At 60.0% G+C, this 227,061-nt stretch carries 206 protein-coding genes, 14 pseudogenes and 2 riboswitches (2 of these 222 running past the window's edge); of the genes and pseudogenes, 108 read left to right on the top strand and 112 right to left on the bottom strand.

Translation table 11 applies throughout. The features are described from left to right. Positions 1–798, top strand: partial view of a tyrosine-type recombinase/integrase gene (locus ACZ0AV_RS03810; protein WP_499149798.1) — the 3' portion only. 384 nt of this gene lie to the left of the window's left edge; only the last 798 of its 1,182 coding nucleotides appear in the window; the start codon falls outside the window, past its left edge; its stop codon occupies positions 796–798. Here ACZ0AV_RS03810 and ACZ0AV_RS03805 read toward each other — a convergent pair. Further along, positions 768–1,043 (bottom strand): pyocin activator PrtN family protein, encoded by a 276-nt coding sequence (locus tag ACZ0AV_RS03805; RefSeq protein WP_074915953.1) that lies wholly within the window; start codon positions 1,041–1,043, stop codon positions 768–770. The genes ACZ0AV_RS03810 and ACZ0AV_RS03805 overlap by 31 nt on opposite strands. A gap of 339 nt (positions 1,044–1,382) precedes the next feature. Between ACZ0AV_RS03805 and ACZ0AV_RS03800 the strand changes: the two genes are divergently transcribed. Both ACZ0AV_RS03800 and ACZ0AV_RS03795 read left to right on the top strand, forming a co-directional pair. Next, positions 1,383–1,634 carry a helix-turn-helix domain-containing protein gene (locus tag ACZ0AV_RS03800; protein ID WP_499149797.1) on the top strand — a complete coding sequence of 84 codons (252 nt, stop codon included), beginning with the start codon at positions 1,383–1,385 and terminating at the stop codon, positions 1,632–1,634. After that, the gene (locus tag ACZ0AV_RS03795; RefSeq protein WP_499149796.1) at positions 1,634–2,830 is read left to right on the top strand and encodes a type II toxin-antitoxin system HipA family toxin; all 1,197 of its coding nucleotides are present in this window, start codon (positions 1,634–1,636) and stop codon (positions 2,828–2,830) included. The genes ACZ0AV_RS03800 and ACZ0AV_RS03795 overlap by 1 nt, the downstream gene beginning before the upstream one ends. A 289-nt stretch (positions 2,831–3,119) precedes the next feature. Here the strand turns inward: ACZ0AV_RS03795 and ACZ0AV_RS03790 are convergent, their stop codons facing one another. The 26 genes from ACZ0AV_RS03790 to hemA all read right to left on the bottom strand — a co-directional run bounded on the left by ACZ0AV_RS03790 (position 3,120) and on the right by hemA (position 29,625). After that, positions 3,120–3,407 carry a HigA family addiction module antitoxin gene (locus ACZ0AV_RS03790; protein ID WP_499149795.1) on the bottom strand — a complete coding sequence of 96 codons (288 nt, stop codon included), beginning with the start codon at positions 3,405–3,407 and terminating at the stop codon, positions 3,120–3,122. 17 nt (positions 3,408–3,424) lie between these two features. Next, a complete protein-coding gene (locus ACZ0AV_RS03785; protein WP_409836919.1) occupies positions 3,425–3,703 on the bottom strand; it encodes a type II toxin-antitoxin system RelE/ParE family toxin in 279 nt (92 codons plus the stop codon). Between the two features lie 63 nt (positions 3,704–3,766). Next, positions 3,767–4,030, bottom strand: coding sequence for a DUF2274 domain-containing protein (locus ACZ0AV_RS03780; protein WP_499149794.1), 264 nt, complete (start codon positions 4,028–4,030; stop codon positions 3,767–3,769). Continuing rightward, positions 4,027–5,292, bottom strand: coding sequence for a TraB/TrbI/VirB10 family type IV secretion system protein (locus tag ACZ0AV_RS03775; RefSeq protein ID WP_499149793.1), 1,266 nt, complete (start codon positions 5,290–5,292; stop codon positions 4,027–4,029). Before ACZ0AV_RS03775 ends, ACZ0AV_RS03780 begins: the two co-directional genes overlap by 4 nt. A 2-nt stretch (positions 5,293–5,294) precedes the next feature. Then, positions 5,295–6,281 carry a P-type conjugative transfer protein TrbG gene (gene trbG / locus ACZ0AV_RS03770; RefSeq protein WP_499149792.1) on the bottom strand — a complete coding sequence of 329 codons (987 nt, stop codon included), beginning with the start codon at positions 6,279–6,281 and terminating at the stop codon, positions 5,295–5,297. After that, positions 6,278–6,985 (bottom strand): conjugal transfer protein TrbF, encoded by a 708-nt coding sequence (gene trbF / locus ACZ0AV_RS03765; protein WP_499149791.1) that lies wholly within the window; start codon positions 6,983–6,985, stop codon positions 6,278–6,280. The genes trbG and trbF overlap by 4 nt, the downstream gene beginning before the upstream one ends. 12 nt (positions 6,986–6,997) lie before the next feature. Then, complete coding sequence (gene trbL / locus ACZ0AV_RS03760; RefSeq protein WP_499149790.1) at positions 6,998–8,158, bottom strand: P-type conjugative transfer protein TrbL; 1,161 nt, start codon at positions 8,156–8,158, stop codon at positions 6,998–7,000. Beyond that, positions 8,155–8,340, bottom strand: coding sequence for a hypothetical protein (locus ACZ0AV_RS03755; RefSeq protein WP_075932559.1), 186 nt, complete (start codon positions 8,338–8,340; stop codon positions 8,155–8,157). Before ACZ0AV_RS03755 ends, trbL begins: the two co-directional genes overlap by 4 nt. A 12-nt stretch (positions 8,341–8,352) precedes the next feature. Continuing rightward, positions 8,353–9,087, bottom strand: coding sequence for a P-type conjugative transfer protein TrbJ (trbJ, locus tag ACZ0AV_RS03750; RefSeq protein WP_499149789.1), 735 nt, complete (start codon positions 9,085–9,087; stop codon positions 8,353–8,355). Further along, positions 9,084–11,513 (bottom strand): conjugal transfer protein TrbE, encoded by a 2,430-nt coding sequence (gene trbE / locus ACZ0AV_RS03745; protein WP_499149788.1) that lies wholly within the window; start codon positions 11,511–11,513, stop codon positions 9,084–9,086. The genes trbJ and trbE overlap by 4 nt, the downstream gene beginning before the upstream one ends. Positions 11,514–11,524: 11 nt before the next feature. Then, positions 11,525–11,797: a VirB3 family type IV secretion system protein gene (locus tag ACZ0AV_RS03740; RefSeq protein WP_499149787.1), complete on the bottom strand. Its 273-nt coding sequence runs from the start codon at positions 11,795–11,797 to the stop codon at positions 11,525–11,527. Then, positions 11,794–12,135, bottom strand: coding sequence for a TrbC/VirB2 family type IV secretion system protein (locus tag ACZ0AV_RS03735; protein ID WP_499149786.1), 342 nt, complete (start codon positions 12,133–12,135; stop codon positions 11,794–11,796). The genes ACZ0AV_RS03740 and ACZ0AV_RS03735 overlap by 4 nt, the downstream gene beginning before the upstream one ends. Next, positions 12,132–13,139, bottom strand: coding sequence for a P-type conjugative transfer ATPase TrbB (gene trbB, locus ACZ0AV_RS03730; protein ID WP_499149785.1), 1,008 nt, complete (start codon positions 13,137–13,139; stop codon positions 12,132–12,134). The genes ACZ0AV_RS03735 and trbB overlap by 4 nt, the downstream gene beginning before the upstream one ends. Next, positions 13,136–13,570, bottom strand: a complete 435-nt coding sequence (locus ACZ0AV_RS03725; protein ID WP_125851358.1) for a CopG family transcriptional regulator — start codon at positions 13,568–13,570, stop codon at positions 13,136–13,138. The genes trbB and ACZ0AV_RS03725 overlap by 4 nt, the downstream gene beginning before the upstream one ends. Continuing rightward, the gene (locus ACZ0AV_RS03720; protein WP_499149784.1) at positions 13,567–15,558 is read right to left on the bottom strand and encodes a conjugal transfer protein TraG; all 1,992 of its coding nucleotides are present in this window, start codon (positions 15,556–15,558) and stop codon (positions 13,567–13,569) included. Before ACZ0AV_RS03720 ends, ACZ0AV_RS03725 begins: the two co-directional genes overlap by 4 nt. A 312-nt stretch (positions 15,559–15,870) precedes the next feature. Continuing rightward, a complete protein-coding gene (locus ACZ0AV_RS03715; RefSeq protein WP_499149783.1) occupies positions 15,871–18,378 on the bottom strand; it encodes an NERD domain-containing protein in 2,508 nt (835 codons plus the stop codon). Between the two features lie 304 nt (positions 18,379–18,682). Further along, positions 18,683–21,010, bottom strand: a complete 2,328-nt coding sequence (locus tag ACZ0AV_RS03710; RefSeq protein WP_499149782.1) for an SIR2 family protein — start codon at positions 21,008–21,010, stop codon at positions 18,683–18,685. Between the two features lie 254 nt (positions 21,011–21,264). After that, a complete protein-coding gene (locus ACZ0AV_RS03705; RefSeq protein ID WP_499149781.1) occupies positions 21,265–21,960 on the bottom strand; it encodes an RES family NAD+ phosphorylase in 696 nt (231 codons plus the stop codon). Further along, positions 21,960–22,367 (bottom strand): antitoxin Xre-like helix-turn-helix domain-containing protein, encoded by a 408-nt coding sequence (locus tag ACZ0AV_RS03700; protein ID WP_090337728.1) that lies wholly within the window; start codon positions 22,365–22,367, stop codon positions 21,960–21,962. Before ACZ0AV_RS03700 ends, ACZ0AV_RS03705 begins: the two co-directional genes overlap by 1 nt. 85 nt (positions 22,368–22,452) lie before the next feature. Beyond that, on the bottom strand, positions 22,453–22,719 hold the full coding sequence (locus tag ACZ0AV_RS03695; RefSeq protein ID WP_499149780.1) for an EexN family lipoprotein: 267 nt from the start codon (positions 22,717–22,719) through the stop codon (positions 22,453–22,455). Continuing rightward, a complete protein-coding gene (locus ACZ0AV_RS03690; RefSeq protein WP_499149779.1) occupies positions 22,719–23,645 on the bottom strand; it encodes a LysR family transcriptional regulator in 927 nt (308 codons plus the stop codon). Before ACZ0AV_RS03690 ends, ACZ0AV_RS03695 begins: the two co-directional genes overlap by 1 nt. 13 nt (positions 23,646–23,658) lie before the next feature. Next, complete coding sequence (locus ACZ0AV_RS03685) at positions 23,659–24,858, bottom strand: MFS transporter (RefSeq protein ID WP_499149778.1); 1,200 nt, start codon at positions 24,856–24,858, stop codon at positions 23,659–23,661. Between the two features lie 86 nt (positions 24,859–24,944). After that, complete coding sequence (gene asnB, locus ACZ0AV_RS03680) at positions 24,945–26,798, bottom strand: asparagine synthase (glutamine-hydrolyzing) (protein WP_499149777.1); 1,854 nt, start codon at positions 26,796–26,798, stop codon at positions 24,945–24,947. 22 nt (positions 26,799–26,820) lie between these two features. Then, positions 26,821–27,891 carry a Gfo/Idh/MocA family oxidoreductase gene (locus ACZ0AV_RS03675; RefSeq protein WP_499149776.1) on the bottom strand — a complete coding sequence of 357 codons (1,071 nt, stop codon included), beginning with the start codon at positions 27,889–27,891 and terminating at the stop codon, positions 26,821–26,823. After that, positions 27,888–28,391, bottom strand: coding sequence for a GNAT family N-acetyltransferase (locus ACZ0AV_RS03670; RefSeq protein ID WP_499149775.1), 504 nt, complete (start codon positions 28,389–28,391; stop codon positions 27,888–27,890). Before ACZ0AV_RS03670 ends, ACZ0AV_RS03675 begins: the two co-directional genes overlap by 4 nt. Before the next feature lies 1 nt (position 28,392). Further along, entirely contained in the window at positions 28,393–29,625 is a 1,233-nt protein-coding gene (gene hemA / locus ACZ0AV_RS03665) for a 5-aminolevulinate synthase (protein WP_499149774.1), read from the bottom strand. Between the two features lie 156 nt (positions 29,626–29,781). On the opposite strand from hemA, the gene ACZ0AV_RS03660 reads away from it, so the two are divergent. Then, entirely contained in the window at positions 29,782–30,636 is an 855-nt protein-coding gene (locus tag ACZ0AV_RS03660; protein WP_499149773.1) for a helix-turn-helix transcriptional regulator, read from the top strand. 17 nt (positions 30,637–30,653) lie between these two features. On the opposite strand, the gene ACZ0AV_RS03655 is transcribed toward ACZ0AV_RS03660, so the two are convergent. From ACZ0AV_RS03655 to ACZ0AV_RS03630, 6 genes are all read right to left on the bottom strand, one after another. Continuing rightward, the gene (locus ACZ0AV_RS03655) at positions 30,654–32,603 is read right to left on the bottom strand and encodes a DUF3363 domain-containing protein (RefSeq protein WP_499149772.1); all 1,950 of its coding nucleotides are present in this window, start codon (positions 32,601–32,603) and stop codon (positions 30,654–30,656) included. 349 nt (positions 32,604–32,952) lie between these two features. Then, a complete protein-coding gene (locus ACZ0AV_RS03650; protein WP_499149771.1) occupies positions 32,953–33,477 on the bottom strand; it encodes a S26 family signal peptidase in 525 nt (174 codons plus the stop codon). Next, the gene (locus ACZ0AV_RS03645; RefSeq protein ID WP_499149770.1) at positions 33,474–33,716 is read right to left on the bottom strand and encodes a hypothetical protein; all 243 of its coding nucleotides are present in this window, start codon (positions 33,714–33,716) and stop codon (positions 33,474–33,476) included. The genes ACZ0AV_RS03650 and ACZ0AV_RS03645 overlap by 4 nt, the downstream gene beginning before the upstream one ends. Next, complete coding sequence (gene parA / locus ACZ0AV_RS03640) at positions 33,713–34,351, bottom strand: ParA family partition ATPase (protein WP_499149769.1); 639 nt, start codon at positions 34,349–34,351, stop codon at positions 33,713–33,715. The genes ACZ0AV_RS03645 and parA overlap by 4 nt, the downstream gene beginning before the upstream one ends. Before the next feature lie 244 nt (positions 34,352–34,595). Next, positions 34,596–35,423: a replication initiator protein A gene (locus tag ACZ0AV_RS03635; RefSeq protein WP_499149768.1), complete on the bottom strand. Its 828-nt coding sequence runs from the start codon at positions 35,421–35,423 to the stop codon at positions 34,596–34,598. An 11-nt stretch (positions 35,424–35,434) separates the two neighbouring features. Continuing rightward, positions 35,435–35,806 carry a helix-turn-helix transcriptional regulator gene (locus ACZ0AV_RS03630; protein ID WP_499149767.1) on the bottom strand — a complete coding sequence of 124 codons (372 nt, stop codon included), beginning with the start codon at positions 35,804–35,806 and terminating at the stop codon, positions 35,435–35,437. Positions 35,807–36,542: 736 nt separating this feature from the next. On the opposite strand from ACZ0AV_RS03630, the gene ACZ0AV_RS03625 reads away from it, so the two are divergent. After that, the gene (locus ACZ0AV_RS03625) at positions 36,543–37,016 is read left to right on the top strand and encodes a BPSL0761 family protein (RefSeq protein ID WP_499153284.1); all 474 of its coding nucleotides are present in this window, start codon (positions 36,543–36,545) and stop codon (positions 37,014–37,016) included. Positions 37,017–37,142: 126 nt separating this feature from the next. Here the strand turns inward: ACZ0AV_RS03625 and ACZ0AV_RS03620 are convergent, their stop codons facing one another. The 9 genes from ACZ0AV_RS03620 to ACZ0AV_RS03580 form a co-directional block, all read right to left on the bottom strand. Next, complete coding sequence (locus tag ACZ0AV_RS03620) at positions 37,143–38,528, bottom strand: IS4 family transposase (protein WP_499149766.1); 1,386 nt, start codon at positions 38,526–38,528, stop codon at positions 37,143–37,145. A gap of 145 nt (positions 38,529–38,673) precedes the next feature. Continuing rightward, positions 38,674–38,889, bottom strand: coding sequence for a DUF7740 domain-containing protein (locus ACZ0AV_RS03615; protein ID WP_499153283.1), 216 nt, complete (start codon positions 38,887–38,889; stop codon positions 38,674–38,676). A 114-nt stretch (positions 38,890–39,003) separates the two neighbouring features. Beyond that, positions 39,004–40,194 (bottom strand): FAD-dependent oxidoreductase, encoded by a 1,191-nt coding sequence (locus ACZ0AV_RS03610; RefSeq protein WP_499149765.1) that lies wholly within the window; start codon positions 40,192–40,194, stop codon positions 39,004–39,006. A gap of 278 nt (positions 40,195–40,472) precedes the next feature. Further along, positions 40,473–41,231 carry a GntR family transcriptional regulator gene (locus ACZ0AV_RS03605; RefSeq protein WP_499149764.1) on the bottom strand — a complete coding sequence of 253 codons (759 nt, stop codon included), beginning with the start codon at positions 41,229–41,231 and terminating at the stop codon, positions 40,473–40,475. Between the two features lie 199 nt (positions 41,232–41,430). After that, entirely contained in the window at positions 41,431–41,937 is a 507-nt protein-coding gene (locus ACZ0AV_RS03600; protein ID WP_499149763.1) for a MaoC family dehydratase, read from the bottom strand. Between the two features lie 34 nt (positions 41,938–41,971). After that, positions 41,972–43,078, bottom strand: coding sequence for a CaiB/BaiF CoA transferase family protein (locus ACZ0AV_RS03595; RefSeq protein ID WP_499149762.1), 1,107 nt, complete (start codon positions 43,076–43,078; stop codon positions 41,972–41,974). Continuing rightward, positions 43,075–44,259, bottom strand: coding sequence for a CaiB/BaiF CoA transferase family protein (locus tag ACZ0AV_RS03590; RefSeq protein WP_499149761.1), 1,185 nt, complete (start codon positions 44,257–44,259; stop codon positions 43,075–43,077). Before ACZ0AV_RS03590 ends, ACZ0AV_RS03595 begins: the two co-directional genes overlap by 4 nt. Further along, positions 44,256–45,431 carry an acyl-CoA dehydrogenase family protein gene (locus ACZ0AV_RS03585; RefSeq protein WP_499149760.1) on the bottom strand — a complete coding sequence of 392 codons (1,176 nt, stop codon included), beginning with the start codon at positions 45,429–45,431 and terminating at the stop codon, positions 44,256–44,258. The genes ACZ0AV_RS03590 and ACZ0AV_RS03585 overlap by 4 nt, the downstream gene beginning before the upstream one ends. Before the next feature lie 179 nt (positions 45,432–45,610). Further along, on the bottom strand, positions 45,611–46,438 hold the full coding sequence (locus ACZ0AV_RS03580; protein WP_499149759.1) for an SDR family oxidoreductase: 828 nt from the start codon (positions 46,436–46,438) through the stop codon (positions 45,611–45,613). Positions 46,439–46,763: 325 nt separating this feature from the next. On the opposite strand from ACZ0AV_RS03580, the gene ACZ0AV_RS03575 reads away from it, so the two are divergent. The 6 genes from ACZ0AV_RS03575 (at position 46,764) to ACZ0AV_RS03550 (ending at position 54,102) form a co-directional block, all read left to right on the top strand. Then, the gene (locus ACZ0AV_RS03575; protein ID WP_499149758.1) at positions 46,764–48,386 is read left to right on the top strand and encodes a DUF1302 domain-containing protein; all 1,623 of its coding nucleotides are present in this window, start codon (positions 46,764–46,766) and stop codon (positions 48,384–48,386) included. Between the two features lie 16 nt (positions 48,387–48,402). Then, on the top strand, positions 48,403–49,755 hold the full coding sequence (locus ACZ0AV_RS03570) for a DUF1329 domain-containing protein (RefSeq protein ID WP_499149757.1): 1,353 nt from the start codon (positions 48,403–48,405) through the stop codon (positions 49,753–49,755). Between the two features lie 100 nt (positions 49,756–49,855). Continuing rightward, complete coding sequence (locus tag ACZ0AV_RS03565; RefSeq protein WP_499149756.1) at positions 49,856–50,956, top strand: WD40/YVTN/BNR-like repeat-containing protein; 1,101 nt, start codon at positions 49,856–49,858, stop codon at positions 50,954–50,956. Further along, on the top strand, positions 50,953–53,367 hold the full coding sequence (locus tag ACZ0AV_RS03560; RefSeq protein ID WP_499149755.1) for an efflux RND transporter permease subunit: 2,415 nt from the start codon (positions 50,953–50,955) through the stop codon (positions 53,365–53,367). Before ACZ0AV_RS03565 ends, ACZ0AV_RS03560 begins: the two co-directional genes overlap by 4 nt. Before the next feature lie 229 nt (positions 53,368–53,596). Beyond that, positions 53,597–53,848 carry a hypothetical protein gene (locus tag ACZ0AV_RS03555; protein WP_499149754.1) on the top strand — a complete coding sequence of 84 codons (252 nt, stop codon included), beginning with the start codon at positions 53,597–53,599 and terminating at the stop codon, positions 53,846–53,848. Next, complete coding sequence (locus ACZ0AV_RS03550) at positions 53,830–54,102, top strand: CmcJ/NvfI family oxidoreductase (protein ID WP_499149753.1); 273 nt, start codon at positions 53,830–53,832, stop codon at positions 54,100–54,102. The genes ACZ0AV_RS03555 and ACZ0AV_RS03550 overlap by 19 nt, the downstream gene beginning before the upstream one ends. 82 nt (positions 54,103–54,184) lie before the next feature. Here ACZ0AV_RS03550 and folD read toward each other — a convergent pair whose 3' ends face one another. From folD to ACZ0AV_RS03525, 5 genes are read right to left on the bottom strand one after another with little or no spacing between them, the layout of a single operon-like run. Further along, positions 54,185–55,069, bottom strand: a complete 885-nt coding sequence (gene folD, locus ACZ0AV_RS03545; protein WP_499149752.1) for a bifunctional methylenetetrahydrofolate dehydrogenase/methenyltetrahydrofolate cyclohydrolase FolD — start codon at positions 55,067–55,069, stop codon at positions 54,185–54,187. Beyond that, positions 55,066–56,403: a glycine cleavage T C-terminal barrel domain-containing protein gene (locus tag ACZ0AV_RS03540; RefSeq protein WP_499149751.1), complete on the bottom strand. Its 1,338-nt coding sequence runs from the start codon at positions 56,401–56,403 to the stop codon at positions 55,066–55,068. Before ACZ0AV_RS03540 ends, folD begins: the two co-directional genes overlap by 4 nt. Positions 56,404–56,431: 28 nt before the next feature. Further along, positions 56,432–57,277: a formyltetrahydrofolate deformylase gene (gene purU, locus ACZ0AV_RS03535; RefSeq protein WP_499149750.1), complete on the bottom strand. Its 846-nt coding sequence runs from the start codon at positions 57,275–57,277 to the stop codon at positions 56,432–56,434. Positions 57,278–57,286: 9 nt separating this feature from the next. Further along, complete coding sequence (locus ACZ0AV_RS03530; protein ID WP_499149749.1) at positions 57,287–57,616, bottom strand: Dabb family protein; 330 nt, start codon at positions 57,614–57,616, stop codon at positions 57,287–57,289. 7 nt (positions 57,617–57,623) lie between these two features. After that, on the bottom strand, positions 57,624–58,487 hold the full coding sequence (locus tag ACZ0AV_RS03525; protein ID WP_499149748.1) for an intradiol ring-cleavage dioxygenase: 864 nt from the start codon (positions 58,485–58,487) through the stop codon (positions 57,624–57,626). Between the two features lie 104 nt (positions 58,488–58,591). On the opposite strand from ACZ0AV_RS03525, the gene ACZ0AV_RS03520 reads away from it, so the two are divergent. Beyond that, on the top strand, positions 58,592–59,515 hold the full coding sequence (locus tag ACZ0AV_RS03520; protein WP_499149747.1) for a LysR family transcriptional regulator: 924 nt from the start codon (positions 58,592–58,594) through the stop codon (positions 59,513–59,515). Positions 59,516–59,554: 39 nt separating this feature from the next. Here the strand turns inward: ACZ0AV_RS03520 and ACZ0AV_RS03515 are convergent, their stop codons facing one another. From ACZ0AV_RS03515 to ACZ0AV_RS03505, 3 genes are all read right to left on the bottom strand, one after another. Continuing rightward, the gene (locus ACZ0AV_RS03515) at positions 59,555–59,917 is read right to left on the bottom strand and encodes a 2Fe-2S iron-sulfur cluster-binding protein (RefSeq protein ID WP_499149746.1); all 363 of its coding nucleotides are present in this window, start codon (positions 59,915–59,917) and stop codon (positions 59,555–59,557) included. Between the two features lie 61 nt (positions 59,918–59,978). After that, positions 59,979–60,440, bottom strand: a complete 462-nt coding sequence (locus tag ACZ0AV_RS03510; protein ID WP_499149745.1) for a ferredoxin reductase — start codon at positions 60,438–60,440, stop codon at positions 59,979–59,981. A gap of 146 nt (positions 60,441–60,586) precedes the next feature. After that, a complete protein-coding gene (locus ACZ0AV_RS03505) occupies positions 60,587–61,495 on the bottom strand; it encodes a Rieske 2Fe-2S domain-containing protein (protein WP_499149744.1) in 909 nt (302 codons plus the stop codon). A gap of 5 nt (positions 61,496–61,500) precedes the next feature. Between ACZ0AV_RS03505 and ACZ0AV_RS03500 the strand changes: the two genes are divergently transcribed. Continuing rightward, positions 61,501–62,424 carry an AraC family transcriptional regulator gene (locus ACZ0AV_RS03500; RefSeq protein ID WP_499149743.1) on the top strand — a complete coding sequence of 308 codons (924 nt, stop codon included), beginning with the start codon at positions 61,501–61,503 and terminating at the stop codon, positions 62,422–62,424. 65 nt (positions 62,425–62,489) lie between these two features. Here the strand turns inward: ACZ0AV_RS03500 and ACZ0AV_RS03495 are convergent, their stop codons facing one another. The 5 genes from ACZ0AV_RS03495 to ACZ0AV_RS03475 form a co-directional block, all read right to left on the bottom strand. Next, positions 62,490–63,449, bottom strand: a complete 960-nt coding sequence (locus ACZ0AV_RS03495; RefSeq protein WP_499149742.1) for an SDR family NAD(P)-dependent oxidoreductase — start codon at positions 63,447–63,449, stop codon at positions 62,490–62,492. A 27-nt stretch (positions 63,450–63,476) separates the two neighbouring features. Beyond that, a complete protein-coding gene (locus ACZ0AV_RS03490; RefSeq protein ID WP_499149741.1) occupies positions 63,477–64,361 on the bottom strand; it encodes a CmcJ/NvfI family oxidoreductase in 885 nt (294 codons plus the stop codon). 50 nt (positions 64,362–64,411) lie between these two features. Continuing rightward, the gene (locus ACZ0AV_RS03485; protein ID WP_499149740.1) at positions 64,412–64,786 is read right to left on the bottom strand and encodes a nuclear transport factor 2 family protein; all 375 of its coding nucleotides are present in this window, start codon (positions 64,784–64,786) and stop codon (positions 64,412–64,414) included. Positions 64,787–64,796: 10 nt separating this feature from the next. Further along, on the bottom strand, positions 64,797–65,993 hold the full coding sequence (locus ACZ0AV_RS03480; protein WP_499149739.1) for an FAD-dependent oxidoreductase: 1,197 nt from the start codon (positions 65,991–65,993) through the stop codon (positions 64,797–64,799). An 82-nt stretch (positions 65,994–66,075) separates the two neighbouring features. Continuing rightward, on the bottom strand, positions 66,076–67,158 hold the full coding sequence (locus tag ACZ0AV_RS03475; RefSeq protein ID WP_499149738.1) for an alpha/beta hydrolase: 1,083 nt from the start codon (positions 67,156–67,158) through the stop codon (positions 66,076–66,078). A 289-nt stretch (positions 67,159–67,447) separates the two neighbouring features. Here ACZ0AV_RS03475 and ACZ0AV_RS03470 point away from each other — a divergent pair, with 289 nt between their 5' ends. The 10 genes and pseudogenes from ACZ0AV_RS03470 to ACZ0AV_RS03425 all read left to right on the top strand — a co-directional run bounded on the left by ACZ0AV_RS03470 (position 67,448) and on the right by ACZ0AV_RS03425 (position 77,071). Continuing rightward, on the top strand, positions 67,448–68,317 hold the full coding sequence (locus ACZ0AV_RS03470; RefSeq protein ID WP_499149737.1) for an HpcH/HpaI aldolase/citrate lyase family protein: 870 nt from the start codon (positions 67,448–67,450) through the stop codon (positions 68,315–68,317). A 244-nt stretch (positions 68,318–68,561) separates the two neighbouring features. Further along, positions 68,562–69,617: a maleylacetate reductase gene (locus ACZ0AV_RS03465; RefSeq protein WP_499149736.1), complete on the top strand. Its 1,056-nt coding sequence runs from the start codon at positions 68,562–68,564 to the stop codon at positions 69,615–69,617. 34 nt (positions 69,618–69,651) lie between these two features. After that, complete coding sequence (locus ACZ0AV_RS03460; protein ID WP_499149735.1) at positions 69,652–70,608, top strand: VOC family protein; 957 nt, start codon at positions 69,652–69,654, stop codon at positions 70,606–70,608. 12 nt (positions 70,609–70,620) lie between these two features. Next, on the top strand, positions 70,621–71,271 hold the full coding sequence (locus ACZ0AV_RS03455) for an alpha/beta hydrolase (protein ID WP_499149734.1): 651 nt from the start codon (positions 70,621–70,623) through the stop codon (positions 71,269–71,271). A gap of 522 nt (positions 71,272–71,793) precedes the next feature. Continuing rightward, positions 71,794–72,474: pseudogene (locus tag ACZ0AV_RS03450) on the top strand (HAMP domain-containing protein); the annotation flags it as partial. Next, positions 72,460–73,335, top strand: a complete 876-nt coding sequence (locus ACZ0AV_RS03445) for a methyl-accepting chemotaxis protein (protein ID WP_499153282.1) — start codon at positions 72,460–72,462, stop codon at positions 73,333–73,335. The pseudogene ACZ0AV_RS03450 and the gene ACZ0AV_RS03445, both read left to right, overlap by 15 nt. 136 nt (positions 73,336–73,471) lie before the next feature. Beyond that, positions 73,472–74,119 carry a hypothetical protein gene (locus ACZ0AV_RS03440; RefSeq protein ID WP_499149733.1) on the top strand — a complete coding sequence of 216 codons (648 nt, stop codon included), beginning with the start codon at positions 73,472–73,474 and terminating at the stop codon, positions 74,117–74,119. A gap of 33 nt (positions 74,120–74,152) precedes the next feature. Next, positions 74,153–74,335 carry a hypothetical protein gene (locus ACZ0AV_RS03435; protein WP_499149732.1) on the top strand — a complete coding sequence of 61 codons (183 nt, stop codon included), beginning with the start codon at positions 74,153–74,155 and terminating at the stop codon, positions 74,333–74,335. A 305-nt stretch (positions 74,336–74,640) separates the two neighbouring features. Beyond that, positions 74,641–75,765 (top strand): nucleoid-associated protein, encoded by a 1,125-nt coding sequence (locus ACZ0AV_RS03430; protein ID WP_499149731.1) that lies wholly within the window; start codon positions 74,641–74,643, stop codon positions 75,763–75,765. A gap of 1 nt (position 75,766) precedes the next feature. Beyond that, positions 75,767–77,071, top strand: a complete 1,305-nt coding sequence (locus ACZ0AV_RS03425) for a hypothetical protein (protein WP_499149730.1) — start codon at positions 75,767–75,769, stop codon at positions 77,069–77,071. Positions 77,072–77,558: 487 nt separating this feature from the next. On the opposite strand, the gene ACZ0AV_RS03420 is transcribed toward ACZ0AV_RS03425, so the two are convergent. Beyond that, the gene (locus tag ACZ0AV_RS03420; protein WP_499149729.1) at positions 77,559–78,146 is read right to left on the bottom strand and encodes an SDR family NAD(P)-dependent oxidoreductase; all 588 of its coding nucleotides are present in this window, start codon (positions 78,144–78,146) and stop codon (positions 77,559–77,561) included. 126 nt (positions 78,147–78,272) lie between these two features. On the opposite strand from ACZ0AV_RS03420, the gene ACZ0AV_RS03415 reads away from it, so the two are divergent. Next, entirely contained in the window at positions 78,273–78,947 is a 675-nt protein-coding gene (locus ACZ0AV_RS03415; protein WP_499149728.1) for a response regulator, read from the top strand. Beyond that, positions 78,944–80,296: a sensor histidine kinase gene (locus ACZ0AV_RS03410; RefSeq protein ID WP_499149727.1), complete on the top strand. Its 1,353-nt coding sequence runs from the start codon at positions 78,944–78,946 to the stop codon at positions 80,294–80,296. Before ACZ0AV_RS03415 ends, ACZ0AV_RS03410 begins: the two co-directional genes overlap by 4 nt. A gap of 356 nt (positions 80,297–80,652) precedes the next feature. Here the strand turns inward: ACZ0AV_RS03410 and gcvA are convergent, their stop codons facing one another. Further along, positions 80,653–81,591 (bottom strand): transcriptional regulator GcvA, encoded by a 939-nt coding sequence (gene gcvA / locus ACZ0AV_RS03405; protein WP_499149726.1) that lies wholly within the window; start codon positions 81,589–81,591, stop codon positions 80,653–80,655. A 176-nt stretch (positions 81,592–81,767) separates the two neighbouring features. Here gcvA and ACZ0AV_RS03400 point away from each other — a divergent pair, with 176 nt between their 5' ends. The 3 genes from ACZ0AV_RS03400 (at position 81,768) to ACZ0AV_RS03390 (ending at position 85,474) form a co-directional block, all read left to right on the top strand. Continuing rightward, positions 81,768–82,541, top strand: coding sequence for an SDR family NAD(P)-dependent oxidoreductase (locus ACZ0AV_RS03400; RefSeq protein WP_191948621.1), 774 nt, complete (start codon positions 81,768–81,770; stop codon positions 82,539–82,541). Positions 82,542–82,555: 14 nt separating this feature from the next. After that, the gene (locus ACZ0AV_RS03395; protein ID WP_499149725.1) at positions 82,556–82,891 is read left to right on the top strand and encodes a carboxymuconolactone decarboxylase family protein; all 336 of its coding nucleotides are present in this window, start codon (positions 82,556–82,558) and stop codon (positions 82,889–82,891) included. Positions 82,892–83,551: 660 nt separating this feature from the next. Beyond that, on the top strand, positions 83,552–85,474 hold the full coding sequence (locus ACZ0AV_RS03390) for a HAMP domain-containing methyl-accepting chemotaxis protein (protein WP_499149724.1): 1,923 nt from the start codon (positions 83,552–83,554) through the stop codon (positions 85,472–85,474). Between the two features lie 126 nt (positions 85,475–85,600). On the opposite strand, the pseudogene radC (ACZ0AV_RS03385) reads toward ACZ0AV_RS03390, so the two are convergent. The 6 genes and pseudogenes from radC (ACZ0AV_RS03385) to ACZ0AV_RS03360 all read right to left on the bottom strand — a co-directional run bounded on the left by radC (ACZ0AV_RS03385) (position 85,601) and on the right by ACZ0AV_RS03360 (position 90,692). Further along, positions 85,601–86,105, bottom strand: a pseudogene (gene radC, locus ACZ0AV_RS03385) (RadC family protein). A 279-nt stretch (positions 86,106–86,384) separates the two neighbouring features. Further along, positions 86,385–86,696 carry a hypothetical protein gene (locus tag ACZ0AV_RS03380; RefSeq protein WP_499149723.1) on the bottom strand — a complete coding sequence of 104 codons (312 nt, stop codon included), beginning with the start codon at positions 86,694–86,696 and terminating at the stop codon, positions 86,385–86,387. After that, positions 86,677–88,467, bottom strand: a complete 1,791-nt coding sequence (locus ACZ0AV_RS03375) for a tannase/feruloyl esterase family alpha/beta hydrolase (RefSeq protein ID WP_499149722.1) — start codon at positions 88,465–88,467, stop codon at positions 86,677–86,679. The genes ACZ0AV_RS03380 and ACZ0AV_RS03375 overlap by 20 nt, the downstream gene beginning before the upstream one ends. A gap of 66 nt (positions 88,468–88,533) precedes the next feature. Next, a complete protein-coding gene (locus ACZ0AV_RS03370; protein WP_499149721.1) occupies positions 88,534–89,151 on the bottom strand; it encodes an O-methyltransferase in 618 nt (205 codons plus the stop codon). A 23-nt stretch (positions 89,152–89,174) separates the two neighbouring features. Further along, positions 89,175–90,161, bottom strand: a complete 987-nt coding sequence (locus ACZ0AV_RS03365; protein ID WP_499149720.1) for a zinc-binding dehydrogenase — start codon at positions 90,159–90,161, stop codon at positions 89,175–89,177. Between the two features lie 30 nt (positions 90,162–90,191). Beyond that, on the bottom strand, positions 90,192–90,692 hold the full coding sequence (locus ACZ0AV_RS03360; RefSeq protein ID WP_499149719.1) for a lactoylglutathione lyase family protein: 501 nt from the start codon (positions 90,690–90,692) through the stop codon (positions 90,192–90,194). A 97-nt stretch (positions 90,693–90,789) separates the two neighbouring features. Here ACZ0AV_RS03360 and ACZ0AV_RS03355 point away from each other — a divergent pair, with 97 nt between their 5' ends. Next, positions 90,790–91,698, top strand: coding sequence for a LysR family transcriptional regulator (locus ACZ0AV_RS03355; RefSeq protein ID WP_499149718.1), 909 nt, complete (start codon positions 90,790–90,792; stop codon positions 91,696–91,698). A 25-nt stretch (positions 91,699–91,723) separates the two neighbouring features. On the opposite strand, the pseudogene ACZ0AV_RS03350 reads toward ACZ0AV_RS03355, so the two are convergent. The 3 genes and pseudogenes from ACZ0AV_RS03350 to ACZ0AV_RS03340 form a co-directional block, all read right to left on the bottom strand. Further along, positions 91,724–91,916: pseudogene (locus ACZ0AV_RS03350) on the bottom strand (DUF3363 domain-containing protein); the annotation flags it as partial. 454 nt (positions 91,917–92,370) lie between these two features. Next, positions 92,371–93,048, bottom strand: coding sequence for a DsbA family protein (locus ACZ0AV_RS03345; RefSeq protein WP_499149717.1), 678 nt, complete (start codon positions 93,046–93,048; stop codon positions 92,371–92,373). A gap of 88 nt (positions 93,049–93,136) precedes the next feature. Further along, complete coding sequence (locus tag ACZ0AV_RS03340; RefSeq protein ID WP_499149716.1) at positions 93,137–94,018, bottom strand: NAD(P)H-binding protein; 882 nt, start codon at positions 94,016–94,018, stop codon at positions 93,137–93,139. 107 nt (positions 94,019–94,125) lie between these two features. Here ACZ0AV_RS03340 and ACZ0AV_RS03335 point away from each other — a divergent pair, with 107 nt between their 5' ends. Then, on the top strand, positions 94,126–94,545 hold the full coding sequence (locus ACZ0AV_RS03335) for a winged helix-turn-helix transcriptional regulator (protein ID WP_499149715.1): 420 nt from the start codon (positions 94,126–94,128) through the stop codon (positions 94,543–94,545). Between the two features lie 65 nt (positions 94,546–94,610). On the opposite strand, the gene radC (ACZ0AV_RS03330) is transcribed toward ACZ0AV_RS03335, so the two are convergent. The 3 genes from radC (ACZ0AV_RS03330) to ACZ0AV_RS03320 form a co-directional block, all read right to left on the bottom strand. Next, complete coding sequence (gene radC / locus ACZ0AV_RS03330; protein ID WP_499149714.1) at positions 94,611–95,117, bottom strand: RadC family protein; 507 nt, start codon at positions 95,115–95,117, stop codon at positions 94,611–94,613. 476 nt (positions 95,118–95,593) lie between these two features. Next, a complete protein-coding gene (locus tag ACZ0AV_RS03325; RefSeq protein ID WP_499153281.1) occupies positions 95,594–95,890 on the bottom strand; it encodes a LasR-specific antiactivator QslA in 297 nt (98 codons plus the stop codon). Between the two features lie 47 nt (positions 95,891–95,937). Beyond that, entirely contained in the window at positions 95,938–96,207 is a 270-nt protein-coding gene (locus tag ACZ0AV_RS03320; protein WP_499149713.1) for a hypothetical protein, read from the bottom strand. Positions 96,208–96,698: 491 nt separating this feature from the next. On the opposite strand from ACZ0AV_RS03320, the gene ACZ0AV_RS03315 reads away from it, so the two are divergent. Together ACZ0AV_RS03315 and ACZ0AV_RS03310 are read left to right on the top strand one after the other, a co-directional pair. Then, the gene (locus tag ACZ0AV_RS03315; protein ID WP_499149712.1) at positions 96,699–96,938 is read left to right on the top strand and encodes a helix-turn-helix domain-containing protein; all 240 of its coding nucleotides are present in this window, start codon (positions 96,699–96,701) and stop codon (positions 96,936–96,938) included. Beyond that, positions 96,934–97,272: pseudogene (locus ACZ0AV_RS03310) on the top strand (IS30 family transposase); the annotation flags it as partial. The gene ACZ0AV_RS03315 and the pseudogene ACZ0AV_RS03310, both read left to right, overlap by 5 nt. Before the next feature lie 63 nt (positions 97,273–97,335). Here the strand turns inward: ACZ0AV_RS03310 and ACZ0AV_RS03305 are convergent. The 3 genes from ACZ0AV_RS03305 to ACZ0AV_RS03295 are packed head-to-tail and all read right to left on the bottom strand — an operon-like array spanning position 97,336 to position 100,001. Continuing rightward, positions 97,336–98,232 carry a ComEC/Rec2 family competence protein gene (locus tag ACZ0AV_RS03305; protein ID WP_499149711.1) on the bottom strand — a complete coding sequence of 299 codons (897 nt, stop codon included), beginning with the start codon at positions 98,230–98,232 and terminating at the stop codon, positions 97,336–97,338. A gap of 58 nt (positions 98,233–98,290) precedes the next feature. After that, positions 98,291–99,082 (bottom strand): hypothetical protein, encoded by a 792-nt coding sequence (locus ACZ0AV_RS03300; RefSeq protein ID WP_499149710.1) that lies wholly within the window; start codon positions 99,080–99,082, stop codon positions 98,291–98,293. Positions 99,083–99,140: 58 nt separating this feature from the next. Continuing rightward, positions 99,141–100,001 (bottom strand): helix-turn-helix transcriptional regulator, encoded by an 861-nt coding sequence (locus tag ACZ0AV_RS03295; protein ID WP_499149709.1) that lies wholly within the window; start codon positions 99,999–100,001, stop codon positions 99,141–99,143. Positions 100,002–100,124: 123 nt separating this feature from the next. Here ACZ0AV_RS03295 and mblB point away from each other — a divergent pair, with 123 nt between their 5' ends. Both mblB and cap2-3 read left to right on the top strand, forming a co-directional pair. Beyond that, positions 100,125–101,300, top strand: a complete 1,176-nt coding sequence (mblB, locus tag ACZ0AV_RS03290; RefSeq protein ID WP_499149708.1) for an anti-phage 6A-MBL system MBL-fold protein — start codon at positions 100,125–100,127, stop codon at positions 101,298–101,300. After that, positions 101,297–103,573, top strand: a complete 2,277-nt coding sequence (gene cap2-3, locus ACZ0AV_RS03285; protein WP_499149707.1) for an anti-phage 6A-MBL system cap2_3 protein — start codon at positions 101,297–101,299, stop codon at positions 103,571–103,573. The genes mblB and cap2-3 overlap by 4 nt, the downstream gene beginning before the upstream one ends. A 160-nt stretch (positions 103,574–103,733) precedes the next feature. On the opposite strand, the pseudogene ACZ0AV_RS03280 reads toward cap2-3, so the two are convergent. Then, positions 103,734–104,136, bottom strand: a pseudogene (locus tag ACZ0AV_RS03280) (transposase); the annotation flags it as partial. Positions 104,137–104,581: 445 nt separating this feature from the next. Between ACZ0AV_RS03280 and ACZ0AV_RS03275 the strand changes: the two are divergent. The 10 genes and pseudogenes from ACZ0AV_RS03275 to ACZ0AV_RS03230 all read left to right on the top strand — a co-directional run. Further along, positions 104,582–104,755: pseudogene (locus ACZ0AV_RS03275) on the top strand (protein NO VEIN domain-containing protein); the annotation flags it as partial. A 571-nt stretch (positions 104,756–105,326) separates the two neighbouring features. After that, positions 105,327–105,836, top strand: coding sequence for an RNA polymerase sigma factor (locus ACZ0AV_RS03270; protein WP_499149706.1), 510 nt, complete (start codon positions 105,327–105,329; stop codon positions 105,834–105,836). Between the two features lie 81 nt (positions 105,837–105,917). Then, positions 105,918–106,898 (top strand): FecR family protein, encoded by a 981-nt coding sequence (locus ACZ0AV_RS03265; RefSeq protein WP_499149705.1) that lies wholly within the window; start codon positions 105,918–105,920, stop codon positions 106,896–106,898. 125 nt (positions 106,899–107,023) lie between these two features. Continuing rightward, positions 107,024–110,026 (top strand): TonB-dependent hemoglobin/transferrin/lactoferrin family receptor, encoded by a 3,003-nt coding sequence (locus tag ACZ0AV_RS03260; protein WP_499149704.1) that lies wholly within the window; start codon positions 107,024–107,026, stop codon positions 110,024–110,026. A 112-nt stretch (positions 110,027–110,138) separates the two neighbouring features. Next, positions 110,139–110,702 carry a heme acquisition protein HasA gene (locus tag ACZ0AV_RS03255; protein WP_499149703.1) on the top strand — a complete coding sequence of 188 codons (564 nt, stop codon included), beginning with the start codon at positions 110,139–110,141 and terminating at the stop codon, positions 110,700–110,702. Between the two features lie 186 nt (positions 110,703–110,888). After that, complete coding sequence (locus tag ACZ0AV_RS03250; protein WP_499149702.1) at positions 110,889–112,649, top strand: type I secretion system permease/ATPase; 1,761 nt, start codon at positions 110,889–110,891, stop codon at positions 112,647–112,649. Continuing rightward, a complete protein-coding gene (locus ACZ0AV_RS03245) occupies positions 112,649–113,974 on the top strand; it encodes an HlyD family type I secretion periplasmic adaptor subunit (RefSeq protein WP_499149701.1) in 1,326 nt (441 codons plus the stop codon). The genes ACZ0AV_RS03250 and ACZ0AV_RS03245 overlap by 1 nt, the downstream gene beginning before the upstream one ends. Continuing rightward, positions 113,971–115,329, top strand: coding sequence for a TolC family outer membrane protein (locus tag ACZ0AV_RS03240; RefSeq protein WP_499149700.1), 1,359 nt, complete (start codon positions 113,971–113,973; stop codon positions 115,327–115,329). The genes ACZ0AV_RS03245 and ACZ0AV_RS03240 overlap by 4 nt, the downstream gene beginning before the upstream one ends. A 110-nt stretch (positions 115,330–115,439) precedes the next feature. Beyond that, positions 115,440–116,033 carry a biliverdin-producing heme oxygenase gene (locus ACZ0AV_RS03235; protein WP_499149699.1) on the top strand — a complete coding sequence of 198 codons (594 nt, stop codon included), beginning with the start codon at positions 115,440–115,442 and terminating at the stop codon, positions 116,031–116,033. A gap of 13 nt (positions 116,034–116,046) precedes the next feature. Further along, positions 116,047–116,427, top strand: a complete 381-nt coding sequence (locus ACZ0AV_RS03230) for a YbaN family protein (protein WP_499153280.1) — start codon at positions 116,047–116,049, stop codon at positions 116,425–116,427. Between the two features lie 795 nt (positions 116,428–117,222). Here ACZ0AV_RS03230 and ACZ0AV_RS03225 read toward each other — a convergent pair. Beyond that, positions 117,223–118,119, bottom strand: coding sequence for a LysR substrate-binding domain-containing protein (locus ACZ0AV_RS03225; protein ID WP_499149698.1), 897 nt, complete (start codon positions 118,117–118,119; stop codon positions 117,223–117,225). 218 nt (positions 118,120–118,337) lie between these two features. On the opposite strand from ACZ0AV_RS03225, the gene ACZ0AV_RS03220 reads away from it, so the two are divergent. The 6 genes from ACZ0AV_RS03220 to ACZ0AV_RS03195 all read left to right on the top strand — a co-directional run bounded on the left by ACZ0AV_RS03220 (position 118,338) and on the right by ACZ0AV_RS03195 (position 124,980). Next, positions 118,338–119,087, top strand: a complete 750-nt coding sequence (locus ACZ0AV_RS03220) for an SDR family NAD(P)-dependent oxidoreductase (RefSeq protein WP_499149697.1) — start codon at positions 118,338–118,340, stop codon at positions 119,085–119,087. Positions 119,088–119,168: 81 nt separating this feature from the next. Continuing rightward, on the top strand, positions 119,169–120,467 hold the full coding sequence (locus ACZ0AV_RS03215) for an MFS transporter (RefSeq protein WP_499149696.1): 1,299 nt from the start codon (positions 119,169–119,171) through the stop codon (positions 120,465–120,467). A 15-nt stretch (positions 120,468–120,482) separates the two neighbouring features. Then, entirely contained in the window at positions 120,483–121,331 is an 849-nt protein-coding gene (locus ACZ0AV_RS03210; protein ID WP_499149695.1) for a transketolase, read from the top strand. Then, positions 121,328–122,326, top strand: a complete 999-nt coding sequence (locus ACZ0AV_RS03205; RefSeq protein WP_499149694.1) for a transketolase family protein — start codon at positions 121,328–121,330, stop codon at positions 122,324–122,326. The genes ACZ0AV_RS03210 and ACZ0AV_RS03205 overlap by 4 nt, the downstream gene beginning before the upstream one ends. Before the next feature lie 132 nt (positions 122,327–122,458). Next, a complete protein-coding gene (locus ACZ0AV_RS03200; RefSeq protein ID WP_499149693.1) occupies positions 122,459–123,409 on the top strand; it encodes an alpha/beta hydrolase in 951 nt (316 codons plus the stop codon). A gap of 140 nt (positions 123,410–123,549) precedes the next feature. Continuing rightward, a complete protein-coding gene (locus ACZ0AV_RS03195; RefSeq protein WP_499149692.1) occupies positions 123,550–124,980 on the top strand; it encodes an IS1182 family transposase in 1,431 nt (476 codons plus the stop codon). 377 nt (positions 124,981–125,357) lie between these two features. On the opposite strand, the pseudogene ACZ0AV_RS03190 reads toward ACZ0AV_RS03195, so the two are convergent. Next, positions 125,358–125,480 (bottom strand): annotated as a pseudogene (locus tag ACZ0AV_RS03190) (tRNA dihydrouridine(20/20a) synthase DusA); the annotation flags it as partial. A gap of 124 nt (positions 125,481–125,604) precedes the next feature. Between ACZ0AV_RS03190 and ACZ0AV_RS03185 the strand changes: the two are divergent. Beyond that, positions 125,605–125,919 (top strand): hypothetical protein, encoded by a 315-nt coding sequence (locus ACZ0AV_RS03185; RefSeq protein WP_499149691.1) that lies wholly within the window; start codon positions 125,605–125,607, stop codon positions 125,917–125,919. A gap of 59 nt (positions 125,920–125,978) precedes the next feature. After that, a complete protein-coding gene (locus ACZ0AV_RS03180) occupies positions 125,979–126,335 on the top strand; it encodes a hypothetical protein (RefSeq protein ID WP_499149690.1) in 357 nt (118 codons plus the stop codon). A 324-nt stretch (positions 126,336–126,659) separates the two neighbouring features. On the opposite strand, the gene ACZ0AV_RS03175 is transcribed toward ACZ0AV_RS03180, so the two are convergent. The 8 genes and pseudogenes from ACZ0AV_RS03175 to ACZ0AV_RS03140 form a co-directional block, all read right to left on the bottom strand. Then, a complete protein-coding gene (locus ACZ0AV_RS03175) occupies positions 126,660–128,504 on the bottom strand; it encodes a S9 family peptidase (RefSeq protein WP_499149689.1) in 1,845 nt (614 codons plus the stop codon). After that, positions 128,470–129,618 carry a pyrroloquinoline quinone biosynthesis protein PqqE gene (gene pqqE / locus ACZ0AV_RS03170; protein ID WP_499149688.1) on the bottom strand — a complete coding sequence of 383 codons (1,149 nt, stop codon included), beginning with the start codon at positions 129,616–129,618 and terminating at the stop codon, positions 128,470–128,472. The genes ACZ0AV_RS03175 and pqqE overlap by 35 nt, the downstream gene beginning before the upstream one ends. After that, a complete protein-coding gene (gene pqqD / locus ACZ0AV_RS03165; RefSeq protein ID WP_499149687.1) occupies positions 129,590–129,865 on the bottom strand; it encodes a pyrroloquinoline quinone biosynthesis peptide chaperone PqqD in 276 nt (91 codons plus the stop codon). The genes pqqE and pqqD overlap by 29 nt, the downstream gene beginning before the upstream one ends. Next, on the bottom strand, positions 129,862–130,605 hold the full coding sequence (gene pqqC, locus ACZ0AV_RS03160) for a pyrroloquinoline-quinone synthase PqqC (RefSeq protein WP_499153279.1): 744 nt from the start codon (positions 130,603–130,605) through the stop codon (positions 129,862–129,864). Before pqqC ends, pqqD begins: the two co-directional genes overlap by 4 nt. A 21-nt stretch (positions 130,606–130,626) precedes the next feature. Continuing rightward, complete coding sequence (pqqB, locus tag ACZ0AV_RS03155; RefSeq protein WP_499149686.1) at positions 130,627–131,538, bottom strand: pyrroloquinoline quinone biosynthesis protein PqqB; 912 nt, start codon at positions 131,536–131,538, stop codon at positions 130,627–130,629. A 64-nt stretch (positions 131,539–131,602) separates the two neighbouring features. Beyond that, a complete protein-coding gene (pqqA, locus tag ACZ0AV_RS03150) occupies positions 131,603–131,674 on the bottom strand; it encodes a pyrroloquinoline quinone precursor peptide PqqA (protein WP_003243383.1) in 72 nt (23 codons plus the stop codon). A 230-nt stretch (positions 131,675–131,904) separates the two neighbouring features. Continuing rightward, on the bottom strand, positions 131,905–134,232 hold the full coding sequence (pqqF, locus tag ACZ0AV_RS03145; RefSeq protein WP_499149685.1) for a pyrroloquinoline quinone biosynthesis protein PqqF: 2,328 nt from the start codon (positions 134,230–134,232) through the stop codon (positions 131,905–131,907). Positions 134,233–134,716: 484 nt separating this feature from the next. Continuing rightward, positions 134,717–134,870, bottom strand: a pseudogene (locus tag ACZ0AV_RS03140) (IS3 family transposase); the annotation flags it as partial. 35 nt (positions 134,871–134,905) lie between these two features. Here ACZ0AV_RS03140 and ACZ0AV_RS03135 point away from each other — a divergent pair. The 5 genes from ACZ0AV_RS03135 (at position 134,906) to ACZ0AV_RS03115 (ending at position 141,841) form a co-directional block, all read left to right on the top strand. Further along, the gene (locus tag ACZ0AV_RS03135) at positions 134,906–135,316 is read left to right on the top strand and encodes an FAD-dependent oxidoreductase (protein ID WP_499149684.1); all 411 of its coding nucleotides are present in this window, start codon (positions 134,906–134,908) and stop codon (positions 135,314–135,316) included. A gap of 279 nt (positions 135,317–135,595) precedes the next feature. After that, positions 135,596–136,537 (top strand): chromate resistance protein ChrB domain-containing protein, encoded by a 942-nt coding sequence (locus ACZ0AV_RS03130; protein ID WP_499149683.1) that lies wholly within the window; start codon positions 135,596–135,598, stop codon positions 136,535–136,537. After that, positions 136,530–137,897, top strand: a complete 1,368-nt coding sequence (gene chrA, locus ACZ0AV_RS03125; RefSeq protein ID WP_499149682.1) for a chromate efflux transporter — start codon at positions 136,530–136,532, stop codon at positions 137,895–137,897. The genes ACZ0AV_RS03130 and chrA overlap by 8 nt, the downstream gene beginning before the upstream one ends. 337 nt (positions 137,898–138,234) lie before the next feature. Next, positions 138,235–139,734, top strand: a complete 1,500-nt coding sequence (locus ACZ0AV_RS03120) for an ATPase domain-containing protein (protein WP_499149681.1) — start codon at positions 138,235–138,237, stop codon at positions 139,732–139,734. Beyond that, complete coding sequence (locus ACZ0AV_RS03115) at positions 139,691–141,841, top strand: hybrid sensor histidine kinase/response regulator (RefSeq protein WP_499149680.1); 2,151 nt, start codon at positions 139,691–139,693, stop codon at positions 141,839–141,841. The genes ACZ0AV_RS03120 and ACZ0AV_RS03115 overlap by 44 nt, the downstream gene beginning before the upstream one ends. A 39-nt stretch (positions 141,842–141,880) precedes the next feature. Here the strand turns inward: ACZ0AV_RS03115 and ACZ0AV_RS03110 are convergent. Further along, positions 141,881–142,207 (bottom strand): annotated as a pseudogene (locus ACZ0AV_RS03110) (hypothetical protein); the annotation flags it as partial. Here ACZ0AV_RS03110 and ACZ0AV_RS03105 point away from each other — a divergent pair. Beyond that, positions 142,205–142,297: pseudogene (locus tag ACZ0AV_RS03105) on the top strand (sulfonate ABC transporter substrate-binding protein); the annotation flags it as partial. The pseudogenes ACZ0AV_RS03110 and ACZ0AV_RS03105 sit on opposite strands and share 3 nt — an antisense overlap. 69 nt (positions 142,298–142,366) lie before the next feature. Here ACZ0AV_RS03105 and ACZ0AV_RS03100 read toward each other — a convergent pair. The 4 genes from ACZ0AV_RS03100 to ACZ0AV_RS03085 all read right to left on the bottom strand — a co-directional run bounded on the left by ACZ0AV_RS03100 (position 142,367) and on the right by ACZ0AV_RS03085 (position 144,736). After that, on the bottom strand, positions 142,367–142,603 hold the full coding sequence (locus tag ACZ0AV_RS03100) for a hypothetical protein (RefSeq protein ID WP_499149679.1): 237 nt from the start codon (positions 142,601–142,603) through the stop codon (positions 142,367–142,369). Positions 142,604–142,968: 365 nt separating this feature from the next. Then, positions 142,969–143,802, bottom strand: a complete 834-nt coding sequence (locus tag ACZ0AV_RS03095; protein WP_499149678.1) for a DUF3618 domain-containing protein — start codon at positions 143,800–143,802, stop codon at positions 142,969–142,971. After that, the gene (locus ACZ0AV_RS03090) at positions 143,799–144,215 is read right to left on the bottom strand and encodes a phage holin family protein (RefSeq protein WP_499153278.1); all 417 of its coding nucleotides are present in this window, start codon (positions 144,213–144,215) and stop codon (positions 143,799–143,801) included. Before ACZ0AV_RS03090 ends, ACZ0AV_RS03095 begins: the two co-directional genes overlap by 4 nt. An 11-nt stretch (positions 144,216–144,226) precedes the next feature. Continuing rightward, positions 144,227–144,736 (bottom strand): hypothetical protein, encoded by a 510-nt coding sequence (locus ACZ0AV_RS03085; protein ID WP_499149677.1) that lies wholly within the window; start codon positions 144,734–144,736, stop codon positions 144,227–144,229. 695 nt (positions 144,737–145,431) lie between these two features. Between ACZ0AV_RS03085 and ACZ0AV_RS03080 the strand changes: the two genes are divergently transcribed. The 3 genes from ACZ0AV_RS03080 (at position 145,432) to ACZ0AV_RS03070 (ending at position 147,229) form a co-directional block, all read left to right on the top strand. Next, positions 145,432–145,734, top strand: coding sequence for an ArsR/SmtB family transcription factor (locus tag ACZ0AV_RS03080; protein WP_499149676.1), 303 nt, complete (start codon positions 145,432–145,434; stop codon positions 145,732–145,734). Positions 145,735–145,882: 148 nt separating this feature from the next. Then, positions 145,883–146,857 (top strand): zinc-dependent alcohol dehydrogenase family protein, encoded by a 975-nt coding sequence (locus ACZ0AV_RS03075; RefSeq protein WP_499149675.1) that lies wholly within the window; start codon positions 145,883–145,885, stop codon positions 146,855–146,857. A gap of 39 nt (positions 146,858–146,896) precedes the next feature. After that, complete coding sequence (locus ACZ0AV_RS03070) at positions 146,897–147,229, top strand: antibiotic biosynthesis monooxygenase family protein (protein ID WP_499149674.1); 333 nt, start codon at positions 146,897–146,899, stop codon at positions 147,227–147,229. Positions 147,230–147,450: 221 nt separating this feature from the next. Here ACZ0AV_RS03070 and ACZ0AV_RS03065 read toward each other — a convergent pair. After that, positions 147,451–147,796 (bottom strand): annotated as a pseudogene (locus ACZ0AV_RS03065) (acyl-CoA dehydrogenase family protein); the annotation flags it as partial. A 134-nt stretch (positions 147,797–147,930) separates the two neighbouring features. On the opposite strand from ACZ0AV_RS03065, the gene ACZ0AV_RS03060 reads away from it, so the two are divergent. The 3 genes from ACZ0AV_RS03060 to ACZ0AV_RS03050 all read left to right on the top strand — a co-directional run bounded on the left by ACZ0AV_RS03060 (position 147,931) and on the right by ACZ0AV_RS03050 (position 150,413). Continuing rightward, positions 147,931–148,176, top strand: a complete 246-nt coding sequence (locus ACZ0AV_RS03060) for a hypothetical protein (protein ID WP_499149673.1) — start codon at positions 147,931–147,933, stop codon at positions 148,174–148,176. A gap of 182 nt (positions 148,177–148,358) precedes the next feature. Further along, positions 148,359–149,351: a zinc-dependent alcohol dehydrogenase family protein gene (locus tag ACZ0AV_RS03055; protein ID WP_499149672.1), complete on the top strand. Its 993-nt coding sequence runs from the start codon at positions 148,359–148,361 to the stop codon at positions 149,349–149,351. A 165-nt stretch (positions 149,352–149,516) separates the two neighbouring features. After that, positions 149,517–150,413 (top strand): LysR family transcriptional regulator, encoded by an 897-nt coding sequence (locus tag ACZ0AV_RS03050; protein WP_499149671.1) that lies wholly within the window; start codon positions 149,517–149,519, stop codon positions 150,411–150,413. Between the two features lie 357 nt (positions 150,414–150,770). On the opposite strand, the gene ACZ0AV_RS03045 is transcribed toward ACZ0AV_RS03050, so the two are convergent. Continuing rightward, positions 150,771–152,690 carry an ATP-binding protein gene (locus ACZ0AV_RS03045; protein ID WP_499149670.1) on the bottom strand — a complete coding sequence of 640 codons (1,920 nt, stop codon included), beginning with the start codon at positions 152,688–152,690 and terminating at the stop codon, positions 150,771–150,773. 280 nt (positions 152,691–152,970) lie between these two features. On the opposite strand from ACZ0AV_RS03045, the gene ACZ0AV_RS03040 reads away from it, so the two are divergent. From ACZ0AV_RS03040 to ACZ0AV_RS02980, 13 genes and pseudogenes are all read left to right on the top strand, one after another. Then, a complete protein-coding gene (locus ACZ0AV_RS03040; RefSeq protein WP_499149669.1) occupies positions 152,971–154,767 on the top strand; it encodes a sensor domain-containing phosphodiesterase in 1,797 nt (598 codons plus the stop codon). A 552-nt stretch (positions 154,768–155,319) separates the two neighbouring features. Next, positions 155,320–156,504: pseudogene (locus ACZ0AV_RS03035) on the top strand (HAMP domain-containing protein); the annotation flags it as partial. Further along, on the top strand, positions 156,502–157,365 hold the full coding sequence (locus ACZ0AV_RS03030) for a methyl-accepting chemotaxis protein (protein WP_499153277.1): 864 nt from the start codon (positions 156,502–156,504) through the stop codon (positions 157,363–157,365). The pseudogene ACZ0AV_RS03035 and the gene ACZ0AV_RS03030, both read left to right, overlap by 3 nt. A 1,137-nt stretch (positions 157,366–158,502) precedes the next feature. After that, on the top strand, positions 158,503–159,744 hold the full coding sequence (locus ACZ0AV_RS03025; RefSeq protein ID WP_499149668.1) for an OprD family porin: 1,242 nt from the start codon (positions 158,503–158,505) through the stop codon (positions 159,742–159,744). A 276-nt stretch (positions 159,745–160,020) separates the two neighbouring features. Further along, positions 160,021–161,904, top strand: a complete 1,884-nt coding sequence (locus ACZ0AV_RS03020) for a methyl-accepting chemotaxis protein (RefSeq protein WP_499149667.1) — start codon at positions 160,021–160,023, stop codon at positions 161,902–161,904. A gap of 118 nt (positions 161,905–162,022) precedes the next feature. Beyond that, on the top strand, positions 162,023–162,577 hold the full coding sequence (locus ACZ0AV_RS03015) for a hypothetical protein (protein WP_499149666.1): 555 nt from the start codon (positions 162,023–162,025) through the stop codon (positions 162,575–162,577). A gap of 100 nt (positions 162,578–162,677) precedes the next feature. Further along, the gene (locus ACZ0AV_RS03010; protein WP_499149665.1) at positions 162,678–163,637 is read left to right on the top strand and encodes a hypothetical protein; all 960 of its coding nucleotides are present in this window, start codon (positions 162,678–162,680) and stop codon (positions 163,635–163,637) included. Between the two features lie 481 nt (positions 163,638–164,118). Beyond that, complete coding sequence (locus ACZ0AV_RS03005) at positions 164,119–164,826, top strand: heavy metal response regulator transcription factor (RefSeq protein WP_499149664.1); 708 nt, start codon at positions 164,119–164,121, stop codon at positions 164,824–164,826. After that, positions 164,823–166,196: a heavy metal sensor histidine kinase gene (locus tag ACZ0AV_RS03000; protein ID WP_499149663.1), complete on the top strand. Its 1,374-nt coding sequence runs from the start codon at positions 164,823–164,825 to the stop codon at positions 166,194–166,196. The genes ACZ0AV_RS03005 and ACZ0AV_RS03000 overlap by 4 nt, the downstream gene beginning before the upstream one ends. 115 nt (positions 166,197–166,311) lie before the next feature. Beyond that, positions 166,312–167,469, top strand: coding sequence for an efflux RND transporter periplasmic adaptor subunit (locus tag ACZ0AV_RS02995; RefSeq protein WP_499149662.1), 1,158 nt, complete (start codon positions 166,312–166,314; stop codon positions 167,467–167,469). Positions 167,470–167,627: 158 nt separating this feature from the next. Then, entirely contained in the window at positions 167,628–167,888 is a 261-nt protein-coding gene (locus ACZ0AV_RS02990; RefSeq protein ID WP_499149661.1) for a DUF2790 domain-containing protein, read from the top strand. 58 nt (positions 167,889–167,946) lie between these two features. Then, complete coding sequence (locus ACZ0AV_RS02985) at positions 167,947–169,017, top strand: SDR family oxidoreductase (protein WP_499153276.1); 1,071 nt, start codon at positions 167,947–167,949, stop codon at positions 169,015–169,017. Between the two features lie 127 nt (positions 169,018–169,144). Further along, positions 169,145–169,942, top strand: a complete 798-nt coding sequence (locus tag ACZ0AV_RS02980) for a DeoR/GlpR family DNA-binding transcription regulator (RefSeq protein ID WP_499149660.1) — start codon at positions 169,145–169,147, stop codon at positions 169,940–169,942. Between the two features lie 56 nt (positions 169,943–169,998). Here ACZ0AV_RS02980 and ACZ0AV_RS02975 read toward each other — a convergent pair whose 3' ends face one another. The 3 genes from ACZ0AV_RS02975 to ACZ0AV_RS02965 all read right to left on the bottom strand — a co-directional run bounded on the left by ACZ0AV_RS02975 (position 169,999) and on the right by ACZ0AV_RS02965 (position 173,925). Then, on the bottom strand, positions 169,999–171,090 hold the full coding sequence (locus ACZ0AV_RS02975) for an AbrB family transcriptional regulator (RefSeq protein WP_499149659.1): 1,092 nt from the start codon (positions 171,088–171,090) through the stop codon (positions 169,999–170,001). Between the two features lie 18 nt (positions 171,091–171,108). Next, on the bottom strand, positions 171,109–172,389 hold the full coding sequence (locus ACZ0AV_RS02970; protein WP_499149658.1) for a lipase family protein: 1,281 nt from the start codon (positions 172,387–172,389) through the stop codon (positions 171,109–171,111). A gap of 348 nt (positions 172,390–172,737) precedes the next feature. Then, a complete protein-coding gene (locus ACZ0AV_RS02965) occupies positions 172,738–173,925 on the bottom strand; it encodes a citrate synthase (RefSeq protein WP_499149657.1) in 1,188 nt (395 codons plus the stop codon). A gap of 199 nt (positions 173,926–174,124) precedes the next feature. Here ACZ0AV_RS02965 and ACZ0AV_RS02960 point away from each other — a divergent pair, with 199 nt between their 5' ends. From ACZ0AV_RS02960 to ACZ0AV_RS02925, 8 genes are all read left to right on the top strand, one after another. Then, positions 174,125–175,414 carry a CitMHS family transporter gene (locus tag ACZ0AV_RS02960; RefSeq protein WP_499149656.1) on the top strand — a complete coding sequence of 430 codons (1,290 nt, stop codon included), beginning with the start codon at positions 174,125–174,127 and terminating at the stop codon, positions 175,412–175,414. Between the two features lie 93 nt (positions 175,415–175,507). Then, the gene (locus ACZ0AV_RS02955; protein WP_499149655.1) at positions 175,508–176,905 is read left to right on the top strand and encodes an OprD family outer membrane porin; all 1,398 of its coding nucleotides are present in this window, start codon (positions 175,508–175,510) and stop codon (positions 176,903–176,905) included. Between the two features lie 45 nt (positions 176,906–176,950). After that, complete coding sequence (locus tag ACZ0AV_RS02950) at positions 176,951–177,967, top strand: phosphoglycerate dehydrogenase (protein WP_499149654.1); 1,017 nt, start codon at positions 176,951–176,953, stop codon at positions 177,965–177,967. Positions 177,968–178,035: 68 nt separating this feature from the next. Further along, a complete protein-coding gene (locus ACZ0AV_RS02945) occupies positions 178,036–179,457 on the top strand; it encodes an acyclic terpene utilization AtuA family protein (protein WP_499149653.1) in 1,422 nt (473 codons plus the stop codon). Next, positions 179,441–179,749, top strand: coding sequence for a DUF4387 domain-containing protein (locus tag ACZ0AV_RS02940; protein WP_499149652.1), 309 nt, complete (start codon positions 179,441–179,443; stop codon positions 179,747–179,749). The genes ACZ0AV_RS02945 and ACZ0AV_RS02940 overlap by 17 nt, the downstream gene beginning before the upstream one ends. Before the next feature lie 174 nt (positions 179,750–179,923). After that, positions 179,924–181,282 carry an MmgE/PrpD family protein gene (locus ACZ0AV_RS02935; protein WP_499149651.1) on the top strand — a complete coding sequence of 453 codons (1,359 nt, stop codon included), beginning with the start codon at positions 179,924–179,926 and terminating at the stop codon, positions 181,280–181,282. A 129-nt stretch (positions 181,283–181,411) separates the two neighbouring features. Further along, a complete protein-coding gene (locus ACZ0AV_RS02930; protein WP_499149650.1) occupies positions 181,412–182,395 on the top strand; it encodes an alpha/beta hydrolase in 984 nt (327 codons plus the stop codon). Between the two features lie 182 nt (positions 182,396–182,577). After that, positions 182,578–183,459 (top strand): LysR substrate-binding domain-containing protein, encoded by an 882-nt coding sequence (locus ACZ0AV_RS02925; RefSeq protein WP_499149649.1) that lies wholly within the window; start codon positions 182,578–182,580, stop codon positions 183,457–183,459. Positions 183,460–183,502: 43 nt separating this feature from the next. Here the strand turns inward: ACZ0AV_RS02925 and leuD are convergent, their stop codons facing one another. The 5 genes from leuD to ACZ0AV_RS02900 form a co-directional block, all read right to left on the bottom strand. Next, positions 183,503–184,111 (bottom strand): 3-isopropylmalate dehydratase small subunit, encoded by a 609-nt coding sequence (leuD, locus tag ACZ0AV_RS02920; protein ID WP_499149648.1) that lies wholly within the window; start codon positions 184,109–184,111, stop codon positions 183,503–183,505. Between the two features lies 1 nt (position 184,112). Then, a complete protein-coding gene (leuC, locus tag ACZ0AV_RS02915; RefSeq protein ID WP_499149647.1) occupies positions 184,113–185,534 on the bottom strand; it encodes a 3-isopropylmalate dehydratase large subunit in 1,422 nt (473 codons plus the stop codon). Between the two features lie 282 nt (positions 185,535–185,816). Further along, complete coding sequence (locus tag ACZ0AV_RS02910; protein ID WP_499149646.1) at positions 185,817–186,650, bottom strand: enoyl-CoA hydratase/isomerase family protein; 834 nt, start codon at positions 186,648–186,650, stop codon at positions 185,817–185,819. 34 nt (positions 186,651–186,684) lie between these two features. Then, entirely contained in the window at positions 186,685–187,608 is a 924-nt protein-coding gene (locus ACZ0AV_RS02905; protein ID WP_499149645.1) for an alpha/beta hydrolase family protein, read from the bottom strand. Next, complete coding sequence (locus tag ACZ0AV_RS02900) at positions 187,605–188,402, bottom strand: crotonase/enoyl-CoA hydratase family protein (RefSeq protein ID WP_499149644.1); 798 nt, start codon at positions 188,400–188,402, stop codon at positions 187,605–187,607. Before ACZ0AV_RS02900 ends, ACZ0AV_RS02905 begins: the two co-directional genes overlap by 4 nt. 154 nt (positions 188,403–188,556) lie before the next feature. On the opposite strand from ACZ0AV_RS02900, the gene ACZ0AV_RS02895 reads away from it, so the two are divergent. The 4 genes from ACZ0AV_RS02895 to ACZ0AV_RS02880 all read left to right on the top strand — a co-directional run bounded on the left by ACZ0AV_RS02895 (position 188,557) and on the right by ACZ0AV_RS02880 (position 192,125). Next, complete coding sequence (locus ACZ0AV_RS02895; RefSeq protein ID WP_499149643.1) at positions 188,557–189,129, top strand: TetR/AcrR family transcriptional regulator; 573 nt, start codon at positions 188,557–188,559, stop codon at positions 189,127–189,129. Positions 189,130–189,278: 149 nt separating this feature from the next. Continuing rightward, positions 189,279–189,965 carry a TetR/AcrR family transcriptional regulator gene (locus ACZ0AV_RS02890; RefSeq protein ID WP_499149642.1) on the top strand — a complete coding sequence of 229 codons (687 nt, stop codon included), beginning with the start codon at positions 189,279–189,281 and terminating at the stop codon, positions 189,963–189,965. A gap of 55 nt (positions 189,966–190,020) precedes the next feature. Then, positions 190,021–191,196 carry an alpha/beta hydrolase gene (locus ACZ0AV_RS02885; protein ID WP_499153275.1) on the top strand — a complete coding sequence of 392 codons (1,176 nt, stop codon included), beginning with the start codon at positions 190,021–190,023 and terminating at the stop codon, positions 191,194–191,196. Then, complete coding sequence (locus ACZ0AV_RS02880) at positions 191,193–192,125, top strand: NADP-dependent oxidoreductase (protein ID WP_499149641.1); 933 nt, start codon at positions 191,193–191,195, stop codon at positions 192,123–192,125. Before ACZ0AV_RS02885 ends, ACZ0AV_RS02880 begins: the two co-directional genes overlap by 4 nt. A gap of 83 nt (positions 192,126–192,208) precedes the next feature. Here ACZ0AV_RS02880 and ACZ0AV_RS02875 read toward each other — a convergent pair whose 3' ends face one another. Further along, positions 192,209–193,120, bottom strand: a complete 912-nt coding sequence (locus ACZ0AV_RS02875; RefSeq protein ID WP_499149640.1) for a LysR family transcriptional regulator — start codon at positions 193,118–193,120, stop codon at positions 192,209–192,211. A gap of 105 nt (positions 193,121–193,225) precedes the next feature. Between ACZ0AV_RS02875 and ACZ0AV_RS02870 the strand changes: the two genes are divergently transcribed. Further along, positions 193,226–194,092, top strand: a complete 867-nt coding sequence (locus ACZ0AV_RS02870) for an aldo/keto reductase family oxidoreductase (protein WP_499149639.1) — start codon at positions 193,226–193,228, stop codon at positions 194,090–194,092. A 169-nt stretch (positions 194,093–194,261) separates the two neighbouring features. Here ACZ0AV_RS02870 and ACZ0AV_RS02865 read toward each other — a convergent pair. The 9 genes and pseudogenes from ACZ0AV_RS02865 to ACZ0AV_RS02825 form a co-directional block, all read right to left on the bottom strand. Beyond that, positions 194,262–194,444 (bottom strand): annotated as a pseudogene (locus tag ACZ0AV_RS02865) (methyl-accepting chemotaxis protein); the annotation flags it as partial. Between the two features lie 117 nt (positions 194,445–194,561). Then, positions 194,562–195,245 (bottom strand): annotated as a pseudogene (locus ACZ0AV_RS02860) (PAS domain-containing protein); the annotation flags it as partial. Positions 195,246–195,689: 444 nt separating this feature from the next. Continuing rightward, positions 195,690–196,619 carry a LysR substrate-binding domain-containing protein gene (locus ACZ0AV_RS02855; protein ID WP_499149638.1) on the bottom strand — a complete coding sequence of 310 codons (930 nt, stop codon included), beginning with the start codon at positions 196,617–196,619 and terminating at the stop codon, positions 195,690–195,692. Between the two features lie 312 nt (positions 196,620–196,931). Beyond that, a complete protein-coding gene (locus ACZ0AV_RS02850) occupies positions 196,932–198,275 on the bottom strand; it encodes a CitMHS family transporter (RefSeq protein ID WP_499149637.1) in 1,344 nt (447 codons plus the stop codon). Between the two features lie 57 nt (positions 198,276–198,332). Next, positions 198,333–199,076 carry an acetoacetyl-CoA reductase gene (gene phbB, locus ACZ0AV_RS02845; RefSeq protein ID WP_499149636.1) on the bottom strand — a complete coding sequence of 248 codons (744 nt, stop codon included), beginning with the start codon at positions 199,074–199,076 and terminating at the stop codon, positions 198,333–198,335. 426 nt (positions 199,077–199,502) lie between these two features. Then, a complete protein-coding gene (locus ACZ0AV_RS02840; RefSeq protein ID WP_499149635.1) occupies positions 199,503–200,831 on the bottom strand; it encodes an MFS transporter in 1,329 nt (442 codons plus the stop codon). A gap of 109 nt (positions 200,832–200,940) precedes the next feature. Beyond that, positions 200,941–201,993 (bottom strand): lactonase family protein, encoded by a 1,053-nt coding sequence (locus ACZ0AV_RS02835; protein ID WP_499149634.1) that lies wholly within the window; start codon positions 201,991–201,993, stop codon positions 200,941–200,943. Positions 201,994–202,007: 14 nt separating this feature from the next. Then, on the bottom strand, positions 202,008–204,701 hold the full coding sequence (gene acnA / locus ACZ0AV_RS02830; RefSeq protein WP_499149633.1) for an aconitate hydratase AcnA: 2,694 nt from the start codon (positions 204,699–204,701) through the stop codon (positions 202,008–202,010). Between the two features lie 147 nt (positions 204,702–204,848). Beyond that, positions 204,849–205,736, bottom strand: a complete 888-nt coding sequence (locus tag ACZ0AV_RS02825; protein WP_499149632.1) for a LysR family transcriptional regulator — start codon at positions 205,734–205,736, stop codon at positions 204,849–204,851. 411 nt (positions 205,737–206,147) lie between these two features. Between ACZ0AV_RS02825 and ACZ0AV_RS02820 the strand changes: the two genes are divergently transcribed. Beyond that, positions 206,148–206,966 (top strand): prolipoprotein diacylglyceryl transferase family protein, encoded by an 819-nt coding sequence (locus ACZ0AV_RS02820; protein ID WP_499149631.1) that lies wholly within the window; start codon positions 206,148–206,150, stop codon positions 206,964–206,966. Between the two features lie 14 nt (positions 206,967–206,980). On the opposite strand, the gene ACZ0AV_RS02815 is transcribed toward ACZ0AV_RS02820, so the two are convergent. Further along, the gene (locus ACZ0AV_RS02815; RefSeq protein ID WP_499149630.1) at positions 206,981–207,583 is read right to left on the bottom strand and encodes a hypothetical protein; all 603 of its coding nucleotides are present in this window, start codon (positions 207,581–207,583) and stop codon (positions 206,981–206,983) included. A gap of 243 nt (positions 207,584–207,826) precedes the next feature. Beyond that, positions 207,827–208,759, bottom strand: a complete 933-nt coding sequence (locus tag ACZ0AV_RS02810) for a helix-turn-helix transcriptional regulator (RefSeq protein WP_499149629.1) — start codon at positions 208,757–208,759, stop codon at positions 207,827–207,829. A 671-nt stretch (positions 208,760–209,430) separates the two neighbouring features. Here ACZ0AV_RS02810 and ACZ0AV_RS02805 point away from each other — a divergent pair. The 12 genes from ACZ0AV_RS02805 to ACZ0AV_RS02750 all read left to right on the top strand — a co-directional run bounded on the left by ACZ0AV_RS02805 (position 209,431) and on the right by ACZ0AV_RS02750 (position 220,758). Continuing rightward, on the top strand, positions 209,431–210,126 hold the full coding sequence (locus tag ACZ0AV_RS02805) for a fumarylacetoacetate hydrolase family protein (RefSeq protein ID WP_499149628.1): 696 nt from the start codon (positions 209,431–209,433) through the stop codon (positions 210,124–210,126). 136 nt (positions 210,127–210,262) lie between these two features. After that, positions 210,263–211,027: an SDR family oxidoreductase gene (locus ACZ0AV_RS02800; RefSeq protein WP_499149627.1), complete on the top strand. Its 765-nt coding sequence runs from the start codon at positions 210,263–210,265 to the stop codon at positions 211,025–211,027. Positions 211,028–211,077: 50 nt separating this feature from the next. Further along, positions 211,078–212,034, top strand: a complete 957-nt coding sequence (locus ACZ0AV_RS02795) for a 2-hydroxyacid dehydrogenase (protein WP_499149626.1) — start codon at positions 211,078–211,080, stop codon at positions 212,032–212,034. A gap of 302 nt (positions 212,035–212,336) precedes the next feature. Then, positions 212,337–212,509, top strand: a riboswitch (yybP-ykoY riboswitch). Next, the gene (gene mntP / locus ACZ0AV_RS02790; protein ID WP_499149625.1) at positions 212,508–213,074 is read left to right on the top strand and encodes a manganese efflux pump MntP; all 567 of its coding nucleotides are present in this window, start codon (positions 212,508–212,510) and stop codon (positions 213,072–213,074) included. It overlaps the preceding riboswitch by 2 nt. Positions 213,075–213,403: 329 nt before the next feature. Then, positions 213,404–214,153, top strand: coding sequence for a GntR family transcriptional regulator (locus ACZ0AV_RS02785; RefSeq protein ID WP_499149624.1), 750 nt, complete (start codon positions 213,404–213,406; stop codon positions 214,151–214,153). Positions 214,154–214,155: 2 nt separating this feature from the next. Continuing rightward, complete coding sequence (locus ACZ0AV_RS02780; RefSeq protein ID WP_499153274.1) at positions 214,156–215,880, top strand: fumarate reductase/succinate dehydrogenase flavoprotein subunit; 1,725 nt, start codon at positions 214,156–214,158, stop codon at positions 215,878–215,880. Between the two features lie 90 nt (positions 215,881–215,970). Then, positions 215,971–216,216 (top strand): 4Fe-4S dicluster domain-containing protein, encoded by a 246-nt coding sequence (locus ACZ0AV_RS02775; RefSeq protein ID WP_042552539.1) that lies wholly within the window; start codon positions 215,971–215,973, stop codon positions 216,214–216,216. 205 nt (positions 216,217–216,421) lie between these two features. Further along, positions 216,422–217,828, top strand: coding sequence for an ABC transporter substrate-binding protein (locus ACZ0AV_RS02770; protein ID WP_499149623.1), 1,407 nt, complete (start codon positions 216,422–216,424; stop codon positions 217,826–217,828). 50 nt (positions 217,829–217,878) lie between these two features. Further along, complete coding sequence (locus ACZ0AV_RS02765; RefSeq protein ID WP_499149622.1) at positions 217,879–218,661, top strand: ABC transporter permease; 783 nt, start codon at positions 217,879–217,881, stop codon at positions 218,659–218,661. Next, complete coding sequence (locus ACZ0AV_RS02760; protein WP_499149621.1) at positions 218,661–219,515, top strand: ABC transporter ATP-binding protein; 855 nt, start codon at positions 218,661–218,663, stop codon at positions 219,513–219,515. Before ACZ0AV_RS02765 ends, ACZ0AV_RS02760 begins: the two co-directional genes overlap by 1 nt. Beyond that, complete coding sequence (locus ACZ0AV_RS02755) at positions 219,512–220,480, top strand: HEAT repeat domain-containing protein (protein WP_499149620.1); 969 nt, start codon at positions 219,512–219,514, stop codon at positions 220,478–220,480. Before ACZ0AV_RS02760 ends, ACZ0AV_RS02755 begins: the two co-directional genes overlap by 4 nt. Continuing rightward, the gene (locus ACZ0AV_RS02750; RefSeq protein WP_499149619.1) at positions 220,477–220,758 is read left to right on the top strand and encodes a DUF971 domain-containing protein; all 282 of its coding nucleotides are present in this window, start codon (positions 220,477–220,479) and stop codon (positions 220,756–220,758) included. The genes ACZ0AV_RS02755 and ACZ0AV_RS02750 overlap by 4 nt, the downstream gene beginning before the upstream one ends. Before the next feature lie 26 nt (positions 220,759–220,784). Here the strand turns inward: ACZ0AV_RS02750 and ykgO are convergent, their stop codons facing one another. Continuing rightward, positions 220,785–220,940, bottom strand: a complete 156-nt coding sequence (ykgO, locus tag ACZ0AV_RS02745) for a type B 50S ribosomal protein L36 (RefSeq protein ID WP_499149618.1) — start codon at positions 220,938–220,940, stop codon at positions 220,785–220,787. Next, positions 220,937–221,197: a type B 50S ribosomal protein L31 gene (locus ACZ0AV_RS02740; RefSeq protein WP_499149617.1), complete on the bottom strand. Its 261-nt coding sequence runs from the start codon at positions 221,195–221,197 to the stop codon at positions 220,937–220,939. The genes ykgO and ACZ0AV_RS02740 overlap by 4 nt, the downstream gene beginning before the upstream one ends. Before the next feature lie 266 nt (positions 221,198–221,463). Beyond that, a riboswitch (cobalamin riboswitch) is annotated at positions 221,464–221,658 on the top strand. 177 nt (positions 221,659–221,835) lie between these two features. On the opposite strand from ACZ0AV_RS02740, the gene ACZ0AV_RS02735 reads away from it, so the two are divergent. From ACZ0AV_RS02735 to ACZ0AV_RS02715, 5 genes are all read left to right on the top strand, one after another. After that, positions 221,836–222,852, top strand: coding sequence for an ABC transporter substrate-binding protein (locus ACZ0AV_RS02735; RefSeq protein ID WP_499149616.1), 1,017 nt, complete (start codon positions 221,836–221,838; stop codon positions 222,850–222,852). Next, complete coding sequence (locus ACZ0AV_RS02730) at positions 222,849–223,883, top strand: FecCD family ABC transporter permease (protein ID WP_499149615.1); 1,035 nt, start codon at positions 222,849–222,851, stop codon at positions 223,881–223,883. The genes ACZ0AV_RS02735 and ACZ0AV_RS02730 overlap by 4 nt, the downstream gene beginning before the upstream one ends. Then, positions 223,880–224,647, top strand: a complete 768-nt coding sequence (locus ACZ0AV_RS02725) for an ABC transporter ATP-binding protein (RefSeq protein ID WP_499149614.1) — start codon at positions 223,880–223,882, stop codon at positions 224,645–224,647. Before ACZ0AV_RS02730 ends, ACZ0AV_RS02725 begins: the two co-directional genes overlap by 4 nt. Before the next feature lie 225 nt (positions 224,648–224,872). Then, positions 224,873–225,967: an ABC transporter substrate-binding protein gene (locus ACZ0AV_RS02720; RefSeq protein WP_499149613.1), complete on the top strand. Its 1,095-nt coding sequence runs from the start codon at positions 224,873–224,875 to the stop codon at positions 225,965–225,967. Between the two features lie 60 nt (positions 225,968–226,027). Continuing rightward, a protein-coding gene (locus tag ACZ0AV_RS02715) for a FecCD family ABC transporter permease (RefSeq protein ID WP_499149612.1) crosses the window boundary here: on the top strand, positions 226,028–227,061 show its 5' portion. Its footprint extends 19 nt past the window's final position; only the first 1,034 of its 1,053 coding nucleotides appear in the window; its start codon is at positions 226,028–226,030; its stop codon lies off the right edge, out of view.

Raw genomic sequence — 227,061 nt, 5'->3', positions numbered from 1 at the left:
GGCGTCCAGGCCCAGACCGTTGGGAACGACCTCGCACACCTTGGCGCGGTCCTGTCTGTCGCTAAGCCTGCCTGGGGGTATGAGATTGACGCGAGTGCTATGACTGATGCGCGCAAGGTTCTGCGTAAGCTGGGTATGGTGACTCGGAGTCGAGAGCGTGATCGGAGACCCAGCAGGGATGAGTTGGACAAATTGCTTGTCTACTTTTTTGATATCCAGGCGCGTAGGCCTAGCGCGATACATATGCCCAAGGTAATAGCTTTTGCGATCTTCTCGACGCGTAGGCAGGAGGAGATTACGCGGATTCACTGGGAGGATCTGGATGAGCGACGGCAGGCGGTGCTTGTTCGGGATATGAAAAATCCAGGGCAGAAAATCGGCAATGACGTTTGGTGCCATCTGCCAGATGAGGCCTGGCAGCTTATTCAAAGCATGCCTAAGGATTGCCGAGAGATTTTTCCCTACTGTTCAGATTCAATCTCTGCAGCCTTTACTCGTGCCTGCAAGTTTCTGGCTATCAAAGACTTGCATTTTCACGATCTACGACATGATGGCGTGAGCCGGCTCTTTGAGATGGATTGGGATATACCGAGGGTCGCGAGCGTATCTGGGCATCGCGACTGGAACTCCATGCGTCGTTATACGCATTTGAATGGGCGAGGAGATCCTTACAAGGATTGGTCTTGGCTGGAGAAAATAATCGAGGCCCCTGTCGTTCTGGGTGCACGGGTAGAGCCGGAACCTGCAGAAGATAGAAAGGGTGTGCCTCAGGCCAGGCGTCGTCGATCCATCAACTGATCCTGCTCTCTGATTGCAGCTTCGCGCTGTCTATCGATGTAGGCAGCGAGATCCTCTAAATGCACGCCAAGGTTGGCCTTCTGCGAATTCGCGCCCAGTCGCATTACTGGAAGGTCTATTTCTCCCATCAGGCGTTTGCGCTTGAACTTGTCCACCGAAAGGCCAAGGAAATCTCGGCATACCCATTCGATAGGAATTACAGCTTGTCCGTCGTACTGAGCCATCAGCAAAAACAGTGTCTTCATTACTCTACGCCATAGCGCCATTCCAATTGGAGTTAGCCTATTGGCGTTTGGTCTGATGGCAAACAAGCTAAGTCGCAGATGGGCGCGGGGGAGGGGGGTGTAGTGCCTTGGGCGGCGTCGGCGCCCGGCGCCAACGGCTCAGCAAAGCGCGTGGGCCTGTTGGGGAGCTGGATGCGCTAAAGCGTTGCTTGGATTGAAGGGGCCTCGGGTGCGTCTGTAAAAATGCTCGCAGGGCTTGGCGGTAGCGACCTTTCTTGGACTTAATCAGACCATTCGCTTTGATTTCTCCGATGGTTCGGTATACGTTACATAGACCGTAAATTGTCTCGTATACAGAACATGGACTATTCCCTCATCACGCTGCGACTTGGCGAGCAGCTTCGGCTGCGCCGACTGAATCGCGGGCTCACGCAGGCCGCGCTCGCTTCCCTGGCGGGCATCACCCGGCAAAAGGTTATCGCGATAGAGAAGGGTGACCTCTCAGTGGGGATGATTGCCTATGCGCGAGTGCTGGCCGCCCTCGACTCTGAACTCAACGTGGTGCCGGCAGCCATGCCCACTCTGGACGAAATCCATGGAGTATTCGACTGATGAAGGCCGTACTGCAGGTTGCAACGCCTGAGGGGGACAGTGGGAAGATTCTTACTAGCGACAAAGACTATCTATTTCGCTACCACGAGGACGCCAAAGCGCAGGCAGCGATCAGCTTGCTTATGCCGGTGCGACTAGACGAATACCGCCATAGGGAACTGCACCCCATATTCCAGATGAACCTGCCGGAAGGCTACGTCCTGGAGCAACTGCGCAACCGTCTGGCTAAGGTGGCGAACGTTGACCCGATGTTGCTCTTGGCACTGTCTGGCAGCAGTTCGCCTATCGGACGTGTGGCGGTCAGTTCGCCTGAAGTCGATGCATTGTTACGCAGGCAGCAGTTTCCCGGGGAAAAATTGGAAGAAATTCTTGCCTGGGACGGTGCAGAAGATATTTTTGCCGGCTTGGTGGATCGCTACATCCTACGTGCCGGTATATCGGGCGTTCAGCCTAAGGTGCTGGTACCAGAGCATCAGGACTCAGCGCCACAACGCTTCACCTCGGAAACCTCTGACCTGATCATCAAGAGCGGCCGCGATGAGTTTCCGGGGCTGGCGATCAACGAGTTCCTTTGCATGTCCGTGGCCAAGGAAGCGGGCATTGCAGTGCCCGAGTTCTACCTCTCCGACAATGCCAAGCTGTTCGTCATGCGCCGCTTCGACAGGGATGAACAACTCAACCCCATCGGCTTCGAGGACATGGCGGCATTGATGGGGCTGGCTGCGGAGCAAAAATACAGCAAGAGCTATTCGGCTATCGCCAAAGCCATCCGCTTGTTCTGCGCGCCTGAGCAGGTGCAAGAATCGCTGGCACAGCTTTTCGCCATCGTGACCTTGAGCTGCATCGTTGGTAACGGCGACGCTCATCTGAAAAACTTCGGGCTACTGTCTTCCGATCCTACTCAGCGCGACGCGCGGCTCGCCCCGGCCTACGATATCGTCAACACAACGGCCTACATTCCTGAGGATGTATTAGCGCTGGATCTTGTGGGCAACAAATCACTCTTTGCGTCGCGCCAAGGGCTGCTGGACTTCGCCCAAGTCTGTGATGTAGTGCGGCCAGAACACGTGATCCGCGAGCAGCTGAGCGCGCTTGAGCGGGTACTAGCACGCTCAACTGAGCTGGGCGAGCAGGCACCGCATGTTGTCTCGGCAATCAGACATTGTGCTGAGCCGTTTATGAAAACCTTTGGCTAGAGCGGCAGTGCAGGCCCCGATATATGGGGGCTTTCGCCACAGATTTTTGATTGCGATATCGCATACCGCTCAAGGTCGGTCTTAAGCCGGTCGTGGTGGTAGAGACAGCGCTCTTATGCGTTCCGCTTCTTCAAGTACCTTGCGCTGACTTTCGACGGCACGCTCAGCTGCTGCGCCATAAGCAGCGCGCTTGGTCGCATCAGAACTGCTCCTGAACAAGGTCGATAACGGGCTCGAATTGCTCCGTAGAGCCTTTCCTTTCATCGCAGTCGCCTCCCGTCACACGGAACTAAGCAAGCGCCGCAAAACGTTCGATATGCGGCTGTTCACGATGCCTGGCTTGCCACAGGTCATAGTCGGTTTGCACGCCAAGCCAAGTGCGAGCTTTGCCGATGCCGGCCAACTCCAGGCGAACGGCCAAGTCCGGGCTGACCGGTGCATGTCCATGCAAAACGCGAGACAGGGATTCCCGCGCAAAACCAAGGCGTCGCGCAAGTTCAGCGATGCTGATGCCCAGTTCAGGAAGCACGTCCTCAAGCAGGGTTTCACCAGGATGTGGCGGGTTGAACATGGTCATGGATAACCCCCTCTTGTTCAGTGGTAGTCAAGGTAGTCGACGAGTTCGATGTCGCTACCCACGAATCGAAAGATCACTCGCCAGTTGCCGTTGACGGTGAGCGACCAGAACTCTTCAAGTTCCCCTTTGAGGGGATGTAGCCGCCAACCAGGGATATCTAGATCGGCGGGTTCGCTGGCTCTATCCATAAAACTCAGCATTCGGCCCAGGCGCTTTGCGTGGTCGGCCCGGATGCCTTTGGTTGAGCCAGATTCGAAGAAAATGCGTAGACCTTTGTGCCGGAAGCTTACGATCATGGTGATAAGTGTGATGTATTAGGTCACGGGTTTCAACCGTATGTGGATTTTCTGCCGTTGCCATCACGGCAGCTGGGAGGGGGATACAGGCTTATCAATTGCCGGTGCAAGATTGGTATTCGTCCTCCTGAACACCCGATCCCTCGCCATGAAAGCTTCAAGCATGTGCGGGATGAGCGTCAGGGCGTCGACTTCTTCACCATAGGTTTGCGAGTGCAGCGCCGCGTAGCGCTCGAGGTCGGCCTTCAGGCTGGCGGGGCAGTTGAAGGTCAGCTTCAGGTTCTCGGTTTTCGGCAGCGGGCCGAGGCGCAGCTTGGTCGTACTCATGGCAGGTTCCTCTGTTGAGTGGAGAAAGGCTGGTAGGGGCGCAACACCAGGTCGCGATTGACGATCACGCGCATTGGCAGGCCCGGGCGCTGGGTCAGCGTGGGCTGGATATCTAGGTTGCGGCGAGTGACCTCTTGGCCGACCTGATTCACCGTATCCTGGAGGCTGTCGCGACCGGCGATGATTATTCGGTCGCCGTCAGAGCGACTGGTCGGTGCCGCCAACTCGGCGCCGATACCCAGCAGGCTGGTCATGGCTGCGCCGGCGACAATCCGATCCCAATGCCAGTCGACGCGATCCTCGAGGCCGGCGTAGCCGGCAGCATCGGTACCGACCAGATTGTCGAGCTGGAAAGACGAGGTGTCCGGCAAGATCACTCGCTGCCATACCACCTGCACGCGGCTCTGTCCGTAGCTCACCTGGCTGTTGTAGCGGCCTAGCAGGCGCGCGCCTTGGGGGATCAGTACATGCTCACCGGTGGCGCTGTCGTAGACTGGTTCGGTCACCGTGGCGATCACGTCGCCGGGCAGATCCGACTTGATCCCGGTGACCAGTGCCGCCGCGATGACGGTGCCGGCCATCACCTGGTAAGGCGATTCAGGCATCTGTAGCAATCCGGAATTACGGATTTGTGCATTTACGGATTTGCTGAGAAACGCCTCGTTCCGTTCCTGCTGGGTTGGTGTTCCTGATGTTCCGCCTAAAGTGCCTGGCGAGGTCGTACCCAAGGTCATGGGGTCAATATGGGCAGCTCCTGTGGATGCGACGCTCGATTTCCTCGCGCTGCCAGTCTGGAAAAACACCGAGGACTGCGCGGCTTCCTCAGCTTCCTTGAGCAGTGCCAGGCGATCAGCTTCGGCGGCATCTGGCCCATGTCCATAACCTTGCGCCTGCTGCTCCGCCCTTAGGATTGGCCCGCCCAGATCGCCGGGCAGCGGCGGCCCCAGTTGCGGTACTTCGGGCGCAGGTGGCGGCGGCAGCTGCGAGTAGTCTGCCGGCAACTGCTCCAGCCCCTCGGAGCGTGCCACGCGGTCGACGTTGTATAGCTCGTTCGGCTCGGCGCCCTGGCGGCGCTGCTGCGGCTGCAGCGACCACAGCATGGCTCCGAGTACCGCAGCCGACAGGCCGCCGACCACTACCGCCAGCATGCGCGGATTGAGTCGGGTGACTGGGCGAGGCTTGGCGCGCAGCTCCAGCGACTCCGGCGCCTCCTTGGGCGGTAGGGAGGTTGCTGCGGCTTGGTTTTCGTTCTTGGCCGTCATGCTCAGGGCCTCCATGCCACGCCATCGTTGCGCTCGATCCGCACCACGTCACCCTTGTCGGCGCCTAGGCGCAGCTCGGCCGCGCCGAACAGGCGGTCGACGATGTAGTAGGGCGAGCGGAAACGATAGTTGACCAGCTGCCCGTCACCTTCCGGGCCGATTACGAACATCGGCGGCAGCTCGCCCTGGGCGATACCGGAGGGGAACTGGATATACACCTTGCGCCCATCGTCGAAGGCACGCAGTGGCTTCCAGGGTGGATTGCTGCCGCTGATCGCATAACGAAAGCGCAACTGCTCCAGCGTTAGGCCGGCATCCACCGGCGCCGCGGCCTGGGCGGCGCCAGCGCGGCGTTGCAGGGCGAGCATGCGGTCCTTCGGATAGTTCCAGGACACCGACGCCATCCAGGCCTGCTCGGTGGAACTCAGCTCGATCAGGTAGGTGCGACGCGTAGTGGTGATCACCAGGTTGGTCTTGAGGTCGACCCGCGTCGGTTTGATCAGCACGCTGGTGCGCAACTCATCGCCGCTGCCGCTGGTGGTGTCACCGACGATCCAGCGCACGGTGTCGCCAGCGGCTACGGTGACAAGTTCCTCGCCGGGCTGCAGGTTGATTGCGGTCACCCGTCCTGGGCTGGCGTACACCTGATACAGCGCGCCATCGGAGTAGGGCCACACCTGAATGGCGTTGATATAGCCTTCCCGGCTCGGTGCAACCCGGGCCTCGCGATTGGCGCGCGAGACCCGTACGCGCTCGTCAGCCGGCTCCTTGGCCGGCTTGCTGCGCTGAGTTTCCGGCAGTGGCTTGAGCTGGTCGGGCAGGGCCAGGGGCTTGGGTACTTCCACTACCTCGATGGGCTTGGGCGGCTCCGGCAGGCGCTGTGCTTCTATCGGTTCATCCAGCGCGATCACTGGCGGTTCCTGGCTGGCGCAGCCGGCCAGCATGCTCAGCAGTAGAGGGCATATACAGAGGTTCAGGGAGGTTTTCATGGTTTCTTGGCTCCTTCCGTAGTGTCCAGCTCACGGCTCCAGGACAGGCCGTTGACGTAGATGCCGAGCGGGTTGCGGCGCAGCTTTTCCTCGGTGCGTGGAGGCTGAAGTACTAGCGAGATCACAGCCGTCCAGCGCTCCAGGCCGGCGCCCGAACCATTCACGAAACGGCGTTCAATCCAGCGCACCTGGAACGAGCTGTCGCTGGCACGCACCACACTGGTGACCTCGACAGATACAGACTCCTTGCCGACCCGGGTGAAGGGATCGTTGGCGCGGGCATAGTCATTCAAGGTGGCTGCGCCGCGGTCGGTGGTGAAGTGATAGGCCTCCATCCAGTTCTGCCGCACCACCACCGGATCGATCGACAGCGAGCGCACCTGCTCGATAAAGCGCGCCAGGTGATGGGCGATTTGCGCATCCTGGGGCTGGTAGGGGCTGGCGGCTTCGCCGACGGCGCGCACCTGGCCGAGGTTGTCGACCTCCACCACGTAGGGCGTCACCGTCGACTGCGCCGAACGCCAGACCAGTCCGCCGGCCATCAGCAGCGCCAGGCCCAGACAACCGAAGGCCATCAGTCGCCAGTTGTGTGCCTGCACGAGGCTCCTGCCGATGCGCAGGTCCCAGGCCTGTGCCGCGGCCTGGTAAGGGGTGACAGGTTGAGGAGTGTCGCTGTAGCGCACCCGTGGACGTGTGAATCGCATCTTCGTCCTCCTTTACGAATTCGATGGGTCGCGGATCTGCGGCCCAGTTGATGAACCACCGCCATCGCCGCCACGAAGGGTGTGGGCGACCGTGCTGGTAGCCTGTGAGAGTTGCTGCCTGCGCTGCAGGCGCCTGGCCCAGTCGGGCTGTTTGGCTGGAGCAGTTGCAGGATCGGAAGCTGTGGGGGCGCCACCTGCTGCAGCGCCGGAAGAGGCACCTGCCAGAGAGCGAGCGCTGCCCATGGCCAAGCGTGCTGCACCGGGTGCCATACGTGCGCCCGCCAATACCGCGCCGCCGACACCTGCGGCGACTGCAGCAGCACCAGCAGCCATGCCCGTCGCGCCGAGTGCAGTACCGGCTGCTGCACCAGCACCCAGTTGCGGTGCGCCGGAGACCAGCCCGGTGGCAATGCCCGGCCCGAAAATGCCCAGACCCAGCAGGGCCAGCGAGGCGAGCATGACCACCAGCGCATGGTCAAGGGAGGGCTCGTCCGGCATAGCCTGGAACTCGGCGAACAGCCCGCTGCCAATGCCGACGATCACCGCCAGCACCAGCACCTTGATGCCGGACGCGACCACGTTGCCCAGCACCTTCTCGGCGAGAAAAGCGGTCTTGTTCCATAATGCGAAGGGCACCAGCACGAAGCCGGCGAGGGTTGTGAGCTTGAACTCGACCAAGGTCACGAACAGCTGAATGGCCAGGAAGAAGAAGCTGACGATCACCACCAGCCAGGCGAGAAACAGCACCAGAATGCTGTGCAGGTTGCTAAAGACTTCGGGAAAGCCGCTGAGGCTGCTGATCTGCTCGAGCAGCGGCCCTCCGGCATCAACCCCAATCGCGGCCAATCGCCCTGGCTGCAGAAACTCCGCATGACTCAACCCGGAACCCGAGGCCAGCAGACCCAACCCAGCGAAGGAGTTGAAGACGATCTTGGCCAGGGCATTGAAGTTGCCGATGATGAAGGCGAAGGCACCGACATAGAGGGTCTTGCGGATCAGCTTGGCGCTGACATCCTCACCGCCCATGGCCCAGAACAGTCCGGCCAGGGTCATGTCGATCACCACCAGAGTCATGGTGAGAAAGGCCACCTCGCCGCCGAGCAGCCCGAAGCCCGTATCGATATACAGCCCGAAGACTTCGAGGAATCGGTCGATCACGCTGACGTCGTTCATTGCACGTCCTCGTCGAAGCTTGGCGGGATCGCGGGCAAGTCTGTAGACCGGAGAAACTCGCCGGGCCGAGCACAGCCCGAGTAGAAGCGCTCAGCCGCATCGTCTTGCCGAGCCATGACCCCGTTGTCGACCTGTCCGCAGGCGACCAGCACCAGCAGCGGTAGCAGTGTCAGGAATCTCATGAGGACGCCTCCCTACCGATAGAACTGCACGGGGTAGGGGGTATAGGGCGTGCCGTTGCCCATAAAGCGACGCCGCCGTTCGCGTGCCTCCTCGGCCGCTGCAGACTGCCGGGCAAGCTCCAGGGCGACGGCACGGTTCTGGGTGATCTGCAACTGCTGCGCCTGGATCGACTGCTTGGCCTGCAGGGCCAGCAACTGATTGGTGGCCTGGGCAGTCTGTAAGGCACCATCCGCGGATTGGCTCTGCTGCACCAGAGCGGCCAGGGCGCTCTCATCCTCGGCCAAGTTTTGCGTCACCTGAGCCTGTACACGCAGCGCCGTATGCAGACCATCAAGGCCCTGCTGCCAGCGCTCCCGCGCTTCTTCTGCCAGGCGTTGGCTGCTGACGTCGCCGGTGTACTCGTTCGGGTAGAGTCGGCTGAACTCCTGATCCAGGCGCTGCACTTCGTAGGCCAGCCCTCGCGCCTCGGCGAGCAGCCGCTCGGTATTGGCCAAGCTCGCGCGCAGCTGGCTGACCACGTTGTAGTCCAGGCGCTGCAGGTGACGGGCCTGGTTCAGCAGCATCTGGGTTTCGTTCTGCAACTGGCGAACCTGGTTGTTTGCCATCTCCAGGGTGCGCACCGCAGTCAGCGTGTTCTGCACCAGGTTGGTCGGATCGATTACGGTGAAGGCGTTGGCCGGCTTCAATGCCAGCAGGCCAAATACCAGCAGCGTGGCGCAGGGGAAATGGTGGACAGGGGATCTCATGGCAGGCACTCCTTGCGTGACGAGGGATACGCGGTGAGCAGGTCGGCGGCCCAGTCCAGGCCGCGGTGACGCAACCAGGCAGGGGCAAAATCGGCGGCGCCGGACGTCTGCAAAATGCGGTCGATCTCGCGCTGCTCGGCCGGGCTGGCCGAGGCAGCGAAGGCCAGGGCCACCGGCCCCAGGTCGAGGTCGAGCAGGCGGTTGCCCAGGCGCGACTGGTAGTAGTAATCACGCTTGGGCGTGGCCTGGGCGATGATCTCGATCTGCCGGTCGTTCAGTCCGAAGCCTTGGTAGATGCCGCGGATCTGCGGCTCGCCCGCCTGCGGGTTGGGCAGGAAGATGCGGCTGGCGCAGCTCTCGATGATCGCCGCAGCGATGCTGGAGTCCTTGATGTCGGCCAGCGACTGGGTGGCGAAGATGACGCTGACGTTCTTCTTGCGCAGGGTCTTGAGCCACTGGCGGATGCGCGCGGCGAATAGCGGATCGTCGAGAAACAGCCAGGCCTCGTCGAGGATCAGCAGTGTCGGCGCGCCGTCAAAGCGCTCCTCGAAACGAGCGAACAGGTAGCTCAGCACGGCAGCCACCGCCGACTTGCTGTGCATCAGTTCCTCCATCTCGAAACACTGCACGTCGGCGTTGCCCAGACGATCCTCGTCGGCATCCAGCAATGCGCCATGCGCGCCGCCCAGCACGTAGGGCTGCAGCGTCTGGCGCAGGGCGTTGTCCTGCAGCAGCACGGACAAGCCGGTCAGTGTGCGCTGCGATTCGGGCGCGCCGGCCAGACTGTCCAGCGCCGTCCACAGCGCGGCTTTCTGCTCGGGGTCGACGGCCACACCTTCTTGCAGCAGGCGCGCCTCCAGCCACTCGGCGGCCCAGGCTCGGTATCCCGGCTGATCGATGCGCGCCAGCGGCTGGAAGGCCAGGTCGCCGTCGCCTCCGAGGTCGTAGTGCTCGCCACCCAGGCCCAGCACCGTTGCGCGCAGCGAGCGCCCCATGTCGAAGAGAAACAGGCGCGAGCCTGGGTAGCGGCGAAACTGCAGGGCCAAGGTCGCCAGCAGCACCGACTTGCCCATGCCGGTGGGGCCGGCCACCAGGGTGTGGCCGACGTCGCCGACGTGGGTAACCAGGCGAAAGGGTGTGGCGCCATCTGTACGGGTGATCACCAATGGCGGGCCATCCAGATGTTCGTTGCGCACCGGGCCGGCCCAGACTGCCGAGACCGGCATCAGGTGCGCCAGGTTGAGCGTGGAGATCAGCGGCTGGCGGACATTGGCGTAGGCGTTGCCGGGGACCGACGATAACCAGGCCTCCACCGCGTTGAGGCTCTCGGCGATGGTGACGAAGCCACGTCCCTGAATCACCCGCTCGACCCGGCGCAGCTTCTCGTCGGCGACCTGGGCGTCGGCATCGCTCACCGTCACGGTGGCGGTCACGTAGCCGAAGGCGACCTGGTCAGCGCCAAGTTCCTGCAGCGCCGCGTCGGCGTCGCTTGCCTTGTTCGCCGCATCGCTGTCGAGCAGTGGGCTTTCCTGCTGGAAGATCGCTTCGCGCAGCAGCGCCAGGACTCCTTTGCGCTTGGCGAACCACTGCCGGCGTAGGCGCACCAATTCCTTCTCTGCCTCGTCCTTGTCCAGGCAGATAAAGCGGGTCGACCAGCGATAGGCGAAGCCCAGACGGTTGAGATCGTCCAGCACGCCGGGCCAGGTCGAGGTAGGGAAGCCACGTACCGACAGCACACGCAGGTGTTGCTCGCCCAAGCGTGGCGCCAGGCCGGTGGTCAGCGGACTGTCGGCCAGCAGGGCGTCGAGGTGAAAGGGCACCTCTGGTACGGCCAGCCGATGGCGGTGGGTCGAAACCGTGGCATGCAGGTAAGTCAGCGTCTGGCTGTCGTCGAGCCAGGCGAGCTCTGGCATCACTCCGTCCAGCAGATCGAAAAAGCGATCCGTCTCGGCGACAAAGGCAGCCAGCCGTTCACGCCAGTCGACGCCGCGCTGTGCCCGGTGCTCGTAGAGCAGGCCGGCGGCGCGTGAGCGCGACTCCTCCGGCGGCAGGTAGAGCAGCGTCAGGTGGTAGCTGCTCTCGAAGTGGCTTCCGTGTGCCTCGAAGGCTGCGCGGCGCTCCTCGTCCACCAGCCAGGACAAGGGTTCGGGAAAGGTGCTGTCAGGGTAGAAGGCTGCCGCCAGGCGCTCGGCCTCGATAAACAGCGCCCAGCCCGATCCGAGGCGACGCAGAGCATTGTTCAGGTGCGCCGAGGTGGCCACCAGCTCGCTTTGTATCGCACTGTCCAGATCCGGCCCTCGAAAGCGCAAGCTGCGTTGGAACGAGCCATCTTTGTTCAACAGCACGCCGGGCGCGACAAGGCCGGCCCAGGGCAGCCAGTCGGCGAGCTGGGCGGTGCGACGTTGGTATTCGGTGAGGTTCAACATGGCGGCGCTCCTCACACATCCAGTAGCGACGGCTGCTTGATATGCCGGGCGAAGACCTGGAGGAATTGCGGATCCATGCGGGCACCCCACACCGCCAGCGAGTGGCCGACCAACCAGAGCGCCAAGCCAGGCAGCCAGAGTTGCAGGCCCAGGCCGACCACGGCCGCCAGGGTGCCGTTGAGGATCGCCACGTTACGTGGGGCTCCGCCGAGGAGGATCGGCTCCGCTAGCGAACGGTGCAGCGGCACCTCGAAGCCAGGGATGAGTTCGTGTTCGCCGCTCATGCGATCACCGCCCCGCCGGCAAAGCTGAAGAAGCTGAGGAAAAACGAGGACGCGGCGAAGGCGATCGACAGGCCGAAGACGATCTGGATCAACTTGCGAAAGCCTCCGCTGGTGTCGCCGAAGGCCAGCGTCAGGCCTGTGCTAATGATGATGATCACTGCGATGATGCGCGCCACCGGACCCTGTACTGAGTCGAGGATCGATTGCAGCGGCCCTTCCCAGGGCATGCCGGAACCTGCAGCGAGTACGGGAAGAGACGTGCCCAGGCATACGGCGCCGAGCATCAACGCACTCACGACGCGGTGACGATAAGAATCTGAAAGCTGAGGGACAGTCATGGCTGAGTTCCTGAGGCAGAAGAGGAGCAAAGGAGGGTGTCGATGGAGGTGAACTGGTAGCCGCGCTCGTCATGGCCGATGACGCGGGCGATCTGCTGGACATGGCGTGCGCGACCGCGGCCGGCGAGAAACACCACTAGGTTGACCGCCTCGGCGATCAGCGCCCTTGGTGCGGCCAGGGCGACCTCCAAAATCAATTGCTCCAGGCGCAGTAACGCGCCCTGTGCGGAGCCAGCATGAATGGTGGCTATACCGCCGGGATGGCCGGTGCCCCAGGCCTTGACCAGATCCAGCGCCTCGCCGCCGCGCACCTCGCCGACCACCACACGGTCAGGGCGCAGGCGCAGCGTGCTGCGTACCAGATCAGCCATGGAGACCACGCCAGGCTTGGTACGCAGGGCGACGTGATCACGGGCCGGGCACTGCAACTCGACGGTGTCCTCCAGCACCAGCACGCGGTCACCACTGCCGGCCACCTCGGCCAGCAGTGCATTGGCCAGGGTGGTCTTGCCGCTGCTGGTGCCGCCGGCTACCAGGATGTTTTGCCGCTCAGCCACAGCCACGCGCAGGTACTCGGCCTGCGCGGTGCTGAGGATGCCGTCGGCGATGTACTGCTGCAGCGGGATGACGCCGGTGGCGCGTTTGCGTAGGGCGAAGGTCGGCCCGGCCACCACGGGCGGCAGCACGCCCTCGAAGCGCTCGCCAGTTTCTGGCAGCTCGGCGCTCAGCAGCGGCTTGCTGCGATGTACCTCCTGGCCGACATGCGCTGCCACCAGGCGGATGATCCGTTCACCGTCGGCAGCTGCCAGCGTACCTAGATGGACGCGGCCAGCGGACAGGCGATCCAGCCATAGCACCCCGTCGGGGTTGAGCATCACCTCGACCACGTCAGGGTCATCCAGGGCGGCAGCGATCTGCGGGCCTAGTGCTGTGCGCAACATGCGCGTGCGGCGATCCAGGGAAGTTGCCGCTGCGCTCAGCACTGGGGAAGAGGCGACAGTCATGGACGCTCTCCCGAGACCTGAGCCTCTGCCTGAACCTCTTCGTGTATGTCTCTGACCAGGCTGCGTCCGCGCTGCAGGTGGCGCCCCAGTTGTTCGACGAACTGGCTGAAGCGCAGCTTGCCCTGCGCGCGTGCTGCTTCTTGGTGAGCCTCGGGTACAGGCGTGCTGACCGTGAGGTAGTAGCGCACGTAGAGCGCCACGGTCTCGATCAGGATGTGCTGGTCGCGCTCCAAGCGCTCGAATTGGCGCGATAGCCGGTCCAGGCGCTTGGCCATGGCCACCTCGCGCTGCTCGCCGGACTCGGGTGACAGCCAGGAGGCTAACGCCGCAGCGATGATTGAGGACTTCGACACGCCCTTGGTGATCGCCAATTCGTTCAGGCGCTTGGCATGCTCGGGTTGGATAAATAGGTTGAGGCGGGCTCGGCTCATAGGGCTATTCCATCGTCAGGGTCGAGGGCGGCCAGCCGCGCCACGCGTTGCAGGCGTGGGTCCGGCTGGGTGGGGAAGGGGGCGGGAATATCGTCCTCGTCGAGCAGAAGCAGGTCGCTGGTCAGCTCGTCGTGATTTGGCAACTGTGCGAGCTCCGCCAGTTCGGGCTGACGGCGCGGGCCGCCGTCCTCGATGGTCGAGTCATCGCTCAGGTCGGCCGGCGATGCTGTAACGGCAGCAGGCACAGCCAGGCCGCTCCAGTCGTCTGGGCGTGGCGCTGGTACGTCTGCGTAGCGGCCTGGCTGCAAGCGCGGCGTCGGCAGCACCCGGCTCTGGAAGTTGGCGTCGGTGAAGTAGCGCAGCTTCTTCGCACGAATCGGCGCCAGGCCCGAGAGCATCACCACGGCCTCGTCGTTGGGCAGTTGCATGACCTCTCCCGGGGTCAGCAGCGGGCGTGCGGTTTCCTGGCGCGACACCATCAAGTGGCCCAGCCAGGGCGCCAGACGGTGGCCTGCATAGTTGCGCTGCGCGCGCAACTCGGTTGCAGTGCCGAGGGTCTCGGAGATGCGCTTGGCGGTGCGTTCGTCGTTGGTGGCGAAGGTCACCCGCACATGGCAGTTGTCGAGGATCGAGTGGTTCTGGCCGTAGGCCTTGTCGATCTGATTTAACGACTGCGAAATGAGGAAGGCGCGCAGCCCATAGCCGGCCATGAAGGCTAGGGCCGTCTCGAAGAAGTCTAATCGCCCGAGTGCCGGAAACTCATCAAGCATCAGCAGTAGCTTGTGCCGACGTTCTATGCCGTCGGAGCCGTCGAGCGACTCGGTCAGGCGCCTGCCTACTTGGTTGAGGATCAGGCGGATCAGCGGCTTGGTGCGGCTGATATCCGAGGGCGGCACCACCAGGTACAGCGACACCGGATGCTCGGCCGAGATCAGGTCGGCGATGCGCCAGTCACAGCGCGAGGTGACTTCGGCCACCGTTGGATCGCGATACAGGCCGAGGAACGACATCGCCGTGGACAGCACGCCCGAGCGCTCGTTGTCGCTCTTGTTCAGCACCTCCCGCGCGGCCGAGGCCACCACCGGATGCGGTGTATCGCCCAGGTGCGGCGTGGTCATCATCCGGTGCAGCGTCAGTTCGAAGGTGCAGGCCGGATCGGAGAGGAAGTTGGCGACGCCGCGCAGGGTCTTGTCCCGGCCGGCGTAGAGCACATGCAGGATGGCGCCGACCAGCAGCGCATGGCTGGTCTTCTCCCAGTGGTTGCGCCGCTCCAGCGCGCCCTCCGGGTCGACCAGGATGTCGGCGATGTTCTGCACGTCGCGCACTTCGTGGGCGCCGCGGCGCACTTCCAGCAGCGGGTTGTAGGCGGCCGAGGCTAGGTCGGTGGGGTTGAACAGCAGGCAGTGAGAGAAGCGCGAACGCCAGCCCGCGGTCAGGCTCCAGTTCTCGCCCTTGATGTCGTGGATGACCGCCGAGGCCGGCCAGGAGAGCAGGGTGGGTACAACCAGGCCGACGCCCTTGCCCGAGCGGGTCGGCGCAAAGGTCAGTACATGTTCGGGGCCTTCGTGACGCAGGTACTGGTCGTCGAACTGCCCGAGGAATACACCCGCAGGCTGGGTCAGGCCGGCCTTGCGCACCTCATCCGCATCGGCCCAACGCGCCGATCCGTAGGTGGTGACCCGCCTTGCCTGCCGCGCCCGCCAGATCGCCATGCCGATGGCCACCACCAGTGCCAGCAGGCTGCTGCAAGCGGCGATGCTGCCGCCGACGTTGAAAATGTCCGGCGCATAGGCATCGAAGACGAACCACCACTCGAACAGACGCCAGGGGTGATAGACCGGCGTGCCCAGCAACTCGAACCAGGGCGCGCCAAGGCGAGCCTGGTAACCGAGCGCAGCAGCCGTCCACTGCGTGGCACCCCATACCCCGGACAGGGTAATGGCCAACACCACTAGCACCTGGCCGTACAGAACCGTCGTCGCATGCATCCCTGAACCCAACCTCCCAGGCAAAACGCACGGCACGCAGATGTGCCGTGGGCGAGAGGTTCGGCATTGGGAGGGGAGGGGTCAAAGACCGTTTCGGTGGGGACTGAGACGTATTGGGCGATAGAGAAAACTATGGCGGTTGGCGGGCAAGATCAGTAGGACATGGTGTAGATGACCTGTGGCGACCAACCATCAGGCGGGAATCGGCCAGAAGCAGCCTGTCGCAACCAGCCAGTTTTCTTACAGTTCTGGGTTGACTGCTCAGGCTCGACTCTAAAGCTGAGCGCTACTCAAATCAGAGGAGAAATCGGGTCAGCCGAGTGGAGGGGGCGCATGGTCGTCCTCCACTGGCGAGTAAAAGCCCTTGCTGATCTTCGTCATATAGCCTTTCGAATAGAACGTGCCCATGGCACTGGCGAAAAATTTCCTCCACTCGGTTGAAGATATGGATTTGAGTTCATTGAAGCGATCATAGAGTTCATCCGCGAGGGCATTGGCCTCCAGAACTGCTTCGGGTTTGGCAGTGGTGATTCTTACCTGTACGAAAATATACGCGATCAAATAGAATCTGCGACCCTCTGGTAGTTGAACCCTGAGTACATTCGAGCGCATCCTGGTTCGTTCTGCACGAAACAGCGAGGCGGCTGCGGCAATATTGATGGGCAGATCGGGCTGCAGTTCACGAATGCGATTTTTCGCCAATCTATTGGACACTACTGCATCCATAAGCCGGATTTCATCTATGATCGACTGGTCCGGATAGGACGTTCTAATTTCCTTGGTGTCACATAGCGCACAGCTGCGCTTGCTATCGAAAGAGTGGGGGGTGAGGTCGGTGCACTCTTTGCACGCATCGAAAGCTAGCGCTTTTGAAGAATACGAATATAGGGGGGCTGTAGAGTCTACCGATAACGAATTTATCTTAGCTAGGTTCAAATATCTTTTTGAGTCTTTCGCCCAATGAAAAATGGGCTGAGGCAGCTTGTGCACTAGATAAGCGATCCACATTTCTGCTAGTGACTGTTTTTCGTCGGTTTCTATGAGCCAGGCTTTCCAAGATTCGGCCCACGAAATGTTCAGGCTGGAGAGATTCAGCGACATTCTGTCAGTAGTGCGCGCCACTCTGCTATGAATACGCAGTTTCTCCTGTTCATCCTCCAAGATTTTAAGGTTCTCAGGGACGCTTTTCAGTCGAGTTCTAAAGGCCTCATCGCTGGACCAATTATCGTTGAGAGCGTCGTAAATGGCTATGCATTTTGAAGTTGCCCGAGAGTAGGCGCTAAACAACTCAGCAGTATCAAGCAGCTCCGCGCCAAGGATCAAGACAATAGGCGCTTCTAAACCACGAAATTTCGTGATTGGTTCCCAACGTGGTTTCTCTCTTTGCAAATACTCAATGTACTGTCTTGAAAGGAACCTAGGGATCAATATTACAATATCCTCAGATCGCACCCCGCTATCAATCAGTTTTTGCCTGATCTGAGATATTTTCAGGCATGGATCTGCGGTAATTATTTCGACGGCGGTGTCGTGCTCCAATACCCTTGGGGTCGAATGCTGGAGTTTGGGTGGCACCGCCTCTTCAAGTATGCTCGTTACCGCCTTTGGCATCCGCATGATGATGGTGAGTGGAAAAGAATCTACACCAAGCAGCTCGCTGAGGCCTTTCAACGGGATGTTGTCATGCTCGTACGGGAAGACCTGCGTCTCGTCGCAGAAAAAAGCCTTGGGCTTGTCCTGAAACCATTTAGTGAGGGTTTCGCACCAGGATGGGAGGAGGGCCTGAGACTCGTCGACAAGCAGGGCGCTGTAAGCGGCCATACGCCTTTGCTCAATAGCATCGTTCAGATCGAGCGCGCATTGCTGCCTATACCATTCGTCTTCTTTACCTGGTTCACTGGTGCGGCCCAGAGCGTTGCGCGCCTGGCCACATAGACCATGCCAGGTCACTACATCGCAGCCTTTTGAATCAACAAGCTGGGTGCGGACATACTCCGTGAGCTTGTTGTTAAACGAAACCACCAGCACCTTTTGTTTCTGGGAGGCCAGTCGCCGGGCGGTTTCGATCACGATTAGTGTTTTACCGGTTCCGGGCCAGCCGGTCACGAGCGACGTTTGGTTCTCAAGTACTCTGTTGACAACTGTGCTCTGCTCCCCGGTTAGCTGGAGCCACTGCTTGTTGTCGAAGATGATGCGGCTGGCCCAGCCCCGTCTGCCGTCGATTTCTGGCGTGAGGTATTCAATGACGCGAGCGGCGCGAGATTCCCCCAAATCCGAGTTACCCAAAGCGGCTTTCCAGTAGTCCATCAAGTCGATGACCCGCTGCGTAACGTTCGGCATCTCGCGATAGTCGATGTAGAGCGGTTGTTGGGGGCCAGATGTCGTGTCGTACATGCCAGGCGCGATTGCCTTTCCTGCGAAATCGGAGTCCGGGAAAATAAATCCGTAGCCGATCAGGAGGTGCAGTGTCGGATCCGCCCCCAACCATCTAGCTATCCCATGCACGTTGTTGCGAGTCTGACCAATGGGATCTATAGAGTAATGATTCTTGAGATGTACAAACGCGTTGTTTTTGACACTATATTTGCCGCTCTTCACTTCTAGCACGAGCAGCCCTTTCTCCGGATGGATGATCAAGAAGTCAATCTCCCCGGTTGGTTTTGCCCGAGGGTCGACTTTCCTCACTGCGGAGGAAAGCCACGGAAGGCTATGGATGACAACGTAGTCGTCCGGCAACTCCGCTTTGAGGATGCTGTAAAGATCTCGCTCACCTTTGCTCTCGGTGCCACGGGGTCCATTGTCCGGGATCATCCTTGCCATCGATACAGCACCTTTTACATATTAAGCTCAAAACCGCAGATGTACTCGAATGAGCGAAAAGGGGGATAGCTTTATTTACCGCTCCTTTGTCCGCTTCTGGCCGGATCCCGCCTGTCATGACCGGCAGAGGTCGGCCAGAAACAGACGTCTATGCTGGTGCGCTGAGAATGGTTATCCTGTAAATGATGCAATGAAATCCACTATTTTAAGTGGGCACTATCGCCCTTATGGGCTGGATGAGGAAGTGACTTAATCGGGCGTTTGTCATTTGATTACGGCACCTCCGCACCCATGAAACAATACATCAGCGACGCGGAGTCTCCAAATAAGATTTAAGCTTCTGGATTCTTTCTCGATTCATCAAGCCAAACTCACCATTAGAATTAAAAAGATCAGTAAGTGATCGATTTACAACATCCCGGCGCCCAAAATTATATTTAACGATAATTTTTTGAATGTACGATTGATTGTTACTTTGATTTTCAAATGACTCAAGATAATGTTCGAGTATTTCAGCAAGCAAGACAGAGTTCTTGGTCATGTCATACTTTTTACCATATAACTGCGCAAGTATTAGCGTTGCACTGTAATAAGTTTCATTTTTCAGCTTTGCATTGTCCAGCCTAACCTTTTTTGCGTGCCTTATCCCTATATCAATTTCGGATTGGCTCTTACCAGCCATAAGTTCACATTTAGCCATCTGCAACCAATAGTGAGAGCTGTCACCAAATGTATCGCTTAGGGCGCTGTGAATATTGCGAATTAAATTTGCTGCACCATATTGATCTCTTGAAAATATATCATTTAGCTTGTCAAATCGAATAATTGTATTGGCGGCCTCTCTAAGACCGGCATCGTATAGCGTTCGTACAAGTTCCGCCGTTAAATTCACCATTTTAACGGGGGCTTGTCTGGCTATATCTCTTATTGCATTAATTAGCCATGATTTTGAATTGCTCAAAATTATATTGCCAGGTCCTGATATCTCGCGTTCGGCGTCGAATAGTATTTCGTATTTTTGGGTAAAGTCATCCGGGGCCAAGTACGGATTAACAGCATACACTTGACTAGATGTTGCCTTCTCAAAGGCCGCACAAAGCAATCCAATTTTAATGGCATCGTCATCCAAAGGATTTTCAAATATTCTGGAGGGCCCAATTTCGCCTTTGAATTCTGTGTGGACGCGGTACGAAAAATCTAGAAGACTTTCGTTTGCCTGTATGGTTGGCAATCCTAATCGGTTTAAATTTATGTTGTATTCTTGAGTCTCTGACTCGTCTAGTAAGTGACTAATCGAAAGCTCATAATATTTTTGTTGTTTTCTATCGAAAATATTCTTGAAGTTTTCGAGGTCTGATTTTGATATTGCTATAATAATTTTATTGGTTGGCTCAAGATTTAATGCCAGTAGATCCGACAAGTCGTTATGGCTCAAGCTATTAGAGTCAAACAGGAATATGGTATCCTTCGACTCCTTAATTGCACGACCTACAGCCTTAGAATAACTGCTGGTTGATGGAAAAAAATGAACGTTGAACTCCTTTAGCTCCAAGTATACCTGTAGGAGTAGATTTGTTTTTCCTGAAAACCTTCGGCCCGTAATGATGCTAATGTTATTTTTTGTAAGCGGGAGTCTGGCACTACCTAAAGCGGTTCGCTGAACTAGGCATGGCGGAATACTTGCTTCAAGCTCGTCTTCACTGAACTTGATTACTGGCCCTCCATTTGCGATGTGCTTCAGTATTTCACTGCCAGGTGTCTCAACGATGTTCAAGTTTTTCACTCGTGACTCTATTTCTACTTGCGCGAGTGTGTCATAGAGCCATTCGTATATTTGATCGTACTCATCAAAGTAAATTACATTTGATATACCATAACTACTCAATGTCATTTCATCAATCAAGGTGGGTTTTGATTTTTTGAGAAAAATTGAATTGGAGAAGCTATATTTGTGTGATAGAAGCTGAAGATCGATTTCCTCGTCAAGGCTGCACCCAATAAATAATAGCGACCCATTTTTCGCGAGATTTCCGAGAAATGTAAGCATTGACTTATTGCTAGTGACACTATCCGTATAGTCATGCCAAGTGAAAATCAGCTTCGTGTCAGGATGGGCGCAGTATTCGGTTATGTCGCCATGTATCTTGAACAGAGACTTACGAGTAGTAAGGCTTTCGTACGTAATCGGCTTGTGAGGCAGTACTTTAAAATACTTCGGCGCATAACTCTCGATAGCATCATCAATATTAAATGTGAAAATATTTGGCCAGTCGAGGTCTATGACTTTCTTTTTGCTTTCAGTCAGTTTGACTTTTGAGAATAGCGACTCAAAATATCTAGTCGCTGATGTACTTGGAAAAAGTTCGGGCCGAGCGACCATGGAAAAAGCGGTTTTGAGTTTGTTGATGCTTTTGATTTGGGGGATCAGTGCTTCCTCTGTACAGTTTTGGATGCAAATATTTTTTATTCCTTCCATCAGTGCTTCTGCGTTGGGCACTGTGCCTTTGTAGCTTTTGCAATCTTTTGTAAGACCCGCGCCAAAGAAAGGAGTCAGTTCAGAGCGTTTATATAAAAGCTGGATATTTTTTGCAGCAGCAGGATCTGTGAAATGTAAGCTAGTGATGGGGGACATGAGGCATCCGTTCCGTGCGATTATCAATTTTCCTGATGGTAGCAAATAGCCTTGGTAAAGCGCGACGCCTCAATCAGCCTCAACGGTACTCGGGTTCGTAGAGTATTCGGATGACTGTTCCGACCGGAAGCAGCTCCATGAGAAACGACCGCTTTTGGCCGGTTTCTGCCTATTTTCACTGGCTGCTATGAGCCGATTTCAGCGGATTATGATTGCTTACAGAGGCGGGCTAGGACTGTTTAGTCCGCTTTCAGCTACGGGGCTAGAACTGTTGTGATCTGATTGACGCTGATAACTTGCCCGCTCCAGATCATTTCAAAATGAGCGTTCTGGATGATCGAGGTAACAGGTCGCGGGGTCATCAGCGCCCAACAGATGTTGCCGGGAGATCGAACCGAGTGGTAGCGCAGGCCTGGGTATCCCGCTCGTTTCACTTCGCTTCCCAATCGATTCGAGTGTGCGTAATCGTCCGGCGCATAGATGGCGTCTGAAAGCGGCAGTGCGGTGGCGTCTCTCATCCCGCTGTCGCTGAAGCTGGCGGTCAGCCCTCTGAAGACGAAACGCTCATAGTTGAGCTCCGGCACATTCGACCAGTAGTGTTCCTGGTAATGACGCACCTCGGCAATCGCGGTATCCATTCTGTCGGCCAGGTAGAGCACGCCGAAGTTGCCATTGCTGAAGCGCGAGCCGGCTGGATTGACGTGGGTGAAGGGTGCTGTCGCATACGAGCAGCCAGGGATGCCGAACGGAATCTGGTCACGCGGAATCAGCTCCAGGCGACCAATCTCGTTCTGCAGCCGTGGATTGGTTAGCGTCTGGATCTGATAAAGAGCTTCGAAGTCCTCGGCGTCGGCGACATCATCGAACAGGGCAATGGGCGGAAACTTGGAGTTGACCAAACGGTATGCTTGCAGACTTTCACCTTCCAGCACGGGAAGGTCTCCGAGCATTACCACTGGGCACCTCGTAGCGCGTCGATCCGCCGGAATGTCTCGTACAGCGAGATCATGTCGCCCTGCGCCATGATGTCGAGCGGCTTGCGGCCGTTGAAGAACTCATTGTGGTTCTCCATCGTGGGGAAGCCGTAGACGTTCTCGGGGTTGTCGAACACAACGCGCAGCGCTGCGTGGATGTTCAGCACAAGACTGATGCGCTGCATCTGATCGGAGTCCAGGCTTACCGCCCATGCCGAATCCTTCTGACTGGCTCGGGTGTAGGTGCTGCGGGAAATCCGCAGCACCCGGCAAGCCTGCTCGCAGGTGGCCTTCCACTTGTCCAGAATGTTCAGAGCGGCACGCAGGCCGGCTGCGCACTGGGTTTTCGAGAAGTCCTGAGTTTGGATAGCGGCAGCTGTCATGGGGAGCCCTCGATTTAATCTTTAGGTCAAAATATAGCATATTTGAGTCTGCAGATTAACAGTGGCTATTTCACTGGCGCCGCCCCTAGCGTCCATTGTCAGTGTCCGAGGTGAAGAACTGGACGGGGTGGGGGGTGTAGGTGGTGCCTTTGCCCATAAAACGTATGCGCTGGGCATCGCTGACTGCGTTGCACTGGGCCTCACCCAACTCTGCTCGATTGTCCCGGCACTGCAGTCGCAGTTCCTTGAGCCGTTCGGGATTCTCTGCAAGCGCTTCTGCCGACTCAAACGGCATCGGCTTTTCGCATGCACTCAACAGCACGGCAGTCAGCAAAAACGATATTTTCTTCATCAAGCGATCTCCTTCTGTGATGCGTGATCGGGCAGCAGCACCTGGCTTTCCGCCGGACTCACCCGCCCGATAAAACGGGCCATTTGCTCGGTCGGTTCGCCTTCGCGCCTTATTAAGTAAGTGGTCAGCATGGTTGCGCAGCCGTCTAGCGGGCGGGCCACAACGTCTGGATTGTTGAGTTCGCTAATACGCGCCATGCTGGAGAACCCCAATCCGTAACCCGCCGCTACCAGAGCCATCATCAGGTCCAAGGTGGGGACGCGGTCTGCGATGGTCAGCCGTGTATCCACGGTGCCCAGCACCCGCTGTAGTTGCCGCCAGAATCCTTCGCAGACTTCCGGATCGCAGAGCACCAGCGGATAGCGCACCACCTCCTCAAGCGGCACACGCCGATAGCTCAGCAGCGGGTGGCGAGAGGGTACCGTCACCACCAACGGATCGAACCAGACCGGTTCAGCCACCAGCCCATCACCCACCTCGTCGGACTGAGCTAGCCCGATGTCAAAGAGGTCGTCGTTCAGGCCCCTGACCTGTTCGCTGAAGGTGACCTCCGACAGGCAGATTTCGACCTCCGGTTCTTCCTCGCGGCACTGGGCGAGCAAGGAGGCCAGGCGGGTCTGGGGAATACCATCGGATAGCGCAACGCGTATCCGGCCGCGGTAGCCGGCAGCCGCACTCTTGACGCTGGCCTTGGCCTGGTCGACCACGGCCAGCACCCGGCGCGCCTCATCCAAGAGGACCTTGCCGGCCCAGGTCAGGCGTGTACGCCGTGTGGTGCGCTCGAACAGCTGTACGCCCAGGCGGTACTCCAACTCCTTGATGATCCGCGACAGGGGCGACTGTTCGATATGCAGGCGCGCGGCAGCACGGGCGAAATGCAGTTCTTCTGCGACGGCGATGAAACAGCGAAGGTGGCGCAATTCCACAGCCTTTCCTCCGTCAGTTGTACGGTTCGGCTTGCACGTCGCCGTTCCAGTTAGGCTTGCGACGCAGGTTAATGATCTGTAGTAAGGCGCCCAGTGCGGCGACACCACCTGCACTGGCGGCTAGGGTCCAGGTGGGCATCTGCAACAGCAGCACGAAGCCGCCAGCCGCGGCGCCGATGGCACTGCCCAGGTAGAGCGCTGACTCATTCAGGGCGATGGCCAGGTTGCCGTCGCCCTGGGCCTGGCGCGCCAGGATCAGTTCATTGTTCTGCGGCACCTGCAGTGCCCAGCCGACCGCACCCCACAGGGCGATAGGTAGCATCACCAGCCAGGTGCTGAGGGCGGCCGTCAGCGGTAGCACGAACAGCGATGCAGCGAGGATCAGCATGATGGCGAAGGTCAGTACCGGCCCCTTGATGCGATCCACCAGTGGGCCAATCAGGAAGCTGCCCAGTACGCCGCCGATACCCCAGACCCACAGATAGGGGGTGACCGAGCGCACCGAGCCGTAGGCAGGGTCAGCCAGTAGCGGGGCAATGAAGGTGTACATGCCCAGACTGGCGATGGCGGCCAGCAGCGACACCAGCAGGATGACCAGCACATGGCCGTCGCCGAGAATCGCAAGCTTCTGGCCCAGCGTGGTGGCGGTAGCCGCCGGCAGGGCCGGGAGCTTCAGCAGCAGGCCGAGGAAGGCCACCAGGCCGAGCAGGGTTACCAGCCACAGGGCGGCCTGCCAGCCCAGCTGTTCGGCAATCAGCAGGCTGAGCGGCACGCCCAGCACCACGCCGCTGGCCATGCCGCCCATGATGATGGCGATGGCTTTGCCGCGGTGCTCCGGCGTGGATACGGCGGCCGAGGCGCCGATGCCCATGGCCAGGTAGACGCCGGCACCGATGCCCGCGATGGCGCGCCAGACCATCAGCGTGGTGAAACTCTCGGCCAGCGCGCTGGCGGCATTGGCGATCACGAACAGGCCTAGAGCCAGCAGCATGCCGGCGCGTTGGCGATGCGCCGGCGTCAGGGCGACGAAGATCGGTGAACCCAGGCCATAGGCCAGGGTGAAGGCGGTGACCAGTTGGGCGGCCACCGCAACGGAGACTGCGAACGAGGCCTCGATCATCGGGATCAACCCGGCGGTTACATAGGAGGCCATGCCGAGGGCAAAGGCCCCCAGCGCTATCAAGTAGATTGGGGATTGGTTGTGTGTGTGCATGCTCGGACTCGTTTGCGTTGCAGGAACGCGTAGGTGGTACAGCGAAGGAATGCGGCCCCGCACCGGGGGCCACATCCGGTTGGGGACTAGAGTTCGAGGCTGACGTCGTATTCGCTCAGCCAGGTGTTGAGGCCGACTGCCAGCTCCATGCCCATGCGCTCGTACATGGGCGAGACACTGCCGAGCGGCTTGGCCAGGGTTTGCTGGATACGGCCGCTGTCGAGCAGGGGCGTCACCGGCGCGTTGCGATCCGCCTGGATGGCGGCCAGGGCATCACGCAGCGCCTGCTCGTAGGCCGGGTCCTGGGTTGACGGATAGGGGCTCTTGACTCGCTCGCTGATCGACTCCGGCAACAGGTCGCGGGTCGCCGCGCGCAGGATGCTTTTCTCCCGACCGTCGAAGGCCTTCATTGCCCAAGGGATATTGAAGGCGTACTCGACCAGGCGGTGGTCGCAGAAGGGCACTCGGACCTCGAGGCCGACAGCCATGCTCATACGATCCTTGCGATCCAGCAGGGTCTGCACGAAGCGGGTCAGATTGACGTAGCTCATCTGCCGCATGCGCTGGTCGACCGCGCTCTCGCCTGGCAGTGCTGGCGCCTCTGCGATGGCCTGGGAGTAGCTGTCACGCAGGAAAGTCTGCATGTCTAGTTGGGCCAGCAGACCCGGGTCGAACAGGGTCTTGCCGTCAAAGTACTTGCCGGTGACCGAGGTCAGCCAGGGGAAGGTGTCGGCCTGGATCGCCTCCGGGTCGTGGAACCAGCGGTAGCCGCCGAACACCTCGTCCGCACTCTCGCCGGACAGTGCCACGGTCGAGTGCTTACGCACCTCCTGGAACAGGCGATAGAGCGATGGCCACATGTCGCCCCAGAAGGCGGGAGGCAGGTCGAGGACGCGGACGACCTGCGTGCGCAACGCCGGGTCGGCCAGTTCGTGGCTGTCGAGGATGATCTCCTGGTGGCTGGAATGGATCTTCTCAACCAGGTCGCGCACGAAGGGCGCATCCGGCGTGCCGCGCACGGCATCACCGGTGAAGCCACTGCCGTGGTCGACGAAGTCGAGAGAGAAGGAGCGGATGTTCTCTTTCCCGGCAGCGAGCAGCTTCTTCGACGCCAGCGCGGTGATGATCGAGGAATCAAGCCCGCCGGAGAGCAGGCTGCACAGTGGCACGTCGGCGATGATCTGGCGGTCGACGATATCCTCCAGCAGATCGCGGGTGTGGCGGATGGTCTCGTCCAGCGTGTGCTCGTGCTCGCGCGCTTCCAGCTTCCAGTAGTGGCGGCGGCCCAGGCCCTGGCGGTTGATGCGCACGATCTCGCCAGGCATCACCTCACGCATGCCGTCGAACACGGCATGGCCTGGTGTCTTCACCATCTCAAGGATTTCGCGAAGACCATCGGCGCGCACCTTGCGCGGTACCAACGGGTTGGCCAGCAGTGCCTTAGGCTCTGAACCGAACACCACACCGTCTGAGGTGGGGAAATAATACAGAGGCTTGACGCCCATACGGTCGCGTATTAGCAGCAGCTCCTGCGAACGCAGGTCCCAGATAGCGAAGGCATACATGCCGTTTAGCCGTTCGACAAAGGCCTCGCCCCATTCGAGATAGGCGCGCAGCACCACCTCGGTGTCGCTGCGGGTCTCGAAGCGGTGACCGAGTCGCTGCAGCTCGGTGCGCAGCTCGCGAAAGTTGTAGACCTCGCCGCTGTAGGTAATAGCGGCGACCTCACGCGGGCCACCGTGCAGGGCGGTCATCGGCTGGCGACCGCCCTCCAGGTCGATGATCGACAGGCGCCGATGGCCCAGACCGGCCGGGCCGTCAATCCACAGGCCGCCCGCATCCGGCCCGCGCAGGGCCATGGTGTCGGTCATGCGTTGCAGGGTGTCGCGTTGCGTTTCCAGGTTCTGGCTGTAGGACAGCCATCCAGCGATTCCACACATAGTCGTTCTCCTTGAGATTGGGTTACCCGAGGCTTTCCAGGTCGCTGTCCTCGGCCAGCAGCACGCGCGTTTCACCATGGACGTAGCGCGCCGGTGCTGGGGTTTGGGCGTGGGTTTCTAGGTCGTTGAGCAGGCGCTGCAGCGCCACGGCAGTGTCGAGGTCGGCAAAGGGTTGGCGGGGCGGCTCCTTGAGCGCCACGGCGCGCATCACCTGCCGGCATAGCCGCGAGAGCTTGTGCAGGGTGTCCAGGCCAGGTTCGTCGGGGGCGATGGCGAGCTCGTGCAACAGCTCCTCTGCGCCGTTGGCACCGCGCGTCCAGATGCGCAACTGGTCGTGATCCCAGCGAGGCGTGTCGAACACCAGGCGCGCATGGATCAACCGTGCATCGCGGTCGACGAAGCTGAAATCCACGGTACGTTGGCGCACGATGTTGACGAAGCTGGCGTAGCCGGTGACCCGCGCCTCGCCCATGCTGGCGTTGAGCTGAACGGTATCGAGCACCGCTGGGCCGCAGATCGAGAAGTCCGAACGCACACCTTGCACACCGTTGAGTTGGAGTTGGCCGGCGCGCGGGCAGATCCAGCCGAGCAGGTCCAAGGCGTGGATCACCTCGCTGGTCACGCCGCAGGTGGGGCGGTAGTCATTGATGCGATCCTTGCCCCAGTGGAAGCTGGCACGCACCAACTGCCAGTCGTGACGTGCGACCCACTCGCGCAACTGCCGGGTTGCATCCGAGTAGCGTTCCACCAGATCCAGAGCAAAGCCGTTGACCTGATCCAGTGCGCCAAGTAACTCGCCAAGATCGTCACCCGGTGTGGTCAATGGCTTCTCGCAGAGTACGAAGCCCCGGTAGCCGGCTAACTGCTTGAGCACGGACGCATGGCTGTGGTCGTTGGCGCTGACTACAACGATGTCCGGCGCAAAGGCATCCAGCGCATGTTTAACACTGCCGAAGTAGGGGATATCGGTCACTTTTTGCCGGCGCCCGACATAGGCCTGCGACAACGGTAGTCCGGTGCTCGTGGCGATATGCTCGAAGGCGCGGCGGTAACGGTTGCCGGCATAGCCCAGGCCGATGATCAGGATCTTCATGCCGAGGCCTCCTGACGAATCAGCAGGCGCTCGTCGCTGACGGCGAAGCCCAGGGCCTGGTAAAGCGTGCCGGCAGCCTCGGTGCTCTGCAGCACCACGCAGCCGACGCCGCGGTTGGCGAACCAGCGCAGCAGGTGCTGCATCAACTGCCGGGCGATGCCGCGGCCCCGCCACTGCGGCTCCACCACCACCGATTGCACCCAGCCGGATAGGCCGTTGAGGCAGCCCGGCGCCGGCGCGCGCTGGTCGATGATGGCCGTCGCGCAGCCCAGCACCTGGCCGGATTCCTTGTGCTCGGCGGCGAGGATCTGCACGCAGTCACTGTCGTTCAGGCGACAGCTCAGCCAGATGCGGTAGGCTGCCCGCCAGCGTGCCGCGTCCTCCGGTGTCTTGCTCGAATAGCTGGCGTTGGTGCCGTCCAGCAGATACGCACGCAGTTCCACCAAACTGGCCAGGTCGGCCTGGGTCGCCGGACGCACGGTGAGGAAGGACTGTTCCATCTCAGGCCACCTCCGCAGCAAACACCCGGGACGCCAGCGGGATGCTGAAGTAGTCGAAGGTCTCGCGCAGCGACACGGCCAGGTGCTCGATCTGCGCATCGCTGTGGTTCGGCGTCGCGTTGACCCGGAAGCGCTCGGTGCCCACCGGTACCGAGGGGTAGTTGATCGGCTGTAGGTACACGCCATGGCTGTGCAGCAGGCGCTCGGCCGCCACCTTGCAGCGCTTGGCCTCGCCTACCAGCACTGGCAGCACGTGGGTCTGCGAGCAGGGCATCACCGGCACGTCATGGTGCTTGAGGCGCTCGCGCAGCTTGGAGGTCTGGGTATGCAGGCGATCACGCTCGAAGCGGCTGGCCTTGAGGTGCTCGACGCTGGCCAGACAGCCTGCGGTGATCGCCGGCGGCAGTGAGGTGGTGAATATGAAACCGGTGGCGAAGGAGCGTACTGCATCGACGATCACCTGGGTCGAGGCGATGTATCCGCCGATCACACCAATGGCCTTGGCCATGGTGCCCTGAATGATGTCCACCTGATCGGCCACGCCCAGCTCGGTGGCGATACCGGCGCCACGTGGGCCGTACATGCCCACCGCATGCACCTCGTCGAGGTAGGTGAGGGCGTTGTAGCGCTTGGCGATCGCAACGATTTCGGCGATTGGGGCGATGTCCCCATCCATCGAGTAGATCGACTCGAACACCACAATCTTCGGCTGACCCAGCGGGTAGCTGGCGAGAATCTGCTCCAGATGCTCGACGTCGTTATGGCGGAAGATCTTGCGCTCGTTGGGCGTGGAACGAATGCCGTTGACGATGGAGGCGTGGTTCAGCTCATCGCTGATCACCACGCAGTCGGGGATGCGCCGCAGCAGGCACTGGAGGGTGGCGTCATTGGAGCCGAAGCCGGTGGGGAAGACCAGCGCCGCTTCCTTGCTGTGCCAGTCAGCCAGGCTTGCTTCCAGACTGGAATACACCTCGTGCGAACCGCCGATATTACGCGATCCGCCGGAGCCCGCTCCGTAGGTCTCCAACGCATCGTGCATCTGTTCGCGCACTGCAGGATGTTGCGACATCCCGAGGTAGTCGTTGCTGCACCAGACCACCACCGGTTCTTGCTCACGGCCATCCAGTTTGGCCAGCGGGTACTGGCCGCAGATGCGGCTGAGGGTGGTGAAGGTGCGGTACTGGTTGGAGGACTTCAATGTCTCCAGTTGTTCCCGAAGAAGTGCTTGGTACATCCGTTTATCTCCTTAGCGAGTTGATGACACGTCTCTGTGTGGTTCCTCATCAAGCGAGAGCCCTGGCTCGGGTAATTGCGGCCAGGTCGGGCTATTCTTCTCGGGATTTATAGGGGTTACAATTTGACTGTTTATCCTAGTACTGGAGGTAACCGGATGAGCGCGCCTCGCACAGCTGAACGCACTCGGGTAGAGCTGGCCGAATTCCTGCGTAGTCGCCGCGAACGAATTTCGCCGGAGGAGGTGGGTCTGCCCGCCGGCAGTCGACGGCGCACGCCGGGGCTGCGTCGCGAGGAGGTCGCGGCCCTGGCCGGGGTGGGTTTGTCCTGGTACACCTGGCTTGAGCAGGGCCGGGACATCAGCGTTTCCGCGACCTTCCTCGACAACCTTTCGCGCACGCTCAAGCTGGATGCCACCGAGCGTCGTCACCTGTTCCTGCTCGCTCACCAGCGCCTCCCGCCAGAGCCAGGGAAGACCTGGTGCACGGTGCCGGCGCTGATTCATCGCCTGATGGGGGATCTGCCGTCACGTCCGGCTTATGTGCTCAACCTGCGTTGGGATGTGCTGGCCTGGAACGCCGCTGCAGATCGGGTGTTCGGTTTCTCCGCGCTGCCGGCGGACCGCCGCAACCTGTTGTGGATGCTGTTCACCAGCTCGGCCATGCGCGAGCTCTTTAACCCTTGGGATGAGCAGGCGCTGCAGATACTCTCCAGCTTCCGCCGTGACTTCGTGCGGGCGACCCAGGATCCAGATATCGCCGCGCTGGTGAAGGATCTGGAGAAGGCCTCGCCGGATTTCAGAGAGTGGTGGCGACAGCAAGATATCCATGGCCCGTGCCAGGGGATCCGTCACCTGAAGATCGATTCGGTCGGCCAGGTGGTGTTCGAACACACCACGCTGACCATCGACGAGGATCGCCACCTGCGGCTGGTCTACTACGCAGCCAAGGAAGGTATGCCGCAGAACCGCGACTTCGAGCAGTGGCTGCAACAGGAGCCGGCGCTGGTATAAGCCCCGGCGCCTGTTGCTCAACCAATCGACGGCCCGCGCTGGCGACCCAGTTGCCAGGACACGCTGTTGCCCTGAATCACCGCCGACACGCTCTGCCCGAGCCTCTGCTCGATCACCGGCTTCCACGGCACCAGGCTGAAGCCGATGCCATCGTCGAGCAGGGCATAACGGCCGCTGGCCAACTGCACGCTGCGCCGGTAGATCCCACTGACGCGCTGGCCCTCGACTACCGGGCGATACTGCATGCCCGTCTGCGCCGAGATCTCGCGCGCCGTTGCGGCCAGCTCCCGTCCTCGCAGGGTGGCCAGCAGGTTGCGTGAGAGCGCCACGCGTTGGCCTTGGCGTTCGGCCAGCCCCAGTTCCACCAGGAAGTCGGTACGCTGTCGCAACGCTTCACGCACCTCCTTGCCGAAGCCCTTGTCGACCAGCTCGCGGTTGCCGCCGATCAGCTGTTGGTCCAGCCAGGTCGCGCCGACGGCGCGTACCTGCTGCTCGAGGGGCAGCGGTGTGCGCAGCTCGACGGCGACATCGCCCAGGCGGCGAGCATCATGCTGCCGGCCTTGCTCGGGCAGGTCGGCCGGCACCCGCCAGACACCCTCGGCCAACCGCTCGACGATACCGGCCCGGCGCAGGGCTTCCAGACGCCGTACATGGCGCTCGACCAATGCCTCGATGTCATGCCCGTCGCTCGACTGCGAGCGTGCCAGGGCCAGGTGGTGATCGGTGCGATAAAGGCCGTTCGAAGCCACAGAAACAATCGACCGATCCACCGCGCGTGGTTCGCTCGGACTGCGTGTTTCCACCAGGCCGCCGATGGGGTAGTTGGCCAGTTCAGCGTGGGCAGGCAGGGCCAGGTAATGCGCCTTGCCGTCGAGGCCATCGACCACCAGATAACCGCGGTCGTGTAGCTCGTCGGCTAGGCCTTTGGCTACGATCCTACCAACCACAACAGAACCATCCTTGCCCGGCTCGAATACCGCCAGCTCTCGCTGCACGCTACCCATGGCACGCTGCATCGTGCGCACGATATCGCCGCGCTCACCCATGGCACGCAGAGTGGCCTCGGCGTCGTCACGCAGGATCCATTGTCCTGGCCGAACTTCATAAGCCAGCTCAAGCTTCTGCAATTGCTGCAGGCGGCCGATCAGTAGTTGCCGACGTGGATGGTTGGCGAGTCCCTTCAGGCTGAGCACGCCGGCTTTGCGTTCGCGTAACAGGGTGCGATCCAGGCTGGTGAAACGCTCCTGCTGTACCTCGCGCTGCAGGCTCTGCTGGATCTCCAGCTCGGTGCGCAGCCCCAGCCATTCGGTGGCCAGATCCGAGGCGCGGTTGCGCATGCCCTCGGCGATGTAGTCGCGGGCGATCACCAGATCCTTGCCGGTGTCGTCCTTGCCGCGCAGGACGATATGGGTGTGCGGGTTGTCGGTGTTCCAGTGGTCGACCGCCACCCAGTCGAGGCGGGTGCCGAGGTCGGCTTCCATCCGGTTCATCAGGTGGCGGGTATAGGTGCGTAGGTCGTCGAGTTGCTCGGCATCCTCGGGCGAGACGATGAAGCGAAACTGGTGGCGGTCATCCCGGCCGCGCTCCTCGAATGCGTTGAGGTCGGCTTGGTCGGTTAGGGGGCCGTAGCCCTGGCCCGGCTCACCCTCGCGACTGACGCCGTCGCGCTCGATATAGCGCAGGTGGCTGAGCGTCGAGCGTTTGCCCGCCTGGCGCAGGTTCACCAAGCGCGTCTTGATGGTGACGCGGCGGGCGTTGGTCGGCAGTTGCTGCGCGCTGAGGCGAGCGACGACATGCCCACGGCCGAGGCGAGCGCCGGGCTGGTGACCTGCCTTGCCTGGCTTGCCGGTGCCCGCCTTGTTGGCCTGCCGCAGTACCTGGTTGACGAAGGGTTGGCCGCGTTGTTGCGGCTTGCCCGGCTGCGGGCGAAAGCGCAATTCATCGTCCTGACGACTGCCCTTGCTCATGTTTAGACTCCTCCAAGTTGATCGCAGTACGGCGTATCAGGCACGTTTCATCGCCAGTACAACTGCTGGGTGAACACGATTTCGGCACTTGACTATTCCGGCGCTGTGTCGCCGCCAACCCCCGTGCAGACTGCTTTTCGGGCCAACGAAGTGCCGCCCCCTTTTATCTTGCCCTCTGCTCTTTCCGTGCCTTTGCGCTCTTGGGCTGGGTAATCAGATGAGACGGATAGGCGATTTCCAAAGCTCCTGATCGGTAGGCAAGGGCAGAAGTATCTGCAGCCAGGCGGCCCGCGACCGCGCGCGCCTAGCACACGCAGTCGGCAGGCGGATCGACACGCAGAAGGTCTGTTCATCGGCGTGTCTCCAGCCACCAGGGCTGTGCCCGACCAATCACCGCGTCGACAGACACCGGGCCGAAGTAGCGGCTGTCGAACGATGCCGGGTTGCTGCTAAGCAGGAACAGCTCATCGCCAATCAGGTGCCGGCAGGCCTGCCAGATCGGTAGCGGGCGATCTTGTCGATCCCACCTCAAGCGCCCGGCAACAACAACGCCGTCGATACGCACCTGGCTGCCTTGCACGCACACCCGTTGCGGCGCCATCGCCGCCACAGTCTTCAGCAGTGGCACGTTTGTCGGTAGGTAGCCACGCTGCGCCGCCAGCGACCTTGACTCTGGCGGCAGGCGAACTAGCACCAAGTCTCCAGGCACCAACGTGTTGGCCGGCGAAATGCGGTACCAACCGACGGGCACGCTGTCGGACGCGTTGTAGATCAGCCGTGGTGGTGACGTTGTGAGCGCCACCCAACCCAGAGCAATCAGACCGCCAGCGAGCAGTGTCAGTGGCCGCCGCGCACTGCGAGCACCCAGCATCATGGCGTGGCCTCCGGAAACTGCCGCTCCAGCACGTCACGCAGCATCTCCGCCATCGTCACACCACGGTCGAAGGCCGCCAGCTTGATGCGCGTGCGCAGCGCCGGCGTCACGTCCAGCGTCAGCCGGGCGCTGTAGCGCTCGACCTTACCGTTGTCGATTTCAGCGCCTTGGCGTATCCAGGCTTCGGCCTGCGGGTCGGCCGAGGGGCGTGCACCGATACCGATACGCTTGCTGGTCATGGCGACCACCTCAGCAACTCATCCACCAGGCTGCTGATCTCGCGCGCAGCGGCGCTATTCGGCGCCAGTTCGCGGGCCAGGCGACCGGCCGCCACGCTCTCGGCGAATACGATGCGCTGGCGTACCTCGGCCTGCAGCGCTGGTAGCGGTTGGTCTGCCAATGCACCGCGCGCTTCGCGGCCGATTACCGTGGTGCTGACGCGACGGTTGATGGCGAACGCTGCACGCAGTGTGGGCCTGAACACCTGCGCCTCGCGGATCAAGCTGACCATCTCCGCGCTGGCCCACAGGTCGTAGGGGCTGGGCTGCACCGGGATCAACACGCGATCAGCCGCCAGCAACGCCGAGCGGGCGAGGGCGGCGATGCGCGGTGGCCCGTCGATGATCACGTGATCGGCGCGACGCGCCAGCTCCGGGGCTTCCTGGTGCAGCGTCTCGCGCGCCAGGCCAACGGCGCTGAACAACCTGGACAAACCTTGCTGGCTGCGCCGCTGTGTCCAGTCCAGCGCCGAGCCCTGCGGGTCGGCATCGAGCAGGATGACGTTATGCCCGCGCAGGGCCAGTTCGCCAGCGATATGGGTGGCGAGGGTGGTCTTACCCACTCCGCCTTTCTGGTTGAGCAGGGCGACGATCATGGCCAGCTCCCCCCGGCCAAACCGCCCCAATCAGCACCTGTCCACAAACGCGCGGCTGCCCAATAACAAGTTAGAGCTTTTAAGTTAGTTAAGTTAAGGGCGGCTGAAAGACGCGCCAGCCGTGGCCTGCAGAGGCGTTCGTGCGCCTGATAGCACGAGGGTGATGCGCCTGATAGCACGTGACCGGTTGCGCCTGATAGCACGACTGCTTTCACAGCTTTTGCGCAAGTTATCCCCGTGCCGTTTACGGCACGGGCCGGAAGGCGAGCAGCTCGGTCGATGGGTGCACGTGAACAACCTCCAGGCGATACCCGGGTAGCGACTGTCGGGCGACCAGCGCACGCAAGTCCAGGGCAAAGTCCGAATAGCGCGCCGAGCTGCCGGATTTGCGGTACAGATGGCGAAAGTCGAATTGCCAGCCGTCCTCCTGCTTGCCGCCGTGCTTGCGCACCAGGCGATACAGCCAGCGCTCGATACCGCCGGTGAGGCGGAAGTAGTCCGGGTCGATGGTCAGCACAAGTGCCTGATCCAGCACCCCGCTGTAGAACCAGTCCGGCAGGATTAGCTCGATACCCAGCGGCCGGCCATCTGCCGCGGCCAGCTCCTTCCACTCGTTGATCCAGGAGAAACGGTGCAAGCGCCGGCCCGTGGTCTCGCGGATGGAGGTGGCTACGCTGGTCGATTGCAGCCGGTCCAGCGCTGCTTTCAAGCGCTGGTAGTCGCGCAGCGAGGTGCCACGGCCAATGAAGCGCAATATCTGGTAGGGCGTCGCACACATCAGTCGCGAAGTGGGAATGCCCGCATCGCGCGCCTCGACGATCTGGCTGGCCGCCCAGATCAGGATGTCTGCATCCCAGATCGTGGCGATGCCGTGCTCCAAAGTGCCCTCCACACGCACCGTCACCTCGCCCGAGCGAAAGTCGATGGGGACCGTGCGGCGTGACTTGGCCAGCGAGAAGAACGGATGCGCCATCAGGTCTTGAGCGTCGCGTGGCGCCATGTCGCCGGGCAGGGCGCGGAACAGGTCCAGTTGCTCGTTCTGTGCAGACAAATCGTGATGCCGACGATTCATAAGCGAAGGTTTCACTGATCATCACGCTGTGCTCCCGGATGGCGGTCGATGTATTCGGGATCGAACGTGGTCTCAAAGCTGCGCTCACTGGCCCAGGCCTCGAGATCGGTCAGCGCATACATCACCCGCCGGCCGAATTTGTGAAAACGCGGCCCGCCGCCGATCACCCGCTGCTTCTCCAGCGTGCGCGGAGAAAGCCGCAGGAAGGCCGCGGCCTCGTTGTTGGTGAGGTAGCGAGAGGTAGGGCAGGTCTGTGGCGTCTGCGGCTCTTCAGCGCGCTCCACAGGCCGCATGGCATGCGCTGTCGGCCCGGCCTTGCGGTGCAGCGGGGCATCGAGATCGATGCGACGCGGGTGACGGGAAAGGTCGATTGAGTGCGACATGATGGGTCCTCCGTTGAGGTGGGAGGTGCACCGTGCGGCAGCCGTCGCGCTCGATCATGCCAGGTTGGGTCTGAGCGAGTGCACAGGTAGGAGAAGCGAGGATTGATACAAGGACGGTCTGGACGCTGACCGGGTACGCCCATCTACGCGCATCACTGGCCACGGCACCTAAGTGCACACATCTCCATTGGCGAAGCCCTAAGGATTTACGGGTTTACGACTTTCTGTAGAACCGGAAAACCGCACCGGCGGATTTCTGTAAATCCGTAAACGCGTAAATCCGTTTCCCCACAAATCCGTAAATCCGTGGATACGGATCCCCGGATTTGGGCAAAAACGTAAGACCGTAACGGTCTCAATACGTCTATCTATCCTATTAATTTTTAGTCATGTTTTATGATCTGCAGTTGAGCCCCCATAGCCACTGGTTATCCAGCCTATCCAGCACCTTTTTTCTCTCAATCCTGTGTCGGGCCACAGCTTTTAGTTAGCTTTTGCTAATTTTGGTCAATTTCAAGCTCCAAAACCTAACTTTTTAAAAGTGTTCCTAGGTTCACTTCTTGCCAGGTATCGCCAGCAGATAAAGGTTATGAGACAGCAAAAAGTTTCTCTTATATGAGAGGATCTAAAGACAGAAAAAACCCATAGACAAGGCGCGGCCGCTCGGGTGGATACGTCTGCTCTTATCGACGAAAACATTAAGCTAAAAGTGCGAATTGCCGAACTCGAAACTAACATGCTACCTAAAGGCCGAGTTATGTACCGACAGCATGCTAAGGAGGGAAAAGTGACAACGACGTATGAGCGTACCCGCAGCGTAGTTCAGGCCGGAGTTTTTTTGCTCGAATTGTCTAGAGATAAATCCTTGCCAGAAGCTGTTCGTTTCCAGGCGAAGCAACTTCTAAGGCATTACCCAGAAGCTTCAGATATTTGGCTAGCCGCCAAGCTTGAAGATCGTAGAAGACAAGAGTTTTCTCTCTTGGAGGACAGCCTAGGAAAATTGCCCCCAGCTTTAGCGTGCTGGTTGGTAACGGAGCCTCTGTTCTGCGATTCTGATTCGAATAGTCCACAGCCGATGCGTGCCAGTCGCGCGCACCTGGCGTTGGTTCATAACACAACTTTTCCCTTACGATGGCGTGAACCCGAATCTCCTGGATGTTCAAAAGGGGCTCACCTGCCAAAGAGTCGAGGCGAACGGCGTAAAAAATAGCTTGCGATCGTTAGCCGTCCTTATACACTTGTTCGTACAAGTGCGGCTGGCCTTTGTTTGGCAGCTAACACTTAAAATAAGAATAAGATTGAGGTTGGAAATGAAGACGTCCTACATGAATGGCACTTACTTTACCTTCCGCGGATGGCCGCAGCGCCTGACTTCTGCGCGCGCAGCAGAGCGCTTGCGCATCAGGAGTGGGTAAGGCTTTGATCTTCGCTTGAGAGCCTTGGGCTCTACTCGGCCAGGCCGATTGCCCACGCGTTTCTGACTGATCAGCTTGATTAATTCCTGAAGGTCTTCAGCAATACGCGGCACATCAAGCTGCCGCCATGTGAGCCATAGCTGGAGGCCGTGCTTGAAGCTCAGCTGCCGTGGCAAACAGTCTGTCAGCGCGGCGGACTTGAGCATGAGCAAGCGGATCAGGTTGTGTGCCAACAGATAAATCCACAGTTCCTTGATCGCCATCATGGGGCTCTTGCAGCTGAGCATTTCGAGGCCCATCGTGCTCTTGAGGTTGCGAAAATCCAGTTCGACGTGCCAGCGATCTTTGAACAAATCCCTGAGCGAGGACTTGGACGCCTGACTCACACAGCACAGCGTCGTGACCAAGATTTTTCCACCGGCTTTCAACTCGCGCACCGTGAGTGTTTCGGGTACGTTTTCGTAGGTGTCCTGGCTCATCCAGCCTGGCCGCTTCGATGGTTTAGTGACGGTAATCAGGTGATCGCGCTCACCCAGTCGCTTGCCCCGCCGGAAGTCAGTGCTGCGCCTGCGTGCACCGTATTGCTCGAACACACCATCAATTCCACGACGCTGCAATTCGTGCAACAGGAAGTAGGTCGCGTAATACGCATCGCCCAGCAACACATCGCCCTTGTTCAGCGTATCGAGCATGGAGCGCAACAGCGTTTGCTCATCCCCGCCCTTGCCTCGAAAGCGGCCAACGGCCGCGTTCAAGACCGCGCCACTGGAAAGGCAGATGATCCCAACCGCTCGACAGAGCGGAAAACCAAGCCCAGGTTTCTGCCCACGAGACTGCGGATAAGCCGCCTGATTGGCTGCAGTATCGGGCATCGTTATCGTCGTGCCATCGACCAAGCGAACCGGTCGTCCCCTCCACAAATGCGCCTCTGCGCAGAGCTTACTGATCAGATGGCTACTGCTACGAAGCAAGCTGGACACCATCTCTACCGGTAGCCGCTGGCGTGCTCTGCAGTAGCCTCCTGTATGTGTGCTGCATGGCTCAAGCCCGGCTTGCACCTGTTTGATGGCCAGATCATTGACGGCTTGCTGGCAGGAGCGATCAGCGTTCAGTGCCTGGCCCATGAACAGCGACAGCGTTTCCAATGGCGGGAACAGACGCTGCCGATAAGCAGGCAGCAATGACTCAAGTTCTTTGGATAGCTCAGGGCTGTTCAGCAATTCAATCAGAACATGGGCATCGGCATTCAGCGCATGCCGCTGGGCTCGCTGCTGTTGATAGATGACCGCGTGACGTCTAGGATTCATGCAGGCTGTTCCTTGGGCTCGGTGTGTGTTCGCAACTATCGCTCACCGGTCCCGTTGGGGTTGTTGTCCGGACCAATATGCTGCTGTCCTGGTGGCGCATGGATATTTTAAATATCAGCCTCGCGCTCAACCTCTTCGGCGGTAATTAGCCGGGCGCGATGCCCTCTACCTGTAGGCTGCCCTGCCAGTGATTTATATCTGAAATGAGCAAGGCAACCAGCTCTAGCGGCGCCGCACTTTCCATTACCGAGAACATTAGAAACCGTTTACTGCGTGGCATTCGCTGTGCGCAGCGTTTTGCAGTGGCGCTGACTGCCGCGTCTGTTCCGTGTATTTTTGCGGCCAGGAGTAGAGCAAGCATTGCGTCGGATACATTCACGAGGGGATACCGGTAAATTTGCTGAGAGTGATCTACGGGCACAGAGACCTGCCTCTTGGTTTCTTAATGGCCAGGAGGTCAGGTGTAGGGCAGTGATTAGCGCTTGAGCAGGGAAGGTGTTTCGACGTCCTTTGCCGCACCGAACATGGCTACCTGCAACTCCGGATGAGCCGCCAAGTGGCGGAGTCCGGTTAGCTGCTGTTCTAGTGCCACATCGTCCGAGCAGTGATAAACCAGCTGTTTGAGGCTAGATGCCGTTGGTGAGGCGTGTTCAAGAAATGCGCTGAGCCGCTCCTGCGAGTAGCGGTCCAGAAGTTCTTGGTCCGCCTCGCCTTTGATTACGGCTGCCAAGGCTTCGTGAAGAACGAAGATATCGAACAAGCCACTGGTCAGCCCCAATCCGCCGGTGGGATTGGTGATATGCGCTGCGTCGCCTGCGAGAAGTACTCGGCCAACGCGCATGCTTTCAGCGGCGCGCTGGTGCATCCGGTAGGGAGAGTACTGAATGACTTCGTAAGGGGTGTCTTTGGGCAGGATTTTCTCAAAGTACTTGGGAATGCGTTCGGCAACTTGTTCTTCTGGCAAGTCCAGGCTTTCGCAGTAAGTCACGCGCCAAAGGTTCTCGTTGTCGATGCGCGCGACGATCGCGCCGACGTCAGGGTCTAGCATCATGGTGGCATTGGAAAAGCCGAGTTTGGCAAAGTCCCCACGCACGTTGGTTGCGACAAAGCGCTCGGGCCAGGTAGTGCCGTCGAATCCGAGATTTTGCGACCGGCGGATAATGCTATTCGCACCGTCGGTACCGATCACCCAGCCAGCACGGATGTCTTCTTGGTGATCACTTTGCAGGGCGTGCAGAACGACGTGGTCCTCCTGCTGAGTCAGGCCAGTTACCTCGATGTTCCAGCGAATAGTGACATTGGGCAGTTTTTGCAGATGGCGCAGCGCAATCTCACCCAATTTGTTTTGGCCAAGATGCAAGTTGTACGGAGTACGACTCAAGGTTTTCAGAGGCTCCCGAGTATCCATATGGATTCGTTCGCCTGTTTTGAAAACATAGAATTGCAGGGACGAGCTGAGGAAACCGGCTTCGGTGGCTTCCTCCAGTACACCTAGCTGCTCCAGCCCGTCGAGCACCGCCCAGTGATACACCATAGCTCTAGGTGAGTGATTGAGTGCATTGCCACGCTCTAGGACGGTGACCTCAAGGCCCGCCTTGGCTAACCCAAGGGCGCAAAGCAGTCCGCTTGGGCCTGCCCCCACAATTACGACATTTTTGTTATTCATTGTTGTCACCCTGCTGTTGGGTAAAGGGAAGAGCGAGCTTCTTGACTCGTCTCCCAGGCCAGGTAGCGGCTCGGACGGAATAAGTGGTTACGCGGCATCAGAGATGCCACTACTTAATTAATGATCCGAGCATTGCATTGTCCGATTTTCGACAGCAGGAGAGGATATGTCAATATTTGTTCGTACAAATTTCTGGTTTTTAGAGCCATTGCGGCGCGCCGATGGCTCTAAGTCGAGAAAACTATGGTTTGCGCTATTTTTGTACGTACTTATCGGGTCTACGCCTTGGAGCGACGCAAGGTAAAGGAGAGGCGAAACATATCGGGCTTATGCAGGTTCAGCGCGATGATGGCCACCTTTCCAGAGGTCAGACGGTAGCGTCGACGGACTTCCATAACCGTGGTGTTGGCATCGATCTGGAGTACTTTGGCTATAGCGGCAGGGGCGTGCCCGGATTGAACAATTTGCTCGACCTCTTCAACCCGCTCACCGTAAACATCTTCAACCAGCTCATAGATAGGAGACTTATTGCGTTCCAGAAGTCTAGCTACGCCGGCATAGTCGGCGTGGATAAAGACTTCGGTCCAGCAGATAGGTAGGGGATCGTCGTCCGCATAGCGGAAGCCGGCAACATACAGCCAGCGCTGGCCTTCCGGGCAGAAAAGGCGCTCTGCTTGCTCTTCGCTACAGTCGATCATTCCGAGCGTGTCGATCTCAAAGCGCATTCCCGCAACGTAATTGATCAAGTCGCCGATGGAATTGATTTCGTGCACATACGTTTGTGCAGATCCGGGCCGTACGACCGTTGTTCCCGCGCCTTGGCGAGATGACACCAGCCCATCGTCGCGAAGCTGACGAAGTGCAGCTCTGATGGTGTGTCGGCTAACGGCAAAATGTTCGGCTAGATCCGTTTCGGTTGGAAGTTGAGTCCCTACTGGGTAGGTGCCGGAGAGGATATCGCTTTTGAGTTTCTGTACCACTTGCTTGTAAAGCGGTCCGCCAGTCGTTTTGACGTTGGTTTCCTCGGATGGACTCATATTTCCCGTGCCCTGAATGAAAATAAATATGGCACAAATTGTACGCACATCTTAAGCTTATTTCCGAGAGAATTCTGGCTGGACTTTTGGCTGGGGCGCGAGGGCTAGCACTAATGTGTGCTATTGATACGGACTTGGCGAAGACATGGTCCGGCTGGATGGCTCGGGGGTGCGTGGTGCTTTCCCCCGAGCGCGCTTGCTAATCGTCGACCGCGTAACCTCGTTTGGGCACCAGTACGGTACGTTCAAACGAAATGAAGACCGTGCCGTCCTGTTTTTTACCGTAGGTACGAACCGTGACTATTCCCTGCGTGGGACGGCTACTGGATTCGCGCTTATCCAGTACCTCTGATTCGGCATAGAGCGTGTCCCCTACGAATACTGGTGCGGATAGCTTGATCTTGTCCCAGCCAAGGTTGCCAATCGCCTTCTGACTAATATCACTAACACTCATCCCTACGACGATCGACAGAGTGAGGCAGCTGTTTACCAGCGCCTGCTTGAACTCCGATTTTTGAGCAAAATCGTTGTCGAAATGCAGTGGGTGGGTATTCATCGTCAGAAGAGTAAACCAGATGTTGTCAGTCTCAGTGACGGTGCGACCTGGCCGGTGCTCGTAGCAGTCTCCAATCTCGAAGTCTTCGTAGTAGCGACCATAGCTTTCGCGGTAGCGGTGGGGGGCTATTTCTTGTGCGATACCTACCATGATGGTTCCTTTTTATTTTTGGGTTGCCACGCCGTTACTTGATAAGCTGTTGGTTGTCCGCCCCTAGCAGGGGGGCTCGTGGGTTGAGCCGTGCGGGCTCGTTGCGAAAGCGAATAGGGCTGCCGATATGGCGCACGCCTGCCTCGTCATGCCAGACCATCTCGCGAGCGAGGGCATTAGGGTCCTCCAGCGCTTCAGGTAAGGTTTTAACCACGCCAAAGCAGATGTCCAACCGCTGAAGTAAGCCATCCCAATGCGCTAAATCATCTTGCAGAAAGCGCGCAGTCAACGCGTCAATGAGCGGCTTCTGGTGAGGGCCGGGACCTCGTTCACACAGGGGAATGAAATCCTGCAGTTGCAGAGCGTCCAGCAACAGTCGAACGAATTTCATCTCTTGGCCGGCAAGGGCAATGAAGCGTTTGTCGCGTGTTTCATAAGTGCGGTACAAAGCGCCGCCGCCGGTGGTGCGCTCGTGCTTTGCCACCGGCTGCCGTCCTTCCGCGATCGCCGGCCCCAGAATGTTGAGGCAACCCGCCAATACGGCGTCCTGCATCCCAATATCCAAGTAGTCGCCTTCGCCGGTTTGCTTACGCCGATACAATGCCATTAGGACGCCGGCCAGGCCCTGGAGGCCCGCCAGCAGGTCTGCTACCGGAACACCTGGCAAGGCTGGGCGGTCATCCTCACCCAAGGTCATGCTGAGCAGCCCGGCCAAAGCCTCGACGCCCAGGTCATGAGCAGGGCGAAAGCGATAGGGGCCAGTCTGGCCGTAGGCGCTGATGGAGCAATAGATCATGCTTGGGTTACGCGCTTTGACCTGCTCGTAGCCGACCCCTAAGCGGTTCATCACTCCTGGTCTGAACGACTCGATAAAAACATCGGCGGTTTCGCAGAGACTGAGCAGCGACTCCCTTCCTTCGGGGGTTTTCAAGTCCAGGGTAACGCTGCGCTTGCCCCGATTCAGATTGCGGAAAAACACCGTTTGCTCCTGCTGGTAAGGAGCGATCTGGCGACCCGGATCCCCTCCATCTGGATTCTCCACTTTGATGACTTCTGCCCCGTGGTCAGCCAGGGCCAGTGTCAGGTAGGGGCCGGGCAGAAAGGTCGAAAGGTCAAGTACGCGGACCCCCTCCATCTTCATTTGGTCACCTCAGCCTTCGCCAACACCGCACCCGTCAGCAGCGCCTCGTTGTCTGCGCCAAGCGGTGAGCAGACTTTTTGTTCAAGGCGTTGGCCATCAATTTTGATCGGATTGGCGAGCACCTTGAGGCCGTTTGCTGCGTGGGGATGATGCAGTCGATTGATCATCGCGTTGGTCGTTAGAAGCGGGTTTTCCATTGCCTCGGACAAACTCAGTACCGGCGCTACCGGTAGATGTCCGGTGAGAACACTCAGCCAGTGCGCTGTGGGTGCCTGGCCAAGGGCTTCATCGATTATTTCCGTAAGCTCCTGCTGGTGTTTTTTGCGCAGTTTGGCATTGGCAAAACGAAGGTCGGATTTCAGATCATCTCGCTTGAGGATCGTGATCAGTGCCTGCCAGAACTTTTCTGTCATGCACATGATGAAAATCCAACCATCTGCCGTGCGGAATGTCTGTACCGGGGCCACCGAAAGATGGGCACTACGTGCTTGGCGGACGACCTTGTGCTGTTCGTTCAGGTACCAGATTGCGGCATACCCCAACTGGTGCAGAGCTACGTCAAACAGCGAAGTGTCCACGTCGCAGCCTTGTCCTGTTTCACGCGCGCGGTGCAGTGCAGCGAGCAGGCCGACGCTGGCGGTAATGCCGGTCATGTGGTCTACCAAAGATGGCGCACCGAAGCGCGATGGCGGCCCTTCTGGTTCCCCGGTCAGGTCCATGAGGCCTGCCTCTGCCTGCATCAGGTAGTCATAGCCAGGCCAGGCCGCTCGTGTATTGTCGCGACCATAGGCGGAGATATGCAGGCACACCAGCGCGGGGTAGTCGGCGGCCAGCGTTTTATAGTCCAGTCCAAGCTTGGCTGGCAGATCTCCGCGCAGGTTATTCACCAGTGCATCGGCGCCGGCGAGCAGTCTGTTTAGCTCCGCTTTCCCCGCGTCCGACTTGATATCCAGAGTGATGCTGCTTTTGTTCATGTTCCATGTTTGAAAGTACTGACTGTCAGCGTCCCCGAGCAGATGTGGTCCGGTATGGCGAGCCGGGTCTCCGCCAATCGAGGCGTTCTCAATCTTGATTACTTCCGCGCCTAAGTCGGCAAGAAACATGGTGCCGTACGGGCCGGCGCCGAACTGTTCTACCGAAAGAATGCGCAATCCTTGCAGTGGTTTTCCTGAAGGCGTCATGCTTCGGCGCTCCGTTTCATCACTTGCTTGGCGATGATGATCCGCTGCATCTCATTAGTGCCTTCGCCGATGCAGGTGAGTGGCGCGTCGCGGTACAGCCGTTCAATGTCGTACTCCTTGGAGTAGCCGTAGGCGCCATGAATACGCATCGACTCTATGGAGTTTTCGAGTGCCGCTTCGGAAGAGAAATACTTGGCCATGCCCGCTTCCATGTCGCACCGTTCACCTCGATCAAAGATGGCCGCTGCATCCAGGGTCAAGAGCCGTGCGGCGCGGGCACGAGTCGCCATCTCGCCGAGCTTAAGCTGGATTGCTTGGTGTTCGGCAATCGGTTTGCCGAAGGTTTTCCGTGTTCCTGCGTAATCGACTGCAAGCCGGAGCGCGCCCTCGGCTATACCAACGCCGCGCGCCGCCACGTTGATACGTCCGAGTTCGAGGCCGCCTGTCGCTTGATAGAAGCCTTGCCCTTCTTCGCCGCCAATCAGGTTTTTGGCCGGTACGCGATAGTTTTCGAAGATCAGCTCGGAGGTCTCGATGGCTTTGTATCCCAGCTTCTCGAGCTTACGACCGGCGGTGAAGCCGTTGCCCTTTGGGGCAATGAATAGGCTCATGCCTTTGTGGCGTGGCTGTGCCTGTGGGTCTGTCTTGACCAGCAACGCAAAGCAGCTGCCTTCGATGCCATTCGTGATCCAAGTTTTAGCGCCATTGATGATGTAGTCATCACCATCGCGGCGGGCGGTCATACGAATACCCTGCAGGTCGGTGCCCGCGTCGGGCTCTGTCAGTGCCAGACCCCCGCGGACTTCGCCAGTGGCCAGGCGTGGGAGCCACTCATTTTTCTGATCTTCGGTGCCGAATTTCTCGATGGCCAAAGCCAGCATCAAGTGAGAGTTGAAAATACCGGTGAGTGCCATCCAATCCGATGAAATGCGCATCACGATCTGAGCGTAGGTGGACGCTGGCAGACCCAGGCCGCCGTACTCCTGGCTAATGGTGGCGCCAAAAAGGCCCAGTTCTTTCATCTGTTCTACGAGCTCGTGGGGGTAGCGATCGGCATGGTCGAAATCTTTAACTCGTGGCTTTACCTCCCGTTCCACCCAGCGATCAATGGTGTCGAAAAGTTGTTTCTCGTCGCTCGCGGTCAGCGATTGATGGCGGGGGGAATTGTGCATGTGAAGCGCCCTTCTTTTTTAAATGTACGTACAAATTATTTTTGAGTGGTGCTGTTGTCAAGCGCGTTTTTTGGCGCGTATGGCTTTATTTACGCGAATTGATGCGCCGGCAGTCATTTTCGCCAAAAAAGGTTCGTACATATTTTTGAATTCCGGCCGCAAGCGGCCGGAGGTGGGCGTTACTCGGAAGGAGACTGCGCTGCCAGATTGGCCGAGCTGATTTGCGCGAAGCGGAATTCGATAGGGGCAAACAGCTCTGGATGGGTGAAGCAGTACAGCGTTTTGCGTTGAACGGCGGAGATAACCAGGTCACCCACATCGTCTGGTTCGAGCCAGCGCAACTCCGCCATGGCAGGTATTTCGGTGAGGTCTACGTCTGCTAGCTTCGCGTCATGAAGCGCATTGGGGCGATTACGTGAGCTGTTCTGGATGTTCGTATGGACTGGCCCTGGGACCAGGACGGTGCAGTGAACGTTGCTTTCGGCAATCTCAAGCTCCAAGGCCAAGGTCTCGGTCAGGGCGACTACGCCAAACTTTGTGACGGAGTAGCCGCCTAGTGAGGGCATGGTTGCCAAGCCGCCGATGGATGCCGTATTGACGATGTGGCCGCCTTGGGGGTTCTGTTTCAGCAATGGCAAGAAGGTGTGGACGCCATGGATAACGCCCCAGAGGTTGACGTTTATCAGCCACTGCCAATCATCAAGGGTCATGTCGCTGATATTAGCCATTGGACCAACGCCAGCGTTGTTGCACACGATATCGACACGACCGTATTCCTTTAAAGTGGCATCAGCGAGCGCTTGGACGCTGGCACGGTCACTTACGTCGGTGCGTACTGGATAGGCACCAATTTCGCCCGCAGTGTTCTTCAGGCTGGTCTCTTCGATATCCGCGATCACAACCCGAGCGCCGTGGGCGATGAAGCGCTGCGCAATACCTTTGCCGATACCGGATGCACCGCCTGTTACCACGACGACCTTGCCGTGCAATTCGCCAAACTCGTTCATTGTTGTTCTCCGTTTTGGTGTGTTTTTTCAGTCTGAATTGTTAGCACAATTATTCTGCTGGAGCTGAGGTGTCAAGATGGCCGCGGTCTCAGTTTTTGAAACCTATAAAAAACAAGCGGTTGGGTTATTGTTTTCGTATTTTTAGAAATCTTATCTGTTGTAATCTATGCGGAGCTTTCATTTTTTGTACGTACAAGTGTTGACCTTCTCTTCGTGCGCAAGCTAGATTGGCTTCGCCGGGCAAGCGACGCGAGTGGCCTGCTCAGGGCCAGGCCTCTCAGAGGTCTTCGTCGTTCGACAATAAAAATAAGATGCGAGGGTCACGATGATTAATCTGCAACGCAAAGGGGTTCTGCGCCCCGCTGCTCCATTGCTGTCTGAGGGCCGACACGTTGCCTCTTGGCAAATGGCTTTTTGTTCAGCTTTGGTCTTGGCAGCTCCCGCTGTGCAAGCGATGCCATTGGCGGATACAGACAGTTACTCGCTTCGGTTCGATAACTCGATCAAGTACAGCCTGGGTGTCCGTACCGAAAGCCCATCACATACCTTTCTTGATAACCCCAATGGCAACGACGGTGATGCCCGTTTCGATAGCGGCAGCCTGATAACCAATCGCCTTGACCTCCTTTCGGAGTTGGACTTCTCGCTCAAGGATGCCTATCAGAGCGGCTTTCGCATTAGTGCGGCCGCCTGGTACGACGATGTTTACGCCGGGGGCGCAAAGAACGTTGACGAGAACTACAACGCTGACAGCGTCGACTCCAATGAGTTTGTTGATCGCACTAAACGCCTCCATGGTCGTGATGCCGAAATCCTGGATGCGTTCGTCCACAGTGGTGTGGATATAGCTGGCCATGATCTGAACTTCCGTCTCGGCCGCCATACGCTGCTGTGGGGGCAAAGTTTGTTTCGTGCCGGTAACGGCATTGCCTACGGGCAGGCGCCGATTGATGTAATTAAAGCGGCTTCCGTGCCGGGTACTCAGGCGAAGGAGTTGTTCCTCCCTGTAAGCCAATTGTCCACGTCTTTTGCTTTGAGCGAGAGCTGGAATATCGAGGCTTACTATCAGCTTGAGTCTCGCGAATCGCGCATCCCGGTGCCCGGCACCTATTGGTCTCCGGTGGATATGGCTTATCGCGGTGGCGAGCGTCTGCTGACCGGTGGCGGCACCTATCTGCGTTACTCCGGTTCCGACGAAGCAGACGCCACCGGCGAAAATTGGGGTGTTGCGTTCAAGTATTACGACCTCGAGGGTGGTTGGGACGTTGGCTTCTACTACGTGAAGTTTGCTGATCGACTTCCTCAGGTTGTGACCAGTATTGCTCCCGGCGTCGCTGCTGATCCGTTCCAGATTGGCGAGTACCGTTTCGTCACGCCAACCGATATCGATATCGTAGGTATGAGCTTTTCGACCACTGTGCTGGATGCGAACGTGGGGGCGGAAATCTCGGTACGCAATAACATGCCGTTGGTGTCTGCAGGGTATTTCAGCCCTGACGATCACACTCAGTTCGCTACTGGGGATACGGTCCATGGGCAGGTATCTATGATTTGGGTGGCACCGCGAACAGGTTTATGGGACAGCGCCACCGTGCTCGCCGAGGCAGGTATCCATCACCTGTATAGCAAGGACGATCCCGCAAATGTTTATGTCGGCAACGACAAGACAGCCTATGGAGTTACCGCTGTGTTCGAGCCGAGTTGGTTGGGCGTGCGGCCGAGTCTTGATCTGAGTATGCCAATCACCGTGGCGCATAATTTCACCGATAACTCGCCCATTGACCCCACCTGGATCGGCGACGGGGGAAGTGTCTCGGTCGGACTTAACTTTAACTACGAGCGCACGTGGCGAGGTGGTGTGGCCTACACGATGTTCACGGGGGCCGACTCGACGAATGTGTTCGCGGATCGCGATAACCTAATGTTCACCGTTTCCCGCTCGTTCTAATTGGTTGGAGTAAGAGATGAACAACAATAAAACCACTTTGCTCTCGTTTATCGCCCTTACGGTTCTGTCTTGCGCGGCCGCGCACGCGGCGGTATCTCCGGCTGAGGCGCAGAAACTGAAAACCGATTTGACGCCTTTAGGGGGGGAGCGAGTTGGCAATGCTGACGGCACTATTCCTGCTTGGACCGGAGGGCAGAAAACTGCGTTGCCGGCAGGGAAGACTAACCGGCCGCCCATGTTCTATCCGGATGAAAAGCCGCTGCTGAAGATCGATGCCAGCAATGTCGAAAAGTACAAGGATAAGCTCTCCGACGGTGAGCAAGCCTTGTTGAAGAATATTCCCGGTTACGCCATCAATGTTTACCCAACACATCGCTCTGCATTGGCACCGGAGGCCAGCTATGAGCGTGTCTTCAAGAATGCGACCACGACCAAGATGGACAATAAGGAGCTGATTAGTGACTGGAATGGCAGCATTCCATTCCCGATTCCGCAGTCAGGGTCAGAGGCCATGGCCAACACTCAGTTCGCATTCCGTGGCATCGATGTGCAAACCACTTCTTCTGTTTACGTTGTGAGTGGTGGCGCGCCCGTATTGGCTACTTCGACCACTGCTCGGGAAACGATGCCGGGCGACTACCCACCAGGGCGTGACGACCCGTTCAAAGGGCAAACCCGTTATGCCGTGCTCGTTGAAACCAGAGCGCCGGCTTATCAAGCGGGCGAGAAAATTCTCGGCCTCATCGATACACAACTCAACGCCGTAGCGCAGGCATGGACCTACCTGCCGGGACAGCGTCGCCTGCGTCGCACCCCGAATGTTCAGTACGACGTTCCGTCACCGTTCACCTCCGGGGTGACCAACTACGACGAGCAGAATGGTTTCCAGGGTTCCATTGATCGCTATGACTGGAAGGTCGTGGGTAAGAAAGAACTATACATCCCGTACAACAACAACAACTTTCTGAATGCGATCGGCCTCGATCAAGTTCTGAAGCCTAATTCGGCCAACCCCGATTTGATGCGGTGGGAGCTGCACCGCACTTGGGTAATTGAGGGCAACCTCAAGGCGGGACAACGCCACGTGGTGCCCAAGCGTCGCGTGTATGTGGATGAGGACAGTTGGCAGATTGTGCTCGCAGACCATTGGGACGCGAAAGGCTCGTTCTGGAAGGCCACTCAGGTGCTGAGCTACATCAACCCCGATGTGCCAGGAATGATTGTGGCGACCAACTTCGTCTACAACGTCCAGTCAAAATCCTATGCCGCATTCAACGTGCTGTCGGAAGAGAAAGACGGATACACCTACCGGGAGGTGCCAGCTACCACCTTCTCGCCTCGCAGTCTTGAGGCGTCTGGGGTTCGTTAAGGGGTCTAGCAGCGTGTGCCGCTCGATCTAATCCGGGTAGTTGCAAGCGGGTCACAGTCAGAGACTGCTGACTCGCTCGTCGTCTTTAGAGGTATTTCGAATGAACGGGCATCCTGCATTTGCCGCCGTTGTGCTGGCATTGCTCTGCACGGTAGGTGGTGTGGTCCGTAGCAGCGCTGCATCGCAGCCCTCTACCACCCTGGCCCTCAGTACGCAGGCGCTACCTTCAGCGCATCCCAGCAAGGTCATGCTGATGGCGGTAGCTCGAGCGGGCAGCCGACTGGTGAGTGTCGGCGAGAATGGAACCATCGCCCTATCAGACGATGACGGCAGAGCCTGGCGCAATGCCGATCAGGTGCCGGTGAGCGTCACACTCACCAACGTTGCTTTTGCATCCCAACAAATAGGTTGGGCAATTGGGCATCAGGGAGTGGTGCTGCGAACCGACGATTCCGGGCAGACGTGGACTCGGCAAGCGGATGGTGTTTCGTTGGCCCAGGTAGCGGTGGATTACTGGACAAAAGAGGCCGCCAACGGCAACCAGGAAGCTGATGCTGCTCTGGCAAACGCCCGCTATTTACTGGAGGACGGTCCTGAGAAACCGTTGCTGGCATTGTCGATCAGCGATGAACAGCACCTGGTCGTGATCGGTGGGTTTGGCATCGCGTTCAAGTCGGCCGATGGCGGCAAGAACTGGGCGCCCTATATCCCACTGCAAAACGAGGGGCGCCTACATCTCTATGGTATTACCGAGGTCGCGGGCAACACGCTTATTGCCGGCGAGCAAGGCCTGTTACTGAGTGGCGGGCAAGCGTTGCAATCTCCGTACGAGGGCAGCTTTTTCGGCGTTATTTCCGATAAAAAATCTAACGTTGTCGCTTATGGACTGCGTGGCAATCTGGCGGTGAGCGCTGATGCAGGCTCTCGCTGGCAGGCGCAACAGGCTGGTGAGGCCGGCCTCACCTGCGGTGTGCTTCTGGTGGACGGGTCGTTGCTGCTGGGCAATCAGGCTGGGCAAGTGTTTATCGCCCGCAACGCCAATGGCACGTTCGAGAAAATCGATTGGCAAGCTCACGTGCCCTTGACGGGGGCCGTACAAACACCGAATGGCGATCTGGTATTCAGCAGCCTGGCAGGCATTGTCCGGCTTCCTGCGAGCCAGCTATCGGTGACTGCGCAGAACACGGGAGTAACCCAATGACTTCGTATCGACACTTGCCGGCGAATGGCGGTCAAGCAGACGATGGTTCGTGGCTTGAGCGGCTTATCTTCAATCATCGCCTGGTGATTCTGCTGGTCTGCATCGCGCTGACTATCGGCACCGCGTTTCAGTTACCTGATCTGCGTTTTAACGCCAACTTCCAACGGATGATTCCAACAGGACATCCGTACATTGAGAACTACATCAAGCATCGTGCCGATGTTGCCGGCCAGAGCAATTTAGTAGCCATTGCCGTCACCAGCAAGAGCGGCAACATTCTTGACGACCAGTACCTGCAGACGCTGAAGCAGATCAGTGATGAGGTGTATTTGATCAATGGGGTCGACCGGCCATGGATGATGTCACTCTGGACCCCGACTATGCGTTGGCTTGGTATCACGGAGGCGGGCATCGATGGGGGCCCGGTGATCGATGCCGGTTATGACGGATCGCCCGTGGCGCTGAACCAGCTGCGTCTCAATATTGAACGTTCTGGCGAGGTTGGCCGGATCGTGGCTCCAGACTTCAAGTCCAGCATTGTACTGGTGCCCTTGATGGACTTCGACAACGAGACCGGCGCACCGCTGGACTACGGTCGTTTTTCCGCGCAGTTGGAGCAAGTCCGCGCCAAGTACCAAGGCGGTGGGGTGGACATTCATATCGTTGGTTTCGCCAAGGTCGTCGGTGATCTCATTGATGGCGTAGCCAAGGTACTGAGCTTTTTCCTAGTTTCGATCATCATTGTTGCTGCGCTGGTCTACTGGTATTCGCGCTGCGTGGTCAGTACCGCCAACGTGCTCGTCTGTTCCCTGGTAGGCGTGCTGTGGCTGGTGGGCTGTTTGCCGCTGTTGGACTTGGAGCTGGATCCGTACACGGTGCTTGTGCCGTTCCTGGTATTCGCCATCGGGGTGTCTCATGGCGCGCAAAAAATGAATGGGATTCTGCAGGACATCGGAAGAGGCTGCTCGCCCATACTCGCGGCCCGGCAGACCTTCCGCCGTCTTTTTCTGGCTGGCTTCATTGCTCTGGTGGCCGACGCTGTCGGGTTTGCTGTATTGCTGATCATAGATATCGGAGTGATTCAGCAATTAGCCCTGATCGCCAGCCTCGGCGTGGCGTTCCTGATTCTGACCAATCTTGTGTTGTTGCCGATTATGTTGAGTTACGTCGGAGTGGGTCGCAAAGCCGCGCAACGTTCTCTGCAAATCGAGGAGCAGGACCTGCGTAGCGACCATCCCCACCCGCTGTGGAGCTTCTTCGATTTTTTCACGCAGCGTCGTTGGGCAACTGTCGTGTTGCTGGCCAGTGCAGGACTCGGCGTAGTAGGTGTCGTAGGTAGTCATCATCTGCAGGTAGGTGACCTGGATCCGGGCGCGCCGGAGTTGCGCAAGGATTCTCGCTACAACAAGGACAACGCCTATATCACCTCCCACTACAGCAACAGCAGCGACCTTTTTATGGTGATGATCGAATCGCCGGTGGGGCAGTGCATGAATTATCAGCTGCTAGAAAAGGTTGGAATGCTTGAGTGGCAGCTGAGGCAGTTGCCTACGGTAGTGGCAACGAGTTCTTTTGCTTCGTTCACGTCATTGGTGACCAGCCAATTTACTGAAGGCAATCCGCGCTGGATTTCCCTGGTGCCAAATCAGGCGCTGCTGAACAGCCAAGTCAAATACGCCCCGCGCAGTCTGGTGAATCAGCCCTGCAGCCTGTCGCTGATAAGAATCTATCTTACCGATCACAAGGCCTCGACACTGCGTGAGATAAGCGAAGCTGTGGAGCAGTTTGCGGCGCAGAACGACAGTGAGCAGGGTCGCTTTACACTCGCTGCTGGTAATGCTGGCATTGAGGCAGCCACAAATCAGGTGGTCAATAACGCCCGGCTCACCATGTTGCTGTTGGTGTATGGCGCGGTGGTGGTGATCTGCTTGATCGCGTTCCGCTCTTGGCGTGCGGTGGTCTGTGCGGTGCTGCCGCTGATGCTCACGTCTTTGCTCGCCGAGGCGTTGATGACGGCCCTGGGTATAGGCTTCAAGGTCGCTACATTGCCTGTCATCGCTCTGGGTGTCGGGATTGGCGTTGACTACGCACTGTATCTCCTGAGTGTCTTGCTGTCTGAATTGCGGAAGGGGGCGAGCCTGTCTCGAGCGTACTACCTGTCCTTGCTGTCAGTTGGGCGGGTGGTGCTTCTCTCCGGCATGACGCTATCGGTGGGCGTCGCAACCTGGAGCTTTTCGCCCATCAAGTTCCAGGCTGACATGGGAATTCTCCTGTCGTTCATGTTCTTGTGGAACATGCTTGGGGCGCTGATCCTGCTGCCCGCCTTAGCGTCCTTCCTCTTCGCGCGAACAGGAACGCAAGCAACGCCGAAACAGCACATTGCCGCTGAAGAGCGCGTGACAGCTCCATAGCTTCTAGCAATGCGCCACTGCTCGGTGGCGCCTTCTTTTCATGTCACTCCCTGAACGTTTGATTGCAGTGCTGCAAAGAAGTACTGCGCGTCGGGTTAGCCGAGAGTTATCAGGAACAATGATTGGCACGACGTTGAAGGCGAAGTTCCCTATGTAAACACCGACAGAGATCGCATCGTGATCTCATATCAATAGCGCGAGTTAGATGGCTTCATTGTAGAGCCCCACCTTGTCCGTACTTGAGATGCCGGGGCTACGCGCAGCGCAACGCAGCTGGATGACCACTGCGCAGTTCGCGCATCTGGACTTCGCCAAAACCGATATTGATCGGCTGCTCACGGACACCCTGGAATTGACCGGCCGCACCGTGGCGCCATACCGGCGCTACGTGATGATGCAGGCGTGGCGCGTACTGACACCGCCGCCGCAGGACGTACCGCTGGCTATTGCGACGGTCGCAGTGTGTCCAACGACGATATGATTCAGCTCGATTTCATTGGGCCCAAAGGCAGTCGCAACGAATTGCTTCATTCCCGTGGTTGCCGTTTCAGCCCGCGCCATCAGTGGTACTACTTCCCTAATATGACCCCGGATGAGGTGATGATTTTTAAAGGCTTCGACTCGGATATTCCGGATGCAATGAATGCGATGCACACGGCGTTTGAAGACGAGTCTGCGGTAGGTGCCGTGCCGCGAGGCAGTGTGGAGTGTCGGTTCATCGCGCTCTACAATTGAAGTCATAGCGTCTCCAACGCCGCGATATAAAAAAAGCCCAGATCGAGATCTGGGCTTTTTAGTGGGCGTTTTAGTCGTGTCACTACACGGCGGCAGGCAGTGCAATTGCCCGAGCGTTGCAGGCGGCAATCAGCGTGTTGCGCAGCAGACAGGCGATGGTCATGGGGCCTACACCGCCTGGCACTGGCGTAATCGCACCGGCGACTTCAACGGCCTCGCTGAACGCCACGTCACCGACCAGCTTCGGCTTGCCATTTTCGATGACCCGGTTGATGCCCACGTCAATCACACAGGCGCCTGGTTTGATCCAGTCACCGCGAACCAGATGTGGCTTGCCAACGGCCGCAATGACAATGTCGGCCCCGCGCACCAACTCGGCAACGTTGTGCGTGCGCGAGTGGGTGATCGTCACGGTGCAATGCTCGGCGAGCAGCAGTTGCGCCATCGGTTTGCCGACGATATTGGAGCGCCCGATGATGATGGCGTGCAGCCCTTCCAGACTTTGCAGCGTGTGCCGAAGCAGGAGCAACACGCCGTACGGAGTGCACGGAATCAGCGTCTCCTGGCCCGCCGACAGTTGCCCGACGTTGACGGGGTGAAAACCGTCAACGTCTTTGCTCGGCACGATGGCGTGAATCACCTTGCCCTCGTCAATGTGAGTAGGCAACGGAAGCTGAACCAGGATGCCGTGCACCGCCGGGTCAGCGTTCAGTTGCCCAATCAGGGCTAGCAGATCGGCCTCTGTGGTTTCCTCCGGCAGACGATGTTCAAGGCTGGCCAGGCCAGCCTCGACGGCCTGGTAGCCTTTGTTGCGCACATACACGTCACTGGCAGGGTCGGTGCCTACCAGAACGATCGCCAGACTCGGCTGCAGGTCATGATCAAGACGCAGTTGAGCGACTTGCCGCCGTATGTGCGCACGCAGCGTGGCTGCGTGCTGTTTGCCATCAATGATCTGTGCCGTCATAGCGCACTCGTAGGTTGCAGGGTGCTGACGTCAGCACGGCGGTTGTCGGTTTTGTACGGTGCGGGAGCGACCTTCGCGCGGATGCGTTTTTCGCTGCCGCGGGCGCCACCGTAGACCACGGTGACTTCCGTGCCAGGCTCGGCTAACTCGATATCAATGACGCACAGCGAGAGCATTTCGCGGAAGTAGTAGCTGTAGCAGCGCGATGAGGTAGCGCCTACCAGGCGGCCTTGATGTTCAACACGATCCGCCTCCATGCAGCCCAATACCTGCCGCGGCAGTTCCATATAGTCATGCGGCGTGCCGGCGCGAAACAACGATGCATACACGTCGATGACGTCGTCGCTGTTCCACACCAGGGTGACAATCTTGCGTTGCGGCGCAACCAACTCGGCCTCGAGCGCCGCGCGCCCGACAAACTCATGGTCAAATTTGACGCTCTTGCCCCAGCCCAGGTCTACGGGGCTGCGTTGCAACACGCGCAAGTCGTCGGCGGGATAGGTGCCGGAGTGACGCAGCAAGTTGAGAACGGCCGGCGCAGCCTGTTTCATAAACTCGAGAAAACCCGACTCCGCTTCGCCAAACACGGCAGGCACGTAGTCAACCGTCGGGGTGGGAAAGCACGCTTCTACGTGATTGACCATCTTGGTGCGCCCGCCCAAACGACGAATTCCGAACTCGTGGCCAGCGTCGAAGATCGCCTGATAAATAGCCTCTGCGTCTTCAATGTTGCCGTGCAGTTCATAGCCCACTTCACCCGCCATGCCCTGGCGCAACGCAAGAAACTCCAGGCCGTCGATTTGCGTGGAACGAAAGCGCATAAAGCCTATGTCGCGCAGGCTTTGGCCGGTGACCTTTTCCATCAGAAACAGGGCATTGGGCCCCTGTACCTGGAGGATGAAACGGCCGTCGGTGAGGTTTTCCAGGGTGGCGTCGTATTTTCCCAGCTGGAATTTATACAGCGCCCACAGAACGCCCGGCCCACTGGTGTAGATAAACGAGTCTTCGGCTTCCTTCATCAGAATGCCGTCGCCGATCACCTTGCCTTCTTCGCTGCAGAAAACTGCGTGCTTGGCTTGGCCGATGTCGAACTTGGCGAAGCTGTTGATGCTGAGGTCTGAGAAGAATTTGAGCGCGTCTTTGCCCTTGATGCGCAGCTTGCCCAAGGGCGACCAGTCGCCGATGTAGCACGTCTTTTTCCACGACATGCTTTCGTCGATCCAGTCAGTGAACTCTGCGGCTTCGAACGAGCTGCCGAAGCGGGTGTAGGTAAAGGTTTCCTGGGTGACGGGGACCGCAGCTGTCAACGCAAGGGTGTGATTGTTGTTGTGCATGGTCGGACTCCTGAAAGTAAAACGCGAATTACTGAAATACTACGGTCTTGTACCCGTTGAGCAGAATACGGTGTTCGGCATGCCATTTAACCGCTCTGGCCAATACCACGCTCTCGGTGTCGCGGCCGGTGGCCGTTAAGGTGGCAGGGTCCATGGCGTGGTCCACGCGCTCAACGCCTTGCTCGATGATCGGGCCTTCATCCAGGTCTGCGGTCACGTAGTGGGCGGTGGCGCCAATGAGTTTTACCCCGCGATCAAAGGCCTGCTGGTAGGGGCGTGCGCCCTTGAAACTGGGCAGGAACGAGTGATGGATATTGATCACCTGGCCGGACAGCCGCTGACAAAGCCCGTCGGAAAGTACCTGCATATAGCGGGCGAGTACTAACAGTTCGGCGCCTTCGGCATGGAAGATATCCAGCAGTTTCTGTTCGGCTTCCAGTTTGTTGGCGGCGTTCACCGGGATGTAGTGAAACGGCAGGCCGTAACTGGCCGCGAGTTGATAAAACCCCCGGTGGTTGGACACGATGGCGCGGATGTCGATGGGCAGAAGCCCGGAGCGATGGCGGAACAGCAGGTCGTTCAGGCAATGGCCAATCTGCGACACCATGATCACCGTCGGCATTGCCCGATCCGCAATGGCGAATTTGGCTTGCATGGAGAAGTCATGGGCAACGCTGGCGAAGCGCTCTTCAACTTCCTGGAGTTGAATATCAGCCGGGCCCTCGAACTTCACGCGCATAAAAAACAAGCCGGTGGATGCATCGTTCAGTTGCGAGGCCTCAACAATGTTCGCGCGCTCGGTGAACAGGAAGCCGCTGACGGCATGCACGATGCCGGGCCGATCCTGGCAGGAGAGGGTAAGGATGAGTTTCATGGTGCGTCCTTAGGTGGGTTGTTGAGCAAGGGCTGCGGCGGGTACGGCGTAGTCCACCTGATAGCGATGGGTGCGCAGGTCGCCCAACTCGTCCCTGACTCGCAGGTGGTCCTTATGGGTGGCGTAAGCGGCCAGTGCCGCGGGGTCACTGAACTCCGAAACCATCACCACATCGCAGGCGTAGTCAACACCGCTTTGATCGCTGCCCACCTCAAGGGACAGCAGCCCCGGGATGAGCCCGCGCAACCCCTCGAAGGCAGACTTCACGCGCACGCGAGCCACCTGCTGTTCATCGGGCGTGTCGCCCTTGAGTTTCCACATCACGATATGTCTGATCACGCTGGCCTCATTGGGTACGGTGGAGTACGAAGTCGTAGTCCAGTGAATAAAAGGTAGTGCTGCATTCGGTGCCGTCAGGAGTGAGGCCTGGCGGGTGCTGAACCCAGTTGGCTACCAGTGTTTGGCGCACACCAAACACCGCGTCTGAGTCCAGGTACGGGTCGTCGCTGCGAAATACCTGGGTGATGAGGCGCTCGAAGCCTTCGGCCTCAACCATGAAGTGCAAGTGTGCGGGTCTCCAGGGATGCCGACCTGTCGCCTGAAGCATCTTGCCTACCGGCCCGTCGTGGGGAATGGGGTAGGCTGTGGCGAGCACCGAGCGAAACCGAAAACGGCCATCGTGCCCGCTGTGCAGGCGGGCACGGGCTTGTGCGCCCGGTGTGTCGGCGTACTGCACGTCATAGAAGCCGTCTTCATCCGACTGCCAGATGTCCATGGTCGCGCCGGCAACGGGCTGGCCGTCGATGTCCTGCACCCGCCCGTTGACCCAGCACGGGATGCCTTTGGCCCCTTGGCTGATATTCGCGCCGTTTTCAAACAGCGGTGGATTTTCGACGTAGAACGGCCCCAGCACGGTGGTCTCTGTGCAGGCTTTGGGTTTGCGGTTGTTCAGTGCCGTTACCAGCATCGAGAGCCCGAGGGTGTCGGAAAGCAGGATGAACTCCTGGCGCTTGTCGTCGGTGATATGGCCGGCAGCGGTAAGAAACTGAATGGCGGTAAGCCATTCGTTTTCGCTCAGCCGCACGTCCCGGGCAAAGGCGTGCAAGTGCTGAACCAGGCTGGTCACCACCAGGCGCAGGCGCTCATTGGCGCAGGCCGAAAACGACTCGACTACAGCCAGGGTAATGGTCTCTTCATCTATGTGGCGCATCGTCGAGCTCTTCCAGAAATATGTACGTACAATATCTGGTCGGCACGGCGCTGCAAGGGTAGAGTCGCTAAATCACTTTTCCGCTTAGTGGAAGAATCAACAGCATGGATCGATTGAGGCAGATTGAGTTGTTCACGCTGATCGCCGAGTTGGGCAACGTGTCGCAGGCTGCTAGTCGATTGGGCATGTCCAACGCGGCGGCCACCCGGCATCTGGCCGCCTTGGAAGAACACCTGGGCGCGCGCTTGGTCGAACGCACCACCAGACGGCTGTGGGTGACCGAGGCAGGGGCGAATTTTTTGAGTGGTGCCCAGCGTATGTTGTCAGCTTTGAGCGATGCCGAGGCCGCCGTGAATGAGGCGTCCGGCACGCCTACCGGGCTGTTGAGAGTGACCGCGTCGCTGTCATTTGCCGTTCAGCATCTGGCGCCCATGATGCCCCTGTTCAGGCAGCGTTTTCCCAAGCTAAAGGTGGAAGTGGTGGTGGCCAATCGGTACCCCGATTTTATCGAGGCCGGCATTGATGTTGCCATCCGTACCCGCGAGCACGAGCCTGCATCAGGCATCGCCATGCGCCCGTTGGCCGTGACACGGCGAATTTGTTGTGCCTCACCAGGTTACCTGGCGCGGCGCGGCAAACCGGTGGCACCCGACCAGTTGAGCCTGCACGACACCTTGGTTTACACCTTGGCCAACAGCCCGTACGAGCTTCACCTTGAGCGCGGCGAGGAACGCCAGTCGGTCACTCTCAACAGCATTTTCGACAGCGATGATGGCCAGGTACTTCGCACGGCGGCGCTGGCTGGCCACGGCATTTTGATCTTGCCGATGTATATCGTTTTTGACGACGTGGTGGCTGGCCGCCTGGTGCCGATTCTGGATGATTGGGAGTTGCCCCCGCTAACCATCAACATTGCTTACCAGAGTCGGCTGCACCTGCCGATGAAGGTGAGGGTTTTTATCGACTTCCTCGTCCAGCACTTCGAGCAACTCGACTTCAAGCGCAAGTGGCTCGGTGGTCGCGGTTAGCACGGCGCGCTTACATATCCGTACAAGTAAGTCCTGCTATCACACGCCCAACTCGAGAGCCGCCGTTTTGGATCGGGATACACAGATCATCATCGTCTGGTTGCTGGCCTTCTGGCGGTCTGACAGCACCAGGTCGCGGTGATCCGGAGTGCCGGCCAATACGGGTGTTTCACAGCTACTGCATAACCCTTCGCGGCATGAGAAGGGCACACATAATCCATTTTCTTCCAGCACCTGCAGAATGCTTTGCTCTGCTGGCACGCGCACGGTTATTCCGCTTCGGCGCGCCACCAGTGTGAAGCCGGTTTCCGCGCTGGCCGCCGCTGGTGCGGCTACGGCAAACCATTCGAAGTGGGCCCGGCTAGCCGGGCGCTGGTCGGTACCGGCTTTAACCCGCTTCATTAGGGGACCTGGCCCGCAGCAATAAATGTGGCTGTGCGCAGGGATCTGGGCGAGGGCGTTTTCAAGGTCTAATTGGTTGGCCGTCATGCTCGTCAAGGAAATGGAAGCTCACCCGGTGGGGGGCCAGGTTCTGTAGCTCCTGGTAAAACGCCGCACGCAGACGGCTGCGGGTCAGGTAGTGCAGGTGCCAGTGCTTGCCGTTGACTTCGCACCAGCGGGCCATGGCCAGAATGGGGGTAATACCAATGCCGCCGGCGATAAAGTCGTAGCGCTCGGCATTTTCAATAAGGGGGAAATGGTTTCGGGGCAAGCTGCAGATCAGTTTGTCGCCGACCCGCAGGCCGCCGTGCAAATGCCTGGAGCCACCTCGGCTGGTGAGCGACAGACCCACACCGATGACATAGCGATGGCGTTCGCTGCAGTCGTTGCTCAAGGAATAGTGGCGCAGCAGGCCGTTGGCTAACTGAACCTCCAGGTGTGCGCCCGGCGCGAAGGGGGGCAGGTCTTGTCCGTCAAAGGACACCAGCTCGAAGCTTAGAATATCCTTCCTTCGGCGTTGATGGCGCTGATGCGCAAGGTTAGCTCGGACATTGCAGTCGTCCTTGGGGGCGGGCCACCTCTGCTTAAGAGGTAACCCGCAGGTGCTGGTTGAAGGGGGTCGAGTCGAGGTTATTGAGCGGCTACAGACAGCAGCGCGGGCTGACGCTCTTCCTTGATCAGCTTGTCCAGCACCCAGCGCATTTGTGAAAGCGCGTTGTCGAAGGCGATGGGCACCTGCTTGGCATTGGGCGTTTGTGCAAGCACGCGCGCTTGCGCTTCGATCATGATCCGGTCCTCCTCGAAGGCCATGCGCGCGATAGCAAACATGCCGTCCGCCAGCTCATCGGTACTCCCAGTCAGGGCGTTGCGGTTGGGTGCCCAGGAGAAGAAGTAACGCGAGCTGCTGTCGGTGAGTGCGGTGATGGCTTGGCAGGTGACATCGTGACGGATGGGCCGAATGCCATGGGGCTCCTCACCGTCAAATTGCTTCACCGTGCCGCCGGGGAAGCCGTAGGAGTGCATGATCAAAATGCCCGGCGCCAGGTAGTCGTAGGTGCTGAACAGGTCCATGGTGTCGACGCTGACGGCCGTTTTCAGAAGATTGGGCACCGGTTGGTCGGGCATCCAGCGTTGCACGCGTACGCCGCGCCCCAGACGCGTTACTTTCGGGCGAGTGTGGGCCCAGTCTTCGCCAATGCCGAAGCTGTCAATGTGCAGAAAAAACAGGTGAGAGAAGTCCAGCAGGTTGTCGTTTACCAACTGATAGTTGGCCTGGTAATCGATGCTGCCGGAGCGAAAGATCCAGTCCGGGTCATCCAGCGCGACTGCCTGCGGTATCAGGGCCGGGTCGGCCTTGTCCGGGTCGCCCATCCAAACCCACACCCAGCTGTGCTGTTCTACAACGGGAAAGGCGCGCACACAGGCCTGGGGTGGAATGGTGTCCTGGCCAGGAATTTCAATGCAGGTTCCAGTCTCGTTGAACTTCAACCCGTGGTACATGCAGCGCAGCGCGTCGCCTTCCTTGCGGCCGATGGACACTTAAGGTGGAGGCCAATTCAGCTGGCATCTTTGAGCTGAGGGAGAATTGGGGGTTGGATATGCCGCCACTTTCAGATGATTACTCTCTTGCTCACTGCTGCATCGACTCGCCTTTTTGGTTGTTAGTCAAAGACCAAGAGCCCATTTACCTGGAGCCTGGCGACTCGGTATTGCTGTTGCGTGGATTGCCCTACGCGTTGGCTTCCAGTCCCACCGCCGCACGTGCTGATCTGCAAAGCTACTGGAGTGACCGCGGATTGCCATTGCTGGCGCCCGGACGCAGGCAGGCCGCGCCCCTGACTGAGTTGGAACTGGGCGAGGGCGACAAGGTGGGGCGTATGCTGACATTGGCATTTCTGCTGCAGGCCGGAGACGGCAATGTGCTGACCAAAGCCCTGCCGCCAGTCATTCACCTGCGCGGCAGCGCCCGAGGCCTGTTTCTTTGGATCGGTACGTTGCTGGACTTTCTCGCCTGCGAAAATACGGCGAATCACAACGGCTACACCGCCACCGCCAGTCACCTTTCCAATCTGATTCTGACGAGTTTTATTCGCGCTTACGCCCTGTCGCTACCGTCCCATAGCACAGGCTGGCTGCGTGGCTTGGCCGATCTGCGCATCAGCCAGGCATTGGTCTCCATGCATTCCCATCCTGAGGCGTCGTGGACGGCAGAGGCGTTAGCGGAGCGGGCGGGAATGTCTCGGCAAACGTTCGGCCGGTTATTCACCAAGCTGGTGGGGCAGTCGCCTATCGATTACCTGATTGCGCTGCGCATGCAAATGGCGGCTGAGGCCATCCGTGCCGGCCGTCCCGTTGCCTTGGTCGCCGAGCAGGTGGGTTACCAGTCGGAGCGAGCCTTCAGGGAGCTGTTTAAGCGGCGCTTTGGCATGCCGCCATTGCGTTACGCCAAACAGACATCCATACAGTGAGAGGCAACGAGGTAATCGCTATGACAATTAGCTCGTCGGCTCGCTAGTAACCGCTGCATCACGCTCTAGGCCTGGTTCAGCGCTTGGAGGATGTCCTCATCCGGGAAAGGTTTTTCCAAGCGGGCACCAGGCATAATGATCTGCGGCCGTTCCGAGATCGGCACCTGTTGCAATGCCGCCGCGATACCGGCAACGCTTAGGTTGTCATCGGCCACCAGAACCTCTTCGGTGGCACTCCAGCCGCTGAAAAGATAGGTACGACCACCACCAATCCCGAACACACGGCCGGTAAAACGGCAATCTGACGAGGAAAGGTAGACCACAAGTGGTGCCACATTCTCTGGTGCGTAGGGGTCGAAGTTTTCGGTGCGGGTCATCATGGCGTCGACAATCGGTACCGCGTCAGTCATACGGGTGCGCGCCATGGGGGCCAGTGCGTTAACCCGCACACCCAAGCGCGCCAACTCTGCTGCAGAGCTCTGTGTCAGAGCCGCCACCGCTGCTTTCGAAACGCAATATGCCGGGCTGCCTGGCATGGGGTTTACACCTGCTGGTGATGACGTATTGATGATCGCCCGACCGCTCTCGGGGCCTTGTTCATGCCAGTAAGCAGCGGCCCAGTGCGACACAGCAGCAGTGCCCGTGAGGTTGACGGCAAGTGTCATTTCCCAGTCTTCCTTGGTGATGGTGGCGATGTCCGTGCCAAAGCGCGAGATTCCGGCGTTGTTCACCACAATATCGAGACGGCCAAAATGTCGGATAGCGTCTTCGACGACGCTGCGCGCACTGTCCCAGTCTGAAACCGACGATGTGTTCGCTTCGGCCTGGCCGCCGGCAGCACGTATTTCCTTCACGACATCATGTGCCGGTGCTTCGCTGGAGCCGCCGCCGCGGTCGCTTCCGCCCAAATCGTTCACTAGTACTCGGGCGCCTGCTTCTGCTAAGGCCAGTGCGTGTGCGCGGCCAAGCCCGCGGCCGCCACCAGTAACGATAGCGACCTTTCCTTCAAGCCATTGTTGGGTCATTGCTGTGTTCCTTTGCGTTATGTCCGGTCAGTCGAAGAAGGCGAAGAAGCGAGCTTCAACACTAGTCCGTGGAATAGCTTGATCCGATGCGGAAGGAATCTCGAATGCGGTGTGCATTGCATTCATGGACGTGGGGATGTCGCTGTCGAAGCCTTTGAAAATCAGCAAATCCTCAGGTGCCATATCGGATAGGTAATACCAACGATGCCCAGGGTTGCTCAAGCACAGGCGTGACTCGAAAAAGGCTCCTGGTTTATCACGCGGACCGATCACTGAATCCATCACGATGGCGTCCGAGCCGGAAGCGCTGCGGCCGTCGCAGATGGCCAGCGTGTTGTCTTGTGGTGCGCCTGAAATGACTCGCCAGGTCTGGAACACCATAAAGCGACGATAGGGTTTGAGCTCGAAGCCGATCTCCTCTACGGACCAATTGAGGAACTTATTTGCGGAGTCTTCGGTGAAGTCCAAGTGCACAAAGGTGGCAGGGGTTGCCCAAGATTTCTTTTTCGCACGATTGGAGGTGCGTACCAACAGGCCGCTGGTTTGGGCTATGACTTCCCGGGCACCGGTCAGTTGTTGCAGGTACGCAGCGATTTCGGCCTGATAAGTCTCGTTGATCTCGCTATGCACGCCTTGCAGGGTGAGATTTTGCTCGCGCAGTTCCGGACGGGTAGCGGCAGAGCTAGGGTGGCGAACATAGGCAAAGCCATGCGTGTCCAGGTTGAACTGCTCGCGAATTTCACGCAGATCGTGAATGCGCACGATGCTGGGCACAAAGGCAACGTTCATGTTGGCGTGGTCAACGACATCAAATACTGCACGCCCTGCGATGTCGCCCGCGTAGTTAATCTCAGCTTCCACGAAGGGCAAATCCTCGACAGCCTCCGAAAGCTGCTCAGCCAGGTTACTCATGCTTCAGGTCCTCGTAATTGTTTTTATTGGGGCGAGCGGTCACTGATGAATCAAAAAAATGCAGCTTTGACCGGTGCGCTATCTACATATTCGCGCGATGCCTGGATCTTGCCGTCGCGTACTACGAACATGAAGTGGTAATGGTTCTCGTAGTGCCGCCCGTTGCTGACCTCGGCCTGCGCCTCAACCTCGACAGAAACTCGATCAGCTTCGGCGGTGGTGGTGATCACCTGGCTGGAGAAGGAGCTCATCAATGTACCGAGTTGCTTGAATTGCTCGCGCAGCGCTTCCTTGCCCACCGTGCCGGACATGGGGTGCCAGAAAGTAGCGTCGTCTGCGGTCAGTTCCAGCGCAGCGTCGATATCGCTTGCGGCGACTAACTCCATGTACTTGCGCACCAGAGCGGTGTTATCGAAGGTACTCATGGGCTGCTCCTTAAAAATACCGGTTGGGGACGGAGGGTTGCGTTTCTAGCTGGCGAGAAAACAGCAGTCGCTCAAGGCGGAATTCTTTGTCGCTAGCCAGACGGCGCAAGCGAGTGAGGTCTTCCTCCAGGCGCTTGGGGTCACTCGAGTGGTAGATCAGGCGTTTGTTCTCGCTGGCCTGCGGAGATGCAATCTTGAGGAACTTCTCTTTGCGTTCGTCGGCCCAGTGATCGAGTACGCTTTCGTCGGCGTCACCGCGCATTACCGCTGTCAGGGTTGGATAAAGCGCATAGGCGTCGAACAGGCCGGATGTCAGGCCCAGTCCGCCGGTTGGGTTGGTCGCATGGGCTGCATCGCCGGCCAAGATGACCCGGCCGACTCGGAATTGCTGCGCGGCACGCTGGTGCATGCGGTACGGGGAGTACTGCACCAGTTCGTAGTTCGTAACACCCGGAAGGATGACTTTGAAGAACTCCGGCATGCGCTCTAGAACTTTGTCTTCGGGCAAGTCCGCACTTTCGCAATAGGTGCAGCGCCATAGGCCGGTGTCATCGATCTTGGCGATGATTGCGCCGTATTTAGGATCGATCGTCAGGGTAGAGCGTGCGTAGCCATGCTGTTCAAAGTCGTAGCGAATGTTGGTTGCTACGAAGCGCTCTGGCCACGTTGTACCTTCGAACTCGATATCCAGCAGTTCACGAACTGCGCTGCGGGCCCCATCAGCGGCAACAACACGGTCTGCGGTGTAGGTATGCAGTTGTCCTCCTTGTTCAGCCGTGAGCGTCACTGCGTGTTCGTCTTGCTCAAGGCCTATCACCTTGGTGTTCCAAGTCACCCTCGCATTGGGTAGCCGTAGAAGATGCTCCAGCGCGACTTCAGCGAGCTTGTTCTGCCCTAGGTGTAGGTTGTAGGCGTAGGGCGTATGGAGCTCGAGGTCCTTCAGGTTCCACTCAATGCGCTCTTTGGTGGCAAATACCAGATAGCTATACTCCTGTTTGCGAAAGCCCAATTTTTCGGCATCCTGGAGGATGCCCAATTTATCCAGGCCTGCCAGCACTGACCAGTGATACACCATCGCGCGGGGGGAGTTGACGATAGCGGGCTCGCGCTCAATGACGGTCACGTCCACGCCCGACCTCGCCAGGCCCAATGCGGTGATGAGTCCGGTGGGGCCTGCGCCCACGATGATGACTTTGCTTTCTGACATTTCAACACTCTCCAGATCGGGCTCCGCTTCGAGCTCCGGGTCGGGTTGGCCAGCTTTAGCTGGCCGGCGATTTGAGGGGCGGCTACTTAACGTTTTCGTTGAGCCAGGAGCCGAGCAGCGCCGCAATTGAATCGCTGTTCTTTTCCAGCATCATGGCGTGCCCGTTGCCGGTGATGCCGGCCTCTTCGAGGCGTATGTGCTCGACTGAAGCACCGGCCTGTCGGAGAAAGTCCACGGTGCCGTGGTTGTCCATCGCCATCCAAGACGCTTGCGCAGTTACAACCACGATGGGGAAACCCTGCAAGTTCGGTAGCTGGCGAGCGGGCTCCTGCTGGACCAGGCAGGGAATGCAGCCGGGAGGAGCCGGTCGCTCCACACGAGTCAAGTCGGCCGGTGAAGCCGCCGGAGGGGAAAAGGTCAGCGGAGCTGCGGTTAACCCCCAGTCAAGACTGCCTGTAGGGCGGTCTACAAAAGGAGGGCCCAATGGCTCAACGGCGATAACCGCTTTAACCAGAGCCGGGCGTTCATCAGCGACCATCCACCCGCAAGGTCCCCCGGCCGAATGGGTTAGCAGTACCGCTGGGCCAATGAGTTCAAGCAGTTCACCGCCTGCTTTGCGCATTAGGGTGTGCATGGTTTCCATCTTAGGGGAGGGGCCGGAGCTCGCAATGAATTGGTCGAGTGCCGGATCGCCAATGGTGCCCTCACCTGGCCATTGCGTCTGTAAGTCGGCACCTGGCCATGCCATCGGCCCTTTGGCCGGAGCTGAAAAAAGACCCGAAAGAAATTCGTAGGTCGGCGGTGGGCTCATCTCCCCGAGTAGGTCCGGGTGCAGCGGCGAGCGGCCATGCCCGGGGCGGTCCACCACGTAAACGGCGTAGCCCTGTCTGACGAACCAGTGGGCCCAACCTGGTCGTCCATCCGCTGTTTGCAAATAGTCCAACCCTTGCCCGCCGCCGCCATGGATCATCACCAAAGGCGTTTCATAGCGCAGGTGGGAGGGAATCCAATATTCGACGTACATTTGGCCGGTTACACAGGTGCCCACCGCAGTGTTGAGCCTATCGATGCCAACCCAAAAACTTCCTTGAGCTGCCAAGCTCAAGGGCGCTTGCGAAGAGGCATGGAGATCCTTCGGCTTGTATGACTTCACACGATTGCTCATGTCTATCGCCCTGTTTTTGTGATTGTTCAAGGAGCGTTTGAGCCAGTCGGACTCGATTGCCTACATTTCTATGGCGTTGGCTGTGCGGTGTCAATATGTTGCGTACAAATTTTTGGATTGTGCTGAAGTGGGTCAGCTTAAAATTTCCGGTCATCTTTCCTGGTATAAATAATCAAATAATTGATAAATAAAGGTTTTTATAAAAAATAAAAAATAAAGTTGACCGCAAAACGAAGCTCTGTTGATATTTGTACGAACAAATTTGCAGGGCGTTAGGATGATTAGGTCGATGTTATTTGCGCCGGGCAATCAGCCTCGTCGCTCCCATAAAGCGCTCACCTTGGGTGCAGACGCAGTTGCATTGGACCTAGAGGACGCATGTCCGCTTTCCGAGAAAGTCGCAGCTAGAGGCATGGTGGTCGAAGCGCTGATGTTGCCCAGAGTTTGCCTGGGCTATGTGCGCATCAACTCACTGGAAACCGAATTTGCCTTTGGTGATATTCAAGCCGTGGTGCGGCCAGAGATTGACGGCCTGATGCTGACCAAAGTGGAAAGCGCCGAACAGCTGCGCCAGGTGGATTGGCTTATCGGACAGATAGAGCGTGAGCGCGGTATGCCGGTGGGGCAATTCGACCTGATTCCGCTTGTTGAAACAGCCAGAGGTTTCGCGCAGATCTTCCAAATTGCCGCAGCTTGCCCACGGGTCAGACGCCTAGCCGTTGGCTCGGGAGATCTCACGTATGACTTGGGTCTCGAACAAACCGTGGGCGAAGAAGAGATTTTCTACTATCGAAATCTGGCAGTTCACGCTTCACGTGCGGCCGGAATTGACGCTCCGATAGATGTCGCTTGGCTGCGCGTGAACGACTCGGCTGGTTACGCGCAAGCCGTAGACCGTACACGACGGCACGGCTTTCAGGGGCGCTTGTGCATTCACCCTAACCAAATCGAATTGGCCAACGCGGCCATGCGACCTTCGGACGAAGTTGTTGATCAGGCGCGGCGCATTGATGAGGCATTTCGCCAGGCCGAAGAACAAGGCTTGGCGGCCATTCAGGTCGATGGCCTTTTGATTGATTACCCGATTGCGTACCGCGCTCGTCGGGTTCTGGCACTGATTGACCGTATCGACGCTTTGGAGACGCCGCGAGGGTTGTAGGGCTTGTCACCGTTGGGGGCACCGAATAGGTTGCGCCCCTTTTTTTATATCTTTCTTATTCGTACAAATATTTTCTCTGGATTTATTGGTGCATGGCTGATTTGCCTCGTATCGAGAGAAATTATTTGACAATTTGTTCTTTCAAGATTTAAGTTGTTCGTACAAATTTTCCGGTCGATCAATGTGCTGCAAAGCGTTTGTAAGTGCATCTTCAACCGGGTCAAGCTTGAGCCAGGAGAGTTGCATGCAGCCGTTCGTTTACAACGCATTGCCTTCGCGGGTGGTATTTGGCTTTGGCACGCTAGCCCAAGTTGCCGACGAGATTCGTGGGTTAGGGTGCTCCCGGGCATTGGTCTTAACCACTCCATTTCAGCGTGAAGCTGGTGAAGCGCTGGTATCGCAACTCGGCGAGCTGGCCATCGGGCTCTACGACAATGCCACCATGCACACGCCAGTTGAGGTCACCCGCGAAGCACTCGAAGTGGTTAAAAGCAGTGGCGCTGACTGCGTGGTGGCGCTGGGCGGTGGTTCTACGATTGGTCTGGGGAAGGCAATTGCCCTGAATACCGACTTGCCCCAAATTGTGATTCCCACAACTTACGCTGGTTCTGAAGCGACCCCCATCATTGGTCAAACCAAGAACGGTCTGAAGACAACCCAGCGCACTCTGAAAGTGCTGCCTGAGGTCATCATCTACGACGTGGATTTGACACTGACCCTGCCGGCAACAATGACGGTAACCAGTGGTATGAACGCTATCGCCCATGCCGTCGAAGCGCTCTATTCGAAAGACGCCAACCCGCTAATCTCGATGCTGGCGGAGCAGGGCATAGCAGCTATCGCTCGGGCATTACCACGCGTTCACGTGGATCCCGCGGACAAAGAGGCGCGCTCCGACGCGCTCTTCGGGGCTTGGGCATGTGGTGTGTGCCTTGGCGCTGTGGGTATGTCCATCCACCACAAGTTGTGCCACACCCTAGGTGGCAGCTTCGATCTGCCGCATGCGGAAACCCACACTGTGGTGCTGCCTCATGCTGTGGCCTACAACGCTGACGCTACGCCCGAAGCGATGACCCGGATCGCTCGTGCCCTGGGTGTTGAAAGCGCAGCGCGAGGGTTGTTCGACTTGGCGGCCAAGCATGGTGCGCCGACTCGCCTTGCTGACATCGGCATGAATGAGGCGGACATCGCCCGGGCAGTTGATATCGCCTGCTCTTCTCCCTACTGGAATCCGCGACCGATCGAGCCGGCCGCCATTAGGGAGCTGCTCGACAACGCTTTTAATGGCAACCGCCCCTGATCACGTTCGTAAAAACTAACAAAAGGAGAACGTCATGAAGCTCAATCCACATATTCAGCGCCATCACCACATTACGCTCAACGTCGGCGGAGCGCAGGAAGACTATGACTTCCACACCAAGGTACTGGGCCTTAAAAGCGTCAAGAAGACCGGGCTGTACGATGGTGAAGACCCCATCTACCACCTGTACTACGGCAACGATCTTGGCGAAGAGAGCACCCTGATTACCTGCTTTCCGTTCCGTCAGTCTGGTCGCAAGGCGCGCCCTGGCAGCGGCCAAATCAAGACCTTGGCGCTATCGGTTCCAGAGTCATCGCTGGTGTTCTGGGCCAAGCACCTAGAGAGTCATGGCTTTAAGCCTGAATTCCAAGAACGTTTTGGTGAAAAGCTGCTGCACTTCGCCCACCCCTGCGGCATTTGTTACGAACTGGTCGGCATTGCCGACGACGACCGTAAGCCCTACTCCAACGGCGTGGTTCCCGAGGGATTTGGTATTCGTGGTACCCACGGCATAACGGTGTCGGTGCGTGATCTCGAGAACTCGAGCGAGTTCATGCATTACGGCTGGAGCGGCTCGCTGAAAAACACCGACGGTATTTACAGCCGCTACGAAGTAGGTAAGGGCGGTAGCGGGACCATTATTGACTTCGAGCTAGACGCGGATTTGCCACAAGGCTCGTGGTCGTACGGTGAAGGCGTGGTGCACCATTGCGCTTTTGAAGTCAGCGATCTAGACGTACAGCGTGACGTGAAGTTGCACTTGGAGGGCCTGGGCTATACGGACGTTTCCGACCGAAAAGACCGCGGCTACTTTGACTCCGTCTATGTCCGCACCCCGGGCGGCGCGCTGTTCGAAGCCACCGTTTCCAAGCCCAAGGGTTTTTTGGTGGACGAGACCTATGAGGAGTTGGGTAAGACCGTCCAGGTACCGCCGCAGATGGCCGCCCGAGCCGAGGAAATTGCTGCGTATCTTGAGCCCTTGAAGTACTGAGGTGAGGCGTTTATGAGCCAAAACGTCCATATGCAAACACCGCTGCAAACCTCGGGTCCTACGCCCGAGGTCGCAGGGGCAGTGGCCATTCTTATCCACGGTCGTACGCAATCCCCGGCGGATATGTTCGCGATTGCGCAGCGCCTCGACATTCCCAATCTGGCCTACGTCGCGATAGAGGCCGCTGGAAATTCTTGGTATCCGGACAAGTTCATGGCGCCGCTGGCCAACAATCAACCGTTTCTCGAGTTCGCCTTGGCGCGTATCGAATCGTTGGTGGTCCAGCTGGAGGGGCTTGGTATCGCGCGGTCTCAGATTGTCCTGGTTGGCTTCTCACAGGGTGCATGCCTGGCCTGCGAGTACCTCTACCGAAACCCTGCACGTTGGGGCGGACTTCTGGCTTATACCGGCGGGTTAATCGGCCCGGAGGGCACCTCTTGGTTGACGCCGAGAAGCCTGTCGGGAACGCCCATATTTCTAGGTAACAGCGATGAGGATATTTGGGTTCCTCTATCTCGCACCGAAGAGACCGCCAGGGTCTTTGAGAGGATGGGGGCAAGTGTGCAACTTGCTGTGTATCCAGGCATGGGGCACTTGGTTAGCGACGAGGAAATTATCTTGGGAAGGGCTGTTATTCAGCCACTGTTAAACAACAACTCGTAAACCTGCGCCACGCAGCAGGAGCTTGCGAAGCGGTCGGTCGAGCCCGGTTATTCGTGTCAGATCTGGCCGTTTTGCGAAGCGCCGGCGACGCAAAATAAGGATAACCAGGTGCCGTCTTTTCTTCGTTCCCTTCTGAACAACTTGCCCGTTGGGCAAAAGCTCCTGATCGCCTTCGGCCTGGTGACATTATTGTCACTCGCAGCCATCGGTATTGCCTTTCAAGCATCCAACGCGCTGTTGTCTGATAGCGCGCGCGGTCAGTCCATTGCAGCGATCAATTTGATACTCCTGCAAGCTCGAAGCGCTGAACGGGATTTCGAGCTGAGTCCTGACGCTGCCAAAGCAGGCAAGGTCGAAGACGCGATTTCCCAACTGGACGATCGGGTTGAAGGGCTACTCGTAGCGAGCGATGCCGGCTCCGCGGCCAAGCTGAAGCAGGTTCGGCTTAGTAGTCAGACCTATCGGGATCAGTTCGAGGTCTTTGTCCGCAGTTCAAGCGATTCTGCGCTGACTCTGACGGAGATGCACAAGCAGGCTGACCAAGCCCGTATCCAGTTCGAGTTTGTCGAGTTGGATATGTTCGATGCGCTACGCACAAGCCTGACCAACCAGAGCGAAGCAGACCCCGCCACACTCACCCGGGCTGAAAGTGCATCCAAGCTTATGCGCATGTTGCTGGGGGCAAGGATATTGGAGTTCGCCTTTGTCGAGGAGGGCGCGGGCCAGCGCTTGAATGAATGGCAAGCATTGGTTCAAGGCATGTCACAGGAGATTACCCGGCTTCTGGCCGCCGGAAACGAAGACCATCAGGATGTTCTTGAAGCTGCGCGGGACGCTGTTGCCGGTTATCTATCGGCTTTCGAGCGCTACAGCGAGAACCGAGTTGCCAATGAGCGCAGTGCGGCACGCATGAATCAATTGGCCGATCAAGTGCTGGAGCAAGCCGGTGAGGTATTGATCGAGCAGCAAAGACGAATGGAGGCGCGTGCCCGCGGGGTGGTTCAACTGTTGAGTATTAGTGCCGCCGTCATTCTGTTGCTTGCCGTTCTAGCAGGTTGGGCTATCCGTCAGCTGATCCTGCCGCCATTGCGGCAAACCTTGGAGCTCGCCCGAATAATCGCGGCGGGTGATTTGCGTGAAAGTGCTACCACTGAGCGGCGAGATGAACTGGGACAGCTGTTTCAAGCAATGCGAGTGATGGCTGGCAACCTTCGCGGTTTAGCGCACCGAATCACCACTGGGGTGGAACAACTGCATCTCTCAGCAGGGGAGTTGCAGAAAGCGAGTGGTGTGAGCAACGAAGGTGCTCTTGCCCAGCAACGCGAATCTGAACAGGCAGCCACCTCAACGCAGCAGATGGTTCACTCTGCGCAGGCTGTGTCTCGGCACGCTGAGCAAGCCTCAAAAGCGGCGGCACAGGCCAATCAACATGCTTTTGCTGGTGAGCAGATTGTGCGCCAGAGCGCCAACCAGATAGACCTGTTAGCGCAGGAGCTAGAGGGTTCAACTAAGGCTATTCGGGCCTTGCATCAAAGTAGCGAGCGCATTGGCGGTGTGCTTGATGTGATTAAGTCTGTTGCAGAACAGACCAATCTGTTGGCACTCAACGCGGCAATCGAAGCCGCAAGGGCTGGCGATCAAGGTCGAGGTTTCGCGGTTGTCGCGGACGAGGTTCGGGCCTTGGCACGGCGTACCCAGGACTCCACGTTCGAAATTGAGGAACTTGTAGCCGAGCTGCAAGGGATGTCGGCAAGCGCAGTTCAACGAATGATTCAAAGCGCGCGGTTGGGGCAGGAAGCGACCGCTTTCGGTGAGAAAGCTCAACAAGCTTTAGGGCTGATTACTCAGGCTGTCAGCAGCATTGAAGAGCTCATTGGGCAAATTGCCAGTGCTGCTAGCGAGCAGAGTCGTGTGGCAAACGAGATTAGCCAAAACGTTGAGCGGGTGCACCGCATTGCCGATCAGGGAACCCAGGCTACGCAACGGGTTTCGGATTCAAGCGCGGATCTGTCTCGGCTTGGTGGTGAACTGCAGCTGTTAGTGAGGCAGTTCCGTACAGAGTGAGTGGCCACGGGTGGCCAATACACAGGGAAGCAAATGAATGCGATGCCTGCCATTTTTTTTGCTGGTTTGCATGGGGTGCAGTACAGCTGCCTTTGGCGATGACCAGGTAGGGCGGCGATGGCATGAGTTACGCATCTTGGGATACCTGGTCACTTCCAGCGTGCTGGTCCACTTCAACGACGTCGAAGATACCCCCGATCCCGGACGGCCTAGTCGTTACCAGCAGGACCTCGGGCGCATGTATGCGTTGGCTCAAGAGCTCAAGTCTGCAAAGGCTAAGCGACTGGTAAGCACCATGGATGGCGAGATCCGTGAACTTGAGACTATGCCGCGCAAAGGCTTCAATCGTTACGGCCACGGCCTTGAACAGTTGTTGAAAATTCAGGAACAGCTGAATGCAGAAGCTTCAACGGCGTATGAACTTCAAGCCGATTCCATTGATCCGGCTAAGCGCGAGTTGCAAGCCGCGAGTTTGGACATGGGGCAGCTTCTGCAAATTTATCAAGTACGAACATTCAGAGAGGTGCCGAGACACTCCATTGATGTTTCTGATGATCGAGTGAGTCGATTGGACAACGAAATATCGAGCAATCTTGATTCGGTGGTGACAGAAAAGCCAGATATGGAAACCCAAATTTTTTCGGCGAAAAGGTCTTACTTTTTCGTGCGGGAAAAGCTCTTAAATCCTCACCATATATGGACGCCAAGCGGCGTAGACCTTTTTTTAGGGCGAAGCATTAGAGAGCTGGATCATCTGGCGCAGGGAGAGCCGGAAGACGGTTGATCACGGCCGGCAGCATCATCTAAGGAGCACTTCATGATCTTTACCGTTGCACGTATCCAAGGGAAAACCCAGATAGAGTTTGATCGTGAGGCAAATGTCTTGTCTGTGAGATATCAGAATCCTCACCGAGCTAGCGGAGGAAAGGTGTTCGAGGTGCGCTTTGAGGCAACTGCGGTCGAGGAGTTGTTAGCCAAGGTTCGTGAAATGGATAAGTAATATTCCGCTTGGGGTGGAAAACAATCTTCATCAGGCGGCTGCTTCTGGCCGGAAGTAGCCACCACGGGCAGCAAACGGCCAGGGACGGATGTTTAAAGTAGAGAAATAAATCTGTCCCCTTCTTCACTGCAGGAGCAGGTTTCCGTTTAGAGCCAGGCCTCGGAAGCACCGGTCGGCACTAGCATATCGACCAAGGAAATGGATTTAGTCTCTGGTCTAATCTGTTAATGCTTGAGGCACATTGCCATTACGAGGTAGATTCGTGTCACTCCTATGATGACGAGTCCATAAACAAGGAAGTAGATATGGATACCCAGGTCAATTTCGCTGTTGTTCATGAGTTGATCAAAGAACAACATAAAGATATCCAAAATTCCGACATTCGAGATGTAGTGCTAAAAAAAGACTTGCCTGCAGTTAGCAAGCTTGTCGTTGGCGCTACCTCCATCTATGGCAAGAAGAATAATGCCGCGCACTATGGGATTTTTGCGAAAAAAACGGAGAGTGAGTTTCCAAAAGACTTTGGCAGCTATGCGAACCTTCCGTTGTCAGAGAAGTCTTTCCTTGAAATTACCCATTCGGCAATGGGGGAGCTCCATGTTGCAGCAGGGAGTGCCCGGGCACGAGCGTCAACAGGCGGATACATTCTTTTTGTAGATTACGAAAACGCTCAAGGCCGTTTCTTCTTGGTCGCCATGCTCAAAAAGAGAGATGGCTTGCGGCTGAACGAAAAACTCGAACCTGAAGAGTTGATTGAGCTAGACCTCAATAGCCTGTACCACGCGGCGCGTATTAATTTCCAAAAGCTCGAAGCCCACCTTCTGGCGAGCGATGAAGAGAAACAAGAACTTAATTACCTCAGTTTCCTAAGCCAAAGCGCAGGGCGTGCAGCCGCTGGATATTTTGTAACTGCTCTAGGGTGTGCAATCGGGACTGCATCTGCGGCGGCCACGCAAAATCTGATCAAAGAAGGTGTCAAGTTTTTCAGAGAGCGTCCTGATCTGCATGGGAACCGCCTAGGATTTAAAGATGATTTATTGCGGTACTTGGAGAAGCAGCGTGATCTTGGCCATTCGGTGAAGCTATCGGAGGTTGAACAAATAGCGCGCAGCTATTTTCCTGCTGCGTATGAAGGGCAAGCGGATGACCTGGCCGATGAATTTACGGGCCACCTAAACAGCGAAGCTGTAGGCGTGCCAGTTGAGTTCCCAATTCACAAAGGTGTGTTGGATAAATACACTCATGTACTTTACAAAGCGGACAATTGGCAGCTCAAATTCGACAGAAACTCTCTTGGCGAATCAGTAGATGCTGAAATTCGTTTTGTTGAAAACGAGTGCAAGTTGGTAATTAATAATCTGTCGAAAGAGGCAATGGCAGTTATTAGGAAGGCGATTGCCGATAAAACCGACTCTCCAGAAATAGAATAAAATGTCTTCCGTCATTGCGTTTGCAGACGCATATAGAAAATTAGGGTGTCCGAAGTCGTGGAGCAGAAACACCCTTTTTCTTTCTTACACTAATTATTCCTTAAATGCCGGTGAGGCCGTTGAAGGCCTAAGAGACTCGAAAGCTGGTCAGCTTGTTGAGCTGGTTATTGATGGTAATGATCTGAGTCCGAAAGACTTCAGAAGCTCGAGCTCTTGGGGCTCGTTGAGCTTCACATTTACCGTGGATCGGTCGGGTGCAGTTCAAATATTTCAAAATTTTGAAGAGCTAATGGGGCTCTCTAAGAGCTTTGTTCGAAAATCACTTCCGCCTCATTTCTACTTGATTGACGATAATATTCTGTCCTCAGAGGAGCCTATCGATACAAGGGTTAAGGCGCTTCAGGGTATATGCGGCTTGATCGTTTATCTTGCCGATCTCGCCCACTATCATGATGAGAAGGGATCTGACGAATATAAGCTGGTGTTTGTAGCTGATGATGGCGCCAAAGGAGAGCGAGCGGTCACGCTCCAGCCGTATTTAGATACAGAGTTTCTGTCCTATGAAATTGGTACAGATCTTTTAGACAGCCTTCAAAATGGAAATCTCGACAGCAACCCACATTTAGCTAAGGAGCGATCACTGTTTCGCTCCACATTAATAGAGTATCTCTCGGGATTTGCAGGCGGAAAAGAGAGGTTTAAAACACTCCTATCGACGTGGGCTAAATTTCGTGATCTATATGAAAATAATCTAGCCACATATCTAAGTGGATTTTCCTTTCATAAGGCAAAGCAAGAAGTTGCCGCCGCTCAATTAACAATCGCTGATCAAATGTCAAAAGTGGTTAGTGATATAAGTGGAAAGATTTTAAGTGTGCCTATCTCGCTTGCAGTAGTTATCGCCATAGCTAAAGCTGATGACGTATTAGAAAGCACGGTTCTTGTTGGAGGGGTCACGCTTGCTTCTGCTTTGATTGCTGAGACCTTGGCGGCGCAGAAGCTGCAATACGAGCGAATTAAGCACTCGAGGACCATGATCTTCGAGGTTCATCAGCAAAAGCTTACGCAGTATCCTCAGGATCTCCAGAAATTTCTGACTGAGGCGACCTCAAGCCTTCATAAAAACGAGATAAAGCTACGAAGGTCACTGCTCACTCTCAGGTTTATATCTTGGGTTCCAGCATTGGCGGCTGTCTCTCTCCACGGGTATCTTTATCAAGCAGATATCTATACTTCTTGGGCAAAGATTCAGGAGCTATATCTAGCGGCCATAGATTTTATACACTGCAATCTTCGCATCCTTTAGCCACTTCATGCTATCAGCAGCCAAATTTGGAATTGAGAATTTCATTGGCTTCTCTGATGAAGAAGGCTTCTGGGTTGAGAGCTATATTGATGTGGGTTGCCTAGATGAGTGGAGTGAATCGCCCTTACCTTTATAGGTACCTCCAAATCTCAAAATCGAGCCTTGGTCCGCTTTTGGCCGAAAACTGCCAGTGAAGACCGGCTGCAATCGGCCAGAAGCGTGAAATGCCTCCTAAGTCTTTTCAGGCAGTAGAGTGCTGTTTTCGTTTGTCGGCGGATCGGGACTCCACTTGCTCAGAGAATGCCCATCGACTTGGCTTTTGCTACCGCTTGCGCTCTACGCTTGGTGTACCTGCTACCGATTTCCCATTGCCAGCCGTAGTGCTGGCTTTTTTTTTCAGCATGTTTTGCCACGCTTTAATGAGACTAGGTAAGTCGATTTGCGAAGACGCGGGCTTAGGCTCGAACACTCATACAGTATTCCAGGGTCAGAGAAAGGAAGATTTGCTGGTATGCCGTGACGCGTGATCCTCTGGTATCAACCCCAGCGGCAGAACATGCTCTTGGCAGGTGAGGGAGCCTACTGTGAGCGTGCTGATGTGGACGCCGTCGTCCACCAATCCCCGCTGGAGGAATTGTAGGTAGCGGTGTGTCGCTGACAGCCTGGAGTCGTGCGCTGCGTGAAGGCTCGGCGCAACCAGCAACGTCCCCGATCTACGGGCGCGCATCTGTGGCAGCACCTCGCGAACAATGGACGCCAAGGTGAAATCAAACGGACTTTCGACTTCATCCAAGTACCTCTCAGGCTGTGATGGTGAGCTATAAAACAGCGCATCAATAGAGCCAATCGTGGCACGGATTGTTCTGGTCAGTTCGGCAGCCTGCTCAGGCGAAGCCAGGGGGCCGATGAACGTCTGCGGATACACGCCTTCGCTGGTCAGGATGGAGATCAAGGCCGACAGGGATTCTGCGTGTTCAGAGACTAGCACCACGTCGTAACCGTCATTCCCATACTGGCGGGCAACGAGAGCCCCTCTGCTGGTTTGCGCACCAAACACCACAATCGCTCGTTTCATAAAGCGCCCTCTTGAAAGATCTGTTGCGCAGCATCATTACCGCAGTACGTTGCCTGAACATTGCGCCGCTTTTTTTTTTCCATCCGTTACCATGTCGCTTCGTTAGCCCCTTTCTGAGAGTCCACGTTGCGCATCCTTCTAGTCGAAGATGATCTATCCCTCGCCCAAGCCCTACAGGGCGCGCTGGGGCGTCACGGCTTGATAGTTGATATCGTCCATACGTTGGCCAATGCAGGCTCCGCTTTAAAGTTGAGCGTTCACGACCTCGTCGTGCTGGATCGCGGCCTTCCGGACGGTGATGGTGTTGGGTTTATTGCCACGGCTCGGCACGTTTCACCGACACTACCTATCATTCTGCTCACCGCGCGAGGTGAGGTAGCTGAACGCGTCGACGGATTGAACGGTGGGGCTGACGACTACATGGTGAAGCCTGTGGCGGTAGACGAACTGTTGGCGCGCATCCGCGCTATAGCTCGGCGTCCTTCTACGGTGTCGTTGCCCTGCGCCACTCTTGCTGCCTTAACGTTTGACTTTTCTGCGCGGGAGGCAATTGTCGATGGTCAGCCGTTGGTTCTCCCCAGGCGGCAAATGCTTATCTTAGAAGCATTGGTGTATCGCCAAGGCCGAACCGTGCAGCGCGAGAGCCTGCATGAGGCGGTGTACGGCCTGGAGGACGAGATCCAATCTAACGCCCTCGACGCCCATGTATCGAAACTGCGCCGCGCTCTGAAAGATGCGAATGCAGGGGTAGAGATCATGATGATTCGCGGGGTCGGTTATTTGCTCAAGGAAGCCCAATGAGAGCGTTGCGCAATACCTCTCTGATAGGCCGACTGCTCTGGTCTCTTTGCCTAATTCAATCGGTGGTGCTGCTGACTTCGATTGCCGGCATGCTGTATTACATAATTGACAAAAACTACGGACTCATCGACGACGCCACCATAGAGGCAGTGGTCGGCTCCACGTCGGTGCATCCCGATGCTTTGCGGTTAAACCCGATTGCTGCCCTAACCGAGCTCCAAGTCGCGAGCCCTGGTTTATGGGTTGTCATTGCAGACGAAAAAAAGAACCGGGCGCACCTTGGGGTAGTGCCCCCAGCGTTCCTTGATCTGGAAAAGAATCTCCCATTACTCGGCCCCTCCCATGTACGCGCTTTGCCGGGCAGAGATGATTTGACAGCGCGCATCGAGGTCAAGCCGATCCAGAATCACAGCGTCCACATCATGGCCGGCGGCGCTGCAACGTCGAACTTCAACAACGTTGTTTTTCAAGCTACAGGGTTGCTCAGTCCGTACTTCCTGATACCGCTGATTGTGTTCACCTTGCTGGTTACACCTATCGTGGTGCTTCAGGCAACCCGCAGCGTACGCAAACTCGCCAAAGACGCCTCTGAGTTAGACATTTCCAATCTCGATGCACACTTGGCCGAGGACACAGTGCCACGCGAGATTCGCCCGCTGGTATCTGCATTTAACGCTGCGATGGAACGGGTGGGAAAGGCCTACCATGCGCGCGACCGGTTTCTAAGCGATGCCGCCCATGAATTAAGAATGCCAATTGCGGTGTTGATGGCACGTATCGACGGCATGCCGGCGCATCCTTTGAAGTCGGTACTTTTGCTGGACCTGGGACGCTTGGCTAACGTGGCCGAGCAACTGCTTGACTTACAGCGAGTGCAATCGCAAAAGGTCGATCTAGCGCCTTTAGATATCGTTACTCTGGTACGGGACACAGTGGCTGATTTAGCACCGATAGTGCTGCCACGATGCGACGATCTGGTGTTTAACGCCCCGGCACAGCCCGTCTGGATTCTTGGCCAAGCCAGTTCGCTGAGCCGTGTCATCACAAATTTGGTACAAAACGCGATATTGCATGGGGGCGGTAAGGGCACCATTAGCGTCACAGTTGATGCAAATGGAACGGTGGCAGTGGGGGATCAAGGCTTGGGAGTTGCTCCCGAGGACCGCGAGCATATTTTCCAGCCGTTCTACCGCGGCACTACTGATAAGCCCGGCCACGGGCTGGGTTTGCACTTGGCACAGGAGATTGTCCAGGCGCACAAAGGGCGAATTACCGTAGCTGATGCGCCAGCAGGCGGCGCGGTATTCTCCGTGCAATTGCCCCTACTGCGCGAGCGCGATCCGCGTTGACACGACTGAATTCATTGATTCTAAGTCAGCGGCTCGCCGACATTGATGTGGCTGTAGATGTGTCCGCTCAGTCTGATACGTGACCCGGCCAGTTCCGGTAACTCGATTTCAAGTCTGTCTATCGCCATTTGTATCGATGCGGAAAGCTAGAGTGGCGGCGTGTTTAAGACATGCGGTTGGAGCTGCTGCAAGGCCATCCTGCTCGATAGCGGTGAACCGTCCCTTGCGCGTGCGCGCGCAGTCCTCTGCCTGCTGAACGAACCCCTACGTAAAAAGCGCTATAGCGGTACAGGCGCAGCTCAAGAAGTGGCGGAAGGCCTCATCAAGACCGTTGATTCGAGATCCGTGGCGATCGCCTAGCGATCATTTTCTAGAATGCGTTTACCTGCCTCGGTGAGCACCCAGTCGCGAAACTCCCTTACTTTGGGCAGTTCGCTGAACTCAGTCCGATAGACGACGTAGTAGGCCTGTGTCAGCGGACACTCCAAGCCTTTGTCGGCGAAGGGACGGATCAGGCGCCCGGCTGCCAAGTCGTCTCCCACCATCACGCTGCGAGCGAGGGCAAGGCCCTGACCTTCTGCCGCCGCCTGCAGCACCGCCGCCGAGTTATTGACCCTCAGTCCATGATTCGTAGGAATGTGGTTGTAGCCAGAGGCATCCAGCCACATTCGCCAGGTGGGATAATCAGGGTTGTTGGCCATGGTGAGGTCGTGAATAAGCGTGCACGCTGCCAGCGCCTCAGGTGCCAGCATTCCCTGCTGGAGAAGGGGAAAGTCAGGCGAACAGACAGGAAATATCACTTCATCCATCAAGTGGACGGCGGTCAGGCCAGCCCATGTTCCAGCCCCGTAACGCACCCCGATATCGACATGCTCAGTCTGAAAATCGATTGCGCGCGAGTTGGTGTCCAGCAGGACATTGATCGTGGGGTATGCCTGTTGGAACCGCTCGATGCGTGGCAGCAGCCACTTCGATGCAAAAGCGGGACTCACCGTTACGGTCAACTCAGCGCGTGCGCCTGCATCTTTCAGGCGAGCCAGCCCCATGCTCAGTCGATCAAAGCCTTCCCGTATGTCCGGCAGCGCGGCGCGGGCCGCATCGGTGAGCAAGAGTCGCGCAGTTCCACTGCCTAATCGAGTGAACAGCGGCACCTCCAACCAGGACTCCAATGCCCGTACTTGTTGCCCGACTGCCGCGGGCGTGACGTTCAGTTCGGTTGCCGCAGCAGAAAAGCTCTGATGCCGGGCTGCCGCTTCGAAAGCGCGCAGCGCGTTGAGGTGGAGAGTGGCATTCATTGATAGTTTTTCTTTCTTGGTGATAAAGGTTTTCTGCTTTGATATGGCGTATTACCTAGCTAAAGATACGCACCAACAACGCAGGCCCGCAAATAGAAAGTATCAGGTTCCGATCATTTGCAAAGGGCTGCTTTCACACAACATCTTTAGCACTCGGCCAGAGCCGGGGAGAGGTAATGAACAATTTTTCCAACAAGGTAGCGATCGTTACTGGTGGCAGTTCCGGTATCGGAAAAGAGGTTGCCAAGCGTCTGGTCGATGCGGGGGCAGCAGTCGTCATCGGCGGTCGTGACCCTGCAAAGCTTCTCGACGCAGGTCGTGAGATCGACCCGTCTGGAAAGCGGGTGCGCATGTTAGCCGGCGATATCGCCGAACCCGCTAGTGCACAGGCCCTTGTCGCGTTGGCGGTAGAGGATTTCGGCGGGCTGGACATCCTTGTCAGCAACGCCGGTGTTTTCAGTCCCAAACCGTTTCTGGACGTTAGCCCTCAAGAGTACGACTGGTTTCTCGACACGATCTTGAAGGGCAAATTTTTCATGGCGCAGGCCGCTGCCAAGGCCATGCTGACGCGCGGGGGCGGTGCCATCGTACAGACCGGTTCGTTATGGGCAATCCAGGCCATCGGCGCCACGCCGTCTGCCGCGTATTCGGCTGCCAACGCCGGGGTGCATGCGTTAACTCGCAATCTCGCTATCGAGCTGGCCGGATCGAAAATTCGCATCAACACAGTCGCGCCGGCTGTGGTTGAGACCCCGGTTTACGGCACGTTCATGACCGCTGAAGAGGTCAAGGCAGTGCTGCCGACATTCAACGCTTTCCATCCACTGGGCCGCAACGGGCAGCCTTCCGATGTTGCTAAAGCGATCTTATTTCTTGCCTCTGACGAGGCAGCGTGGATTACCGGCACCGTTTTGCCGGTCGATGGCGGCGTCACTGCCGGCCGCAACTGAGAGGGGACAACCAAATGAATGACTGGAACAAGTACTCAACCGAGCTGATGCAAAACGTTGGTCAGTTTGCCAAGCTCGCACCGGACACCATGCGCGGCCTCAATACGATCGGCAGCACACCCGCCAAGCATCTGGAGCCGAAGATTCATGAGCTGATCACCCTGTCTGTAGCGATAAGCACGCGTTGTGACGGCTGCATTGCCGTACATGTGCAGGCTGCGCTGAAACACGGCGCGACCCGTGAGGAAATCGCCGAGGCACTGAGCGTGGCCATCGCGCTGAATGCTGGCGCCGCTCTGGTCTATACGGCGCGCGTCTTTGATGCGGTTTCGGCCTTCGAAAAGCCATGATCAGAGTGCGTTGAGGGCGAGACCCTCAGCGGGCTTTCCGTTACCGAGGTCGAGACGATCAACCTGACAAGCTGTGTTGGTCGTCCCGTCCATGTCTGCAAATGAACAACGGTCAGTCCTTGCGATTAGCCATCGACAGGCTGCCATGCCGGTCCAACGCTAGAGCCATCAACTATTTGCCATGCCGACCGCTTTGATGCTGCGCTACATGGTCTGTTGGCGCTCGGAACTCGGAACTCGGAACTCGGAACTCGGAACTCTCGGTAGATGGTTTCGCTGTTCATTTCGTGAGTTCTGCCCGGAAAAAGGCGAGAACGCTGCGATTCACTGGCTCGTAACTAAATCAATCCCTGCTCGGCAAGACGCGCTGTGCCTTTGCCTGTCACGAAGGTGATACAGCTAGCGGGCATCGCTGAGTGCCAAGGCCTCTTACCGTTTCATCGCTGTCTGAGCGATCTCGGATAAACCAAACACACACTCCCACGTCAATGTGATATCAAGACGCTATGTCTGTTTGGCTCGATCGCTAATTGGGTTAGCAGAGGCAATGAATTTGCATGGAAGCGGCAGGACGCCGTCTCGAAATCGCGCATGGAGTGCGGGCTGGCCATAAAAATAAATCTCCAGCTTTTTGACCTCAACAGCAGCTGGAGAAAATAGATGAATACATGGTTCGGCAATATCAGCATCACCAAGAAACTGGCCTTGGGGTTCGGCCTCGTGCTGTTGCTGACCTCCGCTCTGGCCGTCGTCGGTTGGACCGGGCTGGGCAGCGTCGTGCAGCGCAGTGAGCGCATGACCGACGTTGCCAAGCTTACGGAGGCCCTGACCAATCTGCGCGTCGCGCGCCTGCAATATCTCATTGCCGAAGGCGGAGCAGCGGAGGGCGACGTAGTACAGCAGCGGATCGGGGAGCTCCTCAAAGGCCAGCAGGAAATGTTGCCTAATTTTCGCAACCCTGAGAACCAGCGCGTTCTCAAGCAGCAAATTGAGCGTGTCGGGCAGTATCAGCAGCTGTTCGATAAGACGAAGGCTGCCTTCGCCGCTGCAGATAACGCGCGCACCGAAATGGTCGACCTAGCAGGCCGCGCAGATGAGCTGATTGACCGCATCCGGGAGGAGGTGTCGCGCAATGCCGTTGGCGATGAAGCAGGCTTTGCTCGATACGAGTCCATCTCTCACATCGAGGACGATGTGCAGACCCTTCGTTTGGCTGTGGCCAATTACACAGCCGGCGCTAACATGGGTACGGAGTTGGCTCTGACCCAGCAAATTGAACGCGTGGATAAGGCGCTCGACGATCTGACAACGGTGTTTGCTGGCGCCTACCGCGAACAGATCCAGCAGCTTGAAAGCACCATTGCCACCTACCGCAATTTACTGAGCACCTTCCGTTCAAACACGGACGAATTGGCGAAGTTGCGCGAATCGACGACCGGCCTGGCAGGAGAGCTCGATAAGGGCGGTGACTCAATGCTGGAGATGCAGCAGGCGCTGCGTGATGAAGACAGCAGCAACGCCCGGCAGATGATGATCGCTGCCACCATTCTGGCGCTGCTGGTCGGCGTGCTCGCCGCCTGGTTAATCACTCGTCAGATCGCCCGCCCGCTGAAAGAAACCCTGGAGGCGGTGGAGCGCATCGCAAGTGGTGACCTTACGCAAACGCTGCAGGTCAGCCGCCGTGATGAGCTTGGTGTGATGCAGCAGGGCATCCAGCGCATGGGCAGCACACTGCGCGAGCTAATCGGTGGTATTCGTGATGGCGTCACGCAAATCGCCAGCGCAGCTGAAGAGCTCTCGGCCGTGACCGAGCAGACCAGCGCAGGGGTCAACGGACAGAAGGTGGAGACTGATCAGGTGGCCACTGCCATGCAGGAAATGTCCGCCACGGTTCAGGAAGTAGCACGCAACGCCTCTGATGCATCTCAAGCGGCGTCCGATGCAGATCGAGAAGCCAGCCAGGGTGATCGCGTCGTAGCCGAAGCGGTTGCGCAGATCGAGCGCCTGGCGGCGGAGGTCACGCGGTCCACCGAAGCGATGATCGAACTGCAAAATGAGAGCAAGAAGATTGGCGGCGTGATGGATGTCATCAAGGCTGTGGCTGAGCAGACCAATTTGCTGGCGCTCAACGCGGCTATTGAGGCCGCGCGCGCCGGTGAGGCAGGCCGTGGGTTCGCCGTGGTGGCAGACGAGGTGCGTGGATTGGCACAGCGTACGCAGAAGTCGACCGAGGAAATCGAAGTCCTGGTGGCCGGTTTGCAGAAGGGTACCCAACAGGTGGCAACCATCATGCACGGCAGTCGCGAACTGACCGACAGCAGCGTGGCGCTGACCCGCAAGGCGGGCGATGCGCTGGGGGTGATCACCCGCAAGGTATCCAACATCCAGGCGATGAATCAGCAGATCGCCGCGGCTGCAGAGCAGCAGGGGGCGGTGGCTGAGGAAATCACCCGCAGCGTGGTCAACGTGCGTGACATTTCCGAGCAGACCGCCGAGGCGAGCGAGGAGACGGCAGCATCGAGTATCGAGCTTGCGCGCCTCGGCAACCAACTGCAGATGATGGTCAGCCATTTCCGCGTGTAATTTGCCTGGCGGGTGCGTCTTGGCCTTACTTGGACTCATACCGGAGCGGGTAACCCGCGGCCCGCTCTGGCCCCCAGCAGGGCATGTAACACCGTCAGCAAAAAAGGGGCCGAAGCCCCCTGCAGTTCAGAGCAATCCCTGTTCGGCAAACGACACCGTGCGTTGGCCTGCCACGATGATGTAATCCAGCGAGCGGACGTCGACGAGTGCCAAGGCTTCTTTGAGCCGTGCGTCAGTGTCTTGTCTGCCTGGCTTGGCTCCGGATTTCCACTGGAGTGGTTGTGCGCGTAAATCACTGCAGCCGCGTTCGCACGCAGTGCCTCCTTGACCACTTCGCGCGGTAGACAGAGGCGCTATCGATAGTGCCGCGGAAGATCTCGACGTAGTCGATCAGCCGGTGCTTGGCATCGAGGAACAGTGCGGCAAACACCTCGTGTTCGAAACCTGCCAACTTGGCGATCAGGTACTCTTTGACCAGCTCCGGTGATGTGAACGCTTCACCTCGTTGAATCTTCTGATCGATCACCTTGCGAGCTGCTGCCAGGATCTGCTCGGCAGTGGCTGGCGCGTAGCGACCCTGCTCGTCGCGAACCAGCAGGGAGGATTCAAAGGCAAGAGTAAGCTGCGACACGATCTTCTCCAGTTGCAAGGGCGGAATTGCCCGGAACCGGCATAAGCACGGTGCAGCGCAGCAGTCAGGGGGCCACAGCCGGCCCAGCCGCAAGCGCGCGAAGCGCGAGCAGCCCTTGACGGCGAGAACGCCGTGATAGGGTCAGAGGAAACAGCAAGACCGTTATTCCACCGATCTCACAGGCGCCACCAGCAAGCGCAGCGCGCAGGCTTCAAAAGAGCCGCCTTTCCAGGCCGAGGCCGCGGCGTCGTAGCGCAAACAAGGCGTCTGATTCAACGGTTAGCCATCCGGGAACTGCCTGGCACAGTCCGCCTCCGTGGCCGGGACGGCCATACCGTTGACTAGGAAGCGGCCCGCTGCGATCACGGCAGGTACGCCGGCAGCCGCGCTGCCTTGGCCGAAGTATTGGTCGTAGCGGGTGTTGGTTACCGACGCGCCCTCGCTGCCGATGCCCAGCACGATGGCCTTGAGCAGGGTCCTGTCGGTATGCGCGCCGCAGCCGTGGCACTGCAGCCGATGAGGGCCATCGAACCGAACAGCAGCATCAGCCGGGCGGCCAAGCGCTTGCCGGTCATTGCGCAGCCGCCTCATACGGCGCGAAGAAATCGCTGCCGGCCCAGTCGGGCATGGCGAAGTCCATGGCTGGGCCACGTATGAAGCTCGACGCCTGGTTCTGGTCGCCCTTGAGGTTCCAGGCGGCGATGTAGGGCCATGGATAAACCGGGCGGCTGCGCTCGACCGCGGCTGTCGAGGCGGCCGTCGGCCCGAGCGCGGCAGCCTGTGCACCGGGCGTTGCGGGCGGGCGCTGGCCCACGCCACCAGGGCGTCCGCTGGCGCCGCGCGGCGCGCCGAAATCGCTGGCTTCGGCCTGCGCCGGCTGGCGCGCTTCGATCGCATCCGGTGCCGCAGCGCCCTCGACCCAAGCCATCATTGGTGTCAGCAGGTCGATCTGGTGCGGCCCTTCGCCATTACTGCAATGGTACAGGCCGGGTAAGACGTACAGGCGCGCGAAGCTGTCGGTACGTTCGGGGCCCATCAACTGTCGCACGGCCATGTAGTAGGCGATGCTGTTGAGCGGCGAGATGTGCGGATCAGACCAGCCGTGCCAGACGATCAGCTTGCCGCCCCTGCTGGCGAAGGCCGACAGATCGGGGTTGGTGGCGTCGAACAGGCGATGGCGCGCGCGCAGCAGATCGAAGGTGGCCAGGTCGAAGCGAATGTCGGCCAGGGTGAAGCCGTTCGGCGGATCGGCCTCGAAGGCCATGTTGCGCAGTACCGGCAGGCTGACCTTCTCGCTGAAGATCGTGTCGCTGGCCGACTGCGGCACATAGACGCCGGCCCAGGACAGTTCCGAGCCGGGCTGCGGCCCACCGGCAGTCAGCGCCTTGCCGGTCGCGGCATCGCGCGGGCCGTCGTAGAACTTGCGTGCCACCTCCACCTCGGCTGCAGTCAGGCAGGCGGCGGTATCGGCCGTATCGGCTGGGCATTGCACCGCCGCCGGGTCGAAGCGGCAGGCCATCGGGTTGGCAATCAGCCCATCCCCCAGCCCGTCGAGCGTGTCGCAGGCGGCGAGCGCGCCCTGGTGCAGGATCGGAAGGCGCTCGGCCAACAGGATCGGCTTGCCGTCCGCGCCGGTGTTGGCACGGGCCTGCCAGGTATGGAAGACGGCGTTTTGCGCCATGAAGTTCAGCGCACCGGCACCGGCGATGATGCCGTCGAAATCCTGAGGGTAGCGTTGCGCCTCGACCAGCGCCTCGCGGCCGCCGTCCGAGCAGCCGGTGAAATACGCGTATTGCTGTGGCTGGCCGTAGAACGCCTGGATGAGCGCCTTGGCGGCAAGCGCGGTCAGGTGCTGGGCGCGGTGGGCGAAGTCGGCGCGCTTGAGCGGATCCTTGCCGAATGAACCGTCCTGATCCTGATGGCCCATGTCGGTGGCGGCCAGCACGAAACCGCCGCTGTTCAACGGCGCGCAGCCGTCGGCGGCACCGACGTTGCCGGCGATGCTGCCGCACAGCCCGCCGCAACCGATCTGCAAGTAGCGCTGCGTCCAGCTTTCGGTCGGCAACTGCACGGCGAAGTTGATCGCAGGGGCGAGCGTGCCTTCGACCGCGCAGACCGCCGTGCCGGCCCGATTGGTGGTCTCGACGGCGGCGGTGATGCGGCTGCCCGCACCTCCAATGGCGGCCAGATCGAAGCCCGCCAGATCGGCGCAGGCGGTCTTGGCCGTAACCACGCCGAGCGCGACAGCGTCGGCCTCGGGCCGGGTGGCGATGTCCGCCGGCGCATTGGCGTTGGCCGTGACCAGTGCGGCCAGCGTCAGTGATGCGAGCCAAGAACGGTTGTGTTTCGGATAACTGGGCATGGATGGGAATCCTAGTGTCGTGCGTACGGCCGATCGGTACGAAGCGGGGAACGAAAACACGGCGCGTCAGCCTGGTTCGTATCGGCTGACCTCGATGCCGGTGCCGACTGCCAGTAGGACACTGGTGATGCCGGGTTTGGCGCGGATCGCACAGCCGTATGCGCGCACGTCCTCGCTGCCGGGACGGATCATGTTGTCGGCGACGATGATGGCGCCGGGATTGAGCCTGGGATAGAACGCCTCCAGGCACGGCACGTACAGATCCTTCCACAGGTCGACGAAGACGAAATCCACCTTGCCCGGAATTTCGTCGATCATCTGCACTGCGTCGCCGACCTTGAAGTCCACGTGGGCGGCCAGGCCGGCCTGCTCGGACATCGCCTGTGCATGGGCCGATTTGTAGCTGTGCAATTCCATCGTCACCAGCCGTCCGCCCCGAGCGCGTGCCGCCTCGGCCAGCCAGATGGCCGAGTACCCGAAGGAGGTGCCCAGTTCCAGGATGGTCGGCGCCTCCAAGCCGCTGGCCAATATGTTGAGCAACCGGCCGGTCTCTGGTCCGATGGCGCGCATGCGCTGATCCGCGCCACCATCGCGTCGATCGGGGGGCTCGACCCGGGGCAGGCCGCGTTCGTCGCGTATCCGGGCGTGGTACAGCTCCAGCACTTCGACGACACTGGCATCCATGGGGCTCTCCTTTTCTGTAAACGTTAACGAATCTGCACCAGGGCTTTGCCGGAGAAGTTCCGGTGCCGCAGGTCTTCCAACAGCTGCGCCAGCTCGTCGAAGCCGCGCAATACGCGCGCCTCCGCGTGCAGGCGTCCCTCGGCGATCTCGTTCAGCATCCGTTCTCCGGCGGTGGTCAGGTGCTGCCATGCCGTGTCGTCGCCGTGCACATGCAACGCACCTAAGGCCACCTCGTGCATTGACAGGGTGAGGCCGAATGGGGGGCACGGCCATCCGGGCACGCGATCCTGGATGCAGACCAAGTGGCCGTTGGCCCGCAGCGCCGTGGTCATGCGTTGGGCATGAGCGTCGCTGACGGCGTCGATCACCGCATAGAAGTGTCGGCCGCCGTCCCAGGCGTGCCCATCGGCCAGCGGCCCGGTGAGACATTCACGCGCGCCCAGCGCAAGCAACCGTTCGTGGTGGCGGGTATGGGCCATCGCGCTCACCACAAAGCCGCGGGCCGCGGCCAGTTGCACGAGGTACTGCCCAACCGCACCGCCGGCGCCGCTGACCAGTAGATGTTGGTCGGGCTGCACCGGCACTTTTTCGATGGCTAGCCACGCAGTCAGCGCCGGGCACGGAATGCTGGCGGCCACCTCGAAAGACAGCCCGTCGGGCAGTCGCAGCAGCGCACGCGCAGCCACTGGTGCGTACTCGGCGAAACTGCCATGGCCGTGCAGGCTGGTGTGGTAGGCCACGCGGTGGCCCAGCCATTTGGTGGGTACACCCTCGCCGACGGCAACTACCTCACCAGCACCATCGACGCCGGGGATATGGCCCGGTTGCCAATCGACCAGCCCGCCGCCGAGCACCTTCCAATCAACCGGGTTCATTCCGATCACGGCATTGCGCACCAACACCTCACCAGCCGCCGGCGGCTGCAGCGACACCTGCTCCAGCGCCAGTTCCAGCGGTTCGGCGCTGCCTTGCCAGCGCCATGCGCGGAAGTGGGCGGGCAGCGAGGACAACGATCCGTTATGCATGCGAGCGTCCTCCGCTTACTGGTAGGCGCCGGCCGAATAGGTCAGCTCATAGCTATGGCTGTAAATTTCAAGGATGTTGCCGAACGGGTCTTCCGTGTAGACCATGCGGTACGGCTTCTCGCCAGGGAAATACTCGCGCACCGGCATGCGCTGCTTGCCGCCTGCCGCCACGATCTTCGCGGCCAGACCTTCGACGTCCGGATCTTGTACGCAGAAGTGGAATACCCCGGTCTTCCAGTATTCGAAGTTGTTGGCCGGCTTTTCGGCATTGGGGAACTGGAAGATTTCCACGCCGATGCGGTCGCCAGTGGACAGATGGGCGATGCGGAACGAGCCCCAGCCGGCGCCGAAAACGTCGGTGCACATCACGCCGATGGCGCTTTCGTCCTCGCTGATGGTGGTCGGCGGCATGACCAGATACCAGCCCATGACCTCGGTATAGAACTTGACGGCGGCGTCCAGGTCGGTCACCGACAGGCCGATGTGCGAAAAACTGCGAGGGTATGTCAGAGACATGGCGATGGCCTTTTGGCAGAAAGAATCTCCGCAAGCGTAGGCGTATACGACCGATGTTTGGTCTAATGAAACCTTATCAATTGGATAAGAGTTCGTTATGACGAATCCGAACTGGCTGCGCTCCTTCGTTGCCCTGGTCGAAACAGGGGGCTTCACGCGTGCGGCAGATCGGTTGGGTTTGACACAGGCCGCGGTCAGCCAGCATGCACGTCATCTGGAGGAAGAACTCGGCCCCTTGTTGATCCGCCGTCCCCGGCAGATCGAACTGACTCCCGCAGGCATGGCGTTGCTGGAATACTGCAACGAGATCGAACTGGCCGACAAGCGCCTGAAACTTCGCCTGTCCGATGCCAATGTGCGCAGCGGGGAAATCAGCCTCATCACGCCCGGCAGCGTGGGGCTCGCCCTCTATCCGCTGCTGCTGACCTTGCAGCAGTCCCATCCGGGGTTGGTCATCCGTCATCGCTTCGCTCCCGATCCTGAAACTCGCGATGGCGTGCTGAGCAAGCAATACGAAATGGGCCTGGTCACGCTCAAGCCTGACGACCCGCGACTGGTCGCCACGTCATTCATCGAGGAGCCGTTGGAACTCGTCGTGCCGGCCGGTGCGGCCGTGGAGGGTTGGGAGGATCTGGAGCGGCTGGGCTTTATCGACCATCCTGACGGCCAGGCGATGGCCACCCGCCTGCTGGTGCGTCACTATCCGGGTAACCCCGGAATCCGCAACGTGTCCTGCAATGGCTTCAGCAATCAGATCGCGCTGATCCTCGAACCGATAGCCCGTGGCCTGGGTTTCACCGTGATTCCCCGGTACGCGCGCCAAGCCTTCGAACAGACCGATGCCATCCGGGTCATCGAGTGTGGCAAGCCGGTGGTCGATACGCTCTGGCTGATCCACCGGGCGGAATGGCCGCTATCGGCCCGTGCGACCTGGGTGCTGGAGCAACTTAGGAAGATGTCGCCGTTCGATCAGCGACGAGGAGGGCAGCGGCACGAGGTGGCCTGAGCGATCAGATCATTCCGAGCTGCTATCACAAGGACGGCTCTCGTTGTCGCCCAACCTGCCATGACACGCCGCCGCGCACTTTGGCGGCGATCTGCTCGCCAAGACGCTGCTCGATCATCGACCGCCACGGCACCAGGCATGAATCCCATGCCGTCATCGAGCATCGCATATCGTCCGCTGACAAGCATGACCGAACGCCGGTAGATACCAGCCACGCGCTAAGATCGAGCGTGGCGAACGCATGCCCACGCTCGCGATCATCTTCAAGATCGGTGGCGCGCTCGGCTATAGTACCGCCGTACCGATTGCCTCGACAGTAGACTAACTCGCTGGGTTCGTAACGTAAGCCGCCGGCGTTGGGCACCACGCCGCATTGGAGTTCAATTACTCGACGACCGGGGCTGCAAAGGCGGCGACCACGTGGTGACAGGGCCGCGGCAAGGCGCGCGTAATCACAGGTCTGTGCGACCGTTTCATCACCCGCCATAGCGAGGGCCTCGCCATCCCCCATATGGTGAACTGGCCTGAACTACTCGGAATCATCCATCGTCGACAATGCCCGCACCATGCCGTTCAGGACCGCATTGACATTCTGCGAGCGTCGTTCTGATTCCATCATGTCCAAGGCGTCGCGGAAGGCCCTGAACGTAGTCTAGCAGGTCGCGCCCGCCTCTAAGCAGGCGCGTGCTCCAAGAGCGAGGTGAGGAGCACCTTGAACTCATCGGGCTTGCCATACAGCGGCTCATGCTGGAGCCGGGCGAACCGACCTGCACGCTCCAGAACGAATGTCGGAAAACCGTGCAAACCGAACTGATGCATCATCTCCTGAGACGTTTCGATGTGTTCAGCGACCGATGCCGATTCGTATTGGGTGCGGAATTCGCTTTCGGTTAGCCCGATGCTTGCGGCGATATCAGCAAGGACGTTTACATCGACGACGCGGCGGCCATCTACGTAATGAGCCTTCTGAATCGCAGCGATCATAGGGAACGCCAGGCTCTCCGCCATCGTCTCCGCAGCCAGCACCGCCGCGATCGTCGGTGGCGAATGCCAGATCGAGTCGGGATGATCGAGCAGGCCGTCGAGATAGGCTGGACCGAAAATTTGACCCGTGAGGTCGTGAATTCGACCATCGGCGACCCGGATTTGCTTGCGCTTCGCTTCCGGCAACCGCACCGGGTTCGGGATCAGGCCGCCGCCGTGCAGTTTGATCCGCAGCCTGGGAATGTCCCGCGCGACCTCGATGAGCGACTCCGCCGCGTAACACCAGCCACACAGGGGATCATAGAAATAGTGGAGAACGGGGTCTGATCCTCGTCCACCCTCATGGTTCGTTATCTGAGCGTTCATTACGTGTGCAATTCTCGTTGTAGGGTTATGACGCCGGTTTCGCTCCTGTTGCATGCCATAAACCCCAGGAGCATTACCGGCGTGCCCGTTATGCTGTTTGGAGCAAGGTAGGGGCCACCCGACGCAGGATCGTCAGACCGTCATCCGCAGGCTGCCCTGTGAGACGTTCAATATGCCCAGATGCTTCGGAATACAGACCCTGCCGAATGGCCTCGGCCATGCCGACCATGCTTTCCACCAGGAATGGCGGCAGACCGGCAGCCAAAAGTCCAGCAGCATAGGCCTCAGGCGAACAGTCGTCGTGCGGGATTGTGCGACCGACCGCTTCCGACAGAGCCGCCGCGACATCGGCATAGGAGTAGGCGACAGGCCCGGTCAGCTTGTAGATCCGCTGCGCATGATCGTTCGTCGCGATGAGCACGGACAGCGTATTGGCTAGATCGGTGCGGGTGGCAAAGGCCACGCGACCGTTGCCCGTCGGCATCGAGAGCTTGCCGGTTGCGAGAGCACCCTTTGCGAACAGCAGGTTCAATTCGGCGTAAGCGGTATGGCGCGCAATTGTGTGCGAGAGCCCGCTGTCGGCCAGATACGCTTCTGTGTCGCGGTGGACAGTTGTGAACGGAAAGGGCGAGTTCGGCGTCATGGCATCCAGAACACTCGTGTAGACGATGTGCTGCACACCCGCACGCTTGGCACCGTCGATCGCGTTGCGCTGCTGCTGCTGTCGCACGTCAACCGGCGCATTGCCCGAGATGATCAAGACGGTGCGTGCGCCATCGAACGCTCGTGCCATGCTGTCGCTATCCGAGTAATCGGAGTCGCCCCGGATGGTGATGCCCTGCGCTGCGAGGTCAGCGGCCTTGTCCGCATCGCGAACGCTGACCGCAAAGTGAGAAGGATCGATGCGCTTGCGCAAGGCGGCGACGACCGCCCGGCCCAATTGTCCGTTTCCACCTGTGATAACAATCATGCCAATATTCCTTCAGTACTAGAGTGCTGAAAGGAACTTGCCCTAATTCGCTTGGGCAGGGAAGAACGCACGTGGCGATGCCTAAGGCACACCAGGGGAACCGATAAATGCTCGAGCATCTGGGAACATCATCTTCTGACGGCAAGGATATGTCCTCGCCTTCCCGCGCGAACCCCGTGCCTACATGGGAGGGTTCCTGCCCTGTGCGGGACATTCTCGACCGCCTCGGTGATGCGTGGAGCGTGCTGGTCGTTCTTCAGTTGGAAGCCGGGCCATGCCGCTTCAATGCGATGAAGCGCCAAGTGCCGGGCATCTCGCAGCGGATGCTGACGGTGACGCTGCGCCACTTGGAACGGGACGGTCTGGTGACCCGTGAAGTCTTCCCGACAAAGCCTCCATCGGTGGAATACACACTCACAGCGCTCGGCTTCTCACTGGGCAAAGCCCTTCAGCCTTTGACCGCTTGGGCATTCGAGCAGCAAGGGGTCGTGAACGCAGCCCGGCAAGTCTTCGATCAACGTCCATAGACGAAAAGCACTGCGCACATCTGACCTACAGCGCAGCAAAAAAGGGGACCGAAGCCCCCTGCAGTTCAGAGCAAACCCTGCTCGGCAAACGACACCGTGCGTTGGCCTGCCACGATGATGTGATCTAACGAGCGGACGTCGACGAGTGCCAAGGCTTTTTTGAGCCGTTGCGTCAGTGTCTTGTCTGCCTGGCTTGGCTCTGGATTTCCACTGGGGTGGTTGTGCGAGAAGATCACTGCGGCGGCATTTGCACGCAGTGCTTCCTTGACCACTTCGCGCGGGTATACAGAGGCGCTATCAATAGTGCCGCGGAAGATCTCTACGTAGTCGATCAGCCGGTGCTTGGCATCCAGAAACAATGCCGCAAACACCTCGTGTTCGAAACCTGCCAGCTTGGCGATCAGGTACTCCTTGACCAGCTCCGGTGATGTGAACGCTTCACCTCGTTGCATCTTCTGATCGATCACCTTGCGAGCTGCTGCCAGGATCTGCTCGGCAGTGGCTGGCGCGTAGCGACCCTGCTCGTCGCGAACCAGCAGGGAGGAGTCAAAGGCGAAAGTAAGCTGCGACATGATCGTTCTCCAGTTGCACGGGCGGAATTGCCCGGAACCGGCACAAGCACGGTGCAGCGCAGCAGTCAGGGGGCCACAGCCGGCCCTGCCGCAATCGCGCGAAGCGCGAGCAGCCCTTGACGGCGAGAACGCCGTGATAGGGTCAGAGGAAACAGCAAGACCGTTATTCCACCGATCTCACAGGCGCCACCAGCAAGCGCAGCGCGCAGGCTTTACCCAGCCAAAACGCACAAGGCGTATTGGCGAGCAGCAGGCATGCCCCACGGCATCCACAAAATCGCGAAGGCGGCAGGCGAGCGCTCGCGACTTGCCGCAGCCCACGGCGGGCTGGCAGGTCGTTGCCAGCAAACGTCCAGCGCTGAGCTAACGAAGCGCGGGCAGGCCTTGCGCCCATACCACAAACCCCGCTAGTCCAGAACCTGCCTTTCCGGCGTGAGAACAGATCGATCGAACAGCCATCTGACATCGACTCAGGGTCAGCCGTGACAACATGCCTCAAGCACAGGCTCTGCCTTCCTCTGAACGATGTAGTCACCAGACGTACAGCGAATCTCGGGCTGAGTGCTGCCTTGGCCAGACCGCAGGCGCTGATGGATGCGACTCAGAAAGCCCACTTCAAAGGCGCGCCTCTCAATGGCCCGCGGCAGCAGATCGCGCTCTGCGATCATCGCTGCCCAGAGCCAGCCGCTACGGGAGCAGTCGAGCCAAGTGTGCGCCAGCTTTACGCCTTGATCGAACGCATCACTGCAGTCAGCGGCCCACTGAATCTCCATGCCAGGGTGACCATCGTGAGGCGGCAGACATGTCGTGAAGTCCTTACTCATCCCGCACCTCCTCGCACTTCAGAAAGCGCGCGGCGATACAGAACGACCATCTCGTCCAGCAGATCCAAAGCCGAGTAAGCCGTGATGCGCACACGCAGATTCTCCGGCTGCAAGCCTTCAGGCTCAGCCAGTTGATCCAGCAGATTACCGAGCATGACTGCTCGCGTCTCGGCAGCGGCTTCAGAGGGTAGGGGAGAGCGTTCAGATTCATGCAGCGGGCTGGGCCGCAGCGGAAAAGGTATTACACAGGGTTCGAGCTCAGCCATGGCGCACCTCCAGATCAGAAGTGAACAGCAAGACCGAAAGCCCAAGGCGGAGCTCTTGGGTAAAAAGGAGGTAGCGCATTATCCTTCTGCTCCTTGGTTCGATTAAGGAGCCGCCACCAATCGTTGCTACACGATATGGAGGCGGACCGCACGGGGGTAGCAAACCGGGAACCAAGGGAACCGGCCAGGCCTAAGCCTGCCCCGTACGGCCCGCCATAGATACGCGATAACACAATGTTTACACACTGGTTATGCGTTATGACGTTGCCACGTCTTGGTATCTCAGGTTGCTACACCCGGTCGCGGGATTTACCACGACGAGCGCAGTCTAGCCCGTGGGTTTTGGCAGGGCAACATACTGTGGCGTAGTAGGGCATAAGCCGTAGTAGAAGCGGTGGCGCCCACCACATCGAAAGTGACCGCTTTCGGCTGCGGATTCAATTGGTCAACGCAACACCATAATTCCTGCGTAAGCAGGAGGAGTGTTGCAGATGAAGCAAGGACCTCGAATCTATTACACCGAAAGCCAGAAGGCGTTGATCTGGGAGCACTGGAGAGAGGGAGATTCTCTCCAGCAGATCGCCCAGCTCTTTGATTGCAACCACTCCTCAATACAGCGTATTTTGGCGCAGACAGGAGGGATACGACCGCCGATACGTAAACGCTCAAGGCTCGCGCTTACGATGGCAGAGCGTGAGGAAATATCGAGATCTCTCGTTGTAGGCCATTGATGCGCTTATAGAAAACGCTCAGAAACTACCTCAAGAGCTTTATCGATCTCTGACTTGGGATCGAGGCAAAGAGATGGCTGCGCACAAGCGATTTACCATGGCAACGAACATCCAAGTCTACATCTGCGACCCCAAATCCCCATGGCAACGTGGCTCAAACGATAATACGAATGGACTGTTGAGACAGTACCTTCCCCAAGGCATGAATCTCTCTGAGTACTCTCAAGACAAGCTCGATGAGGTAGCGAGACGATTGAATGAGCGACCACGTGAAACACTCGACTTTGCGACTCCTGCCGAGTGCTTAAATCATTACGTTGCGCCGACCGGTTGAATCCGCCAAAGTAAATTAAGGCGGTTGTCAAATGGGGTAACCACCTCATGGCAGCCTACTGAATTAAAGTGTGTATTCAGTCTCAACCGCTAATGAGCCGATGTATCCGGGGTACGCACGTTTCCCTAGATCATCAAGATAATCGCGCTCATACTTTTCATTCGTAACATAGATGTCAACCATGTCATCTACGCAATCCATTGTAATGTGACCCGCCCTTGTCTGGGTAATCACATTATAGCCTGTATAATAGTGAAGGTGCCGCGATGGCGCCTCACCAATTACAATGATCTGCGGATCAAGTTTTTCAAGCCAAGAGTCTGGAATCTTGCCGGATGCTCTACCATGATGAGAGGCGAATACGACTGTTGTTTTTGTTAGCTCGATATCATCAAAAATACTTTCCATGAAGTCGGTTTCTAGATCACCCAACCAAAGGAAACTTGCCCCGCCACTGACAGAGTATCTCAATACACATGAAACATTATTGAAGCTTTCACCAGCGTCGCATTTACGCAGAGCTTCCTTGAAAACGGCGTTAGAGGTATCCGGCCAAAGGATCTGCAAACCGGAAGATCCGCGTTCCTCATCACCTTGGTTTAGCCACTTCCGCTTTGAACCTTTTTCGAGAAAAAAAGCCTTACCTCCGTCTCTCAGGGCACAATAATGAAGAAATGAATCTGTTAGATCTGGCTTTTGAGCCTTATTTTTTACGCAATAAAAATTTGCAATAGGAAACTTTTTATCGAGCTTTTCGATGCCTTTGAAGTGATCTTCATCCGGATGAGTGCAGATAAAGCGTCGCATACTTTTGGTTTTTGACACTTCCTTGAGCTCGGCGATAATCTCATCAGAATTTTCAGTGCTCAGATTACAATCAATCATAGTGAAATTATCACCGCCATGAAGAATGTAGAACATATCGCCGTTACCAACGGATAAACTTTTTATCGTGGGCATTTTGCCTCCATGCATAATTATAATTGACTACTGCTTCTAAAAATAAATCCGTATGAGCCTACGGCTCCACATGGGCTTGGGCTGGTTTCTTTCTTGACCTCGGATTTGGTAAGGAGCCAAGGCACTCGAACAGGCGCTCCGCGTAGACAAATCCCATCCGCTTTACAGCATCCTTGTCGAAATAAAATAACCAGGCCATCAAAAGTGACCCAGAAATAAGAACTGTGAGCCCTGCTGCAAGCCCTAGATCTGCCAAATGAGTCGGCTCAAAATGAGGCGGTTCGACCCGAATTATTCCCCCAATCAGTCCGCCGTATCCTAATCCGCAGAGGCAAGACAGAATTCCTACGGCCTTCATCGCGACCATATTTCGATGAAAGCCATATGCGATGTTTTCTTTCAGTAGGAGATTTTTATTGCCACGAGTTAATTCCCTGAGGCGCTTAGTCGCACCAATATAGATATCATCAGCTTTAGCAGGATCCGATTTTTCGTCCTGTTCGCTAGGCATCTCAATCCCTAGTTTTGACGATATCTGTTGGTGATATCTTTGCTTACTGACGCTATCCAAGAATTTATCACTATGACGCAAAGCTAGAGTCGTAGGCATTCCGCCCCATTTCTTTAGCAGCTTTTCCTCCAGCTTTTTTCCTCGACCACGAGCAACGCTCCCCAACGCGTAGATCGCACCACATCCAGCCAAAAGTCCAATGACACTGGTAAGTACCGGATGTTTAGCTCCATAAACGCAGAGCAAAGGCACAAGCAGCGGTAAGGAAACCAAAAGCCCTGGTATCACTCTAGCCTTTCGTTCGTAAGGATCTTTCACCATCTCTAATATCGCAACCATGTTTAATCCATTAGTTAGATTTGCAAATATCGGTCTGAATCATTGTATGTGGGCTAAATTACTCACCCAACCATTCCTGACATTCTTGCGGATTGAGAAGCACCAATTGATGTGCCTTGGGATCAGGATTTTGGTTTCTGAGACCAAGTTTTTGTAGAAGATACCAAAGCTGAGATTGCCGGGTGGTCAACGTACTTTGACCATCCTGCATTCCGTAATCCAGCTCGATTGCACGACGCCGCCCCTCGTCTAACTCAGTATTTGCTCCAATTATCACCTGTACATAGGTATGCCATAACTTATCGAAAGGCGGCATGGAAGGCAGATCTTTTGAAACTAGCGAAAGTATTCTTGCGAGAACAAAATCTATGTGTTGGTTACGTCTGAAGCAATAGGCCCGTACATGCCATCTATAGCCGTCAAACCCTAATGCATGTGGAGCAATAGTCCTGATGGTTGGATCCGGCCCACTCATTGATTGGTAATTAATTTCAAGCGCTTCCTGGCGCTGGATAGCTCGAAGAATTTTAATCAGCGCCGGCTTATCGACGAGACGGATAGGGTTAGGCACCGAATCCATCGGGGGGGCCCAACCGATGAAGCTTTCAGCTTCATCAATTACGCCCATCTCCCGTGCAAGAAGCTCGTCCAGATAACGCAATCCATCATCAGGAGCAAATTTCGGGGTGAATGCATCCGTGGCCACATAGGCCTTAACGGTTTTGTCATAGACCGCATTTCCTGGTGCTTGCTCCAGATAGCTAGCAAAGTCTAAAGAAGCCTGTGGAGCAGAAATTCCAAAGAAATCTAGCAGATCAGCCCGGTTCACCCTTCCTTCCCACAAAAGCCTGAAGTCAATGAACTCCAAGCGGCGCATCTGCCCCCAGCGGCCTGCCTTTTTCGGTAGTTGGTCAGTCATTTTTTCTGCCTAGCGCAATGAATGATGCAATTGTAACACTACTAAAAAGTAGACCCATCTAGTTTTTATGGGTACCGTATTGCCATCACGACGATCCGCGTCTTCTTCTTGGGGGTGTGCACCATGGCTGGACAAATTGCGTTTTTCCCGGTGGGTAACGGCGACATGACCATGGTGCGGCTGGCTAACGCCGAGGCCACTACCATCATCATTGATGTTCGCATTCGCCAAGCGGCAGATGATCCTGAGGATGAGACGCCGGATGTTGCGGGGGAGCTGAGGAAGCAATTGCTCACCGACGCAGACCAACGCCCCTACGTGGATGCGTTTCTTCTCAGCCATCCTGATGAAGATCACTGCCTCGGCGTGCGCAAGCATTTTTGGCTTGGGCCGATTGAGAACTACCCGGACGATAAAAAGCCGCAGGCTGAAAAGCGAATCGTGATTCGTGAGATGTGGTCGTCTCCTATGATTTTTCGGAGACGTAACTCGCTCGGTCTAACACTGTGTGATGACGCCCACGCCTTTCATGTTGAAGCAAGGCGTCGAGTCCTTCGCTGGAAGGAACTTGGCTACGCAGTGGTTGGTAATGCCGTTCGAGTTTTCGGCGAGGATGAAGGAGGCAAAACCGACGACATCCAACCAATCCTTGTGAAGACAGGGGAGACCTTCTCGACCATTGGCGGACATACCTACGGTGACTTCTTCAGCGCAAGACTCTTGGCACCTATGCCCAAGCAAGATGACGAGACTGAAGAGACTCTTTCGAAAAATCACTCGAGTGTGATTTTGAGTATCGAACTGGCTCCGTCGTCATTCAGCCGAAATAAAACTCTCTTTCTGACGGGTGGCGATGCACATACCTCGATCTGGGAGCGAATCTGGAATCGCTACAAAGACACTCCTGAAGTGCTTGAGTACGATCTTCTTCTGGCTCCACATCACTGCTCATGGCATGCCTTATCTCACGACAGCTGGTCAACCTACGGGGAGGATGCCGAGATATCCCAAGATGCTAGATCGGCACTGGCTCAGGCTCGTCACGGTGCGATTATTGTCGCCAGCAGCAAAAAAGTGGTCGACGACAAAAACGACCCACCTTGCATTCGAGCTAAGCGTGAGTACGAGTCCATCCTCGATGACATCAATGGGCTTTTCCTGTGTGTCGGTGACAAGGCCAAACCAGAGACAATCCGGTTCGAGGTCACATCATCAGGCTTGGTGAGAGCAGCTGTAGGGATCGCGGCGGCGAGCAGTGCTGTAGCAGCGGCGGCGCCTCGGGCAGGAGCTAGGAAGTGAGCCTTAATCTCATCGAGTGGGGTAACCCACTCGGAGATGGTACGCAGGCACTGACACTTCCATTGTCGGCGGAAATCTATCGAGCATGCGAAAAGCATGAATACTTCCAGATCCAAGAAGTTCGGTCGCTATCAGACGGCGCAGGCCTGACCGAAATAATTGTAGTAAAGGCGGGCGACGGGTCTGTCGGGGCCCGCAACCCAAACGGCATTATGCGTAAGGAGTGGCTTGCCCTCACTGTGAACATGGAGGAAAACCCTCCTGTTGGGGTGAGGGTTTTAAGAAGTGAGTTCCCCATCCTAGGCCATCAAAATTACACCCGTACCGGAGAGCCCCTTTCCTTATGCTTGTACAACAGCACATGGTCAGAGATACAGCGCTCCTGGACACCTCAAAAGTTTCTCGCTCGGGTGCTTTGGTGGTTACGGGAATCAGCCGAAAACTTGCTCCACCTGGGTGACCAGCCGATGGAACAATTATTTTTTAATACACCGTTCCAAATCATCTTGCCCGCTAAACACGCAAAGGAGTCTTTAGATCCTACTCGGCGTTTGATCCTTGGCGAAGCAGAGTCCGGTAGCACTGAGGTCACTACTTACCTTGGTTACTACGTAGATGCGAACGCAGCAACGGCATGTGGAATGAAAGGGATCCCTACCCTTCGCGTTAATTTGCCGCCTGTTGAAAGCTCGCGCGTCGAGCGCTTTCCCGCGACCCTCGGAGACCTTGACCAATGGGTGGCGATTCGTGGCTGTTCCTTTTTTGAAGAGCTTACCAAAGCAATCAAGCAGTTGATTTCGGTCACTGATCTTTCATCCAATGAACAGCGTCCAAAATGCGTTCTTGTTTTGCTATCGGTTCCAAGGCTCCGCAACGGGACAGTGGAGAAAGTTGACGATCTCGCCTACTGGGTTACCAGTTCCCTGCTGCATCTTGGAGAAGCTTGTGGCTTGTTGTTTTATGACGAGTATCAAGGAAGCTGGAACCCCATAGAACTAGTAGGCCGTGCGCTAGAGGAGCGCTGGAAAGATATTTCGATTTTGCCAACCCAGCTTCGTTATAAGCTCGACAAGCCACTAATCCGATCATTGTCATGCTTGGAATCTGCAGAATCGGATTTTGAAGGAGTGATCGCTGGAGTAGGTGCTCTCGGCAGCTCCATGGTGGAAATGTGGACGAGAGAGTCTTGGGGTCAATGGACTTTGATAGATCCTGACCAAGCCATGCCTCACAACCTAGCGCGGCACATCATTCTGGATTCTGATATCGGATCACCGAAAGTCAAAGCTGTTAAAAGCATCCTAGATCAAATATTTCCGGAACAACTACCTCACATAGCAATTGACGCGAGTGTTGTCGACGAAAATGTGGATGTCTCTGCGGCGCTAAGCAACGCTAACCTAGTAGTGGACGCCACGACGACGCTGCATGTGCCGAGGGAGTTGGGTGAGCGCAATGAAACCCCTCGTACTGTAAGCGTATTCCTTACTCCTTCAGGTAAGAGCTCAGTATTGCTTCTCGAAGACCGTGCCAGGGGCATTCGGATATCGAGTATTGAAGCTCAATACTACCGTGCAATCCTTGAATCGCCGTGGGGGGAACTCCACCTTGACGGATACAATAAAGGTGAATGGGTCGGGAATGGGTGCAGAGATATTTCCCTCAGGCTTTCTGTTGAACTGATTCGCCTCCACGCATCACTACTCAGCCGGCAGGTAAGGCTGAGCCAGGCCAAATCGGAGGCGCGAGCGTGTGTATGGGATGTAAGCGATGAGACCGGCGGCGTTGCAGCGCATGAAATAACCATTTTTGAATCAAGGGAAGCACGCTCAGATGGCTGGACAGTCCGGTGGGATCAAGGTTTTATTGAACAAGTCCGCAGTCTCAGACGCCAGGAACTACCCAATGAAACCGGTGGAATATTGCTCGGATACACTGACCACCAGTTGAAGACGATCAATATAGTCAAAGGAATGCCCGCCCCTCCAGATAGCATCTCCACTCCCACCTCCTTCATTCGAGGATACGAGGGACAGGAAGAAGTGCTTCTTGATACACGTCGGAGAACCGCTGGGATTGTCGATTACATCGGTGATTGGCATTCACACCCGCCCAAGCATTCGTCACGCCCGAGCTCCGATGACATAAATCTACTTGCATCTCTAGCCCTGACAATGGCTGATGATGGACTGCCAGTTGTGATGTTCATCATGGGCGAAACTGATTGCACAGTTGCTGTAGGCACATGTTCGGGCGGACTTAAGGACAAATGAATGTCCTCAGGTTCTACCCCATTTCCCCGGACGGTTTGATAAAGTCTGTCGGCGTCCACGCTGCTCATAGGCCACATCCAATGTCTTGATCACCAAGCCGGCATCGGGCTTCGACGAAACGCCCAGCCCATTACGCCACGTGAAAAAAATCGATGCAAAACAGCCGCTCAACGTCTGGTGATCGGCGTTTGCGGCAGTGCGCGTAGCAACAGGAACGGGAGACCTCAAATACCGAGCACCAACAGATCAATTGGCTCTTCAGCACGAAACGGATCAATCAACGCGTATGGTCGTGCTCCTCGGCCATCAAGAGCGCGGTGGCATTTTATAGGATCCACTTTTCCCGCTCCAAAGGATGTTCCGGGTTTCTAGCTCCTGAATCGTTTGCTGGTTGGGGTAATGCCGTTTAGCTCTTCTGGGAGATGGCTGATCCATCGGCGCAACGCCGACTCAACGAGCCCAAGCGAGTGAGCTGCTTCGATATGGTTGTAGCCCTGGTTGAGAACCAGGAAGGTTACCTCGCGTTTGAACTCGGGCGTGAGCGTACGGCGTTGCTTGCTCATCAGACACCTCTCTATGGCGAGCTTTCTCGCCTTAAATGGTGTCCGGGTTTAGTCGACCGCTAAAAGACGTTGCTTCAGCGCAAGCCATCGTAAGACCCCTCTAATGAGAATACTTTGTTTTATCGTGGAGGTTTCGGTGGGAGTAGGCACCCTTAATAGGGGCTCGGAAAGGGTAGGTAGCCAGAAGATTTTTTTCTGCTATGGACATTTTTTGATTAGGGTAACTACATGAAAAAAAGGTCTTTTTCAATGTCCATACCTTTCAATGTAACCGGTATATCAGTACGTAAATTGTGGCCATGAAAATCCCTATCTGTGAGCCTGGAGCTGTTGATCCTTTCACGCCGGGATAGCGGTTGTGCCGTTGCATTCCGAGCTTCTAGCTCAATCGTCGTTCGGCATCATCTAGAAATCTGCAGGCCATGGTCTCGGTTCCTCATTCCTTGTCAGCCACAACGAGCTGGAGTCCTCCAAGGAAGCCTGCGAGCAGTTCTATCTCTATCGGGTGTTTCAGTTCAGGGATGGTCCGCGCCTGTTTATGCTAAGCGGCGACTTGTCCCAGCATGTTCATCTGAAAGCCACTGACTATCGAGCAAGTTTTCGCAGCATCACCGGGTAGGACAGAAACTGTTTCTACGCATGCGTATGGAAAGCTCTTGCTGAGCCGCGAAAGCACGGGCCTAAGCGGACCACGTAATTGGCCATTTCTCCACTTAAGCAATCGGCTCAACGGCTGTCAGGCCGTTAGCGGCTGACGCAGCTGGTAAAAGCAGACGCACGCAACAACCAGTACCAATGCCGCCCCGTATACCGCCATTCCAAACCCACCCGTGACGCCGACAAGGTCGATTATCTGGCCAGAGAGCGCCGCCCCGGTAGCGACCCCAACGTTCAGTCCCGCCAGCAGCCAGGTCAGGCCTTCGGTCAATTGACCAGCAGGTACCGTGCGCTCTATCAGTGCCACGGCAACGACCATGGTCGGGGCGAAAAACAGGCCAGCCACGGAAAACGGCGGGGGAAATTTGAGGGATGGTTCCCTCCAACAGAAAGGGCAGGGTGGTAACCGCTGTGGCCATGCCGCCACGTGGCAGACGCGCAAACGGATTGCTGCTGCACTAACGTCGTTATTGAAAACCATTCTCATCTGCCGTTAAGATACTGCTCCCCTTCGTTCAGGTCAGGTATGACGCGTGTCGGATCTGGATCTAAAAAGCCTGTTCCAGCAGCACGCCAGGGCGCTGCAAAGCTTCCTGCTGCGCAAAAGCCGTGACCCGAATCTGGCTGCCGATCTCGTCCAGGAAAGCTTCCTGCGCCTGAGCGAGCAGGCCCGGCATGTTCACATCGAGAACTCGCCAGCCTACCTCTACCGTACCGCCCGCAACTTGTTGATCGACCACCGTCGCCAGCAAGAACGACACAAGACCGACCTGGTCGGCGACGAAGTGCTCAATGCAGTCGAGGATGAAGTCGACAGCCTGGAAGACACAACCGAGAGGCAGCAACGTATGGAACTGTTGCAGCGAGCGGTTGCCGAGTTGCCGCCACGTACCCGCGAGATCTTTCACCTTAACCGCATTGAGGGACTGACCCATGCGGAGGTCGCGAGGCGCCTGGGCATCAGCGACAGCTCGGTGCAAAAGCACCTGTCCAAGGCGCTGTCGCATGTCATGGCGCGGTTGGGCGCTGGCCGTGAGCCCTGAACGAATGCGTATAGCAGGGCGCTTTTACGGTAAAACTGCAGCCCGAGCGTCATTACTTATAAGAGAGACCGAGAGCGCGACTTGAATAGCCCAGACCTGCAGGATCAAGAGATTCGTCAGGCCGCTGCCGATTGGGCGGTGCGCCTGAGCGACTCGCCGCTCGCCGAAGACGAGCAACAAGCGCTACAGGCCTGGCTCGCCCTCGATTCACGCCACGGTGTGGCTCTGCAGTTCGCGCAGCAAACCTGGGGCGATCTTGCCGGCCTCGCGAAGCCAGCCTTCGAGGCGCAGCGACGAGCGCCGTCCGATGCCAGGGCCGCCTTGCCAGTACGCAGACGCCGTAGGCTGGTGCGCTGGCTGAGCAGTGCCTCGCTGGCTGCGATCGTCATTGCCGTCGGCTGGACGCAAAGTGCGGCCTTGTACCTGCCGCTTGTGGCTGACCACCTGACGGCGACTGGCGAGGTACGCGTGGTCGAGCTGCCTGATGGTAGCCAGGCGATTCTCGATGCACGCAGCGCCATACGTTTGGACTACACCAGCCAGACCCGGCGCATCGAATTGCTGGCTGGCTCGGCTATTTTCCAGACGGCTCCGGTGGGTAAGAACGAGTCACGGCCGTTCGTTGTCGACAGCGGTGGCGGCAGGGCGCAGGCCCTGGGGACGCGTTTTATCGTCAGCCGCGATGACGCCGAGCAGACGCTCGTTGGCGTCATGCAGCACCGTGTGGTGGTCAGCAAGCAGGGCCAGAGCCTGACTCTTGCCGAAGGGCAAAGCGCACGCTTCGATGCCAATGGGCAGATCGAGCGGCTGAACCAGGATTTGTCACGCGCCAGCAGTTGGCAGCGCGGCCTGCTGATTTTCGATCAGGTCCCCCTGCAGCAGGTGGTGACCCAGCTCAATCGCTACCGCAACGGGCACATTCTTGTCGCGGGCGGGGAGTTGGCGCAGCGCCGGGTCAGTGGCGTGTTCCGGCTCGACTCGCTGGATGCTGCAGTCGCCACGCTCACCGAGGAGCTGGAGGCCAGTCATACCGAGCTGCCCGGCTTCAGCGTCATCTACTGAGCGGCCCTGCGTTTTTCGAGCCGGGCAAATAATTTGGAAAATGCTTACTGAGTTTTCTCTGTTGCATCGTCTTGCTTGTTGATAGTGATTTTCATTACACATCAACATCCAAGAAGAGCAGGTCGATGGACAACAAGGGAACGCGTCATTCAGTCAGTGCCGTCCAGCGCGTGCAGCGCGCTCTTGGACTGGCTGGTGGTTTGCTGGCTGGTGTGGCACTGGCCGCCGCGAGTAGCACTTGGGCTCAGGAACCAGTATCGGTATCGGCTGTGGCGGACGGTGGTATCCGGACTGCTCAGGTCGAGTTTGATATCCCCGCACAGCCGCTGCGCAGCGCTGTCATCGCCCTTGCCGAGCAGGCAGGGATACAGGTGTTCTTCGACAGCAGCAAACTGGCGGGGCTCGAAGCTCGTGAGCTGAAAGGGCTTTACGAGCCGAAGGAGGGTTTGCGTCTGCTGCTCCGCGGGCTACCGGTCAGTCACAGCTTTACCGGGGAGCGGCGGGTCAATCTGGAGCGGCTGGCAGAGGTCGCCGGTACGCTGCAGATCGATGAGACCATCATCGAATCGACCCGCGACGTCACCAACGAATGGATCTACCAGGCCCCCCGTTCTGTCAGCGTCATCACTCGCGAGCAGCTCGATCGCAACCCGCCGCGGCATGCGGCCGACATGCTGGTCGAGACGCCGGGCGTGTACAGCGCGGTGAGCGCCCAGGATCCCGGATTGTCGGTGAATATACGTGGCATGCAGGATTTCGGTCGGGTCAACACGATGATCGATGGCATGCGCCAGAACTTCAACGAGAACGGCCATCAGCAACGCAATGGTCAGCTCTACGTGGATTCCGAGCTGATCAGCAGCGTGGTGATCGAGAAGGGTCCTCGCTCCGATATCACCGGCGCAACGTCAATTGCCGGCAGCGCCAACTTCGGCACCCTGAACGTCGACGACATCATCCTGCCGGGCCAGGATCAGGGCGTGCGCCTGCGCGGAATGACCGGTCTGGGCGGCCACGGCAATGGCGTCAATTTCATCGGCAGCGCAGCCGTGGCCGGACGCTTTGGTGATCGCCTGGAACTGCTCGGTGCTCGCAGCCGGCGCAGCTTTGGCGACTATGCGGCGGGCTCGCGCCGGGAGAACTTCGACTTTCTTACTTCCGGCGTTCAGGATGGCAGGGAAGGGGTCACCCAGGTGGTCGACCGCATCAAGTTCTCCAATCAGGAGCAGGACTCGGAGCTGTTCAAGGGCCGCTTCACCCTGACCCCTGAACAAGCGCTGCAATTTACCTACGTGGGTACTGACCTCAGCTACAACAACGTTTCCGACCGCCGGGTGACCAGTGCGGTAGACGGCTCGGCCATCGATGGTGACGCCGCCTGGGCCAAGTTCGGCGATGCCAGTGCGCGCTCGCAGTCATTTGGCCTGGATTACACCTTCACGCCTGACTCCCCCTGGATCGACCTGAACGCCAAGCTCTACTACGTGACCACCCGGAACGAGCGCAATACTGCTGCTGGCCGGCCCATCGTCACCGATGGTGTGGACATGACCGCGACCGCCTGGAGGCTGGGTTATTGCCGGCAGAACCCGATTCCCGCTGACTGGCTGCAGGAATGCGAAGCTGGTCTGGGCAGCGAGACCAACACGCAGGTCGATACCTACGGTTTCAAACTCGACAACACCGCACGTTTCGCCGTCGCCGGCGTGGAAGGCTTTCACTTCAATCACGGCCTGGAATATTTCCTCGACAAGGGGACTTCCAAGAACCAGAGCAACTATCAGGGCGAGCCCTTCAGTTCGGGGCAGAACACCCTCAACCCCAATGGCAAGCGCAGCATCGCCAGCGCGTTTGGCAACCTGACCTTCGAGACCGAGCAGTTCACGCTCTCCGGTGGGCTGCGATACGACTACTACAACCTCAAGGGCAAGACTCAGGTGCCCTCAACCGAGTGGGCCTACCAGAGCCGCCTCGAACGTTTCACCACGGTCGTGACTAACCAACTGAACACCGCTAGAGCGCGCTGCGCGGCCGGTATCCAATCCGGCTGCAACAGTGCCAGAACCTTTGAAGCGGCCCTGGCCGATCCGACCTCCGTCGCCAACTACTTCACCTCTGGCAACTACGCTCCGCGCTGGCTCTCGAATGCGGGCATGCGTGACTACAGCGTCGACGAGAGCATGGCCAAGCTGCTGCCAACCCTTTCCGCGGCCTATCGCCCCACCGGCTGGTTCGAACTGTTCGCGAACTGGGGCGAGTCCTGGCGACCGCCCGCGTTGACCGAGTCGTTGATGGAGGGCTCACACCCCGGCGATCCCTTCGCGCGCATGTATCCCAACCCCTATGCCGATCCCGAAACCTCCCGTAGCTGGGAGCTGGGCTTCAACGTCGACACCTTTGACCTGATCCGCAGTGGCGATCGCTTCCAGGCCAAGGTCGCCTACTACGACACTCGGGTCGACAATTACCTGGTGACCTCCATGGTCAATACCCTGCCAGGCCGTACCGGCGGCCTGGGCAATACCATGTTCGTCAACAACCAGGTGCCGATGAATTTTCGCGGCATGGAGTTCGAAGTCGATTACGACGCTCGGCGATGGTACACGGGCATCAACTACACCCATGTGCTTGGCGGCGACAACGAGCTCTGCCAAAAGGTTTATCCCCTTGGCAGCGATCACATCCGTGAAGACATGCCTCGCGAAGACGGTAGCTACTCGGACTTCCACAACGATGCCATTGCAGCCGGCTATGCCTCCTATGAGGCCTACCTCGATGCCCAGCAATCCTGTGCCGGTGATGTGTTCGGCATGAACAGTGCGCGCAACCTGCCCATGGATCGTGGCAGCTGGGTGGTCGGTACCCGCTGGCTCAACGATAGCCTGGAAATTGGTGCACGGCTCAACTACAGCGCCGCCGGCGGCCCCGAGGACTGGGACTACGACCTGTGGCCCAGCTACACCACCTGGGATCTGTTCGCCAGCTATCGGGTCAGTCGCAACCTGTTGCTGCGCACCACCGTGGAAAACATTCGCGACCGTAGTTACGTCAGTGGCTACTCCGACATCTTCACCAAATCCTATGGCCCAGGCCGCACCGTGATGGGCGGTTTCGAGCTGCAGTTCTGAGGCTGGCCACTGCTTTGGAGGCCAACCAGGAAGCATGTCGGCAACGGCATGGAAACCGGCACCGCAAGGTGTCACTCACGGCGAATCATTCGCCGAAGCAAGGAGAGAGAAAATGGCAATTTCCTACAGCTACGACGCCAACGAGTTTCCTTTGGGCTTCAGCTCGGGCGGCACGCTCGAAAGCTTGCTGCTGGCCTACCAGGACACTGGTGTACCAGGTGAGCACCCAACCAATACCGGCGGCTTCTACACCAACGGTGTTGCGTCCGGTCTCTCTGGCGACACGTACGCAATGAGTCTGGGTGACGGCTCGTTCTCGTTCTCGGCGGTTGGCAACCTGTCCTACAACTTCAGCAGCCATTCACTGTACGGCACCCTGCAGCAGGTCACCCTGGGCGGTGGTCTGAATACCAACGGTACCGTTTCCAGCCCGCTGATCACCTTCGACCTCGGCAACACGCCATTGACCGCCACGGCGGTGGAAGGTCGCGACAACGCCGTACACGATGTGATCTGGGGCCTGATGAATGGCTCTGTTGAGGGGGCTACCGACAGCGCCAGTACGCCAAACGACGGCGGCCTGCTGGCCGTTCTGGAAGCTGCTGGGTTGACCGACGACATCATCACCACGGCGGGCTCGTCGTTGAGCGAGTCGGAGCTGCTGCTGGCGGCCTGATCACGAGGCAATAAAAAGCGAACGGATATGTCATCCCGTCCGCTCTGGTAACGCCGTCACAGCCCGTGTTTTCCAAGGCCCAGGCTGTGACGGTCACGAATTCTGGATGTCGCCCGGGCGCCCGTCAATGGCCCCGGAGACGCCGTCAGGCGCGCTGCGCCTGGCACTGCGCCAAGGAGTTTCAGGATGCGCGCCCCCGTCCCCGCAGCTACCAACGAGATACTTCACGCCCTGCGTGCCTGCCGATCAGGGCTGCTGCATGTCGGTCTGTTCTCCGCGGTGATCAACCTGCTCATGCTGGCACCTGCGCTCTACATGCTGCAGGTCTATGACCGGGTACTCGCCTCCGGCAATGCCATGACCCTGTTGATGCTGACCCTCATCATGGTCGGTCTGTTCGTGTTTGCCGGAGCGCTGGAATGGATCCGCAGCCTGCTGGTGATCCGGCTCGGTACGCAAATGGACATGCACCTTAATGCACGGGTGTTCGAGGCCACCTTCGAAGCCAATCTGAGCAATGCTCGGCAGACCTCGACCCAGGCGCTGAGCGATCTCACCAGCCTGCGTCAGTTCGCGACCGGTAATGCGCTGTTCGCGTTCTTCGACGCGCCTTGGTTTCCGGTGTATCTGGGGGTGATATTTCTGTTCAGCCCGTGGCTCGGCCTGCTCGCCTTGGTAGGTGCCCTGGCGCTGTTGATACTGGCCTGGCTCAATCAGCGGCTGACCCGGGAGCCGCTTGGCGAGGCTGCACGGATGTCCATCGCTGCGAATCAGCAGGCCTCCGGTCACCTGCGTCAGGCCGAGGCCATCGAGTCCATGGGGATGCTTGGGGCGATACGCCAGCGCTGGTTCGCCTTGCATGCCGGTTTCCTGAGCCAGCAGAACCTGGCGAGTGAAAAGACTGCCGTGTTCAGCGCCTGGTCCAAATACGTTCGCCTGGCGCTGCAGTCACTGGTGCTGGGGCTGGGTGCCTGGCTGGCGCTGGATGGGTTGATCACACCCGGGATGATGATCGCCGGGTCCATACTCATGGGCCGGGTGCTGGCGCCCATCGATCAGGTGCTCGGCGTCTGGCGGCAGTGGAGCAACGCACGGCTGGCCTACGAGCGGCTGTCGGCGCTGCTCCAGGCGCACCCGCCGCGGCCGGTCGGGATGCCGCTGCCCGCGCCTCTCGGCGCGGTACGCGTCGAGCAGCTCAGCGCTTTCGCACCGGGCACCCGCACGCCGTGCCTGGTGAACATCGGTTTCGCCCTGGAGGCGGGGGAGATACTCGGTGTCATCGGCCCTTCCGGCTCGGGCAAATCGTCCCTGGCGCGCTTGCTGGTAGGCGTGACCAAGGCGCAGACCGGCAAGGTGCGCCTGGATGGCGCCGATCTGCAGCAATGGGATCGCACCGCCCTGGGCGCTCACATCGGTTACCTGCCTCAGGATGTACAACTGTTTGCCGGCACCGTCGCCGAGAACATCGCCCGTTTCACCGGAGTGGATGCGCAGAAGGTGGTGGCCGCAGCGCGGATGGCCGGCGTGCACGACCTGATCCTGCAACTGGCTGATGGCTACGATACCCGCCTTGGTGAGGGTGGCACCGGGCTGTCCGGAGGGCAGCGACAGCGTATCGGCCTGGCCCGGGCGCTTTATGGCCTGCCGGCGCTGATCGTGCTCGACGAGCCGAACTCCAACCTCGACGAGACCGGGGAACAGGCGCTGCTGGCGGCCATCGCCGAGGCGAAGCGGCAAGGTCGCACCCTGGTGCTGATCGCTCATAAACCCTCATTGCTGGCCAGCACCGACAAGCTGCTGGTGCTGCGCGCCGGGCAGATACAGGCATTCGGCCCGGCCGACCGGGTCTTGGAGGTGTTGCAACCCAAAGCGTCACCCGTAGCGGGAGCCTTGCGCGGCGCCCCCTCGCTGAGCATGAGCTACAGCAGCCAGGGAGTGGCATCCTGATGACTGAATCCTTGCGCAAGCAAAAGCCACTGGCCGACATATTGCCTCTGGACGAGCGCCGGTACTCTCGAATGGGCGGCTGGCTGCTGGCGGTCGGTTTTGGCGGTTTTCTGCTCTGGGCCGGCCTGGCACCCCTCGACAAGGGTGTGGCGATCAGCGGCAACGTGGTGGTCGCCGGTAATCGTCAGGCCGTGCAACACCCCTCTGGTGGAGTAGTTCAGAGTCTGCTGGTACGTGACGGTGACCAGGTCGAGGCAGGGCAGGTGCTGATTCGCATGGACGCCACGCAGATTCGCGCCCAGCGCGAATCGCTGTTCGTTCAGCACCTTGGAGCTGTGGCCAGCACCGCTCGCCTGGCGGCCGAGCGTGACGGGTTGGCGACCATCCTCTTTCCTCCCGCTCTGGTGTCTGAACACGATCCTCGGGTCGAGTCGACGCTGGATTTGCAGCGCCAGTTGCTCGCCAGCAGGCGGGCCGCGCTGCGCCTCGAACTGGCAGGGTTGCAGGAGAGCATCGCGGGCAGCCAGGCCGTGCTCGAAGGGCTGCGCGCCGCCAAGGCTCACAAGGACGAGCAGCGCAGCAGCATGCAGACGCAATTGCAGGGCCTGCGTGAACTGGCGCGCGACGGCTACGTGGCACGCAATCGACTCTTGGAAAACGAGCGGCTGTACGCCCAACTCAATGGCGACATTTCCGAAGACCTCGGCAATATCGGCCGGACCCAGCGGCAGGTCCTTGAGCTACGCCTGCGTGCCGCCCAGCGTAGCGAGGAGTATCAGCAAGACGTACGTCAGCAGCTCGCCGATTCACGCCTCAAGGTGGAGGAACTGGGCAGCCGTTTGAGCGCTGCCGACTTCGAACTGGCCCACAGCGAAGTCCGTGCCCCAGCCGCCGGCACCGTGGTCGGACTCGACGTTTTCACCGAGGGCGGGGTGGTTTCGCCGGGTCAGATGCTGATGGAGATCGTCCCTCAGGACGCACCGTTGCTGGTCGACGCACGGGCCCCGGTCGAGCTGGTCGACAAGCTGCAGCCGGGTCTGGACGTAGAGCTTTTGTTCGTCGCCTTCAACCAGAGCCGCACACCTCGGGTCAACGGCAAGGTGACCCTGGTCTCTGCGGACCGCCTGCTGGACGAAAAAACCGATCAGCCGTATTACCGGCTGCGTGTGCAGGTAGACGATGATGGATTGCGTCAGTTGCAGGGCCAACAAATTCGTCCCGGTATGCCGGTGGAAGCCTTCGTGCGAACGGGTGAGCGTTCGTTGCTCAACTACCTGTTCAAGCCGCTCAGCGATCGGACCCACATGGCGCTGGTGGAAGAATGAAAACATCCGATCAAGCCCGGCGCCTGATTTCGCCAACCGTCAGATGCGTGCTCATTCTGTTCGGTGCGCTGCTCGCCGGCCCGAGCTCCGCGTTTGGCGTAATGGATGCCTACGCCCTGGCCCTGCGCAATGATCCGACCTTCCAAGCCGCCACTCGTGAGCGGGACGCCGGCGTGGAGAACCTGGCCATCGGCAGGGCCGGCTTGCTGCCGAACCTGTCGTACAGTTATCGCAACGCCCGCAACGAGTCCGACGTCACGGCTGGCGGGGTGACCAATGACCGTGATTACGACAGCTACTCCTCGGGGCTGACCCTGCAGCAACCGCTATTCGACTATGCCGCCTGGGCCGAGTACCGCCAGGGGGTTGCCAAGGCGGCGCTGGCTGACGAGCGTCTGCGCGGGCGTGGCCAGGAGCTGGTGGTGCGGGTGTTCGAGGCATACAGCCAGGCCTTGCTGGCAGGTGAGCAGATCGCGCTGGCGGGCGCCCAGCGGCGCGCCTATGCCGAGCAGCTGCAGCTCAACCAGCGTACGTTCGAGGCGGGTGAGGGCACCCGAACCGACGTGCTGGAAACCCGAGCTCGCCATGATCTGTCCCGGGCCCAGGAGATCGAGGCCCAAGATACCCTGGATGCCGCGCTGCGCGATCTGCATGCGATCATCGGAGAGCCGGTCGAACTGCGACAACTGGCGCCACTGAATGAGCCGTTCGGCGCTGAGCCGCTGGCTCCGGCACGCTTCGAAGGTTGGCGCGACATGGCCATGGTGCACAACGCCGAACTCGCCAGCCAGCGACACGGACTTACCGTGGCCGAGCAGGAAGTCGAGCGCCAGCGGGCCGGGCACCTGCCAACACTCGGTCTGTACGCCAGCTCGCGCAAGACCAGCTCCGACTCGGAAAGTACCTACAACCAGAAGTACGACACCGACAGCGTCGGCATTCAGCTCAGCGTGCCGTTGTTCGCTGGTGGCGGGGTGTCGGCTGCACGGCGTCAGGCATCGGCATCCTACGATCAGGCCCGATACGAGCTGGACGCCCAACGCGACGGATTAATCAACGAAATGCGGCGCCAGTTCAACCTCTGTGCGAGCAGCACCGCCAAGGTGCGCGCTTATGAACTGGCAGTCGAGTCGGCAAGCAGCCTGATTGAGGCCACCCGAAAAAGTGTCAGCGGTGGCGAACGGGTTAACCGCGATGTGCTCGATGCCGAGCAGCAGCTCTACAGCGCTAGACGGAATCTGGCAGAGGCTCGTTACGGCTACCTGCGGGCCTGGCTGCAGTTGCGCTACCTGGCTGGGGTGCTCGGTGAGGCGGACCTTCGTCATCTGAGCCGTTATTTCCCAAGCAGCACGTGACAGTTCAATCGCCAGTGAGGTGGCTGGATTTACCAACTTTTGCATGCTCATTCGTCAGTTATCTAGACGATGCCGAGCACCGCTCGAGAGGCCCGTACAAGGAGAGACTCATGACTGCCCCACAAGCACAACTGCACCATCCGCTGCGTTCCCAGCGCCTTAACCAACTGACCCACGAGCCGCACAGCAAGCTCGATACCTTGGTTAAAGGCCAGAACCCCTTCGGTAGTCCGGAGCGTTTTGCGCGCTTCGTCGCAGCCCAATATCTGTTCCAGTACGACCTGGAAAAGCTGTATCACGATTCTGCACTGACCGCGTTGCTGCCGGATCTGCCGGCGCGCTGCCGGTTGCAGCAAACCCGTCTCGACCTGGCTGACCTCGGCCTGCCGGTGCCAGCGGGCGATGAGGCGATTCGTAAGCAGTCGCTCGGGTTGGGCGCCGCCCTGGCCTGGCTGTTCGTGTCCGAAGGCTCCAAGCTTGGAGCGGCCTTCTTGCTCAAGCGCATGCCCGCTCTGGGCCTGAGCGAGACCTTCGGGGCGCGACATCTGGGCGAGCCCGAGGGTGGCCGGGCCCAAGGCTGGAAGACCTTCGTCGCGGCGCTCGACAGTGTCGAACTGGACGAGCAGCAAGAGCGTGAGGCGGACGCGGCCGCCATCGCGGCTTTCGAGCGCTTCGCCGTGCACCTGGAGCGCAGCTTTGCCTGATACGCCGACAGCAATGACGAGGGGTTGGACGCGCTGGTTATGGCTGGCGCTTGCCTACCTGAGCATCGGCATGGCAGCGGTGGGTGTGCTGGTGCCTGGCTTGCCAACCACTGAGTTCGTGTTGCTTGCCGCCTGGGCCGCGTCGCGCAGCTCATCACGGCTCAGTGCCTGGCTGGAAAACCATCGCCTGTTCGGGCCAATGCTGCGCAACTGGCGGGACGGCGGTGTGATCACCCGGCGTACCAAACTGGTGGCAAGCCTGAGCATGCTGTTGGCCTTCGGCATCATGGGGTTGACGGTAGCGCACACGCCATCGTTGATCTTTGCTGGGTTGGGCATGAGCTGCGGCGCATTGTGGATTTGGTTACGGCCCGAAGAAAAGTGTGAGGGATGACTACCCTCGTTTAAGCTCAGCCTCAAGCAATGTATCGCATAGGCGCAGCCGTAGAGGCTGCTTTCTCAGCATGTAAACCGCATCTGGCCGACTCAAAGAGCTGCTGGGCTCAGGGTCTTTTGATATCGGGAGTTCATGAAGGCTTGCCAGAGGGCTGCTGGCCACTGTGCTTTTCAAATCGGATGTCACCCTCGGGCAGATCAAAGCTGGCCCTTGTTTGATCTGCTGACCAAAGCTGGCCACACGGCGGTTGCTATTGTTCGTGATCCTTCAGCGCACCCAGGCCCGAACGCGGCCAAGGCGGATCGGCTCGAGTGAGTTGCCTGCACCAGCCTACCAAGGTGCAGATAGCGTGTTTATCATCTGCCCATCGCTTCGGAAGCTGACCGCGTCGAATTCTGCGACAGCACTACACTGGAAATTGCTAAAGCGCGCCCCAAACGCGTGGTGATCTCGACGAGAGGATTGAACGAGACGAGTGCTCAGACCCTGCTTGGATTGGCGTCTAGATCTGTTAAGCAAAATGACACCTATCGCCTTCAGTCGCTGGGCAGATCCAATACACCCACACCGCACTCCTCAGCCAACCGCTCTGGCCTGTACATGGATGCTCTGTGGAGTGGGACGCTAGGGGTAGGGCGGCAGACCTGGCGTCACTCGCTCTTGCGTTGTGAATACAAATGCGGCCTGCGGCAGAACAGCCACGCTGGCTGGGGATACGGCATCGAGGCCGTGCAGGGTTTCCACAGACTGCCTTGGCGGCGCTCAAATGTCGACTTTCACCCCGCGAGTCAGCTAGTCATAGTTGAGCTCGTGGCCGAGCTGCTCCTGCATCCAGGCAAGAAAACGTCGCAGGCGTGGCAGGTTGGAACTTGTACGCGGGAATACCAGATGGTGGGCACTGACGGCGCTGCTACGCGTATCGTCAAACACTGGAACCAGGCGGCCTTGGCGGATGTAGTCCTGGGATAGCAGGGAGCTTTCCAGCGCGAAGCCGAAGCCATGGCTGGCTGCCTCCAGACTCATGTAAGAGCGGTCGAAGCTCAGCGCGAATGGCGCCTCGGGTAGTGACACGCCCTGCTGAGCGAACCATTGGGGCCATTGCACCAGGGCGGCTTCGGAAAGGATGAGTTTCTGGGCGAGCAGGTCCTGCGGTTCTTTTATCGGATAGCGTTCCAGCAAGGCAGGGGAGGCCAGGACGGCCAACTGCTCGTGGCGGATGCTCCGCACTTCTAGGCTTGGCCAATTGGGGTAGCCGTGGCGGATGTCGAGATCGATCTGGTTACGGCCGAAGTGCAGCGATTCGTACGAGCACGACAGGTTGATCTGGATATCCGGGTGGCGCTCGCGAAAACGCTCCAGGCGCGGAAGTAACCACAGCAGGCCGAAGCTGGGTGCCGAGTGCAGGCGTAGGCTATCGGCACTGATTTCGTTGCTAGCCCGTTCGGTGGCCAAGGCCAGGCTCTGCAACACGCCGGTCACGTCACGCAGGTACTGCTCGCCTGCCGGGGTAAGGGTCACGCCGCGGGCGTTTCGCAGGAACAAAGGGCGGCCGATCAGGGCTTCCAGATTGGCGATCTGGTGGCTGACGGCCGAGGGCGTGAGGTTCAGTTGTTCGGCTGCCCGAGCGACGTTGCCAAAGCGTGCCACCTGTTCGAAGGACTGAATGGCTTTCAGTGGTGGTAGTGGCATCGACTTGCTACCCAGTGGTTGAACACGGTGTTACCTGCAAAATGCCTTTGATTAGGTGAATCCTACCGTGCTGATTTAATTGTGGGTCACCACATGCTGAATTTTTTTCAGCATTGGTTGAAGCCAGCTGCGTTGCTCCACCTGCACATCGCGCCGACTCTCTGCCTATCGGTCGTCACGGGCCGCCAACCATAAAAACAAAAGTCGGAGCACAGACCATGCTACTTCAAGGCAAAATCGCAATCGTTACGGGCGCCGCCTCCCCACGCGGCATTGGCCGCGCCACTGCCCAGGCGTTTGTCGAGCAGGGCGCCCGCGTCATCATTCTCGATTTGGATCTCACGGCCGCCCGCGAAGCCGCTGCGCAACTTGGCGAGGGCCACCTCGGTCTAGCTGCCAATGTCGCGGACGAAGCTCAGGCTCGCGACGCAGTGGCTCGGGCGCTCAGCCAGTACGAGCGTATCGACGTGTTGGTCAACAATGCCGGTATCACCCAGCCGGTGAAGACGCTTGATATTACTGGCAAGGACTACGACCGCATTCTCGACGTTAATCTGCGTGGCACCCTGCTGATGTCCCAGGCCGTGCTACCGACGATGCGCAGCCAGAAGGCTGGCAGCATCATCTGCATGTCGTCGGTGTCGGCCCAGCGCGGTGGTGGCATCTTCGGCGGGCCACATTACAGCGCGGCCAAAGCGGGTGTGCTGGGGCTGGCCAAGGCCATGGCGCGGGAGTTCGGCGCCGACAACATCCGCGTCAATTCGCTTACGCCGGGGTTGATCCATACCGATATCACCGGTGGCTTGATGCACGATGATCGACGCCACGCGATCATCGATGGCATTCCTTTGGGCCGCCTGGGCGAAGCGCGGGAAGTGGCCAATGCCGCGCTGTTTCTGGCCAGCGACCTGTCCAGCTACCTGACGGGTATCACGCTGGATGTGAACGGCGGCATGCTGATTCACTGACGTCATACGCCGTTCGTTCTGTATCTGCTGCCTGGCGCTCGCCCGCCAGGCATATGAATAAAAACAAGAGATCAGATCACCATGACCACCATCGCCCTCGATGCGGCCTCGACCGCTCGCAGCAATGCCTACCGCAAGACCGCCTGGCGGCTGATGCCGTTTCTGATGCTGTGCTACCTGTGTGCCTACCTGGATCGTGTCAACGTCGGCTTCGCCAAGCTGCAGATGATGGATGACCTGGCGCTGAGCGAGGCGGTTTACGGCCTGGGAGCCGGTATGTTCTTCATCGGCTACTTCCTGTTCGAAGTGCCCAGCAACGTAATTCTCCACCGTGTGGGTGCGCGCCGCTGGATCGCGCGGATCATGATCACCTGGGGCATCATTTCCGGGATGTTCGCTTTCGTCGAGACGGCCACGCAGTTCTATGTACTGCGTTTTATGCTCGGCGTTGCTGAAGCGGGCCTGGCTCCCGGGCTGCTGCTGTATCTAACCTACTGGTTCCCATCCTACCGACGCGCCAAGATGACCGCGCTGTGGTTCGTGGCCATTCCGCTTTCGGGCATGATTGGCGGGCCACTATCTGGCTGGATCATGGAGCGCTTCGCTGGCGTGCACGGCTGGGCCGGCTGGCAGTGGATGTTCGTGCTGGAGGCCATTCCCACCGTGTTGGTCGGGATACTGGTGCTCAGTTACCTGAAAGATAGCGTGGACCAAGCGAACTGGCTTAACGATGAAGAGAAGGCGCTGATCCGAAAGGAGCTCGCCGAAGACGATCAGCATAAGGTCCAGCACGCCTCGGCCGGTGCATTCATCCGCGACCGTCGCCTGTGGTTGCTGGCTGGCATCTACTTCTGCGTGGTGATGGGGCAGTACGCGATAACCTTCTGGCTGCCAACGCTGGTGCGTAACGCCGGTGTCGCCGAGCCGCTGCACATTGGCCTGCTAACCAGCCTGCCTTACCTGTGCGCCATCTTCGGCATGCTGCTTGTGGCACGCAGTGGTGACAAACATCAGGAGCGCCGCTGGCACCTGGCTATGCCAATGCTTGCAGGTGCACTGGGCCTGAGCCTTGCCGCCGTGCTGGGCAGCAACGTGACTCTATCGATCCTCAGCCTTTGCCTGGCCGCCTCCGGAATTCTCGCCGCCTCCTCTTTGTTCTGGATGCTGCCGACCACGCTGCTTGGTGGGGTTTCCGCCGCCGCCGGTATTGCCGCCATCAACAGCTTCGCCAACCTTGCTGGTTTCTGCTCTCCATACCTGATTGGCTGGGTGACCACCACGCTCGGCAGCAGCGCTGTGGGCATGTACCTGATCACCGGTGTGCTGGTGTTCGGCGCGTGCCTGGTGTTCCGCGTCCCCGCCCGTCAAGTCAACCGCTAGATAGGAGTCACTTCGATGAATTCCGCATCCACTGCCACGGGCGCACTGTCGCTGGCCAAGCGCGCCCAGAACATCCGCCGCCATGCCCTGCGCATGGGGCAGGTCCAGGGGCAGGGCTATATCGGCCAGGCGCTGGGCGCTGCCGACCTGTTGGCCGTCGCCTACTTCCATGCCCTGCGTTATCAGCCTGACAACCCTGAATGGGAGGGGCGTGACCGCTTCTACCTGTCAATCGGTCACTACGCCATCGCTCTTTATGCGGCGCTGATCGAGGCCGGCATCGTCCCCGAGGAGGAGCTCGAAACTTATGGAAGCGATGACAGCCGCCTGCCCATGTCGGGCATGGCCGCCTACACACCTGGCATGGAGATCACCGGCGGCTCGCTGGGCCACGGGCTGGGGATCGCGGTGGGCGCCTGCCTGGGCCTCAAACGCAAGGGTTCGGATCGCTTCGTCTACAACCTGCTATCCGACGGGGAACTCAATGAAGGCTCGACCTGGGAGGCGGCCATGTCCGCTTCGCACTGGAAACTCGACAACCTGATCGCGCTGATCGACGTGAACAATCAACAGGCCGATGGCTACTCCAGCGAGGTGTTGGCCTTCGAGCCCATTGTCGATCGCTGGCAAGCGTTCGGCTGGTTCACCCAGCGTGTCGACGGAAATGACATCGACGCACTGGTGAAGGCCTTCGATGCCGCCCGCCAGCACGCAGGCTCGCAACCCCGAGTGATTATTTGTGACACCCGCATGGGCAAGGGCGTGCCCTTTCTCGAAAACCGCGAGAAGACTCACTTCATCCGGGTGGATGAGAGCGAATGGAATCTCGCCTTGGACATGCTCGACGCTGGGAGCCAGCCATGAATACCTCCACGACATCCAAGAAGCGCCTGACCACCTCGGCGATGATCGCCTCCATCGCTGCGGAAGGGCAGGCCACGCGCGCAGCGCCCTTCGGCCACGCACTCACGGCACTGGCCGAGCAGCGCAAGGATATCGTCGGTTTGTCGGCCGATCTGTCCAAGTACACCGACCTGCACATTTTTGCCAAAGCGCACCCGGGCCGCTTCTATCAGATGGGCATGGCGGAGCAGTTGCTGATGAGTGCCGCCGCAGGGATGGCCCGTGAGGGGCTGGCACCGTTCGCCACGACCTACGCCGTGTTTGCTTCACGGCGGGCCTACGACTTCATCTGCATGGCCATCGCTGAAGAAAACCTTAACGTGAAGATCGTTTGCGGCTTGCCGGGGCTGACCACCGGTTACGGACCCAGCCACCAGGCGACCGACGACCTGGCGATCTTCCGGGCGATGCCCAACCTGATGATCGTCGACCCCTGCGATGCCCATGAGATCGAACAGGCCGTGCCGGCCATCGCCGCACATCAGGGCCCGGTGTATATGCGCCTGCTACGTGGCAACGTGCCCCTGGTGCTGGACCAGTACGACTACCGCTTCGAGATCGGCAAGGCCAAGACGCTGCGCTCCGGTCGCGAGGTGCTGATCATCGCCACCGGACTGATGACCATGCGTGCGCTCGAAGCTGCGGAGAAACTGCAGGCTGATGGCGTCGATGTCGCCGTGTTGCATGTGCCGACCATCAAACCGCTAGACGAGGCGACCATCCTGGCCGAAGCCCGCAAGCCTGGGCGCTTGGTGGTCACTGCCGAGAATCATTCGATCATTGGGGGGCTGGGCGAGGCCGTCGCTGGGGTGCTCCTGCGCAACGGCGTAACGCCAACCTTCCGGCAGATAGCTCTGCCGGATGCCTTCCTGGACGCGGGTGCATTGCCGACCCTTCACGACCGTTACGGTATTTCAACCGATGCCGTGACCCGACAAATCAAGGGTTGGTTGTAAAACACCGAGGCTTCTGAGGTCAGAAAGACGAATTCGGCGAGCCGGTGTGCATGGCTCGTCGGGATTCGGCATGAATGGTGCGCTTTGACGGTCCTATCCATCAGCCAACATCCGAGCCCTAGAGGTATCAGCGTGAAGTACTATTCATTGAGCGAGGCAATGAGTGCATTCGTGAGCAAGAGAGGCGAGTTCGTTTCCGGCGATGCAAGCTTGCATTCACGACGTCATGCCTTCTTGCGTGCATGCCGGCATTTCACTCCAAAAGCACCCGCGGGCTGGCTCATCGAGGACAGGCGTGTCGATGATCTTCTAATGCGCGTCTATGAGCCATCCTCGCCAACACCTGAGGGTGGCTGGCCGACCCTGCTCTATCTCCATGGCGGCGGGTGGGTTTTCGGGGGCCTGGATAGCAATGACTGGTTTGCTTTTGCATTGGCTCGTCGGGTGCAGGTCGCGATCGTGGCGGTGGATTATCGCCTGGCCCCAGAGCATCCATTTCCCGCTGCCCTTGACGACACTCTCTCGGCTTGGAATGCGCTACGCGCCGGACGCGTCGGATCGGACCTCAGCCGCGAAAAGCTGATGGTCGGTGGCGATAGCGCTGGGGGAAATTTGTCGGCCGGTCTATGCATCGCCCTGCGTCATGCGAAACAACCTCAGCCGCTGCTTCAAGCGCTCGTGTATCCCGTTCTGAGCGCTAGCAGCGACCAGCCCTCGATGCGCGAGCATGCCGATGCGCCAATGCTCACCGCAGCCGAGGTCGCTGACTCGATCGCTGGCTATCTACCGGCTAAAGGCATGACCGGAGATGCCAGAGCCATGCCCCTGGCCGCTGCAGACTTCACTGGCTTGGCTCCCGCTTTCATTGCCGTGGCTGAGTACGATCCGCTTCGCGATCAGGGCAATGCCTATGCTGAGGCACTGCAGAACGCTGGCGTCAATGTCACGCTGCACGTGGGTAAGGGCCTGGTTCACGGCGGCCTTCTCGCAGGCGAGACAGAAGAGGTCTCGCCGGTCTACGACGCCATGGCTGAAGCCCTCAGACTATGCTTCGCTGGGTGCGCCAGCATGACGTCATGGTAAGTTTCTTTCTTGACGATCAGTCTCGCTTGGAAGGCCGCTATTGACTGGCCAGTTGAAAGGCAGCTTCCGGCCCAGAATGTGTAAAAACGTCTGATCAAACCCTTGCTATGATTTTGAAGAGTTCATCGTAAGGGTCGACCATGAAGCGCTTCATTCAAGGTGAGCATCGAGGCCAAAGTACGTTGCTCTCCGAAAGCCTTGACGACTACGTCAGCGATACCAATCCGGTGCGAGTGGTTGATGTCTTCGTGGATGAACTCGACCTAGTTTCGTTGGGTTTTGAAGGTGTCATTCCAGCCGAAACCGGCCGACCTGCCTACCACCCAGCGATCCTTCTGAAGATCTACATCTACGGTTACCTAAACCGCATTCAATCGAGCCGGCGTCTTGAGCGAGAAGCCCAGCGCAACGTCGAGCTCATGTGGCTAACCGGGCGTTTGATGCCCGATTTCAAGACCATCGCCAACTTCCGAAAAGACAACAGCAAGGCCATTCGCGGCGTCTGCCGCCAGTTCGTTTTGCTCTGCCAGCAGTTGGGGTTGTTTGGTGAAAACCTGGTTGCCATCGATGGCAGCAAATTCAAGGCAGTGAACAACCGTGACCGCAATTTCACCAGCGCCAAACTGAAGCGACGCATGGAAGAAATCGAGGCGAGCATCAGCCGTTATTTGGCTGCGCTCGATGCGGCTGATCGACAGACTCCTAGCGCCTCCGTGCCAGACACTGCCAGCCTGGAAGATAAAATCGCCAAGCTCAAAGCGCAGATGAAAGAGCTTCAGGGGATCGAAACTCAGCTCAACGATTCCCCTGACAAACAGGTTTCGCTGACCGACCCGGATGCCCGTTCGATGATGACGCGCGGCAGCGGTATCGTCGGCTACAACGTGCAGACGGCTGTCGATACGCAGCACCATTTAATAGTTGCTCATGAGGTCACCAACAGCGGTTCCGACCGTGACCAACTCAGTTCAATGGCGAAGCAGGCTCGTGAAGCTGTCGGCGCAGGAACGCTGTCCGTGGTGGCTGACCGAGGCTACTTCAAGGGTGAAGAAATCCTTGCCTGTCACGACGCAAACATCACGGCCTACGTGCCTAAGCCAATGACTTCAAGCGCCAAGGCTGATGGCCGATTCAACAAAGATGCCTTCGTGTATGACCCGACGAAAAACGAATACACCTGCCCGGCGGGAGATGCACTGATCTGGAAATTCTCCAGCGTTGAGAAAGGCATGAATATGCACTGCTACTGGAGTTCAAAGTGCCAGAGTTGCACGCTGAAAACCCAGTGCACGCCAAGCACAAATCGTCGAGTAAGGCGCTGGGAACATCAAACTGTGCTGGAGGAAATGCAACGCCGGCTGAACCAAGCACCGGAGATGATGCGGGTTCGAAAGCGAACTGTTGAGCATCCCTTCGGGACGCTCAAGCGATGGATGGGGGCAACGCACTTCCTGACTCGAAAACTGAACGGGGTGAGCGCTGAAATGAGCTTGAATGTGTTCGCCTATTACTTGAAGAGGGTGATGAAAATCATCGGCACTGAAGGCTTTTTGAAGGCGATGGCGGCGTAAAAGCCCGGCTTTTACTGCCCCAAAGAGGTGCCAAAGCGCTTCATATGCGCTCTGAAGCGTTACCGGCGCTGATCGCGGTAAATAATCGGGAAATTGCCACGCCCAAGAGCAATGGGCTGAAGCACGCACGATAAGAAAAGTGTTTTTACACACTCTGGGCCAGGAGCGGTCATTTGCGACCAGATTCTTACCCGTTAAGAAAGCTGGTCGTACCGGTATGCACAGAAGGGTGCACACCCTAGCGCTGTACAAAATATTCGGTGAGCGTCGTTACGCTGCCCTCCGCAAATGATCCGCCAGCGCAAGCGGTGCTGCCATGACAGCAACATAGCTAGAGTTAATTCAGTGCTTAATAAGTGCTTAAATTAAGGGCTGTATCTATGTAAATATTTGAAAAACAACGATAAATTATGAGCTTTTGTCCAATCCATCATCGGCGCCACGCAGAAGCGGCGGGAGGGCTCAGGGCGCGTGGTTACTGGCTTAGATGCTTCTGTCATGCGGTCTCCGGTGGGGCATGTCGCCAACGTGTTTTCGCGGGTTTCCGGGCGTTTGCAATCCTCTGGCGGTACGGCGTACCTACTTGGCATCTGCGTTGTGCCACCGCGACGAGGATGTACCACCTTGGCGACGATCAGAGGGCGCAAGCGTGCTGACGGCACGTTGAATTACACCGCTCAGATACGAATCAAAAAGAATGGGGCGCAAGTTTACACGCAGAGCCAGACCTTCGCCCGTAAGAAGGCCGCGCAGGCGTGGGTGAATCGGTGGGCGACGGAGCTCAGTGAACCCGGCGCGCTGGAGCGTGCCAAGAAGCCGAAGTCTCTGCTCAAGGGTGTGATACAGCAGTACCTCGAGGAAGTTGGCAAGGCGGGCGTACGAAAAAAGCACCCTGGATCGTATCGCGCATTCGTATCCGGGCCAGGTGGCGCCTGTTGAGTTAACCAGCCAGGCTGGTTGATTTCGCCCTATGGCGTATGAGCAAGGAAGCGGGAGTGGTGAAGCCGCAAACCGTGGGCAACGATCTCGCCCACCTCGGCGCGGTGCTCGCGGTGGCGCGGCCGGCCTGGGGACATGATGTTAGCCCGGCAGCAACGGCTGCTGCCCGGCAAGTGCTCAAGAAACCGGGCGACAAAATGTTCAGTCGCGATCGTGGCAGGCGTGTAGCTCCTGAAGAGCTCGGGCAATTACTTGAGCTCTTCAGCGAGGTGATTAAAGTAAAGCCCCTCTCGGGGCACATGCCGAAGATCGTGCTGTTCGCGCTTTTCTCAACACGCCGCCAAGCCATTCGCTGGGATGGCCTCGACGAAAAGTGTCAGGCTGTTCTTATACGAGATATGGCCTCCTGTGCCTGACCGGCTGCCGGATATCGGTTAACCGGCCATGACAACGTCTTCCAATGGAAAGAGACCTTGTTGCGGGCCATCGACACGAAAGCGAGTAAGTTGATGTGGCTAGCGAAGCTGCACCCTGGCGGGAGAGCGGCGCGGTGATGTGTTACTGCAACGGCAAGCAGATCAATGCAGCGGCAGATCTGCTGACCGAAACCGTGCGCTGTGGAGGTTGCCGCAGTCCCCTTCTGCTCCTCCAGCAGCAAGTAAATAGGCATAGCGCTACGTCAGCTTAGTTGCGCTGATCCCCGTGGCCGGCAGTGCTCTTTAGGTGAAACAGCAACAATTTCATTGCCGCTCCAGCACCCGACAGTAGAAGCGCCATTCCGCGTCCAGGGCATGGGCGAGGTTGCTGGCCTGGCGGAAACCGTGGCGTTCGCCGGGATAGAAATGCGCCTCGGCCTCGATGCCATTGGCGGTCAGGGCGGTGAGCATGGCGCGGGTCTGTTCGGGAACCACCACGGTATCGAGTTCGCCCTGGAAAAAGATCACCGGTACCTCGATTCGTTCGGCATGCAGCAGCGGGGTGCGCTGGCGATAGCGTTCGGCGTCGCGTTGCGGGTCGCCGATCAGCCAGTCGAGGTAGTCGCCTTCGAACTTGTGGGTGACGCGGGCCAGGGCCAGTGGGTCGCTGACCCCATAAAGACTGGCCCCGGCGCGGAACACGCCGCCGCGCATCAGCGCGCCGAGGGTGGTGTAGCCGCCGGCGCTGCCGCCGCGGATAAAGGCCCTGGCCGGGTCGATCAGCTCGCGCTCGGCCAGGTGCGCGACCACCGCGCAGGCGTCTTCGACGTCCACCACGCCCCAGTTGTGCTGCAGTGCCTGGCGATAATCCCTGCCGTAGCCGGTGCTGCCGCGGTAATTGAGGTCGGCGACGGCGAAGCCGCGCTGGGTCCAGTACTGGATGCGCGGGTCGAACACCGGGTGACAGGCCGAGGTCGGCCCACCGTGGATGAACACCAGCAGCGGCGGCCGGTTTTCGCCCTGTTGTGCGGGATAGAAGAAGCCATGGGCCTGGCCGTCGCCGCTAGCATAGCGCAGCGGCTGTGGCTGGCTGATCCGCTCGGGCGGCAGTGGCGAGCGGCCGCCGGCGAGCACCCTGACCTGGCCATTGTCACGACGGATCGCCAATACGGCGGACGGCGCCAGCGGGTTGGCGGCGATGACATAGAGGTGATCGCGATCCACGGCCAGGCTGCGAAAGCGGCTGTAGGCGCTGGCGTAGTGCTGCAGGCTGCCATCCTCCAGGCGCATGCCCAGGCGGCTGTAACCGTCCTCGAACCAGCTGGCCAGATAGCTTTCCGGGCCGAGAGGTATCCAGCTGCAGGCGCCGAGCTGCCAGGGGGCGCCGGCGTGGTCGGCGTCCGTGGCAGGCAGCGCTTGCCAGGTATTTTCGATCTCGCCCCAGGGTTGCCAGAAACCGTTGCGGTCGGACAGGCAGTACAGGCGGCCACTGGCGTCGAAGCCGGGCTGCTGCAGGGCCTGCTCTTCGCCCGTGTCGCCCGCCACGCAGCGTACCTTGCCCCAGCTGCCGTCGGCTTGCCGGCGGGCGTGGTAGAGGCGCGTGGCGGTCCAGGGTTGGGCCGGTCGCTGCCACTGGATCCAGGCCAGTTGCCGGCCATCCTCGCTGAGCACCGGCGCGGCATAGAAGTCGGCGCCTTCGAAGAGCACGCTGCGGCTGCCGTCGCCTAGGCCGATGGCCACCAGGCGATGTTCGACCCGCTCGTCGGTGTGGCTTTCCTCGACCGCCAGCACCTGCTCACCGGCATGCAGCAGATCGCCGTATCGGCATTGGCCGTGGGTCACCGCGCGCGGCGTGCCGCCAGCCAGGGGTTGTAGGTAGAGCTGCTGGTCAGCGTCATTGACGAACACCAGGCTATCGCGGCCCAGGCAGAAGGCGCCGCCACCGTATTCGTAGACCCGGCTGCGCGCGGAAAAGCCATCCGGAGTCAGGCATTGCGCATCCTCCCCGCGCCATAACCATAGACGGCAGCTGCCGTCCGCGGGGTCGAAGGCGTTCCATACCAGGCCGGCAGGGCCGACCCGCAGTTCGGCGAAGTCGCCTGCGGCGGCCACTGCCTCGGCGGCGCTCAGGGGCTCAACTCTTGGCGATGAGGTGCGAGTTTCGTTCATTGCGAAAGGCCAGGTCGGTGATGGATTGGGTGGCGTGCTCGGCTTCCGCGCGGGCCGCGAGGATCACCCCGTGACGGTCGGACTTGCTGCACACCGGATCGGCATTGCTGGCATCGCCTGTGAGCATGAAAGCCTGGCAGCGGCAGCCGCCGAAGTCCTTATCCTTTTCATCGCAGGAGCGGCACGGCTCGGGCATCCACGCAAAGCCACGAAAGCGGTTGAAGCCGAACGAGTCGTACCAGATGTGCTGCAGGCTGTGCTCGCGCACGTTGGGAAAGGCGATGGGCAACTGACGTGCGCCATGGCAGGGCAGGGCAGTGCCGTCCGGGGTAACGGTCAGGAAGATACTGCCCCAGCCGTTCATGCAGGCCTTGGGGCGTTCTTCGTAGTAGTCCGGGGTTACGAAGATCAGCTTGCACGGGTTGCCTTCGGCCTTGAGCCGCTCACGGTAGTCGTTGGTGATGCGTTCGGCCCGCTGCAACTGCTCGCGGGTCGGCAGCAGGCCTGCGCGATTGAGCTGTGCCCAGCCGTAGAATTGGCAAGTGGCCAATTCCACGAAGTCCGCTTCGAGGGCAAGGCACAGCTCGATGATGCGGTCGGTGCGGTCGATGTTGTGGCGATGGGTGACGAAGTTCAGCACCATCGGGTAGCCGTGGGCCTTTACCGCCCGGGCCATCTCCAGTTTCTGGGCGAAGGCTTTCTTCGAGCCGGCCAGCAGGTTGTTGACCTGCTCGTCGCTGGCCTGAAAGCTGATCTGGATATGATCCAGCCCGGCCTGTTTGAAGGCGGCGATCTTCTGCTCGGTCAGGCCGATGCCTGAGGTGATCAGATTGGTGTAAAAGCCCAGCCGGCGGGCTTCGCCGATCAGCTCGGCAAGATCCTGGCGTACCAGCGGCTCGCCACCGGAAAAGCCGATCTGCGCAGCGCCCATTTCCCGCGCCTCGGCCATCACCTTGAACCACTGCGCAGTGCTCAGTTCCTCGCCCTGCCTGGCGAAGTCCAGCGGGTTGGAACAGTACGGGCACTGCAGCGGGCAGCGGTAGGTGAGTTCGGCCAGCAGCCACAGCGGCAGACCGACCGACGCCTCAGGCGAGGCTGATCCAGTGCTCGGCACGGGCGACCTCCATGAACTGCTCGATGTCGTCGCCGACTTCGGGCGCGTCGGGGAACTGTTGTTGCAACTGCTCGATGATGGCTGCGACGCTGCGCTGGCCGTCGATCAGCCCGCCGATCAGGCCGGCGCTGTCGTTGAGCTTAACCATGCCTTCGGGGTATAGCAGCACATGGCCCTGCTGCGCCGGCTCGTACTGGAAGCGGTAACCCGGGCGCCAACCGGGCACGCGGCTGCGGTCGAAACTCATAGGGCGATTCCCTTGTGCCACACCCGCTCCGGGGTCACGGTGTGATAGGGCGGGCGGCTCAGCTCGTAGGCCATGCTCATCGCATCGAGCATGCTCCAGAGGATATCCAGCTTGAACTGCAGAATTTCCAGCATGCGCTGCTGGCCGGCGTGAGTGTCGTAGTGGCGCAGGGTGATCTCCAGGCCATGCTCGACGTCGCGGCGGGCCTGGCCGAGGCGGGTGCGGAAGTACTGGTAGCCGGCCGGATCGATCCACGGGTAGTGCTGGGGCCAGCTGTCCAGGCGCGACTGATGGATCTGCGGGGCGAACAGCTCGGTCAGCGAGCTGCTGGCGGCTTCCTGCCAACTGGCGCGGCGGGCAAAGTTGACGTAGGCGTCCACGGCGAAGCGCACGCCGGGCAGCACCAGCTCCTGGGAGCGCAACTGGTCCGGGTCGAGACCTACCGCCTGGCCCAGGCGCAGCCAGGCTTCGATGCCGCCGTCCTCGCCTGGGGCGCCGTCGTGGTCGAGTAAACGCTGGATCCACTCGCGGCGCACGGCGCGATCCGGGCAGTTGGCCAGAATCGCGGCGTCCTTCATCGGAATGTTGACCTGGTAGTAAAAGCGGTTGGCCACCCAGCCTTGGATCTGCTCGCGACTTGCGCGGCCTTCGTACATCGCCACGTGGTAGGGGTGGTGGATATGGTAGAAGGCGCCCTTGGCGCGTAGAGCCTGCTCGAACTCGGCAGGGGGCAATGGCATTGCGTCGCTCACGGGGGCTCCTTACAGCTCGATGCTCATGCCGTCGAAGGCGACTTCCACGCCGCGGCGCTGGACCTCGGCCCGTTCCGGCGAATCCTCGTCGAGGATCGGATTGGTGTTGTTGATGTGGATAAGTACCTTGCGCTGGCGCGGGAAGCCGTCGAGCACTTCGAGCATGCCACCCGGCCCGTTCTGCGCCAGGTGGCCCATCTCGCGGCCCGTGCGGGTTCCAACGCCGCGGCGCTGCATTTCGTCGTCGCTCCACAGCGTGCCGTCGACCAGCAGGCAGTCAGCGCTGTGCATCATGCGCAGCAGCTCGTCGTCGACCTGGCCCAGGCCCGGGGCATAGAACAGCGTGCCGCCGGTGCGGGTGTCCTTGACCAGCAGGCCTAGGTTGTCGCCCGGGTGCGGGTCGAAGCGGTGCGGCGAGTAGGGCGGCGCGGCGCTGCGCAGCGCAAAGGGGATAAAGCTGAGGTTGGGGCAGGCGTCGATCATGAAGCTGCCATCGAGCTCTATGCGCTGCCACTGCAGGCCGCCGTTCCAGTGGCTGAGCATGGCGAACAGCGGGAAGCCGGTGCTTAAGTCCTGATGGACCATATCGGTGCACCACACCTGGTGCGGGCAGCCTTCGCGCAAGCTGAGCAGGCCTGTGGTGTGGTCGATCTGGCTGTCCAGCAGCACAATGGCATCGATACCGGTGTCGCGCAGGGCGCGGGCCGGCTGCAGCGGCGCGAAGGCCTGCAACTGGGCACGGATATCCGGGGAGGCGTTGCACAGGATCCAGTGCTCGCCGTCATCGGACAGGGCGATCGACGACTGGGTACGCGCCGTGGCGCGCAGGCTGCCATCGCGATAACCCTTGCAGTTCAAGCAGTTGCAGTTCCACTGGGGAAAGCCGCCACCGGCCGCTGAACCAAGAATCTGGATGTACATGGTTACTCCATGCCCTGAAAACGATGACGCCCCGGCGTGCCGGGGCGTCGCATCACTGGGTCGCTCAGCGGTTGGCGAAGTACATGGTGACTTCGAAACCGATGCGCAGGTCAGTGTAAGCAGGCTTGGTCCACATGGTGTTGCTCCTTCCAGTTGGGTGAGTGTGTCGGCGCCGGTGCTGCCGTAGGTTCACGGCGAAGCCGAAACACAGGTCAGGATATGCAGGCTGGGCCGCCTGCCTTGTTCCTTGCGGATGGGGTTGGCGGGCTCCGGCTCCTTATTGGTCGTCATCCGGCCCGGGAGGTTCCACCTGACGAAGGTTGCAGGATTTTGCCGGCGAAGGGCACGCGTGGGGCCGCTGGCGGCTCAACAGGGCGGCATCCATGGCCAGCCTGCGGGCGGTGTCGCCTGGTTGGCCAGGCACAGCCAGCCGTGATGGGCGTCGAGCAACTGGCCTAGCAGCGCATCCAGGTGGTCCTGCTCGACGTCGAGGACGGCCTGGTGCAGCCGTGGCAAGGCAGGTTCTTCGCCGGCCAGCCGGGTCTGCCAGGCCCAATCGGCCACCACGGCATTACTCATGGCCGGCTCCTTGAACTGCTCGGCCAGTTGCAGGCGGGCCAGCGGATCGAGGCGCAGCCCCTCGCCGAGCAGCGTCAGCAGGTGGTCGAGCAGTTCTCCATGGCCGGTATGCGGGGATTGCACGCCAAACAGCAGCCCGCCGTAGCCGGCGACCTGGCGGAACCCGCTGAACACCACATAGCCGAGCTGCAGCTCGACGCGTAGCCGCTGGTACACCGGCCCTTGCAGCAGGTGCCCGAGCAGGCGGCCGGTGGCCTGCAGCCCTACCGGCAGCGGGCAGAACAGCAGCAGTGCGGCTTGCTCGGTGGGCACGCCGATCGACACCCAGCGCCGCTCTGCCGGGAACGGCGCAAAGTAAGGTTTGTGCACCTGACCCATGATGTTTTGCAGCGAGGCTCCGAGCGCGCCGTGGCGGGCTTCGTCGAAGCCTATGGCCAGGCCCTGCCAACGGGCCTGCTGCCAGAGCTCGTCGAGCAGCGCCTGGTCGCGGCTGCAGGCAGGCTGTGGTGGCAGTGCGCTGGCTTGCAACGCAGCAGGCAGCGCCTCGAGCAGGGCACGGATTGGCATCGCTGCGGGCCGTTCGCCGGCCTGCGCGTGCCAAACTTCGGGGGCAGGGCGGCGCAGTTGCTGCAGGGCTTCGCCGCTGGCGCGGATCACCGCGTCCGGAGAGCCGCTGACCTGCAACTGCCAGTACTCGCCAGCGGCCGTAAACGCCAGGTGCACCGCCGCCTGTTCGGCACGTTCGCGCAAGGTGCTCAGGGCCCGCTCGGCGATCACCTGGAAGCTCTGGCGCAGCGGCGAGCCGATCTGCCAGCGCAGATAGACCGCGGCGAATTGTCGGCAGGCCGGCAGGCTGCGGTCGATGACCAAGCCGGCGGGCAGCGGCACATGGGGCTCGGCGGGCTTGGCCAGCAGCGGTTCATCCGCGGGCAAGTGCCAGTTGCCGAGTTCGCCCCGCGGCAGGCCGTCGAGCAACGCGTCCAGGGCCACTAGGGCCTGTGAGTCGAGCTCTCGCAGGGGCTGCCCGGCGCTGTCGAGACGCGCCAGTTGCAGGGCGTTGGCCGCCGATGCGCGTTGTTTTTGCCGCTGGCCGAAAGCCACATTGAGACGTTGGTGATCCTGTTGGCGGATGAAGCCCAGCCAACCATGCAGTAGGGCCTGCGCCTGGTTCGGGCAGGCCGTGGGCGTCAATTGCAGTTCGATGTGCCAGAGCAGTTGGCCAGCGTGGGCATACAGCGGCTGAGCCGAGCAGGCCTGCAGCCAACCGCGCCGACGCAGCTCGGCCAGCCAGCCGCCCGGCCGGCTGTCACGCAGGTGATCAAGCAGCAGCTCCAGCGCCTGCGTCGCACCAGCCGGCAGGGCCTCGTGGGCGAACAGCAGGTCGCAGTAGGGGGCGCGTGCCTCGCTCAGGCGCAACTGGCCGTCGAGCAGGGGCACAGGCGCACCGCGTTGCTGGCGGCGGCCCTGGGCGAAAAGCGCAGCGTGGCGGCGCGCCAGTTGCTCCAGTTCTGCCAGCGACTGTGGCCCGGCGAGGCTCAGGGTGATCTGCCCCGCCTGGTAGAAACGCTGGTGGTAAGCCCGCAGGGCCTGCTGGAACGCGGTCGTCTGCAGCGGCAGAGTGTAGCGATTGCCGGCATGGAAGCCGCTCAGCGGATGGCGCGGCGAGAGCGCCTGCAGCAGGGCAAAGCGCCGTTGCGCCTGGAAGTCGCGTGACCAGGCGATGAACTCGGCGTGGATCACGTCACGCTCACGTCGCTGGCGCTCGAGGTCCAGCCCCGGAGCGGCGAGCATGTCGCACAACCGCAAAAGCGCGCCATCTAGGTCTCCAGGTGATACCTCGCAGAAGAAATCGGTGTGACGTTCTGCGGTACTAGCGTTGACCTCACCACCCAGGCGCTGGACATAGCGCATCAGACCGTCCGCCAGCGGGAAACATGCGGTGCCGAGAAACATCAAGTGTTCCATGAAATGCGCCAGCCCTGGCCAGCGCGCCGGCGCATCGTGGCTGCCTGCGTGTATGCGCAGGGCCGCGGCGCTGCGTTTGAGGTGCGGCGCATGTCGCAGGTTCAGCTGCAGGCCGTTGGCTAGAGTGAGGTGGCGGGTGTTGCGCGGCATGGGATCTCCGTCGTGCTGGTCGTCATCCTAGCAGGCCGTAGGCCTGCTGAGGGGGCATCGAGGAGGCTAACCAACGGACCGTCAGTCAGGCGATTGATGCCACGGACAAAGCTGACCCTGAGATGACTTGGTTCAAGGAAGCCGAGCGACGCGGTACTTGCACCTCGTCCGTATTCCCTGCTGACAGGATTGAGTGGCCTGCAAGCCCCCCGGCGAACGACAAACAGCTGATCGCCAGACAACGCACGCAAAACGACCGGTAAGTGTGTCGCCATGAACACCTGCAGCGGTACCGTCAGATCCTTCGCCCCGAGTGAGTCCAAGAAACATATCAGCCGGTGCGGAACTAGGCCACGTTCCACTTCGTCAACCAAGGCGATGGGAGCGATGATGGCGGAAGCCCTTTGAAACCCCTGCTAGCTCTTCAGCACGAAACTGATCCCTCAGCGAGGCTCGTGATGCTCGGCCATCAGCAGCTCGGTGGCTTTTTTAATATCGACTTTTCCAATCCCAGGCGATTTACTCGGGCTTCCAATTCCTGAATTTTTTGCTGGTCGGGCGTCAGCGCTTTGCTGGTCGGGGGCAGTACTGTTTCGCTCCGCTTCGAGCTGGCTGACCCGTCGGCGCAAAGCCGACTCAATGCCAACCCGTTATCCGGCCTGATCGGGTCACCGTGCTCTTCTGTGGTGACCAGCAGGCCTGCGAAGAGGCCGAGGCGATAGCGCGTCACGCGGGCATCCTTCTGATCGGCGACGGTGTAAAGCATATCGACGTTGCCGACGGCCGCGTTCAAGTCGTGACAGGGAGCGACGAAACCTTTTGCTTCGATATCGTTTATCCGTCTCTTGGGTCTCGCTTCTGTTCAGAGCTAGCCATGCAGTTAGGAGCAGAAACAGACGAGCAGGGCGCTCTACGCGTGGACGGTCGTCAACGCACCTCAGTTGTCGGCCTGTACGCGGTAGGTGACGTGGTGGATTCGCTCAAGCAGATCGCGGTGGCTACCGGTCAGGCAGCCGTTTGCGCTACTGCGGTCCATAACAGTCTGGAAGTCCGCCTGTGGAACAGTGAACAGGATAAGAAATGAGCCGTGTTTGGGCCGAGTAGTCCGTTTTTCGCTGAGGTACCAATCGAAGCTGCAGATCGAAATTTGCATGCCGATTGCCGGTCACGCGCATGCTGCTCAAGGAACGGCGAAACCGCCGTATAAAGCCCTTTATCTGACCAGCAAACGGCGCCTGAGGGCGCCTTTTTCAAAAGTGTGGTCTTGAAACCGCATGCTCCGGTGGCGTTGTCAGGTGGGGCTTCCAAAAGCGCTGGCTCAGGGATATTGTAGCGATAAGCACATCTATGAAGTGATCGCTACATGAAAAGCTGGCTTTGCTTGGTCATGGCGCTTCCGACCGCCAATGCGACGGCACGAATGCGCGCCTGGCGGTCGCTCAAGAGCGCTGGAGCTGCGGTCCTCCGGGACGGCGCTTATTTGCTCCCGGCCATACCGGATTGCGCGTCCCTCATGGCGACTGTAAAGCAAGACATCCTGACAAATGACGGCACTGCCTACCTGCTCCCGGTTCAGGACGATCAGGGCGAGCGCTTCATTCCGCTGTTTGACCGCAGCGGGGATTACCTGAAGCTTCGTAATGAAACCGAGGCGCTACGCATAAAGCTCAACGCGGACAACGCGATGGAGATCGCCAAACAAGTACGCAAGCTTCGGCGAAGCCTTGCCCAACTGAGCCATATCGATTTCTTCCCCACTGATTTCGGGCGGGAGACCGATCACCAGCTTCACGAACTGGAGAAGGATCTCAGTCGTGCGATTTCGTCTGACGAGCCCTATAGCTTCGAGCGTCCCATCGTGCGTCTGAACCCCGCGGACTATCAGGGGCGCGTCTGGGCCACTCGAAAACGCCCTTGGGTGGATCGTCTCGCCAGTGCATGGCTGATTCGGCGGCTGATTGATCCCCACGCGACGTTTGTCTGGTTGCAGACGCCTGCAGACTGCCCACCCGACGCCCTGGGTTTCGACTTCGATGGCGCGGCCTTCAGCCACGTAGGAAAGCGCGTGACGTTCGAGACGTTACTGGCCAGTTTCAGCCTGGAGACGCGCGCGCTGGAACGCATGGCAGCGCTTGTCCATTACCTGGATACAGGGGGAACCCAGCCAGAGGAGGCCGCAGGAGTTGAACGAATACTGGCTGGCATGCGCGCCACGATCAGCGACGATGACCAATTACTGACATCCTGCGCCGCTATCTTCGACGGCTTGCTCAGTGCTTTTGAGGGAGAAAACGCGAGTGAGTGAAACGACGCTGCACGTCGCTGAGCCTGAAACCACGCCCGTTCAGGCACCGAACATTGGGTTGCTCGAAGCTTTCATCTTCTGGTTGAAGCTGGGTTTCATCAGCTTTGGTGGGCCCGCTGGGCAGATTTCGATCATGCATGAGGAACTGGTCGAGCGCCGCCGCTGGATTTCGGAGAAGCGCTTTCTGCATGCACTGAACTATTGCATGTTGCTTCCCGGCCCTGAGGCTCAGCAGCTGGCTACCTACATCGGCTGGCTGATGCACCGCACCTGGGGCGGCGTGATTGCCGGTGTGCTGTTCGTGCTGCCGTCGCTGTTCATCCTCATCGGGTTGTCCTGGGTGTACATCGCCTTTGGTGACGTCCCGGTCGTGGCTGGACTTTTCTATGGCATCAAGCCCGCGGTGACGGCGATAGTAGTGCACGCGGCCCACCGGATCGGCTCACGCGCACTTAAGAACAACTGGCTATGGGCAATCGCAACCGGCTCGTTCGTGGCGATCTTTGCCCTCAATGTTCCGTTCCCGGTCATCGTTCTGGCTGCTGCGTTGGTTGGCTATCTTGGCGGCCGTTTCGCCCCGGAAAAATTCACCGCAGGCGGGGCGCACGGGACAACGCGGCAGTCCTTCGGGCCGGCGGTAATCGATGACGACACCCCGACACCTGCGCACGCTCGTTTTCGATGGCCTCGTCTGATAATCCTGCTGGTCGTGGGCGCCGTCCTCTGGACCCTGCCCATGGGCGTGCTGACGTTGATCTTTGGCTGGCACGGCACCTTCACGCAGATGAGCTGGTTTTTCACCAAGGCGGCGCTGCTTACCTTTGGTGGTGCCTATGCAGTGTTGCCGTACGTCTATCAAGGCGCTGTCGGGCATTATGGTTGGCTGACCCCCACACAAATGATCGATGGGCTTGCTTTGGGCGAGACAACACCAGGGCCCTTGATCATGGTGGTTGCCTTCGTCGGCTTCGTTGGCGCCTACGTGCAGCAGGCCTTCGGTCCCGAACACGCGTTTCTGGCTGGTGCGCTGGCGGCAAGCCTGGTCACCTGGTTCACCTTCCTGCCGTCGTTCCTGTTCATCCTCGCGGGAGGCCCGCTGGTTGAGTCGACGCACGACGCGCTCAAATTCACGGCCCCATTGACCGGCATTACCGCCGCCGTAGTGGGCGTGATCCTCAACCTCGCCCTGTTCTTTGGCTATCACGTGTTGTGGCCCGAGGGCTTTACAGGGGGCTTCGACTGGCCATCCGCAGTGATTGCCGTGGGGGCGGCCGTTGCTCTGTTCCGTTACAAGCGTGGCGTGATCCAGGTACTCGCAAGCTGCGCCGTTGTGGGGTTGGCCGTTCACCTGGTCAGGTGATTGCCGCGACTATGAGGAGAGGAAGGCGGCAGCCCGGGAGGGCCGCCACCTACTCCTGGACAGCCCGTTTGATTGAGGTGTACTCACGGTTGACGCGGGGTCGCTGTCACGTGCCTTGATCTGCTGGTGGTCTTATCTGACGCAGGGCAGCCGGAACGGAGTCCGTCTTCGTGCTGGTGCCGAACACCCGGGCACACCGAGCGCCACGAAAACGATGAACGGCACGACTCGGGTTTAGTGGCGTCTCAATACTGTGGTCTTCTGGCGAAGCGGCGCTGCGCGTCCCATACTTCACCGACTCATCCTGCTTTTTCTCCACTATTTCCCCGAGGTTTAAATGGCCCATCCCCGCCCAATCGTCTCGACTGGGAATGCCGGATTCGACACAGTGCTCAAGGGTGGCTTGCCTAGCAACCGACTTTACTTGCTTGAAGGGACGCCGGGAGCCGGGAAAACCACGCTAGGCCTGCAATTCTTGCTCGATGGTGTAAGCGCTGGAGAGTCGGTGTTGTACATCACGCTTTCGGAAACCAGTGAGGAACTGGAAAGCGTTGCTCATTCCCACGGCTGGTCGCTGGACGGCATCGACCTCTTCGAGTTCTCCTCCACCGAGGAGGTCATGGGACAGGAATACGAGCAGTCGATCCTCCATCCCTGGGAGGCGGAGCTGGGTGACACCATCAAGCTCATCCAACAGCGGGTGGACACGCTCCAGCCAAAGCGCCTGGTCTTCGACAGTCTTTCCGAGATGCGGCTCCTAGCTCAGGATCCGTTGCGCTATCGCCGGCAGGTACTTGCACTCAAGCAATATTTTGCGGGTCGCGACATCACCGTGATCCTGGTCGATGACCTCACCAGTTCGAAAGGCGAGCGTGACAATCATCTCCATAGCTTGTGTCACGGCGTCATCACACTCGAAAGGCTGACCCTCGACTTTGGCGCCGCGCGCAGACGCCTCCAAGTGCAGAAGCTGCGAGGCGTGGACTTCACCGCCGGTTTTCACGACTTCACCATCCGCGTAGGTGGACTGGAGGTCTATCCGCGTTTGATAGCGGCCAAGCATCACGTCGGGTTCCGGGCTGAGGCAGTGCCAAGCGGTATCGGTGAGTTGGATGAGCTGTTGGTCGGCGGTCCTCTGAGAGGCACCAGTACGCTTATCACCGGGCCTGCCGGTACAGGCAAGACCACTATTGCGTTGGCCTACCTGGCCGCCGCCTGCGCCAGGGGGGAGCGGTGCACGATTTATGAGTTCGACGAGCGGGTCGGCACGTTGATCTCGCGTGGTGACGCCATGGGTATGAACCTGAGTCACTACCTGTCCAACGGACAATTGGTCATTCAACAGATAGATCCGGCAGAAATTTCCCCAGGAGAGTTCGCGTGGCGAGTTCGTAGCGAGGTTGAAGAGCGCGGCAGCACGATGATCGTCGTTGACAGCCTCAACGGGTACATGGCCGCCATGCCTCAGGAACAGCAGCTGATCCTGCAGATTCACGAGTTGCTGTCTTACCTGAGCCAGCTTGGGGTGGTCACCTTTCTGATCAACCCGCAGCACGGACTGGTGGGAACGATGTCCACGAACCTCAATGTGTCCTACGTTGCCGATTCCGTCATCCTCATTCGTTTCTTCGAAGCTCAGGGGCGGCTACGTAAGGCGATCTCCATCCTGAAGCACCGAGGAGGCGCCCACGAGGATGCAATCAGAGAGCTTCGGATTGACTCCAAGGGTGTGCGCGTTGGCGAGCCGCTCGTAAATTTCCGCGGTGTATTGACGGGTACACCGGAGTATTTCGGTGCCGACCTTCCACTCATGGAAGAGCGAAAACGTGTCAATTGAGCCGTCAGCCAAAACCAAATCCCTGCTGATAGTCGCGCCATTCAAGGGGGATGTCCTCACCCTGGGTAAGCTGTTTGGCGGTACCTACCCGCTGCAAACCTTTGACAACCTGAGCTCACTGTCTGGAGCCCTTGGGGAAGAAACAGGGTTGGTGATCCTGACCGAGGACAGCCTGTCAGGCGACGTACGGCAATTCGGGCAGGTTTTAGACCGCCAACCGGGTTGGTCGGAAATCCCCATCATTTTGCTTGCCTCAAGCTCAGGCCGCCCTGGGCGTGACAACGATGCCAGACGGCGCTTACCCAGTTCGGCCGGGCATGTGATCGTTCTGGAGCGGCCGCTCAGCTCAGCTTCACTGCTGAGCGCCACTGCTGCTGCCTGGCGTTCTCGCGAGCGGCAATACGAGATGCGCGACAATCTCGCCCAGTTGGCAGAGGAGCGCAGCCGTCTGCACATCCTCCTGGAAAACATTCCAGTCGGGGTGTGCTTCATGGACACCCAAGGCGCATCACTCGTCAGCAATCCCTTGTACCGCCAATACGTACCTGAAGGTGTCATTCCTTCGAAGCAGCACGATGCTGCAGCACGCTGGGTGGGGCTTGATGCCCAGGGCAAGAGGCTCGAGCCCCACATGTTTCCCGGTGCAAGGGCCCTGAGGGGTGAACCTGCACGTGGCATCGATTTTTTCCATAGCCGCGACGGTCAAGAAGAGTCGTGGATGAGGGTAAGTGCGGTGCCGCTCTACGATGGTAATCGCAAGATCATCGGGGCAGCTTCGGTTCTGGTGGACATCAGCGAAGAAAAACAGGCGGAGCTGAACCTGCGCCGATTCAACGAAGAGCTGGAAGTACAAGTCAAAGCGCGCACTTCAGAGCTCAACGAGGCAGTCGTGCGCCTGCAGCGCGAAAGCGCTGAAAGACAGCGTGCCGAGGAGCAGTTACGGCAATCGTTGAAGATGGAGGCGGTTGGACAGTTGACCGGAGGAATTGCGCACGACTTCAACAATATGCTGACCGGGGTGATCAGCGCACTGGACCTGATCAAAATACGGTTTGCCAAGGGCCGGCTGGAAGACGTGGATCGCTTCATGGACGCCGCGATGCTCTCTGCGCAGCGGGCCAGTTCCCTGACGCATCGGTTGCTTGCGTTCTCCCGACGGCAGTCGCTGGATGCGAAGGCCGTGTCACTAAACCAACTGATCAGCGCCCTTGCAGATCTGCTTCAAAGAACGATAACGGAAAAAATCGTATTGAAGCTCGACTTGAGCCCAGAAGAGCCGTGGATCTTCGCGGACGCCAATCAGCTGGAAAATGCCATTCTCAACTTGGTCATCAACGCTAGGGATGCCATGCCGCATGGCGGTGCGCTGACGATTACCACCTGTATCGAAAACGGAACGGGGCAGGGAGGCACGCGGCACATATGCGTGCAGGTAAGAGATACCGGCTATGGCATTCCCAAGGAGCTATTGAACAAAGTCACCGAGCCGTTTTTTACCACCAAACCCATTGGTCAGGGCACGGGCCTGGGGCTCTCGATGGTTTACGGTTTCGCCAACCAGAGCAACGGGAGCCTGTCGATCAGCAGTACGCCCGACGTCGGAACAACAGTTTCCATTTGCCTGCCGGAAAACCCCGAAATCAGCTCGCAAGACGCGGCGGTTTTGGAGGAGGTGGCCGTCGGGAAAGGCCAGGTTATTCTGCTGGTCGAAGACGATGACTCGGTCCGTTTGATCAATCAGGAAGTTCTTGAAGAGCTTGGTTACGTTGTCTACGTGGCTCGCGATGGCGAGGAAGCCCTAAGGGTATTTGGCAGTATCGAGCAGGTTGCCCTGTTGGTGACGGACGTGGGGTTACCGGGAATGAACGGTCGGCAGTTGGCCGAAGTCATTCAGCAGCTCCAGCCGCGACTGCCTGTGCTGTTTTTAACTGGCTACGCAGAGGGTGCGATGAAGAGGGCGGATTTCCTGGGCCCCTACATGAGGCTCATGACCAAGCCTTTCGCACTGGATGTGTTCGCGTCGTGTGTCGCGAGCATGCTGACCGATCGGCCTTGCGCACCAGAAGATTCCGCGCTGTCCACTGTGCCAATCGCAACGAGCTATTAGCCCGCCTGAAGTCGATCACTTGCTGACCACCTTTCATCCCTACTGCACCTGCGCTTGGACAGTCGGCACCCTGGGCGTTGCAGATGTTCTGGGCGTTCCCTGTTCTTTAACCAGTGCACGAATGCGTGGCAGCAGGTCCTGGCCGTACTCCACGGCGTCGCGTAGCTGCTCGAAGCCGCGGAACAGAAAGGTGGTCACTCCGGCGTTGTAGTAGTCCAGCGCGGCCTCGGCCACCTGATCCGGGGTGCCAACCAGGGAGGTGGAATTGCCGGCGCCGCCGCTGAGGGCGGCGATCTCGGTCCACAGGCGCGTGTCGTGCACCTTGCGCTGACTGGCCAGCTCCACCAGGCGCGAGGAGCCCGCGTTGCGGTGACCAAACAGAATCTGCAGCGCGTTATCATTCTGGTCCGCAAGGATTCGCCGATCCCCAGCCTGGCGAATTTGCGCGGCAAAAGACCGTCGACTTCTTCGCCGGCCTTGGTCTGGTGAAGGGCTACCCGGCCGACCGGCTGCTCGATGAGTCCTTTACCTCGGTTTTAGCTTGACCGCAAGGACGGTAAGGCCGGCGCTCGTGATCACGCCCAATGCCAAGAGAATCAAGACAGTGGTCAGGTTACGTGAGGGCAGGTGGGGAAGAAAAAGGAACGGCACCGCCAGCGACCAGCTGATCAGTGTGACGACAAAGACCACCATTGCGGTGGTTGACCCCATTGCCGCGCGGCGATCCAGGCAGGCGGCTGCCTCCAACAGTACCTTCTCCATTTCGGTCTCGGTGTTTGACGTCTGGGGGCGCAGCTAGCAGCGCGCCGTTAGCTGAATGGATGGGATGTAGCCGGTATCGCGCATGTTCGGCCAATTCTTCGGCTCGATCAATTGAGGTACCTCGTCCACGAATATTCACCCATCGAAAATGCGAAGGCCTTCATCAACGAGCCTAAAGCAGCTTGCCGTAACTGTCCCACCGATCACGCCCGATGCGATGCTGCAGTTGCCTGGGCCGTTACTCATCAGGTGCTCGAACGACTCCCATACCCCTGCCGAGGCGAGGACAATCGGACAAGCGCGTGGCGACGCTTTGATCGTCAACGACGCCATCGCGCCCTTGAGGGGCGCGATGGCTCATCGAGTCAGGACTGGATGCCCAACCCTTGCGATAGATCGGCACTCTCCGGGTTGGCTTCTGGGGTTTTAGCGCCTCGCTCGGTCTCCGCTCTGTCGCGGGGTTGTTGAACATTCCCCTTCACCGATGAGTAAGCCTCTGCGCCCATGGACTTTGCCTTGGAAACGGCCTCATCACGGGTTTTGCCGAAGAGTTTATCTTCGCTTCTACTCGACGGGAGTGCCGCACCAACAGCTGCACCAAGCGCAATGCCGATGGCTGCCAATACCAATGGCTGCTCCTTCATCGTGTGGCTGAGCTGCGCCTTGACCTGGCTTGCTTGAGCATTTAGCTGGCTGCTGGCGTTATGAGCTGTGTCGCTGAGCGTGCTTGAAGAGGCATCGAGCGAGTGGGTAGCCCGGTCGGCTAGGTTGCTAGCTCCGCCCACCACACGTTGGCCCTTGGCTTTGGCCGAGTCCACGGCACTATGGAGTTTGTCACCGGCATGCGAATAAGCACTCGTCACCTGGTTGAGCGCGTTGCCAATCTTTTCCCCTAGGCCGGGGCCCGAGGAGGGGGTGCCAGGATTGAATGGCTTGTTTTGGTTCATAGCCAGCCATGCCAACCCAATACCCGTTAGCGCGGTAGGTATTGGATTATTCTTCAACGCGGTACCAAGGTTCTGAACAAACTGACCTCCATTACCCTTGGTGTACGCCAACGCTTGATCAAACAATTGTCCGGGGCTGAGGCGGTTCTCCAGGGAATCGACAATGTTGCCGATGCTCTCCCGCTTGGCATTGATTTCTTGCTCAAGCATCTCGGGGCTTTTACCCGACTCTTTTTCAAATGAGGTGCTCATGACACTTTCCTCTTCAAGGCTTCGTTATCCTGTTTGACGGCGTTGAGCGTTCTGTCAGGAGTGAAGTGCGCGGGCTCGAACTGTTTTTTACCTGTCTTCACCATCACCACGCCGATGAGTAAAGTGATACCGCCGACAATCAGCGCTGCCAGCCATAACTGCATCACGGTGCCCAGCCCATACACAGCAGCCATCAGAAGGATGACCAAGCCTGCAAGCAGTACAACGGCGCCCCCTGCGACGGCGGCGATTCCAGCTTGAAGGGTCGCCAGGCTTTGTTGCAGCTCAGCCTTGGCCAGGGCTACTTCTTTGCTGAAAAGCTCCGGCACTTCACGGGTCAGCTGCCTTAGCAATGCACTGATCGATGCACTCTCATGAGTTTCCGCTTCCCCGTTTGCCGGTGTGTTGCCCATAGTGTTCTTGCTCATGGCTCGTCACCTCGCAGGTTGCTTGCGCAGAGGGGGGCATCAAAAGTGCCGCCGCTTGTACTGCCAGCAAACGAAGTCGGGGCAGAGGTGGACGTAGGCGTTTCGCTATTCGTTTGTGGTTCAGGTGTACTCAACGATGAGCCACCGCCTGCCTCTGTCGATGATATCGACGCGGTCGCGTCGGCATGATTGGCGCTGGCACGGAGAAAGCGTGAAAGACCGAAGCCGATGGCGACGCTGCCGGCAAGGAACAAGGCCGGATTGTTCCGCGCTAACAGCGCGCCCTCATGCAACAAGTCTTCAGCGCTCTTATCCCGTACCCGATCGGCAAAGGAACTCATGCCAGTGGCCAATTGCTCCAGATAATGAGAAATTCCGAGGGAGTCTTTTCCTTCGAGCGCAGTGGCTGCCGACTGCGCACCCTCGGCTAGCGAATCGATTTGATCGGTGGCGCGCTCGCGCAGATGCTCGTAATGCTCCGCACTCTGCTGCTTGGCTTCCTCCATCGTTGCACTCGCCGCATCGGCGAGGTTGTGAGAGGTTTGGTGATTGGGCTGACTGGGCGTGGGGGAGCCAACGCCCTGTGGAGGTTGTCCAGATATGCTCATCTTCTTCCCCTTTTGTGGAAGCGCCAGACACACGACTCAGCTTGCCAAAGCGCGTTGGTTTCAAAGGGAGTGACGAAAACAAGCGAAGTGAAGTTCACGGCAAATGACGAGCAGCCTGCGACCTCCAGACCTGTCGATGTTTCACCCAGACCGCTAAGTGGACTTCAACACTTTCTTGATTTTAGAGAGCCAGTATCAGTGAGTACCGAAAGTGATCTGAACCCTGAATCGAGGTGTGAGTACTTTGATTCGATGGAGGTTGTGCCTGCAATTTCATGGTGTTCAAAGAGGGCGATGTCTGCTTGAACTTGCTCGCTGCGAGCGACGCTGTGAGCATGCATGGTCACGTCATCATCGGCTGCGCAATCAAACAGTGCGGCTTTTTCTCCTTCGCTGCTCCGCACCCTCAAATCACGCGGGGTTGCCACATTGGTGACGCTTGAAAACCTCACGTCCGTTCCTAAGCGCTGCCATCAGTGCAGGGAAGGCGACGGGCTACAGGCTGTCTCGACGGCGTAGCACCTCGGAACACCTGTCGGACGAGCGGATGATTTGCGGATTGACATATCGAATAATCTCGATATTATCGAGCCATGGAATTGATCAACGTATTCAAAGCGCTCTCAAACCCGGTCCGCCTTCAGATACTGAGGGGCTTGAAGGATCCTGCGAAGAACTTCCCTCCACAGGATGAAGGTGATGTTCACACGGTCGGGGTTTGCGTCAGTAGCATTCAAGAAGGTATCGGGCTGTCACAGTCAACGGTGTCTGGATATCTGGCGACGCTGCAACGCGCCGGCCTGGTCAAAGTCAGGCGTATCGGCCAGTGGACCTACTACAAGCGCAATGAAGAAAGCATCCGTGCGCTTGCCGAGTTGATAGGTAAAGAGCTCTAGTTATTTACCTCTTAATATCTAGAAATCACGATATTTGAATTTACTAAGCGAGGACTCCTATGTTCTGAGCCCACAGAAATAGCCATAAACTGCAATTCAATACATCGAGAAACCTAGATATCTGACTTTATAGAAGCGAGGAGTTACCATGAAAGCGATGATCCTTACCTCATTCGGCGGCCCGGAATCATTCGAACTGCGCGAGGTGCCCAAGCCGGTGCCGCAAGCGGGACAGGTGCTGGTCCGTGTCCATGCAACCTCTATCAATCCATTGGATTTTCAAGTCCGCCGTGGCGACTATGCCGACCTGGTGTCACTACCGACCATCACCGGGCACGACGTGTCTGGTGTGGTCGAAGACGTCGGGCCTGGAGTGACTGCCTTCGCCCGCGGAGATGAGGTCTGGTACACCCCGCAAATTTTCGATGGCCCAGGCAGCTACGCCGAGTACCACGTTGCCGCCGAAAGCATTATCGGAAAGAAGCCGGCGACGCTGAGCCATCTCGAGGCGGCCAGCCTGACCCTGGTTGGCGGTACAGCCTGGGAAGCACTGGTCGTGCGTGCGGCGCTCAGGGTAGGGGAAAGCATTCTCATACACGGCGGCGCGGGAGGCGTCGGTCATATAGCGATCCAGTTGGCAAAAGCCATTGGCGCTAAAGTGTTCACCACCGTACGCGAAGAAAATTTTGAGTTCGCACAACGGCTGGGTGCCGACGTACTCATCGACTACACAAAAGAGGATTACGTCGATGCCGTCCTGCGGGAAACCGGTGGCCGCGGAGTCGATGTGGTATTCGACACCATCGGCGGCGATACCCTGACGCGCAGCCCAGACGCGCTCGCACAACTGGGTCGAGTGGTCTCGATTGTGGACATTGCAAAGCCGCAGAACCTCGTCCAGGCCTGGGGCAAGAACGCCAGCTATCACTTCGTCTTCACCCGCCAGAACCGCGGCAAGCTCGATGAGTTGAGCGCATTGATCGAGCGCGGCCAGCTGCGGCCACACGTCGGCGCGGTGTACTCGCTCGCTGACCTCGCGCTCGCACATGCGCGACTAGAGAGCCCCAACAACGGTCTTCAGGGAAAAATTGCGATAGCCATCGAGCCATCGCTCCTCCCGTAACCTTATCTCAACCGATTCAGTCCTTTTCTGGGAGGCTCCATGATTTATGAAATCGCTCTGCTGCCCGTTCGCAAAGAACAAGTTGATCAGTTCAAACGTGCCTTTGCTGACGTTGCTCCTTTGCTCCAGCGCGCCACGGGATACGGCGGACACATGCTCGCCCAAGGGATCGAAACGCCCGAGCACTTCAACCTGATAGTACGGTGGCGGTCACTCGAAGATCACACGCCGGGCTTCGAAGCGAGTGAAGACCATCGGATATTCATGTTGGGCATAGAAACGTATCTTTCGGAAGAACCGACGGTTCATCACATCGAGGGCGCGCCATTTCCTCCTGGCGAAGATGACCGACACACCACCTTTGCAACCTGATACCCGAGGTGGTTGTGGCTTCAACGAGCGATCGACAGTGAAATATCGTCAGGCTCGACGCCGAGGATGATGGTGGCTGTGATTTGCACTGGCAGTTCCTGTTTTGGAGTCTGCGACTGCCGGAGCAATTAAGACACCGAGCTCGCTGTTCTTGCGAGCACTCCAGGGGTAGGGACCGAATACGGCAATTGAATTCACCGGTGCATGCAGCGCCCCGGTGAACCTTCGGCAGACCTCGAAAGCATGAGTAGTTGTTTGGCCTCATTGCCGAAGTCGAAGATCGGCACCGTCAGCAGCGACGATTGCACGCTCATCATCAACCGATAGCCGAAATCGATACGCTCCATTTCGCGGGCAGTCCGTCCGTAGCACACATAGTTGAGGCCACTGCCACCGTAGGCTTCGGGGATGGTCGCACGGAGCAGACCGGTGTCGCCCATCTCGCGGAAGATCGCCGGATCGGTCTGTCGTGGCGGAAGGCTTCGAGCACCCGCGGCGCCAGCTTGTCGGCGGAGACTGCTCGGCGCTGGCCTGCACACTGCGTTCTTCTTCGCTGAGCTGCTGGATTCAGATGCAGGCAAATTCAAAACCTTTCATGACTGTGGCTCCATCGCCTCGGGAATTCAGGTCGCGCCGTCAAATGGTCACCCCCCGGGGCCACACGTCTTATCTGCTCAAGTCGGCAGACGAAAGATGCTGCTTTGGGCGACATCGTGCATGTGCATGCTGTGCAATTGCCGCATCCGAAGGTCACCAGCGCGGTGGACGTCGATCCCAAAGCCGCCGTTGCGTCTCGCACACGGCTGTTCGCTGAGGCTGTCAGGGGGCGCTGGTTGGTGGCAGCGGCTCACTTGCCCTTTCCGGGGATTGGGCATCTGCGTAAACAAGAAAAGGGCTACAGCTGGGTGCCTGTCGAGTACCGAAACCCCGTCAACTCTGAGCGTTGAACAGGCCCGAAGAAGGCCATGGTATTTCCGTGGCCCTTTAATTTGCCTGCCCGTCATGGATTGGTTCTTTTTGAGTACCAATCCATGACCCGATCAGCGCTCTTTCCCTGGCGAGAGGGCCAGTAGGATTGGCATAGCTTTTCAGAAGTAGCCGTTATCTCTTGCTCTTGATGAGGTGTGCCATGTCCAAGGTTGTTCACTTTCACCGTACCGGTGGCGCTGATGTTCTGACGCTCGATGAAGTCGCAGTACCGGCGCCGAAAAGCGGTGAGGTTCAGATCGAAGTCAAAGCCATTGGCCTCAACCGTGCTGAAATCATGTACCGCACTGGGCAGTACGTGATCGATCCCCAGTTCCCGGCGAAGCTGGGCTATGAAGCGGCCGGAATTGTTCGCGCGGTTGGCAGTGACGTCAGCGATGTCGTCCCCGGTGACATAGTCAGCGTCGTGCCGGCGTTCTCCTTCGCTGATTACGGAATGTATGGTGAGGTGGTCAATGCGCCTGCGCATGCTGTCGTCAAGCATCCGTCCAACCTCAGCTTCGTGGAGGCGGCGGGCAGCTGGATGATGTTCGTGACGGCGTATGGCGCCCTGGTGGAGTACGGAAATCTCCAGGCTGGTGAAACCGTGCTCATCCCGGCTGCGTCGAGCAGTGTCGGGCTGGCAGCGATCCAGATTGCCAACATGCAGGGCGCCATCCCGGTAGCGCTTACCCGCACAAGTGCCAAGCGTCAGGCGTTGCTGGATGCGGGTGCCAAACATGTCATCGCCACTCAGGAAGAGGATCTGATTGCCGAGGTGGCAGCGATCACCGGGGGCAAAGGTGCGCGTCTTGTTTTCGACCCCGTTGGTGGCCCCGAGGCAACCAAGCTGATCAAATCCATGGCCGACAACGGGATCTTCTTCCAGTACGGCGCGCTGGATCATCGCGATATTCCGGTTCCGGTCTTCGATATTCTTGGCAAGCATCTGACCGTGCGCGGCTACGAGCTGTTCGAAATCACCATGGATATGCAAAAGCTGGCCAATGCCAAGGCTTTCGTTGCCAAAGGCTTGGCAGGCGGTCAACTCAAGCCCGTCATCGATCAGGTCTTCCCGCTCACCGACATCGCGGCAGCACACCGCCGAATGGAGTCGAATGCGCAGATCGGCAAGATCGTCGTGGTGGTTGACTGAGTCACATACTGCGGCAGTCAGCCTGGCTGCCGCAGGCAATCGCTGTTTGCTCCCTTGCTGGGGTGGCTTACTTTGTTTGGGTGCTGAGAGAGGCAGCCTGGCTTCGCTATCGTCCTCAGTGCAGAGTACGTCTGGCCCTATGCACAGTTAATTGGAGGGATGGCGATGAACCTGATTGAAGCCATGCAAATGTTCGTGGCAGTGGTTGAGCAGGGCAGCTACACCAAAGCGGCCGAGGCGCTCAATGTGCATCGTCCGGCACTCTCCAAGCTCATCCAGAATCTTGAGCAGGAGTTGGGTGTGCAGCTGCTACACCGCACCACGCGCAGAGTGAACACCACACCCGCTGGCGACGAATTCTATGACCGCAGCCTGAAATTACTCGCAGAGCTAGCGGAAACACTGGAAGTGTTTTCGCCGACTCGTCCGCCACGAGGCAAGCTCAGGATCGACATGCAGACCGTACTCGGTCACGCGGTGATCATCCCCCGGCTGCCGGAGTTCATGGAGCGCTACCCTGGCCTGGAAATATCTCTGGGAGCCTCCGACAACCTGAACGACCTTGTCGCGGGCGGCATCGATTGTTCCGTGCGGCTTGGTGACCTGGATGATTCAAGCCTGGTCGCCAAACGTATCGGCGAGGTTGCTTTGGTGACCTGCGCGGCTCCCGCCTACGTGAAGAAACATGGTTTACCAGGCACGCTGGATGATTTGCAGGCGCACCTGGCAGTCAATTTCATGGTTGAGCAGCGCCGCCAGATCATGCCCTGGCGCTTCAGGGCCAACGGTAAAGCTATCAATCTGAAGATGCGCAGCGGCATCGTCGTCGACAATGCCGAGGCCTTGCTTTACTGCGCCTTGGCGGGGATCGGGATGGTGCAGGGCCTGCGCCCCGCGTTGCAGCGATACATCGACAGTGGACGTCTGGTGGAGGTTTTGCCGGATGTTCCAGTCGAGCCGAAGAGCGTTTCCGTGCTGTTTCCAGACCGCCGCCATCTCTCGCCCAATGTGCGGGTATTCGTGGAGTGGGTAAGTGCGTTGTTTCAAGAGCAAAAGCGTTAGCGCGGGCGCCAGTTGGTATTAGCTGACTAGCAGCCATGACTGGTCAGCGGATTTATCCCTCCTTCCTCTGCGCGTATCGTTCTCTTTGCAAGCGAATAGGCCGCCAGTCGGTGCAGGGGGGTATGGCGGTACGTATGCCTATTTCGCTGACCATGCCCGCCTGGCGATGAGTTTGAGAGCGGTGTGCGCGAACCGAGCCGCCTGCCTGGCCACATTAAAACTGGCTGTGTATCCCGACCGATAGCTGCCGCTCGCGAGGGACTGTCGGCCGAGGGGGAGGAGCAACTCAAGCGACTCAGCAGGCCATCCGAGCGCTTTGCAAACGTTCGTTTTTTCACATGATTCTGAGCGCAAGGCTCAGCCCTGAGCGAGCAGTTGCTTCACCATCGCCATGAGTTGTTTAACGGTGAAGGGTTTGAGCAGCAGTTCGGTTTGTCCGCCTTTCAGTGCGATCGCCGGCACGGCATTTTCGGCGAAACCGGAGATGAACAAGACCTTGAGCGTAGGCCGAGCATCCAGCGCAGCCACCGCCAGTTCATCACCGCTCATGCCGCCGGGCAGACCGATGTCCGTGATCAGCAGCCCTACGTCTGGCTCTTGTTCCAGCGCGTCTAGCGCCTGCGCTGAAGTCCCGGCCTTGATGATTCGATAGCCGGCTTCTTCCAGCGCTTCTCCAACGAGGTCGCGAATGGCGCTCTCGTCATCGACGACCAGTATCGACGCGTACTGGGTGAGCGGCGTGTCTTCCGCTGCCGAATGCACGATGAGCTCAGCGGCCGTGAGCGCGCCGTGGTGGACTGGCAGGAACAGGTTCACCGAAGTGCCTTTTCCGACTACCGACTCGATTTGCACATCGCCGGATGATTGCTGGGCAAAACCATAGACCATCGACAACCCCAGGCCGGTGCCAGCGCCCAGAGGTTTCGTGGTGAAGAACGGATCGAATGCGCGCTCGACGACGCTCGGCGGCATGCCGACGCCCGTATCCGTCACCCGCAGTAGCGCATAGTCGCCCGCGGCCAGCGTTGCGCGGGCTTGTGTCGAGTCAATGCGGGTCTGGCTGATTTCAATCAGCAGTCGGCCGCCTTGGGGCATGGCGTCACGCGCATTGATGCACAGATTCAGTACCGCATTTTCCAGTTGGTGCGCATCGCAAAAGCATAGAAACCCTAGTTCTGGCGCCACCACATCCAGTTCTATACGCGGCGTGAGCGAGCGACTGATCAATTCGCGCATGTCCTGAACCAGCAGGGCGGGATCGACCGGCGTGCTTGCCAGGATCTGGCGCCGCGCGTAGGCAAGGAGACGATGCGTGAGAGATGCGGCGCGGCTGGAAGCATTACGGGCCAGCCCAACGTAGCGCTGCAAGTCCCCGTGCCTGCCTTGAACAATGCGTTGTTCGAGCATGTCCAGGCTGCTGGTGATGACGGTGAGCAGGTTGTTGAAGTCATGGGCCAACCCGCCGGTCAACTGGCCCACCGCTTCCATTTTCTGACTTTGCTGCAGTTGCGACTTGACCTGCTCGAGCGCTTGCTGGCGTTCCTTGTGCGGCGTTATGTCGCGCGCCACGGCGAAATACTGCCCCTGCCTGCGAGCGATTCGCCAGTTCAGGTGCAGCGCCTTTCCGGTGCTGCGCGCGCCCTGAGTATCAAGCTCGGCGATCAGGCCTTCATCCAGGCTGCGCAGTGCATCGGAGAGTTGCGAAGGGGAAATGAAACTGAAAAAAACGCCATCCTTCAACGCCTGGCCGGTGTGCCCCGTTGCGGTTTGCCAGGCTGGATTCATCGCGAGAACCTCGCCGCCTTCAGACAAGGTGCAGATCAGGTCGGGCGACACGTTCCAGATGCCGTCCCGTTCGAGTGTCCGTCGCTCGACCTCCTGCTCGAGACGCTCGTTGATATGGGAGAGCGCGTTCAAGCTTCTGCGGAACAACGCGCAGACCACCGCCATGCCAAAGGTCACCAGGGCGAAGCTCGCGCTACTGATCCAGGCCGTCAGGCCATCGTCGAAGCCAACATTGCCGATAAAGAAATAGTGAGCCGCCAGCACTGCCAACACACAGCCAAGCAGGGAAGGGCCGACGCCAAAGCAGAAGCCTACGAACATCAGGCCGGGTATGAAGAACAGGTATGGCAGGGCCGTAAAGGGCAGCTGATTACGCAGTGCGGCACACAATGCGACGACCAATACGGTGCCGATATAACGAGCTGGCATGCCTGGTCGAGAACGGGCCAAGCGGCGAACCAGCTCAAGGCTCCGGGAAAGAATACTGATCAAATTTGGCTCCAGGAACCAGATCCGGAATCTCGGATGCGCTATAGCTGCAGGGCTAAGCGCGCGCGGCTAACCGCCCCGAATACCATGAGTGGAACTATATAGGCAGGTGAATCACTGGCTTCAAGAACGCGAGGTGCATGCCAGGGGCCGATAACTTGCCTGTGACTTACCGATAGGCAGGTTGGATTGTCGTCTGCGAGGAGTATGGATAAGCTCAATCGCATCGAGGAAAACACGCACCGCGTTGTACCCATCAGCCCTATCACCCATTGTAGCCGACATGACCCCCTGCAATCTCATATCCCCCGACGAAGAACGGGCCCGCCTTGTCGATGTTGATCGCTTGACATCGGAATTGGAGAGCGGCTCCGATCCAGTACTCAACGGCGTCGTGGCCATGGTTGCGACCTACTTCGGGGTGCCCACTTCGCTGGTCAGCATCATCGAGCGCGATTACCAGGTTTTCAAGGCTCGCGTCGGGATGGAACCGGAACGGACGCCGAGGGAAATGTCCTTTTGTGCCCACGACCTTCAGGACGGGGCGGTGCTGGAGATATGCGACCCGCTCAGCGACCCACGCTTCTCCACCAACGCCCTCGTCACCGGTGCTCCCTTCATCAGGTATTACGCCGGTGCGCCGCTGGTGATTTCGCCTGGGCGCAGTGTGGGCAGGCTCTGCGTTATCGATCAGCAGGCGCACGCGCCGATGGACGAACGAGGCAAGACCCTGCTGCGCGATGCGGCCAAGGTGGTGGTGGCGCGGCTGGAGTCGATTCATCGCAATCATTACTTCGACCCGATGACCGGCTTGCCCAACCGACAGCGCTTCGAGCTGGATCTTCTCGACACCATCGAGCAGGACGAGCGGCTCGCCATACTGGTTGAACCGCTCTCCGCGGTGGGTATGGACAGCCTGGTCAAGGCCCTCGGCGGGGACTTTTTCGCCAATTTCATGTTGGCGGTAAAGGAAGCGCTTCTGAAGGTACTGCCCAAGGGCGCGCAACTGTATCGCTCAAGCACCCTGGGCTTCGTGGCGCTCCTGCAGCCTTTGCCGGAGACGGTATTGCCTAGCCTGCTGGGCAACATCGTAGCGGCCTTCGGGCGCCCGCTTTACAGTGGTGATGTGCCGGTCTTCCCCGATGTCGGCGTCAGCGTGCTGCAGCTGGGCCAAAGCACGGGTGTGCCAACGGATATCTTGCGCCTGATGTCGAGCATTACCGATGCGGCACGCCGAAGCGAACGACGCTGGCTGGATTACGATCCGATAATCGATTCCAGCCTGCGCCGCAGTACCGCGCTGCTCAACGCCATCGAAGCGGCGCTCATCGCTCCCGATCAGCTCAGGCTGGTCTATCAACCCCGCGTGGATCTTGCCAGCAATCGCTGTGTTGCGGTCGAGGCGCTGCTGCGCTGGACGCACCCGACGCTAGGTGAAATCAGTCCCGCCGAGTTCATTCCGCTTGCCGAAACCACTGCTTCTATTCGTCACATTACCCGCTGGGTGGTGCGAGGTGTCTGCAAGCAGTTGGCGAGCTGGCGCGCTCAGGGTATGGAGATGACGGCATCGTTGAACGTCTCCGCGTTGGACTTGACCGATGGCAGGCTTTTCGACGAGTTGGCCGAGGCTATGCGCGAGTGCGACGTGCTGCCACAGCACATTGAGCTGGAATTTACCGAAAGCGTATTGGTGACGGACTTTCAGGCCGTGCGCGCGCAGCTGCAACGGTTTCGCAGCCTGGGAGTGGCGATCGGGATTGATGATTTCGGAAGCGGCTACAGTAACTGGGCTTATCTGCGGCAGATTCCGGCCACCATCGTGAAGCTGGATCGCTCGCTGCTGGTCGACCTCCAGCCGGGTAATAGCGAGTGGCATATCATCCGTGGCCTGATCAGCCTGGTGCGGGATCTGCGCCTGACCGTCGTCGCAGAAGGTATTGAAACCGAGCTTCACCATCACCTGCTGCGCGGGTGGGGTTGTCAGCAGGGGCAGGGCTACTACTTCGCCAAACCATTGCCACCGGAAAAGCTGCTGGCCTGGTTGAACGACAGCACGGGGCTCTCCGGCGAGCGTGGGTGAGATCGGTGCTGCGTCTTGGTGTGACGAGGCCGCGGAGTCAAACAGCCAGCCCCGGCTGGCAGACGGGGAGGCAGATGGCCGATACCAGGCGGCCTCTCAACGCCATTTCCTGAGAAAAGCTCGTAAACAGATCTTGAGCCGCTATGTGTCGCATGATTTTACACCTATCAGCGGTGGGTGATTCGTGAGGCTACCGGCGCATTTCCTGTTGCGTTCTTCACGCCGAAGATGATCTGCTTATCAAGTTTCTGACCTTGCAGCCGACAGAGAGGGAAGTATCCGATTTGGCGATGGCCGGTTCGACTCACTGCGCACTCCTGCATTGGCCACCTCACGTCGCCGACAGATGCGTTGCGATGAGGGCAGTGCGCCCAGTCGGTAAATGAACCTTGAGTTGCAACGTTCCCTCGCACGCTCCAATCCACCCAAATCCATAGCAGTGGCCTATTGATACTGCCACTGAGCTGGCGTTCAAAAAGGCGCGCAGAGCGGGCGCTAGATACTCCCCTGAGAAGCTGACCTGTTCTCACCACCATATCCCAAGCCGACCCTATGAGGTCAGGTGGAATGCCTATGAACATCCTTGCTCCTGCCATCCATATAACCAGCCGGCTGCGCTTTCCGGCCAAATTCGTACTCCTGGCGGTGATAGTACTGATTCCCTTGACTCTGCTAGGCCTGCGGGTCCTCACGCAAATCAATAACAGCATCGCGGGCATACGCGCCGAGCAGGTTGGCCAACGCTACCTGATGGACGTCACGCCTGTGCTTCGCTTGTCGATGCTCGAGCGGGCGCTCACCAATCGATTGCTCAGCGGCGATCAAACAGCGCAAGCCGACCTGTCAGCCAACCGGATAAAGCTGCAGGAGGCCTTCTCGAAACTGCAAGCTACGGATCGGCAGCTCAACGTGACCCTCGAAACCGGCGATCGCGTTGAGCGTCTGCGCGCCGATGCGCAACAACTGATCGATCGCGCAGAGGGTGATGCCGACCAGGCAGAACTTTTCGATGCCTGGAACGAGCAGGTTGGTAAAACGCTGAATTTCATCTATCTCGTCAGCGCGACATCAGGAATGGTGCTCGATGAAGACTACGCGTCATTGTTCATGATCGACCAGAGCACCCTGAGGTTACCGCGACAGATCAACGCGGTAGGCCAGCTCCGAGGCTTGGCCAGCGGCTTGCGGGACGGCCAGCCCATGGCTGGTGGCACGCGTTCATCGCTGCGAGCGTTGCTCAAGCAGGAAGGGCAAATTCGCCAGGAGCTCCAGCAAAGCCTGAATCTCCTGCGTCGGAGGGAGCCAGCACTTGCCGACAGGATTCAGTTGCCGATTACCAGTGCCATGCAGTCTCTGGACGCGTTCCGCAGCGACCTTGAGGTGATGTTTCGCTCTGCTGGCGAGAACGTGACGGGCGCTCAAGGTTTAGCGGCCAAGGGGAACGCTGTGGTGGCCGATCTGTACAAGGCTCAGGATGTACTGCAGGAGGAGTTGCTGGCCGCCCTGGACCGAAGAGCCCAGAGCAGTATGTTCGAGCGGCTGTTCATTTTGGGTATGTTCACGTTCATGGGCTTGCTGCTTGCTTACGTCTTTTGCGGCATCTATGGCTCCATGCGTAAAGCCATCGATGAGGTGCTGATGGCTACGCGGCAGATCGCTCAGGGTGATCTCACCGCTCATGTGCAGGTGCAGGGCAAAGACGAAATGGCGGATGTCGGCACTGGCTTCAATAACATGGTCCAAGCCTTTCGCGGTTCTCTGGCGCAGGTTGAGCAGAGCTCGCACGCGGTATCCGAAGCGTCATTACGCATGGGCGCATCCATCGAGCGCGCCAAGCAGTCGATGAATGCTCAGCAGGGCGAAACCGAGCAGGTTGCCACTGCGATCAACGAAATGACCGCAAGCGTCGCGGATGTAGCCCAAAACACCGAAGGAGCTGCGCGTGCGGCCGGGCAAGCCAGCCAGGCTTCAACCAAAGGTCTTGCAGTCATGCAGGACACTCGCGAAACCATTGAGGCCCTGGCCAACGAGGTCGAGCTCAGCTCGCAGAAAGTTTCGGCCCTCGCGGTGCACAGCCAGGAAATCGGCGGCGTCATCGAAGTCATCCGCAATATCGCTGATCAAACCAACCTGTTGGCCTTGAACGCGGCTATCGAAGCGGCGCGAGCTGGCGAGCAGGGACGAGGTTTCGCGGTGGTTGCCGACGAGGTTCGAACGCTGGCGTCGCGTACTCAGGGTTCGACCGAAGAAATCCGCCGCATCATTCAGGAGCTGCAACTGGCCATGTCGGCCGCCGTGGAACAGATGAAAACAGGCAAGGACAGGGCACAGGAGTGCGTACGGTCAGCCGATCAAGCATCACAAAGCCTGGCTGCTATCAATGACGAAGTCGAATTGATCGTTGGCATGAACACCCAGATCGCCAGCGCTGCCGTACAACAACACGCGGTATCGGAAGACATCAACCGCAATATCACCGAAATTCGTAACGGCAGCATCGTGTTGCTGGAAGGTATCGGAGAAAACGCGCTTACCGCTGAGGAGTTGTCCCGGTTGGCAGGGGAGCTGCGTACTGTCGTCTCCCGGTTCAAGATCTGACATGCCGTAGGCATGCACGTCACCGTGGTTGCGGCCTGCCTCCAGTCAGGAGGCAGGCCGGTCCCTCGGCCGCCATTTACCGCTGCCTAGGCACCCTGCATAGCCAGCTCCTGCATCCCGTTGCCGGTGGTGCGCGACGACATTCCTTTCCTTCATCGCCATCTGCTCTCAGCGTCTGGCCCGCCGGTGGGGGCGCCGCTAAGCGGCTGAAACGCTGGCTGTCAACCAATGCCGCCAGGTGGACAGAGTCACAAGTCGGTCGCAGCGCAGCGGATACTTCCCATAGCGCATCATCAGGCTTCCTATCGGCAAGCATTGATGATGCGTGTCGAAAAAGCAGGCTGGCAGCCCCACACGTGACCCCACCGTTGGCTTCGCGCGCACCTGTCCGATAGCCATGGCCCCACCCTTATGCATGGCAGGAGCACCTCGGCCCGATAAAGCGGCTGTCCCTAGAGAGTCGACCTGTCGACCTAGAGGGCTGTGTTTCGGTTGATGCCTGAGTAGCTCACCAGCTCACTCGCAGTGCCTTTCAGGGCAGTACAAAAATGCAGGCCAACAGCCTTTTCTTGAGCGGCTGTCTCGGTACGAATTCGCCCTCGGCAAGCAGGCTCGCGATGGTTTTCCACTGGAAAAGGGGATGCGAGAGGAGGCGTCGCTGATCCTTGAGGCAGCCTGGCGTCTTCTCTGGAGGTTGGCAGCGGTAACAAGACAGCAGCGCAGACGTTGCTTCAATAAGTAGCATTCAGGGTGTTTTGGGTAACAATTTGGTGCAAATAGTCATGTCATTACAATTTGATTGTTGAACAAAAATGCGTTGATTGACGGGCATTTAATGGTTTTACATGAACTGTGGCATGCACATTGCTCAGTCGGGAGAACCCTCTGCAGGAATTCGAAGCCGTGACACCGACGCCCCAAACGCGCGCCACGTTCACTCACCAAACAAACAGGTGCCTGCGTCGAAGACGGATCGGTGCAGGCAATCGACTCAGGCACTTTCACGTTACAGGCAATGCGTGCAGTGGCTAACGATCATTGCAGCGTGCTGCCTGCATCAGAGCGGTAGCGGTAACAGCCAGTCCAAAAAACACAGCACTCGAAAATAAAATCTGCCCTTATCTGGAGCATCCCATTATGTTGATGAACAAGGCTTTTGCATTGGCGGGCACGTGCGCCCTCATTCTTCCCGCCACTGCTTTTGCAGACTTTATTAACGACAGTAAAGCGAGCGTGGACCTACGCAACTTCTACTTCAATCGCGACTTCCGTAATGGACCGCCGACAGCCCAGCGAGACTCCGCCGCGGAATGGGCGCAGGGCGCAATGCTTAAGTTCGAGTCGGGCTACACCGATGGGACAATTGGCGTGGGTGTGGACGCCTTGGGCATGCTGGGCCTGAAACTCGATGGCGGTGATGGATCCGGGGGGACTAACCTGTTACCCGCAGATCTCAGTTCGAGAAATGGCCGTGGCTCACAAGATGAATATACGAAGCTCGAGCTGACCGCCAAGGTAAAGGTTTCGCAAACGTCCCTCAAGGCGGGCGCCCTGTCGTTACGCACGCCTGTTGTTTCCAGCAACGACTCGCGGCTGCTGCCGGCAACGTTCAGGGGCGCTTTACTGACCTCTGGCGATATCAATAACTTCAGCTTGCAGGGTGGCAAGCTGGAGAGAATCAAGTTTAACAGCTCCTCGGACTACCAGGAGTTGACGGGTAACCGTATCGGTGGTGTCAGTGACAACTTTAACTTTGCGGGGGGTGCCTACAGTGTCACTAAGTCCCTCACGGCAAGCCTGTATTACGCCACCCTCGAGGATGTATACCGCCAGCTCTATGGTGGTGTTGTTTATCACGTACCGCTCGCACATGAACAGTCTTTGAAGTTCGATCTGCGCTACGCAACCAGCCGAGAGGACGGCAATTTCCGCGATCTCGACAACCGCTCGATGAATGGCATGGCTTCATATGCCTTGGGTGGCAATGTTTTCTCGGTGGCTTACCAGCAGATGAAAGGTGACGACCCTTTCCCTTATATCGCCAACAGCGACCCGTTCTTGGTCAACTTCGTCCAGATCAACGACTTTGCCAATGCGCAAGAGCGCTCCTGGCAGGTGCGCTATGACTACAACTTCGCAGCGATGGGTATGCCTGGGCTGACGTTCATGAGCCGCTACGTCACAGGTGACAACGCTTTGGTCCAGGGGCGAAACAGCGGCAAGGAATGGGAGCGCGACACCGACATCGGCTATGTTATTCAGACAGGATCATTAAAGAACCTCAGCATGAAAGTTAGAAATGCAACGGTGAGGTCCAACTTTGGCAATGACCTGGATGAAACCCGCCTGATTCTCAGCTACACGTTACCCTTGTTCTAAGCACCGTTCCGGCTAATTAATTGACCGGTTGCCAGGTCGGCCCTTTCGACGGTGCATGTCATGAGACAGCAGCTGGGCCTGCCGCACCGCCTATTTAACTGCAGAGCAGAAAGGTTGATGAGTCGCGTGCTAGTGAACATCCATTGTTCTGCCAGCCGTGTATTACATCGGGTTGACGGTTCGTGCTGTAACAGCATCGGCCAGGGAGGTGGATATTGCTTCCATTCTTCCTGGCACTTCTTGCCCAATGGCCGTTGATCATTTCCGGAGCGAATGTTGAAGAATCTAAAGTTCACCCATAAGGTACTGGTGACCACGTTTCTGGTGATCATGACGGTGTTTTGCGCGTTCTCAGTGCTGAATGATTTTCGCCTGCGTGACGACAGTACTCAAAAAATCGAACAGAACACGCGTGCCCTTGCCGCGTCCATAGCGCACGATATTCAGAACTGGCTCGATGGCCGGTTGATTCTAATGAAAGGCGTTGCCGAGTTTATCGGGCAGGATCCCCGCGCAGAAAACATACAAGCCAAATTGCAAAGCAACGTATTGATGGACCAGTTCATTGCCGCGTATGTGGGAACTCAGGATGGCAAGTTCGAGATTTATCCTCCTCGAGAAATGCCTGCCGACTACGATGCCCGGCAACGGCAGTGGTACAAGAACGCACTAAGCCACGGCGCGGCTATGACCGAGCCTTATGTGGGGGTGGGAATCGATTACCGCATCATCACCCAAGCTGTGGTCATTCCTTCGCAGCAGCAACCTGTCGGGGTCCTGGGTGCCAGCCTGAAGATCGAGACGATCTCCAAGACACTCAATGCCCAAGCTTTCGAGGGCAGCGGTTATGCGTTTCTCGTTAGCCAGGACGGCAAGATCTTGGTTCACCCGGATGAGGCGTTGGTTGGCAAATCGCTCACTGATCTGTTTCCAGGCAGCAACCTCTCGATGAGCGATCAGTTGGTAGAGGCTGTATCGGCTGGCGAAGAGAAATTGACCCTGTTTTCACCAATCAAAGGCCTTCCATCGCAAGCCTGGTATGTGGGCGTTGTGTTGGATCGGCAAGCAGCCCTTGCCAGCGTCACGGCGTTCCGTAATTCGTCGATCATCGCAACCGTCGTTGCCTGCCTCATCACGCTACTGCTGTTGGGTATTGTCATTCAACTGCTCATGAAGCCTCTGCAGTCGATCAGCCGGGCCATGGCGGATGTCGCTGAGGGCGATGGCGATCTTACGCGCAGGTTATCAATCATCTCCCAGGACGAGTTCGGGCGACTGGCGGCGAGTTTCAACCGTTTTGGTGACCGGATCCATGCCTCAATCACTGAAGTATCCTCGACGACGAATGCGCTTGGCGAAGCCACCAGTAGGGTGCTCTCTGCCTCTAACTCATCTGTTGAAAAGTCCGAACATCAATCTGCATACACCACGAGCGTCGCTGCCGCGATCGAACAATTGGGCGCCGCTGCGCAAGAGATTGCAACCAGCGCTTCAGCAGCTTCACACGGCGCCACTGGTGCGAGGTCGCAAATCATGGCGACGTGTGACTTGGTGGAGGAAACCGTCGCTTCGATGAGCCATCTGCAGGACAACATCGAGACGACTCGCTCGCAAATCGAAGATCTCAACACAAAAAGTGCAAACATCGGAAAAGTCCTGGAGGTCATTTCGACCATTTCCGGCAAGACCAACCTGCTGGCACTGAATGCTGCGATCGAGGCAGCCAGGGCGGGTGAGGCCGGACGAGGATTTGCCGTTGTGGCGGATGAGGTAAGAAGCCTCGCCCATCACACCCAGAACGCCACCGAGGAAATACGGGTGGTAATCGAGGCGCTTCAAACTGGCGCGACCCAGGCTGCCCAGACCATGCTCAGCAGCCATAAAATCGGCAGCCAAAGCGTGCGGGTTGCAGCGCAGGCCGGAGCCAGTCTTGCGAGCGTAGTGGTGAGGATTGGCGAAATCGACGAGATGTGCCTGACGGTCGCTGCTGCTACCGAAGAACAGACCACAGCGGTTGGCCAACTTACCCGAGACGTAACCGAGATCAGCCAGCTCAATCACCACACGACAACCAACCTCAATGCGACGCTTGAAGCATGCGCAGAGCTGTACCGCGAAGCTGCGCGTCTGAGAACGCTCGTGGGCACGTTCAAGTTATAATCGCTCAGCGCAACTGAACAATTAGCCAACCTGACAGTGAGCCTTCCTCCCAAGGCGCTGATGATCAGCGCCTTGGGAGGAAGGCTCAGGCATAAGCCCAATAGAGGATGTGAGCCGCATGCAGACCAACCGCCGCGCTATCGAAAACTACATCTTGGCGAAAGACGGTAACCGAGCTGATCTTTTGCGACAGGCTTTCCTTGCCGAAGCGAAAGTGGCAATGACAGTCCATACAAATGCCATTTCGTTTCCCTCCGACCTCGACGGCCTGCCCGCCATTACGAGCACGTTGGTGCGGCGCTTCAACCAAACCTACGAAAATATCTACACCTTCTGTATTGGCGAACCGCCGGCAGCGGGTGCGCTGGCACATGACTGCACATGGTTGGTGGGAATGTCCGACAAGGAAACTGGCGACGTACGAGTGGGGTGCGGTGAATACAACTGGCAATTTGATCCAGGGTCAGGCCTGATCTCTCATCTTGAGATCGTTATCGAGCGTATGCAGATCAGCCCAGCTGCGCAGCTGGAGCCTGTCATGGATTGGGTGCGGGGGTTGAGCTATCCATGGTGTCAGGCCAGTGAGGCAATAACCCATGCTCCGAAGCTGGCCTCCATCGCTGCGGTCATCGACTATCTGCAACGTTACCAATCGCAGGTGCTGGCCACCTAGCCAGAATGCCGGTAATGGCTGCTCCTCTCGCACGGTTGCCGTTCTGAACTGAGGCGCCTTTGCAGGGTCTGCCGTTGCACGCCACGCAAAGGTAGACCCCATGACCACCCTCGACGCCGACCGTCAGCGCCTGGAACGATACGACGCCCAGACTGACCAGTATCTGCTTGCGATCATCACCGATGAAGACCACGCCTCACAGGTCGAGTTGGACGACGGCCAGATCGCCTGGCGCTCCACGTTGCGGCATGACCGCCTGTACCGCGTGGTAGACGACGCGGGTCACGTGCATTATCGCTTCGAAGAGATCTCGCCCGAGCAGGATGGCGAATTCCAGTTGGTCAGCCTGATCGCCGAAGGCGGGCGGGGCGCAGAGTTCTCCGAACTGGTGATGTTCGGCAAACGCCTGCTGACGTTCGACGACCGCACCGGCCTGGTGTGCGAGATCCGTGAGCAAAACCAACTGATCCCGCGACAGATCCTCATGACCGGCAGCGGTGATGAACGCTTCAAGGGCTTCAAGAGCGAGTGGGCCACGCTGTGGGGGGACCGTCTGGTCGTCGGCAGCCACGGCAAACGGCCTGAAGAGGAATGGGTCAAGGTGGTCTCCCGCGATTATGGTCTGCAGAGCATCGACTGGCAGGATCGCTACGCAATGATTCGCGAGGCGCTGGGTGTCGGCGAGCAGGGGTATGTGATTCACGAGGCCGCGGAATGGCATCCCTATCGACGCCAGTGGTTGTTCTTCCCGCGCAAGGTCTCTAGCGAGCCTTTCGACGAGTGCATCGACGGACGCGAGCGGGGCAGTAACAAGCTGGTGATCGCCAGCGAGGATTTCAGCGATATTCAGGTGCTGGAAATCGGCAAGTGCGTGCCCGAGCGCGGTATTTCCTCGTTCAAGCTGGTCCCTGGCCACCCGGACGAATGCATCGGCCTCAAGAGTGTGGAAATTGGCGACCGTACCGAGAGCTACCTGTTCTGCTTCAACCTCGACGGCGAGATCCTCACGGACGATCTGTTCATCGGCAACTACAAGTGCGAGGGGGTCGAGTTCCTCTAGCCATGGCCCTCGCTGGAGGCCGCACGTAGGCATTTCGACCTGCTCTGGTCACGGCGCGTAAGCTGGCCCCTGGTAGTACCGGTACCCCGCAAAATCGTCCTCCCGTGCCCTTTGCTTGCACGCCGTTGGCGGTTGGCCGGCTGGCTATTGACCACAACGCAGGATAGGCAGCTTGGCAGGCGCACCCTGCGCGCACCTGGGGGGGCGGGCGCGGGCCGGGATTCTCGCCTGATGGGCGTTGCTGACAATTTTGTCAGCAAGCGGTCAGCCTGCCGACAGTACCCGTTCAATACACTGTGCGGCCGCCGAGTCGTATCCATTGCACGTGCGTTGCAGGTACAACGCGCGGTATCTGCGCCGGGGTGCTTGAAGCGTGCGCTCAGGGCCGGTATGAAGTGGGTCGTCATCGGGCACAGTGCCGGGCGCAGCGTGCATTGGCCCGCTAATGACTGTTTTTATTCGCTGGCCGAGAGGGCACGTGATGCGTTTGCTTATCGTCGAGGACGAAGAAAAGACCTCCTCCTATGTGCACCGTGGTTTGAGCGAGCTGGGTTACATAGTCGATGTGGCTGGCAACGGCATCGATGGGCTGCATTGCGCCCTCGAGATGGACTACGACGTGGTGATTCTCGATGTGATGCTGCCCGGGCGTGACGGCTACAGCGTGCTGCAAGGGCTGCGCATGCACAAGAAGACCCCGGTGATCATGTTGTCAGCCAGGGGAAGCGTGGATGATCGCGTGCGCGGGCTGCGAGAGGGCGCCGATGACTACCTGGGCAAACCGTTTTCGTTCGTGGAACTGGTGGCGCGAATCCAGGCGCTGGTGCGTCGCCGCAGCAGCGACCAGGCCGACAAGACGCACCTGTCGATCGACGACCTGGAAATCGATTTGCACGCACGCAAAGTGACTCGCGGTGGCGTGCGCCTGGATCTGACCGCCAAGGAGTTCTCGCTGCTGAGTCTGCTGGCCCGGCATGAGGGCGAAATTCTTTCCAAGTTGATGATCGCCGAACAAGTCTGGGACATGAACTTCGACAGCGACGCCAACGTCGTCGAGGTCGCGATAAAACGCGTGCGCGCCAAGGTGGATGCGCCCTACACGCGCAAGCTGCTGCACACGGTGCGCGGCATGGGGTATGTGCTGGAGAACCGTGCAGAGCGCGACAGCCAGGGCAGTGTGTCGGCATGAGTGGATCGATCGCCAAACGGCTCGCCGTGATGTTCGCGCTCGCGGTCCTGCTCATCACCTCGATCAGTGCGACGCTGTTGCGCTGTTCCCTGCGACAAACGCTCGATGAGCAAATGCACAATGAACTGATCCTGCGCCACTCGGTGCTCGATCCCGTGCTGATGAAATACGATTCGCCGGTCTTCTGGGTCGGCCTGCATCAGAAACTCGATGGCCTGACGCCTTCGGATGAGCGCGTTCGCTATTGGGTTGTGGTGGATGACCCGGTTTATCGCTACGGCGGGCCGATGCCGGATGGTCAGGATTGGTCCACACGTCCCGATGGTTTTTTCCGCATGCAGCTCCCTGGTCGCAGTGAGCCCATGGCCTTGCTGGTGAAAACCATTCCGGCGATGGGCAGCCGTCCGCAGTTGCGTTTCATCGTGGGGGTGGATTCGACTGCCTTCAACGGAATTCTGGGCAGTTTTACCCGCACGCTGATCCTGATATCTGCCCTGGGCGTGGTGCTGGTGGCATTGCTTGGCTACTGGGTTGCGCGTATTGGCCTGGGGCCGGTAAGGCGCTTGAGCAGCCAGGCCAACAGCCTGCCGCCGGGCGATTCCAAGCAGCGCCTGGATACCGGCTCGCTGCCCAGCGAGTTGCAGGAGCTGGCGGTGTCGTTCAATGGCGCTCTGGCACGTCAGGAGGAGGCCTGGAGTCAGCTGGAAGGGTTCAATGCCAACGTCGCCCACGAGTTGCGCACACCGCTGACCAACCTGATTGGACAGACGCAGGTGGCGCTGGCCCATGATCGTGAACTCTGTGAGCTGCAGGATCTGCTGCAGTCCAATCTCGAAGAGCTGGAGCGCATGGGCACCATCGTCAACGACATGCTGTTTCTGGCGGGCGCCGAGCGTGGCCAGCGGGCAACCGAACTCAGCGATGTTTCGCTGTACGAGGAAGCATCCAAAACGGTGGAGTACCTTGAGCCGGTCTTGCTGGACAGACAGCTTTGCGTGGTGATCGAGGGCGACATGCGGGTACGCATAGACCGCCGCCTGTTCCACCGTGCTCTGGCCAACCTGCTGCAGAATGCGGCGCGCTACGCGCCGCTGGCGAGCACGGTCACGATAAGGCTGGCGGGCAAGGAAACGCTGGCCGAGATCAGTGTGACCAATCAGGGCGAGCCCATCGAGGCGAAGCACCGGGAGCGGCTGTTCGAGCGTTTCTATCGGGCCGATGCGGCGCGCGCCGACAGCGACATGCACCACGGATTGGGGCTCTCGATCGTCCGTGCGGTGGCCTGCATGCATGGCGGAAGCGTCTTCGCCCGCAGTGCCCGTGGTTTCAACACCTTCGGGTTTTCGCTAAAAAGCCCAGCGCTGCACTGATTCTCACCTTTCTCGTGCGGGATGGGCCGGCTGATAGCTTCCTGTCAGTTAGCCGTCACTGTGGCGTCAGCCTTGCCTCCCTAAAGTGCCACGACTCATCACCAAGGAGAGTGTCGTGGCGACCTCCAATGTATTCGGGAAATGGCATGCCGCTGTTTTGGTCCTGGTTCTGGGCTGCGTGGCGGTTGCCGGTGGCATCGGTTTCAGCCTGTCGCCCCGCGCCACTGCACCGGCGGTGATACCTGCCCCCGTGACGGTCAGCCTGGTCGAACGTCGCGCGGTGCCGGTGCTGATTCGTGCCGCCGGGCAGGTTCGGTCTCTGCACAGCGTGGAGGTGCGCGCGCAGATCGACGGCTTACTGGTCGAGCTGCCTGTGCAGGAGGGGCAGATCGTCAGGCGCGGTGATCTGCTGGCGCGTATCGACGACCGGGCGATCGTGGCCGCGCTCGAGCAGGCTCAGGCTCAGGTGGCCGTTGCCGAGGCGCACCTGGCGCGTGCCGTGCTGGATCAACAAGCGCCGGCCGGTCACCCAGCGCAAACGCAGGATCAGCAGCGCGCGCAGGTGAGCCAGTTGCGCGCCGACCTGCGCGCCCGTCGCGCCGATGTACAGGCCCGTCAGGTACAGCTCTCGCACACACGGATTTATGCGCCTGGCGACGGCCGGGTCGGGTTGCACGCTGTGCATGAGGGCAACTACCTGCGCGCAGGCGCTACCCAGGCATTGTTCTCGGTCGTGCAGTTGCACCCCATCAGCGTCGAAGTGGACCTGCCTCAGCGGATGCTGGCGCCCCTGAACCAGCGGCTGCTGGATCGCGATGAGTACCCGGTGCCGTTGCGCGCCTATGCAAGCGAGGGCGGCGAGTTGCTTGGCGTAGGGACGCTGACGCTGATCGACAGCCACGTGTCGAGCGAGACCGGCACGTTCAAGGCTCGGGCGACTGCCGACAACCGCACATGGCGCCTGTGGCCGGATCAGTCGGTCAGCGTGGCGCTGCAGGTGCAGACCCTTGCCAATGCCCTGGTGGTGCCACAGCGGGCCCTGCGCCAGGGCGCCGATGAGGTGACCGTCTGGCAGGTGGCCTACGGCCGGGCAGTACCACAGGCTGTCGAGGTGCTGCACGCCGATGCGGATATTGCCGTGATCAGCGGCCTGGTCGCGGGTGACATGGTGGTGACCGATGGCCACGCGCGCCTTCGCCCGGGCGGTGTCGTGCGAATTGTCGCGGATGGCCAGGCGCTCGCCGCGCCGGTCGCCAGTCGCAGGGTGTTCTGATGATTGACGCTCAGCTTGCACCACCGCAGTCCCGCCTCTCGTCACCTCGAGCGGCTCGCAACGAATGACTTACGTATCGATGGCGTGCGCGTCACGCCGTCGATGCTCCCTGCGTAACACCGTCCAGGCTGCGGGTTATCAGCCGTAAAGGAGTTGCCATGAATGTTCGTACGTTAAGCATCGTCAGTGTTTTCGCGGTGGCTGCACTCGGCGGTGCCACATCGTTCGTCGAAGCGGCTGTGGAGGTGCCGGATTATCACTACGGCATGCCGCTCGATGTCGCCAAGGTGATTCGCATCGACGAGCCCAGGGCGGCGACCTGCGAGGTGGTTCGCGCGCAGATCACTTACCTGAACTCTCAAGGCGCAACCCAGCGCATGGGCTTTCTGAAGCTGGCCGAGGCGTGCAGCTTCGAGTAAGCCTGCGAGCTGCCGTCACCGGCTCGATCAAGCGTCCCTGATCACGCCGCGCATGTTCATCACTCACCGGGAGAGCAGTGCCATGTCGACACCCATGCCAACACCTGAACGCCATGTCCTGGCGGCTGCAAATCGCGCCATGAAAACGTTTGCTGCTGCACTGGCGCTAGTCGCATTGACCGGTGTGCAGGCAGCTGACCGGAGCCCAGCGAAACCCGACTGGTCAGCCGAGGACATGCCGACGCAGGAAGGACGTATCGTCCTGATCACCGGGGGCACCAGCGGCATGGGCTACGAGGATGCGCTGGCGTTGGCACGTGCCGGTGCCAAGGTGATCATTGCCGCGCGCAACCCCGAGCGTGGTGCGCTAACCCTGGCGCGCATCCGCAAGGAGGTACCCAACGCCCGGGTCGAGTTCGAGCCGGTGGACCTGGCCGACCTGGCCTCGGTACGCGATCTGGCCCAGCGCCTCAATCGCAGGCTGCCGCTCCTCGATGTGCTGATCAACAATGCCGCGATCATGGCGCCTGCCGAGCGTGGTACCTCGGTGGATGGCTTCGAGCGCCAGTTGGCGACCAACTACCTCGGGCATTTTGCGCTGACAGGCCAGTTGGTGCCCTTGCTGCGCAAGAGTCTGGATGCACGCGTGGTGAGCGTCTCCAGCCTGGCTGCCGCTCGCGGGGTGATCAATTTCGAGGATCTGCAGGCTGAGCAGGGATATGACCCGCTGGCCGCTTATGCGCAATCCAAGCTTGCCATACTGCAGTGGGCATTGGCCTTGCAGCGACGCAGCGAAGAGGCGGGGTGGGGTATCCGCAGTTTTGCAGCCCATCCCGGAGTGGCCGTCACCGAGCTGGTGGAGCGAGGCCCGGGGGTGAACAGCGAGTTCGGCAAGCGCTGGGCCGTGGACCGCGACAAGTATCATTCAGCCGCACAAGGCGCGGTGTCTACGCTGTATGCCGCCACTGCGCTCGAAGCGGCTGCGGGTGCCTATTACGGGCCCACTGGCGAAGAGCAGAAGCGTGGGCCGCTGGGCTTCGCTGCACTGCCTGCCGCCGCTACCCGCGGAGGCGATGCCGACCGGCTATGGCGGCTCTCCGAGGAACTGACCGGGGTGGCCTACCCATGAGGCTACGTGACTTTTGCGAGCAGCCGTACGGGCTGGTAATGCGGAGCTTTAGCCGGTGAGTTGGTCGTGCTTGAGCTATGCCTGGGGACCTTCCAGGATGGGTCTGTCGACTGAAACGGGCATTAACATGCATAACCCGGAAGAAACAGGCAGGCTCCCCGCGCTGCGCCGGCAGAAGATCCTGCTCATGCTCGAGCGTGATGGGAAGGTCCTGGCGGGCGAGTTGTGCCAGCATTTCGAGGTCTCGGAGGACACCATTCGCCGTGATCTCAATGAACTGGCCGAGGCGGGGCTTTTGCAGCGTGTGCACGGCGGCGCGTTGCCGCGGCCGGGCGATTCGGGCAAGGATTACCTGACCCGCGCTCAGGCGTCGAACGAAGTCAAACGGGCTTTTGCGCGCCGGGCAGCGACGCATGTGCGCGATGGGCAGGTGGTATTTTTCGACTCTGGCACCACGGTGTTGCACATCGCCCAGGCCCTCCCAGCCGAGGTTGCCATCACCGCGGTCAGCAACTCACCGGAGGTCGCCATCGCGCTTGCCCGATATCCCCGCGTTCGCGTGCTGCTGGCCGGGGGAGAGCTTACCGCACACGCCATGGCTGTCACTGGCCACCAGGCCATATCGATGTTTGCAGGCATTCGTGCCGACCTGTGTTTCCTGGGTGTCTGCGCCTTGCATCCGGACGTCGGCATCACGCTGCCCAATTACGAGGAAGTGGCCGTCAAACAGGCCATGATCGAGCGAGCCGGGCATGTGATAGCGGCGGTGGCAGCCGATAAACTGGCGGCTGTGGAAGCGTTCTCCCTGGCGCCCGCGGGTGCCATACACCACCTGATCACCGAAATGGATGCGCCGGTGCCGATACTCGATGGCCTGCGCGAACACGGCATCCAGATCGAGCTGGTCGAGCCTTACGGCTTTTGACGGCGGGAGCACCGCGCAGCGGGCGTTGCTTTGGCCAGCGCAGGGGCGCAGGATTGTCAGCGCTCGTTTGTTGGATGCCGCAGTTGCCAGCCCGCTACCGCTTTCGCAACGCCTGGGCCGATCGACATGACGATAAAAAGGCGCACGAACTGCGAGGCGAGGATCAGGGGCAAGAATACGTCGCTGTCTCTCGCGACGATGACGATGGTTTCGATACCGCCAGGGCTCAACGCCAGGTAAGCGGTCAGGGCATTGACATCGGGAACCACGTGTACGAGCACGAACGCCATCAGGCCACACAGTGTCATGACTGCAATGATCGAGCAGAGCATCACCGGCAGCAGCCTCAGGCAATGCCGGACCGCGCTGCGGTCGAACGTCAAGCCAACGTACCATCCCGTTACCACGAAGGCGGGGATGAAAATGAACGCCGGCACTTCGATGGAAAGCAGTCCGGCGGACTGCAGTATGCTGCCGGCGAACGCCGGCAGCAAAAGCGCGAGTGCGCCGATTCGGGTTAGCCGGCTTGCCAGGTAACCGCTTGCGGCGAGCGCGATGCAGGTCAGCGTGGCTGCGTAGCCACCTGGGGGCTCCCAGCCTAGCCTCAGGGGATCGGGTGTCGAGATAGCCGTGCCAGGGGCATGGCCAAGTAGCGCGGCAAGAGATGCCGAGGCCACCGATACCAGCAGAATACGCGAGTACTGCATCATCGCGACGATGCGGGGGTCAGCATGGTGCGTGTCGGCCAACAGCACCATCGACGATGCTGCACCCGGGAACAGCCCCCAGACGGCGGTGGTACCTGGCAGCCATCGACTCCGCGCGATGGCCATACTCATGAATACGATGAGCGCCATGGTGGCAAGGTTGATCGCCAGCAGTTCGCGCCAGTGCTCGGAGAATATGTCCAGCAGGGTGGGCGTGACGAAGGCCGCGATCAGGCAGCCCATCACGCCCTGGGCGCCCAGCGTGAAGGTCTTGCTGACGCGTAGTCCAGCTCCACTCAGTGCCATGATGACGGCTGACAGCAAGGGCCCCAGCATGAAGGCTGCCGGCACCTGTTGATGACGCATCACTGCCGTGAGTGCCGTCGAGAGCACGGCCAGCAGCAGCCAGGGCTTCAGGGTTCGATACCCGCTTGGTGTCATTGGCTTTTCCGGGGCTGGTCAGTCTTCGTTGAAGGGGGCGTTCGTTTCCAGCGCGCCAGGCGCACCGGGAGGCTGAATGGCGGAGCAAGTGGACCCATAACCTTTGCCGGCGAATCGCTTATCGGCGAAATCCACGGCATCGGCGAACGAGGCGTGCAATACACCGTCATGCCCCATGCCCTCATAGCGCTTCCAGGTCACCTTGTTCCCGGCTGCACACAACGCGGCAGCCACGGCGTACTGACGCATCGGCTCGATTGTTCGATCGGCCAGGCCCGTGGCAATCACTAGCGGGAATGCCACGGACGCCAGCGGCATATCGGTCGTGGTGGTGCGCCATCCGGACAATTGCTCCGGGGTCACCGCCAGAAGGTCCTTGAATGAGGTGACGTTCAACTCGGCGGCGCGGCGTGCGATTTCACCCGTGCAGCCGTGCCGCGCGCTGTCGAGCAGGTCAATCCCCCTGGGTGAAAGAATCGCCTCCAGAGCAGGCGCACCAGCACTGAGGCCGCCGGTCGCCAACGAAAGGAAGAGCGTGTTGGAGTCACGCGGCGGCAACTTCACGGGCCCCTCGGGAAAGGTGCTGTTGGGCGCTGTGATCATGGCGCCCAGAATATCGATATCCGGCGCGTAGCGATCAGCGAGCAGCGCTGCACCGAGAGCGGCGCCACCACCCTGGGACTGGCCGGCCAGCAGCGTGCGGCTGGACAGCCGGGCCGGTTTGACCGCACGTGCCGCCCTGATCGAATCCAGCAACGACGCGCCTTCTGCTTGCCAGAAGGAATACGGGTGCGCGCCGGGCCCCCCCAAACCTTGATAGTCCGTGGCCACGACCGCGTAACCACGCTCCAGCCATCTGTTGATATAGGCGGCGTCACGATCCTTGAAGCCGCTCCACGACGGCGCGCAGACGTCCGCGATACCAAGCGTGCCGTGTGCCCAGGCCAGTAGCGGCCAGCCATCAGCCGGTGCAGGTGTGGCGGGCAGAAAGAGCGTGCCACTGACAGGCACCATGCCCGACTTCCAGCGCAGGTCCGTTGAGCTGTACAGGATGCGTACCACCCGGGAAGCGGCACGAATGTGTTTCTGCAGCGGCAGCGTTTCGCTCTTCAGTAATGTGCCAGCAAGCGCTGGGGTTTCTCCCTGCCATCGATAGAAGGGGGAGATATCCATATCGCCGGCAGACGAACCCAGTGGTAATTCACTGGCGCTGATGGCGGTGGCAGCAGTAATGAGAAATGCGCCCAACAGACACTGCAGGGCTGCCCGGGACGAATCGACAAGTAGGGACATCGGCATGGTCGTGCTTCGCTAGAAATGTGCGAGGGCCACTCCACTCATTCGGGAGCGGTGGGCGTTAGTTATTATCGGGTAACGGCTTGTCGAGCAGGCGTCGGGTTATATTTGCGCCGCTTCTGGTGTGGCCCATTAGGCGGGCCGATACAGTTATGCCTATTTCGTTAGTTACGCAGGTGCAGGCATGTCTTGGGGGAGCTGTATAAGCGATAACTGCTCAGTCACTTGAACTATAGGGGGGCGGGCGCGGCGGTGTAAATCTGTACGAATTGCATCAACCTGACCACGGTGGATGAGTACTTTTACAAGGAAGCTGAGCTGCTCCAATACAGGGGCGGTCATGTATGCTCTTCAGTCGGGAAGAATGCCGGTATAATTCGCACGTTGTCGCGCAACGGGCTGCTGACATTGTTCACTGGCATGAGCGATCCAGCCAATGGTGCGCGCAATTCCAGCCAGCGCCAACTCTTCACCTATCAAGTTGAATTTGCGACCAACGAAGCTCGCCAGTAAAACAAAGTCAGGCGGTTTGCGGACCAACTCATTGGCGATGTCACACGCCCTCAGCAAGTTCTTGAACTCGCGATCACTGTCGAACAATTCGCGCAGAGCAGTCATCAGGCTGCCAACACGCGGGTCCACCAGGCGGTGAGTGGAGTGGTTGAAGCCAGGAATCTTCCCATCCAGGCTGAAATGCTGCAGCAGCGCCGGGGCAGGGTCTCTCGCCGTACACAATTCAGCCAGGAGCCGGTTGGCGGCCTGGTGCCTGCTGTAAGCAGTGCGTCGACCCTGATAGGTCGTCAAACCCGCGATCGCTGCATAGTAGGGCGTGACTCCCGTGCGCGCCGCAGCCCTGACACTGTAGGTGCAGTGATCGAATTCATGATCGATGAACAGGACCATGAGGCGCCTGAGCAGGTCCCGGTAGGCTGGGTCCACCTTCAGTTCCTTGGTCAGGAACTCATCCAGAGGCGCGCTGCTGGGCACGCCGCGGCCTGCGATCAGCGATGCCAGGATGCGCACCACATCGGCGCCAGTGCGCGCATAAGCCTCGGGCGCGAGATCGAAGGCGCGCGGGTTTTCCCGCTCGACCAGCGGGAACAGTGCGATCGCCTTTTCCGACACGCTCATGCCGCGATACAGATCGAGCAACGCACCTGTGCCGGCGGGCATGACCGGCAATGCACCGAAAAAGGCACCAGGTGACTGCCAGATGAGTTCTGCCGCCTGCTCCACGGAAGCGGTATCGGCCAACTCCAGCGCGCTCACCCCACGGTAATAGACGCCATTATCGGTGAGCAGCGTGATGGCACTGCTCTGCTTGCCAAGTTCCAGTTCTGGGTTGACGGTGCGTTCCTGCCGTTGTTCGCCCTTGCTCAGGCGCTTGATATCGGCGGCCCAATACCGGCGGCTCCGTGAACCCTCGACCTTGATGGAGCGAATGTGTTTGCGACTGACATACGCATAAAGCGTTGGCACGTTGATGCCCAAGTAGGCAGCGGCCTGCTCGGCAGTTAGATAAAGGTGCTCGTCAGTCATCGTCATGCACCATGGTGCCATTGAAGTGTGGGGAGTTTCGAGGGTGCTGCACTACGCTCGGATTAAAACATTGATGAAGAATTGCTGTAAATGTTGATGAAATAAATCAAGATTTACGGCCATTTCGTCCATGTGTACTGTGACCCTGTGATCGCATTGGCAGTCGATCACCCATGACGACAATAAGAAGGATAATGATATGGCTTGGGTTGGATTTGGGATGGTCATCACCTTCATGGCGTTGATCATGACGAAACGATTATCTGCGGTAGTTGCACTTATTCTTGTTCCGGTCCTATTTGGCGTGCTTGCTGGAACCGGGAGTGCGATGGGCGACATGATCATGAATGGTATGCGACAAGTTGCGCCAATTGCCATCATGTTGGTGTTTGCAATTCTGCTGTTTTCCATTATGTACGATGCGGGGCTTTTCGATCCGTTGGTCAGGGTTATTACCCGTTTCGCAGGGCATGACCCGTTGCGAATCAGTTTGGCTACCGCGCTGCTGGGCACCATTACATCGCTTGATGGCGACGGAACGACCACCGTGCTTATTGTCGTCACGGCCTTCCTGCCGGTGTATCTGCGTATTGGTATGAATCCGCTGATCATTGCCCTGCTTATTCTGTTGACCAATACCATGATCAACATAATCCCATGGGGAGGCCCCACTGCACGGGTGGCCAGCGCGCTGCACCTGGATGTCATGGATGTATTCGTTGGGCTGATTCCCGCGTCGGTACTCGGTCTGGTGTACGCGGCCTGCATCGCCTGGTGGCTCGGCATGCGTGAGCGCAGGCGACTGGGCTGGGTGCCGGGAAAGAACATGTTGCTGGCGGAGGTCGACGTCAGCCTGCCGGAACTCGCCGGTGGCCACCAGCGGCCCAGGCTGGTGTGGGTCAATTTCGGTTTGATGCTTGCCATGGCAGCTGCGATGGGAACCGGTCTGGCGCCACTGCCGGTAGTGATAGTCGTGACCTTCGCCTTGGCACTGCTGATAAATTACCCGCGGCTGGCCGAGCAGAAAAAGCGTGTCGCTGCCCATGCGGAAAATGCCGTGACGGTGGCAACGCTTATCTTCGCTGCCGGGGTGTTTACCGGAATCCTCACGGGGTCCGGCATGGTCGATGCGATGTCGAAAGCCTTCGTGTCGATCATCCCGACTGCAGCGGGCAGTTACATGCCTCTCATCACGGCGTTTTCTTCGCTGCCTTTCACGTTCTTCATGTCAAACGACGCCTACTTCTTCGGCATCGTGCCCATTCTGGCGGCGGCCGGCGCAGAGTATGGCGTCGAGCCGATTCAGATCGCGAGGGCCTCGATGCTTGGTCAACCAGTCCATGCATTGAGTCCACTGATTGCGGCCATCTATGTGATCAGCGGGCTGCTCAAGAAAGAGATTGGAGAATTACAACGCTTTGCGTTGTTACCTGCCATTGGTGCGTCACTGGTTCTGATCCTGGGTGCTTCGATAAGCGGCGCCATCTAACTTCCTCACCTCACCCTGTTGAATAACGAAAGGCCTCGGCTCTGCCAGAGGCGATGGGTTCCTGCTGCGAAAAATAAATAAAAGGACAGGAAAATGAAAACAAGAAAAATAGTCAGTGGCGCGGCATTGATGGCAGGGCTAAGTGGCCAGCTTGTTCAAGCGGCCGATATCCATGACTACAACCGAACCAATAACGAAGGGCAGTTCAATGTCTATCTTCGTGCCGTGCACATCGATACGCGAATTGAAAATGACCTGATCGAACGCTTTGGCGGCTTTCCATTTGGCGATCGACTGGGTGGCACTGCGCTGGGCATGGTGGCTGATTACAACTCGGGCTACTGGAAAGACACCGTGGGTGTGGATGCGTCCTTCTACGGGGTGACGCGAATCGATGCGCGCCCCGAGGACCGCGATCTTTTTGATGATACGTCGGGCGACAGCGAGGGATTTGCCAAACTCGGGCAACTCAACCTGAAGCTTCGCCAGCGCGGTGACAATTGGGCCGCGGCGTTTCAGGCAGGGCGTGGGCGCTTTGATGCCGGCACTGTTGTCACCCTCGACACCCGTGCCGTGCCGGGAAGTTTGCAAGGTACCAGAGGCCAACTCCAGGTCGAAGGCCTGGATGTAGGGCCGTTACCGGGAGTTCTGAATATCGAGGCGGCTTACCTGAACAGGGTCTCGCCTCGTGATCGGGAGGACTTCGAAAAGATTATCAGCATGAGCGGTGTCGAAGTGAGCGATATCCGCACCTTCGCCATCGCCTATGACGCAAAACTCTTCGCGCTGCAGTTCGCCCGAGGCATTGCAAAGGACTTCAATGAAAACACTCACTATGGGCTGACCCTGCGCGCTCCGCTGGGTGACGACATCGGCGCCATTCTGGAAACTCAGTATTACGATTTCCGTCGTGCAGGGGATATCTGGGACCGCGATTGGCAGGAAGGCGCGGCCGGCTATGACGACACGGCACGGTGGCTGAATATCAATCTGGGTCTGGAAGTTCGCCAGTTCAGCATCGGGCTCTCTTATTCCAAAACGAATGCTGAACTTAGCAATGGACAATTGGGCTACGCGTTTTTTGACCACGGCGATAATGTCGACGGCCTGATGGATGCCTGGACTCGCTCCGGCAATGATTTCAACAATGACGGTGAACACACCTGGCAAGTGGCTGCGAAGTACGAGTTGGCGGGGCACTCGATTGCCGGGATGTCACTGGATGGCTTCGATGTCATGGCGTTGTACAAGCGTGGCCGCTTTGATGCCACCGATCCGTTTTCCAACAGGGAAACCGATGTTCAGGAAAGCCAGACCGAATACCGATTGAATTACCAGTTCGACCAGGAACCGGATTACCGCGGCCTGTCCGTCGGCGTGATTTATACCCACTACTGGATTGATCAGGACTTTGTCGCCCTGGTTTCGGCGCAGCCCAACAATGTCGTTAACGGCAAGGAACTCAGGGTGTATGTCGACTACGCATTTTAATCATCCATTCGGCTGCGTCGGCTCATGGGCCAGGAACGGTGAGTCATGGTGAGTCAGAGAAAGTTGGTGGTAACGGTAAAGCATTTCGATTGTGCGACGGTTGAGTACCTGGAAGCCCGAGGGGTTGCCGTGGTGGTGCACTCATGGCCGGCTGGCAAGACTGATGCGGACGCAACGCAAGCCGAGTTGACTGCGTTGCTCGCGAACGCCGATGCCTGGATCCTCGGGCATTCCAAGGTAACGGCCGGCCTGCTCGAGTCGCTGCCCCGGTTGCGCATCATCGCCCGCAGAGGGGTTGGCTACGAGAAGGTGGATATCGATGCCGCCGCCAGCACAGGCAAGGTGGTCACCATCGCTGCTGGTGGCAACGAGCAGAGCGTGGCAGACCACACCCTGGCGCTGATGCTGAGCGTCGCTCATCGCCTTGGTGAATCTCAACGGCAACTCATCGACGGGCCGGGCTCGATTCTGCTTGGCCATGACCTGTACGCCAAGACCGTTGGCCTGGTCGGGCTGGGGCGCATTGGGCGCAGCGTGGCGAAGCGTCTGCGGGCATTCGATGTGACGGTTCTGGCGAGCACCCCGAGGCCCCCTCGAGACGTAGACGAAACGGCAGCACAAATCGAATTCGTCGATATCGACACGCTGTTGCAGCAAAGCGATTTCGTCTCCCTGCACGCCCCGCTCAAGGCCGAAACCGCCCACCTCATTGGCGCGACTCAACTGGCATCGATGAAGCGCAGTGCCTACCTCATCAATACCTCGCGCGGCGGGTTGGTCGATGACCAGGCTCTGCTGGCCGCCTTGCAGGTCGGGCAAATCGCTGGCGCCGGGCTGGATGTCTTCGAAAGTGAACTGCGTCCCGAACTGGCGACCGTGACCCAGGCGTTGGTGCGGCTGACCAATGTCGTCGCGACACCGCATTCAGGCGCTTCCACCCATGAAGGATTACAGCGCACCAATCGCGTGGCGGCCGACTGCGTCGTCGCGGTGCTCGCGGGTGAAGCGCCGCCGAGTGGGTGTGTGGTCGCCGCGCCAACGGCGCTGGCGGGTCCTGGTTGAGCGCGAGCCGTTCGGCGCGGCGCGGCACGAATGTCTAGCACGTTAATCGATAACAACGAGGAAAAGTCATGAGCCAAACGTTGAAAACGCCCGTCAAGGTCATCGTGCCTTGCGGCTCCCTGGGCGCAGGCGTTCGGGAGGAAGAAATTGCTTACGGCTTGCAGCTGGGCGCACAAGCCATCGCCACGGATGCCGGCTCCACCGACAGTGGAGCGGCCTATCTGGCGCTTGGCAAGTCGAAGAACAACCGCGGTGCGGTCAAACGTGATCTGAGGATTCTGATGGCTGCCCACGCTTCCAGTGGTGTGCCCATCATCATCGGCACCTGCGGACAGGCTGGGGGCGATCTCAACCTCGCGTGGACGCGGGACATCGTGATCGAAGTTGCCGCGGAACTGAAGATCACACCTAGAATCGCGCTCATACACTGCGAGCAGGACCGGGCCACCGTCAACCGGTTGAACGCCGATGGGCGCATCGTGCCGCTGCCGCCTTCGCAGCCGCTGGATCAGGCGACTGTCGATGCCTGTGAACATATCGTCGCCGCCATCGGGGTAGAGCCTTTTGTGGCTGCGCTCGAAGCGGGGGCAGACATCGTTCTGGCTGGTCGGGCGACCGATACGGCTGTGATTGCTGCGTTTCCCATCTGGAAGGGGGCGCCCTGGGGCGCGTCCTGGCATGCCGGCAAGATCGCCGAGTGTGGCGTGCATTGTGCGGCAAACCCGACGGCCGGGGCCGGGGTGTTGCTCACCATCGACAACGATGGTTTCGAAGTCGAACCACTGGACCTCAGCAATCGGTGCACCCCAAAAAGCGTATCGGGCCACATGCTCTATGAAAACAGTGACCCGTATCGCCTGACCGAGCCGGGCGGCGTACTCGATGTCAGCGAAGCGCAGTACCAACCGCTCAACGAACGGGTGGTCAGGGTAACCGGCTCACGCTGGGAGCCCAGGCCCTACACCATGAAACTCGAAGGGGCGGCGGCAGGCCTTTACCAGACCATCATGTTGGTCGGGGTACAGGACCCTGACGTGCTTGGCGACATCGACGGCTTTCATGATCGCCTGCTCACGGCGTTGTACGAGCGTACTCGCCAGTGCATCCCTGCCGACGAGTTGGGGGAATTCCACATTTCGCTGCGCCTGTATGGCTGGAATGCGGTTACCGGGCTCAGGCCGCCTGCCGGTACCGCGACGCCGCCGGAACTGGGCATCCTGTTTGTCTCGACTGCGGCCACCCAGGAGCTGGCCAATACCATCGCACACGCCTGCAACCCGTACTTCTTCCATTACCCGGCCATCATGGGCAAGGAGTTGCCGTCCTACGGGTTCGCCTTTACACCGGCGGATATCCCCCGCGGGCAAATATACGAGTTCAAGTTGAACCACGTGGTGACGCTCGATGACCCGTGGGAACTGGTGGAAATCAAATGGCTGGATCTGGCCGAGAGCATGACCAAGGAGAACGCTGATGCCTACGTTGCGTGAAGTATGCCGTTATATACGGTCGAAGCAGGCGGGTCCGTTCTGGATCACCTTTGATATCTACTTCGATGGCCATGAAAACTTCACCCGCTACCAGGACAGCGAGGCATTGTCGGTGCTGGCGTTTGCGCAACTGTACGGCGCAGACCCCGCGTTCATAAAACGCATTCCCGTGCCGCAGCTGGATATGGTGAAGATCTCCTACCCACGACCGACGCCTCAGGGCGGCATGGTCGAGCGTGACATGCACGCCGGTCAGCAGTACGTCCGGTTGTTGAATGTCCGCGTAGGTTAGCGCCCCGCGACCGGGCAAAACTCTTCATTGCCCTGGATCCGCCAACCGCTGTTTGCACGTGGCGGCTCGCCAGCCCAGTTCACTCTGTGCACATGCGCGAGCCGCCCGGTCTTTTGCAGCCCGCTGATGGCGAGCCAAGGGCAGGATTCAGACCGACTTACCAAGGTGTGAAAGATGACACTGGCAAAAAGTATCGCAAGATACGCTTACGAATTCCCCGTTCACGGCTACCCCGACGACCTGGCAGCCATCGTACGCAATCGGTTCCTGGACAGCCTGGCCTGCATCATTGGCGCCTATGACGCTGCGCCCGTGCAGGCTTGCCTGGCGTATGCGGCCAGTGCTGGGGGCGGTCAGGCTGGCCTGTTCGGAACAACGCTGAAGACCAGCCCGGAACACGCGGCATTCGCCAACGGGGTCATGGTCCGGTTCCTGGACTACAACGATGGCTACATGGGCCTGGAGCCTGGCCATCCCAGTGACAACATTCCTGCCTGCCTGGCGGTAGCGCAGGCGGAGAGGGCAAACGGCAGCGAGCTGGTGTCAGCCATCTTGCTGGCATATGAAGTTCAAATGCGCTTTCAGGACGCCGCGAGCCTGAACAGGAAAGGCTGGGATCACGTCAACTACCTCAACATTTCGGTGGCGGTGGCGGCGGCCAAGTTGATGAAGCTCAGCGAGTCGCAAATAGAGCAGGCGATCAATATCTCGCTGAGCGGCCACCTGGCCATGCGTCAGGTGCGCTCGGGCACACTGTCTGACTGGAAGGGCTGTTCTGCGGCGAATGCTGCACGCAACGCGATCTTTTCAGCGCAGATGGCACGCCACGGCATGACGGGGCCTGCGCCGGTATTCGAGGGCGACATGGGCTTCTTCAAACAGGTCACCGGCCCCTGCACCCTCGATATCGAGCGATTCGGCTCGGTGATAAACGCGGATTTCGCCATACGGCGTTCGCTGACCAAGACTTTTCCCACCAACGGCGAGCTGCACACTGCGGTGTGGGCCGGCATCAACCTCAGCAAGCAGATCGAAGACCTGGACGCCATTCAGGCGATTCGTATCGAAACCTCCGAATTCAACAAGCGGGTTCTCGCGGATGCGCCCAAGTGGCGGCCGCAGACCCGCGAGACAGCGGACCACAGCCTGCCTTACAACGTTGCCCGGGCCCTCATCGACGCAGATATCAGCGTCGATTCGTATTCGCCGGCGAAAATCACCGACCCGCGGGTCAGGACGCTGATGGACAAGACCACGGTTAGCGAAGATCCCGCCCTGACGCGGCTGTTTCCGCAGCATCTTGCCAACCGGGTCACGCTGACGCTGGCCACGGGTGAGGAGTTGGTGAGTGAGGTCATCAGCGGGCCGGGCTCGGTTGAAACTCCCATGGGCTACGCTGCTTTCGAGAAGAAGTTTCGCAAGATGGCAGCACCTCACCTGGGTGAGCAGGCGCAGGAAGACGTACTGGCATTCGTTTCCCAGCTCGAGTGCCAGGCGGATTTTGACGCACTGTTCAGCGCCATGGCGAGATGAGGCCGAGTGGGCCTGTGGCCCCATGCGGCAGGGCGCCTGCCAGCATGGGCCGCCGTCCCTTGGGGCGAGGCAGCAGCCGGCGTGCCTGCACCAGGTGCGCCAATCATCAATTACGTGGACGCCTCTTTCATGAACAGCATCGCCGACGACACCGTTGCCATGGATGGAGCGCAATCCGCGCATGCCGATCTTCATCCGGACGTCATCGAGATTGCCTCGCTGCTGCGCGGCGCCGGGTTGGCACCGCCCAAGGGCGGCGAGCCGGAAAGCGTGAGGCACTACCTCGAACGAGTCACTTCGTTCATCGCCACGTACAGCGTGCCACTGGCGCAAGAGCGGCTGGTTAGCGTGCGGGGAGATGGTCGCGAGGTGCAGTGCAAGCTCTACCAGCCTGATGGTGCTCGTTCCACCGGCCTGCTGTTGTACTGTCACGGTGGCGGGTTTCGGCACGGCACCCTGCCGGGCTGGGATGCGCTGCTCCGGCAATTGGTTCGTGAAAGCGGTGTGGCAGTCCTGTCGATTGGCTACTCGCTTGCGCCGGAACACCCGTTTCCCACGGCCTTCGATGAGGTGGTAGGGGTGGCGCGGCAGGTTATCCAAGAGGGCGCGATAGCTGATTTCAGCGTCAACCGGTTTGCCCTGGGCGGCGACTCTGCAGGTGCCAACCTGGCCCTGGACGCCGCCGTCTCCCTGCGCGAGGAAGGCGTGGATTGCCTGGCGCACCTGTTGCTTTTCTATGGCGTGTATTCCACGGACACCAGCGCCGACTCTTGGCAGCGCTTGAGCAATGCCGCCGGGCACGGTCTCAGTGCGCAGTCGATGCGTCTGTACTGGGACAGCTATCTCGCCAATGGCGAGGACGACTGGCGGGTTCAGCCCTTGCACGCCGATTTGCGTGGCCCCCCAAAAACTCGATTGGTGGTGGGCGACCTCGACCCGCTCCTGGACGAGAACCGGGTGCTGCACGGCGCGTTGGAACGCGTTGGGGTTGATGTCGAACTGGCTGTGTGGCCCGGCCTCATCCATGGTGTGCTTCGCTTCAATGAACTGGCGAATGTGGTTCATGTGCTGATCCGCATCGAAGGACAGGCGCTGCGCGCGTCGTTTCGCTGATTGCCTGCCGTGCCGAGCAGCCGATGACGATGACGAGAGACGCCGTGCGCGATAATCCGGGCTGTACGCAGCCGTCGAAAGGCGCTGCCGATGGCCACTCTGAAGCCGACGTATCGCTGCGCGCTTTCAGGTACGGCGGAGCGCCTGCGTGCCCGCTTCCGGATGATTTGCGGGTTTTCCTCATGGTGATTCGAAAGGCCGGTTTTGCCGCGGCAGCCGTGGAGCTGGGTGTCTCGCCAGCATTCGTTAGCAAGCGGATCCGCGTTCTTGAGCAAACCCTGCGAACGCGGCTGCTACACCGTACCACTCGGCGCATCGCACTGACCGAGGCGGGCGTGCACGTGCAGCACCGCGCTATGCGCATTCTTGGCGAGCTGGACGATTTCGTCAGCGAACTGGCCGACCTGCGTCAGGTGCCGCGTGGCGTCCTGCACATCTGCAGCAGCCTGGGTTTCGGTCGCAACCATGTTGCTCCCGTGCTTGCCGAACTGTCCTTGATTCATCCTCACCTGGAGCTTCGTCTGGATGTACAGGACCGTGTGGGTGACCTGCTCGCCGATGGCTTCGACCTGGAAATACGCGTCGGTAACGATCTGCCCGAGCAGCACATTTGCCGCCGGCTGATGCGCAATCACCGGGTACTCTGCGCCGCACCGCAATACCTCGACCGGCGCGGTACACCCGTGACCCTCGATGATCTCGCGCATCACGACTGCCTGGTCATCAGGGAGCGAAACAACCTGTCCGGCGTATGGCCGCTCAGGCATCGCGACGATGAGGTGAGCGTGCGAGTGAGCAGCAGGCTGTCATCGAACAACGGCGAAATCGTCCTGCAATGGGCACTCGCCGGAAAAGGCATCCTGCTGCGCTCGCTGTGGGACGTTCTGCCGTTGCTGGCGCAGGGCAGGTTGCGCCGGGTGCTGCACGATTACACGCAAAGCGCCGATGTATGGGCGGTGTACCCGACCAGGCTGGCCGACTCCGCCAAGCTTCGCGTCTGCGTCGAGTTTCTCGAAAGCCGCCTTGGAAAGCGCTGCGGCGAAAACCATACCAGGCGAGCATGAACGCCGGTGCGTCGATGGGCGCCTACCGCGGTAACAGCCGGCGTCAGGCCAACCAGGGGTGGGCCTGATGATGCCGGGCCTCGAACTGGCTGATCTGCGTGGCACGTTCCAAGGTGCTGCCGATCGCATCGAGTCCTTTGAGCAGTGCTTCCTTGCGCAAGGGGTCGATGGCGAAACCGATGCATTGTCCCTTGCAAAGCTGAATCTGCTGCGCTGCCAGGTCGATGGTGATGTGGGCATGCTGCGGCAGCGCGACGAGGCTGGCGATGCGTTGCAGGTCAGGCCCCTCCAACTGGATGAGAAGTACCCCATTACGCTGGCAGTTATCGTAGAAAATACCGGCGAAACTGCTGCCGATCAGCGCCCGTATACCGAGTTGCTGCAAGCCCCACACGGCGTGTTCGCGGCTTGAGCCGCAGCCGAAGTTGGGGCCCACCACCAGGAAGCTGGCACCGCTCCAGGGCCCCTGGTTGAGGATGAACCCGGGATTGGCAGAACCGTCTGCCAGCACGCGTAGGTCGAAGAAAACGCCTCGGTCCAGGCCGTTTCGATCGATACCCTTGAGAAACTGCTTGGGCATGATCACGTCCGTGTCCACGTTGGCCGCGAGCAACGGTGCGGCGATCCCGTGCACAGTAAGAAATGGCGGCATGTCAGTCCTCCTGGATGAGCGAGCGAACGTCGGTGAGGTGGCCAGTGACGGCCGCGGCTGCAACCATGGCCGGGCTCATGAGGTGGGTTCGCGCACCCGCGCCCTGGCGGCCTTCGAAGTTGCGGTTGGTGCTTGATGCACAGCGGTCGCCGGGTAATAGCACATCGTCATTCATCGCCAGGCACATCGAACAACCTGACTGCCGCCACTCGAAGCCGGCTTTCATGAACGTTTCGGCAAGTCCCTCGGACTCGGCCAGGCGACGCACCAGCGTCGACCCGGGAACGATCATCGCCCGCACATGCGCGGCCACCCGGCGGCCACGCACGACCCGGGCGGCATCACGCAGGTCCTCGATACGCGCGTTGGTGCACGAGCCGATGAATGCATGGCTGATGGCTATTTCTGCAAGCCGGGCGCCGGGTTCCAGCCCCATGTAACGTAGCGCCCGCTGTAGATCCTGGCGGCGAATGAGGTCGCTCTCCAGGTTCGGGTCCGGAACCGAGCCGCCGATCGCAGCCGCCTGGTCGGGGCTGGTACCCCAGGTGACCATCGGCTCTACCTGGTCGGCGTCCAGGATCACCTCGGCGTCGAACCGAGCATCGGCGTCGCTGTGCAGCGCTTTCCAACTGGCGACGGCCTGCTCCCACAGGGCACCTTTGGGTGCTCGTGGCTTGTCCCTGAGGTAGGCAAACACCTTGTCGTCAGGCGCCATGAATGCGCCGCGTGCGCCGGCCTCGACCGCCATGTTGCAGATGGTCATGCGCGCCTCGACGCTCAGCGCATCAACTCCATCGCCGGCGAACTCGATGGCGTATCCGGTCGCGCCGGCGGCGCCGATGTTCCTTATCAGGGCCATGATCAGGTCTTTCGCGGTGACGCCTGAGCCCATTTCTCCACGGATGGTCACGCGCATGGTTTTCAGGCGCTTGTAGACAAGTGTCTGCGTCGCCAGCAGGTGCTCGATCTCGGAGGTGCCGATGCCGAAGCCAAAGGCGCCTAGTGCGCCGTAGGTGGTGGTATGGCTGTCACCGGCCGCGACCACCATGCCTGGCAGGATGAAGCCTTGTTCGGGAGCGACTACATGTTCGATGCCCTGGCGGCTGTCCAGTACATCGAAGAGCTCGATACCGAAGTCGCGGCAGTTGCGCTCGAAGTAGGACACTTGTAGCGCACCGCCGGCGTCGGCCATGGTGGCCACGCGTTCGGGCGCCGTCGGGTTGACGTGGTCGACCACGGCGAGCGTCGAGGCCGGCCGCCATACGCGGCGCTCGGCCTCCCGCAAACCGCTGAAGGCTTGCGGGCTGGTGTACTCGTTGGCTACCTGACGGTCAATGTAGAGCAGCACGTGACCGTGGTCGTCCAGGGTGCACACGGTATGGCTGTCGATGTGTTTCTGATAGAGCGTTCTCGGGCAGTGCATGGCTGACCTCGCCAGGTTGTCATGGCGCGGATGCTTACCCACCGCGCGGTGCATTTCTTCAGGCGAAGCATAGGGACCACCGGACGGCGATCAACGGCCGTTCGAGCTTTTGTGAATTCACGAATCGTGTTCAATAAACGCAGCTACTGGGCAAAGCCGTGCCGCTAACACGCGAGACCTCCGGCCGCTGGCACTGGCAACTGCGCCAGGCGTGCGCGACCAGGCGTTGATCCCCGGTGATGGCGCGGAGTATTCGTGAACCTGGCGGGCGTGCGCAGCGGTTCAGTCTCGGACCAGCCCCTTGGTGGCCGTCTGCTGTTGGGGATTCCTGTCGGGGTGGTCGCGCTCGAGAAAACGGCGCAAGCCCTCGCGGGTCTGCGGGTCGTGGATGGAGCGATTGAAACACTGCGCTTCAATGCGCAAACCCTCGGCAAGGGGCAAGCCGAACCCGCGCACCGCGGCTTCCTTGTCGCTGCGCATGGCCGGCTGGGGCAGGGCGCACAGCCGGTGGGCCAGCAGCAGGGCACGCTCCAGAGATTTCCCAGAAGGTACTACCTCGTTGACCAGGCCGATTTCCAGTGCGCGCTCAGCGCCAATCACGTCACCGGTCAGGATCAGCTCCATGGCCCGGCCCATGCCGATGATGCGCGGCAAGCGCTGGCTGCCGCCATCCGCCAGGCCGATGTTCCAGCGCCTGCAGGTGACGCCGAAGGAGGCATGTTCTTCGGCGATCCGCATATCGGCGAAGCAGGCCCATTCGAGGCCGCCTGCATAGGCGGCTCCGTTCACCGCCGCGATGACCGGCTTATAGATATCGCTCCACCGGCTGGGGCCGAGCACCCCGGGCCGCTCACCCCGATTATGCGCATCGATCTCGCTGGCGCTCGACGGCGCAAGATCGAACCCTGCCTGCAGATCGCCGCCGGAACAGAACGCCTTGTCCCCCGCGCCGGTTATCACCGCGACCAGCGCCTGCGGGTCGTCTCGGAAGCGGGTCCAGGCCTCGACAAGTTCCAGGTGGGTGGTCGGGCCTATGCAGTTACGCTTGTCGGGTCGGTTGAAACGAATGATCCTCACCGGCCCATCCGCTACGTATTCGATATCTCTGAATGCCATGTCGCTCGCCCTCTGGATGATCACTGCGCTGGCGCTAGGCTCGTTCGAGCACTGCGTGATCGTTGTATGACATGAACCAGTGCAGCGCGTCATCCCAATAGGTCGATGCGTGCGCGCGGAAGTAACCCATGTGGCCAATGCTGCCCCGAGCGGCCGGGCGCAGGTCTTGCGTGCGATAGCGAGCGTTGCGATAGCCGGTTATGAAGGCATCACGCGAGGCCGGCGGGGCCCAGGCATCATCGGTCGCGTTGGCGAACACGCACGGCGTGCGCACCTCGGCATAGCGTTGGGCCAACCACTGCATGGCCGGGTCGTCGAAGAAATAGTGAGGGAAGGCGCACCAGTGTCGCCAGTCTCTGTAGACCCCCAGCGGCAGGTCGTCGCCCATGCCGAGCAGGCTCCAGGCCATGTAACCCTTGCAGGCGACGATGGGCGGCAGGACGAAGGTCCACAGCAAGCGCACCTTGAGCGCTTCTGATCTGGGCATCCAGCCCGCCCACCCGGCGCCGGTGCCAAAACAGTAGGCAGCGGTGATCTTCTGGTGATTGGGCAGCAACCCCAGGCCGTGCCCGCCGAACGAGTGGCCCATCCAGAAAAGCGGTAGGCCGTCGTCGGCCATGAGCTCGACTGCTGCCGCCAGATCGAGGAAACCCCAATCCAGATAGGACATCTCGAAGCCTTTCAGCGATGCCGGCCGCGAGCCGCCGACCCCCCGGTAGTCGAGGGTCAGCACCGTGAAGCCCTGGTCACTGGCATGCTCGGCGAAGCGCCGGTAGAACTGCTGACGCACGCCGGTGGCGCCGGCCATGATCAGGTTGCCGCGGCATACGCCTCTGGCGCGGTAACGGGTCGCGGCCAGCGGGTAGCCGTCGGTTGCCGCAAGGCTTATCGACTCGACGATACGGGACTGAGCGGGAATCTCGTCGCCTGTTCTCGCACGGGTGGGTGAGCTGTTCATTTGCCTTCGAAGACCGGGTCGCGTTTCTGCATCATCGCCATGACGCCCTCGCGAACGTCCTGGCTCTTGAGCAGCGTGGCGAGGCGTTCGTTGAGCGCCGCAAGCGCCACTTCGTCGCCGTGGTCGCAGGCCTGAAATGCCGACTGCAGGGTAGCCCTGACGCCCAGTGGCGCCGCCTTGCCGATGCGCTGCGCGTACTCGATAGCGCGCTCCAGTTCCTGGCCCGGCTCGACGACCTCGGTGACGATGCGCATGCGCAGGGCTTCGGCGGCGTCGAACTCGTCACCGGTGAGCAGGTAGCGCATGGCGTCGGTCCAGCCCGCTGCGCGGGTGAAGCGCACCGTGGAGCCACCCGAGGGCGCGATACCGCGCAGCACCTCGAGGTGCGCGAAGCGCGTGTCACGGGCGGCGATGGCGATGTCTGCATTGAGGATCAGCTCGATACCGGCCGTCCAGCAAATACCGCGCACGGCCACCACCATCGGTTTGCTGCGCCGCGGCTGGCTCACGCCCCACGGGTCGATGCTGCCCGGCGCATAGGCGAACCCGCTGGCGCCGAGCTTGGGGGCGATTTCCATCAAATCCAGGCCGGCAGTGAAGTGTTCGCCATGTGCGAACAGCACGGCGCAGCGCAGTTGCGGGTCCTGCTCGTACTCACCCAGGGCCAACGCCAGGTCGGTCAGCATCGCACTGTCGAACGCATTGCGTTTACCGGCGCGGTCGAGGCCGATGAGCAGGGTCGAGCCGCGAATTTCCCGGGTAACGCGTCCACGCCCAGCGTTTGTTTCAGTCATGAAGGTGCTCCTGAACGAGAGGGTATCGAGTGCGGCGGCCCGCAATCACAACCGCGCGCCGCAAAACTAACCAATCGTTCGGTAACCGTCAAATTGAGCGGTGGTGGCTTATGGCCTAGAATCACCGGGCCTTATTGTGAGACAGGACGGCCCAGTGCGCCCGCTTAAAATACCCCGTGACGAATTGCTGCAACGCTGCGCCGCGACCTTCAAGCGGCTTGGCTATAACGGCGCGACGATGGACGCGTTGTCGGTGGCGTGCGGGCTGACCAAGGCATCCTTCTATCACCACTATCCGAGCAAGGACGCCCTGTTGCGCGATGTGCTGGCATGGACTCACGAGCAACTGGCGCTGTCGTTGTTCGTGATCGCCCATGAGGTTGCACTGGCGCCGCGCGAGAAGCTGGAGCGGATGGGGCGCAAGGCTTCACGGCTGTTTCTGAGCGATGGCGTGGGTTGCCTGATGGGTGTGGTGGCCATCGATGTCGCCTACACCAAACCGGCGCTCATCGAGCCGATCCGGGCGTTCATGGACGACTGGGCCGCCGCGTTCTTCGAGCTCTACAAGGACGATCACCCGGAGCCCGTCGCCAGGGCTCTGGCCCGGCAATTGGTGGCCGATTACGAGGGGGCGATTCTGATGGCGCGCATCCAGGACGATCCTTCTTATGTGGAAGCGGTCACCCAGCGTGCTCTGGCGCAACTGCCGGTAACGGGCGCCGGCTGACGCCGAGGGCAGACTGGAAAAGGCGCTGTTATCAGCCCGCCAGTACCTGCCCCGAGATCTGTTTCCATCCATGTCCGAGGCAGTGAAATCGCTTTTACGGTGTAAAAGGTATGATACCGTACCGTACCAAATGCACGAGGAGCGGCTTCATGGCTGTCAGTCTGGTTGAGAAAAGCGGCGCCCATCGCACCGTCAAAGGCGCGCAACGGGTCAACGATCTGGTCGTGATCGCCGCACAGATGTTTCTGGACAAAGGCTTTGACGCCGTGGCTGTCGATGAGCTGATTGCCAGGGCCGGCGGCTCGCGACGCAACGTGTACAGCCATTTTGGCGGCAAGGAAGGGCTGTTCGAGGCGGCGATGATGCACGTCTGCGCAGAGATGGCCAAACCCCTGGAGAACCTCAATATCGAGGGTCTCGATCCCGCCGATGTGCTTCCGGAGTTCGGCCGCGAACTGGTGAAAACCGCGCTTTCGCCACGTACGCTGGCCGTGCACCGGCTGCTCACCACCGAGGGCAAGCGCTTCCCGGCCATAGCGCAAGCCATGCTGGCCGCCAGCTACGAGAAAGTGATCGGCATCCTGGCCAGCTGGATCGCCACTCACCAGCAGTCGGCGAACCGCAAGCTCACCACCGAGATTCCCGCCAAGGTGCTGGCGGTCCAGTTCGTCAGCATGATTTCAAGCGATCTGAAACTGCGCGCGATCGTCGGGCTGCTCGGTGATGACCTGTCTGCCGAGGCTGTAGACGAAGTGGTATCCAGCGCCGTGCATACCCTGCTGTACGGCGCCGCTTCGCGCCAGCCGGTGCCCAGGCCTGGTAGTGCGGGGCAATAAGGCCGTGCGTGCGCCCGCGCGGCTACTGCGCATCTGGCTGACAGTGAGCGTCGCCATGCTGCTTGGCGCCTGTGTATTGCCCCAGGAGCAGGCCAGCGCCGCGACGGATTTCGACAGCTATCGGCGCGCCACCGTGGAGCAGTTGCAGCTCAAACGCGAGTTTCAAACCGCCGACCACCAGGCCGAAGTGGAGTGGAACTCACCCAGGGAGTGGCAGCCCGCGACGGCCGGGCTGCCCAGCAAAGGAATCCTGCTGATACACGGCCTCGGTGACTCTCCATGGTCGTTCAATGACCTGGCTCCGGTACTCGCTGCTCAAGGCTTCGTGGTGCGCACCGTGCTTCTGCCCGGCCATGGCACCCGCCCGGAGGATCTGCTGGACGTCGACATCGCGCAGTGGCGCGAGGTGGTCAGCGAGCAGGCACAACTTCTCCAGCGTGATGTCGAGACGGTGTACCTGGGCGGCTTTTCCACGGGCGCAAACCTGGCGCTCGAGTATGCCTATGCCAACCCCGAGATCGCCGGGCTGCTGCTGTTCTCGCCGGGTTTTCGATCATCCAGCCAGCTGGACTGGCTCGCGCCGATGGCCTCGTACTTCCGGCCCTGGCTGATCGCGCGCGATGAACAGCGCCCGATGCAGAACGTCGTTCGCTACCTCAATACGCCCACCAACGGCTTCGCGCAGTTCTATCGCAGCAGCCATACCGCGCAGCAACTGCTCGGCGAGCGTTTCTACGACAAGCCAGTGCTGATGGTGGTGGCGCAACACGACTCGGTTCTGGACACCCGCTACCTGCTCGAAAAATTCCAGCATCGCTTCACCCATCCGGCCAGTCGGCTGGTCTGGTATGGGCAGGAGCCGATCGAGCTGTTCGACCGCCGGCGGGTCCTGGTGCGTGACGACCACCTGCCGTCGCTGCGCATCAGCCAGTTTTCCCACATGGGGCTGCTGTTCTCGCCTGGCAACCCGCTGTACGGCGAACACGGCAGTCTACGCCTTTGCCAGAACGGGCAACTGCCCGACGCCACGCAAGCCTGTGAGCAGGGCGCGCAATCCTGGTATTCGGATTGGGGCTACCGCGAGGCAGGCAAGGTACACGCACGCCTGACATTCAACCCGTATTTCGATTGGCAGGCCTCGGTCATGGCGACCGTGCTCGCTGCGCAACCTGTCGACTCCCCCGCGGAGTTGGCACTTTCTTCCCGTACCCCCCAAGAGAGTCGACCATGAAAGCTGTCCGTATCCATGCCTACAAACAGACGCCCGCCGTCGAAAACATTCCCCTGCCCGAGATTGCTGCGGACCAGGTTCTATTGCGCGTCGACGCTGCGGCGCTGAACCCGCTCGATGCCTTGGTGGTGTCGGGCCTGGCCGCCCAGTTCTTCGACATTACCCTGCCGATCACCCTGGGCACCGACTTCGCGGGTACGGTCGTGGAGGTCGGCTCCGCCGTGCAGGGCTGGCGCGCCGGTGACCGGGTCATTGCCTGGACGGATGCTGGTGTCTGCGGCGGTCTTGGCCAGTTCGCGGCGGTGTCCGCCAGTGCCTGCGTAGCCTTGCCAGCACAGCTTTCGGCCGCCCAAGGCGCGGCCATTCCCATCGCGGCGACCACCGCATGGCATGCCTTGTTTTCTGCGGCAGTGCTCAAAGCGGGGGAAACGGTACTGATCCATGCCGCTGCCGGCGGCGTGGGGACATTTGCCGTGCAGTTCGCCAAGCGTGCCGGGGCAAAAGTGATTGCCACCGCCTCGGGGGACGGTCTCGAACTTGCGAAGCGTCTCGGCGCCGACCAGGTGGTGGACTACAAGAACGAAGATTTCACGGCGCTCGTCAGCGATGTCGACGTGGTGCTCGATCTGGTGGGCGGCGATACCCAACTGCGCTCTTACGACGTGCTTCGCAGCGGCGGCCGGTTGGTGTCGACCGCCATGCCACCTGACGCCGCGCTGGCGCAGTCGTTCGGGGTCTCGGCGAGTATCTTCTATGCGGCGGCCTACGCGGATCGACTTGGCGAGCTGGTCACGGCTATCGTCGAGCAGGACGTCACGGTGGTGATCGACCGCGAACTGCCGCTGAGTGCCTTCGCCGACGCATGGGCGCGACTGACATCCGGGCATGCGCGAGGAAAAATCGTCCTCACCCTGGATGAGCTGAGCTGAGCTGAGCTGAGCTGAGCGGGTAGCCAGGCGTTTCGGCCGGGGAGGGCTCTACGGCTTTACCTTCCCGATCAGGTGCCAGACCGTTAACGGGCCGCGGGCGAGTCTTGCCTGATGAAGTCGATCAGCGCCTTCAGTGGCGAAGGCAGATGCCGGCGGCCCGGGTAATAGAGGTAGGGGCCCGAAAACTCCTGCCACCAGGGCTGCAGAATGGGCACCAGTGCACCGCTATCGGTATGTGGACGCAGCCATTCTTCGAACAGATAAATGATGCCCAGGCCGTCGATGGCGGCCTGTACGGCCATTTCGATCGCACCACCAAGGCGGAACACCAGAGGGCCGGAGGGATCCACGCAGATGATTTCATCATCGCGTTGGTAATCCCAGGTGGGCATCGATCCGCTGGGGAATTTTCCGCGCAGGCAGGCGTGATCGAGCAGGTCGCGAGGGTGCTGCGGTGTGCCCCTGGCGGCCAGGTAGGCCGGTGAGGCAACCGTTGCGCAGCGCTGTACGCGCGGGCCGATGGGCACGGCGATCATGTCCTGCTCGAGGCGGTCGTCATAACGAATCCCCGCGTCGCACCCTGCCGCCAGCACATCCACGAAGCTTTCTTCGGCGATGACCTCGAGCCGGATGTCCGGGTATTTCTGCAGGAAAGGGGTAATGATCGAGGGCAGCACCACGCGAGCGGCACTGAGCGGTACGTTGAGGCGCAGCGTGCCTGAGGGCCTGTCGCGAAAGTCGTTCATGCCATCGAGCGCCGACTCGACTTCACCGAGTGCGGGAACCACGCGTTCCATCAGCCTGACGCCCGCTTCGGTGGGCATCACGCTGCGCGTGGTGCGGTTGAGCAGGCGTACGCCGAGGCGTCCTTCCAACCGCTTCACCGCATCGCTGAGGCTCGACGCCGATTTGCCGCTGGCCCGCGCGCCGTCTCGAAAGCCCTTGGCTTTGACCACGGTGACGAAGGCCAGCAGGTCTTGAATGTCCAGTGCCATTGTTCTGTTTCCCGTACAGCCCGTGCCGATTGGGCCTGATTATCAGCAGCATCGTCAATCTCTATAGTCGCAACACCTGTCCCATCAATCTTCGAGGCAAACGATATGAGTAACATCGAGAAAGCGGGTACGTTCATGCTCGGCGATCAGGCGGTCAGCCGCATGGGCTACGGTGCCATGCAGCTGGCAGGGCCCCATGTGTACGGCCCACCCAAGGATCCCGAGGCAGCTGTCGCGGTGCTTCGTGCAGCGTTGGAGGCGGGCGTCAACCACATCGATACGGCCGACTTCTACGGCCCCCACGTTACCAACGAACTGATACGTGAGGCGTTGCACCCGTATGCCGAACAGTTGGTCATCGCCACCAAGGTGGGCGTCTCGCGCGGAACCGATGGTTCCTGGAACCCCGCGCTCAGCCCGCAGGAGCTGGTCAGCAGCGTTCATGACAACTTGCGCAGCCTGGCCGTCGACGTGCTGGACGTGGTGAACCTCAGGGTCTGGGGCACACAGGGGGCACCGTGCGAGGGGTCGATCGAAGAGGCCTTCACGGCACTGGCCGAATTGCAGCAGCAGGGGCTGATCCGTCACCTGGGCGTCAGCAACGTCACCGCGCAGCAGGTCAGGCAGGCCCAGGGCATCGCCAAGGTGACCTGTGTGCAGAACCACTACAACCTGGCGCACCGAGACGATGAGGCGCTGATCGCGGAACTGGCGCAGCAGGGCATCGCTTACGTGCCGTTCTTCCCGCTGGGTGGCTTCAACCCACTGCAGTCGGACACCCTTTCGGAGGTCGCCAAGGCAGCCGGTGCGTCGCCACTGCGAGTCGCGCTGGCATGGCTGCTACAGCGCTCACCGAACCTGCTGTTGATACCCGGCACGTCTTCGGTTGCCCACCTTCACGAAAACATCTCCGCTGTCGAGCTGACGCTCACCCCGCAGTGGCTGGCCAAGCTCGATGGTATCGCGGCGTAGCAACATGGCGGTGGCGCACCATCAAGGCGTGGTTTGAGCGGCCTGATTCATGGGTAAAGGTGGTGCTTGCTGTCAGGCACCACCTTCCACGTGCTGCTGTTTGGTCGTGCCCAGCTGCCTTTATTCACTGCCGCACGGCTTATTTGCCGATCATGCTGGTTGCCTGCAGGGTGGCCTCGGTGGTGCGTGTGGCCAGCTTTCTCACCTCGTCAGCCACCACCGCGAACCCGCGGCCCGCTTCACCGGCGCGTGCCGCTTCGATGGCCGCGTTGAGGGCCAGCAGGTTGGTCTGACTGGCGATGCTCTGGATCGTGCTCACGATCTGGGTCAGCTTGGCGACGTTTTCTTCCAGCGTGCGTTGATGTTCGGCTTCCTGCTCGCGCCTGGCTTCCTGCTCGTGCTGAAGGTTGATGTCGACCAGCGCGCCGACCACGCGCTGCGGTATGCCGTGGCGGTCGCGGCGGGTTTGCCCGCGGGCGCGGAACCAGCGGTATTCACCGCTTTTCATCTTCAGGCGATATTCGATATCGAAGGGTGTCTTGCCGGTGCGATCGGTCAGGTGCGCGCCAAACGCGGCCAGGCTGCGCTCCTTGTCGTCAGGGTGCAGGCGAGAGGCCCAGCTTTCCAGTACATCGGGAAACTCCTCAACCGTTTCGAACCCCAGCAGGCGCCGGAACTGCGGCGACCACCAGAAGGGGTTGCGCGGGTTGATCGGGTCTCCGGCGATCACTTCCATGTCCCACAGGCCGTCAGAGAGCATTTCCCGGGCGAGCTCGAAACGGGTGAGCATCACCTCGTGTTCGGCGTTGCGCTCCAGTTCATCGTGGATATCGCGCAGGGAACCGGCCACCCGCAACGGCACGCCCCTGGAATCGCGTAGCGTCTCGCCCTGGGCATTGAACCAGCGGTAGCTGCCGTCCTTCATCATCAGCCGGTTCTTCACCCGGTAGGGAGTCATGCCGGTCTTGTCGTTCAGGTGGCGAGCGAAGGCATCGAGCGTGTCTTGCTTGTCCTGCGGGTGCAGACGATCAGCCCAGCTGGCGAGCACGTTGGGGAAGTCTTTCTCGTTGTGGAAACCCAGGAGGCTGCGAAACTGTTGCGACCACCAGAAGCGATTCCTGGGGTTGATCGGGTCGCCGGCGATCACCTCCATGTCCCAGAGGCCTTCGCTCGAAGCCCTGTTGACCAGGTCGAAACGGATCTCCGCAGTGGCGGCTGTCGAGGCCGCCTCGGCGAGTTGTTGCCGGGCCGCCTGGAGTTGCGACTCGAGCTCGTCGACCCGCGCTTGCCGATTCTGATCGCGCGTTTGCAGGGTTCGCCACGCCTCGTTGACGGCAGGCTCTGCAGCGCAGCCTTCTGGCAGCGCGGTAGCACCGGTGTTGAGGCTGTTCAGCAACTGTTGCAGTACGTGGCGTTCGTTGCGGGGGCGGAAGATTCGCAGCATGGGCGGGGTCTCTGGGTGGGCGTGGAGGGCCAGATCCATGGCGCCTTGCCTTTGTATCGTCACTCTCGGGAAAACCTGTACAGCTCTTCTACAGATATTTTTTCGGCGGCGTCGCAACCGGTTGGGTGCCGGCACAATTAACGCTGCAGTCAGCTATTCGGCGCTCGGCTGGGCCACTGGCGGTTGCCCGAAAAACGTTTCCACCTGCGCCCTCAGCCAGCGCTCGGCCGGGTCATCGGTGAAGGTGCTCAGCCAGATCATCGACAAGTCCAGCGTCGGTACCGGGAACGGCATGGGCACGCAGCTCAACCGGCTGTCCGTTTTCAAGGCGTCAGCCAGGTAATCGGGCAGGTTGGAAAGCAGGTCGGTGTTGGCAATCAGCGCGGGCAGGGTATTGAACTGGGAAACCGCCAGCACCACGTCGCGCTGCTTGCCGATTTTCGCCAGCCACTGGTCCGCATAGCCATTGGTCTCACCTGCATGGGAAACCACGATATGAGGCCGCCGGCAATACTCGTCGACCGAGGGCGACTCATCGATGCCATCGCCGCGGATCAGCGTCGGGGTAATCGCGCGAATGCACTTGCACACCGCGTTGGCCGGCAGGTCACGGGCCACGCAGACGGCGGTGGTGATCTGCCCGCTGGTCAATTGTTCCGACACGGTGAGCAGGTTGGTGGGTTTGACCACCACCTTGACCCTGGGCGCGACCTGCCTGATGTGGGTCAGCAGCGTGGGCAGCAAACTGTATTCCACGTCATCCTGCAGCCCGAGCCGGAAGGTGTACTCGCTGGTAGCTGGGTTGAAGTCGTGGGTGATGCTCAGCGCCGACGACAGCCCATCGAGCGCCGGCGACAGCAGCTCGTAGATGCGCAGCGCCGTCGCGGTGGGCTCCATGCGGTAGCGGACCCTGATGAACAAGGGGTCACCGAAGAGATCGCGCAGGCGGTTCAGTGCCGCGCTTACCGCCGGCTGGCCGAGAAACAGCCGTTCGGCAGCCCGGGTGACGCTGCGTTCCTGCATCAGCATTTCAAAGGCGATCAGCATGCCCAGGTCGGCGCGGCGTAATTCGTTACGGTTCATTCGGCGGTCTTCGTGGGGGAGTAGGGTCAGTCTTCCGGGGCGATGCTGACGATCATGGCTGATCGTAGTGCCTCGCCAGTCCCGCGTCACCTCATGGATGACGTCGTGCCAGCCATGCTTGGGCGAGTGTGCATGCGGTTGAGTGATCCGTCGCCAGGGGCAGGTCGCGCGGACATGGCGTCGGCCTGGCATCACGGGTGTTGCTGGTGGGATAGACGTGGTGGGTCGCTTCGCGAGCGGTACGGATAGCGCACTGAATCCTTGCAGGAAGGACCGCAGCGGCGCTGCGGTCCTGGTCTTGAGGCCCGCGCTCTATCCGGCTACCGAATACAGCGGGAACAGGCCGAGCAGCATCGACGACAGCATGATCAGCAGCGACAGCGCCAGCGACCACTTGAAGGTGTATTTCTGATGGTCGCTGAACTCCACGCCCGCCAACCCGACCAGCAGGTAGGTGGACGCTACCAGGGGGCTGAGCAGGTGCACTGGCTGGCCGACCATGGAGGCGCGGCCAATTTCCGCGGCGGAGATGCCATAGACCTCGGCGGCCTGGGCGAGCACCGGCAGTACGCCGTAGTAGAAGGCGTCGTTGGACATGAAGAAGGTGCCGGGAATGCTCAGCAGCGCGGTGATCGGTGCCAGGTACGCCCCCCAGCTTTCCGGCAGCGCCCAGAGCAGCGTGTCGGACATCGCCTTGACCATGCCGGTGCCCGAGAGAATACCCGCGAATATGCCGGCTGCCAGGAAGATGGCGATCTGGTTCAGGGCGGTAGGCGCATGGGCGGCGATGCGCCGACGCTGGTCGTCGATGCCCGGGTAGTTGATCACCAGGGCGATCGAGAAGGCCAGCATGAACAGGATCGGCAAGGGCAGCAGCTCGATCACCAGGCAGGTCATCAGCGTCAGGGTGAGCACGGCGTTCAGCCAGAACATCTTCGGCCGGCGCAGCTCTGCATTTTCAGCGCTGAGGGTGAGCAGGTCGGACATATCCTCGTCGGTACCCTGGGCGTAGCGACCACTGCCATTTCCAGGCATCTTCAGCGTGCCCAGGCGACGGCGTTCCTGCATGCCGAGGTAGAAGGCCAGCAACACGACACCGCCAAAACTGATCAGCATCGAGGGAATCAGCGGCAGGAACAGGTCGGTGGTTTCCACCTGCAGCGCCGCAGCGGCACGGGCGAGCGGGCCACCCCAGGGCAGCAGGTTGGTCACGCTGGCGGCCAGTATCACCACGCAGGGCAGAATCAGCGGGTTGAGCCCCAGCCGTCGAAACAACGGCAGCATCGCCGTGAGGGTGATCATGTAGGTGGTGGACCCATCACCGTCGAGCGACACCATGCCGGCGAGCAGGGTGGCGAACACCACGGCTTTTGCCGGGTCGCCCTTGATGAGGCGGATGAAGGTTCTGATGATCGGGTCGAACAGCCCGGTGTCGAACATCATGCCGAAATACAGGATGGCGAACATGACCATGACGGCCGTGGGTGCCACCTTGCGCAGGCCCTCGATCATCATGGTGCCCATGTCACCGGTGAATCCCGCCATCATGGCGAAGACGATGGGGATGATGGTCATGGCCACCAGGGGCGCGAGGCGCTTGGTCATGATCAATGTCATGAAAACCACGATCATGCCGTAGCCGAAGAACGACAGCATTGCTATCTCCTGATCAGTATTATTCTTGTAGGGCAATGGAAACGTGACGCGCAGGCGTCACGTCATGTGCAGGCCGCCGTTGATGGCAAAGTCGGCGCCGGTGGCGAACGAGGATTCGTCCGATGCCAGCCAGGCGCACATCGCCGCGACTTCTTCCGGTTTGCCGAGGCGCTTCATGGGAATGTCCTCGACGATCCGGTCCATCAGTTGCGTGTGGGTGATCGACTTGAGGCGTTCCGTGCCGATGTAGCCAGGTGAAACCGTGTTCACGGTGACGCCGCGGTACGCCACTTCGCGGGCCAGGGCGCGAGTAAAGCCGCGGATGGATGACTTGGCGGTGGCGTAATTGACCTGGCCGACGTGGCCGAGTTGAGCGTTCACCGTCGAGATGTTGATGATTCGTCCCCAGCGGCGCGACACCATGCCGTCGACCACCTGCCTGGTCACGTTGAACAGCGAATTGAGGTTGGTGTCGATGACGGTCTGCCAGTCGGTGGCGGTCATTTCGCTGAACACCACGTTGCAGGCAGTGCCCGCATTGTTGACCAGCACGTCGATGGGGCCGACGTCCCTGCGTACCTTGTCGAAGGCCTCTACCGTGGAGTTCCAGTCGGCCACGTTGCCTTCACAGGCGATAAAGTCGAAGCCAAGTTTCTTGTTCTTCTTCAGCCATTCGTCCTTGATCGGTGAGTCGGGGCCGCAGCCGGCCACTACCACGAAACCGTCCTTGTGAAGCCGCTGGCAAACGGCTGAGCCGATGCCGCCCATTCCGCCGGTGACGAACGCGATCCGTTTGGACATGTGCAGTCCTCCTGTGTATGTCAGGTGCGTGAGATTGTGGGTGTGCAAAAGTGCTCAGCTGCCGTTTACGTCGAATGCCAGGCAGGGCTGGCGCCGTTGGCGGCCGGTAAGCAACGCTAGTCAGCCGATAGCGGGATCCGCCTGGCCGTTGGCGTCGGGACTGGTCGGCAACGGGAGCCGAAGCGCTGGGTGCGGTGCATGGGTGTCTGTCTCTTATTGTTTTCTGAAATCTTCCGAGCCTTCATCCTAGAGCGGCGCAGCGGCCATTTGAATTGGCTATTGGGCAACGAAGCATTCTCTAAAGGAGAACGCTTGATCAATGAAAGTGGCGTCCGTGGTCGACGTGCGCCACCCGCCAGCCAGCGGTACCGGCAGCGGGTGGCAGTGTGGTGTTTTACGTCGGCTTTGAGGCCCGGCCCTCTGGACTCAGGAAGGGGTTTCCAAAGGTGCCGGCAGGTCGTGCTCGGTGTCGTTGCCGTCAGTGATGCGCATCAGCAAGGTCATCACGAAGGCGATCGCCAGCAGCGCGCTGAGAAACAGCAGGCCCATGGAGGCGCTGTTGGTGGCGCCCTTGATCATGCCGATCATGAAAGGGCCGACGAAGCCGCCGAGGTTGCCGATCGAGTTGATCACCGCAATGGACACCGCAGCGGTAGAACGGCTCAGGAACAGGGTCGGCAACGCCCAGAACGGCGACTTGAAGCTGTAGAGGCCGGCGAGTGCCAGACTGATCATCGCGATGGACAGTACCGGCTCGCTCACCAGCCCGGCGCCGACCATCGCCGCCGTGGCCACGGCCAGGGGAATGGCGGAGTGCAGTTTGCGTTCGCCATGACGGTCGGAACTGCGCGACCAGCCAATCATCATGATGGTGGCGAAGAGGTACGGCACCATGGCGATCAGGCCGATCTGCGTATGGCTCAGTGACGCCGAGAAGCCCTTGATGATCTGCGGCATCCAGTAGCCGACGCCCAGGCTGCCGCACTGGTAAACGAAGTAGATGAAGGACAGGTACAGGACCTTGGGGTTGGTCATGGCCTTGACCACGCCGAAGTGTTTGACGTTTTTTCGCGACTGGCGGTCGCGCTCCAGTTCATCGAGCAGCCACTGGCGCTCCTCGTCTTTCAGCCAGTTCGCCTGTTCCGGTTTGTCGGTCAGGTAGAAGAAGCAGACCACCCCCAGCACCACCGCCGGGATGCCTTCCAGAAACAGCATCCAGCGCCAGCCACTCCAGCCGAACCAGTGGATGTTGTCCATGATCCAGGTGCTCAGTGGCGCACCGATGATGTAGGAAACCGGAATTGCCGCCGTGAACAGCGCGACGGTGGTGGCCAGCTCTCTGGAGCGGAACCAATAGGTCAGGTAGACGATGATGCCGGGAAAGAATCCCGCTTCGGCGACGCCGAGCAGAAACCGCAGTACGTACAGGTGCGTAGCGGTCTGGGCAAAGGCGGTGGCGGCAGCGATCAGCCCCCAGGTAAGCAGGATGCGGGCGATCCACACCCGTGCGCCGTAGCGATTGAGCAGCACGTTGCTGGGCACTTCGAAGAGAAAGTAGCCGATGAAGAAAATGCCGGAGATGAAGCCGAAGGCTTCTGCGGACAGCGCCAGTTCAGCGTTCATCTGCAGGGCCGCGTAGCCGATGTTGGCGCGGTCGAGGTAGGAGACGACGTAGAGCAGGAACACGAAGGGAATGATGCGCAGGGTAACCTTGCGCACCACGGTCTTTTCCAGACCTGGCTTTTGCGTGGACATAGGGCCTCACTTGACCGCCCGAAGGCAGCCGGTTTTGTTGTTGTTTTTGATGAGTTGCCGAACCGCCCGGCAGCGGTCGGTTCGCCGGGCGATCAGCGGTGCACGCTTCTCAGGGCGAGAAGATCATGCACACCGGGCTGCCGCTGCCGGTCCTGAAGCCGGTCGGTCGCAGCGTGCCGAGCTGCTGATCGACCGAAAAACCGACGATGCTGTCGCTGTCCTCATTGAGTGCGAAGAGGAAGCGCCCGTTGGGGGTCAGCGTGAAGAAGCGCGGCGTGCGCCCCTGGCTGTCGACGGTTTCGACGAAGCGCAGCAGACCATCCTCGGCACTGACAGCGAATACCGCAATGCTGTCGTAACCCCGGTTCGAGGCATACACGAAGCGTCCTTCGGCATCGACCTGAATGCCCGCTGCGCGGCTGTTGCCGGTATAGCTGGCGGGCAGTGTGGAGAGGATCTGCCGTGGGGTCAGCGCACCGGTCTCGGTGCCGTAGCCGTAGCTGGTGACGGTGGAGTCCAGCTCATTGACCACATACGCCATGTTGCCGCGCGGGTGAAAGGCCATGTGGCGGGGGCCGGCGCCTTCGCGGGTGGCCACCAGTGGCGCCTCGGCGGCACTCAGGCGGCCGCCCTCGAAGCGGAAGGCAAACACCTTGTCCAAGCCCTTGTCCGGCACGACGAGGTGGCGACCGTGGCTGTCGAACAGGTTGAAGTGCGGCTTGGCATGCGGCTGCTCGACGCGGTGCGGGCCGGGTTCGCCGGTTATCTCCAGCAACTGGCTCAGCGGCGCCAGGCTGCCGTCCTCTTCGAGGGGGAGCACGGCGAGGCTGGCCCCCAGGTGGTTGGTGACGACCAGGTGCCCGCCGGACGGATCGAGCGCCAGGTGTACCGGATTACGGCCCTGGGTGCTCTGCCGGTTGAGGAAGGCGATCGTGCCGTTGCGCCGGTCCACCCGAAAGGCGCTGACGTCGGTCTGGTCGCCGTGCACGGCATACAGCACATCGCCCTTGGCGTTGAGTGCCAGGTACGATGGATTGACCAGATCGCCGAGCAGTTGCACCTGTTCGAGCGCGCCATTTTGCTGATCCACGGCATACACGCTGATACCTTCGCCGCGGGCATTGCGTTCACGGGTGGTGCGGCTGCCGACATAGGCGTACATGGGCTTCTCCTTTGTCATGGACGGTTGCTACCAGCCTGCGCCGCGGCGGAGCGCCCGAGCATTTTGCGCACCACGTAGGGAAGGATGCCGCCGTGCCCCAGGTAGGTGAGCTCCTGCCGCGAGTCGAGCTTCAACTGCACCTCGATGCGCTGTTCGGGTTTGCCGGCGCGTTCGATGCGCAGGCCGATCCGGTTGAGGCCCACCTGAAGCGCATCGAGGCCTTCGAAGGTCAGTGTTTCGTGGCCCTCGAGGCCGAGCTCCGCGGCGTTGCTGCCATCGGCGAAGGTCAGCGGCAGAATGCCCATGCCGATCAGGTTGCTGCGGTGGATACGCTCGAAGCTGCACGCCACCACGGCACGTACGCCGAGCAGCGCCTGCGCCTTGGCCGCCCAGTCGCGGCTGGACCCGGCGCCGTAATTGATGCCGCCGAAGATCACCAGTGGCGTGCCGGCAGCCAGGTAACTGGACGAAGCCTCGTACACCGGCAGCACCTGCTGGCCGTCGGCGGTCCAGGCCCAGGCGCCGAGGCCTGGTTGCTCGCCAAGCAGCAGGTTGCGCACGGCGCGATTGGAAAACGCGCCGCGCAGCATGACTTCATGGTTGCTGCGCCGGGTCGAATACTGGTTAAGGTCGACCGGGTCTTCACCGTGCTCGATCAGCCACTGCCCGGCCAGGCTGTCGCGCGGAATGGCTCCGGCAGGGGAGATGTGATCGGTGGTGACGTTGTCGCCAAGCACCATGAGGATGCGTGCCCGCTCGATGGCCAGGGTGCTCGGTGGCTCGGCGGCAATGGCTTCCAGGTAGCGCGGGCGGCGCAGGTAGGTGGACGCCGGGTCCCAGGGGAATTGCACACTGCCGGCGGCGCTCAGCGCCTGCCAGTGGTGGGTGCCGTCCCAGACCGTCTTCAGGCGTTCGGCGAAGAATTCCGGGCGCACCACCTCCCGCGCGACTTGTGCGACCTGCTCATCGCTCGGCATCAGATCGCGCAGGTAGATGTCGCGACCGTCGGGGTCTTTTGCCAGCGGCTGGTTGACGAGGTCGACATGAATATCGCCGGCGATGGCATAGGCGACCACCAGTGCGGGGGAGGCGAGGTAGCCAGCCGGCACTTTCGGATTGACCCGCCCTTCGAAATTGCGATTGCCCGACAGCACGGCCACACCCTTGAGGCCCTGTTCGGCGAACGCCTCCACGTGCGGCTGCAGGCTGCCGGAATTGCCGATGCAGGTCATGCAGCCAAAGCCGGCCAGGTCGAAGCCCAGGGCTGCGTAATCCTCCAGCAAGTGCGCTTCACGCAGGTAATCGGCGACCACCTGGGAGCCGGGCGACAGCGAAGTCTTCACCCATGGCTTGCGCGTGAGCCCCAGGCGCCGGGCATTGCGTGCCAGCAGGCCGGCCTGGATCATCTGCGCCGGGTTGGCGGTGTTGGTGCAACTGGTGATCGCGGCAATTACCACGGCGCCATGGCCGAGCGGCTCGCCAAAGCTGGCTTCGGCGAACTGCTCGGGGGCGCTGCTGGCGATCAGGTTGCCCAGTACGTGCTCGTCGAACGACTGGCCTGCCTGTGCCAGCGGCTGGCGCTGGTGAGGCTGATGGGGGCCGGCAACGCTTGGTTCAAGGCTGGCCAGGTCCAGTTCGATGACGTCGGCGAACACTGGCTCCGGCGCCTGCGAACGGCGCCACAGGCGTTGCGTCTGCATGTAGCACTCAGCCTTGGCACGCAGCGCCGCCGGGCGCCCGGACAGCTCCAGGTAGCGGCAGGTTTCGTCGTCGAAGGGGAAGAACACCACGGTGGCCCCATACTCGGGGGCCATGTTGGCCACGGTGCCGCGCGTTGCCCACGTCAGGTTGTCCAGGCCCGGCCCGCAGAACTCGACGAACTTGCCGACCACCTTGCGCTTGCGCAGTATTTCGGCGACGTACAGCGACAGGTCTGTACCGGTCACGCCGGGGCGCAGCGCGTTGCTGACGCGTATGCCGATGACCTCGGGAAAGCTGATGGGCACCGGCTCACCCAGCATCGCCGCCTGGCCTTCGAGGCCGCCAACGCCCCAGCCAAGAATGCCCACGGCGTTGATCATCGGTGTGTGGCTGTCGGTGGCCACCATGTCATCGGGGTGAAGCAGGCGCTCGCCATTGGGCCCCTGGCTTTCCCAGACGATCTGCGCCATGGCTTCCATGTTCATCTGGTGGATGATGCCGGTACCGGGGGGAATGACCTTGAAATTGTCCAGGCTCTTCTGTGCCCACTTGATGAACTGGTAGCGCTCACCGTTGCGGCGAAAATCGATGTCCAGGTTGGCTTCCACCGCATCGGGGTCGGCATAGCGCTCGACGATCACCGAATGATCGATGGCCAGCACGGCCGGGATTACCGGGTTGACCTGTTGCGGGTCGCCGCCCAGTTCCGCCACGCGATCACGCATGCCGGCGAAGTCGGCCAGCGCGGGCAGGCAGGTGGTGTCGTGGAACATCAGGCGATTGGGGAAGAAGGGCGCCTCGCAAGCCTCGCCGGTACCGGTAGCACAGGCGAGCACCGAGTCGAGTGCCTCCGGCGAGCAGCGCGCTACGTTCTCCAGCAGCAGGCGGATGGAGTAGGGCAGGCGTTCGAGCGCGCTTGCCGGCAGCAGCTTGTGCAGGTCGACATAGGCGAAGTGTTCACCCGCGATTTCCAGCGGGCTGAGGTAGCGGTTGGCATCTACGGTCATTGGTATCTCGTTCTTGTACGGGACCCTCGGGCCCCCTTGGTGAGGTCATCCTAGGGTCTGCCGGGCAACAAGAAAATTGATGATTCGCCAACTGAGCATTCTCCGAATGAGAACGCTCGTAGCCTTGACTGCCAATCCTGCTCGCGCTCAATGACCCTTTTCCATGTGCTCGACCAGGGCGCGAACCGTGGGCGACAGCAGGTCCGTACTGCGTACGCCGATGACCAGGCGGCGCGTCGCCCAGGTTTCGTCCAGCAGGGTCATCTGCAGTTTGAGTGGCCGCAGGTACTGCTGGATCGCCGCTTTCGGCAAGATGGCGATGCCCACCTTGGCACTGACCAGGCGGCACATGCACTCGAAACTGCTGACTCGAACCCGCACGCGCATCTCCCGCCCGGCCTCCGGCTGCTGTTGGGCAAACAGCGTATAGAGCGAGCTGTCGAGGTGCGGGCCGATGAATTCATGTTCCAGGGCATCGTGGAAACGGATCGCCGACAGGCCTGCGATGGCATGGTCGCGGGGCGTCACCACCACCAGTTGGTCCTGGCGATAGGGGCGGGTTTCCAGGCCGGCCGCGCGGGTATGCTCGGCAAAGATGCCGAGGTCCGCACGCCCTTCGATCACCGCTCGCACCACCGCGCTGCCGACGCGCTCCTCGATGTCGAAGTTGATCAGCGGGTAACTGGACAGGAACCGCTCGAGGTCGGTCGGCAGAAATTGCGCGAGAGCCGAGGTAATGGCGTGGATGCGAATGTGGCCCTTCACGCCTGCCGAGTAGCTGGCCAGTTCTTCGTCCATCTGGCCCAGCACCAGGCGCAGCTCACGGGCATAGTGCAGCACCGACTGGCCGGCCGGCGTGAGGTCGACACCGCGTGCGTAGCGAAGCAGCAGCGCCGAGCCGACCTGCTCTTCCAGTTCGGCGATTCGCTTGCTCACCGCCGAAACCGCGAGGTGCAGGCGCTCCGCTGCACGAGTGAGGTTGCGCTCCTCGGCGACGGCGATGAATACATCCATGGTGACCAGGTCATAGCGCATCGGTGAACTCTCGCAGGTGGGCATCGCGCCTAGGATACCGACGAATGCCGTCCAGGGGCGGTTCCGAAATCGCGCAGCAGGTGTCGCGTTGAAAGCAGTACGGTGTGCAGCAAGCTAGACGGTCTGGGTCAGTTTGCGTTCTGATGCCGCCGCAATGACCGCGTATGCTGTCGTCGTTCGGTGCCGGCTCGCCGGCTATCGGAGGCTCGAATCGCACGCTGAGCGTTCAGTCCTCTCATGCCCGGCAAGGCGCATGCTTGTGCGGGGCGCAGCGTGCTGACGCAACGGCATACGCTCGTTTGATGGCAGTGCTGCCGAGCCTGGGCGACCACCTGCGGCATGGGGCTGCCATACGCCACTGGCACCGCGATTTATGAGCGCAGAGGAGCGCGCAACCATGGACACCCTGACATGACCATCAACCTCGGGCCCCTGGCGTTGGCAGTGCCTCACGTCATCCTGATGATGAGCCTGTTGGCGGCGATCCTCACTGGTTGGTGGCTGGGGCGGCGCAACCAGGGCAACCCCGAGTCGCAGCTGTTCAGGTTGCTGCTGGTGGCCCTGGTCGTCGCGCGGCTGGCCTTCGTGGTGGCGTACCTGGAGTATTTCAGCAGTGAGCCCTGGCGCGTGGTGGACATCCGCGACGGTGGCTTCATCGCCTGGCCGGGCGTGCTGGCGGCTCTGTCACTGGGTACCTGGATCGCCTGGCGCGACGGCAAACTGCGTAAACCTCTGGGGTGGGGCATGGCGGTCGGGGTGCTGTGCTGGGCGGCGGCTTCCTTTGTACTGCTCAGCCACGAACAGTCCACGCGGCTGCCGGATCTGGCATTGCGCAACGCGCAGGGCGAGCCCGTGGCCCTGCGTGAATTCGCCGGCAAACCACTGGTGATCAACCTGTGGGCAACCTGGTGCCCGCCGTGTCGGCGGGAAATGCCGGTGCTGGCGCGCGCTCAGCGTGAGCAGCCGGACGTTACCTTCATGTTCGTCAATCAGGGCGAGAGCGCGGCTGTGGTGGCGGCCTTTCTGGGCGCCGAACAACCGCGCCTGGACAATGTGCTGCTCGATGCCAATGGTCAGTTGGGGCAATACGTCGGGTCACGGGCGTTGCCGACGACGCTGTTTTTCGATGCCGAGGGTCGTCAGCTGGGTAGCCACCTGGGCGAGCTTTCCCAGGCGAGCCTCGCGCACGCGCTGGTGCAGCTCGGCATGGGCTCGGCAGCGCAGCGCTAATGACATCGGGCTGGTCAGCGCGGCACCGGGTAGCGTCTTCTGCTGGTTCTGGGCTTCGGTGCGCCTTGCCTGAGCTCGAGCAGCCGGGCTGCCGTCTCGCTGCAGCGCCAGCCCAGTTCGTCGACAAGCGCGGTGCGCAGTTGCGTCGCGACGAACAACGGCGTCGAGCGCACGTAGTGCTCGGCATGCAGGCGCTGGTCGGGCGGTAGTTGCTGCAGGTAGTGCAGCGCCGCCTCCTGGTGCGGGGCCACGCCGTTGGTTCCCTGAAAGCGTGGCGGCAGCGCGGTCCACACCACGCCGTCGAGGCCCTGGGCTGCGGCCCACGCGCCAATGGCGGCTGCGTGGGGGCAGCGCCGATCATGGTTGCCCTTGCTTACACTGCCAATGCAAAGCGGCTGGGAGGAGGGGATTTGCTCCCTGCGCCGCAAGCGCTCGCGGGCAGAAGCCATGGAGGCGGTTTTCAGCATTGCCCACATCACCCGCACCCGCGGCGCCGAGTCGCAGATCACGGTGGCCAGTTCGCCACCATCGGATTCACGGGCGAAGTCTATCGGCAGGTCAGGGCCGTCGCGGTGCCAAGGCCCGGTTACCGGAAGAATACCGGGTTTCCATATCAAGGAGCCCCATCCCAGGCATGCAATTCTCATCCGCCAATTCCCGTCATGTTCGCGCCGCTTGGCTGGCCTTAGCATGTGTGACCGTACGACGCCGGTTTCGGGTCGACTTCTTTCGGGGCCGGTCATCTGCCTGCCGGCTCGGGAACTGCCGCGTGATGCCGTCGGCAGCAGTGCCCGTGAGCTGAGGCGCGTTTTAGGTGCGGCGCTTGTGGGCAGATGAGCGTTGCATGAGTCGCACTGCGCCTAGTCGGTGAACGGGATCTGCGGCGTGTCCGGGTCCAGTTGCTGGCGACGGAACTGCCCTGGCGGCAGCCCGTGAATCTGTCGGAAGCGCCGTGAGAAATACGCCTCGTCGGCAAAGCCGCACAGGCGTGCCACTTCGCCCACCGGCTTGTTGCCATTGAGCAGATAGTTGCGCGCGGCGTGCATGCGCCGCTCCAGCACCATGTCGCTGAAGGTCTTGCCGACTTCCTTGCGCAGCCAGTGGGTCAGGTAGCTGGGCGACAGGTAGGTGGCTGCGGCGACCTTCTTCAGGTTCAGGTCGGGGTCGGCGATGTTGCGCCGCAGATAGTCGGACATCCGCCCCAGTGCGTCGCGCCGGCTGGCCTGGGCAGCGTTGCTTTCGGCCAGTTGCTTGAGCGGCTCGGCGTAGAGCCTGCACACCAGGCCGATCATCTGCAGCATCAGGCCCTTGAGGATTTCCCGCACGCCGAACTGGCGGCTGACGTCCAGCTCGCGCATCTGCGTGACCAGGGCGCAGATCCGCGTGAAATGCGCGTCGTCGAAGGTGAAGTCCAGGTACTCCTGAAAGCGGAAGGGCGACAGCTCCGGCGCGAGCAGGATGGACACGTCTTCCAAATCCATGGGGTCGCACTGCAGGTGCGGCAGCAGAAAGGTCTGGGAGAAATTGATGACGAGGAAGCTGCTATCGGGCGGGTGCGGGATCACATGCACCCGGTGCGGCAGAATGAATGCCAGGGTGTTGCGCGGGAAGGGGCGCTCGACGTTACCGATATGCTGAACCGTATCGCCGCCCAGGTTGATCTGGATCTGGAAATACTCGTGACGGTGCGGGGCGGTTTCCGCCCGCCGACCTTTTTTATCGCGGATATGAAAGTCCGTCAGCTCGCTACGCTGCTGCATGAAGTAGGTAGGAACGTGACTCGGTGAAACCATCTACAACGCTCGGGTCAGGAATCTTTCGCAGCCATATTGGCTGCACGTTGAGGGCTCTGGCAAGCGGTTGTACGATGATCGAGGCGGGCGCCTACGATACATGAGCACCATGGCGGTGGTGGCCGGTTCAGTTCGCAGGACGTGGCCGAATAGCGCTTGAGCCCTCTAGAACGGTTGTTTAAGAGGTTATGAGTGAAGCGTGCGTGACGGTTGGCGGCAGACGATTTTTTTGATCGGCACCGATCGATTCCAAGGGCAGCAAAAAAACGACTCAACCGAAACACCGGTTTAGAGAGGTTGTACGACTACCTCGTTTGCCTGGCACTGCCACGCCAGCCAACACAGGTGCAGCGCCATGCTCCTGCACCGCACCCCATCCGCCGACTCACCCCGAGCTCCCGCACGCATAGTGCGACTCGTCGCGCCGCGTGATCGCCTGCGGCGCCTGCCCGCCCATCGCGGCCTGCGCCATCGGGCAGGCCGCCGGCTCGTTCGGCATGGCCTTCCATCTGATCGGCGCCGATGGGCATGCTGCGCTTTCATTGCCGTTCGGATGTTGGTACCGCATCCCGGTGCATTGACCGGATTTGTCCAATACGAGCCCGCTTTCCTCCAACTTTCAACGGACATATGGCCGTAGGCTGAACGCTCTGAACAGGAAGCCAATGACAATGACCACTCCCGCCTATGTCTTCACCCCAGCGCCCCAGGTCGATCTGCCCGTGGCAGGCAGCGAGCAGCGCTTTCCCGTCGGCCGCGTGTTCTGCGTGGGGCGCAACTACCCGTGGCCGGGCGCCGGCGATGCAAAGCCCGACGCACCGGTGTTCTTCATGAAACCGGCCAGTGCCGTTGTCGAGGCGATGGGCGAGGTGATCTACCCGCCGATGACGGACGAGTTCTGCCACGAGATCGAATTCGTGGTCGCGATCGGCGAGGGCGGCGCCAATATCGCCCTGGGCAGTGCGCTCGATCATGTGTGGGGCTACGCCGCCGGTCTCGACCTGACCCGGCGCGACATCCAGATGCGTGTCAAGAGCGCTGGCATGGCCTGGGAAATGGCCAAGGTCTTCGAGGGTGCCGCACCGATCACCGCCGTGGTGCCGGTCGCCCAGGCCGGCCACCCTGAGCAGGGCGCGCTGTGGCTGAGCGTCAATGGCCAGGAACGCCAGCGCAGCACGCTTGACGCACAGATATTCACGGTCAGCGAGGTGATCAGCCTGCTGTCGCGGCTGGTGCCGCTGCGCCCTGGAGACCTGATCATGACCGGCACGCCCCATGGCGTGGCGGCGCTCAACCCGGGTGACGTGATCAACGCCGGCATCGACGGCGTGGCCGAGCTGGAAATGCGTGTTGGCAGTCGTCCCTGATTTTTGTGGAAACGGGCCATACCGATGATTTCGCGTGCGTGGCCCGCTCCCACACCGGATCGCCTAACTGCCGTTCTCGTCACGCCGCCAGCGACAGAACTGCAAGCCGCAAATCGCTCATCGAGGAGAACGTTAAATGCCCCATGAAGCCTTGAAAAAAGTCGCCCTGGTCACCGGTGCCGGCAGCGGCATCGGCAAGGCCGTCGCCGAAGCGTTGATGGCCGATGGCTTTTGCCTGGTGCTGGCCGGGCGCCGTGCCGAGCCGTTGCAGGCGCTGGTCGAAGCGGCGCGCAGCCGCGGCCAGGAGGCCGTTGCGGTGCCCACCGACGTGCGTGATCCGGCCAGCGTCGATGCCCTGTTTGCCAGCGTCGAAGAGGTGTACGGGCGGCTCGACGTGATCTTCAACAACGCCGGTGTCAATACGCCCGCCGTGACCCTTGACGAGCTGGATGTCGAACAGTGGCGCAACGTCATCGACACCAACCTTACCGGCGTTTTTCTCTGCGCCCGCGGTGCCTTTCGGATGATGCGCAGGCAGTCGCCCCAAGGCGGCCGGATCATCAACAACGGCTCGATTTCTGCGCACACGCCCAGGCCTTGCAGCAGCGCATACACCACCAGCAAACACGCGGTACTGGGACTGAGCAAATCCCTGGCCCTGGATGGCCGCGAATTCAGCATCGCCTGCAGCCAGATCGATATCGGCAACGCGCTGACCGAACTGTCGGTGCGCATGACCAAGGGCGTGCGCCAGGCCAACGGCGAGATCGCCGTGGAACCGATGGTAGACGTCAGGCATGTCGCCGATGCCGTGCGCTACATCGCCGCGCTGCCGCTCTCGGCCAACGTGCTGAACATGACCGTGATGGCCACCAACATGCCCTTCGTGGGCCGAGGCTGATCGCCAGGCTGTTTGACGCGACCTGCCCACTACACATGATCGAGGTACCCATGAAGCCAGAAGTCCTCCAGCTCAGCCCCATCCTGATCCCCGAAATCCGTGACCAGCTGGACCAGCTGTTCACCCTCCGTCGTTACTACGAGCAAGCCGACAAGCCGGCCTACCTGGCTCAGCACGGCGCCACTATCCGTGGCGTGATCACCGGCGGGCACACCGGCATCAGCCAGGCGCTGATGGCGCAACTGCCGAACCTCGAAGTAGTGGCGGTCAATGGCGTGGGTACCGATGCGGTGGATCTCGCCTATGCCCGTGACCGTGGCATTCAGGTCACGGCCACCATCGGCGCGCTCACCGAGGATGTCGCCGACCTGGCCATCGGCCTGCTGATCGGCGTGTGCCGCGGCATCTGCACTGGCGACCGCTACGTGCGTTCCGGCCAGTGGCCGCAAAGCGCCACGCCACTGGCGCCCTTGCCCCTGGCACGCCAGGTGTCTGGCATGCGCATCGGCATCGTCGGCATGGGCCGGGTTGGCCGCGCCGTCGCGACCCGGGCCGCAGCATTCGGCTGCCCGATCAGCTACACCGACCTCAAGCCGATTAACGATGTGCCGTACCGCTACATGGCCGATCTGATGGCCCTGGCCAATGACAGCGACGCGCTGATTCTCGCGGCCGCTGCGGACAAGGGCGAGGCCATCGTCAACGCCGAGGTGCTGCACGCCCTGGGCCGCGATGGCTACCTGATCAACATCGCCCGCGGCAAACTGGTCGACGAGCCGGCGCTGGTCGCAGCGCTGCAAAGCAACCAGATTGCCGGCGCGGCGCTGGACGTGTTCGCCGATGAGCCGCAGGTACCCGGCGAACTGTTCGAACTGGAACACGCGGTGTTGCAGCCACATCGCGCCAGCGCCACGGTACAGACCCGGACGCGCATGGGCGAAATGGTGGTCGCCAGCCTGCTGGACGTATTCGCCGGGCGCAAACCGGCCGCAAGCGTCACCGGCTGAGAGGCCCAACCTGTTGCGGATGGCGGCTCTTGTAGAGTCGCTCCTTCGGGGCCGCGGATGCGTGGTACGGCCCCTGTTTTATTCTCTGTGCGCCGCGCCAACCTGTGAGGGCCGGTCGCGCTGCCTTCGCACCTCGTGTCTGCCGGCATCGGTGCTGCGCGCTCTTGCGTTCCGGTTCCTGCCGTTCGCGCGGATTGCATCACGGGTACAGCACATGCCCGCTGTCGGTCCTTCGGACAAGCATCACATTTCCCGGCATAAAAAGTGGTTTTTTAGCGCAGCGCTTTTGGTTACAGTGCGGGCCTCTTTGGGGAGTAGCCTGCTGCCGGATCCACTCGGCAGCGTTCGTATCAACATTCTCGGCCGCAGCCGTGGTACGAACACCGTTCGGTTGGTGAGACCAATGACAGATACGTGCCTGTGGTCGGGCGCGTGTATCCGTCATTGACTCATGGCCCGACCGAGACGTAACCGTGAATCCCATCTCCCTCATCCTCCTGGCATTCGCCATGTCCACGGATGCGTTCGCCGCGGCCATCGGCAAGGGCGCGAGCCTGCACCAACCCAAATTCACCGACGCCCTGCGCACCGGATTGATATTTGGCGTCATCGAAGGCATCACCCCCGTAGTCGGCTGGTTCATCGGCCAGGCCGCCGTCGGTTTCGTCGAGGAGTGGGATCACTGGATCGCCTTCGTGCTGCTCTTGCTGCTGGGCCTGCACATGATCTACGCCGGCCTGCAGTCCGATGCGGCAGAGGCGGCTGAAAAAGCCAAATCACATTCTTTCTGGGTCCTCGCGGTCACCGCATTCGCCACCAGCATCGATGCGCTTGCGGTGGGCATCGGCCTGGCGTTCGTCGACGTGAATATCTGGATCGCCGCCCTGGCAATCGGTCTGGCGACCACGACCATGGTGACGATCGGCGTGATGCTCGGCCGCGCGATTGGCACGGCCATCGGTCGCAAAGCCGAAATCGTTGGCGGCCTGGTATTGATCGGCGTCGGCGCAGCGATTCTCTACGACCACATGGTGCTTTGAGCCGTCAGCTTCGTATCGGCATTGCTGGTGTGATTGGGGCGATGTGTCATTTGCAAATACTCGGCAGCGACATCGCTGGACAGTTTGACGGCACCTCTGCAACTGCGGACATGCGGACAATGACGCGGCGGGCAGTGCCCCCAGGGCACTTGGAATGATCTTTGGGGCGTCGAGCGCGACCTTTCGCGCATGGCGTGCACGGTAAAGGGCGTCCGCCGACCTGCGGTACATGTCATATGCTTATTTCTAAAATGTATTTCGATTCAGCCTTCTTATTCACTATCATCTCGTCACTACTTGTTATGACAAGTTGATCGCAAAGGATACTTATGCCTCGGCTCATACCGCTTTCACCCATTCCCCTCTACAGCCAGCTCAAGGAGTTGCTGCGCTCGCGCATCCTCGATGGCAGCTATGCGCCGCACAGTCGTATGCCCTCGGAGAGCGAACTGGGGCAGACCTTTGGGGTCAGCCGCATCACCGTGCGCCAGGCGTTGGGGGATCTGCAGAAGGAGGGGCTGATCTTCAAGATCCACGGCAAGGGCACCTTCGTGGCCAAGCCCAAGGCATTCCAGAACGTCAGTACCCTGCAGGGCCTGGGCGAATCGATGAAACAGATGGGCTACGAGGTGCTCAACAAACTGCGCAGCTTGCGCCACGTTCCGGCCTCGGCGCTGGTGGCCGAGCGGTTGCAGGTGGCAGAGGGCAGCACCGTCACGGAGATCCGCCGGGTGCGGCTGATCAACCGCGAGCCGATCTCCCTGGAGATCACCTGGTTGCCCCACGCCGTGGGCGAGAAGCTGGAGAAGGCCGACCTGGTAACGCGGGACATCTTCCTGATTCTCGAAAACGACTGTGGTATCGCCCTGGGCCGTGCCGATCTTGCAATCGACGCGGTGCTCGCCGACAGCGACCTGACCCAGGCGCTGGCAGTGGAGGAGGGCGCGCCGATCATGCGCATCGAGCGCCTGACCCACACCGCCGATGGCACGCCGCTGGATTTCGAACACCTCTATTACCGTGGCGATGCCTTCCAGTATCGCTTGCGCATCGACCGACAGAAGGGCGCGCAGTCATGAGCATCAACACCCTGGAACAGGAATACGACATCGTCATCATCGGCGGCGGCACCGCCGGGCCCATGGCCGCGATCAAGGCCAAGGAACGCAACAAGGCGCTGCGCGTGCTGCTGGTGGACAAGGCCAACGTCAAGCGCAGCGGGGCGATCAGCATGGGCATGGATGGCCTGAACAACGCCATCGTGCCCGGCCACGCCACACCCGAGCAGTACACCAAGGAAATCACCGTGGCCAACGACGGCATCGTCAATCAGGCTGCCGTGTATGCCTATGCCACCCACAGTTTCGAAACCATCGAGCAGCTCGACCGCTGGGGCGTGAAGTTCGAGAAGGATGAAACCGGCGACTACGCCGTGAAGAAGGTGCATCACATGGGCGCCTACGTGCTGCCGATGCCCGAAGGGCACGACATCAAGAAGGTGCTGTACCGCCAGCTCAAGCGCGCCCGGGTAGACATCACCAATCGCCTGGTGGCCACGCGTCTGTTGACCGATGCGGAAGGCGCGGTCAACGGCCTGATGGGCTTCGACTGCCGCAGCGCTGATTTTCATGTGATCAAGGCCAAGGCGGTGATTCTCTGCTGCGGCGCGGCCGGGCGTCTTGGGCTCCCAGCTTCCGGTTACCTGATGGGCACCTACGAGAACCCGACCAATGCCGGCGACGGCTACGCCATGGCCTATCACGCTGGCGCGGAGCTGGCCAATCTGGAGTGCTTCCAGATCAACCCGCTGATCAAGGATTACAACGGCCCGGCGTGCGCCTACGTGACTGGTCCTTTGGGCGGCTACACCGCCAACAACAAGGGCGAGCGCTTCATCGAGTGTGATTACTGGAGCGGGCAGATGATGTGGGAGTTCCACCAGGAGCTCGAAGGCGGTAACGGCCCTGTATTCCTTAAGCTCGATCACCTGGCCGAGGAAACCATCCAGAACATCGAGGAGATCCTGCACAGCAACGAGCGCCCCAGCCGCGGGCAGTTCCACGCCGGGCGGGGCACCGATTACCGCTCCAGCATGGTCGAGATGCACATCTCCGAGATCGGCTTCTGCAGCGGCCACAGCGCATCCGGCGTGTGGGTCAACGAGCGGGCCGAGACCTCGGTCAAGGGCCTGTACTCGGCAGGAGATATGGCGGCAGTGCCGCACAACTACATGCTCGGCGCCTTCACCTATGGCTGGTTCGCTGGCAACAACGCCGCCGATTTTGTGGCTGATCGCGACTACAGCGCGGTGGACCAGGCGCAGATCGACACCGAGCGCACGCGCGTGTACGCACCGCTGAACCGCGAGCATGGCCTGCCACCCGCGCAGGTCGAGTACAAGCTGCGGCGCTTCGTCAACGACTACCTGCAGCCGCCCAAGGTCACCAAGAAGATGGAGATCGGCCTGCAGCGTTTCGCAGCCATCGAGGCGGACCTGGACGAACTGAAGGCCAGCAACGCCCACGAGTTGATGCGCGCCATGGAAGTCAGCGTGATCCGCGACTGCGCCGAGATGGCCGCCCGCGCCTCGCTGTTTCGCAAGGAAAGTCGCTGGGGCCTGTATCACCACCGGGTCGATCACCCGCAGCGCAATGACGCCGAATGGTTCGTGCACTGCCACCTGAAAAAGGACGAACACGGCCAGATGATCAGCTTCAAGAAACCGGTCGAGCCCTACCTGATCGCTCTGGATGATGAAGAGCAACAGGCCTACAACCGCTTGCGGGTGCGCGTCGACGCTGCGTGATGAAGCGTATTGATCGTGCGAGAGAACATCGCCAACGTTCGATAGAACGCACCACCTAACGAGAGCCACAGGCTCCGAGGACACCGTGATATGGCCTTTCAACCCCAGGAAATCCTGTTTCGCAGTAATGCGCCCGTGACCATCGACGAAGACAAGTGCATCGCCCACAAGGGCTGCACCGTGTGCGTCGACGTCTGCCCGATGGATCTGCTGGCGATCAACCCAGCGACCCAGAAGGCCTACATGGCCTTCGACGAATGTTGGTACTGCATGCCGTGCGAGAAGGATTGCCCGACCGACGCGGTACGCGTCGAGATTCCCTATCTGTTGCGCTGAACCGTCACTCGCTGCGGGTATCGCTGCGCTCCACCAATGCACCAATGCACCAATGCACCAATGCACCAACACGCAAGCACGCACAAGAAAAGCAGCACGCCATCCGCCAACCACCGGACGCCTGACACCACACCCCCTCGTTTCCCACCGGCCGACCACCCGGCGGAGACGACTCCAATACCTATTGATTCGAGGGGAGACACCCATGCATTTACGTACCACTCTGGTTGGCCTCGCGCTGGCCATCGGCAGTGTCACTGCCCAGGCCGAGACCATTCGCATCGCCATCGGCACCCAGGACACCACCATCAACTGCGCCACCGGCGGCTTGTTGATCCGCGAACTCGGCCTGCTCGACAAGTACCTGCCGCGCGATGGCAAGTACCAGGACGCCAAGTACGAAGTGGAGTGGAAGAACTTCACCAGTGGCGCGCCCCTGACCAACGAAATGGTTGCCGGCAAGCTCGACTTCGGCGCCATGGCCGATTTCCCTGGCTCATTCAATGGTGTGGCTCACCGCGATGCCGGTAAGCAGAGCCTGTTCATCACCGTGTTGTCGGGCAGCACCAAGGGCAGTGGCAACGGTATCGTGGTGCCGGCGGCGTCCAGCGTGCAATCGCTGGCTGAACTGAAGGGCAAGACCATTTCCGTACCGTTTGCGTCCACTGCTCACGGCATGCTGCTGCGCGCCGTCGCAGCGCAGGGCTGGGACCCGCAGAAGGATGTGCGCATCATCGCCCAGGCGCCGGAGATCGCCGGCTCGGCGCTGCGCAGCAACCGCATCGAGGCGCATGCCGACTTCGTGCCGTTCGCCGAGTTGTTCCCCAACCGCGGCTTCGCCCGCAAGATCTACGACGGCTCCCAGGCCGACGCGCCGACCATGCATGGCGCCCTCGTGGATGCCGACTATGCCAAGCAGTACCCGGAAATCGTCACCGCCTACCTGCGCGCCGGCCTGGAGGCTGATCGCCTGTTCGCCGCCGAGCCCGAGAAGTACAGCGAGCTGATCGAGAAGATCACCGGTATCGAGGCTGAGGTGAACTACCTGTTCCATGGCCCGCTCGGCCTGCAGACCCGTGACCTGACCTGGAAGCCCGAGTACCGCCAGGCCGTCGCCACGTCCATCGAGACCCTCAAGCTGCTGAAGAAAACCGATCGCGGGCTGAACATCGAGCAGTTCATCGACGATCAATACATCAAGGCCGCTTTCAAAGCGGAGGGCCGTGATTACGGGCAGGCGCTGGCCAATTACGCGCAATTGCCACTCAAGGCCAATGACGCGGTGACCGGCCAACCGATCACCGACTTCAAGCGCGTGGCGCAGATATGGGTGCGCGGTGAAGGCAAAGTGCGCCACTACGCCTCGCCGGAAGCTGCGTTCAAGGCATTGGCACAGCTTGAGGAAGAGGGTAAGGACATCCGCGCCATCTATGCCCAGGCTAGCGACAGCGGCATCAAGCTGTTGGCCAACCAGGCCTGGTTCGTGCGCAACGGCAAGGGCGAGTTGAGCGCCTTCCTGCTCAAGGGCCAGGCAGAAGCCTATGCCCAGGCCCACGGCGGTGAAGCCCTGGACTTCGGTGGCGCCAACCAGCGCCTGGTAGCCGCACGCTGACCGGCCTGCTGCGCCACGCCTGGCGCGGCGCAGCGCCTCAGAGGAGCCTGATGATGACCGCTCTACACCGTTGGCCCCTGCGCCTGGCTTCACTGGCCCTGTGCCTGCTGTTCTGGCAGGTGGCGACCAGCATGCGCCTGGACCTGGGCCTGCTGACCTTTACCTATGTGCCGACGCCCGCGTCAGTCGTCGATGCCGCCATCGCGCTGGTCGAATCCAGCCGGCTCTGGGATCACGTCGGCGCCAGCCTGGGCCGAGTGTTCACTGGCTATCTGATCGCCGCCGTGCTGGGCGTCATCCTGGGCATAGCCATCGGCCGCTCCCGCTGGGCCGAAGACAGTCTGCTGCCACCGCTGGAGGTGCTGCGGCCGATTCCCGCTGTGGCCTGGATTCCCCTGGCGATCCTGATGTTTCCCTCGTCGGAACTGTCGATGATCTTCATCACTTTCACCGGCGCACTGTTCCCGGTGTTGCTCAATACCGTGCATGGCGTGGATGGCGTCGACGCGCGCTTGATCGCCTCTGCACGCAGCCTTGGTGCAGGGCGCCTGGCGATCCTTCGCGAAGTCATTCTTCCGGGTGCGGCGCCAAGCATCATCACCGGCCTGGCGATCGGCATGGGCACCTCGTGGTTCTGCCTGGTCACCGCGGAAATGATCTCCGGGCAGTTCGGCATCGGCTATTACACCTGGGAGTCGTACACCATCCAGAATTACCCGGACATCATCGTCGGCATGCTGCTGATCGGCGTGCTCGGCATGGGTAGCAGCCTGTTGGTCAAGCGCCTGGGCAGCCTGCTGACACCCTGGTACCGCACGGGAGGGCGTCGCTGATGAACATTCATGAAACAGGCCTGTCCGCCGGCCGCATCGATATCGAAAAATTGACCATTCGCCTGAGTGAGGGCGCTCAGGCGTTCGAGGCCGTGCAGGCATTGGATTTTTCCATCGCCGCTGGCGAGTTCGTGTGCATCCTTGGGCCCTCCGGCTGCGGAAAGTCGACCCTGCTTGGCGCTCTGGCGGGGCACCTGATGCCCAGCGTTGGTACCTTGCGGGTCGACAGCCAGGCGATTGATGGGCCATCACCGCAGCGCGGCATGGTATTCCAGCATCACACCCTGCTGCCCTGGCGCAGCGTGCTCGACAACGTGGCCTTCGGCCTGAAGATGCAGGGTATCGGCAAGGCTGAACGGCAGCAGCGGGCACGCGAGTTTCTCAGCCTGGTCGGCCTGCAGGACTTCGCTTCACGCTGGCCCAACCAGCTGTCCGGCGGTATGCAGCAGCGCGCCGAGATCGCTCGGGTACTGATCAATCGCCCACGCCTGTTGCTGATGGATGAGCCCTTCGGCGCGCTGGACGCCCAGACCCGCAGCAAGATGCAGGAGTTGCTGCTGGATATCTGGGGCAGGGTTCGCACCACCGTGGTGTTCGTCACCCACGATATCGACGAAGCCCTGTTTCTCGCCGACCGCATCCTGGTGATGAGCCCGCGCCCGGGACGCTTCATCGAAGACCTGCGCCTGGATTTTCAACGCCCGCGGCACGCCGGCCTGTTAACCAGCCCTGAATTCGTCCAGCTCAAGCGCCACTGCCTGGAACTGCTGCGCCATGAGGAAGGCCGCGAGCTGCCACGCCTGACGCCGCTCGGGCTGCCCACCGACCATCCGCCATTGCGAGTTGCCCTATGACCAATCTGAACACCGATAACCCTGACATCCTCGATTTGCTGCCACGCCTGGAGGATGAAGACGCGGGCGTGCGGCGCATCGCCCTGATCGAACTGGCGGATCTGGAAGAGCCGGCGGCTTTGCCTTGGCTGACGCACGCGCTGGCCTGTGACATGTCAGCGGACGTGCGTGCCGAAGCGGCCCGCTTGCTGGAAGCCTGGGAAGAACCCGGCGTGGTGAGTGGCCTGTGTGCGGCACTGACCGACGCTGATACCCGCGTGCGTGGCGCCGCAGCGCAGAGCCTCAGCGAGTTGAAGACCGCCGAAGCGGGTCTCGTGGTGCTGCCCTGGGCGACCCATGCCGACCCATTCGTAAGGGCCAGCGCCCTGCGCGGCCTGCGCGAGTTACGTTTGATCGACAGCGTGCCCACCGCCATTGCGGCGCTACAGGACAGTGATGCCTTCGTGCGCCGCGAAGCAGTGGGCATCCTCGGCTGGCTGAAACAGGTCGATGCTTTACCGCAACTGGCCCGCCTGGCCAGCGACGATGCCGACACTGAAGTACGTCGCGCCGCCACCGGTGCGTTGGGGCTGGCCAGCGACGACAGCGTGCTGCCAGCCTTGCAAGCGGCACTGAAGGATCGTGAATGGCAGGTGCGCGAGGAAGCGGCAACCACGCTCGGCAAGGTTGGCCAGGCGAATGCCGGCCCAGCGCTGCTAGAAGCATTGAGTGACAGCTACTGGCAGGTGCGGCTGCGTGCCGTACGCTCGCTCGGCCGCCTGCGATTCTCCGCCGCGCGTGACGCGCTGGTGGAACTGCTGGGGCACGCCATCAGCAACCTGCGCAAGGAATCCGCGCTGGCGCTTGGCGAACTGGGCGACGCTCGGGCACTGCCGGCATTACAGGGCGTCGAGCACGATGCCGACCCTGAAGTGCGCAAGGCGGTGCGTATTGCCATCGGCCAGTTGCGTCGGGTCAGCCCGTGAGTGAAGTGCCTGTCGCGTTACGCAACAGCGCCATGCAGGCGACGCTAACCGTGGAGTGGGGAGACGGGGTGGCACAGGTGCTGGGCCATGGGCGTTTGCGCGCAAATTGTCCTTGCTCGGCATGCCGGGCTGCCCGCCTGGCGCAACGCATCGACGTGGCGCCCCTGGGCGTGCAAATCATCGCAATCCATGCCCAGGGCTATGGTGTGCAACTGGTATTCGACGATGGCCACGACCGTGGCATCTATCCCTGGTGCTACCTGCGCGAGCTGGGTTGAAGCCGCCCAGCCCGCGCAGTCGGGCATCATCCCTTGTTCTTGCGCTGCGGCTTGGGCCGCCCCTGCACGCACTTGAAGCGCGGCTCGGCCTTGCAGATCACGTAGATGCGACCACGACGTTTGACGATCTGGCAGTCGCGGTGGCGCAGCTTGGCCTGTTTCAGCGAAGCGAGCACTTTCACGAGCGGGCTGCGGTGAAGCCGGCGAAGCGTTTGTGGAAACCTGCCACGCGGCCTTCGCTTGCGGTCTGACGCTGCTGGCCGGTGTAGATCGGATGGGAGGCGCTGGACACGTCCAAGGCCACATAGGGATAGATGTTGCCGTCGCTGTGCTCGCGGGTCCGGTCAGTGCTGACCGTTGAGCCGATCAGCCAGTACGCATCAGCCGAAACGTCGTGAAACAGCACCGGGCGATAGTCGGGGTGGATACCGGGTTTCATAAGACCTCCAAGGCAATTGTTATAAAGTAACAATAACAGTCTTGTTGATTTTGGTTCTCATTTCAACCCGTTGTGCTGAATTTTTGAGCACGGCTTCATGGCGGGCGCGTGGCCTGTTCTCGTCCACCAAAAACAGTTTGCTTAAATGTTATAATATAACAATAATGCTGCCGCTATAGACGGTGTTATAAACGGTCCAGCCCCCCGGTATCGGCGACGATTCTGCACAAACCACGGCAAAGCGGTGCCGGGGCGTGGCTGAATCGTTTAAGATGCCGCCCGCCGGTTTCCACCAGGAATTAATAGGGAATCCGTAGCCACCGCAGTGGCCAAACGGAACTGCCCCCGCAACTGTAGGTACCGAGCACGGCTGCACTCGTGTCACTGGGATCGCTCCCGGGAAGGCCGCTGCCGTGCCATGACGTACCAGTCAGGAGACCTGCCGGCATGGGTCTGGTCCGCTGCATTGGCAGCGCATCGGGCGTCAGTAGTCGAACCAGCCGGCGGGGTGTCCGGGAGGGGGCATCCGTGATCACCGTCCATACGAGGGGCGGTGCGGCCAAGGCCGTTTGGCGTGATGTGTTCTCCAGCCTGCGCACTGCCGTTTATGCGTATCCGTTGATTGGGAGATCACCCGCATGTCCGTGTCTCGTATCGCCGTTCTTGCCGCCACCCTCGGCCTGTCCAGCCTGGCAGCGGCCGCTGGCCCGACGCACTACCCGTTGACGCTCGAAAACTGCGGCCACTCGCTGAGCTTCACGGCAGCGCCGACGAGCGTGGTGACCATCGGCCAGGCCGCCAGCGAAATCCTCTATACCCTGGGCCTGGGTGATCGCCTGGCCGGCACCTCGCTGTGGTTCAGCCACGTGCTGCCCGAATTCGAAGCACAGAACGCCAAGGTCGAGCGGCTGGCAGACAACGAGCCGAGCTTCGAGGCGGTGATCAACAAGCGCCCCGGTCTGGTTGCCGTGCAGTTCGAATGGATGGTCGGCAAGCAGGGCGTGGTCGGCACCCGCGAGCAGTTCCATGGGCTGAATGTGCCCACCTACATCATGCCCACCGATTGCGAGGGCAAGGACAACCTGGTCGGTGCCGACGGCACCCGCCTGCAGCCGTTCCAGATCGACAGCCTGTACGCCAGCGTGCGAGAGCTGGCGACGATTTTCGACGTCCAGGCCGAAGGCGAGCAACTGGTCGGCAGCTTGCAGGCGCGCCTCGCCACTGCGGTCGCTGGCGCCGAGCAGCGCCAGGCCGGGGACGTTTCCGCCGCGTTCTGGTTCTCCAGTGCCGACCTCGACCTGGACCCTTACATGGCCGGCCAGAAGGGCGTTGCCGATTACATGATGAAGTCTCTGGGCCTGCGCAACGTGGTCGAATCCAGCGAGGAATGGCCCACCGTCGGCTGGGAAACCCTGGCCAAGGCCAACCCTAGCGTCCTGGTGCTGGCACGCATGGACCGTCGCCGTTACCCCGCCGACGACGTGGCGAAGAAACTCGAGTTCCTGCGCAACGACCCGGTCGCCAAGCACATGGATGCGGTCAAGAACGGCCGCATCGTGATTCTCGACGCCGATGGCATGCAGGCCTCGTTGCGCATGATCACCGGCATCGAAACCCTGGCCAAGGCCGTTGACGGGTTCGATATCAAACGATGATCACGCGCGGCTCTCGTCTGTTCTTGCTGACCTTGGCCTGCCTGTCGTTGCTGGCCGTCGCGGTGATCGCCGGGGTGGCCCTGGGCGAGACGCGGATTTCGCTGTCCGTGGTCTTCCAGGTGCTGGCCAACAAGCTGTTCGGCGCAGGCTTCGTGCTTGATCCGATCGACGAGGGCATCGTCTGGAACTACCGCCTGACCCGCGCGCTGGTCGCTGCCGGCTGTGGCGCGGGGCTGGCGGTATGCGGCGTGGTGCTGCAGGCGCTGCTGCGCAATCCACTGGCTGATCCTTACCTGCTGGGCATATCCGCGGGCGCCTCGACGGGCGCGGTGTCGGTGGCATTGCTGGGACTTGGCGCGGGTATGCTGTCGCTGTCGATGGGCGCGTTTCTCGGCGCCATCGCGGCATTCAGCCTGGTCGCCTTGCTGGCTCGTGCGGCGGGCGGCGGCGCGTTGAACGGCACCGGGCAGATCATTCTCGCCGGTATCGCCGGCTCCCAGCTGTTCAACGCCATGACCTCGTTTCTGATCACCAAATCGGCCAGTGCGGAACAGGCGCGCGGCATCATGTTCTGGCTGCTCGGCAACCTCAGTGGGGTCAACTGGCACGACGTGGCCCTGGCCGTGCCGGTGGCGCTGGCCGGCGTGCTGCTGGTGGCCTGGCACACCCGCGCGCTGGACGCCTTCACCTTCGGGGTGGAATCGGCGGCGTCGCTCGGGGTGCCGGTGCGCCGTGTGCAGGCCACGCTGATCGCCTGCACGGCGCTGGTGACAGCGGTGATGGTGTCGATCGTCGGCTCCATCGGTTTCGTCGGGCTGGTGATTCCCCATGCCGCGCGCCTCCTGGTCGGTGTTCGGCATGGCCGGCTGGTGCCGGTGGCGGCGCTCACCGGCGCGGTGTTCCTGATCGCGGCCGACGTGCTGTCGCGCACGGTGATCAAGGGCCAGGTACTGCCGATCGGGGTGGTGACTGCGCTGATCGGCGCGCCGGCCTTTGCGGTGATTCTGGTGCGTGGGAGGCGAGTGCGGTGAGCTGTGTGCTGCAATGCAACGGCCTGGGCTGGGCGGTCAAGGGACGCGCCATCGTCGCTGACGTCGACCTGCAGGTGCGCCAGGGAGAAACCCTTGGCCTGATCGGCCCCAATGGCTCGGGCAAGTCGACCCTGCTCAAGCTGCTGTCCGGCATCCGCACGCCAGGCAGTGGTCAGGTGCAGTTGCATGGCAAACCCCTGGCGCGGCTGAGCCGACGAGAGGTGGCCCGGCAGTTGGCGTTCGTAGAGCAGCAGGCCGACACTGGCGACGCGGTGACGGTACGCGATGCTGTCGAACTGGGCCGCACGCCCTGGCTGTCGGCGCTACAGCCGTGGTCGAGCGAGGATCAGCGGATCGTCGACCAGGCGCTGACCGATGTCGACATGGCCGAAATGCCTGAGCGGGCCTGGGCCACGCTGTCCGGCGGCGAGCGTCAGCGTGTGCATATCGCCCGCGCGCTGGCGCAGAAGCCGCAGATCCTGTTGCTCGACGAGCCCACCAACCACCTGGACATCCAGCATCAGCTGTCGATTCTCAACCTGGTGCGGGCCTTGCCGGTGACTACGCTGATCGCCCTGCATGATCTCAACCAGGCACTGCAATGTGACCGCCTGGGGGTGATGGAGCGCGGTCGCCTGGTGGCGCTCGGCGCACCGGCCGAGGTGCTGACCACCGAGCGCCTGCGCGACACCTTCGGGGTGCGCGCTCGTTACTTGATCGACCCGGAAGACGGCGCGCGCGTGCTGCGGTTTCAGCCCGTCTGATACGCCTCTGCGTGTCGCTCATGCTGTCGCGGCGTGTGACGCGGCGTCGGTTGATCTGCCCATGATGCTCGAGCGGGTGCGTGCGCTGCCATGGTCCGCCAGCAGGCGACCGGGCAACTCCCTGGGGTAGGCGGTTAGGGCCATATTAATGCGAGTTGTTATTGTTATCGTCCTCTTCTAGTATGCGCCCGGCTTTCCCCACTAACGGGTCACGACGGACATCCGATGAGTATCATTTCGCGGTTAGTACTGCTGGCAACTGCTTCAGCCATTTCCCTGAGCGCCTTCGCTGCTCCCAAGCAGGTCGAGGATGTGCTGGGCCGCAAGGTCACCATCGAGTCGCCGGCCAAGCGCGTGATGCTCGGCTTTTACTTCGAGGATTACCTGGCCGTTGCGGGCGAGCGGGGCGCCAAGGACCTCGTCGGCATCTCCCGCGAGGCCTGGGAAGGCTGGCGCTCGGCGAACTGGGCGCTCCACGTGCAGCATGATCCGTCGATCAAGGACATCGCCGACGTCGGTGAAGTCGAAGTGCAGACCTTCTCGGTCGAGAAGGTGCTGGCGCTCAACCCCGACGTGGTGGTACTCGCCGACTGGCAGTACAAGGGCCTGGGTCCGGATGTCGAACGCCTGGAGAAGCAGGGCATTCCCGTGGTGGTGGTCGACTACAACGCACAGACCGTCGAGCGTCACGTGGCCAGCACACTGCTGTTTGGCGAAATCACCGGGCAACAGGCCCGCGCCAGGGAAATTGCCAACGTCTACACCTCGGCCATCAACGATGTGCAGGCGCGTATCGCGGCGGCCGGCAAGCCGAAACCGCGGGTCTACGTCGAGTTCGGCAACAAGGGTCCTGCCGAGTACAGCTTCACCTATGGCAAGAACATGTGGGGCGCGATGATCGACGTGGCGCAGGGCGACAACATCGCCGCGCCGTTCGTGCAATGGTGGGGCCCGATCAACCCCGAGCAGGTACTGGCCTCCAACCCGCAGGTAATCCTGATCGCCGGCACCGAGTCGACCAAGGTGCCCGGCTCGTTGCTGGCTGGTGAAGGTGTCGAGCCGGCTCAGGCCCAAGCCACCCTTGCCGGCTTCGCCAAGCGTCAGGGCTGGCAGAACCTGGACGCCGTCAAGGACCAGCGGCTGTATGGCGTCTACCAGGGCGCGTCGCGCAGCATCACCGACTTCGCCTCGATCCAGTACCTGGCCAAGGTCTTCTACCCGGAGCTGTTCAGCGACATCGATCCGGTGCGCAACTACCAGGATTTCTACCGCAAATACCTGTCGGTTACCCCCCAGGGCACCTTTTTCACCGGGCTCTGAGTTTCCCTTCGACCCTGCACAACCGGGCACTTGTCCGGTTGTCTGCCTTCCAGGACTGCCATGTCTACCCTGAACCCGTTGGGCGAGGCGCTACAGCGCCAGCGCGCCCGAGAAAAGAAACGCCTGCGGCACCTGTTGCTGTTCTGCGTGCTGATCCTGTTGTTCCTGCTGCTGGATGTCGCCACCGGCCCGTCGATGCTGGGCCTGCGCGACGTGATCGCGGCGCTGCTGAACCTCGACGGGGTGACCGCGACCACCAAGGCCATCGTGCTCGACATGCGCCTGCCGATCGCGCTGATGGCGCTGGTGGTCGGCTCGGCGCTGGGCCTGGGCGGCGCACAGATGCAGACGCTGCTGGATAACCCTCTGGCCAGCCCGTTCACCCTCGGGCTGGCGGCAGCCGCCGGGTTCGGCGCGGCGCTGTCGCTGACCCTTGGCGGGTTTGGCTTGCCGTCGCTGCTGGCGATTCCTCTTGGCGCATTCATCATGTGCATGCTGGCGGCCAGCGTGCTGATCGGCCTGGCGACCATGCGCTCGGTGGGCTCGCATACGCTGATCCTGGCCGGCATTGCGCTGCTGTTCCTGTTTCAGTCGCTGCTGTCGCTGCTGCAGTTCCTGTCCTCGCCGGAACTCAACCAGCAGATCGTGTTCTGGCTGTTCGGCAGCCTGATGCGCACCACCTGGCAAACCCTCTCGGTGGTGGCCGGGGTGACGCTGGTCGGCGGCTGGCTGCTCTACCGCGATGCCTGGAAGTTGACCGCGCTGCGCCTTGGCGAGGCCCGCGCGCGCAGCCTCGGTGTTGACGTTACGCGCCTGCGATTGCGCAGCCTGACGCTGGTGGCGCTGATCACCTCGACCGCCATCAGCTTCGTCGGCGTGATCGGGTTCATCGGCCTGGTCGCGCCGCATATCGCGCGCATGCTGGTCGGCGAGGATCAACGCTTCTTCCTGCCGGTGTCGATGCTCTGTGGCGCGGCGATGCTGTCCCTGGCCTCGGTGCTGTCGAAGAGCATCATTCCCGGCGCGCTGTTTCCCATCGGCGTGGTCACGGCGCTGATCGGCGTACCGTTCTTCTTCTGGCTGATCATTGGCAA

Source organism: Pseudomonas sp. AC532, assembly GCF_979258965.1.
The sequence above is the reverse complement of the archived record's forward strand: the minus strand, read 5'-3'. Positions and strand labels throughout refer to the sequence as shown.

What these genes read in the sequence shown, in the direction of transcription:
- ACZ0AV_RS03430 (WP_499149731.1), top strand. Translation starts at nt 74,641, where the DNA reads ATGGATACCCAGGTCAATTTCGCTGTTGTTCATGAGTTGATCAAAGAA.
- ACZ0AV_RS03250 (WP_499149702.1), top strand. Translation starts at nt 110,889, where the DNA reads ATGCGCGCCCCCGTCCCCGCAGCTACCAACGAGATACTTCACGCCCTG.
- radC (WP_499149714.1), bottom strand. Translation starts at nt 95,117, where the DNA reads ATGTCGCAGCTTACTTTCGCCTTTGACTCCTCCCTGCTGGTTCGCGAC.
- phbB (WP_499149636.1), bottom strand. Translation starts at nt 199,076, where the DNA reads ATGTCCAAACGGATCGCGTTCGTCACCGGCGGAATGGGCGGCATCGGC.
- ACZ0AV_RS03715 (WP_499149783.1), bottom strand. Translation starts at nt 18,378, where the DNA reads ATGGCAAGGATGATCCCGGACAATGGACCCCGTGGCACCGAGAGCAAA.
- ACZ0AV_RS02775 (WP_042552539.1), top strand. Translation starts at nt 215,971, where the DNA reads ATGGCCTTTCAACCCCAGGAAATCCTGTTTCGCAGTAATGCGCCCGTG.
- ACZ0AV_RS02980 (WP_499149660.1), top strand. Translation starts at nt 169,145, where the DNA reads ATGCATAACCCGGAAGAAACAGGCAGGCTCCCCGCGCTGCGCCGGCAG.
- ACZ0AV_RS03295 (WP_499149709.1), bottom strand. Translation starts at nt 100,001, where the DNA reads ATGACTGACCAACTACCGAAAAAGGCAGGCCGCTGGGGGCAGATGCGC.
- ACZ0AV_RS03465 (WP_499149736.1), top strand. Translation starts at nt 68,562, where the DNA reads ATGCAGCCGTTCGTTTACAACGCATTGCCTTCGCGGGTGGTATTTGGC.
- ACZ0AV_RS03595 (WP_499149762.1), bottom strand. Translation starts at nt 43,078, where the DNA reads ATGAAGATGGAGGGGGTCCGCGTACTTGACCTTTCGACCTTTCTGCCC.
- ACZ0AV_RS03615 (WP_499153283.1), bottom strand. Translation starts at nt 38,889, where the DNA reads ATGCTTGCTCTACTCCTGGCCGCAAAAATACACGGAACAGACGCGGCA.
- ACZ0AV_RS03230 (WP_499153280.1), top strand. Translation starts at nt 116,047, where the DNA reads ATGACGAGGGGTTGGACGCGCTGGTTATGGCTGGCGCTTGCCTACCTG.
- ACZ0AV_RS03400 (WP_191948621.1), top strand. Translation starts at nt 81,768, where the DNA reads ATGAACAATTTTTCCAACAAGGTAGCGATCGTTACTGGTGGCAGTTCC.
- ACZ0AV_RS02765 (WP_499149622.1), top strand. Translation starts at nt 217,879, where the DNA reads ATGATGACCGCTCTACACCGTTGGCCCCTGCGCCTGGCTTCACTGGCC.
- ACZ0AV_RS02720 (WP_499149613.1), top strand. Translation starts at nt 224,873, where the DNA reads ATGAGTATCATTTCGCGGTTAGTACTGCTGGCAACTGCTTCAGCCATT.
- ACZ0AV_RS03735 (WP_499149786.1), bottom strand. Translation starts at nt 12,135, where the DNA reads ATGACTGTCCCTCAGCTTTCAGATTCTTATCGTCACCGCGTCGTGAGT.
- ACZ0AV_RS03800 (WP_499149797.1), top strand. Translation starts at nt 1,383, where the DNA reads ATGGACTATTCCCTCATCACGCTGCGACTTGGCGAGCAGCTTCGGCTG.
- trbG (WP_499149792.1), bottom strand. Translation starts at nt 6,281, where the DNA reads ATGAAAACCTCCCTGAACCTCTGTATATGCCCTCTACTGCTGAGCATG.
- ACZ0AV_RS03410 (WP_499149727.1), top strand. Translation starts at nt 78,944, where the DNA reads ATGAGAGCGTTGCGCAATACCTCTCTGATAGGCCGACTGCTCTGGTCT.
- ACZ0AV_RS03695 (WP_499149780.1), bottom strand. Translation starts at nt 22,719, where the DNA reads ATGAAGAAAATATCGTTTTTGCTGACTGCCGTGCTGTTGAGTGCATGC.
- ACZ0AV_RS03720 (WP_499149784.1), bottom strand. Translation starts at nt 15,558, where the DNA reads ATGCATGCGACGACGGTTCTGTACGGCCAGGTGCTAGTGGTGTTGGCC.
- ACZ0AV_RS03655 (WP_499149772.1), bottom strand. Translation starts at nt 32,603, where the DNA reads ATGAGCAAGGGCAGTCGTCAGGACGATGAATTGCGCTTTCGCCCGCAG.
- ACZ0AV_RS03755 (WP_075932559.1), bottom strand. Translation starts at nt 8,340, where the DNA reads ATGAGATTCCTGACACTGCTACCGCTGCTGGTGCTGGTCGCCTGCGGA.
- ACZ0AV_RS03515 (WP_499149746.1), bottom strand. Translation starts at nt 59,917, where the DNA reads ATGAAGCGGGTTAAAGCCGGTACCGACCAGCGCCCGGCTAGCCGGGCC.
- ACZ0AV_RS03605 (WP_499149764.1), bottom strand. Translation starts at nt 41,231, where the DNA reads ATGAGTCCATCCGAGGAAACCAACGTCAAAACGACTGGCGGACCGCTT.
- ACZ0AV_RS03395 (WP_499149725.1), top strand. Translation starts at nt 82,556, where the DNA reads ATGAATGACTGGAACAAGTACTCAACCGAGCTGATGCAAAACGTTGGT.
- leuC (WP_499149647.1), bottom strand. Translation starts at nt 185,534, where the DNA reads ATGCACTGCCCGAGAACGCTCTATCAGAAACACATCGACAGCCATACC.
- ACZ0AV_RS03525 (WP_499149748.1), bottom strand. Translation starts at nt 58,487, where the DNA reads ATGCGCCACATAGATGAAGAGACCATTACCCTGGCTGTAGTCGAGTCG.
- ACZ0AV_RS03345 (WP_499149717.1), bottom strand. Translation starts at nt 93,048, where the DNA reads ATGAACGCTCAGATAACGAACCATGAGGGTGGACGAGGATCAGACCCC.
- trbL (WP_499149790.1), bottom strand. Translation starts at nt 8,158, where the DNA reads ATGAACGACGTCAGCGTGATCGACCGATTCCTCGAAGTCTTCGGGCTG.
- ACZ0AV_RS02730 (WP_499149615.1), top strand. Translation starts at nt 222,849, where the DNA reads ATGATCACGCGCGGCTCTCGTCTGTTCTTGCTGACCTTGGCCTGCCTG.
- ACZ0AV_RS03620 (WP_499149766.1), bottom strand. Translation starts at nt 38,528, where the DNA reads ATGAATCCTAGACGTCACGCGGTCATCTATCAACAGCAGCGAGCCCAG.
- ACZ0AV_RS03675 (WP_499149776.1), bottom strand. Translation starts at nt 27,891, where the DNA reads ATGAAGATCCTGATCATCGGCCTGGGCTATGCCGGCAACCGTTACCGC.
- ACZ0AV_RS03120 (WP_499149681.1), top strand. Translation starts at nt 138,235, where the DNA reads ATGGCCCATCCCCGCCCAATCGTCTCGACTGGGAATGCCGGATTCGAC.
- trbB (WP_499149785.1), bottom strand. Translation starts at nt 13,139, where the DNA reads ATGACTGTCGCCTCTTCCCCAGTGCTGAGCGCAGCGGCAACTTCCCTG.
- ACZ0AV_RS03700 (WP_090337728.1), bottom strand. Translation starts at nt 22,367, where the DNA reads ATGACAGCTGCCGCTATCCAAACTCAGGACTTCTCGAAAACCCAGTGC.
- ACZ0AV_RS03370 (WP_499149721.1), bottom strand. Translation starts at nt 89,151, where the DNA reads ATGGATGCCAGTGTCGTCGAAGTGCTGGAGCTGTACCACGCCCGGATA.
- acnA (WP_499149633.1), bottom strand. Translation starts at nt 204,701, where the DNA reads ATGACCGTAGATGCCAACCGCTACCTCAGCCCGCTGGAAATCGCGGGT.
- ACZ0AV_RS03305 (WP_499149711.1), bottom strand. Translation starts at nt 98,232, where the DNA reads ATGCCCACGATAAAAAGTTTATCCGTTGGTAACGGCGATATGTTCTAC.
- ACZ0AV_RS03355 (WP_499149718.1), top strand. Translation starts at nt 90,790, where the DNA reads ATGACGAATCCGAACTGGCTGCGCTCCTTCGTTGCCCTGGTCGAAACA.
- ACZ0AV_RS03235 (WP_499149699.1), top strand. Translation starts at nt 115,440, where the DNA reads ATGACTGCCCCACAAGCACAACTGCACCATCCGCTGCGTTCCCAGCGC.
- ACZ0AV_RS02785 (WP_499149624.1), top strand. Translation starts at nt 213,404, where the DNA reads ATGCCTCGGCTCATACCGCTTTCACCCATTCCCCTCTACAGCCAGCTC.
- ACZ0AV_RS03095 (WP_499149678.1), bottom strand. Translation starts at nt 143,802, where the DNA reads ATGAGCACCTCATTTGAAAAAGAGTCGGGTAAAAGCCCCGAGATGCTT.
- ACZ0AV_RS03585 (WP_499149760.1), bottom strand. Translation starts at nt 45,431, where the DNA reads ATGCACAATTCCCCCCGCCATCAATCGCTGACCGCGAGCGACGAGAAA.
- hemA (WP_499149774.1), bottom strand. Translation starts at nt 29,625, where the DNA reads ATGTACCAAGCACTTCTTCGGGAACAACTGGAGACATTGAAGTCCTCC.
- ACZ0AV_RS03340 (WP_499149716.1), bottom strand. Translation starts at nt 94,018, where the DNA reads ATGATTGTTATCACAGGTGGAAACGGACAATTGGGCCGGGCGGTCGTC.
- ACZ0AV_RS03175 (WP_499149689.1), bottom strand. Translation starts at nt 128,504, where the DNA reads ATGAACGAAACTCGCACCTCATCGCCAAGAGTTGAGCCCCTGAGCGCC.
- ACZ0AV_RS03080 (WP_499149676.1), top strand. Translation starts at nt 145,432, where the DNA reads ATGGAATTGATCAACGTATTCAAAGCGCTCTCAAACCCGGTCCGCCTT.
- ACZ0AV_RS03600 (WP_499149763.1), bottom strand. Translation starts at nt 41,937, where the DNA reads ATGGTAGGTATCGCACAAGAAATAGCCCCCCACCGCTACCGCGAAAGC.
- ACZ0AV_RS03490 (WP_499149741.1), bottom strand. Translation starts at nt 64,361, where the DNA reads ATGAGTAACCTGGCTGAGCAGCTTTCGGAGGCTGTCGAGGATTTGCCC.
- ACZ0AV_RS02795 (WP_499149626.1), top strand. Translation starts at nt 211,078, where the DNA reads ATGAAGCCAGAAGTCCTCCAGCTCAGCCCCATCCTGATCCCCGAAATC.
- purU (WP_499149750.1), bottom strand. Translation starts at nt 57,277, where the DNA reads ATGAAACTCATCCTTACCCTCTCCTGCCAGGATCGGCCCGGCATCGTG.
- ACZ0AV_RS03220 (WP_499149697.1), top strand. Translation starts at nt 118,338, where the DNA reads ATGCTACTTCAAGGCAAAATCGCAATCGTTACGGGCGCCGCCTCCCCA.
- ACZ0AV_RS03480 (WP_499149739.1), bottom strand. Translation starts at nt 65,993, where the DNA reads ATGTCAGAAAGCAAAGTCATCATCGTGGGCGCAGGCCCCACCGGACTC.
- ACZ0AV_RS02850 (WP_499149637.1), bottom strand. Translation starts at nt 198,275, where the DNA reads ATGCTGTCGTTCTTCGGCTACGGCATGATCGTGGTTTTCATGACATTG.
- ACZ0AV_RS03075 (WP_499149675.1), top strand. Translation starts at nt 145,883, where the DNA reads ATGAAAGCGATGATCCTTACCTCATTCGGCGGCCCGGAATCATTCGAA.
- ACZ0AV_RS03570 (WP_499149757.1), top strand. Translation starts at nt 48,403, where the DNA reads ATGAACAACAATAAAACCACTTTGCTCTCGTTTATCGCCCTTACGGTT.
- ACZ0AV_RS02975 (WP_499149659.1), bottom strand. Translation starts at nt 171,090, where the DNA reads ATGACACCAAGCGGGTATCGAACCCTGAAGCCCTGGCTGCTGCTGGCC.
- ACZ0AV_RS03540 (WP_499149751.1), bottom strand. Translation starts at nt 56,403, where the DNA reads ATGCACAACAACAATCACACCCTTGCGTTGACAGCTGCGGTCCCCGTC.
- ACZ0AV_RS02905 (WP_499149645.1), bottom strand. Translation starts at nt 187,608, where the DNA reads ATGAACAGCTCACCCACCCGTGCGAGAACAGGCGACGAGATTCCCGCT.
- ACZ0AV_RS02960 (WP_499149656.1), top strand. Translation starts at nt 174,125, where the DNA reads ATGGCTTGGGTTGGATTTGGGATGGTCATCACCTTCATGGCGTTGATC.
- ACZ0AV_RS03205 (WP_499149694.1), top strand. Translation starts at nt 121,328, where the DNA reads ATGAATACCTCCACGACATCCAAGAAGCGCCTGACCACCTCGGCGATG.
- ACZ0AV_RS02930 (WP_499149650.1), top strand. Translation starts at nt 181,412, where the DNA reads ATGAACAGCATCGCCGACGACACCGTTGCCATGGATGGAGCGCAATCC.
- ACZ0AV_RS02835 (WP_499149634.1), bottom strand. Translation starts at nt 201,993, where the DNA reads ATGTACGCCTATGTCGGCAGCCGCACCACCCGTGAACGCAATGCCCGC.
- ACZ0AV_RS02990 (WP_499149661.1), top strand. Translation starts at nt 167,628, where the DNA reads ATGAATGTTCGTACGTTAAGCATCGTCAGTGTTTTCGCGGTGGCTGCA.
- ACZ0AV_RS03775 (WP_499149793.1), bottom strand. Translation starts at nt 5,292, where the DNA reads ATGACGGCCAAGAACGAAAACCAAGCCGCAGCAACCTCCCTACCGCCC.
- ACZ0AV_RS02805 (WP_499149628.1), top strand. Translation starts at nt 209,431, where the DNA reads ATGACCACTCCCGCCTATGTCTTCACCCCAGCGCCCCAGGTCGATCTG.
- ACZ0AV_RS02825 (WP_499149632.1), bottom strand. Translation starts at nt 205,736, where the DNA reads ATGCGCTATGACCTGGTCACCATGGATGTATTCATCGCCGTCGCCGAG.
- ACZ0AV_RS03575 (WP_499149758.1), top strand. Translation starts at nt 46,764, where the DNA reads ATGATTAATCTGCAACGCAAAGGGGTTCTGCGCCCCGCTGCTCCATTG.
- ACZ0AV_RS02925 (WP_499149649.1), top strand. Translation starts at nt 182,578, where the DNA reads ATGGTGATTCGAAAGGCCGGTTTTGCCGCGGCAGCCGTGGAGCTGGGT.
- ACZ0AV_RS03225 (WP_499149698.1), bottom strand. Translation starts at nt 118,119, where the DNA reads ATGCCACTACCACCACTGAAAGCCATTCAGTCCTTCGAACAGGTGGCA.
- pqqD (WP_499149687.1), bottom strand. Translation starts at nt 129,865, where the DNA reads ATGAGTTTCGACCGCAGCCGCGTGCCCGGTTGGCGCCCGGGTTACCGC.
- ACZ0AV_RS02755 (WP_499149620.1), top strand. Translation starts at nt 219,512, where the DNA reads ATGACCAATCTGAACACCGATAACCCTGACATCCTCGATTTGCTGCCA.
- ACZ0AV_RS02770 (WP_499149623.1), top strand. Translation starts at nt 216,422, where the DNA reads ATGCATTTACGTACCACTCTGGTTGGCCTCGCGCTGGCCATCGGCAGT.
- ACZ0AV_RS03645 (WP_499149770.1), bottom strand. Translation starts at nt 33,716, where the DNA reads ATGACCAGCAAGCGTATCGGTATCGGTGCACGCCCCTCGGCCGACCCG.
- ACZ0AV_RS03015 (WP_499149666.1), top strand. Translation starts at nt 162,023, where the DNA reads ATGCAGACCAACCGCCGCGCTATCGAAAACTACATCTTGGCGAAAGAC.
- ACZ0AV_RS03425 (WP_499149730.1), top strand. Translation starts at nt 75,767, where the DNA reads ATGTCTTCCGTCATTGCGTTTGCAGACGCATATAGAAAATTAGGGTGT.
- ACZ0AV_RS03240 (WP_499149700.1), top strand. Translation starts at nt 113,971, where the DNA reads ATGAAAACATCCGATCAAGCCCGGCGCCTGATTTCGCCAACCGTCAGA.
- ACZ0AV_RS03005 (WP_499149664.1), top strand. Translation starts at nt 164,119, where the DNA reads ATGCGTTTGCTTATCGTCGAGGACGAAGAAAAGACCTCCTCCTATGTG.
- ACZ0AV_RS03650 (WP_499149771.1), bottom strand. Translation starts at nt 33,477, where the DNA reads ATGATGCTGGGTGCTCGCAGTGCGCGGCGGCCACTGACACTGCTCGCT.
- ACZ0AV_RS03630 (WP_499149767.1), bottom strand. Translation starts at nt 35,806, where the DNA reads ATGTCGCACTCAATCGACCTTTCCCGTCACCCGCGTCGCATCGATCTC.
- ACZ0AV_RS02760 (WP_499149621.1), top strand. Translation starts at nt 218,661, where the DNA reads ATGAACATTCATGAAACAGGCCTGTCCGCCGGCCGCATCGATATCGAA.
- ACZ0AV_RS03300 (WP_499149710.1), bottom strand. Translation starts at nt 99,082, where the DNA reads ATGGTTGCGATATTAGAGATGGTGAAAGATCCTTACGAACGAAAGGCT.
- pqqB (WP_499149686.1), bottom strand. Translation starts at nt 131,538, where the DNA reads ATGTACATCCAGATTCTTGGTTCAGCGGCCGGTGGCGGCTTTCCCCAG.
- gcvA (WP_499149726.1), bottom strand. Translation starts at nt 81,591, where the DNA reads ATGAATGCCACTCTCCACCTCAACGCGCTGCGCGCTTTCGAAGCGGCA.
- ACZ0AV_RS03670 (WP_499149775.1), bottom strand. Translation starts at nt 28,391, where the DNA reads ATGGAACAGTCCTTCCTCACCGTGCGTCCGGCGACCCAGGCCGACCTG.
- trbF (WP_499149791.1), bottom strand. Translation starts at nt 6,985, where the DNA reads ATGCGATTCACACGTCCACGGGTGCGCTACAGCGACACTCCTCAACCT.
- ACZ0AV_RS03610 (WP_499149765.1), bottom strand. Translation starts at nt 40,194, where the DNA reads ATGAATAACAAAAATGTCGTAATTGTGGGGGCAGGCCCAAGCGGACTG.
- ACZ0AV_RS02910 (WP_499149646.1), bottom strand. Translation starts at nt 186,650, where the DNA reads ATGGCATTCAGAGATATCGAATACGTAGCGGATGGGCCGGTGAGGATC.
- ACZ0AV_RS03100 (WP_499149679.1), bottom strand. Translation starts at nt 142,603, where the DNA reads ATGGAGAAGGTACTGTTGGAGGCAGCCGCCTGCCTGGATCGCCGCGCG.
- ACZ0AV_RS03050 (WP_499149671.1), top strand. Translation starts at nt 149,517, where the DNA reads ATGAACCTGATTGAAGCCATGCAAATGTTCGTGGCAGTGGTTGAGCAG.
- ACZ0AV_RS03475 (WP_499149738.1), bottom strand. Translation starts at nt 67,158, where the DNA reads ATGAGCAATCGTGTGAAGTCATACAAGCCGAAGGATCTCCATGCCTCT.
- ACZ0AV_RS03455 (WP_499149734.1), top strand. Translation starts at nt 70,621, where the DNA reads ATGAGCCAAAACGTCCATATGCAAACACCGCTGCAAACCTCGGGTCCT.
- ACZ0AV_RS03380 (WP_499149723.1), bottom strand. Translation starts at nt 86,696, where the DNA reads ATGAGGCGGCTGCGCAATGACCGGCAAGCGCTTGGCCGCCCGGCTGAT.
- ACZ0AV_RS02810 (WP_499149629.1), bottom strand. Translation starts at nt 208,759, where the DNA reads ATGGTTTCACCGAGTCACGTTCCTACCTACTTCATGCAGCAGCGTAGC.
- ACZ0AV_RS03420 (WP_499149729.1), bottom strand. Translation starts at nt 78,146, where the DNA reads ATGAAACGAGCGATTGTGGTGTTTGGTGCGCAAACCAGCAGAGGGGCT.
- ACZ0AV_RS02740 (WP_499149617.1), bottom strand. Translation starts at nt 221,197, where the DNA reads ATGAAACCCGGTATCCACCCCGACTATCGCCCGGTGCTGTTTCACGAC.
- ACZ0AV_RS03070 (WP_499149674.1), top strand. Translation starts at nt 146,897, where the DNA reads ATGATTTATGAAATCGCTCTGCTGCCCGTTCGCAAAGAACAAGTTGAT.
- ACZ0AV_RS03485 (WP_499149740.1), bottom strand. Translation starts at nt 64,786, where the DNA reads ATGAGTACCTTCGATAACACCGCTCTGGTGCGCAAGTACATGGAGTTA.
- ACZ0AV_RS02970 (WP_499149658.1), bottom strand. Translation starts at nt 172,389, where the DNA reads ATGCCGATGTCCCTACTTGTCGATTCGTCCCGGGCAGCCCTGCAGTGT.
- ACZ0AV_RS02940 (WP_499149652.1), top strand. Translation starts at nt 179,441, where the DNA reads ATGCCTACGTTGCGTGAAGTATGCCGTTATATACGGTCGAAGCAGGCG.
- asnB (WP_499149777.1), bottom strand. Translation starts at nt 26,798, where the DNA reads ATGTGTGGAATCGCTGGATGGCTGTCCTACAGCCAGAACCTGGAAACG.
- ACZ0AV_RS03785 (WP_409836919.1), bottom strand. Translation starts at nt 3,703, where the DNA reads ATGATCGTAAGCTTCCGGCACAAAGGTCTACGCATTTTCTTCGAATCT.
- ACZ0AV_RS03085 (WP_499149677.1), bottom strand. Translation starts at nt 144,736, where the DNA reads ATGGAGGAAGCCAAGCAGCAGAGTGCGGAGCATTACGAGCATCTGCGC.
- mblB (WP_499149708.1), top strand. Translation starts at nt 100,125, where the DNA reads ATGGCTGGACAAATTGCGTTTTTCCCGGTGGGTAACGGCGACATGACC.
- ACZ0AV_RS03625 (WP_499153284.1), top strand. Translation starts at nt 36,543, where the DNA reads ATGCTACCTAAAGGCCGAGTTATGTACCGACAGCATGCTAAGGAGGGA.
- trbJ (WP_499149789.1), bottom strand. Translation starts at nt 9,087, where the DNA reads ATGAGATCCCCTGTCCACCATTTCCCCTGCGCCACGCTGCTGGTATTT.
- ACZ0AV_RS03435 (WP_499149732.1), top strand. Translation starts at nt 74,153, where the DNA reads ATGATCTTTACCGTTGCACGTATCCAAGGGAAAACCCAGATAGAGTTT.
- ACZ0AV_RS03565 (WP_499149756.1), top strand. Translation starts at nt 49,856, where the DNA reads ATGAACGGGCATCCTGCATTTGCCGCCGTTGTGCTGGCATTGCTCTGC.
- ACZ0AV_RS03025 (WP_499149668.1), top strand. Translation starts at nt 158,503, where the DNA reads ATGTTGATGAACAAGGCTTTTGCATTGGCGGGCACGTGCGCCCTCATT.
- ACZ0AV_RS03580 (WP_499149759.1), bottom strand. Translation starts at nt 46,438, where the DNA reads ATGAACGAGTTTGGCGAATTGCACGGCAAGGTCGTCGTGGTAACAGGC.
- ACZ0AV_RS02735 (WP_499149616.1), top strand. Translation starts at nt 221,836, where the DNA reads ATGTCCGTGTCTCGTATCGCCGTTCTTGCCGCCACCCTCGGCCTGTCC.
- ACZ0AV_RS03325 (WP_499153281.1), bottom strand. Translation starts at nt 95,890, where the DNA reads ATGGAGATTCAGTGGGCCGCTGACTGCAGTGATGCGTTCGATCAAGGC.
- ACZ0AV_RS02800 (WP_499149627.1), top strand. Translation starts at nt 210,263, where the DNA reads ATGCCCCATGAAGCCTTGAAAAAAGTCGCCCTGGTCACCGGTGCCGGC.
- ACZ0AV_RS03590 (WP_499149761.1), bottom strand. Translation starts at nt 44,259, where the DNA reads ATGACGCCTTCAGGAAAACCACTGCAAGGATTGCGCATTCTTTCGGTA.
- ACZ0AV_RS03320 (WP_499149713.1), bottom strand. Translation starts at nt 96,207, where the DNA reads ATGGCTGAGCTCGAACCCTGTGTAATACCTTTTCCGCTGCGGCCCAGC.
- ACZ0AV_RS03055 (WP_499149672.1), top strand. Translation starts at nt 148,359, where the DNA reads ATGTCCAAGGTTGTTCACTTTCACCGTACCGGTGGCGCTGATGTTCTG.
- ACZ0AV_RS02855 (WP_499149638.1), bottom strand. Translation starts at nt 196,619, where the DNA reads ATGAACCGTAACGAATTACGCCGCGCCGACCTGGGCATGCTGATCGCC.
- ACZ0AV_RS03130 (WP_499149683.1), top strand. Translation starts at nt 135,596, where the DNA reads ATGAAAAGCTGGCTTTGCTTGGTCATGGCGCTTCCGACCGCCAATGCG.
- ACZ0AV_RS03660 (WP_499149773.1), top strand. Translation starts at nt 29,782, where the DNA reads ATGAGCGCGCCTCGCACAGCTGAACGCACTCGGGTAGAGCTGGCCGAA.
- ACZ0AV_RS03795 (WP_499149796.1), top strand. Translation starts at nt 1,634, where the DNA reads ATGAAGGCCGTACTGCAGGTTGCAACGCCTGAGGGGGACAGTGGGAAG.
- ACZ0AV_RS02875 (WP_499149640.1), bottom strand. Translation starts at nt 193,120, where the DNA reads ATGGCACTGGACATTCAAGACCTGCTGGCCTTCGTCACCGTGGTCAAA.
- ACZ0AV_RS02820 (WP_499149631.1), top strand. Translation starts at nt 206,148, where the DNA reads ATGACCATCAACCTCGGGCCCCTGGCGTTGGCAGTGCCTCACGTCATC.
- ACZ0AV_RS02870 (WP_499149639.1), top strand. Translation starts at nt 193,226, where the DNA reads ATGAGTAACATCGAGAAAGCGGGTACGTTCATGCTCGGCGATCAGGCG.
- ACZ0AV_RS03000 (WP_499149663.1), top strand. Translation starts at nt 164,823, where the DNA reads ATGAGTGGATCGATCGCCAAACGGCTCGCCGTGATGTTCGCGCTCGCG.
- parA (WP_499149769.1), bottom strand. Translation starts at nt 34,351, where the DNA reads ATGATCGTCGCCCTGCTCAACCAGAAAGGCGGAGTGGGTAAGACCACC.
- ACZ0AV_RS03335 (WP_499149715.1), top strand. Translation starts at nt 94,126, where the DNA reads ATGCTCGAGCATCTGGGAACATCATCTTCTGACGGCAAGGATATGTCC.
- ACZ0AV_RS03030 (WP_499153277.1), top strand. Translation starts at nt 156,502, where the DNA reads ATGGTCCAAGCCTTTCGCGGTTCTCTGGCGCAGGTTGAGCAGAGCTCG.
- ACZ0AV_RS02935 (WP_499149651.1), top strand. Translation starts at nt 179,924, where the DNA reads ATGACACTGGCAAAAAGTATCGCAAGATACGCTTACGAATTCCCCGTT.
- ACZ0AV_RS03790 (WP_499149795.1), bottom strand. Translation starts at nt 3,407, where the DNA reads ATGACCATGTTCAACCCGCCACATCCTGGTGAAACCCTGCTTGAGGAC.
- ACZ0AV_RS02945 (WP_499149653.1), top strand. Translation starts at nt 178,036, where the DNA reads ATGAGCCAAACGTTGAAAACGCCCGTCAAGGTCATCGTGCCTTGCGGC.
- ACZ0AV_RS03445 (WP_499153282.1), top strand. Translation starts at nt 72,460, where the DNA reads ATGCGAGTGATGGCTGGCAACCTTCGCGGTTTAGCGCACCGAATCACC.
- ACZ0AV_RS03375 (WP_499149722.1), bottom strand. Translation starts at nt 88,467, where the DNA reads ATGCCCAGTTATCCGAAACACAACCGTTCTTGGCTCGCATCACTGACG.
- ACZ0AV_RS03805 (WP_074915953.1), bottom strand. Translation starts at nt 1,043, where the DNA reads ATGAAGACACTGTTTTTGCTGATGGCTCAGTACGACGGACAAGCTGTA.
- ACZ0AV_RS03215 (WP_499149696.1), top strand. Translation starts at nt 119,169, where the DNA reads ATGACCACCATCGCCCTCGATGCGGCCTCGACCGCTCGCAGCAATGCC.
- ACZ0AV_RS03780 (WP_499149794.1), bottom strand. Translation starts at nt 4,030, where the DNA reads ATGAGTACGACCAAGCTGCGCCTCGGCCCGCTGCCGAAAACCGAGAAC.
- ACZ0AV_RS03210 (WP_499149695.1), top strand. Translation starts at nt 120,483, where the DNA reads ATGAATTCCGCATCCACTGCCACGGGCGCACTGTCGCTGGCCAAGCGC.
- ACZ0AV_RS03685 (WP_499149778.1), bottom strand. Translation starts at nt 24,858, where the DNA reads ATGCACACACACAACCAATCCCCAATCTACTTGATAGCGCTGGGGGCC.
- ACZ0AV_RS03725 (WP_125851358.1), bottom strand. Translation starts at nt 13,570, where the DNA reads ATGAGCCGAGCCCGCCTCAACCTATTTATCCAACCCGAGCATGCCAAG.
- pqqF (WP_499149685.1), bottom strand. Translation starts at nt 134,232, where the DNA reads ATGCCGCGCAACACCCGCCACCTCACTCTAGCCAACGGCCTGCAGCTG.
- ACZ0AV_RS02890 (WP_499149642.1), top strand. Translation starts at nt 189,279, where the DNA reads ATGGCTGTCAGTCTGGTTGAGAAAAGCGGCGCCCATCGCACCGTCAAA.
- leuD (WP_499149648.1), bottom strand. Translation starts at nt 184,111, where the DNA reads ATGCCGCCATTTCTTACTGTGCACGGGATCGCCGCACCGTTGCTCGCG.
- ACZ0AV_RS03460 (WP_499149735.1), top strand. Translation starts at nt 69,652, where the DNA reads ATGAAGCTCAATCCACATATTCAGCGCCATCACCACATTACGCTCAAC.
- ACZ0AV_RS03495 (WP_499149742.1), bottom strand. Translation starts at nt 63,449, where the DNA reads ATGACCCAACAATGGCTTGAAGGAAAGGTCGCTATCGTTACTGGTGGC.
- trbE (WP_499149788.1), bottom strand. Translation starts at nt 11,513, where the DNA reads ATGTTGAACCTCACCGAATACCAACGTCGCACCGCCCAGCTCGCCGAC.
- ACZ0AV_RS03255 (WP_499149703.1), top strand. Translation starts at nt 110,139, where the DNA reads ATGGCAATTTCCTACAGCTACGACGCCAACGAGTTTCCTTTGGGCTTC.
- ACZ0AV_RS03560 (WP_499149755.1), top strand. Translation starts at nt 50,953, where the DNA reads ATGACTTCGTATCGACACTTGCCGGCGAATGGCGGTCAAGCAGACGAT.
- ACZ0AV_RS03740 (WP_499149787.1), bottom strand. Translation starts at nt 11,797, where the DNA reads ATGAGCGGCGAACACGAACTCATCCCTGGCTTCGAGGTGCCGCTGCAC.
- ACZ0AV_RS02840 (WP_499149635.1), bottom strand. Translation starts at nt 200,831, where the DNA reads ATGTCCACGCAAAAGCCAGGTCTGGAAAAGACCGTGGTGCGCAAGGTT.
- folD (WP_499149752.1), bottom strand. Translation starts at nt 55,069, where the DNA reads ATGACGGCACAGATCATTGATGGCAAACAGCACGCAGCCACGCTGCGT.
- ACZ0AV_RS03245 (WP_499149701.1), top strand. Translation starts at nt 112,649, where the DNA reads ATGACTGAATCCTTGCGCAAGCAAAAGCCACTGGCCGACATATTGCCT.
- ACZ0AV_RS03360 (WP_499149719.1), bottom strand. Translation starts at nt 90,692, where the DNA reads ATGTCTCTGACATACCCTCGCAGTTTTTCGCACATCGGCCTGTCGGTG.
- ACZ0AV_RS03010 (WP_499149665.1), top strand. Translation starts at nt 162,678, where the DNA reads ATGACCACCCTCGACGCCGACCGTCAGCGCCTGGAACGATACGACGCC.
- ACZ0AV_RS03520 (WP_499149747.1), top strand. Translation starts at nt 58,592, where the DNA reads ATGGATCGATTGAGGCAGATTGAGTTGTTCACGCTGATCGCCGAGTTG.
- ACZ0AV_RS02900 (WP_499149644.1), bottom strand. Translation starts at nt 188,402, where the DNA reads ATGACTGAAACAAACGCTGGGCGTGGACGCGTTACCCGGGAAATTCGC.
- ACZ0AV_RS02950 (WP_499149654.1), top strand. Translation starts at nt 176,951, where the DNA reads ATGGTGAGTCAGAGAAAGTTGGTGGTAACGGTAAAGCATTTCGATTGT.
- ACZ0AV_RS03710 (WP_499149782.1), bottom strand. Translation starts at nt 21,010, where the DNA reads ATGTCCCCCATCACTAGCTTACATTTCACAGATCCTGCTGCTGCAAAA.
- ACZ0AV_RS03390 (WP_499149724.1), top strand. Translation starts at nt 83,552, where the DNA reads ATGAATACATGGTTCGGCAATATCAGCATCACCAAGAAACTGGCCTTG.
- ACZ0AV_RS03040 (WP_499149669.1), top strand. Translation starts at nt 152,971, where the DNA reads ATGACCCCCTGCAATCTCATATCCCCCGACGAAGAACGGGCCCGCCTT.
- ACZ0AV_RS03705 (WP_499149781.1), bottom strand. Translation starts at nt 21,960, where the DNA reads ATGCTCGGAGACCTTCCCGTGCTGGAAGGTGAAAGTCTGCAAGCATAC.
- ACZ0AV_RS02955 (WP_499149655.1), top strand. Translation starts at nt 175,508, where the DNA reads ATGAAAACAAGAAAAATAGTCAGTGGCGCGGCATTGATGGCAGGGCTA.
- ACZ0AV_RS03635 (WP_499149768.1), bottom strand. Translation starts at nt 35,423, where the DNA reads ATGAATCGTCGGCATCACGATTTGTCTGCACAGAACGAGCAACTGGAC.
- ACZ0AV_RS02965 (WP_499149657.1), bottom strand. Translation starts at nt 173,925, where the DNA reads ATGACTGACGAGCACCTTTATCTAACTGCCGAGCAGGCCGCTGCCTAC.
- ACZ0AV_RS03090 (WP_499153278.1), bottom strand. Translation starts at nt 144,215, where the DNA reads ATGGGCAACACACCGGCAAACGGGGAAGCGGAAACTCATGAGAGTGCA.
- ACZ0AV_RS03315 (WP_499149712.1), top strand. Translation starts at nt 96,699, where the DNA reads ATGAAGCAAGGACCTCGAATCTATTACACCGAAAGCCAGAAGGCGTTG.
- ACZ0AV_RS02880 (WP_499149641.1), top strand. Translation starts at nt 191,193, where the DNA reads ATGAAAGCTGTCCGTATCCATGCCTACAAACAGACGCCCGCCGTCGAA.
- ACZ0AV_RS02885 (WP_499153275.1), top strand. Translation starts at nt 190,021, where the DNA reads ATGCTGCTTGGCGCCTGTGTATTGCCCCAGGAGCAGGCCAGCGCCGCG.
- ACZ0AV_RS03195 (WP_499149692.1), top strand. Translation starts at nt 123,550, where the DNA reads ATGAAGCGCTTCATTCAAGGTGAGCATCGAGGCCAAAGTACGTTGCTC.
- ACZ0AV_RS03470 (WP_499149737.1), top strand. Translation starts at nt 67,448, where the DNA reads ATGTTATTTGCGCCGGGCAATCAGCCTCGTCGCTCCCATAAAGCGCTC.
- ACZ0AV_RS03260 (WP_499149704.1), top strand. Translation starts at nt 107,024, where the DNA reads ATGGACAACAAGGGAACGCGTCATTCAGTCAGTGCCGTCCAGCGCGTG.
- pqqC (WP_499153279.1), bottom strand. Translation starts at nt 130,605, where the DNA reads ATGCCATTGCCCCCTGCCGAGTTCGAGCAGGCTCTACGCGCCAAGGGC.